The organism is Caballeronia sp. SBC1, from assembly GCF_011493005.1.
Lineage (GTDB): Bacteria > Pseudomonadota > Gammaproteobacteria > Burkholderiales > Burkholderiaceae > Caballeronia.
Genome location: NZ_CP049157.1, coordinates 913455 through 1144140, shown reverse-complemented (window position 1 = coordinate 1144140; position 230686 = coordinate 913455). Strand labels below are relative to the sequence as shown.

At 59.9% G+C, this 230686-nt stretch carries 205 protein-coding genes and 3 pseudogenes (2 of these 208 only partly in view); 87 read left to right on the top strand and 121 right to left on the bottom strand.

Annotated elements, in window-relative coordinates; translation table 11 throughout:
* The 3 genes in view from SBC1_RS23185 to SBC1_RS23175 are tightly spaced (each overlapping or abutting the next) and all read right to left on the bottom strand, a layout consistent with a single transcriptional unit that may run on beyond the window.
* A protein-coding gene (locus SBC1_RS23185) for an efflux RND transporter permease subunit (protein WP_165095391.1) crosses the window boundary here: on the bottom strand, nucleotides 1-1648 show its 5' portion. 1409 nt of this gene lie to the left of the window's left edge; only the first 1648 of its 3057 coding nucleotides appear in the window; the start codon lies at nucleotides 1646-1648; its stop codon lies off the left edge, out of view.
* The gene (locus SBC1_RS23180) at nucleotides 1645-2727 is read right to left on the bottom strand and encodes an efflux RND transporter periplasmic adaptor subunit (protein WP_165095394.1); all 1083 of its coding nucleotides are present in this window, start codon (nucleotides 2725-2727) and stop codon (nucleotides 1645-1647) included. The genes SBC1_RS23185 and SBC1_RS23180 overlap by 4 nt, the downstream gene beginning before the upstream one ends.
* Nucleotides 2717-4129, bottom strand: a complete 1413-nt coding sequence (locus SBC1_RS23175) for a TolC family protein (protein WP_241202219.1) — start codon at nucleotides 4127-4129, stop codon at nucleotides 2717-2719. The genes SBC1_RS23180 and SBC1_RS23175 overlap by 11 nt, the downstream gene beginning before the upstream one ends.
* Nucleotides 4130-4276: 147 nt before the next feature.
* Between SBC1_RS23175 and SBC1_RS23170 the strand changes: the two genes are divergently transcribed.
* Nucleotides 4277-4939, top strand: coding sequence for a response regulator (locus SBC1_RS23170; protein WP_165095399.1), 663 nt, complete (start codon nucleotides 4277-4279; stop codon nucleotides 4937-4939).
* Nucleotides 4936-6279, top strand: coding sequence for an ATP-binding protein (locus tag SBC1_RS23165; RefSeq protein ID WP_165095402.1), 1344 nt, complete (start codon nucleotides 4936-4938; stop codon nucleotides 6277-6279). Before SBC1_RS23170 ends, SBC1_RS23165 begins: the two co-directional genes overlap by 4 nt.
* Before the next feature lie 4 nt (nucleotides 6280-6283).
* Here the strand turns inward: SBC1_RS23165 and SBC1_RS23160 are convergent, their stop codons facing one another.
* From SBC1_RS23160 to SBC1_RS23135, 6 genes are read right to left on the bottom strand one after another with little or no spacing between them, the layout of a single operon-like run.
* Entirely contained in the window at nucleotides 6284-7117 is an 834-nt protein-coding gene (locus SBC1_RS23160) for a phosphodiesterase (RefSeq protein ID WP_165095405.1), read from the bottom strand.
* Between the two features lie 32 nt (nucleotides 7118-7149).
* Nucleotides 7150-8220 (bottom strand): ABC transporter ATP-binding protein, encoded by a 1071-nt coding sequence (locus SBC1_RS23155; RefSeq protein WP_165095409.1) that lies wholly within the window; start codon nucleotides 8218-8220, stop codon nucleotides 7150-7152.
* Nucleotides 8217-9131: an ABC transporter permease gene (locus SBC1_RS23150; RefSeq protein ID WP_165095413.1), complete on the bottom strand. Its 915-nt coding sequence runs from the start codon at nucleotides 9129-9131 to the stop codon at nucleotides 8217-8219. The genes SBC1_RS23155 and SBC1_RS23150 overlap by 4 nt, the downstream gene beginning before the upstream one ends.
* The gene (locus tag SBC1_RS23145) at nucleotides 9128-9952 is read right to left on the bottom strand and encodes an ABC transporter permease (RefSeq protein WP_165095417.1); all 825 of its coding nucleotides are present in this window, start codon (nucleotides 9950-9952) and stop codon (nucleotides 9128-9130) included. Before SBC1_RS23145 ends, SBC1_RS23150 begins: the two co-directional genes overlap by 4 nt.
* 10 nt (nucleotides 9953-9962) lie before the next feature.
* Nucleotides 9963-10976, bottom strand: coding sequence for an ABC transporter substrate-binding protein (locus SBC1_RS23140; protein WP_165095421.1), 1014 nt, complete (start codon nucleotides 10974-10976; stop codon nucleotides 9963-9965).
* Entirely contained in the window at nucleotides 10973-12028 is a 1056-nt protein-coding gene (locus SBC1_RS23135) for a substrate-binding domain-containing protein (protein WP_165095425.1), read from the bottom strand. Before SBC1_RS23135 ends, SBC1_RS23140 begins: the two co-directional genes overlap by 4 nt.
* A gap of 409 nt (nucleotides 12029-12437) precedes the next feature.
* Here SBC1_RS23135 and SBC1_RS23130 point away from each other — a divergent pair, with 409 nt between their 5' ends.
* Complete coding sequence (locus SBC1_RS23130; protein ID WP_165095428.1) at nucleotides 12438-14120, top strand: phospholipase C; 1683 nt, start codon at nucleotides 12438-12440, stop codon at nucleotides 14118-14120.
* Between the two features lie 117 nt (nucleotides 14121-14237).
* Nucleotides 14238-15668: a cytochrome-c peroxidase gene (locus SBC1_RS23125; RefSeq protein WP_165095432.1), complete on the top strand. Its 1431-nt coding sequence runs from the start codon at nucleotides 14238-14240 to the stop codon at nucleotides 15666-15668.
* A 9-nt stretch (nucleotides 15669-15677) separates the two neighbouring features.
* Here SBC1_RS23125 and SBC1_RS23120 read toward each other — a convergent pair whose 3' ends face one another.
* Nucleotides 15678-17633: a PhoX family phosphatase gene (locus SBC1_RS23120; RefSeq protein WP_165095436.1), complete on the bottom strand. Its 1956-nt coding sequence runs from the start codon at nucleotides 17631-17633 to the stop codon at nucleotides 15678-15680.
* Nucleotides 17634-17935: 302 nt separating this feature from the next.
* Here SBC1_RS23120 and SBC1_RS23115 point away from each other — a divergent pair, with 302 nt between their 5' ends.
* The 3 genes from SBC1_RS23115 to SBC1_RS23105 all read left to right on the top strand — a co-directional run bounded on the left by SBC1_RS23115 (nucleotide 17936) and on the right by SBC1_RS23105 (nucleotide 20271).
* The gene (locus tag SBC1_RS23115; RefSeq protein WP_165095439.1) at nucleotides 17936-18472 is read left to right on the top strand and encodes a cupin domain-containing protein; all 537 of its coding nucleotides are present in this window, start codon (nucleotides 17936-17938) and stop codon (nucleotides 18470-18472) included.
* Between the two features lie 582 nt (nucleotides 18473-19054).
* Complete coding sequence (locus SBC1_RS23110) at nucleotides 19055-19966, top strand: hypothetical protein (protein WP_165095442.1); 912 nt, start codon at nucleotides 19055-19057, stop codon at nucleotides 19964-19966.
* The gene (locus SBC1_RS23105) at nucleotides 19966-20271 is read left to right on the top strand and encodes a hypothetical protein (RefSeq protein WP_165093744.1); all 306 of its coding nucleotides are present in this window, start codon (nucleotides 19966-19968) and stop codon (nucleotides 20269-20271) included. The genes SBC1_RS23110 and SBC1_RS23105 overlap by 1 nt, the downstream gene beginning before the upstream one ends.
* Before the next feature lie 261 nt (nucleotides 20272-20532).
* Here the strand turns inward: SBC1_RS23105 and SBC1_RS23100 are convergent, their stop codons facing one another.
* A complete protein-coding gene (locus tag SBC1_RS23100; protein ID WP_165095445.1) occupies nucleotides 20533-21840 on the bottom strand; it encodes an MFS transporter in 1308 nt (435 codons plus the stop codon).
* A 180-nt stretch (nucleotides 21841-22020) separates the two neighbouring features.
* Here SBC1_RS23100 and SBC1_RS23095 point away from each other — a divergent pair, with 180 nt between their 5' ends.
* The 9 genes from SBC1_RS23095 (at nucleotide 22021) to SBC1_RS23055 (ending at nucleotide 29762) form a co-directional block, all read left to right on the top strand.
* Complete coding sequence (locus SBC1_RS23095) at nucleotides 22021-22761, top strand: GntR family transcriptional regulator (RefSeq protein WP_165095449.1); 741 nt, start codon at nucleotides 22021-22023, stop codon at nucleotides 22759-22761.
* Between the two features lie 46 nt (nucleotides 22762-22807).
* Complete coding sequence (mdcA, locus tag SBC1_RS23090; RefSeq protein WP_165095452.1) at nucleotides 22808-24484, top strand: malonate decarboxylase subunit alpha; 1677 nt, start codon at nucleotides 22808-22810, stop codon at nucleotides 24482-24484.
* Between the two features lie 5 nt (nucleotides 24485-24489).
* Nucleotides 24490-25347: a triphosphoribosyl-dephospho-CoA synthase gene (locus tag SBC1_RS23085; protein ID WP_165095456.1), complete on the top strand. Its 858-nt coding sequence runs from the start codon at nucleotides 24490-24492 to the stop codon at nucleotides 25345-25347.
* 15 nt (nucleotides 25348-25362) lie between these two features.
* Nucleotides 25363-25665, top strand: a complete 303-nt coding sequence (locus SBC1_RS23080; RefSeq protein WP_062086412.1) for a malonate decarboxylase subunit delta — start codon at nucleotides 25363-25365, stop codon at nucleotides 25663-25665.
* Nucleotides 25662-26507, top strand: a complete 846-nt coding sequence (locus SBC1_RS23075) for a biotin-independent malonate decarboxylase subunit beta (protein WP_165095461.1) — start codon at nucleotides 25662-25664, stop codon at nucleotides 26505-26507. The genes SBC1_RS23080 and SBC1_RS23075 overlap by 4 nt, the downstream gene beginning before the upstream one ends.
* Nucleotides 26507-27334: a biotin-independent malonate decarboxylase subunit gamma gene (mdcE, locus tag SBC1_RS23070; protein ID WP_165095464.1), complete on the top strand. Its 828-nt coding sequence runs from the start codon at nucleotides 26507-26509 to the stop codon at nucleotides 27332-27334. Before SBC1_RS23075 ends, mdcE begins: the two co-directional genes overlap by 1 nt.
* A complete protein-coding gene (locus tag SBC1_RS23065) occupies nucleotides 27319-27957 on the top strand; it encodes a malonate decarboxylase holo-ACP synthase (protein WP_165095468.1) in 639 nt (212 codons plus the stop codon). The genes mdcE and SBC1_RS23065 overlap by 16 nt, the downstream gene beginning before the upstream one ends.
* Nucleotides 27954-28883 (top strand): malonate decarboxylase subunit epsilon, encoded by a 930-nt coding sequence (mdcH, locus tag SBC1_RS23060; RefSeq protein ID WP_165095471.1) that lies wholly within the window; start codon nucleotides 27954-27956, stop codon nucleotides 28881-28883. The genes SBC1_RS23065 and mdcH overlap by 4 nt, the downstream gene beginning before the upstream one ends.
* Nucleotides 28884-29042: 159 nt before the next feature.
* A complete protein-coding gene (locus tag SBC1_RS23055; RefSeq protein WP_165095474.1) occupies nucleotides 29043-29762 on the top strand; it encodes a DeoR family transcriptional regulator in 720 nt (239 codons plus the stop codon).
* Nucleotides 29763-29965: 203 nt separating this feature from the next.
* Here the strand turns inward: SBC1_RS23055 and SBC1_RS23050 are convergent, their stop codons facing one another.
* From SBC1_RS23050 to deoC, 8 genes are all read right to left on the bottom strand, one after another.
* Nucleotides 29966-31039, bottom strand: a complete 1074-nt coding sequence (locus tag SBC1_RS23050; RefSeq protein ID WP_165989024.1) for an ABC transporter permease — start codon at nucleotides 31037-31039, stop codon at nucleotides 29966-29968.
* Entirely contained in the window at nucleotides 31036-32565 is a 1530-nt protein-coding gene (locus SBC1_RS23045) for a sugar ABC transporter ATP-binding protein (protein ID WP_165095481.1), read from the bottom strand. The genes SBC1_RS23050 and SBC1_RS23045 overlap by 4 nt, the downstream gene beginning before the upstream one ends.
* A 79-nt stretch (nucleotides 32566-32644) precedes the next feature.
* Nucleotides 32645-33649 (bottom strand): autoinducer 2 ABC transporter substrate-binding protein, encoded by a 1005-nt coding sequence (locus tag SBC1_RS23040; RefSeq protein ID WP_165095484.1) that lies wholly within the window; start codon nucleotides 33647-33649, stop codon nucleotides 32645-32647.
* Nucleotides 33650-33724: 75 nt separating this feature from the next.
* Complete coding sequence (locus SBC1_RS23035) at nucleotides 33725-34759, bottom strand: ABC transporter permease (protein WP_165095487.1); 1035 nt, start codon at nucleotides 34757-34759, stop codon at nucleotides 33725-33727.
* Between the two features lie 16 nt (nucleotides 34760-34775).
* Nucleotides 34776-35732 carry a ribokinase gene (gene rbsK / locus SBC1_RS23030; RefSeq protein ID WP_165095490.1) on the bottom strand — a complete coding sequence of 319 codons (957 nt, stop codon included), beginning with the start codon at nucleotides 35730-35732 and terminating at the stop codon, nucleotides 34776-34778.
* Nucleotides 35729-36217, bottom strand: coding sequence for an RbsD/FucU family protein (locus SBC1_RS23025; RefSeq protein ID WP_165095495.1), 489 nt, complete (start codon nucleotides 36215-36217; stop codon nucleotides 35729-35731). The genes rbsK and SBC1_RS23025 overlap by 4 nt, the downstream gene beginning before the upstream one ends.
* Nucleotides 36218-36300: 83 nt before the next feature.
* Nucleotides 36301-38691, bottom strand: a complete 2391-nt coding sequence (locus tag SBC1_RS23020; RefSeq protein ID WP_165095498.1) for an aldehyde dehydrogenase family protein — start codon at nucleotides 38689-38691, stop codon at nucleotides 36301-36303.
* 34 nt (nucleotides 38692-38725) lie between these two features.
* Complete coding sequence (gene deoC, locus SBC1_RS23015; RefSeq protein WP_165095503.1) at nucleotides 38726-39739, bottom strand: deoxyribose-phosphate aldolase; 1014 nt, start codon at nucleotides 39737-39739, stop codon at nucleotides 38726-38728.
* A gap of 256 nt (nucleotides 39740-39995) precedes the next feature.
* Here deoC and SBC1_RS23010 point away from each other — a divergent pair, with 256 nt between their 5' ends.
* On the top strand, nucleotides 39996-41549 hold the full coding sequence (locus tag SBC1_RS23010; protein ID WP_165095508.1) for a sensor histidine kinase: 1554 nt from the start codon (nucleotides 39996-39998) through the stop codon (nucleotides 41547-41549).
* 70 nt (nucleotides 41550-41619) lie between these two features.
* On the opposite strand, the gene SBC1_RS23005 is transcribed toward SBC1_RS23010, so the two are convergent.
* The 4 genes from SBC1_RS23005 to SBC1_RS22990 form a co-directional block, all read right to left on the bottom strand.
* Complete coding sequence (locus SBC1_RS23005) at nucleotides 41620-42750, bottom strand: ImmA/IrrE family metallo-endopeptidase (protein WP_165095511.1); 1131 nt, start codon at nucleotides 42748-42750, stop codon at nucleotides 41620-41622.
* 83 nt (nucleotides 42751-42833) lie between these two features.
* A complete protein-coding gene (locus SBC1_RS23000) occupies nucleotides 42834-43610 on the bottom strand; it encodes a hypothetical protein (RefSeq protein WP_165095515.1) in 777 nt (258 codons plus the stop codon).
* Entirely contained in the window at nucleotides 43610-45490 is a 1881-nt protein-coding gene (locus SBC1_RS22995) for a chitinase (RefSeq protein ID WP_241202222.1), read from the bottom strand. The genes SBC1_RS23000 and SBC1_RS22995 overlap by 1 nt, the downstream gene beginning before the upstream one ends.
* Nucleotides 45491-46566: 1076 nt before the next feature.
* A complete protein-coding gene (locus tag SBC1_RS22990; RefSeq protein ID WP_165095521.1) occupies nucleotides 46567-47715 on the bottom strand; it encodes a CaiB/BaiF CoA-transferase family protein in 1149 nt (382 codons plus the stop codon).
* Nucleotides 47716-48045: 330 nt separating this feature from the next.
* Here SBC1_RS22990 and SBC1_RS22985 point away from each other — a divergent pair, with 330 nt between their 5' ends.
* Complete coding sequence (locus SBC1_RS22985; RefSeq protein ID WP_165095524.1) at nucleotides 48046-48846, top strand: hypothetical protein; 801 nt, start codon at nucleotides 48046-48048, stop codon at nucleotides 48844-48846.
* Between the two features lie 33 nt (nucleotides 48847-48879).
* Here SBC1_RS22985 and SBC1_RS22980 read toward each other — a convergent pair whose 3' ends face one another.
* A complete protein-coding gene (locus SBC1_RS22980; RefSeq protein ID WP_165095529.1) occupies nucleotides 48880-49779 on the bottom strand; it encodes a DMT family transporter in 900 nt (299 codons plus the stop codon).
* Between the two features lie 120 nt (nucleotides 49780-49899).
* Here SBC1_RS22980 and SBC1_RS22975 point away from each other — a divergent pair, with 120 nt between their 5' ends.
* Nucleotides 49900-50373 (top strand): Lrp/AsnC family transcriptional regulator, encoded by a 474-nt coding sequence (locus SBC1_RS22975; RefSeq protein ID WP_165095532.1) that lies wholly within the window; start codon nucleotides 49900-49902, stop codon nucleotides 50371-50373.
* Here the strand turns inward: SBC1_RS22975 and SBC1_RS22970 are convergent.
* Nucleotides 50356-51288, bottom strand: a complete 933-nt coding sequence (locus SBC1_RS22970) for a LysR substrate-binding domain-containing protein (protein ID WP_165095535.1) — start codon at nucleotides 51286-51288, stop codon at nucleotides 50356-50358. The two genes, SBC1_RS22975 and SBC1_RS22970, sit on opposite strands and share 18 nt — an antisense overlap.
* A 137-nt stretch (nucleotides 51289-51425) precedes the next feature.
* Between SBC1_RS22970 and SBC1_RS22965 the strand changes: the two genes are divergently transcribed.
* Both SBC1_RS22965 and SBC1_RS22960 read left to right on the top strand, forming a co-directional pair.
* On the top strand, nucleotides 51426-52607 hold the full coding sequence (locus SBC1_RS22965) for a M20 aminoacylase family protein (RefSeq protein WP_165989023.1): 1182 nt from the start codon (nucleotides 51426-51428) through the stop codon (nucleotides 52605-52607).
* Nucleotides 52608-52660: 53 nt separating this feature from the next.
* Complete coding sequence (locus tag SBC1_RS22960) at nucleotides 52661-53977, top strand: MFS transporter (RefSeq protein ID WP_165095542.1); 1317 nt, start codon at nucleotides 52661-52663, stop codon at nucleotides 53975-53977.
* A 49-nt stretch (nucleotides 53978-54026) separates the two neighbouring features.
* On the opposite strand, the gene SBC1_RS22955 is transcribed toward SBC1_RS22960, so the two are convergent.
* The 3 genes and pseudogenes from SBC1_RS22955 to SBC1_RS40010 form a co-directional block, all read right to left on the bottom strand.
* Entirely contained in the window at nucleotides 54027-54476 is a 450-nt protein-coding gene (locus SBC1_RS22955) for a PaaI family thioesterase (protein WP_165095546.1), read from the bottom strand.
* A gap of 138 nt (nucleotides 54477-54614) precedes the next feature.
* A complete protein-coding gene (locus SBC1_RS22950) occupies nucleotides 54615-55256 on the bottom strand; it encodes a DsbA family oxidoreductase (RefSeq protein ID WP_165095548.1) in 642 nt (213 codons plus the stop codon).
* Between the two features lie 145 nt (nucleotides 55257-55401).
* Nucleotides 55402-55539: pseudogene (locus SBC1_RS40010) on the bottom strand (LysR family transcriptional regulator); the annotation flags it as partial.
* A 272-nt stretch (nucleotides 55540-55811) separates the two neighbouring features.
* Here SBC1_RS40010 and SBC1_RS22940 point away from each other — a divergent pair.
* Nucleotides 55812-56138 (top strand): cupin domain-containing protein, encoded by a 327-nt coding sequence (locus SBC1_RS22940; protein ID WP_165095550.1) that lies wholly within the window; start codon nucleotides 55812-55814, stop codon nucleotides 56136-56138.
* 113 nt (nucleotides 56139-56251) lie between these two features.
* Here SBC1_RS22940 and SBC1_RS22935 read toward each other — a convergent pair whose 3' ends face one another.
* From SBC1_RS22935 to SBC1_RS22900, 8 genes are all read right to left on the bottom strand, one after another.
* A complete protein-coding gene (locus SBC1_RS22935; protein WP_165095552.1) occupies nucleotides 56252-58528 on the bottom strand; it encodes an acyltransferase family protein in 2277 nt (758 codons plus the stop codon).
* A gap of 386 nt (nucleotides 58529-58914) precedes the next feature.
* A complete protein-coding gene (locus SBC1_RS22930; protein WP_165095554.1) occupies nucleotides 58915-59172 on the bottom strand; it encodes a hypothetical protein in 258 nt (85 codons plus the stop codon).
* A gap of 23 nt (nucleotides 59173-59195) precedes the next feature.
* Nucleotides 59196-59981, bottom strand: a complete 786-nt coding sequence (locus SBC1_RS22925; protein WP_370469658.1) for a MipA/OmpV family protein — start codon at nucleotides 59979-59981, stop codon at nucleotides 59196-59198.
* Nucleotides 59982-60193: 212 nt separating this feature from the next.
* Nucleotides 60194-60748, bottom strand: a complete 555-nt coding sequence (locus SBC1_RS22920) for a DUF4136 domain-containing protein (protein WP_165095557.1) — start codon at nucleotides 60746-60748, stop codon at nucleotides 60194-60196.
* Between the two features lie 34 nt (nucleotides 60749-60782).
* Nucleotides 60783-63242, bottom strand: coding sequence for a CHASE2 domain-containing protein (locus SBC1_RS22915; protein WP_165095560.1), 2460 nt, complete (start codon nucleotides 63240-63242; stop codon nucleotides 60783-60785).
* 9 nt (nucleotides 63243-63251) lie between these two features.
* Nucleotides 63252-64619 carry a FecR domain-containing protein gene (locus tag SBC1_RS22910; protein WP_165095563.1) on the bottom strand — a complete coding sequence of 456 codons (1368 nt, stop codon included), beginning with the start codon at nucleotides 64617-64619 and terminating at the stop codon, nucleotides 63252-63254.
* A 56-nt stretch (nucleotides 64620-64675) separates the two neighbouring features.
* Entirely contained in the window at nucleotides 64676-65374 is a 699-nt protein-coding gene (locus SBC1_RS22905; protein ID WP_165095567.1) for a response regulator transcription factor, read from the bottom strand.
* 109 nt (nucleotides 65375-65483) lie between these two features.
* On the bottom strand, nucleotides 65484-65822 hold the full coding sequence (locus tag SBC1_RS22900) for a hypothetical protein (protein WP_165093747.1): 339 nt from the start codon (nucleotides 65820-65822) through the stop codon (nucleotides 65484-65486).
* 760 nt (nucleotides 65823-66582) lie between these two features.
* On the opposite strand from SBC1_RS22900, the gene SBC1_RS22895 reads away from it, so the two are divergent.
* On the top strand, nucleotides 66583-67380 hold the full coding sequence (locus tag SBC1_RS22895) for a substrate-binding domain-containing protein (RefSeq protein WP_165095570.1): 798 nt from the start codon (nucleotides 66583-66585) through the stop codon (nucleotides 67378-67380).
* Nucleotides 67381-67445: 65 nt separating this feature from the next.
* Nucleotides 67446-68051: a pyridoxamine 5'-phosphate oxidase family protein gene (locus SBC1_RS22890; protein ID WP_165095573.1), complete on the top strand. Its 606-nt coding sequence runs from the start codon at nucleotides 67446-67448 to the stop codon at nucleotides 68049-68051.
* A 5-nt stretch (nucleotides 68052-68056) separates the two neighbouring features.
* Here SBC1_RS22890 and SBC1_RS22885 read toward each other — a convergent pair whose 3' ends face one another.
* The gene (locus SBC1_RS22885; protein ID WP_165095575.1) at nucleotides 68057-69148 is read right to left on the bottom strand and encodes a zinc-binding dehydrogenase; all 1092 of its coding nucleotides are present in this window, start codon (nucleotides 69146-69148) and stop codon (nucleotides 68057-68059) included.
* Between the two features lie 90 nt (nucleotides 69149-69238).
* Between SBC1_RS22885 and SBC1_RS22880 the strand changes: the two genes are divergently transcribed.
* Both SBC1_RS22880 and SBC1_RS22875 read left to right on the top strand, forming a co-directional pair.
* Nucleotides 69239-70150 carry a LysR family transcriptional regulator gene (locus SBC1_RS22880; RefSeq protein ID WP_165095578.1) on the top strand — a complete coding sequence of 304 codons (912 nt, stop codon included), beginning with the start codon at nucleotides 69239-69241 and terminating at the stop codon, nucleotides 70148-70150.
* Nucleotides 70151-70247: 97 nt separating this feature from the next.
* On the top strand, nucleotides 70248-71588 hold the full coding sequence (locus tag SBC1_RS22875; RefSeq protein WP_165095581.1) for a diguanylate cyclase: 1341 nt from the start codon (nucleotides 70248-70250) through the stop codon (nucleotides 71586-71588).
* A gap of 22 nt (nucleotides 71589-71610) precedes the next feature.
* Here SBC1_RS22875 and SBC1_RS22870 read toward each other — a convergent pair whose 3' ends face one another.
* The 4 genes from SBC1_RS22870 to SBC1_RS22855 form a co-directional block, all read right to left on the bottom strand.
* Complete coding sequence (locus SBC1_RS22870; protein WP_165095584.1) at nucleotides 71611-72342, bottom strand: bifunctional 2-polyprenyl-6-hydroxyphenol methylase/3-demethylubiquinol 3-O-methyltransferase UbiG; 732 nt, start codon at nucleotides 72340-72342, stop codon at nucleotides 71611-71613.
* 235 nt (nucleotides 72343-72577) lie between these two features.
* Nucleotides 72578-73096, bottom strand: coding sequence for an ureidoglycolate lyase (locus SBC1_RS22865; protein WP_165095587.1), 519 nt, complete (start codon nucleotides 73094-73096; stop codon nucleotides 72578-72580).
* Nucleotides 73097-73102: 6 nt separating this feature from the next.
* A complete protein-coding gene (gene alc, locus SBC1_RS22860) occupies nucleotides 73103-74113 on the bottom strand; it encodes an allantoicase (RefSeq protein WP_165095590.1) in 1011 nt (336 codons plus the stop codon).
* A 51-nt stretch (nucleotides 74114-74164) separates the two neighbouring features.
* Nucleotides 74165-75451 carry a C4-dicarboxylate transporter DctA gene (locus SBC1_RS22855; protein WP_371826764.1) on the bottom strand — a complete coding sequence of 429 codons (1287 nt, stop codon included), beginning with the start codon at nucleotides 75449-75451 and terminating at the stop codon, nucleotides 74165-74167.
* 274 nt (nucleotides 75452-75725) lie between these two features.
* On the opposite strand from SBC1_RS22855, the gene SBC1_RS22850 reads away from it, so the two are divergent.
* From SBC1_RS22850 to SBC1_RS22840, 3 genes are all read left to right on the top strand, one after another.
* A complete protein-coding gene (locus SBC1_RS22850; protein ID WP_165095596.1) occupies nucleotides 75726-76415 on the top strand; it encodes a FadR/GntR family transcriptional regulator in 690 nt (229 codons plus the stop codon).
* Between the two features lie 485 nt (nucleotides 76416-76900).
* Nucleotides 76901-77536, top strand: a complete 636-nt coding sequence (locus SBC1_RS22845; protein WP_241202223.1) for a 2OG-Fe(II) oxygenase — start codon at nucleotides 76901-76903, stop codon at nucleotides 77534-77536.
* Nucleotides 77537-77682: 146 nt separating this feature from the next.
* Nucleotides 77683-78108, top strand: a complete 426-nt coding sequence (locus SBC1_RS22840) for a hypothetical protein (RefSeq protein ID WP_165095599.1) — start codon at nucleotides 77683-77685, stop codon at nucleotides 78106-78108.
* Between the two features lie 100 nt (nucleotides 78109-78208).
* On the opposite strand, the gene SBC1_RS22835 is transcribed toward SBC1_RS22840, so the two are convergent.
* The 9 genes from SBC1_RS22835 to SBC1_RS22795 are packed head-to-tail and all read right to left on the bottom strand — an operon-like array spanning nucleotide 78209 to nucleotide 86601.
* Nucleotides 78209-79345, bottom strand: a complete 1137-nt coding sequence (locus SBC1_RS22835) for a hypothetical protein (protein ID WP_165095602.1) — start codon at nucleotides 79343-79345, stop codon at nucleotides 78209-78211.
* Nucleotides 79346-79403: 58 nt separating this feature from the next.
* The gene (locus SBC1_RS22830) at nucleotides 79404-80975 is read right to left on the bottom strand and encodes a class I adenylate-forming enzyme family protein (protein ID WP_165095605.1); all 1572 of its coding nucleotides are present in this window, start codon (nucleotides 80973-80975) and stop codon (nucleotides 79404-79406) included.
* Entirely contained in the window at nucleotides 80972-81748 is a 777-nt protein-coding gene (locus tag SBC1_RS22825; protein WP_165095608.1) for a VOC family protein, read from the bottom strand. Before SBC1_RS22825 ends, SBC1_RS22830 begins: the two co-directional genes overlap by 4 nt.
* A complete protein-coding gene (locus tag SBC1_RS22820) occupies nucleotides 81748-82200 on the bottom strand; it encodes a PaaI family thioesterase (protein ID WP_165095612.1) in 453 nt (150 codons plus the stop codon). The genes SBC1_RS22825 and SBC1_RS22820 overlap by 1 nt, the downstream gene beginning before the upstream one ends.
* A 33-nt stretch (nucleotides 82201-82233) precedes the next feature.
* Nucleotides 82234-83238 (bottom strand): zinc-binding dehydrogenase, encoded by a 1005-nt coding sequence (locus SBC1_RS22815; protein ID WP_206366113.1) that lies wholly within the window; start codon nucleotides 83236-83238, stop codon nucleotides 82234-82236.
* Nucleotides 83239-83287: 49 nt separating this feature from the next.
* Nucleotides 83288-84289, bottom strand: a complete 1002-nt coding sequence (locus SBC1_RS22810; RefSeq protein ID WP_165095615.1) for an ABC transporter substrate-binding protein — start codon at nucleotides 84287-84289, stop codon at nucleotides 83288-83290.
* Nucleotides 84290-84310: 21 nt separating this feature from the next.
* Complete coding sequence (locus SBC1_RS22805) at nucleotides 84311-85084, bottom strand: ABC transporter permease (RefSeq protein WP_165095618.1); 774 nt, start codon at nucleotides 85082-85084, stop codon at nucleotides 84311-84313.
* Nucleotides 85085-85087: 3 nt separating this feature from the next.
* Complete coding sequence (locus SBC1_RS22800; protein ID WP_165095622.1) at nucleotides 85088-85852, bottom strand: ABC transporter ATP-binding protein; 765 nt, start codon at nucleotides 85850-85852, stop codon at nucleotides 85088-85090.
* Complete coding sequence (locus tag SBC1_RS22795) at nucleotides 85849-86601, bottom strand: GntR family transcriptional regulator (protein WP_165095625.1); 753 nt, start codon at nucleotides 86599-86601, stop codon at nucleotides 85849-85851. The genes SBC1_RS22800 and SBC1_RS22795 overlap by 4 nt, the downstream gene beginning before the upstream one ends.
* Before the next feature lie 408 nt (nucleotides 86602-87009).
* On the opposite strand from SBC1_RS22795, the gene SBC1_RS22790 reads away from it, so the two are divergent.
* Nucleotides 87010-87330 carry a DUF4148 domain-containing protein gene (locus SBC1_RS22790; protein ID WP_165095630.1) on the top strand — a complete coding sequence of 107 codons (321 nt, stop codon included), beginning with the start codon at nucleotides 87010-87012 and terminating at the stop codon, nucleotides 87328-87330.
* A 284-nt stretch (nucleotides 87331-87614) separates the two neighbouring features.
* On the opposite strand, the gene SBC1_RS22785 is transcribed toward SBC1_RS22790, so the two are convergent.
* The 7 genes and pseudogenes from SBC1_RS22785 to SBC1_RS40645 form a co-directional block, all read right to left on the bottom strand.
* Nucleotides 87615-88910, bottom strand: coding sequence for an IS4 family transposase (locus SBC1_RS22785; RefSeq protein WP_241202125.1), 1296 nt, complete (start codon nucleotides 88908-88910; stop codon nucleotides 87615-87617).
* 178 nt (nucleotides 88911-89088) lie between these two features.
* A complete protein-coding gene (locus tag SBC1_RS22780; protein ID WP_165095635.1) occupies nucleotides 89089-89769 on the bottom strand; it encodes a GntR family transcriptional regulator in 681 nt (226 codons plus the stop codon).
* Nucleotides 89770-90537: 768 nt separating this feature from the next.
* Nucleotides 90538-91890, bottom strand: a complete 1353-nt coding sequence (locus tag SBC1_RS22775; protein ID WP_165095638.1) for a replication protein O — start codon at nucleotides 91888-91890, stop codon at nucleotides 90538-90540.
* A gap of 338 nt (nucleotides 91891-92228) precedes the next feature.
* Nucleotides 92229-93191, bottom strand: a complete 963-nt coding sequence (locus SBC1_RS22770; protein WP_165095642.1) for a ParB N-terminal domain-containing protein — start codon at nucleotides 93189-93191, stop codon at nucleotides 92229-92231.
* 2 nt (nucleotides 93192-93193) lie between these two features.
* Complete coding sequence (locus tag SBC1_RS22765) at nucleotides 93194-94390, bottom strand: ParA family protein (protein WP_165095645.1); 1197 nt, start codon at nucleotides 94388-94390, stop codon at nucleotides 93194-93196.
* Nucleotides 94391-94640: 250 nt separating this feature from the next.
* Nucleotides 94641-95846, bottom strand: a complete 1206-nt coding sequence (locus SBC1_RS40005) for a tyrosine-type recombinase/integrase (RefSeq protein ID WP_241202225.1) — start codon at nucleotides 95844-95846, stop codon at nucleotides 94641-94643.
* A 54-nt stretch (nucleotides 95847-95900) separates the two neighbouring features.
* Nucleotides 95901-96113, bottom strand: a pseudogene (locus SBC1_RS40645) (phage integrase family protein); the annotation flags it as partial.
* 231 nt (nucleotides 96114-96344) lie between these two features.
* Between SBC1_RS40645 and SBC1_RS39995 the strand changes: the two are divergent.
* Nucleotides 96345-96536: a hypothetical protein gene (locus SBC1_RS39995; protein ID WP_241202227.1), complete on the top strand. Its 192-nt coding sequence runs from the start codon at nucleotides 96345-96347 to the stop codon at nucleotides 96534-96536.
* A gap of 416 nt (nucleotides 96537-96952) precedes the next feature.
* Here the strand turns inward: SBC1_RS39995 and SBC1_RS22755 are convergent, their stop codons facing one another.
* On the bottom strand, nucleotides 96953-97807 hold the full coding sequence (locus tag SBC1_RS22755; protein ID WP_165095652.1) for an SDR family oxidoreductase: 855 nt from the start codon (nucleotides 97805-97807) through the stop codon (nucleotides 96953-96955).
* Nucleotides 97808-97895: 88 nt separating this feature from the next.
* On the opposite strand from SBC1_RS22755, the gene SBC1_RS22750 reads away from it, so the two are divergent.
* On the top strand, nucleotides 97896-98297 hold the full coding sequence (locus tag SBC1_RS22750) for a helix-turn-helix domain-containing protein (RefSeq protein ID WP_165095656.1): 402 nt from the start codon (nucleotides 97896-97898) through the stop codon (nucleotides 98295-98297).
* Between the two features lie 184 nt (nucleotides 98298-98481).
* On the opposite strand, the gene SBC1_RS22745 is transcribed toward SBC1_RS22750, so the two are convergent.
* Nucleotides 98482-99441 carry an aromatic alcohol reductase gene (locus SBC1_RS22745; protein WP_165095659.1) on the bottom strand — a complete coding sequence of 320 codons (960 nt, stop codon included), beginning with the start codon at nucleotides 99439-99441 and terminating at the stop codon, nucleotides 98482-98484.
* Nucleotides 99442-99737: 296 nt separating this feature from the next.
* Here SBC1_RS22745 and SBC1_RS22740 point away from each other — a divergent pair, with 296 nt between their 5' ends.
* Nucleotides 99738-100658 (top strand): LysR family transcriptional regulator, encoded by a 921-nt coding sequence (locus tag SBC1_RS22740; protein ID WP_165095663.1) that lies wholly within the window; start codon nucleotides 99738-99740, stop codon nucleotides 100656-100658.
* A 20-nt stretch (nucleotides 100659-100678) separates the two neighbouring features.
* Here SBC1_RS22740 and SBC1_RS22735 read toward each other — a convergent pair whose 3' ends face one another.
* The 7 genes from SBC1_RS22735 to SBC1_RS22705 all read right to left on the bottom strand — a co-directional run bounded on the left by SBC1_RS22735 (nucleotide 100679) and on the right by SBC1_RS22705 (nucleotide 106227).
* The gene (locus SBC1_RS22735; RefSeq protein ID WP_165095667.1) at nucleotides 100679-101593 is read right to left on the bottom strand and encodes a c-type cytochrome; all 915 of its coding nucleotides are present in this window, start codon (nucleotides 101591-101593) and stop codon (nucleotides 100679-100681) included.
* Nucleotides 101590-102300, bottom strand: coding sequence for a c-type cytochrome (locus tag SBC1_RS22730; RefSeq protein WP_165095671.1), 711 nt, complete (start codon nucleotides 102298-102300; stop codon nucleotides 101590-101592). The genes SBC1_RS22735 and SBC1_RS22730 overlap by 4 nt, the downstream gene beginning before the upstream one ends.
* 18 nt (nucleotides 102301-102318) lie before the next feature.
* Nucleotides 102319-103110, bottom strand: a complete 792-nt coding sequence (locus SBC1_RS22725) for a transcriptional initiation protein Tat (protein ID WP_165095674.1) — start codon at nucleotides 103108-103110, stop codon at nucleotides 102319-102321.
* Between the two features lie 170 nt (nucleotides 103111-103280).
* Nucleotides 103281-104105: a TlpA disulfide reductase family protein gene (locus SBC1_RS22720; RefSeq protein WP_165095677.1), complete on the bottom strand. Its 825-nt coding sequence runs from the start codon at nucleotides 104103-104105 to the stop codon at nucleotides 103281-103283.
* Nucleotides 104106-104117: 12 nt separating this feature from the next.
* Nucleotides 104118-104609: a DsrE family protein gene (locus SBC1_RS22715; protein WP_165095680.1), complete on the bottom strand. Its 492-nt coding sequence runs from the start codon at nucleotides 104607-104609 to the stop codon at nucleotides 104118-104120.
* Nucleotides 104610-104715: 106 nt separating this feature from the next.
* Nucleotides 104716-105504: a sulfite exporter TauE/SafE family protein gene (locus tag SBC1_RS22710; RefSeq protein ID WP_165095683.1), complete on the bottom strand. Its 789-nt coding sequence runs from the start codon at nucleotides 105502-105504 to the stop codon at nucleotides 104716-104718.
* Between the two features lie 3 nt (nucleotides 105505-105507).
* Nucleotides 105508-106227 (bottom strand): MBL fold metallo-hydrolase, encoded by a 720-nt coding sequence (locus SBC1_RS22705; RefSeq protein WP_165095686.1) that lies wholly within the window; start codon nucleotides 106225-106227, stop codon nucleotides 105508-105510.
* Between the two features lie 207 nt (nucleotides 106228-106434).
* On the opposite strand from SBC1_RS22705, the gene SBC1_RS22700 reads away from it, so the two are divergent.
* The 4 genes from SBC1_RS22700 to SBC1_RS22685 all read left to right on the top strand — a co-directional run bounded on the left by SBC1_RS22700 (nucleotide 106435) and on the right by SBC1_RS22685 (nucleotide 108446).
* Complete coding sequence (locus SBC1_RS22700) at nucleotides 106435-106869, top strand: YeeE/YedE family protein (RefSeq protein ID WP_165989021.1); 435 nt, start codon at nucleotides 106435-106437, stop codon at nucleotides 106867-106869.
* Nucleotides 106870-106879: 10 nt separating this feature from the next.
* Nucleotides 106880-107311 (top strand): YeeE/YedE family protein, encoded by a 432-nt coding sequence (locus SBC1_RS22695; protein ID WP_241202228.1) that lies wholly within the window; start codon nucleotides 106880-106882, stop codon nucleotides 107309-107311.
* A 101-nt stretch (nucleotides 107312-107412) separates the two neighbouring features.
* Nucleotides 107413-107943: a DUF962 domain-containing protein gene (locus SBC1_RS22690; protein WP_165095697.1), complete on the top strand. Its 531-nt coding sequence runs from the start codon at nucleotides 107413-107415 to the stop codon at nucleotides 107941-107943.
* A gap of 182 nt (nucleotides 107944-108125) precedes the next feature.
* Nucleotides 108126-108446 (top strand): DUF4148 domain-containing protein, encoded by a 321-nt coding sequence (locus SBC1_RS22685; protein ID WP_165095700.1) that lies wholly within the window; start codon nucleotides 108126-108128, stop codon nucleotides 108444-108446.
* Between the two features lie 404 nt (nucleotides 108447-108850).
* On the opposite strand, the gene SBC1_RS22680 is transcribed toward SBC1_RS22685, so the two are convergent.
* Entirely contained in the window at nucleotides 108851-109813 is a 963-nt protein-coding gene (locus tag SBC1_RS22680; RefSeq protein WP_165095704.1) for a DUF535 family protein, read from the bottom strand.
* A 284-nt stretch (nucleotides 109814-110097) separates the two neighbouring features.
* On the opposite strand from SBC1_RS22680, the gene SBC1_RS22675 reads away from it, so the two are divergent.
* From SBC1_RS22675 to SBC1_RS22665, 3 genes are all read left to right on the top strand, one after another.
* Nucleotides 110098-110805 carry a response regulator gene (locus tag SBC1_RS22675; protein ID WP_165095707.1) on the top strand — a complete coding sequence of 236 codons (708 nt, stop codon included), beginning with the start codon at nucleotides 110098-110100 and terminating at the stop codon, nucleotides 110803-110805.
* Nucleotides 110806-110936: 131 nt separating this feature from the next.
* Entirely contained in the window at nucleotides 110937-111740 is an 804-nt protein-coding gene (locus SBC1_RS22670; protein WP_165095710.1) for a carboxylesterase, read from the top strand.
* 74 nt (nucleotides 111741-111814) lie between these two features.
* The gene (locus SBC1_RS22665; protein WP_165101322.1) at nucleotides 111815-112936 is read left to right on the top strand and encodes an ATP-binding protein; all 1122 of its coding nucleotides are present in this window, start codon (nucleotides 111815-111817) and stop codon (nucleotides 112934-112936) included.
* A 42-nt stretch (nucleotides 112937-112978) separates the two neighbouring features.
* Here the strand turns inward: SBC1_RS22665 and SBC1_RS22660 are convergent, their stop codons facing one another.
* The 3 genes from SBC1_RS22660 to SBC1_RS22650 all read right to left on the bottom strand — a co-directional run bounded on the left by SBC1_RS22660 (nucleotide 112979) and on the right by SBC1_RS22650 (nucleotide 117311).
* Complete coding sequence (locus SBC1_RS22660; RefSeq protein WP_165095714.1) at nucleotides 112979-115321, bottom strand: patatin-like phospholipase family protein; 2343 nt, start codon at nucleotides 115319-115321, stop codon at nucleotides 112979-112981.
* A 112-nt stretch (nucleotides 115322-115433) separates the two neighbouring features.
* Nucleotides 115434-115976 (bottom strand): DUF2867 domain-containing protein, encoded by a 543-nt coding sequence (locus SBC1_RS22655; protein WP_165095717.1) that lies wholly within the window; start codon nucleotides 115974-115976, stop codon nucleotides 115434-115436.
* Nucleotides 115977-116201: 225 nt separating this feature from the next.
* Nucleotides 116202-117311 (bottom strand): alkene reductase, encoded by a 1110-nt coding sequence (locus tag SBC1_RS22650; RefSeq protein WP_165095720.1) that lies wholly within the window; start codon nucleotides 117309-117311, stop codon nucleotides 116202-116204.
* A 159-nt stretch (nucleotides 117312-117470) separates the two neighbouring features.
* On the opposite strand from SBC1_RS22650, the gene SBC1_RS22645 reads away from it, so the two are divergent.
* Entirely contained in the window at nucleotides 117471-118355 is an 885-nt protein-coding gene (locus tag SBC1_RS22645; protein ID WP_165095723.1) for a LysR substrate-binding domain-containing protein, read from the top strand.
* Nucleotides 118356-118482: 127 nt separating this feature from the next.
* Here SBC1_RS22645 and SBC1_RS22640 read toward each other — a convergent pair whose 3' ends face one another.
* Together SBC1_RS22640 and SBC1_RS22635 are read right to left on the bottom strand one after the other, a co-directional pair.
* Nucleotides 118483-119238: an SDR family oxidoreductase gene (locus SBC1_RS22640; RefSeq protein WP_165095727.1), complete on the bottom strand. Its 756-nt coding sequence runs from the start codon at nucleotides 119236-119238 to the stop codon at nucleotides 118483-118485.
* Between the two features lie 386 nt (nucleotides 119239-119624).
* The gene (locus tag SBC1_RS22635; protein ID WP_241202230.1) at nucleotides 119625-120497 is read right to left on the bottom strand and encodes a LysR family transcriptional regulator; all 873 of its coding nucleotides are present in this window, start codon (nucleotides 120495-120497) and stop codon (nucleotides 119625-119627) included.
* 111 nt (nucleotides 120498-120608) lie between these two features.
* On the opposite strand from SBC1_RS22635, the gene SBC1_RS22630 reads away from it, so the two are divergent.
* The gene (locus SBC1_RS22630; RefSeq protein ID WP_165095730.1) at nucleotides 120609-121916 is read left to right on the top strand and encodes an aspartate aminotransferase family protein; all 1308 of its coding nucleotides are present in this window, start codon (nucleotides 120609-120611) and stop codon (nucleotides 121914-121916) included.
* Nucleotides 121917-122182: 266 nt separating this feature from the next.
* Nucleotides 122183-123361 carry an SGNH/GDSL hydrolase family protein gene (locus tag SBC1_RS22625; protein WP_165095733.1) on the top strand — a complete coding sequence of 393 codons (1179 nt, stop codon included), beginning with the start codon at nucleotides 122183-122185 and terminating at the stop codon, nucleotides 123359-123361.
* Here the strand turns inward: SBC1_RS22625 and SBC1_RS22620 are convergent.
* Nucleotides 123358-123657 (bottom strand): hypothetical protein, encoded by a 300-nt coding sequence (locus SBC1_RS22620; protein ID WP_165095736.1) that lies wholly within the window; start codon nucleotides 123655-123657, stop codon nucleotides 123358-123360. The genes SBC1_RS22625 and SBC1_RS22620 overlap by 4 nt on opposite strands.
* Nucleotides 123658-124017: 360 nt before the next feature.
* Entirely contained in the window at nucleotides 124018-124998 is a 981-nt protein-coding gene (locus SBC1_RS22615; RefSeq protein ID WP_165095739.1) for a GlxA family transcriptional regulator, read from the bottom strand.
* A 113-nt stretch (nucleotides 124999-125111) separates the two neighbouring features.
* Here SBC1_RS22615 and SBC1_RS22610 point away from each other — a divergent pair, with 113 nt between their 5' ends.
* Nucleotides 125112-125660 carry a cysteine hydrolase family protein gene (locus SBC1_RS22610; protein ID WP_165101328.1) on the top strand — a complete coding sequence of 183 codons (549 nt, stop codon included), beginning with the start codon at nucleotides 125112-125114 and terminating at the stop codon, nucleotides 125658-125660.
* 58 nt (nucleotides 125661-125718) lie between these two features.
* On the opposite strand, the gene SBC1_RS22605 is transcribed toward SBC1_RS22610, so the two are convergent.
* A complete protein-coding gene (locus SBC1_RS22605) occupies nucleotides 125719-126615 on the bottom strand; it encodes an alpha/beta fold hydrolase (RefSeq protein ID WP_165095743.1) in 897 nt (298 codons plus the stop codon).
* Nucleotides 126616-126969: 354 nt separating this feature from the next.
* On the opposite strand from SBC1_RS22605, the gene SBC1_RS22600 reads away from it, so the two are divergent.
* The gene (locus SBC1_RS22600) at nucleotides 126970-127734 is read left to right on the top strand and encodes an IclR family transcriptional regulator (protein ID WP_165095746.1); all 765 of its coding nucleotides are present in this window, start codon (nucleotides 126970-126972) and stop codon (nucleotides 127732-127734) included.
* Here SBC1_RS22600 and SBC1_RS22595 read toward each other — a convergent pair.
* The 10 genes from SBC1_RS22595 to SBC1_RS22550 all read right to left on the bottom strand — a co-directional run bounded on the left by SBC1_RS22595 (nucleotide 127722) and on the right by SBC1_RS22550 (nucleotide 137671).
* Nucleotides 127722-128546, bottom strand: a complete 825-nt coding sequence (locus tag SBC1_RS22595; protein WP_165095750.1) for a citryl-CoA lyase — start codon at nucleotides 128544-128546, stop codon at nucleotides 127722-127724. The genes SBC1_RS22600 and SBC1_RS22595 overlap by 13 nt on opposite strands.
* Nucleotides 128547-128548: 2 nt before the next feature.
* Nucleotides 128549-129748 carry a CaiB/BaiF CoA-transferase family protein gene (locus SBC1_RS22590; RefSeq protein WP_165095753.1) on the bottom strand — a complete coding sequence of 400 codons (1200 nt, stop codon included), beginning with the start codon at nucleotides 129746-129748 and terminating at the stop codon, nucleotides 128549-128551.
* Nucleotides 129749-129763: 15 nt separating this feature from the next.
* A complete protein-coding gene (locus SBC1_RS22585) occupies nucleotides 129764-131197 on the bottom strand; it encodes an MFS transporter (RefSeq protein ID WP_165095757.1) in 1434 nt (477 codons plus the stop codon).
* A gap of 179 nt (nucleotides 131198-131376) precedes the next feature.
* Complete coding sequence (locus tag SBC1_RS22580; protein WP_165095760.1) at nucleotides 131377-131742, bottom strand: c-type cytochrome; 366 nt, start codon at nucleotides 131740-131742, stop codon at nucleotides 131377-131379.
* A 3-nt stretch (nucleotides 131743-131745) separates the two neighbouring features.
* Nucleotides 131746-132069, bottom strand: a complete 324-nt coding sequence (locus tag SBC1_RS22575) for a ribbon-helix-helix domain-containing protein (RefSeq protein ID WP_165095765.1) — start codon at nucleotides 132067-132069, stop codon at nucleotides 131746-131748.
* A gap of 66 nt (nucleotides 132070-132135) precedes the next feature.
* Nucleotides 132136-133704 (bottom strand): GMC family oxidoreductase, encoded by a 1569-nt coding sequence (locus SBC1_RS22570; RefSeq protein ID WP_165095768.1) that lies wholly within the window; start codon nucleotides 133702-133704, stop codon nucleotides 132136-132138.
* A 45-nt stretch (nucleotides 133705-133749) separates the two neighbouring features.
* Complete coding sequence (locus tag SBC1_RS22565; protein ID WP_165095773.1) at nucleotides 133750-134367, bottom strand: twin-arginine translocation signal domain-containing protein; 618 nt, start codon at nucleotides 134365-134367, stop codon at nucleotides 133750-133752.
* A 41-nt stretch (nucleotides 134368-134408) separates the two neighbouring features.
* Nucleotides 134409-134804, bottom strand: a complete 396-nt coding sequence (locus SBC1_RS22560) for a VOC family protein (protein WP_165095776.1) — start codon at nucleotides 134802-134804, stop codon at nucleotides 134409-134411.
* 959 nt (nucleotides 134805-135763) lie between these two features.
* Entirely contained in the window at nucleotides 135764-136681 is a 918-nt protein-coding gene (locus SBC1_RS22555; RefSeq protein WP_165095779.1) for a DMT family transporter, read from the bottom strand.
* A gap of 222 nt (nucleotides 136682-136903) precedes the next feature.
* Nucleotides 136904-137671, bottom strand: coding sequence for an SH3 domain-containing protein (locus SBC1_RS22550; protein ID WP_165095784.1), 768 nt, complete (start codon nucleotides 137669-137671; stop codon nucleotides 136904-136906).
* Nucleotides 137672-138017: 346 nt separating this feature from the next.
* On the opposite strand from SBC1_RS22550, the gene SBC1_RS22545 reads away from it, so the two are divergent.
* From SBC1_RS22545 to SBC1_RS22535, 3 genes are all read left to right on the top strand, one after another.
* A complete protein-coding gene (locus tag SBC1_RS22545) occupies nucleotides 138018-138485 on the top strand; it encodes a GNAT family N-acetyltransferase (RefSeq protein ID WP_370469654.1) in 468 nt (155 codons plus the stop codon).
* 73 nt (nucleotides 138486-138558) lie between these two features.
* On the top strand, nucleotides 138559-139095 hold the full coding sequence (locus SBC1_RS22540; protein ID WP_165095790.1) for a GNAT family N-acetyltransferase: 537 nt from the start codon (nucleotides 138559-138561) through the stop codon (nucleotides 139093-139095).
* Nucleotides 139096-139247: 152 nt separating this feature from the next.
* Complete coding sequence (locus SBC1_RS22535) at nucleotides 139248-139970, top strand: GntR family transcriptional regulator (RefSeq protein ID WP_165095793.1); 723 nt, start codon at nucleotides 139248-139250, stop codon at nucleotides 139968-139970.
* 36 nt (nucleotides 139971-140006) lie between these two features.
* Here the strand turns inward: SBC1_RS22535 and SBC1_RS40455 are convergent, their stop codons facing one another.
* From SBC1_RS40455 to SBC1_RS22520, 3 genes are all read right to left on the bottom strand, one after another.
* Nucleotides 140007-141515 (bottom strand): methyl-accepting chemotaxis protein, encoded by a 1509-nt coding sequence (locus SBC1_RS40455; protein WP_305879163.1) that lies wholly within the window; start codon nucleotides 141513-141515, stop codon nucleotides 140007-140009.
* 134 nt (nucleotides 141516-141649) lie between these two features.
* Nucleotides 141650-142483 (bottom strand): amidohydrolase, encoded by an 834-nt coding sequence (locus SBC1_RS22525; RefSeq protein WP_165095802.1) that lies wholly within the window; start codon nucleotides 142481-142483, stop codon nucleotides 141650-141652.
* A gap of 6 nt (nucleotides 142484-142489) precedes the next feature.
* The gene (locus SBC1_RS22520) at nucleotides 142490-143737 is read right to left on the bottom strand and encodes an MFS transporter (protein WP_165095805.1); all 1248 of its coding nucleotides are present in this window, start codon (nucleotides 143735-143737) and stop codon (nucleotides 142490-142492) included.
* A gap of 405 nt (nucleotides 143738-144142) precedes the next feature.
* Here SBC1_RS22520 and SBC1_RS22515 point away from each other — a divergent pair, with 405 nt between their 5' ends.
* Nucleotides 144143-144322 (top strand): hypothetical protein, encoded by a 180-nt coding sequence (locus SBC1_RS22515; RefSeq protein WP_165095808.1) that lies wholly within the window; start codon nucleotides 144143-144145, stop codon nucleotides 144320-144322.
* Nucleotides 144323-144371: 49 nt separating this feature from the next.
* Nucleotides 144372-144833 carry a GNAT family N-acetyltransferase gene (locus SBC1_RS22510; RefSeq protein WP_165095811.1) on the top strand — a complete coding sequence of 154 codons (462 nt, stop codon included), beginning with the start codon at nucleotides 144372-144374 and terminating at the stop codon, nucleotides 144831-144833.
* Between the two features lie 13 nt (nucleotides 144834-144846).
* Here the strand turns inward: SBC1_RS22510 and SBC1_RS22505 are convergent, their stop codons facing one another.
* Nucleotides 144847-145368 (bottom strand): DinB family protein, encoded by a 522-nt coding sequence (locus SBC1_RS22505; protein WP_165095814.1) that lies wholly within the window; start codon nucleotides 145366-145368, stop codon nucleotides 144847-144849.
* A 98-nt stretch (nucleotides 145369-145466) separates the two neighbouring features.
* Between SBC1_RS22505 and SBC1_RS22500 the strand changes: the two genes are divergently transcribed.
* Nucleotides 145467-146627 (top strand): citrate synthase family protein, encoded by a 1161-nt coding sequence (locus tag SBC1_RS22500; RefSeq protein ID WP_165095819.1) that lies wholly within the window; start codon nucleotides 145467-145469, stop codon nucleotides 146625-146627.
* A 51-nt stretch (nucleotides 146628-146678) separates the two neighbouring features.
* Here SBC1_RS22500 and SBC1_RS22495 read toward each other — a convergent pair whose 3' ends face one another.
* Nucleotides 146679-146963, bottom strand: coding sequence for a hypothetical protein (locus tag SBC1_RS22495; protein ID WP_165095822.1), 285 nt, complete (start codon nucleotides 146961-146963; stop codon nucleotides 146679-146681).
* Nucleotides 146964-147310: 347 nt separating this feature from the next.
* Between SBC1_RS22495 and SBC1_RS22490 the strand changes: the two genes are divergently transcribed.
* Entirely contained in the window at nucleotides 147311-148372 is a 1062-nt protein-coding gene (locus SBC1_RS22490) for an AraC family transcriptional regulator (RefSeq protein WP_165095825.1), read from the top strand.
* 49 nt (nucleotides 148373-148421) lie between these two features.
* Here SBC1_RS22490 and SBC1_RS22485 read toward each other — a convergent pair whose 3' ends face one another.
* On the bottom strand, nucleotides 148422-149696 hold the full coding sequence (locus SBC1_RS22485) for an MFS transporter (protein ID WP_165095828.1): 1275 nt from the start codon (nucleotides 149694-149696) through the stop codon (nucleotides 148422-148424).
* Between the two features lie 423 nt (nucleotides 149697-150119).
* Nucleotides 150120-150884 (bottom strand): GntR family transcriptional regulator, encoded by a 765-nt coding sequence (locus SBC1_RS22480; RefSeq protein WP_165095831.1) that lies wholly within the window; start codon nucleotides 150882-150884, stop codon nucleotides 150120-150122.
* Between the two features lie 157 nt (nucleotides 150885-151041).
* On the opposite strand from SBC1_RS22480, the gene SBC1_RS22475 reads away from it, so the two are divergent.
* The 6 genes from SBC1_RS22475 (at nucleotide 151042) to SBC1_RS22450 (ending at nucleotide 160149) form a co-directional block, all read left to right on the top strand.
* The gene (locus tag SBC1_RS22475) at nucleotides 151042-152262 is read left to right on the top strand and encodes an alanine--glyoxylate aminotransferase family protein (protein WP_165095836.1); all 1221 of its coding nucleotides are present in this window, start codon (nucleotides 151042-151044) and stop codon (nucleotides 152260-152262) included.
* A gap of 87 nt (nucleotides 152263-152349) precedes the next feature.
* Complete coding sequence (locus SBC1_RS22470; protein WP_165095841.1) at nucleotides 152350-155382, top strand: FAD-binding and (Fe-S)-binding domain-containing protein; 3033 nt, start codon at nucleotides 152350-152352, stop codon at nucleotides 155380-155382.
* Nucleotides 155383-155575: 193 nt separating this feature from the next.
* Nucleotides 155576-156877 (top strand): MFS transporter, encoded by a 1302-nt coding sequence (locus tag SBC1_RS22465; protein ID WP_165095853.1) that lies wholly within the window; start codon nucleotides 155576-155578, stop codon nucleotides 156875-156877.
* Nucleotides 156878-156930: 53 nt separating this feature from the next.
* Nucleotides 156931-157713 carry an enoyl-CoA hydratase/isomerase family protein gene (locus SBC1_RS22460; RefSeq protein WP_165095856.1) on the top strand — a complete coding sequence of 261 codons (783 nt, stop codon included), beginning with the start codon at nucleotides 156931-156933 and terminating at the stop codon, nucleotides 157711-157713.
* 1 nt (nucleotide 157714) lies between these two features.
* Nucleotides 157715-158944, top strand: coding sequence for a CaiB/BaiF CoA-transferase family protein (locus SBC1_RS22455; protein WP_241202231.1), 1230 nt, complete (start codon nucleotides 157715-157717; stop codon nucleotides 158942-158944).
* Nucleotides 158945-159252: 308 nt separating this feature from the next.
* Nucleotides 159253-160149, top strand: coding sequence for a DMT family transporter (locus SBC1_RS22450; protein WP_165095859.1), 897 nt, complete (start codon nucleotides 159253-159255; stop codon nucleotides 160147-160149).
* Between the two features lie 27 nt (nucleotides 160150-160176).
* Here SBC1_RS22450 and SBC1_RS22445 read toward each other — a convergent pair whose 3' ends face one another.
* From SBC1_RS22445 to SBC1_RS22435, 3 genes and pseudogenes are all read right to left on the bottom strand, one after another.
* Nucleotides 160177-160806: a LysE family translocator gene (locus tag SBC1_RS22445; RefSeq protein WP_165095870.1), complete on the bottom strand. Its 630-nt coding sequence runs from the start codon at nucleotides 160804-160806 to the stop codon at nucleotides 160177-160179.
* A gap of 117 nt (nucleotides 160807-160923) precedes the next feature.
* Nucleotides 160924-161298: a hypothetical protein gene (locus SBC1_RS22440; RefSeq protein WP_165095873.1), complete on the bottom strand. Its 375-nt coding sequence runs from the start codon at nucleotides 161296-161298 to the stop codon at nucleotides 160924-160926.
* 8 nt (nucleotides 161299-161306) lie between these two features.
* Nucleotides 161307-161507, bottom strand: a pseudogene (locus SBC1_RS22435) (GDP-mannose pyrophosphatase); the annotation flags it as partial.
* 83 nt (nucleotides 161508-161590) lie between these two features.
* Here SBC1_RS22435 and SBC1_RS22430 point away from each other — a divergent pair.
* Both SBC1_RS22430 and SBC1_RS22425 read left to right on the top strand, forming a co-directional pair.
* Nucleotides 161591-162346, top strand: a complete 756-nt coding sequence (locus SBC1_RS22430) for a DeoR/GlpR family DNA-binding transcription regulator (protein ID WP_165095887.1) — start codon at nucleotides 161591-161593, stop codon at nucleotides 162344-162346.
* Between the two features lie 75 nt (nucleotides 162347-162421).
* Nucleotides 162422-164236, top strand: a complete 1815-nt coding sequence (locus SBC1_RS22425; protein ID WP_165095890.1) for a serine hydrolase — start codon at nucleotides 162422-162424, stop codon at nucleotides 164234-164236.
* 18 nt (nucleotides 164237-164254) lie between these two features.
* Here the strand turns inward: SBC1_RS22425 and SBC1_RS22420 are convergent, their stop codons facing one another.
* Nucleotides 164255-164944: a nucleoside 2-deoxyribosyltransferase gene (locus SBC1_RS22420; protein WP_165095893.1), complete on the bottom strand. Its 690-nt coding sequence runs from the start codon at nucleotides 164942-164944 to the stop codon at nucleotides 164255-164257.
* Between the two features lie 804 nt (nucleotides 164945-165748).
* Between SBC1_RS22420 and SBC1_RS22415 the strand changes: the two genes are divergently transcribed.
* A complete protein-coding gene (locus SBC1_RS22415) occupies nucleotides 165749-166864 on the top strand; it encodes a porin (RefSeq protein WP_165095896.1) in 1116 nt (371 codons plus the stop codon).
* A gap of 107 nt (nucleotides 166865-166971) precedes the next feature.
* Here SBC1_RS22415 and SBC1_RS22410 read toward each other — a convergent pair whose 3' ends face one another.
* Nucleotides 166972-168294: an MFS transporter gene (locus tag SBC1_RS22410; protein ID WP_165095913.1), complete on the bottom strand. Its 1323-nt coding sequence runs from the start codon at nucleotides 168292-168294 to the stop codon at nucleotides 166972-166974.
* A 262-nt stretch (nucleotides 168295-168556) separates the two neighbouring features.
* On the opposite strand from SBC1_RS22410, the gene SBC1_RS22405 reads away from it, so the two are divergent.
* From SBC1_RS22405 to SBC1_RS22385, 5 genes are all read left to right on the top strand, one after another.
* Nucleotides 168557-169492 (top strand): LysR family transcriptional regulator, encoded by a 936-nt coding sequence (locus SBC1_RS22405; protein ID WP_241202232.1) that lies wholly within the window; start codon nucleotides 168557-168559, stop codon nucleotides 169490-169492.
* A 136-nt stretch (nucleotides 169493-169628) separates the two neighbouring features.
* Nucleotides 169629-170312 (top strand): TetR/AcrR family transcriptional regulator, encoded by a 684-nt coding sequence (locus SBC1_RS22400; protein ID WP_165095916.1) that lies wholly within the window; start codon nucleotides 169629-169631, stop codon nucleotides 170310-170312.
* 71 nt (nucleotides 170313-170383) lie between these two features.
* A complete protein-coding gene (locus SBC1_RS22395) occupies nucleotides 170384-172204 on the top strand; it encodes an alkyl sulfatase dimerization domain-containing protein (protein ID WP_165095980.1) in 1821 nt (606 codons plus the stop codon).
* 18 nt (nucleotides 172205-172222) lie between these two features.
* On the top strand, nucleotides 172223-173866 hold the full coding sequence (locus SBC1_RS22390) for a long-chain-fatty-acid--CoA ligase (protein WP_165095983.1): 1644 nt from the start codon (nucleotides 172223-172225) through the stop codon (nucleotides 173864-173866).
* 640 nt (nucleotides 173867-174506) lie between these two features.
* Nucleotides 174507-174893, top strand: a complete 387-nt coding sequence (locus SBC1_RS22385) for a nuclear transport factor 2 family protein (RefSeq protein ID WP_165101337.1) — start codon at nucleotides 174507-174509, stop codon at nucleotides 174891-174893.
* Nucleotides 174894-175050: 157 nt separating this feature from the next.
* Here the strand turns inward: SBC1_RS22385 and SBC1_RS22380 are convergent, their stop codons facing one another.
* The gene (locus SBC1_RS22380; protein ID WP_165095987.1) at nucleotides 175051-175362 is read right to left on the bottom strand and encodes an XRE family transcriptional regulator; all 312 of its coding nucleotides are present in this window, start codon (nucleotides 175360-175362) and stop codon (nucleotides 175051-175053) included.
* 320 nt (nucleotides 175363-175682) lie between these two features.
* On the opposite strand from SBC1_RS22380, the gene SBC1_RS22375 reads away from it, so the two are divergent.
* Nucleotides 175683-177143 (top strand): metallophosphoesterase, encoded by a 1461-nt coding sequence (locus tag SBC1_RS22375; protein WP_165989018.1) that lies wholly within the window; start codon nucleotides 175683-175685, stop codon nucleotides 177141-177143.
* A 64-nt stretch (nucleotides 177144-177207) separates the two neighbouring features.
* Complete coding sequence (locus tag SBC1_RS22370; RefSeq protein ID WP_165095995.1) at nucleotides 177208-177861, top strand: YukJ family protein; 654 nt, start codon at nucleotides 177208-177210, stop codon at nucleotides 177859-177861.
* 62 nt (nucleotides 177862-177923) lie between these two features.
* Here SBC1_RS22370 and SBC1_RS22365 read toward each other — a convergent pair whose 3' ends face one another.
* Together SBC1_RS22365 and SBC1_RS22360 are read right to left on the bottom strand one after the other, a co-directional pair.
* Nucleotides 177924-178265, bottom strand: a complete 342-nt coding sequence (locus tag SBC1_RS22365) for a zinc ribbon domain-containing protein YjdM (protein ID WP_165095998.1) — start codon at nucleotides 178263-178265, stop codon at nucleotides 177924-177926.
* Nucleotides 178266-178350: 85 nt separating this feature from the next.
* Entirely contained in the window at nucleotides 178351-179511 is a 1161-nt protein-coding gene (locus tag SBC1_RS22360) for an alpha-hydroxy acid oxidase (protein WP_165989016.1), read from the bottom strand.
* Nucleotides 179512-179608: 97 nt separating this feature from the next.
* Between SBC1_RS22360 and SBC1_RS22355 the strand changes: the two genes are divergently transcribed.
* Nucleotides 179609-180436 (top strand): IclR family transcriptional regulator, encoded by an 828-nt coding sequence (locus SBC1_RS22355; RefSeq protein WP_165096030.1) that lies wholly within the window; start codon nucleotides 179609-179611, stop codon nucleotides 180434-180436.
* A 19-nt stretch (nucleotides 180437-180455) separates the two neighbouring features.
* On the opposite strand, the gene dapA is transcribed toward SBC1_RS22355, so the two are convergent.
* From dapA to SBC1_RS22330, 5 genes are all read right to left on the bottom strand, one after another.
* Nucleotides 180456-181361: a 4-hydroxy-tetrahydrodipicolinate synthase gene (gene dapA, locus SBC1_RS22350; protein WP_165096048.1), complete on the bottom strand. Its 906-nt coding sequence runs from the start codon at nucleotides 181359-181361 to the stop codon at nucleotides 180456-180458.
* Nucleotides 181362-181387: 26 nt separating this feature from the next.
* Nucleotides 181388-183103 carry an ABC transporter permease subunit gene (locus SBC1_RS22345; RefSeq protein ID WP_165101340.1) on the bottom strand — a complete coding sequence of 572 codons (1716 nt, stop codon included), beginning with the start codon at nucleotides 183101-183103 and terminating at the stop codon, nucleotides 181388-181390.
* 96 nt (nucleotides 183104-183199) lie between these two features.
* The gene (locus SBC1_RS22340; RefSeq protein WP_165096051.1) at nucleotides 183200-184297 is read right to left on the bottom strand and encodes an ABC transporter ATP-binding protein; all 1098 of its coding nucleotides are present in this window, start codon (nucleotides 184295-184297) and stop codon (nucleotides 183200-183202) included.
* A gap of 52 nt (nucleotides 184298-184349) precedes the next feature.
* Nucleotides 184350-185456, bottom strand: a complete 1107-nt coding sequence (locus tag SBC1_RS22335; RefSeq protein WP_165096058.1) for an ABC transporter substrate-binding protein — start codon at nucleotides 185454-185456, stop codon at nucleotides 184350-184352.
* 100 nt (nucleotides 185457-185556) lie between these two features.
* Nucleotides 185557-186984, bottom strand: a complete 1428-nt coding sequence (locus SBC1_RS22330; protein ID WP_165096061.1) for an FAD-binding oxidoreductase — start codon at nucleotides 186982-186984, stop codon at nucleotides 185557-185559.
* 652 nt (nucleotides 186985-187636) lie between these two features.
* Between SBC1_RS22330 and rpoD the strand changes: the two genes are divergently transcribed.
* On the top strand, nucleotides 187637-189628 hold the full coding sequence (gene rpoD, locus SBC1_RS22325) for an RNA polymerase sigma factor RpoD (RefSeq protein ID WP_165096064.1): 1992 nt from the start codon (nucleotides 187637-187639) through the stop codon (nucleotides 189626-189628).
* Between the two features lie 143 nt (nucleotides 189629-189771).
* On the opposite strand, the gene SBC1_RS22320 is transcribed toward rpoD, so the two are convergent.
* On the bottom strand, nucleotides 189772-190398 hold the full coding sequence (locus SBC1_RS22320; protein ID WP_165096076.1) for a ParB-like protein: 627 nt from the start codon (nucleotides 190396-190398) through the stop codon (nucleotides 189772-189774).
* A 407-nt stretch (nucleotides 190399-190805) separates the two neighbouring features.
* Between SBC1_RS22320 and SBC1_RS22315 the strand changes: the two genes are divergently transcribed.
* Nucleotides 190806-192647, top strand: coding sequence for a potassium transporter Kup (locus tag SBC1_RS22315; RefSeq protein WP_241202233.1), 1842 nt, complete (start codon nucleotides 190806-190808; stop codon nucleotides 192645-192647).
* Between the two features lie 343 nt (nucleotides 192648-192990).
* Here SBC1_RS22315 and SBC1_RS22310 read toward each other — a convergent pair whose 3' ends face one another.
* The 3 genes from SBC1_RS22310 to SBC1_RS22300 all read right to left on the bottom strand — a co-directional run bounded on the left by SBC1_RS22310 (nucleotide 192991) and on the right by SBC1_RS22300 (nucleotide 197828).
* The gene (locus SBC1_RS22310) at nucleotides 192991-194217 is read right to left on the bottom strand and encodes an ISL3 family transposase (RefSeq protein ID WP_165096086.1); all 1227 of its coding nucleotides are present in this window, start codon (nucleotides 194215-194217) and stop codon (nucleotides 192991-192993) included.
* A gap of 436 nt (nucleotides 194218-194653) precedes the next feature.
* Nucleotides 194654-195820 (bottom strand): DUF6402 family protein, encoded by a 1167-nt coding sequence (locus SBC1_RS22305; RefSeq protein ID WP_241202234.1) that lies wholly within the window; start codon nucleotides 195818-195820, stop codon nucleotides 194654-194656.
* A gap of 451 nt (nucleotides 195821-196271) precedes the next feature.
* Nucleotides 196272-197828, bottom strand: a complete 1557-nt coding sequence (locus tag SBC1_RS22300; RefSeq protein WP_165096093.1) for an acid phosphatase — start codon at nucleotides 197826-197828, stop codon at nucleotides 196272-196274.
* 257 nt (nucleotides 197829-198085) lie between these two features.
* Between SBC1_RS22300 and SBC1_RS22295 the strand changes: the two genes are divergently transcribed.
* Nucleotides 198086-199354 (top strand): cytochrome-c peroxidase, encoded by a 1269-nt coding sequence (locus SBC1_RS22295; protein ID WP_165096100.1) that lies wholly within the window; start codon nucleotides 198086-198088, stop codon nucleotides 199352-199354.
* A gap of 12 nt (nucleotides 199355-199366) precedes the next feature.
* Here SBC1_RS22295 and SBC1_RS22290 read toward each other — a convergent pair whose 3' ends face one another.
* On the bottom strand, nucleotides 199367-200272 hold the full coding sequence (locus SBC1_RS22290; protein ID WP_165096102.1) for a LysR family transcriptional regulator: 906 nt from the start codon (nucleotides 200270-200272) through the stop codon (nucleotides 199367-199369).
* A gap of 133 nt (nucleotides 200273-200405) precedes the next feature.
* Between SBC1_RS22290 and SBC1_RS22285 the strand changes: the two genes are divergently transcribed.
* From SBC1_RS22285 to SBC1_RS22275, 3 genes are all read left to right on the top strand, one after another.
* A complete protein-coding gene (locus SBC1_RS22285) occupies nucleotides 200406-201257 on the top strand; it encodes an oxidoreductase (RefSeq protein WP_165096106.1) in 852 nt (283 codons plus the stop codon).
* 156 nt (nucleotides 201258-201413) lie between these two features.
* Nucleotides 201414-201866 (top strand): ester cyclase, encoded by a 453-nt coding sequence (locus SBC1_RS22280; protein WP_165096111.1) that lies wholly within the window; start codon nucleotides 201414-201416, stop codon nucleotides 201864-201866.
* Between the two features lie 196 nt (nucleotides 201867-202062).
* Nucleotides 202063-202524, top strand: coding sequence for an Lrp/AsnC family transcriptional regulator (locus SBC1_RS22275; RefSeq protein ID WP_165096115.1), 462 nt, complete (start codon nucleotides 202063-202065; stop codon nucleotides 202522-202524).
* A 51-nt stretch (nucleotides 202525-202575) separates the two neighbouring features.
* On the opposite strand, the gene SBC1_RS22270 is transcribed toward SBC1_RS22275, so the two are convergent.
* Nucleotides 202576-204324, bottom strand: coding sequence for a peptidase S10 (locus tag SBC1_RS22270; protein WP_165096119.1), 1749 nt, complete (start codon nucleotides 204322-204324; stop codon nucleotides 202576-202578).
* A 414-nt stretch (nucleotides 204325-204738) separates the two neighbouring features.
* Between SBC1_RS22270 and SBC1_RS22265 the strand changes: the two genes are divergently transcribed.
* Nucleotides 204739-206658 carry a potassium transporter Kup gene (locus SBC1_RS22265; protein WP_165096124.1) on the top strand — a complete coding sequence of 640 codons (1920 nt, stop codon included), beginning with the start codon at nucleotides 204739-204741 and terminating at the stop codon, nucleotides 206656-206658.
* A 48-nt stretch (nucleotides 206659-206706) separates the two neighbouring features.
* Here SBC1_RS22265 and SBC1_RS22260 read toward each other — a convergent pair whose 3' ends face one another.
* The 3 genes from SBC1_RS22260 to SBC1_RS22250 all read right to left on the bottom strand — a co-directional run bounded on the left by SBC1_RS22260 (nucleotide 206707) and on the right by SBC1_RS22250 (nucleotide 213582).
* Nucleotides 206707-210339, bottom strand: coding sequence for a hydantoinase B/oxoprolinase family protein (locus SBC1_RS22260; RefSeq protein WP_165096128.1), 3633 nt, complete (start codon nucleotides 210337-210339; stop codon nucleotides 206707-206709).
* A gap of 1138 nt (nucleotides 210340-211477) precedes the next feature.
* Nucleotides 211478-212782, bottom strand: a complete 1305-nt coding sequence (locus SBC1_RS22255; protein WP_165096131.1) for an MFS transporter — start codon at nucleotides 212780-212782, stop codon at nucleotides 211478-211480.
* Between the two features lie 29 nt (nucleotides 212783-212811).
* The gene (locus SBC1_RS22250; protein ID WP_165096136.1) at nucleotides 212812-213582 is read right to left on the bottom strand and encodes a putative hydro-lyase; all 771 of its coding nucleotides are present in this window, start codon (nucleotides 213580-213582) and stop codon (nucleotides 212812-212814) included.
* Between the two features lie 402 nt (nucleotides 213583-213984).
* On the opposite strand from SBC1_RS22250, the gene SBC1_RS22245 reads away from it, so the two are divergent.
* Nucleotides 213985-215541, top strand: coding sequence for a methyl-accepting chemotaxis protein (locus tag SBC1_RS22245; RefSeq protein WP_165096139.1), 1557 nt, complete (start codon nucleotides 213985-213987; stop codon nucleotides 215539-215541).
* Nucleotides 215538-216470 (top strand): LysR family transcriptional regulator, encoded by a 933-nt coding sequence (locus SBC1_RS22240; protein WP_165096143.1) that lies wholly within the window; start codon nucleotides 215538-215540, stop codon nucleotides 216468-216470. The genes SBC1_RS22245 and SBC1_RS22240 overlap by 4 nt, the downstream gene beginning before the upstream one ends.
* Here the strand turns inward: SBC1_RS22240 and SBC1_RS22235 are convergent.
* The 4 genes from SBC1_RS22235 to SBC1_RS22220 all read right to left on the bottom strand — a co-directional run bounded on the left by SBC1_RS22235 (nucleotide 216467) and on the right by SBC1_RS22220 (nucleotide 218691).
* On the bottom strand, nucleotides 216467-217012 hold the full coding sequence (locus SBC1_RS22235; protein ID WP_165096146.1) for a GNAT family N-acetyltransferase: 546 nt from the start codon (nucleotides 217010-217012) through the stop codon (nucleotides 216467-216469). The two genes, SBC1_RS22240 and SBC1_RS22235, sit on opposite strands and share 4 nt — an antisense overlap.
* Nucleotides 217013-217096: 84 nt before the next feature.
* Nucleotides 217097-217468, bottom strand: coding sequence for a type II toxin-antitoxin system VapC family toxin (locus SBC1_RS22230; protein WP_165096149.1), 372 nt, complete (start codon nucleotides 217466-217468; stop codon nucleotides 217097-217099).
* Nucleotides 217465-217662 (bottom strand): type II toxin-antitoxin system VapB family antitoxin, encoded by a 198-nt coding sequence (locus SBC1_RS22225; protein ID WP_165096154.1) that lies wholly within the window; start codon nucleotides 217660-217662, stop codon nucleotides 217465-217467. Before SBC1_RS22225 ends, SBC1_RS22230 begins: the two co-directional genes overlap by 4 nt.
* Before the next feature lie 126 nt (nucleotides 217663-217788).
* Entirely contained in the window at nucleotides 217789-218691 is a 903-nt protein-coding gene (locus SBC1_RS22220; protein WP_165096159.1) for a LysR substrate-binding domain-containing protein, read from the bottom strand.
* Nucleotides 218692-218808: 117 nt separating this feature from the next.
* On the opposite strand from SBC1_RS22220, the gene SBC1_RS22215 reads away from it, so the two are divergent.
* The 6 genes from SBC1_RS22215 to SBC1_RS22190 all read left to right on the top strand — a co-directional run bounded on the left by SBC1_RS22215 (nucleotide 218809) and on the right by SBC1_RS22190 (nucleotide 225239).
* Nucleotides 218809-219696 carry a hypothetical protein gene (locus tag SBC1_RS22215; protein ID WP_165096162.1) on the top strand — a complete coding sequence of 296 codons (888 nt, stop codon included), beginning with the start codon at nucleotides 218809-218811 and terminating at the stop codon, nucleotides 219694-219696.
* A gap of 30 nt (nucleotides 219697-219726) precedes the next feature.
* Nucleotides 219727-220953 carry a Xaa-Pro peptidase family protein gene (locus SBC1_RS22210; RefSeq protein ID WP_165096166.1) on the top strand — a complete coding sequence of 409 codons (1227 nt, stop codon included), beginning with the start codon at nucleotides 219727-219729 and terminating at the stop codon, nucleotides 220951-220953.
* Nucleotides 220954-221014: 61 nt separating this feature from the next.
* Nucleotides 221015-222052 carry an ABC transporter substrate-binding protein gene (locus SBC1_RS22205; RefSeq protein ID WP_165096169.1) on the top strand — a complete coding sequence of 346 codons (1038 nt, stop codon included), beginning with the start codon at nucleotides 221015-221017 and terminating at the stop codon, nucleotides 222050-222052.
* 59 nt (nucleotides 222053-222111) lie between these two features.
* Complete coding sequence (locus tag SBC1_RS22200) at nucleotides 222112-223059, top strand: ABC transporter permease (RefSeq protein WP_370469659.1); 948 nt, start codon at nucleotides 222112-222114, stop codon at nucleotides 223057-223059.
* Between the two features lie 34 nt (nucleotides 223060-223093).
* Entirely contained in the window at nucleotides 223094-223918 is an 825-nt protein-coding gene (locus tag SBC1_RS22195) for a glycine betaine/L-proline ABC transporter ATP-binding protein (RefSeq protein ID WP_051888135.1), read from the top strand.
* Between the two features lie 172 nt (nucleotides 223919-224090).
* On the top strand, nucleotides 224091-225239 hold the full coding sequence (locus tag SBC1_RS22190) for a porin (protein WP_165096175.1): 1149 nt from the start codon (nucleotides 224091-224093) through the stop codon (nucleotides 225237-225239).
* A 65-nt stretch (nucleotides 225240-225304) separates the two neighbouring features.
* On the opposite strand, the gene SBC1_RS22185 is transcribed toward SBC1_RS22190, so the two are convergent.
* Both SBC1_RS22185 and SBC1_RS22180 read right to left on the bottom strand, forming a co-directional pair.
* The gene (locus SBC1_RS22185) at nucleotides 225305-226402 is read right to left on the bottom strand and encodes a branched-chain amino acid ABC transporter substrate-binding protein (protein WP_241202259.1); all 1098 of its coding nucleotides are present in this window, start codon (nucleotides 226400-226402) and stop codon (nucleotides 225305-225307) included.
* A 250-nt stretch (nucleotides 226403-226652) separates the two neighbouring features.
* On the bottom strand, nucleotides 226653-227345 hold the full coding sequence (locus tag SBC1_RS22180) for a DUF2848 domain-containing protein (protein ID WP_165096180.1): 693 nt from the start codon (nucleotides 227343-227345) through the stop codon (nucleotides 226653-226655).
* A 216-nt stretch (nucleotides 227346-227561) separates the two neighbouring features.
* Between SBC1_RS22180 and SBC1_RS22175 the strand changes: the two genes are divergently transcribed.
* Both SBC1_RS22175 and SBC1_RS22170 read left to right on the top strand, forming a co-directional pair.
* Nucleotides 227562-228551 carry a LysR family transcriptional regulator gene (locus tag SBC1_RS22175; protein WP_165096183.1) on the top strand — a complete coding sequence of 330 codons (990 nt, stop codon included), beginning with the start codon at nucleotides 227562-227564 and terminating at the stop codon, nucleotides 228549-228551.
* The gene (locus SBC1_RS22170; RefSeq protein ID WP_165096186.1) at nucleotides 228541-229083 is read left to right on the top strand and encodes an ureidoglycolate lyase; all 543 of its coding nucleotides are present in this window, start codon (nucleotides 228541-228543) and stop codon (nucleotides 229081-229083) included. The genes SBC1_RS22175 and SBC1_RS22170 overlap by 11 nt, the downstream gene beginning before the upstream one ends.
* Before the next feature lie 19 nt (nucleotides 229084-229102).
* On the opposite strand, the gene SBC1_RS22165 is transcribed toward SBC1_RS22170, so the two are convergent.
* Nucleotides 229103-230026 (bottom strand): LysR substrate-binding domain-containing protein, encoded by a 924-nt coding sequence (locus SBC1_RS22165; RefSeq protein WP_165096189.1) that lies wholly within the window; start codon nucleotides 230024-230026, stop codon nucleotides 229103-229105.
* A gap of 134 nt (nucleotides 230027-230160) precedes the next feature.
* Here SBC1_RS22165 and SBC1_RS22160 point away from each other — a divergent pair, with 134 nt between their 5' ends.
* Nucleotides 230161-230686 carry the 5' portion of an ABC transporter substrate-binding protein gene (locus SBC1_RS22160; protein ID WP_165096194.1) on the top strand. 554 nt of this gene lie beyond the right edge of the window, so the window shows 526 of its 1080 coding nt (coding positions 1-526); the start codon lies at nucleotides 230161-230163; its stop codon lies off the right edge, out of view.

Below are 230686 nucleotides of genomic sequence, written 5' to 3'. Positions count from 1 at the left end.
TCGGCATGAACCCGCTGCCCACCCGCGTGAACGCGAACACGGCAACAACAACGAGCGGTACGAGGCCAATCAGGACGAGCACCGGCCGTGCACTGACGCGGCCGATCAACATTGCGTAACGCGTGTTCATCCACGTTGCCAGACGGGTTTCAGTGTGCTCCTCCGCGTCCTTCGGTTTGAGCCATCGGTCGCAGAGGATGGGCACGGCGAGCCACGTGACCATGAACGAAATGAAGAGCGCGCTTGCCATGGTGACGGACAACGCCTTGAAAAACGCGCCGGTCACGCCGGACAAGAAGGCCAGGGGCACGAAGATAATCAGCGTCGCTGCGGACGACCCGGCAAGCGGCCGCGTGAATTCGAGCGCGGCTGCCATCACGCGGCCATGAAACGCGTTCGCGCCACCCTCGCGCATGCGCCGCATAATGTGCTCGATCATCACGATCGCGTCGTCGATCACCAGGCCCACCGCCGCTGCCATGCCGCCGAGGGTCATGATGTTGAAGCCCATGCCGAACACATCGAGCAAAAGAATGGTCGCGGCCATCACGACCGGCACGAGCGCCACCGCGATCGCGGTGATCTTCCAATTGCACAGGAATGCGAACAGCGTCAGCGCGGCGAGCACTACGCCGATCATGATGGCGTCGCGCACGCTCGTCGCCGCTGCAGTCACCAGTTCGCTCTGGTCGTACCAGTTCGCGAGGCGCACGCCCGGCGGCATCTGCGACTGAAATGCGCTCAGCTTCGCGCGGATCGCCTTCGCCATGGCGACGCTGTTCGCACCCGGCTGCTGGTAGATGTTGACGAGCACCGCGTCCTGTCCATCGGCCGTCACGCGCATCCATTGCGGCGTGACGCCTGCGCGCACCGTGGCAACATCGGCGAGCCGGATTTGCGTGGAACCTTTCGCCAATACCACCACGTTCCTCAGCTCGTCGAGCTTGGTAATGGTCGCGTCCGCAATGACCAGATAGAGCTTGTAGTGATCCTCGATCCGCCCAGTCGCCATCAGTACGTTGCTCGCACCAATCGCCTTTGATACATCGGCGAGCGAGAGCTTGTAGGCCGAAAGCCGGGCGGGGTCCACGGCCACTTCGAACTCGTCGGTCGCGCCGCCGGTCACGTCCACGCGCGCCACCCCTTCCACCGACGACAACAGCGGCCGCATCTGGAACTGCGCCAGATCGTGCAGTGCGGAAAGCGACTGCTGCTTCGACGTCAGGCTATAGGCAAGCACCGGGAACACCGTCGGGTCCATGCGGCGGACTTGCATCGACGTGCCTTGCGGCAACGTTCCAAGGATCTCGCTGATCGACGATTGCGCCTGCAGCGTGGCCTGCGCCATGTCCGTGCCCCAGTCGAAGTTCACCGATATCTCGGCGGACCCGCGGCTCGTCTTCGACTCGACGTCGAGCACGTTGGGCACTCGCCTCAAGGCCTCTTCCACCGGCATGGTGACGAGTGTCGCCATCTGCTCGGCGGGACGGTCGCCGGCATCGAGGGAGACAACGGCGCGCGGGAACGCTACGTTCGGGAACAGCGATATCGGCAGCCGGAACGCGATCAGTGCGCCGGCCACGGCGAGCAATGCGATCACGAACAGCAATGAGCGCCGGTGAGCCTGCATCCATTGGCCGAAGTTCATCGTGGCGCGCCTTCGGCGCCATGCACCGTCATGCCGTCCTTCAACTCGTAGTTGCCGCTGACCACCACCGGTTGCGTCGCACTGAGCGGACCGTCGATGCCGTAGCGGTCGCGATCCTCTACCTGCGTGACCACATTCACGCGATGCGCCTTGTTGCCGGACGCAACCTGGAATACGAAATCGCCGTGATCGTCCTTGAGCACGGCCGAGCGCGGGACGACCCAGTGCATGCCGCGGTTGGTATCGATATCGGCGGCCACGTGCGTGCCCGGAATGAACGCGCTATTGCCGAGCGGCACGTTCGCGCCTACATCGACGAGCTGGCTTTGCGGGTCGATAGAAGCGCCCACCAGGACCACGCGCCCTGTCATGGAGAGCTTCGCGAGCGAGGTCGAGAGGCCGCGCAAGCGGACCTCATCGCCGGTATGGATGTTGACGGCGTCCGAGGGTTCGACCGCCAGCACCACGTTGCCGCGCGCCTGCCGGCCGTTGTCCGCGCCTGCAAGCTGCATGATCGGCGCTCCCGCCTGGACCTGATCGCCCTGTCCCGCCGATATCTGCAACACCACGCCGTCGATAGGCGACGCAACGACCTTGGCTCCGCTCGTGATCCCGCTCTGTGTCTGCGACACCAGCGCCTCGCGGGCATCCTGTGCTGCCTTGCGCGCAGCGGCCAGTTGCGATGCGGTGGCAAGGCCCTTGTCGAACAACGACTGAGTGCGCGCAATCTCGCCATCGGCCAGCGTCGCGGCGCTTCTTGCCTGCGTGGCGGCTAGCGCGGCAGCGGGGTCGGCCTGCACGACAAACAGCGGGTCGCCGCGCTTGACCGGCTGCCCCGTTTGCACGCGCAGTTGCGTGATCCGCGCGATGTAAGGCAAGTTGATCGACGTGAGGTTAGCCGCCGATGCCGCGACGATGCCGTACGCGCGTACGGGTTGCGCAATCACTGCGCGCTGGACCGGGGCGGTCGTGACGGCGACCACGGTGTCGTCGGCAAGGGCGTTGCTTGCTTCGAGGAATACGCTGAAGCAAAAACACAAGGCGATGCAGGCGTGCGTCGAAAGCCGGTTATTTGGCATGGGCTTCAGTCAGGTTCAGGTCGGAAGTAAAAGCGTCGGGGATTGCGCTGCCCAGCAGCGCTTGCAAGCCAACACGCTGTTCGGCCCGCGATTCGCGCAGCGTCGCGATGTCCACGCGTTTGGTCAACGCGGCCGACATCGCATCCGTGTATGCGCCGAGCGCCAGGTTGTGCTCGGCAAAAGCCGCGCTGGCGTCGCGCGCGGCATGCTCCGTTCCGGGCAACGCCGCTTCGGTCTGCTCGAGCTGGCGTGAGAGGATGGCGTCATCGGCACGCAGATGGGCCACGTCGGCGATTGCCTGGTTCAAGCGGTTTTGATATTCATCGCGCAGGCGCTGTCGCGTGCTTTGCTCGATCGCAATGTTGCCGCGGTTGCGGTTGAAGATCGGCAGGCTCAAGTTGATCTGGAATCCTGACGTGTAGACATTCGATGTGTCGCGTTGACGGTCAAACCCCACGGTCAGCGACGGAAACTGGCTCATGATCGCCGCACGATATTTTTGCTCCTGCGCCTCGTAACCCGCTTGCAGGGCAAGCAAATCGGGCCGCCGGCGCGGCAGCGCGGCGACCGCGCTATCCACGGTGGCGTCTTCAAGTGGCGCGTCTTCAGGCTCGCCCACAAGCTGCAATTGCACGTCGGGCGACAAACCCAGCAGCTGGTTCAGGTCATGATGCGTCTGCTCGGCCGCACGTTCAGCATCGGTATAAAGCTTGCGCGCGTCGCTATACGAAGTGAGGGCCGCGGTCAGCGTATCTTCGGTCAGGTTGCCCTCGCGCTGGGCATCGGCCATTCGTTCATAACGCGTGCGCGACAGATCGCGTTGTTGCGCAAGCAACGGCAGCGTCTCCTCTTGAAAGCGCGCCTTGATGAACAATTGTTTTGCCTGCGCCACGACCTGCCACTCCTGCCAGAGCAGGCCAAGATCGGTCTTTGCAACGGTCGCGTCGGCTGACTGCTTGTTGGGTCCACGCGTGAAGATCGCCAGTACGTCCATGGACAAGCCATAATTGAACGCACGCGTTGCCCCCTCCATGCCGGGATAATCGCTGGACACAGCCAGTTGCGGATCCGGCAGCAAGCCGGCCGAAAATGCTTGAGCCCGTGCAATGCCCAGGTCGTCGCGGGCGAGCTTCAGGTCGGGATTGTTCGCCACGGCCAGCATGGCGACCTCTTCGATGTCGAGGCCATCTGAGGGATCGAATCGATGTGCGGCAAGCTCGGGCAGGGGCATGGTCGCCGGATCGATCTGCACGCGTGAGAGCGTAGAGAGCGTGGTCGATGTATCCCGCGGCGCAAGCGGCTCGCGGTGATACCACGTGCAGCCGGCGAGCAGCGCCAGGCACGTGCTGGCGCAAACTAGCTTGTACAGGTACAAACTCGGGGCGGCGGTGAATGCAGGCAAACCTGGCTCCTGGGCGAAGAAAGTGAACGGGCAAGGTTCATCGAAGGAGCAATTGATTCTAGGAAGCCCGTGCTTAAGGAACGCTTAAGCACCCGCCGCCGACAATTCATGCTCGATACTTGTTCGTAGGACCGGGGAGATTTCACGATGCGGCTATTACTGGTGGAAGACGACGAGATGATTGCCGAGACCGTGGTCGACTCCATGCGCCGGCTGGGTTACGCAATCGATTGGGCGGCGGACGGACGCGCCGCTGAGCTGTCGCTTGGCAACGGGGTGTACGACCTCGTACTGCTCGACCTCGGCTTGCCGAAACGCGATGGCCTCCAGGTGTTGAACACGTACCGCAAGGCAGGCGGTGCGGCGTCAGTCATCATCCTGACTGCGCGCGATGCCGTGGACGACCGGATTCGCGGGCTGGATGCGGGCGCTGACGACTACCTCATGAAACCCTTCGATCTCGACGAACTGGCCGCACGCGTGCGCGCGGCGCTGCGACGTCGTACCGGACAAAAGCAGCCTGTTTATACGCATGGCGAACTGGCCCTCGATCCCGCCTCGCACGAAGCAAGCAAGGCCGGTGTGCCGTTGCCGCTGGTGCCACGCGAGTTCGCGTTGCTTCAGGTGCTGATCGAGGAGCCAACGCGCGTATTCAGGCGTGCGGAACTCGAGGAAAAGCTGTACGGATGGGGTGAGGAAGTGGGCAGCAATACCATTGAGGTGCATGTCCACAGCCTCAGGCGCAAGATTGGCGCGGAGCAGATATTGACGATCCGGGGCGTGGGCTACCGGCTCAAGGGACTCGAATGATATCTATACGCCGCTGGCTGCTCGGCTGGCTGATCTTCGGACTGGCCGCGACCTCGCTGGCGGCGGGCTATGGCATCTTCCACACCGCGCGCCGCGAAGCGAGCGAGTTGTTCGACTACGAACTGCGCACCGTTGCGCTGTCGTTGCCGGCGAATATTGCTACAGCCGACGCCGCCGACCGGGCCCGCCACGACTTCAACGGTATAGCCGACGACCGCATTGCGATCGATATCTGGGACAAGCAAGGCAAGCTTGTTTACCACTCGATCAAGGAACCGGCGTTGCCGCGCATCGCGGAAGGATTCAGGTCGATTGAACGCGGTGAATATCGATGGCGCGTGTTCGGCCTGCAGCAGCCCGACCGATATATCCAGGTGGCGCAACCGTTCTCGGTTCGCGAGGATCTTGCGCTGCGGCTCGCCTGGCGCACGTTGTGGCCGCTGGCCCTGGTAGTGCCGGTGACCATTGTGCTCGTGTTGTTTGTCGTGGCCCGAGGACTTGCGCCGATCGGTGGGTTGTCGCGGGCGTTATCGCGGAGATCGCTCGACTCGCTTGAGCCGTTGCAGGCTGGTGTAAGAGTGCCGGTGGAGATTCGGCCACTGGTCGACGCGTTGAATGACTTGCTAAGGCGTTTGAACGACGCGTCGCAGGCGCAGCGAATCTTCGTTGCCGACGCGGCGCACGAGTTGCGCACGCCGCTGACCGCGTTGAAACTGCAGCTTCAGGCGGCCCGGCGTGACGGCACGTTGCAAGGCGACGGTCATACGCTCGAGCGTCTTGAGGGACGACTCAACCGGATCATTCACCTTGCACATCAGCTATTGGCCATGGCGCGCGAGGATGCGAACCGGACGGCGTCGATGCTGCCCATGAGTCTGCGCCGTCTCGCGGAGCGGTCGGTGAGCGACCTGTCGTTGCTGGCGGAGGCCAAGCACATCGATCTTGGGCTGGAAGAGCGCGCGTGCGATGCATCGGACCACTATGTCGTGCTGGGCGATGAACATGCGCTGGGAATCTTGCTGAATAACCTGATCGATAACGCGATTCGCCATACGCCCGAGGGCGGAAAGGTCGATGTGATACTCACGCGCGATACGCAGGGTGTGGGTGTTGAAGTCGTGGATACGGGCACAGGCATTGCACCGGATGAACTGGACCGGGTGTTCGACCGGTTTTATCGCGGCGCCGGTGCGCAGGGGTCGGGCAGCGGGCTGGGGCTCGCGATTGCATCGAGCATTGCTGGGCGACATGGGGCTACGCTCGAGGCGCGCAATCGCGAGGATGGGAGTGGGTTGATCGTGAGGGTCGGGTCGCTGTCGCCGGCAAACGTAACCGGCTAAGCGCTTAATCCACCAACGCCCCATCGTCATCGAAGAATGGATACGGCCCGTCGAACTGCTCGACGTATTCATGATGCGACACGAGCCCCACGCCTGCCGTCCAATAGTGCAAGGCAAACGCACCCGGCTCAAGCACGAACGCCGACGGTGCGTCGGCATGCAGATCAAGCACCACCTGATGCGCGGTCGACGGCGCAATTGAAGCGATTGTCCCCGCAAAGCGCTTATGCACCGGCCGATGCACATGCCCGCACAAAACGCGCTCCACATTCGGATACCGCGAAATCAGCGCCTCCAGCTTCGACGCGGCCTGCGCGTCAAGCGCCATGTCGTCCATATGCCCGATACCGGTAGCAAACGGCGGATGATGCAACGCGACGATCACCGGGCGGCCATCAGCGGCCTCCAACTGATGCTCAAGCCACGCAAGACGCGCATCGCATAACGTGCCCGGGCTTTCCTGCGGCTTCTGCGAATCCAGCGCGATGACCCGCATATCTTGCAGATCAAACGCGTATTGAACAAAGTCGCTACCAGTACCGCTTTCGTGCAAATAAGGTGCATCGAAAACCTCGCGCAAGGCCGCGCGGTCGTCGTGATTACCGACCATCAGATACACCGGCATCTCCAACGGTTTCAGACACGCCGCCAAGTGACGATATTCATCGGCGGTTCCGAAATCCACCAGATCTCCCGTCACCAGCACGGCATCCGGACGCGGACTCAGCGCGTTCAAACGTTCTACACAAGCGCGCAGACAGGCTGCCGTATCGACTTTTCTATATGCGAGCACACCGGGAAGCTTGATATGCAAATCGGTGATTTGAGCGAGCAGCATGGCATCTCCTTGTTTGACCTGAAGCGAGGGAATCAGTGCAATGCGACCCAACCCTCGTCGCGCACCGATATCCCCACGGCCGTTCCCTGCGCCAGTTCAACGCGGCCGGGCACATCGACAATCAATGCATCGGGCGCGGCATCCCTGATTTTCAACCGGGTACGTTCACCCAAAAACAGCGCCGACTCCACCGCGCCGCGCAACTGCGCCGACTGCGGATCGACAAGCACCGCATCTTCCGGCCGAAAGAAGATTTCCGACCGCGCACCGTCCCGAGTCCCGTTCCGCGTTCGCAGTTGCGCGATCAGTCCCGTTACGCTAATCGTACCGCCAAGCGTGACGAATGCGTCATCACGGCACTCGCCTGCCACCCGATTCAATGTGCCGATGAATTGCGCCACCGCGCGACTCGCCGGCTGGTAATAAATCTCGCGCGGCGTACCGCATTGCTCAATGCGCCCCGCGCTCATCACCACGATCCGGTCAGCAAGCGCCATCGCTTCGGACTGGTCATGCGTGACATAGATGCTGGTCACGCGAAGTTCGCGCAGCAACGCGTTCATTTCGGCACGCAGGGTCTCGCGCAGGCGGGCATCGAGTGCGGTCAGCGGTTCATCGAGCAACAATACACGCGGCCTCGGCGCCAGTGCGCGAGCCAACGCAACACGCTGGCGCTGACCACCAGACAACTCGGTAATGGGCTTGTCCGCGTGTGCGGTCAACTCGGTCATCTCCAGCAATTCATCCACCCGTCGACGCGCCGCCGACGCCTCCACCTTCTGGATCCGCAAGCCATAACCCACGTTGCCACGTACGGTCAGATTGGGAAACAGCGCGTAGTTCTGGAACACCATGCCGACCTGGCGACGCTCGATAGGCAAGGCCGTGACATCATCCGCACCGAAACTCACACGGCCGCCGGCATCGGGCTTTTCCAGCCCGGCGATCAGTCGCAGCGTAGTGGTCTTGCCACAGCCTGAAGGTCCAAGCAGCACCAGCGTTTCGCCGGGTTCGATGCTGAGATCGACGGGTTCGAGCACACGCTGCCCGCGAAACGTTTTCGCGCAACGGCTGAGGGTGACGGGAACGGCTTCGAGTCTCATCGTGCAGTCTCTACAGGTTGGGACGGTTGAGTAACGGATTGCCCTGGCGAGCCGCTGCGTGACAACGTGCGCTTGCGTTTTGCTGCGGCGCGGGCACTCTGCGCGCCAGCCGGATCGACACCCAGCCACTGCATCGCAATCAACAACGGCAGCGTCATCAGCAGAAAAAGTATGGTGTAGGCGCTGCCGACTTCAAGACGCATGGACGCGTACGCATCGGCGAGTCCGACCGGCAGTGTCTTGGTGTCGGGGGTATGCAGCATCCATGTCAGATTGAATTCGCCTATCGACAAAGTCAGCACCGCGAGCGCACCGGCAACAATGCCGGGACGCGCATTAGGCAGCACGATGGTCAGGAACCGCTGCGTGAACGACGCGCCCAGACTGGCCGCGCCTTCTTCCATCGTGCGCAAGTCGGTACCCGCGCAGACGGCGGCGACCGAGCGCACCATGAACGGCAAAGTAAAAACCACATGCCCGGCAACGATGAACCACATGCTCGATCGAAACGCGCTCCAGCCGCCATATACGGACAACAAAGCCAATGCCGTAGCGAGCCCCGGCAGCGCGATAGGCAGGACAAGCAATTCTTCGACAAAACGCGCCCAGCGCGTATTGCTGCGCGCCAGCGCATACGCTGCCGGCACGCCAATCGCGAGCGTAATGGCAAGCGTTGCAAGCGCGATCTCGATCGATAACCAGACCGAATCCTGATACATCGACCACACCTGCTCAAGCCATTTGAGCGTCAGTCCACTCGATACGCCACGAAAATAGTTGACGGTCAATCCGGCCATCACAGACATCACCACGGGCACGACCATGAACGCAACCAGCGCAAGCGTCAGCAGCAATTGCCCCGCAACAAGCAGACGACGAGGTCTCAGGAACTCAGGCATCGGCATCCTCATGCGGTAGCGGCAACAGTCGCGCCGGTGAGGCTGCGAGCAACCGCCAGCACGGCCCAGGTGACGAGGCCGAGCACGATCGACAACGCCGCTGCCGTCGCAAGATTCGCGTTCAGCGTGAACTCGGTATAAATGGTCATCGGCAATACGTCGAGGTCGGTGGCGAGCGTGAACGCGGTGCCGAAAGCGCCCATCGCGGTGGCAAAACACACCGCGCCCGCCGCGATCAATGCGGGCATCAGGGCGGGCATAAGCACGTCTATAAAGATGCGCCACGGCGATGCCCCCAGCGAGCGCGCCGCCTCTTCCAGCGACGCATCCAGCTTCGTTGCAGCCGCCATGACGGTAACGATCACGCGCGGAATCGAAAAATACAGGTAGCCCAGGAACAGGCCGCTGAGTGAATAAGCGAACACCCAGCGGTCGCCTGTCAGCCGTGTAGAAATAGCGCCGATCAACCCTTGGCGCCCTGCCAGCATGATCACCATGAATCCCACCACCACCCCTGGAAACGCAAGCGGAAACGTCAGGAGTGCGACCAGTAATCGCTTGGCCGGCAACTCGCGGCGCGCGAGAAACAAACCCGCGATGGTCGACAACGCAAGCGTCGCCGCCGTCACTGCCAGCGACAACGCAATCGTCGCGAGCAAGCTATGCACATAACGCGCGTTGGTCAGGACCTCGCGATACGCGGTGAACGCGTCCGGCACGGCGCTGGCCTGCACCAACGCGACCAGCGGCAGCAGCCAGAACGCGCAGAATACGGCCAGCGCGGGCGCGAGAAGGAAGACCCGCGCGCGGGTGGAGAAGGTGGAATCTTGCATCGTTGAAAGATCAGTGCATGACGCGCAAATACTCTTCGCCGAACGCGCTTTGCTTCTCGGCCATCTTCGCGAAATCGACGTCCTTGGCACGCGCATACTCCGACGCCGGCAAGAACTTGGCGGCTATGTCAGGCGGCAACGCTCCGCCGCGCACCGGTCGCAAATACGCGTTCGCCCACAAGCGCTGGCCTTCATCCGACAGCACGAAATCCAGCACCTTCTCGCCGTTCGCCTGATGCGGCGCGCCCTTCACGAGGCTCATCACATACGGCACCACGATCGTGCCTTCCTTCGGAATCACGAACTCCACGTTCGCGTGATCCTTGTATTTCGCACGATACGCGTCGAAGTCATAGTCGAGCAGAATTGGAATCTCGCCCGACATCACCCGTGCATACGCGGTCTGCTTCGGCACGATCGGCGCGTTGGCCTTCATCTTCTCGAACCACTCGAGACCGGGCTTGAAGTTGTCGAGCGTGCCACCCAGCGCCTGATTCACGGCCACTGCGCCCGCGTATCCCACGAACGCCGACGACGGATCAAGATAACCAACCATGCCCTTGTATTCCGGCTTCAACAAGTCCGCCCACGAACGCGGAACGGGCTTGCCGTCGAGCGCATCCTTGTTCACGAAAAAGCCCAGCGTGCCGGAATGAATCGCGAACCAGTAGCCGTTGGGATCCTTCATGCCCGCAGGGATATCGTTCCAATGCGCGGGCTTGTACGGTTGCACCAGGCCCTTGTCTTTCGCCTGGAACGCCGATGAAACGCCGAGATACACCACGTCGGCAATCGGGCTTTTTTGCTCGGCCATCATCTGCGCAATGGCCTGCCCGGAGTTCTTGTTATCGAACGGCACGCGGATGCCGGTCTGCTTCTGGATAGCAGCAATCTGGCTCGCCCAGTCCGCCCATTCCGGCGGACAGTTGTAGCAGATCGCGGTGCTGTCGGCATACGCCGCGCCGGCCGCGCAGAAAGTGGCCGTTGCTGCAAGCAGCGTAGCCAGGACATGACGAATTTTCATGCAGGATTCTCCGATACGAGGGAGGCCGTTCTGGCCGCGGGATCGATCAATGGCGCGATGGTCGCACCGGTTCTTACGCTATGGGGCAACTTGAAGGGAATGGAGCTGCTGCTTGTATCGTGGGCCAAACCCAGACGGGTCGCGAGATGAAGCCACGCGCACCGGCCAATCTCGCGGTTCGGCGTGGCGACGCTGGACAGCGCTGTCGATAACCATTCGCCAAGCGGGATGCCATCGAAACCGAGCACCGAGATATCGTGCGGCACGGACAATCCCGCATGCCGCAAACCGCGCATCACGATGATCGCCAGACGGTCGTTGCTGCAGAAAAGCGCAGTGGGCCGGCGAGCAGGATCGGAGAGATGGGCGAGCAGCGATGGCGGCAAATCGTCCGCGTTGAAATCGAGTTCGATCGGCGGATGGGGCGTGAGGCCGGCGTCGAGCATCGCGTCTTCGTAACCGCGATATCGCAAACGCGCGCGATCCGATTCCGCGAACGAACCCGCCAGCATCAGAATGCGCCGATGCCCGCGCTGCAACAAAGCACACACGCCGTCACGCGCTGCCCGCCGGTTATCCACCGATACCGCCGCGCGATACGCCGTGTCGTTATGCGCCAACACATAAGGCAAGCCGATGCGATCAAGTTCATCCAGCAAGGGGTTGGATTCAGCGTCGGCCACCGTCGCGATCAGGCCGTCCACGCGTTGCTCGCGCAAGGTCTCGATCGCGCGGCGCTCACGCGCGCTGTCATATGCGGTGGTCATCAGCATCAAGCGATAGTCACTGGCCGATGCCGCTTCATCAATGCCTTGCAGCGACTCGGCGAAGACGGGATTGGCCAGTGTCGGCACGATCACGCCGACCAGTCGCGTGTGTACGCCGCGGAGCTGACGACCTCGTGCACTGGGCATGAAGTCGAGTGCTTCGATCGACTCGCGCACCTTGGCGAGCGTCTCCGCGTTCAGCAATTGCGGTGCGTTAAGCGCACGCGACACAGTGGCGATCGAGACGCCTGAATGCGCGGCAACGTCCTTGATGGTGGAGTGCATGGGCTATGGCAAGAATGAACTGAAAACGTTTACAGCAGCGATTATCGAAGGGCTCTGTGACGTCCGCGTGAAAGGTTGCGACTCATGCCAGGTGAACCACGCGGCGCTTTTCATGCGCTCAAAAAAGCCTTGCCAGTAAACAGCCGATCCACCGCTCGCACCACCGGCGTTGAAGGGCCAGCCCCAACCTCACTCCAGCGCTCTACCTTACCGACTCTTTCTGCTTGTTATTTCCACGTAACCCCAGCGAAAGCAGACCGTCTTTTAGGGTTCATACGTAAGTGTTCCAATGCGCTCGGATCGAAAGAAAGGTCTTTGAACAGTCCGCATCCTAGTCCGCACCCGTCCCCAAAAGGCCAAGCGGCCACAACAAGCACTGAAACAAACAATGACATCGGGAGCTTCGCACATGTTTCGTCGAGCCTTAATGGTTGGCGTACCCACTGCAGCAATGGCTATCGGCCTATATGCCTGCGGCGGCGGCAACAACAGCAGTTCGTCGCAATCCGTTCAGAACCGGTTGGCGACGGCTACCCCCATCAAGCACATCGTCGTGATCTATAACGAGAACGTCTCGTTCGACCACTACTTCGCGACTTATCCGAACGCAGCGAACCCGGCAGGCGAGCCGGCGTTCACGCCGGCAGCAGGCACACCGGCGGTGAACGGTCTTAGTGGCACGTTGCTGACGGCCAACCCCAACTTCACGAACCAGCTCAACGGCGCGGCCGCAGCCAATCCGTTCCGCCTGGACCGCACGCAAGCCGCGACCGCCGACCAGAACCACGCGTACACGCCGGAACAACGCGCTTACAACAACGGCGCGGCCGACCTCTTCCCGAAGTACACGGGTAAGGGCACGGCAGGCGGCGCAGGCGCATTCGGCACCGCTGGCCAGGTCATGGGCTACTACGACGGCAATACGGTCGGCGCCCTCTGGAACTACGCGCAGCACTTCGCGATGAGCGACAACGCTTACACGGCCACCTACGGACCGTCGACACCGGGCGCACTCGAAGTCGTGTCGGGCCAGACCAACGGCCTGCAGGTCGTCAAGTCAAGCGCGAACGGCCCCGTCACCGCGACGAACACGGGTTCGTACTACGTGAACGACGGCCAGGGCGGCTTCACGCTGATCAACGACGTTGATCCGGCCAATGACACTTGCTCGAGCCTGACTGACACCGCGATGATGACCGGCAAGAACATCGGCGACTTGCTGAACGCCAACGACATCTCGTGGGGCGGCTTCATGGGCGGCTTCAACTTGCAGACCGTGAACAGCAACGGCACGACGGGTTGCAAGCGCAGCACGTTGTCGCCGGTGGTGGGTCAGGCAACCGCTGACTACGTACCGCACCACAACTGGTTCCAGTACTTCGCATCAACGGCCAACCCGACGCATGCCCGCCCGAGCTCGCAGGCAGCAATCGGCTTTTCGTTTGAAGTGGACGGCAAGACGCCGGAACCGGCGAACCACCAGTACGACACCGACGACTTCTTCGCGGCGGTGAAGGCCGGCTACTATCCGTCGGTCAGCTTCATCAAGGCGCCGGCGTTCCAGGATGGCCACGCAGGCTATTCGGATCCGCTCGACGAACAGGCTTTCACGGCGAAGGTCGTCAATTTCCTGCAGCAGCAGCCGGACTGGGCGAGCACCGCTGTGATCGTGGCCTGGGATGACTCGGACGGCTGGTACGACCATGCCTACGCAGTGCCGAACTCGTCGTCGTTCGACGCGGTTGCTGACCAGGTGAATGGCGCCGGCACGTGCGGCACGGGTACGGCTCCGCTGGGTGTGAAGGGCGCACCGGTGAATGGCCGCTGCGGTCCGGGTACGCGTATCCCGTTCGTGGTGATCTCGCCATGGGCCAAGGTGAACTACGTGGACCACACGCTGATCAACCAGGCTTCGGTGGTTCGCTTCATTGAAGACAACTGGCTCAACGGTACGCGTCTCGGTGGCGGTTCGTTCGACGCAACTGCCGGCAGCATCAACGGCCTGTTCAACTTCAGCGGTTCGGGTAACAACCCGACGCTGTTCGTCGATCCGAACCTGGGTATGCCGGTCGCATCGGTTCCCACCATCTGATTGTTGTCTGAACGCTCGCGTCGGTTCACCGACGCGGGCGGTAGTGTTCTTGCTGCGTCGCCGCCGAGCAATTGGCCGGCGGCGTTTTTTCAATGCTGCCTCTGCTTCCTGGTTAACATGTCGCACACCGTCATACCCCCGGTAACGCCTAACGCCGGCGAGAAGCCAAACTTTCCTCGCCCGAAAAACATCTTGCTCGGATGCATCGCCGCCGGGGTTCTCGGCGCCGCCGGATTCAGCGCATGGGCCATTGCCTTCCCTTCGCAAGTACCAGCCCGCGTAGGCGCCATCGTGGAAGACCTGACGGGTGCCAATCCGAATCCCGTTGTACTCTCCCGTCCGCCGGTCGCGCCGTTGAGCGCGGTCGCGCAACTCGGCCAGAAGATTTTCTTCGACGAGTCGCTGTCCGCCTCCGGTAAACAATCGTGCGCGTCCTGCCACAGCCCGGACCACGCCTATGGGCCGCCGAACAAACTTTCCGTGCAGTTGGGCGGACCGCACTTGACGCTGGAAGGCTATCGTCCGCCGCCTTCTCTGATGTATCTGTATTTGCAGCCTAACTTCAGCATTGGCCCCGATGCCGGCGAAGCCGAAGCACCGCCCGATTTCGCTGCCCTCGCCTCGCAAGCCGCCGGAACCGCCAAGGCGCAAAAGAACGCGGGTGTCGCGCCCGCTGCGCCGGCCATGGTGCCGCAAGGCGGTTTCTTCTGGGACGGCCGCGCCGATACGCTGCAGGCACAAGCATCCGGCCCGATGCTCAACCCCGTGGAAATGGCCAACACCAGCGAAGCTGATGTCTCCGCAAAATTGCAGCGCACGGCTTACAAGGACGACTTCACCAAGCTGTTCGGCCCGCATATTTTCCAGAGCACGGACTTGACGGTCTCCGAGGCAATGTTCGCAGTTGCGCGTTATCAGATTGAAGAGCAGTCGTTTCATCCGTACACGAGCAAGTACGACTACTGGCTCGAGGGCAAGGCTCGCCTGTCGCAAGCAGAACTGCACGGCCTGCGTCTCTTCAACGATCCCGACAAAGCCAACTGCGCCGGCTGCCATTTGTCCAAGCCCAGTTCCGATGGCGTGCCGCCGATGTTCACCGACTACCAATACGAAGCGCTCGGCGTACCGCGTAACACCAAGCTTGCTGTCAACCACGATCCGAAGTTCTACGACATGGGCGTATGCGGCCCGTTCCGCGACGACATAAAGGACCAGACGCAGTATTGCGGCATGTTCCTCACGCCCACGCTCCGGAACGCCGCCACTCGGCAAGTGTTCTTCCATAACGGCGTCTATCATTCGCTCGACGACGTCATGGCGTTCTACAACGACCGCAACACCGCGCCGGAGAAGTTCTATCCGAAGGGCGCCGACGGCAAGGTCAACAAGTACGACGATCTGCCGCCGAAGTTCCACGCGAACATCGACGTGACCGACGCGCCGTTCGACCGCAAGTTCGGCGACAAGCCCGCGATGACCGATCAGGAGATGAAGGACATCATCGCGTTCCTGCATACCCTGACCGACGGTTATCACAAGGGCAGTTGACCTGCCCGATCAGCCTTTGGCGAGCTTGATGCTGGAGGCGTCCGCGGTCAGGTAACCGACTGTGGCGCCAAAGCGGTCCTTGAAGTTGGCCCGCACGATGGGGTCCAGCGCGGCCTTTACCTTGTCGTGGACCGGGCTTTCCCAGTCTCCCGCGTGCTGGAAGTTGCTCATGATGTAGGTCCAGCCGTTGATCTCGTCAACCGCGTGAAGACCGGTCGATTCTGCACCGGCCGGACACGACAGCACGCGTGACAGCGTTTGCGTATCCACGTTGTAGGTCCACAGGAAGTTGTTCACATGCATGCCCGAATCTTCGCCGATGAAGAGCGTGCGCAGCTTCTCCGAGAACTTCAGGTTGTCCGGGTTCGCGATCTTCGCCGCGTTCGCTGTATTGCCGAGCGCATCGGGCGTTGAGAGGTCTTCGCCCACGAGCGCTGCCGGTGCGGCCATGTCGACCGGCACCCATTCGCTGTTGATCGCAGCACCGCTCGTATCCCTTTGCCCCGCTCTCAGGTTCAACGCATAGACCGCACCGGCGTTGATCGTTTTATCGACGGCTACATCTGTGGATGCCGCGTTGCCCCTGACCATCGACTTTTCGACGCGTGACATGGCGCTGTACACGATCTTGTCCTTCGCGTTGATCGTCGTGCCCTCGAGCTTCGTAAAGCCCATGCTCCCGCCGATATACGCCGCGTAGCGATGCGTCTCCAGGAATGCCGCCGCCTTCTCCATACCCGGCTTGATGCGGATCCAGTTGAACGTGCCGTTGAAATTGATCTTCGTGAAGCTGGCGTCGAGCGGGTCCTTGGTGCTCACGTCCATGATGTCCGACGCTTTCAGCTTCGCAGCCATCGCTTCAATCTCCGCGCTCGTCGCGCTGCCAATCCTGATCCACGTCAGGTTTGCAGAGCCCGCGCCCGCCGACGATGTCTGCGTCCACTTCGCCACATACAGCGTGCCTGATGACAAGTCCTCTGCACGATCCGCGATGAACATGAAGAGGCCGCCGTTGGTTGCGTCGTCGCCCATCATGACGGTGCGCTTGTCCGGCATCACCTGTACCAGTTCGTGCGAGAGGCGCCCGAGGTTGTAGTGTTTCCTGATCGTGCCGGTGCCGTCCGGGTTCACCGTGACTTCGGGGAGATGGCCATAGTTGTATGGGTTCGCACGGCTCGCGTCACCATAGAGACTAGTGCTGAACGCCTTGAACTGGCTGTTGGTTGAAATGGTCGTTGCGTCCGGTTCGTATTCTTCGCTCGATAGATGCGTGTTCCACGGCGATAAGCTCGCACCGCAAGTGATCCATAGTCCATTCGCCTTTGATGTATCCACGTTGTGATACTTCACGAGCGTCAGTTTGCCCGTCGTCTGATCCTGATCGAGCGTGAGCACGGCGATAGGCGATGGCAACTGTCCATACGCCGACACGAGGCTCTGGTCTCGCGTCGTATATTCAAACTGGACGACTGCGAATACGGCCTTTCCTTTGATGCCGGCGATCGTGGGTTTATCGAGTGACAGCAGCGACGTGCCGTCGGGGCAATCGGAGTAGAACTGGCGCTCTTTGCCTGCCACGGATTTGTCGATGATCGGCTGGTTGTTGATGTCGTAGTAACCACCTGCGAGCGTCGTGCCGCCGGTGCCGTTCGGCACCATATCGCCTGTCACGAAGAACGGCTGATAGGCGAGCTTGTACGCTTGCGTCGTGCCGTCGCTGTAGGTCACCGTGAGGGTCGAGCCGACCGTGGTGGTCGCCATGGCGGCCGTGTCTGCGAGAGACGGTGCTGCCATTGAAGCGAACGAAGCAGACTTGAACGATGCCGACGTGACCGGAGCGGTCGCGCTGTCGCCGCCGCAGCCGGCCAAAAGCGTCGAAACGGAGAACGCGCCTAGAGGCAGCATAGGTGCGCCCACGAGCAGTTTGAGGGCTTTACGGCGCGATACGTTGGGCTGCTCTTGCATGTCTGGTCCGGTTTTCTATCAGGTGGGGGCCAGCGCACCCTGTCATTGAAACGCCTTGGCGTTTGGATCATGAGTCGAGGGATGCGCGATGAAGGCGAAGTGTAATTTTCATTAATGAAAGCTATATGACAGTTAATAGTATGAATATGAAAGATTTGGCGGCCTGCATTCGGACGTCGGGTGATGCGGTAGTTTTTTCAACGCATTGACGGGGAGTGGCAGTTAGCCTGCGTCGGAGTGCGGGCACGTTAAAAGCTGATGTGGATAGAACCTTCGTCATCCGGTTCGATCAAGGAGCTTTCATGAAGCACGACCTTCAGTCCGCCCGCTACGCTTCCGACCTCGAATATGAAGTCCTCAGGCTGACACCGCACGCGTGGGTCCCGAACAACCGGCGCTTGCCGGTCCTGGTTTATCGGCGTGCTCTCGACCCTTCGCGCAAGGATCTCGGTGTGGTATTTGAAGCGCTTTTCGAGCTCAACAAATGGCCGCCGCAGTGGCGCGACAGCATCTTTGATTACCACCACTTTCACTCCACGGCGCATGAGGTGCTTGGGGCGATATCGGGAAAAGCGGAGGTGATCGTGGGTGGACCTGACGGTGTGGTCGTCTCGTTGGAAGCTGGCGATGTCGTGCTGCTTCCTGCCGGAACCGGCCACTGCTTGCAAGCGACGGAGGGACGGTTCCAGGTGGTTGGCGCGTACCCTAAAGGCCAGCAATGGGATATCCGGCGCGAGGCTTTATCCGAGGGAGAAATGGCTGCGATGGAAGCTTTGCCATTTCCACACAGCGATCCCGTTGGAGGGCGCGAGGGTCCATTGCTGGAGCAATGGATTTGAGTCATGGTCAGGGAAACGACCCTGTTATTCGGGGCGAGGTTGCATATTTACTGCTTGATTGATGTGCGCGCTTATTTGTGGGTACGGCTTCGTGTATTTGTGCGACTTCGTTCGGAGCAAGGTTGGTGACATGGTTCCTCGCGTGTACTGATTGATCGTTGGTTGTCTGCGGGTAGCGCGGGGTGAACCTTGGGCAGGTTCAGTCACTGGTGGCGAAGCGTGTGGGTATCCGTGTTCGGAGAAAGAGGGTTTCACACATCCGTGGTTCTGGCGAGCACCGTGCTTTTGCGGTACCCAAGTATGAAAACTGCACGCTGTGGACACTTATGAACCCGCGTTTTGAAAGCGTTTTCTTTGCTTCGTTTCTTTGTCGCACGTAGCGGGCGGTTCCCGCCCCTCGTCCGCTTGTCCGCTAGGTCCGTCTTCTGACTCGTCGATGCTATCCGTGCGTTGCTGCAAAGCCCTTGATGCAAACCCCTTGAGAGTTACCACCCGCGCGCCCGTCTGTATATTGAGATGGACGCGCGGAAAAGTGCGTTAGGGTTTCGCGTTTGCCGTTAAAAAAATCAGGAGACAAACGGGATGCGTGTGGAACTGTTCAACTACGGACGTTACCGATACATGCTGTGTGGTCCGAGTGATTTGTCGCCCGGTGAGCGCTACGAAACGGAGCTTGACGCACTCAAAGCCGGCGCGAAACTGTTTGAGGATCGGAACGAGAGACATTGGGCGTCTCAACCTGAAGTCGTGGCTCGGATTCGAACATTTTTGCAAAAGTCGATGCCTTGGCATCTATCCGGGCAGTGGGAAGACAGCCCGCGCGAGGTCGTGACATGTTTGTGTCGCTGTGTTCTTGACGGGTCGGTCGTCATTCTCCGAGCGGGACCCGCCTACATCGCGCATGGCGGCTTCGTTCCGACGCGCAAATATGACGACTACCAAGACGACAACTTAGCGCAGCGTATTAAAGCCTACGCGGATCGGTCCGCAGCGCACGCCGCCGACTTTGCGAGCTACACGCAAGCAGTCGATGAACGCGCGCAGGCGTCGAAGTTGGCGCTTACCCCGTTCCGGCATATCGAAACCATTGCTGAAGCGGGCGCGCGAAACCGTGCCGCGCGAGCTGCAAGTGGCGGGCTGGCGGCGCTTGCGTCGTCGGTCGGAACGGTCGTTTCCGCTGTAGCGTCGTCGCTCAATGTTTCGCCAAAGGACGAAAGCGTTGTAGATCTTGGCAACGTGTCTGAGCTTGGCACGGGCAGCACACTGCTAGGCGACGCCGCGCCGTTTGAGTTCATCAAGAGCACGACGGGCGATGATGTATTGTCTATGGCGGCGCGCGGCGTCAGCGAAGCGCAAGAATCTATGTGCTTGGCGGCGTACGAAAGTGCGCTCGACCTATGCGGCGTTCTTGCGTTTCCCATGGGGGGCGCGCGTGGTATAGCGATATGTAAGGCAAACGCGTTCGATCGGTATCAACAATGCAGAGGTTATTAATGAGCGCATTTCACCCATTGCGTAGTGTCGTGATTGATTTTTCGCCCGCAGATGATTCAATTTCGGTGTATCCAGTTGAACGTGCCGAGGTCGAGCACATCATGACTCATGCGCTCAAATTCCCGGTATTTTTCGACGAGGAAGCCGCGCGCGTTGGTGACGGTTTCGCGCTGGATGACGAGTTCGCGCGACGTTTAGGTGTATCGATATTGGGCGCGCTAGCGCTCTCATACCCGGACTTGAAAGCGATCCTAGCGACGACAAACGGGCCGATTCCCCGCACGGCTAGCCCGTCGCCTGATTAGAGTCGTCGTTCGCGGGCTGTTCTTGTGAGATGCGGGGCAGAAAAGTGCAGACGTGAGCGGATCACAACGGAGGCCGCACTGTGCATGCTCCCCCGCGCAGTGGCTAATAGCGATAGAGAAAATAACCGACTCATGCAAACCGCTAAGGCCGAAAGCAGCAACCCGGAATTAACTCAGACCGCTAACACCGGAACCTAGCGACCCAGCGCCGCCCCCCGACCGCCCCCCAGCCCACCAAACCCGTCCACCGGCGCGAGCACCCTAACTTGGTAAATCCTGCCCCTTCGTTTCCGGCGCGAACGGAATCACCGCCAGCCCGATCACGAACGCAATGGCAGTCAGCGCGATAGGCACGCCAAGCGTCTTCATATGCAGCACCATCGCGCCAATCCCGAAGTTCACTATCGCCCCGAAGAACCGCCCTATCGATGTGCAGAACGCAAACGCAGTCGCTCGAACTCGAGTCTCGAACTGCTCCGGCAACCACAAGCTGAACAACGCAAAATTGCCGCCGAAGAAACCGAGCACGACCAGCAGCGCGATGAACGGCACGAGTCCATTCTCCAGATAAAACGCCCAGCCGAACGCCAGCGCAATAGATACCGCCATGCCCACGAAGTACACCGCCAGCGTAAGTCTGCGACCAATGCGTTCGGCCATTGGCGGCAACGCAAGACACCCGATGATCGTGCCGATGGAAAGCAGACCCGTCGCAATCGACGCAGTCCTGGATGCGTCCGCCTTCGTCATGCCGGCCTTGGTCGCAAGCTGAATGACCGCCGACGGCTCATACACCGCGCCTGCCCACAGTCCAATAATCGCCACAGTCAGCAACACGGTCGCAACAATAGTCCTCTGCCGATATTGCGCCGAGAAAATCGATCGCAGCGAACTGGCCTTCTTGACCACGGTTGCTTCGACCTTCTCCCACTTGTCGGTTTCCTTCACGCGCAGCAACACGACAATGGAGACGATCACCGGCACGATGCCAACCAGGAACATTGCGCGCCAGCCGAAGGTCGCGCCAATCGTATAGTTAAGTGCGGCCGCCATGAAGAAGCCCGCGTAATACCCGGTCTGGAGATACCCCGCGCCCATCTTGCGACGATCCTCCGGCCACGCTTCCGCCACATAGGTCCCGGCCAGCGCCCACTCCCCGCCAATACCCACGCCCGCAAGAAAGCGATAGATGCCCAGCTCCCACACGGTATGTGAAGTCGCGGCAAGTCCGGTAAAGATCGCGAAGGTGAAGATGGTCGCTGCGAGCACCTTGGTGCGCCCGAAGCGGTCAGCGAGCGGACCCCAGATGAATGACAGTCCCCAACCCACCAGGAACAGCGCGAACAGGATCGATCCTGCCAGCCCTACATTCGCAGGTGTCGCCGCATAGCCGGACTTCGGCAGCAGTTCAATCAGCGCGGGTGCCAGCACCAATGCATAGATGAACGAGTCCATGCCATCGAGCGTCCAGCCGGCCCAGGCGCCCCAGAAGCCGACAATCTGCGTCCGGTTCAGTGGCGTACGGATGCGCCGGGTGGCGCCTATCGAAGGTTCCAGCGTACGTGGCATAACTGTCTTCCTGGTAGGTGTAAACCTGGTATGAGCGACGCGTTCTGTTCGACTGATCAGGCGTCTGCGGGTAAGCACCGGGTTTGCGTTACAAGCCCCCAAAGTGCATTTTCATATATAATATTTGAAAACGCGCTGTTGACCACTCCGCACTTGTACCTAGCTTCGGTAGAAAAAAGCATGAAAAGTGAACTGAATCCCCTGTTTCGCGAGGCTCACTTCGAGCCGCGCCAGAGCACGTCGCGTTATATAGCGGACGCGTTGCGCTCAGCAATCGTGGAAGGCACGCTGCTGCCAGGCGAGCCGCTGCGCCAGGACGCTATTGCCAAGCAGTTCTCCGTCAGCGCCATTCCTGTGCGCGAGGCGTTCAGGCAACTGGACAGCGAAGGCTGGGTCACCATTGAACAGAATCGCGGTGCATCGGTGAGCCTGCAGTCACCCGACGAAGCCCGCGAGATCTATGAGATCCGCGCTTCATTGGAGAGTCTGGCGATCGGCATCGCGATCGAGCGTCATACAGAGGCAACGCTGGCCGAGGCGCGCGAATTGCTGGAGGCCGCGGCCAACGAACAGGACCAGGCGCTCTATGTAGTGCGCAACGAGCAGTTCCACATGAGCCTGTACGCGCCTGCTGAGCGCCCTCACCTGATGGAACTGATTGGTACGATGCATCGGCGGGGCGAGCGTTATCTGCGTCTCAAGTTCGGCATGCCTACGTTCAAGGGACAGTCGGACGCCGAGCACGAGGCCATTCTCAACGCCCTGCATGAACGCGATACCGAAGCCGCACAAACACTGGTCGCACGCCATTTGCTCGCGACGGGCGAACTGGTTTATGGTTTTCTCCACGACGCGCAAATGCAGGCTCAAGCCACGCAGCCAAAGAAGCGCCGCCGCCCTTCCACTTCGCGGTCAGACTAAGCGCTGATTTCGTTTCGCTGATCCTGCTCAATACCGAGGCCATCCTATGAATCCTCCCGCACAAGCCGGCACCACCCCAGCACCGCGCCAGTGGAACACGCGCGCGCTGGAAAAGGCCCGGCGCCTGAAGGCTATTGAAGGCTGGCTCGACAATGGCGTGCTCAAGGCAGAACGCATTGTCGATGCTCTGGAAACACTGATTCAATCCGGCGATCGTGTCGCGCTGGAGGGCAACAACCAGAAGCAAGCCGACTTCCTGTCGCGCGCGTTCGCGAAGCTCGACCCGGCGCGCGTGCATGACGTTCATCTGCTGATTTCCAGCATCAGCCGACCCGAGCATCTGACGCTGTTTGAGCGCGGCATCGCGCGCAAAGTGGACTTCTCGTTCGCAGGGCCGCAGAGCCTGCGAGTCGCGCAGTTGCTCGAAGACGGGCAGCTCGAAATTGGCGCCATCTATACGTATATAGAACTGTATGCGCGCATGTTCATCGACCTGACGCCGCAGGTTGCGCTGGTCTGCGCGGTGCAGGCCGATCGCCACGGCAATTTGTATACGGGTCCGAACACCGAGGACACGCCGACTATTGTGGAGGCAACCGCGTTCCGTCATGGCATCGTGGTGGCGCAGGTGAACGAGATCGTCGACGAACTCCCGCGCGTAGATATCCCCGGCTCATGGGTCGATGTCGTCGTGCAGGCGGACCGTCCGTTTGCGGTCGAGCCGCTGTTCACGCGCGATCCCCGCCATATCGGCGAGTTGCAGATCCTTATGGCCATGATGACCATTCGTGGCATCTACGAGCGGTACAGCGTGACGGCCCTGAACCACGGCATTGGCTTCGACACCGCCGCGATCGAATTGTTGCTCCCAACTTATGGCGCAGCGCATGGGCTCAAGGGCAAGATCTGCACGCACTGGGCGCTCAATCCGCATCCCACGTTGATCCCTGCCATCGAGAGCGGTTGGGTGGAAAGCGTGCATTGCTTCGGCAGCGAAGTGGGCATGGAGGATTACATTGAAGCGCGTTCCGATGTGTTTTTCACGGGCCGCGACGGCAGTCTTCGATCCAACCGCGTGTTGTGTCAGCTCGCCGGTCAATACGGCGTTGACCTCTTTATCGGCTCGACGCTGCAGATGGACGCCGACGCGAATTCATCGACCGTTACGCTCGGCCGCCTTGCCGGATTCGGCGGTGCGCCGAACATGGGGCACGATCCGCGTGGGCGCCGTCATTCGAGCGCGGCGTGGTTATCGCTGATGAAAAACGATGGACCGAACAGCGCGATAGGACGCGGGCACAAGCTCGTCGTGCAAACCGCCGAGACCTTCAAGAAGGGCGGCGAGCCGACCATTGTCGACGCCCTCGATGCCATCGCTGTCGGCAAGCAAAGCAACATGCCCATTGCCCCGGTCATGATCTACGGCGACGACGTAAGCCATGTTGTGACCGAAGAAGGGATCGCGTATCTGCATGCTGCCGAAGGCGTGGAAGAGCGCCGTGCGGCGTTGCGCGCCGTCGCGGGCGTCACACCCATCGGCATGCGCGCCGACCCCGCCAAGACGGCGGAATTGCGGCGACGCGGCATTGTTGCCTACCCGGAAGATCTGGGCATCCGGCGCGGTGAAGCGAAGCGCTCGTTGCTGGCGGCACGCAGCATCGACGATCTGGTCGCGTGGTCGGGCGGGTTGTACCAGCCGCCGGCAAAATTCCGCGGCTGGTGATCGCGATGGCCTGCACTCAGCCCGTGGTAATCGATGTTGCCTGCGACCCGTCGACGCTCGCGGATCTTGCAGTCGCCGCGTTGATTGATGAGGCGTGTCTCACGCCGAAACCCGCGCTGGTCGACCGGCGTGGGAGCGGTGCACATCGCGATCTCGACCTCGATACGATGCTGCGTTCGGCGCGTTCGTTACGGCCTACTTTTCTGGCGCTGGCGCGCGCAGCCGTTGATCAAAAGCCTTCGCAGCGGCTGCGTGAACAGCTTGCGCGTATTGGCCGTGAGGGTGAAGTGGCGATGCTTCGTGCAACAAATGGCAGCAACGCGCATCGCGGAGCGATCTGGATTGTCGGCTTGTTATGCGCCGCTGCTGCAATAAATCCTTTGGGTGAGCCCTTCGAACTCTGTGCGCAAGCCGCCGCCATCGCGCGCTTCGAGGATCGTTTCGCGCCGTCACCGAACGCGATGAGCAACGGTGCACGCGTTTCCCAGCGCTTCGGTGTGGCCGGCGCACGCGGTCAGGCCGCCGAGGGCTTCCCTCACGTGCTCGAAGCCGGCTTACCCGCACTGCATCGTTCGCGCGCGAATGGCGCAACTGAAGATGAAGCGCGGCTCGATGCACTGCTCGCCATCGTTGCGACACTCGACGATACCTGCCTGCTGCATCGCGGTGGCCGGGTCGCGCTTGAAGCTGCACAGGCCGGGGCGCGCGACGTGCTGCAAGCAGGCGGCACAGCACGGCCGCAAGGCCGCGCCGCGCTCGCGCGCCTCGACCAACGTCTGACAGAACTGAACGCATCTCCCGGAGGCGCGGCGGACTTGCTGGCCGCCACCCTCTTCCTCGATACCCTGCCGCACGTCGGCTGACGCGGAGAACACGTCATGGAAAACTTGCGCTACGAATATCCCGCCACCCGCCCCGTGCCGCAACGCGCGCATGTGGGCGTGGTCGGCTCGGGCGACCTGGAGATCCTGCTGTCGCCATCGGAGAGTCAACACGCGGAAGTCGTGATCCGCACGAGCGTAGACGGTTACGAGCACGTGTGGAAAAGCGTGCTCGACCGTTTCTTCTCGCGCTACGACGGCGCCGCGCGCCTCGAACTCAACGACTTCGGCGCAACACCCGGCGTTGTCATGTTGCGGCTCGCCGAAGCAGTGGAAGCGAGTGAAGGAGACGCATCATGAGTGCTCACGATACCTTCATCGCGCAGCATAGTTTTATCGAATTGACCGCGCGTGAACGTGCCCGTGCGTTGCTCGATACCGGCACCTTTCGCGAGTTGATAGGGCCGTTCGACCGGCTCGAATCGCCGTGGCTCGCCATGCAAGATGTGGTCTGTCAGGCCGACGACGGTGCCGTCATTGCGCGCGGTACGCTCGGCGGCAAAGCGGCTGTCATCGCGGCGATTGAGCCTGCGTTCCAAGGCGGCAGCATTGGCGAAGTGTCGGGTGCGAAGATCGCGGCGGCGCTTGAAATGGCGCTGCGCGAGTTCGAAGCGGGCCGCAAGATCCTGCCAGTGATTCTGTTCGAAACCGGTGGCGTGAGGTTGCAGGAAGCGAATCTCGGTCTCGCGGTGATCGCGGAGATTCAGGCTGCGATCGTCGCTTTGCGCCGCTACGTGCCGGTGGTCGGTGTGATCGGCGGCATGGTTGGCTGCTTCGGCGGGATGTCGCTGGCGGCGGCGTTATGTACCCGGTTGATCATGACGCGGCAGGCACGGCTCGGGATGAACGGGCCTGAAGTCATCGAACAGGAAGCGGGCGTGGAAGAGCTCGATTCAGGCAACCGGAGTCTCATCTGGTCGATGATCGGCGGCGAGCAACGAGCAGCCGTGGGCCTGGTCGATACCCTCGTGGAAGACGATACCGATCAGGTTCGCGACGCGGTGCTCAGCGCGTTCGAAAGCGGTGTGCCGGCGAGCCATCGGACCGAACAGGTCGATGCACAACTTGAACGGCTGGCGCGCGTGGACCCATCGGCAATCGATCCGGCCGTGTTGCGGACGCTTTGGCAAGGAGAGGTTTGATGAACGCATCACGTGGGCAAATCTGGTTCGACGCGTTGACGTCGAATGAACGCTCGGCTTCGGGCAATGAATGCAACGAAGGTCCGATCCGCAGCGCCGATGCACCGCTTGGAGACACGAGCGCGCGTTTCATCACCGTCGTTCCCGATCCGCATAACCGCTTTCCGCGCGCCACCGATAACGTGGTCGGTCTCGAACAGGGCTGGTTGCTCGCACGCGCCGTACGCAGCGCGATGGATGCGGACCGCGACGCTTCGGTCAAGCGTCCGATTGTGGCTATTGTCGATGTGAAGAGTCAGGCGTATGGCCGCCGCGAAGAACTGCTCGGCGTTCATCTCGCGTGCGCGGCCGGCGTCGATGCGTACGCAAGCGCGCGGCTCGCCGGGCATCCTGTGATTGCGCTGATTGTCGGCCCGGCGATGTCCGGCGCGTTCCTCGCGCATGGTTATCAGGCGAACCGGATCATCGCGCTGGACGCGGACGGCATCGCCGTCCATGCAATGGGCAAGGAAGCAGCCGCGCGTGTCACGCGTCGCAGCGTTGAAGGGCTCGATGAACTCGGCGACCGGGTGTTGCCTATGTCGTACAAGATGAGCGCTTACGCGAAGCTTGGGCTGCTGCATGAGCTCATCGCCGGCATTGATGCAGATGCGCCCGGGAAAGAAGATATCGAACGTGTACGTGGGTCCTTGATCGCTGCTGTTGACGATGCGCGCAAAGGTCCGCGCGATCTGTCATCGCGCTTGCAGTCGGACGATGCCAAGCGGATTCGCGCCGCATCTATAGAAGTGCGCAAGCGCATGGCGGAGCAATGGAACGCGTCGTGAGTCCGCACGACCTGTTGCAGCTCGCGCCGGGAACGCCTGATTTTTCCGACGCCCCGGCGTGGGTCGCGGCTTCGCTGAAACGCGCTCCGTTCGTCGTGGTTCGACGAGCGGTATCGGTGAAGGGGTTGATCGCGGTCGGCGTTCGTGGCGCGATACGGAGCGAACGCTTTGGCACATGGCTTGATCCGCGTTATGTAGAGCGAGTCCTTGGACCTGAAACGCTTGTGGATTTAAAGCCTTTAGTGACACGTGCGAAGCTGCCCGCGTTCGCACTGTTGCAAGCGGTTGCTCCAGTCTGCGAAGCAACTGGCTACCTTTGGGGACCTACTGGCAGCACCGGCTTTGAACTCGCGAGCGGATATCCAACGGTCACGCAAACAAGCGATCTCGACCTGCTGCTGCGCGCGCCAGATCGACTCGATCGCACCGCAGCGAAACTACTATTCGATGCTCTCTCCCAAGCCGCGCTCGACCACGGCACGCGCATCGATATGCAGATCCAAACCCTCGACGGCGCGTTCTCGCTGGCCGAATACACGCATCCGGGTACGCGGGTAATGATGCGTTGCGCCGATGGTCCGAAGCTCGTCGCCGACCCGTGGCAGACGAGTCAAGCGGCATGATTGCGTTCCTCTTCCCCGGTCAGGGCTCGCAATTCGCGGGCTTTTTGCACACGCTTGGGGGCACGACGCCGCGAGCGCGTATTGCTGAAACTATCGAAGAGGCATCGGATGTGCTGCATACCGACGTGCTCTCACTCGATCACGCCGATGCATTGAGTTCAACTGTCGCCGTGCAACTCAGCTTGCTCGTTGCGGGCGTCGCGACCGTCCGAGCATTGCAGCATGAAGGCATCGTACCGGATGCGGTGGCGGGTTTATCGGTAGGAGCGTATGGCGCTGCGGTTGCGTGCAATGCCCTGCCTTTCAGCGACGCCTTGCAGCTCCTTCAGCTACGCGCGCAATTGATGGAACGCGCTTATCCGCACGACTACGGCATGCTGGCTGTGTCGGGTCTAAGCGAGCGTGAACTGAACGCTGTGATAGCAAATGCCCATACGCAGGCCGCTCACATTGCGAATTTGAATGCGCCGCGACAGATCGTGGTGGCAGGCGCCAACGCGGATCTCGACCAGGTGCGCGAACGCGCGCTGGAAGCAGGCGCGCGCAAGGCCGAGCGGTTGGCGGTCAGCGTACCGTCCCACTGCGTGCTACTCGACGACGCCGCTCGCGAACTCACCGGGGCCGCCTCGAAGATCACCTTCCACGCACCGACGATTCCATATATCAGCAATCGCGGTGCACGGCCTTTGCGACAGGCCGACGCGATCCGCACCGACCTTGCGACGAACCTGCGCTATCCCGTTCGCTGGCACGACTCCACTATCGTCCTGGGCGAACTGGGCGCACAGGTGTTCGTTGAAATGCCGCCCGGGCGCACGCTGACGCAACTCGCGGAAGACGCGCTGCCGGGTATCGCCAAAGTCGCGATAGAACAAACATCGATTGCATCGGCCGCCGCGCTGATCCGGGCACGCGCCTCCCGCTAGTCGTCGTTTATCGCGCCGTCTGTTTCATCAACCCCGCTATTGCAAAGCGTTTTCCCCGATCACCTTTCGTGGGCTCGCTTGTTATAATCATTTCATCTTGCGAACAAAATCTAACAACCACACCCACGACGTGCGGCTTGCGTCCACTGTCCTCTGCGAATGACCAAAAGCGATCGTTTGCGTGTTCTTGCCGATGCTTTGCGCGAGCAAAGTGTGATGCGTCTTCGCGATGCGGCGACCTTGCTCGATGTATCGGAGATGACGGTTCGCCGCGACATAGCAGCGAGTCCGGGGACCTTCACTTACCTTGGTGGATATATCGTTCGCGCCTCGGATGTTCCGAATAACGCGGGTTATACGATCGACGAAGAGAAAGATCATTTTGCACAGGCCAAGGCGGAGGCATCGGCGGTGGCTGCGCGGCTGCTTGCGAACAACGAGACCATTTTCATCGATTGCGGGACTACGTTGACCACGTTGGCGCGGCTCATTCCGGCTGAAATGCATTTGACCGTGGTGTGTTATTCGCTGAACGTGGCCGAGATTTTGCGACGCAAGGCCAATGTGCGAATGATTTTATTGGGCGGCGTTTATGCGCCTTCATCGGATTCGTTTTCCAGCGACGAAAGTATTGAAACGCTGCGGCGGATGGGGATTAACAAGGCGTTTATTTCAGCCGGCGGAGTGGATCAGTCGCGTGGCGTGACGTGTTGGAATTTTCACGAGGTCGCGATCAAGCAGGCGGCGATGGAGAGCGCGGTTGAAAGGCATCTCGTGGTCGATGCCAGCAAGTTGGGGAAGGTCAAGGCGGTGCGGTTTTCTCAACTGGATCAGTTTGATTCGTTGATTACGGAGAAGGGGATGGAAATTCGGAAGTGAGCAAAGCCATTAGTATGGCTAAGCATCGACAACCATCGCGCGGTTGTCACCTATGATCCCGATACGAACTTACTGCGCGGTGAATTTCTCGATTTGAACGGAGACGCGGACTTCTATTCCGGAGTTTCACGTTCGCGGGGTTGGTCCCGCAAATTTGCCGGGCGGTTCGATCGATAACCGCCCGTAAGCGAAACCAACCGCCCTTACGCCGCCCTTCTCCCCAGCGCAAACAACGTCCCCGCTACCAGAATAAACGCCCCGATAATCACCTTCTGCCAGGTACTCGGCACGCCGATCAGAATCAGGACGCTATTGATCAGCGTAACCAGCACCACGCCCAACAGGGTGCCCACCACCGTCCCCGTCCCACCGGTGATCCTCGCCCCGCCGAGAATCACAGCAGCAATCACGTCCAGCTCAGTCCCAACCAGATCGAACGGATTCGCCAGCCGATTCGTCGATACATGCAAAATTCCGGCGATACCCGCCAGCATCCCCGTGTAACCAAAAACAAAAAGGTGAATAGCGCGAAGGTTATAACCAAGCCGCTCGGCAATCGGCAGACTGCCGCCCATCGCATACACGCCCCGTCCCATCATCGTGCGGTTGAGTAGCCACCACGTCACGCCCGCAGCAATAAACAGCGCAATCACCGACACCGGCAACACTGCCCGAAGCCCATCGTTCGTGTGATAGAAAAACAGCGGCAACTGCCCGAAGCTATCCATGCTATGCGGGATATTCATGAAAAACTGCGTACCCACAAACGTCAGCAGCAACCCACGATACAAATACTGCGTACCAATAGTCACAATCAACGAAGGCGCTTTCAGCCGATGCACCAGCACGCCATTGATCAACCCGAGCAACACACCACCCACCGCGCCGCAAACCAGAATCACAAAAAACGGCGCATCGGGCCACCAGGCAAACACAGCCTTGGTGATTGAATACATCGTAAAAGCAGCAATGGCGGTAAAGGACACATCGATACCGCCCGATGCCAGCACGACCAGCGTCCCCAGCGCAAACAACGACACCGTGGTCCCCGAATGCAGCAAATCGAAGACCGTCGCGAACTGGAAGAAGCGCGGATTCAACGTGCCCACCACCAGGCACGTCACAAGAATCAAACCGACCGTGAACCATTCAGGATTACGAACCAGCCGCCCAATAAAACTGAGCCGCTGCACCTGCGGCGCAACCTCGGCCAATGCCGGACTTAGCGCGGATGCGCCTTGCGATGTCTGAGCAACGCGATGAAGTGACTCGCTCATGCTGCCTCTGAAAGTAAAGCGTGATAAAGATCGGCCTCAGTCAACTGCCCCGCACGATATTCGTTCGAGACACGGCCCTTCTTCATCATCAGGATTCGGTCGCAGTTCTGCAGCAGCTCAGGCAAGTCATCGCTGATCAAAATGATGCCGATGCCCTGCTTCGCCAAGCGCTGCATGATGCGGTAAATAATGTCCTTCGATCCCACATCCACGCCCACTGTGGGGCCGTGCAGGATCAAGACACGCGGGTCGATAGCAAGCCATCGGCCGATCAACACACGTTGCTGGTTGCCACCGGAAAGCGACTGAACCGGTTTATCGACGTCTGGCGTCGCAATCTGCAATTCCTTCACGGTGCGCTCTGCAAGCTCGCGCGCACGTTTCCGGTCGACCTGGCCGAAGCGGTCCCGCAGGCTGGAGATCATCGCGGTGATGACGTTGTCGCGAATGGACTTATCGAGAAAAAGCCCTTCGTTCAAGCGGTCTTCCGGCACATAGCCTATGCGTTGCCACTTAGCATCGGACGGCGTTTTAAGCCGCACGATAGAACCATCCAACGTCACCGTGCCGCTATCCGCGGGCGCGACGCCTGCCAATGCCCGCGCCAATTCGTTGCGCCCCGAGTCAAGCAACCCCGTCACGCCAAGAATCTCTCCGCGATGCAGCGAGAACGTGACATCGGCAAACTGGCGGGAGCGCGATAACGCCTTCACATCCAGCACGATGTCGTGGCCATCCATGACTTCAGCCTGCCGGTATCGCTCATTCGATAACTGCTTGCCCGTCATCAACTCGCCAATTTGCGCCTTCGTATAATTTTCGATCGGCCCTTGCGCCATCTTCTGACCATCGCGCAGCACGATCACTTCACCGCCGATCGCATAGCACTCATCCAGCTTGTGACTCACGAACAGCACGGCTACGCCGTCGGCGCGCAGCTTCGCCAGCACCGCGATAAGGTTGTCGACTTCCTTTTGCGTGAGCGATGTAGTCGGCTCGTCCATGATGACGAATTTCGCCTCGCTCGCAATCGCACGCGCGATTGCCACGAGTTGCCGCGTCGCCAGCGGCAACTGCTCGACCAGCGTGGCCTGGAAATCAGCGTCGCTGGGCAACCCGACCGCTTCCAAAGCACGCGCCGCCGTTTTCGCCAGCGCGCGGCGATCGAAGGTCCGCGCAAGCCGCCCCGCATGCGCGGCGAGTTCGGATGTCAACGCCACGTTCTCGGCAACATTCATGTTCGGCAGCAGCGAAAGGTCCTGATACACCGTCTCTATACCCGCCGACAACGCCTCCAGCGGCGCAAGCCGCGCGTGCCTTACGCCTTCGATCACAAGCTCGCCCTGATCGGGCGGCTGCGCGCCCGAGATGATCTTGATCAGCGTGCTCTTGCCGCACCCGTTCTCGCCGAGCAGGTGGTAAATCTGCCCGCGCTGGAACGAAAGGCTCACGCCACGCAGCGCATAAACGCCGGTAAAGCGCTTATGGATATCGACGACTTCGAGAAGCGGCGTTGTACTCATCATTGAACCTTCTACCCTGTCAACTTCCTGAAGACAGCGCGCACGGCAGCCGTGCGCGCTTTACCGCATCAGCGATTAACGATCAGAACGGATACTGCTTGTAGTTGGTCTTGTCGACGTCTACCCAGCCGGTGCCGCGCACAATGATGCCCTTGCCCGGACCCTTGGTGACCGTGACCTTGTTATAACCAACGAGACCGAGGTCAGCACCGTTCTCCACCGTCTTGCCATCGATCAACATTTTCGCGACCTTGTTCATCGCAATACCGGCAAGCTTCGGATCCCAGAAAGCGATGCCGTTGATCGCGCCGCTCTCGAGGAACTTGCCGGCTTCCGTCGGCAGGCCCGTACCGTACACGCAGATCTTGCCAATCTTGCCGGCCTCTTCCACCGCACGCCCAATGCCGATCACGTCCAGCGACGACGACCCTTGAAAACCCGTCAGATCCGGGTGCTTGCGCAGCACTTCCTTCGCTACCTGGTAGGCACGCTCGCCATCGTTATTGGTTTCAAGCTTCGGTTCGACCAGATCCATCTTCGGGTACTTCTGCTTCGCATTGCCAATACCGCCATCGGCCCACTGAACCTGCGAGCGGCTACCGAGCGAGCCGACCAGCACCGCCCATTTGCCCTGATCGCCCATGCACTTCGCGAGCCGTTCGTTCAGGCCTGCGCCGTACGCGGTGTTGTCGAAGGCTTCGATGTCGACCATCGTGTTCTTCTCGTTGTCCGCTTCATGCGTGACAACCTTGATACCGCGATCCATCGCTTTCTTGAGCGCCGGTTCGAGGGTCGGCGGATCGTAGGGAACCACCGCGATCGCCGTGACTTTCTTCGCGATCAGGTCTTCGATAATCTTCAGTTGCTGCGCAGCGTCCGCCTGCCCCGGTCCGGTCTGATACGCGTTCACGCCCGGGTTGTCCTTAGCGAATTCCTTCACACCCTCGTCCATCCGGTTGAACCAGTTGATACCTGTGACCTTGACCACCGTGACGATGGTTTCGTCGGTCGCGGCCTGCGCGACAGCAATGGCTCCGGCCGCAAGCGTGACAGCGGTAAGCGCGATGGCGATTCGATTGAGTTTCATGCGTTGTCTCCGTTATGGTTTGTTTGTGCTGCACATGAGATGAAGTTTTGAAGCCCGGGAAGCTTGTTTATCCAGTCACGCCGCCGGCGGTTTTGGCACCTTCGAGACGGGCGCGGCGCCGCCCATGCCGAAGATCGCCCGCACGCGCTCTCCACCCGCAAGCGCCAGCGACGCGAGCAGCAGGAAGCCCCACGCACAGTCGCCGAAGAACTGCGAGATGCCCAGCAGGTTGAACAGGCTCGACAGGAACTGGAGCACGGTCGCGGCCAGGAAGACGCAGACTATCCTTCCGTAACCGCCCGCCGGATTCACGCCGCCCATCACGGCGATCAGGATCGCGATCAGCAAGTACGAGTTGCCGTAGTCCCACTTTGCGCTTGACGTATGCGACGCGCTGATAAGTCCCGCGAGCGACGCAAGCACGCCGCACATGCCGTAGGTCAGGATCAACATGCGGTCGCGCGGAATGCCGGCATAAAACGCGGCTTTCGGATTCGTGCCCATCAGGTAGAGCCGCAAACCGAACGGGGTGCGCTTCAACACCCAGCCGAGCAGCAACACCGTGACCACGAAAATCCACAGCGAAATGGGCACTTGCAGGAAGGTGCCATTGCCGATGTCGGAGAGGGCGTCGACGTACTCCACCCGCACGGATGCACCATTGCTCAACACCACGGCAATGCCGGTAAACAGCAGCGACGTACCGAGCGTGCAGAGGATAGGCGTGAGTTTCAGGCGCGCAATAATGAAGCCGTTCATCAAGCCGCCGGCCGCCCCAAGCGTCACGGTGATCACGCAGAACACGGCGGTATAGAGCGACGGCGAGTTGTCGGCGGAAACGAGCATGGGCAGCAACTGCGCGGCGACCATGCCCGAGAGGTTCGCGAGCGCGACACCCGACAGGTCGATACCGCCGTTACCCGATACCATCGAGAGCATGATGCCGAGCGCGAGGAGGCCCAGCTCGGGCAACTGACTGCCCATGGACTGAAGGTTGTCGATATCGACGAACTGGCCATGCGACAAGGCAGTCGCGACAATCACGACCAGCAGGTTCACGGCGACCAGGAAATTCAGTTGCCGGTCGGCGAGCCATTTCGATGTGTTCATCGAGGCGCTCCTCCGTTCAGGAATGGTTAGCCGACATGCTGCCGGATTGCACGGGTTCGCCGAGCACAGCTTCGATCTCAGCAAGCTTAGGCATTGACGGTGCGGTGCCGGGACGCGTGACCGACAAGCTCGCCAGCGCACAGCCGAAACGCACCGCGTTCAACGGACTTTCGCCGCGTGCAAGCGCCGCCGCGAAGCCGCCGGTGAAGCCATCTCCTGCGCCTGCGGTCTCGACCACGCGACCGCAATTGAAGGCTGGCACCAGTACCGATTGTTCCAGCGTATGCAGCAACGCCCCCGCTTCGCCCAGCGTCACGATCACAGCGCGCACGCCCTTTCCGAGCAGGACATCAGCGGCACGGCGTGCGTCATCGACAGTAGCAATCGCGATACCTGTCAGCGCCGTTGCTTCAGTTTCGTTCGGCGTGATGTAGTCGCAGAGGGGAAAGATGTCGTCGTCGAGCGGTAGCGCGGGCGCCGGATTGAACACGGTCGTCACGCCGTGACGACGCGCGAGTTCGAGGCCGCGTCGCGCAGCGGGAATGGGTTGTTCAAGCTGCGTGACGAACACGACGGCCGACGCAATATCGCCTTCGATTGCTTCAACGTCTTCGGCGCACAAGCGTCCTGCCGCGCCCGCCGCGACGATGATCGCGTTGCCACCCGTGGCGTCGTCAACAAAGATATGCGCCGCACCGGTCGCCACGCCATCAGTAGTTATTGCTCGCGCCGTGATGCCTTCAGCGGCCCACGTCGAGCGTGCGATGTCGCCGAACGCATCGGCGCCGAGGCGCGTGCAGAAGATCACGTCGGCACCCGCGCGTGCTGCGGCCACTGCCTGGTTCGACCCCTTGCCGCCCGGCCCCATCGCAAACGCCGATCCGGCGATGGTCTCGCCCAGCAGCGGCATGCGCTCGGCGCGAAACGTGAGATCCGTCACGTAGATGCCGAGGATGACGACGCTGCGGTTCATCGCGTGCTCTCCGGATCTGAAACGGCAGCCGGTGCATCAGGCGCGAGGTTCACGCCCTTCTTGAAGATGAAGCAGCCATACCCACGCGCTTCGCCGGTAGCGATCACGCAATACGCTTGCTTGGCGCGTTCATAAAATGCAAAACGTTCGATGGAAGCAAAGGGAGTCGCGCGCCCTTCGGCGGCGTCCACTTCGGTTTGCGCTTCGCGTTGTACGGCGGGAAGCGCGTTGGCGTCGCCAACCACTTCCATGCGCTCGGCCGGATGATCGACGAAACTATCCAGCGGCAACACCGACAACACCGCGCGGATCGCACGCGGCGCATTCACGCCGTCGAGTCGAAGCACATGGCCGAGCACCGTTTGGCGCGCGACGGAATCCGCAGGAAAATTGGCGTCGCAGATCACGACTTCATCGCCGTGGCCCATCGCGCACAGCGCGTGCAGGACGTCGGCGTTCAGCAGCGGATCGAGGTTCTTCAGCATTGCGTCTCCTTCATGTTGAGCGTGCCTCGCTGTGTTGCGAGGTCATCGCTCATGATTCTATGTCGAACCCGGGCGGCTGGCGTTCAGTCTCCGTACGGGATCCAGATGTTCTTTACTTGTACGGCTTGGCGCAGGAACGGCAGGCCTTCGCTTGCGGCGTCGAACCAGTCGAATACGCGGCCGTAATCCACGAACGTGCGCTTCAGGTTGCCCACCGATTCACGCTCAGTCACCATCGACAAATCCGCGCCGCCGAAGCACCACAACGCATCGACATCGTCGTGTTTTGCCAAAGTCGACGCCAGCGCCTTACGCTCACCGGTGACAATATTCAACGCACCCGCCGGCACATCCGACGTCTCGACCACCTGATAAAAATCGGTCGCCATCAGCGGGCAGGTTTCGCTCGGCACGGCGACCACGCGGTTACCCAGCGCAAGCGCCGGTGCAATCAGCGAAATGAGCCCCAGCAACGGCGCTTCATCCGGGCACACCACGCCAATCACGCCAAGCGGTTCGTGCATTGCCAGCGCAACGCCTCTTAGCGGCGGCGAATGCACCGCGCCATCGAACTTGTCGGCCCATGCCCCGTAAGTGAACAATCGCGTGATCGATGCTTCGACTTCGCGCTCGGCATCGGCGGCGGAAACGCCGGTCCGCGCCACGAGTTGCTTCGCGAATTCATCGGCACGTGCCGACAGGTTTTCCGCGAGGTAATACAGCACCTGGGCACGGTTATGCGTGCTGGCTTGCGACCACTTTTCAGCGTTGCGAGCAGCGGCTACGGCGTTACGTACGTCCTTGCGATTACCCTCGCCCACTTCACCGACGATCGCCCCCGACGGCGCATGCACCAGCCGCGAGTAACCATTGTCCGGTCGAACCTGCTTGCCGCCGATAAACAACTTAGCAGTACGGTCGAGTGTGCTGACATTGCTATCCGCTTCGAAAGCGGAAGGCTGCGCGACATGCTCGGAAGGCTCGGAACGAACGGCCAACTTAGTCCACGCGCGCGGCTTCAGATATTCGTAAATGCCCTCGCGTCCACCTTCACGGCCGAAGCCCGATTCGCGATACCCGCCGAAGCCAACACCGGCATCGAAGAGATTGGTCGCGTTGATCCAGACCACGCCGCATTGCAGGCGCGGCGCGATATCCAACGCACGGCCGATGGTCTCGCTCCAGACGCTTGCGGCGAGACCATAACGCGAATGATTTGCCAGAGCGACCGCTTCGTCAGGCGTGCGAAAGCTCATTGTCACCAGCACAGGCCCGAAGATTTCCTCTTGTGCGAGCGTGGACGCGGGAGCGACGTTCGTCACCAAAGTAGGCGGATAGAACGCTCCTTGTTCGGGCAAGCGCAAACCCTTGGGCTGATGAATCTCGCAGCCTTCCTGCACACCGCGCTCAACAAGCGAACGAATCCGCTCAAGCTGAACCGCATCCACAATCGCGCCCAGATCGATGCCCTTGTCGAGCGACGGCCCAACGCGCAGCGTGTCCATGCGGCGTTTCAGTTTATCGATGAAGCGCTTCTCCACGCCTTCCTGCACCAGCAGCCGCGAGCCGGCGCAGCAGACCTGGCCCTGGTTGAACCAGATCGCATCGACGACACCTTCCACGGCGCTGTCGAGATCGGCGTCGTCGAATACGATGAACGGCGACTTGCCGCCAAGTTCAAGCGTAAGCGACTTGCCCGAGCCCGCAGTCGCCACGCGAATCTGCCGGCCTACTTCCGTCGACCCGGTGAACGCAATCTTCGCCACGCGCGGATGTTCGACCAGCGCAGCGCCGGTCCGGCCGTCGCCGGTGACCACGTTCAGCACGCCTGCGGGCAAGCCTGCGCGCGCTGCTAGCTCGGCGAACAACAACGCGGTCAGCGGGGTGTATTCGGCGGGCTTCAGCACCACGCAATTACCCAGCGCGAGCGCCGGCGCGATCTTCCACGAGAGCATCAGCAGCGGAAAATTCCACGGCACGATCTGGCCGATCACGCCGAGCGGCGCCCAGTCGGCGAACTCGCGGTCCTGCAATTGCGCCCAGCCTGCGTGATGCAGAAAGTGTCTTGCCACAAGAGGGATATCGATGTCACGCGACTCGCGGATCGGCTTGCCGTTATCCAGAGATTCGAGTACGGCAAAGAGCCGCGCATGCCGCTGCACCATGCGCGAGAGCGCATACAAATGCCGTGCGCGACCCGCGCCGCCCAACGCTTGCCACGCGGGCAGCGCGCGATGAGCAGCATCAACTGCTGCGTCTATATCAGCCTGATCCCCCTGCGCGATGCTTGCGATCACGCGCCCTGTCGCGGGTTCCAGCGAGTCGAAGTGCTCACCGGCCGATGGCGCGCGAAAGGCGCCGTCGATGAAATGACCAAAGCCGGTCGCGTGTTGATCCAGCCAGGCGCGCGCGGCGCCGTCGTCTTCCGGTGCAGGTCCGTAATCCATCGAGGTGAAGTAGTCGGCTACGCTCATTAGGGAGCTCGTATAAAAATGATGCGGTGCTGAGTTAAGCAACCGGATGTCGATGGAAAGCCGAGTAGCGGCCGGTGACATGATGCTCGAGTTGCCGTTCGATATCGGCGAGCAGACTCGACGCGCCAATGCGGAACAGTTCCGGTTCGAGCCATTCGCGGCCTAGCTCCTCCTTCATCAGAATCTGGTATTCGAGCACCGACTTGGCGGTAGACACGCCGCCCGCTGGTTTGAAGCCGATCATCACGCCCGTCCGTTCAAGGTAGTCGCGAATCATGCGCACCATGACGAGCGAGACGTCGAGCGTGGCGTTGACGCCTTCCTTGCCGGTGGAAGTCTTGATGAAATCGGCGCCGGCCATCATGCAGACCATGGACGCCTTGGCGATATTCGATAACGTGCGAATGTCGCCGGTGGCGAGAATCGCTTTGATATGCGCCGGGCCGCACGCTGCGCGAAAATCGCGCATTTCGTCGTAGAGCGCCTGCCAGTTGCCGGTGAGCACGTGTTCACGCGTGACGACAATATCGATTTCCGCCGCGCCGTCTTTCACCGACGCCTCGATCTCTTTCAACTTCAGCGGATGCGGAATCAGGCCGGCGGGAAAGCCCGTGGAAACGGCCGCGACCGGGATGCCGCTACCGGAGAGCGCGGCGACGGCTGTGCCAACGAAGCGGTGATACACACACACAGCGCCGGTCTTGATGGAACCGGGCGGCATTCCTAGCGACTCCAGCAGGTCGTCGCGAATCGGACGACGTGCTTTGGCGCACAGGCGTTCGACGCGGGCGGCGGTGTCGTCGCCGTTGAGGGTGGTCAGGTCAATGCACGTGATGGCTTTAAGCAGCCAAGCGGCTTGTGCATCCTTTTTAACCGCGCGGCGCGTGCCTAGCGTGCTGACTCGCCGGGCGACTGCCGACTGGTTGACCCGCAGGCTGTCTAGCCAGGAGAGGTCTAGCGGGACGCCAGGATTGCGCTGCTGTTGCTCCTGATGAGGGAGCGGTTTGCTGCGCAAGGGGACGACAGGTTGGGAAGCAACATCGAGCATGAGCATGGCCGGTTGTGCATCGCACAACATTTTCCGGTTAATCGATGGATTATTCTAACACCTTGTTGTTACGATCATAACATTCGGGATTATACCGAGAGAGGCGGTTCGCAGTTTGCTGAGGGCTGGGGTTAGCGCCTGATGGAACGAACGCTCGGTCCAAATAGGTGGCCTTTTAATCTCCACGGTTAGAATTGGCCTTTGAGCACCGATCGCCGTAAAAATCATGGGCGACACCGCGGTCAAGGAGAACCCGATGGATGCATTGCCACCCGAAGAAACGATCCGCAGCGCCGTCGACCGCTCGGTAAGCCGTCTGCGCCTTCAGCACGAGATTGCCGTGCAATTCGCGACGTCCGTGCTGCGCGTACACAACGCGAACGTTCTCCTCGACGAAGCCTGCAAGGCTGTATCGGCCGGACTCCGCTCGCGCTTCGCCAAAGTGCTCCGTTATCAGCCGGAAAGCGAAACTTTCGTGCTGGAAGCCGGCATCGGCTGGGACCCGGCCGACATCGGCACGACCGAACTCGGCGCCGACGACGCCAGTCCCGCCGGCCACGCATTCGTCAGCGGCCGCCCGGTGTTGTCGAATCATCTCGGCACCGAACACCGTTTCCGAACGCCCGAACTGCTCGCCCGGCACGGCATCAAGCGCGCGATCAACGTCCCCATTCGCGGCATTCCCGAAACCTTCGGCGTGCTTGAAGCCGATAGCTCCGACGACGAAGACTTCAGCGAAACCGACATCGTTTTCCTGGAAGCGATCGCGAACGTCATCTCCATGAGCCGCGAACGGTTGGCCGCGGAATCGCAAAGCGGCGCCGACGAACTGTTCTCCACCAGCGTGCTGAACGCGAGCATCGACTGCATCCAGGTGCTGTCGCTGGATGGCGGTATCGAATTCATGAACGATAACGGCCTGGCGGCGCTGAGCATTGACGACTTCGCGGAGGTCGGCGGCACGACTTGCGCCGACCTGTGGCCCGACGATCAACGCCAGAAAGTCCTGCAGGCACTGGCGAAATCCGCAGCGGGCGAACCGGTTCGGTTCGAAGGACCTTGCCCGACCCGCGCAGGCGATGCCCGCTGGTGGGATGTGTCAGTGGCACCTATTCTGGATACCGATGAACACGTGAAGCGCATCGTGCTGACCATGCGCGACGTCACCGAACGGCACGAGAACGAGGAGAAACTTGCCGCGCTCGTGTTGAGCCAGGAGACGCAGCTTGGCAATTCGGCGCTGATGATGAAAGAGGTTCATCACCGGGTTCGCAACAGTCTTCAACTTGTGCAGACGCTGCTCGCGCTGCAGGCGAATCTTGCCGGCGATAAATCCGTCGCCACGCATTTGCAGGCGGCAGCCACGCGCGTGCGCACGGTTGGGTCGGTGCATCACCGGCTCTATCAGGACGACGGCGCGGAAGCCACGGATGCAACCAGTTACTTGCGCGGCTTGACGGCCGATCTGGCCGAACTGGCGGCGGGGCGGGAGGTATCGCTGGAAGGAGAGTCGATTGTGCTGCCTGCCGCGCGTCTCGCGCCGCTCGGGCTGGTGACGGCGGAACTCGTGACCAACGCGCTCAAGTACGGGCGCGGGACGGTGCGCGTGAAGCTGGAACGTTCCGAGGCTGCCGTGCTGCTGACCGTGGAGGACGAGGGAGACGGCTTTCCCATCGACTTCCCGAAACCGCAGGGTACTGGGCTTGGTATGCGGCTCGTGACAACCTATGCCGGCAAGGGCGCGGGCGCAGTTACTGTTGACCGATCGGTGCCGTTCAGCCGGATTGTGGTGAGGTTTCCGGCGGGGTGAAGGTGAGTTAGCGGATAGCGTTAGGAGCACACGTTGGCATCGGGTCCAGACCGATGCGCAAGAACGTTCATCAACCGCCGGTTTTCTCGCGAGTTTGCCGGAATCGCGCAAGCGAAACAACGCGATCCCCCGCCTCATGCTCGTCGTCCGCTAAGGGAGCAATTTCTGCGAGCAAGGCGCGGGTCATGTGCACGGACACGGCAATATCGTTCAACGATAAACCCAGTTTTTCTCTGAGAACGGTCATTGCACTATGAAGAAGCTCCGGTTTTTCATGCGGAATGGATATGTCCTCGTGCTCGATGTGGCGCTCTCCTTTTTCAAACAGATGTCCCAACAGCGCGCGCTTATATTGGTCTTCACCAAGAATGTTCAGTTGCCGTGCGCGATACAGCATCGCTGCCTTGCTCACGCGCCACCGCATTTTAAGTTGCGACAACGCTATCCAGTTAACCTGCGTGCCGCCTCTCAAGGCCGGAAATTCTTTGACGAAAGTGCTTCGAGGAAGCAGGAAAGCACTGGCAAACCGATTCGCTTCGGACTCCGATGCTTTGTCCCCCGTCTTTCGGCCGACGTGTCCAACGAAGTGACCGCACTCGTGTGCGTATCCAAAACGTACGCGGCACGCTGACGCGTCGCTGGGGTTGGTCACCACGATTGGCCGGGACGACGCGATAGACAATGCATCAATATCCCTCGCCGAGTTTTCAAACGCGGTCACAACCGCTCCGGCGTTTTCAAGCACGCGGACCATATTGCCGATCGGGCCCATTCCCAGTCCCCAATGCGCCCTGCACTTCTCTGCGGCTCGCTCTGCCGCTTCAGGGCTATCGATTGGAAATTCTGGAAAGTCCAGTTTGGGAAGCCGCAACCTGGCGTCGATCGAAGCGACGAACCGCCGGAAGAGTTCGCCTTTAGCAATAACGGTCTGCCTGTCGCTCAGCTTTGCAGTCGTCAGCTTGCGAAAATGGAATGCGTCTTCTGGCAACGCTTGCGGTGCGCCCGGAAAAAAGAACTGCCGCTGCACGCGAAGCACGGAAGCCAGCGCATCGACGAGTTCATCAGTGGGTTGAGCCATTCCTGACTCAACCCGCTGGATGAACTGTTTCGACTTGCCGACGGCCTCTCCTACATCAGCGAGCGAAAGACTTTGGGCGCAGCGGACCAGTCTCAGATTGGCCGCATCGAATTCAACTGTCATTTACCAGTGTCGGCGTTGGGGCGGGAGATGTAGTCGCGCACCTTATGCGCATCGCACACTCTTGATACGCGGAACTCGAATATCTATTTATTCAACGATAAACTTTTAATTTGAGAAGGAATTTCGTATCTTTTATTTTTGAATTTTATTACATATGATTGAGTTGTTTTTTTGCTTAAACTTTCAATGCAGCCATTTCTTGATGCCCTGCTTACCCACGACGTTACTTCCTGACGCACCTTCAGGTCGTGAAATTTATTCGACTCGGTTTTCAGGATCGATATGACAGCGGCGTTACTATCCCTCTCAAAGGCGCACTGCTCACCTCCTTCCCCTGAAGAACCACTAGTGACCAGCCCTGTAAGTATATTTCTTATGTCTGTGCCATCGGGAAAATAAAGATTGAGCATTTCCTCACTGAATGGATTCACGCTAGATGAATTTTTCTGTCTGATTCTCAGTCCAAAAGCAAGATCCTTGCTAGTGACTTTGTAGACAGCAGTATCAATATCAACCGAGCGTGGAGAAATTGCGTCTACAGTTGAAATAGGGAAATCGTCGAGCTCGCTCACTCGTTCCCCTGTTGCATCGTCTACCAACATTATTGCGAGCCCGAGAAATTGCTGATCATCGTGCCGAGCTATCGTGGACACGTAAGGTGACACTAAAATTGATACCCCATTCTTCGCAGGCCACGATTTGCATGCTAATTCTAACCGAGCGAAATCGAGCGATTGTCCTTGATGTTTTTCACTGATATTTTTTTGATATTTTTCTAAGATTTCATTTTCAGAGACAGTACATGCATGTGTCGACGAATAGATAAATATCCAAACAACGGCCACGATATATTTTTTCATTATTTAATATCATTAAAGATTTTTTCAGAAGTAAACCGCTTATAGTTATTTCGACGTTCTCCGTAGCTGTCAGTATGCCGATTGATCACCTGCGTAATCGAGTCAACAACGCTGTCGCAGTTTTCACCATTCGTCTTATCCGCCTCGTCGTAAAGTCGCGCGTGAAGCCAAAAAAATACACCGGCGCGCACTGCATAACGCATCTGTCCCAGTAAGTCCGGATTGCTCACAAAATCGAGCGCCTCTCCAGGCCACACAAGGGGATATTTACTATTAAACTCGGTATAATTGAATCTGCCCGTGGTCTGCTTTAGCCCACGCCCCCTAAATTTCCATCCGTCGCCACTTGAAAGGTCACCGTTTCCCAAACCGCGGTTTCCTGTCACACCGTTATAAGCTCTGTTGGCGATTTCAACTTCATCGGCCGCGTGAGCGTCTGTTCGGCCATATATTTCCGCCTCCTCGGGATTGCGTCTGAAATACCCGAAATTTGCTTTAAGTGCTGACGGTTGGTAATTGAGCCCTTCCTGCAGTTGAAACGTTGGTCCAACCTCCTGTCGAACTTGCGCGAAAAAATGCATAAGCCGTCTAGACGAATTGAGCTTATACGCGTCCAGGTTCGGGTTAAGTTCGTCGGCTAATTCTTGAAGTTTAGCGTCGGACACAGCCTTAGATGGCCACACTTTGCGAAGCATCCCAACATCAATTTTGCCGAAATTTTTTGAAAAGAAATTCCCCACCAATCCCACCGGATGAATATGAAACACATCCGCCGACTCCGGAAAGCCCTCAATCTTCCCCGTCACTGCATCCCACCACACCAGCTTCGCGATGCGCTTCTGTTCCTCTTCATGCGCTGGATCGTGTCCGGTACGCTGCTCGATCCACTCGTACAGCTGCTTCCACTTCCCCGGATTCGCCCATTCGCTCTCATGCTTCACGATCAGCCGCGATAACCGCAACTGCAACCATGGGTCCCTCGAAGCCTTGCGCAATTCGTCAGCCGCGTGTGAGCCGCTTCCCGTTGTAAACACTGACCGATACACCTTCCCCGCGAGCGGACTCAACTTCGCGAGCGCGGGCACGTCCGGCTCATCCGCGTCGAGCCAATAATCCAGATACGCCTTGGGTGTGGCGAACATCGTGTGCATCGGGTCATGGGCTTCTTCGTGTATCTCGAAGTCCACCCACGTACACGCCGCCTCGCGGGTCACCCTGCCACCCGCATGATTCTGTTCACGCACCCAACCCGCGATCGGTGCGCGTCGAACGTCCGCGCTATCAACCTTCCACCAATGGAACTTCGATCCATCTGTGCCGGCGGTCGTTTCCTCGAACTGATCCTCTTTCGGACCCTGTGCGAGCGCTGAAAGTGGATAAATCTGGATGACACCCGTTTGAGGTGCATCAGCGCCTTCCTGGCCCATCGCCGCATATAGCTTCACTCGCCGGTCGATACGCAGAATCGTGGGCTCGATTTTCCACGCGTTTTTCTCGACCCACGCCCGCCCTTGCTCAATGTACGGCTTGACCTTCGCATCGCAGAACACCTCGATGTGCACCATCCGGTTGCCTGCGCTCGGCTCGCTTAACTGGTCGTATCGGCCCAGATGCCCGATCAGGTCTCCCGCATTGATCTTGACGGGTTTAGGCAACACGACAACCTGATCGAAGTGCGCCTCCGACAGCACTGCCTCCATCAATTGATGGCCATGTACTTTGCCCAGAAAAATCCAGCCGGTGTTTGCCTTCGGATCGGCGAAACTGCCCACGCTCGCGGCAATGACAGGACCACCCGATTCAATCGATGCAATCTGCCCCCACGAGCCCTGTTGCGCGCCGATCTGCACACGCGCGCCTTGGCGCAGGATGCCAATCACGGACGCGCTGATGGGCGCTCGACCGATAGGCGCGGAACGAATGTTTAGCCCGATCTGTCCCGCAGCAGCCTTCCCGCGATGCACATCCGGCTTGGGTATGTCCTTGGCAAACCGCGTGACTTTCCAGACCTTCGTCCAGTACGACGGCATCTTGAGCGCGGTGTCTTTCTGATATTCCTCGAAGCTCTTCAGATGCATGTACAGGCTGAAGAAGGTTAGCTTCGTGCCGCGCGGAAATTCCGTCGTGTGGCGAACGAGCGCAAAGCCCGTGCTGTAGGTCGCTTTGACGGCAGGTTTGCCAGCGAGCGCCGACAGTTCACTCACCGGGTACGCACGATCAACCCGGTATGCAACCACTTCGCCATCGGCCAGGCAGCGCACGCCATTGTTCAGATCGAGCGATGCGCCCGCACCGCCTGCGGTGACGTGAATGCCGCCGTGCCACATGCCCGAATCACTGACGGGAAAGAAGCCGCCGCTCTCGCGTGCGAGCAGCGCGTGGAATTGGTGTTCATCAATGAAGTCCTTGCCATCCGACCTCTTGAAAGGGAAGGCAAAGTTCAAAGCTGCGGGTGGACTGTCGTCCGGCTTTTGGGACGGCAGAGGAGTGTTGCTTGGTCTAGCAGGCGTCGCAGGCGTCATTACCAACCCAGTCAGAGTTAAGTGTCAAAGCGCATTTCGAAATACGAAAGGCACTCGCACATAATTCCGGCTTTTGAAGCGACTGAGTGACGCGTCAACCTAATTTGACATTTTTAAAAGCAAGTAAATGAGACAAACCGCGGAGTATCAGACAGCACACAAGAAACATCTCAAACATGCAGCGACAAAACCGCCGGGATTTGAGATCAACTGTCGCCGACCAAGATCAGCAAGGGCCGCGTAGCGCCAAGCCGAAGCGCGCTTGCATCGTTTTCCCGACATCAACACCCTGCCGCCGATGTCCTTCCGTGACGCGTCGAGATTCAATTAAATCCACCGCGTTCGCAACACATTCCACGCACAACGGCTACAGATGCGCGACGGGTGCGAACAGAACCAGGTCGCCGTGACGACTTGCGTGCAATGGATAGCCCCTAAACCACCTTCTTCTCCCGCAACTTCTCGATCAACTCGCCCGGCACGTTCCAGTCCCGCAGGATTGAGTCGGTATCCCGCCCTGGACGCGAGGGCGGCGAACTCACCTCCGGCATCGTACGGCTAAAGCGCGGCGCCGGGGCCGGTTGCGTCACCCCGTCCACGTCGATAAACGCCCCCCGCGCCCGGTTATGCACATGCTCCGGCGCTTCGTCCATATCGAGCACGGGCGCAAAGCACACATCCGTACCTTCCATCAATTCACACCACGCCTGCCGGGTTTTCGTCGCGAAGATGGCGGCCATTTTCGTTTTCAGCGAAGGCCATTGCGCGCAGTCCATTTGGCTATTGAAGGTGGCATCGTGGATATCGCAGAGCTTCAGCAGCAAAGCATAGAACTGCGGTTCAATCGCTCCGACCGAGACGAATTTGCCATCCGCGCACGCGTAGGTCGTATAGAAATGCGCGCCGCCAGCAAGCATGCTCGAGCCTCGTTCGCCCGCCCACGCGCCAAACGCCTTGTAGCCGTAAATCATCGCGCCGAGCAGCGCGGAGCCTTCGACCATCGCGGCATCGATCACCTGGCCCTTGCCCGAGCCGCGCGCTTCCAGCAGCGCACACAACACGCCGAACGCGAGCATCATGCCACCGCCGCCAAAGTCACCGAGCAGATTCAGCGGGGGCACCGGCGGGGCATCGCTACTGCCTATCTCGTGCAACATGCCGCTCATCGCGATGTAATTCAGATCGTGCCCGGCGGCCTTCGCCAGCGGACCATCCTGCCCCCAGCCCGTGACTCGGCCGTACACAATCTTCGGATTGCGTTCCAGGCAGACGTCCGGCCCGAGGCCAAGCCGCTCCATCACGCCAGGACGAAAACCCTCGATCAGCGCGTCGGCCTGAGCAACAAGATGCAGCGCCAGCTCACGCCCTTCCGGTTGCTTGAGATCAAGCGCGAGCGAACGGCGCCCGCGTGCCATCACATCGAATTTCGTGCCTTGCATGGGATACGGCGTAGCGCCGCCGGTCGGCTCACGATCGATGCGGATCACTTCGGCACCCATGTCGGCAAGCATCATGGCGGCGAACGGACACGGCCCGAGCCCGACCATCTCGACCACGCGAATTCCCTTGAGCGGCCCACTCATCGCAACGTCCCACGCGATAAACAATCCCGGCTCGGCAACGCACGAATTGCGGGAGACTTCATATTGGTTTTCCCTAGTGAAAGGTTGTTCGAGACCAGCGTTTCTCTTAAGCACCCGAATTCCCGATGCTCGTCGATTCGAGAAACTCTACATCAGTGCAACGGGCGTCTCCACCTTACGTTTAAACCCGCGCCCTCGCTCCAATGTCCCCATTTATCTTTTCTAGCCGGGTACGATTGAATAGAATTGAATTGCAATGAATTGACTCGAATGCTGCTCGTGCAGCAAGAAGACCAGGCGGTCCGCAATCATGTCCATGGGAGTCTGCTAATGAGTCTTCAGAAAATCAAACGAGCGAGCGTAAGCGCCGCTTGGACTCTTCTTTGCGTGTGTGTGACTGCCCAGGCTCAAACAACCCGCAGCGCGGTCACAGCGACGGAAACAGAGGACGTTACGCCGGCCAGCATTGTCGTAACGCCCGGTTTCTCCGGCGACGATCCGGCCGCTGTCAGGGACGCTCTGGCGCGCAAATTCACCGATAGCAAGACGCGCTCGTTCGCGCATCGAGTAGAGGATGAGATCGCCGATGCCTTGCCGAAAACGCTCCACGACTCCGCGTTAATGGAGGCCAAGCTGACCCGCGATCTGGCGTTCGTGGTGCCCGCACCGTATGGAATCCGCTACCGGTCGAAGGTCCGCGTGATGACGGTAGACGTGGATTTATCGGATAGCGACCACCCCGACACAATTGTCCTCAAGAAGACCATCGCCGGCCCCCGTGGCCGAAAGCTGGTGGTAGCGGCCGAAGCGATATCCAAGGGCTATATTCAGACCGTCGATATCGTCGAGCTGGATCCCGTCAACAGGCAAAACAAGACAACTGTGCATGGGCGCTTCGTGCTGTCGCCAACGGCTTTTTCCGCAGAAGACGGTGATCTCGCGCTCGTACTGATCTGTCGCGTGGTACCGCCTTATCTGACGCAAACCAAGGACCATACCGACCCGAGCAACGAGGAACCCACCGACATCACCACGTACACGGCAACGCTTCATGCGAACGTCAGCGACATCTGGCTGATCAACCGCGACAAGGGCATTGTGCTGGCTAAAAGACTGCACTTGGTGAAATAAGCGCGTTGCCCGGAAAAAATGCCTGATGATCGGCTACTCGAAAGCCGTGCGTTTTCGCGGCATGAGTTCCCACCCTAAAGTCGTTCCAGCGGCCGCAAGCAGAATCAGCGCTGCACCAACAATCTGCAGCCATCCTAAGCGTTGTCCGAACGCGACCCTATCCACGATGATCGCCACGACCGGATAGATGAAGGACAACGCGCCTGTCACCGCCGTCGGCAGTTTCTGGATGGCGCCATAAAGCAGCACATACATGATGCCGGTGTTCACCACGCCGAGCACGACAAGATCCGCCCAATGATTCGGGGTGGTAGGCAGATGCCGAAAATCGACGAACGGCGCGAGCATGATGATGCCAAGCGCCACATGCAACAACGCAATCAAATGGGGTGGCGTTCCCTTGAGCTGCTTGGTCACGATCGAACAGATCGCATAGAGAAATGCCGCGCCGAGCGCATAGCCGATCCCTTCCAGATATTCACCAGGCTTGGCCAACACCGCAGGCTCCACTCGCACGACCAACACCAGGCCTAAAAACGCGACGCTGAGCCAGAGAATTGTGCGCAAGGTGATCCGTTCGCGAAACACCACCGCGCCGAGCAGGACAAGCATGAACGGCTGGGTGTTATAGACAGTGGTCGCCATAGATATAGAGGCTCGCGAATACGCTGCAAACAGCAGCACCCAGTTGCCGACAATCGTGGCGCTGCCGAGCGCAACCAGTCCAAGCATGCGCCATGAGAACAAGCTTCTGCGCAGCATGCCCTTTAACGCACAGATCAAGAGCAGCGTCGCCGCGCCGAACACGCAACGAATGAACACAACGTTCATCGGTGTTTGCTGCGACGACACGACAAGCCAGCCGACCGTGCCGGATATCAGCATCGCTACACTCATTTCTACGCAGCCAACGCGCATTTCTCTTGAGCTCATCGTCTCGCCTTTCAAGTGGTGCCAGCTCTATCAATCTAATAAGTCTAGTGGGCGGCCAAGCGTGATTCCATGTGTAAAATGAGCGGACATCGACGTTTTAACTTCAAATCGAAGGTCCATTTGAAGAATCGCCTTTCTTCCCCGCCGGGTCTTGTTTTGCTCGGCCAGACCGACCGCGAACTGCTCGCCGTTCTATCAGAAGACGGCCGGATCGCGATGAGCGAACTCGCGCGCCGGATTGGCTTGTCTGCGCCCAGCACAGCCGAGCGCGTGCGCCAGCTCGAAGCGCGTGGCGTAATCCAGGGGTTCGCTGTCAGGCTCGACCCGCGTGCACTGGGGTACACGCTTCAGGCTATCGTTCGAGTCAAGCCGCTGCCTGGTCAACTGCATCTGGTGGAAGAAGCTATTCGACGCATTCCCGAATTCGTCGAATGCGACAAAGTCACCGGCGACGATTGTTTTGTTTGCCGGCTCTTTCTCAAGACAATCGAACAACTCGACGAGATTCTTTCGAAGGTTGCGGAGCGGGCCGAGACAAGCACTGCGATCATCAAGTCAACGCCTGTCGAACGCCGGTTACCGCCCCTGGATTGAACGGCGCGCCGGAACGTTCAACCTTAGCGACGTCACCGCGTCCTGCAAGCAATCCAGCAGCAGCGAAGCGGCCGGCGTCAGCGGGCTGTCGCGGCGAGTCACAACGCCGATTGCAATGGGCGGCGGCAGGTCGGCTATCGGCAACACGGCAATGCCCTCGCGCACCCACGGTTGGTCCAGCAAAGGCTCGGGCAACATCGCAACGGTATCGGATCCGCGCAACAACCCGTGCGCAATCACGAAGCTCGGGCACTCGATAATTTTCTGCGGCACCGTCAGACCGCGCGCGGCGAAGAAATCGAGCAGGCCGCGTGTCGAGCTTTCGGGCGACGGATTCAGCAGCCATTCCGCATCGACGAGTTCAGCCAGGGACGTGCATTGCGCCAGCGGATGATCCTGCCGCGCGACGACCACCGAACTGATTTTATAAAGCTCGATGTAATCGAACTCGGGACCGAGATGCTCCGGCACGATCACGGCCACCACGAAGTCAAGTGACCCGTCACGCAAACGCGGCAACGCAACGCCCGGAAATCCTTCGATAAAACTCACGCGCGCATGCGGCATCTTCTTTCGAAATGCGCTGAACGCTTTAGGCAGGATCGACAACGCGGCGGTCGGCGTGACAGCGGCTGCCACGTTGCCGGTGACCGCGCCTTTCATATGTTCGATGTCGTCTTCCGCGCGACGCATCTCGCTCACCACCATCTGCGCGCGAATCCTCAACTGCGAGCCGAACGCGGTCAATTGCACGCCACGCGCGGTGCGCAGCACGAGCGGCACGCCCAGATCCTGTTCGAGTTCTTTTAACGCCTTCGTCAACGCCGCCTGCGAAAGATGCAGGCTACGCGCCGCCGCGCGGATGCTGCCCTGCTCGGCCACCGTGAGGAACGCGCGCAACTGATGGTATTTCATCGGGAAATTCCGGGTTTATACCGACAACCAAGGGTAGTCACAAATTTAATTAACTGTCTTTTGGTTTTCCTTGTGACTTTATATGCTTGATCGAGTGCAGTCACGCCGAAATATCGAAACGTAATAAGGAGTTAGTCATGCTGTCAGTCGATCCCGTCATTCCCGGAATAGCAGCCATTGCACCGGATCTCATCGCGGTGCGGCGCCAGATCCACGCAAATCCGGAACTCGCGTTTCAGGAGCGGGCGACCAGCGACCTCGTCGCCAGCCTGCTCACGCAATGGGGCTACGAAGTGACGCGCGGCCTCGGCAAAACGGGCGTGGTCGGTGTGCTGAAAATGGGCGAAGGCAGCCGTCGCATTGGCTTGCGTGCCGACATGGACGCGCTGCCTATCGAAGAGGCGACCGCCCTTCCCTACTCCAGCGCCGTACCGAAGACCATGCACGCCTGCGGTCATGACGGCCACACTGCGATGCTCCTCTGCGCGGCACGCTACCTCGCGGAAAGCCGGCAATTCTCCGGCACGCTGACGCTGATCTTTCAACCGGCCGAAGAAAGCTACGGCGGCGCACGCGCGATGATTGAAGACGGTCTCTTCGAACAGTTTCCGTGCGACGCCGTGTTCGGCCTGCACAATATGCCGGGCTACGAAACCGGCGGCATGAACTTCTGCACCGGGCCCGCAATGGCCTCAGCCGACCGCGCCACGATCGTGCTTCGCGGGTTGGGCGGGCACGGCGCGCTGCCACACCTGTCGCGCGACCCCATGCCAGCGGTGGCGGGCATTATCCTCGCGCTGCAGAGCATTGTGGCCCGGGAAATCGATTCGCAGAAGTCAGCGGTGATCTCGGTGGGCAGCGTCAAGGCCGGCGATACCTTCAACGTGATTCCGCAGACCGCCGAGATGAAACTGTCGATCCGCGCGCTCGATCCAACGGTGCGCGATCTCTTGCGCCAACGCATCACGGCGCTCGTCCATGCGCAGGCGGCGTCGTTCGGGGTGGAGGCCGAGATTGACTATGAATGGGGTTATCCCGTGCTCGTCAATCATGCCGAACCGACTGCATTCGCTGCCGAAGTCGCTCAGAAGATGCTCGGTACGCAACGTGTGGATACCCAGGCGCATCCGCTCATGGGCAGCGAGGACTTCGCATTCATGGCCGAAGTCGTGCCGGGTGCATATGCGTGGATCGGCAACGGCGTCGAAGGCAAGGGAAGCTGCATGGTCCACAACCCCGGCTACGACTTCAATGACGACATTCTTGCCATCGGCGCGAGCTACTGGGTGCGCCTGACCGAAGCGTATCTCGCCGACTGAGTCATTCCGAATCTGCCCCCACCTGCAGCACCCACCGCGTTCCGAGAGAAGACATGAGCATTCCGACCGTATCAGGCCTCGACGTTCAGCCGCGCGCTGCGCTAAGTCAGCGCAAACAAAGCCGCGTGCGGCTCGTCACCGCGGCAGCCGTGGGTAATGCACTCGAATTCTACGACTTCACTGTCTATGGATTCTTCGCATTGCTAATCGGCAAGCTTTTCTTTCCCGTGCATGATCCGGTCGGGCAGTTGCTGCTTGCCGTCGCGAGTTTCGGTGTGGGCTTTTTCACGCGGCCCGTGGGCGGCCTTGTAATCGGCATGTACGCGGATCGCGCCGGACGCAAGAAGGCGATGGTGCTCACGCTCGGGCTAATGGCAGTCGGCACGGCAATGATCGCTGTTGCGCCGACCTACGGACAAGCGGGGTTCGTAGGACCTGTCATCCTGGTGATCGCGCGGCTGATTCAGGGGTTTTCGGCGGGCGGTGAAGTGGGCGCATCGACTACGCTTCTGCCTGAACAAGCGCCGCCGAACCGGCGCGGCTTGTATGCGTCGTGGCAATTTGCAAGCCAAGGGCTTGCAGCGCTTGCAGGCGCGTTGACCGGCGTCGCATTGACGGCCTCGCTTTCGACCGCACAACTCGAAAGCTGGGGATGGCGCGTGCCGTTCCTGATTGGCACGCTGATCGTGCCGGTCGGCTGGTGGTTGCGCAAGACGCTCGAAGAAGAGCCCATGCACACGCCCAAGCAAAAAGCCCCGAAGCTGCCTCTGCTTGATGTACTCCGCGATCACCGGCGTGCCGTGCTGACGGGTCTGGGATTGACGATTGCCGGGACATCGGCGCATTTCATCATCGTGTTCTATCTGTCGATCTACGCCGTCAAGACGCTCGGCCTGCCGCCAGGCATTGCGATGCTGTCAGGCTGTGTATCGGGCGCGATCATCTTTCTGCTCGTACCGGTTGGCGGATACCTGACTGACCGCTTCGGACGCAACACGCTCGCGCAAGGCTCGCGCATCGTGCTGCTGCTCGCGATCTATCCGGCCTTCGTTGCATTGAACCGATGGCCTACGACCAGCACGCTGCTCACGGTCGTCACGCTTCTTTCGTCGGTGCACGCGATCAACATTGGCGGCGTGGGCGCCATGCTCGGCGAGCTCTTTCCTCGCTCGGTGCGCGCTACGGGCGGCGCCGTGGTCTATAGCCTGGGCGTGGCGATCTTTGGCGGCTTCGCGCAATTCTTCGTGACCTCGCTGATCGTGGCGACCGGCAGTGTGCTCGCGCCCGCATGGTATGTGATCGGCTGCGGTCTGCTGGGGGTGATCGCCGTCGCATTCATGGATGAAAAGTCGCAGAAGGCGCTGGATTGATTGACCAGGCGAAGCGGCATGACCAGCCGCCCCGCTCTCACGGCAACGATCAGCGTTCGAACACCAGCAACGTCGACGTCGCCGATGCATACAAACGCCCGGTAGCATCGGTCAGTGTGGCTTCAGCAAATGCGGCGCGGCGGCCGATCGAGATCACGCGGCCCTCGGCGCGCAGCAATCCGGAGTCGCGCGTGACCGCTTTGTGATACGCGATCTTTAACTCCAGCGTGGTGTACGCCTGCGCGGCCGTGAGCCGCGAATGGACCGCGCAACCGCATGCCGAATCCAGCAGCGTGGCGGCATAGCCGCCATGAACCGTGCCGATCGGGTTATACGCGTGATCGCCCGGTATGCCAGCGAAGACCGCGCGGCCGGCATCGACTTCAACGAAATCGAAATTCAGCGACTCCAGAATCCCGGGCTTGCGCCCCGACGACATCAACGCCCGCAACTGCGCGAGGCCGTCGAGACCCGCGCCGGTTTCATCGATAAGGCTCATCGTTTCATCTCCGTTTGGTTTGAAAACGATGATACTGTGAATATGCACACTTCGCTGGCGCAAGAGTGATCGTGACCCAAGGGTCTATTTCCGGCGTTCCCGAGCAACACTATCGGCCGGCTCCATGCCGAGGTCACATTACGCTTCGTCCAGGATCTGTTGAATGGCTTTCTCGAACGTTTCGACGGGTTGTGCGCCAGTCAGCAGGTAGCGGTTATTAAAGATGATCGACGGCACCGAATGAATGCCCATTGCCTGGTATTTCTCTTCTTCCGCACGAACCTCATTCGCATAGTCCCCTCCTTGCAGAACCGAGCGCGCCTCAGCTCCGTCAAGCCCCACAGATTCCGCCGCTTCGACCAGAACATCACGGTTGCTCGTGGCCTTGCCCTCGCCATGATAAGCCTGCAGCAGCGCCTGCTTAAGCTGTACCTGTTTGCCTTTGATACCCGCCCAATGCATCAAGCGGTGTGCATCGAAGGTGCCATAGATGCGTGTGCGCGGGCCGAAGGTGAAGCCAACATCCGCGCCGCGTTGCCGGAGATCAGCCTGCGCCTGGGCTATCTGTTGCGGAGTGCGCCCGTATTTCTTTCCAATATGTTCGACAAGGTCTTCACCTTCCTCGTCCATCTGCGGATTCAGTTCGAAGGGATGCATGACTAACTCGGTGTCGACGGCATCGCCAAACCGTGACAGCGCAAGTTGCAGCGACGATAGACCGACAGCGCACCACGGGCACGCTATGTCGGAGATGAAATCGATTCTGATGGGTTGTTTCATTGCTTTCCTGATGATGATTACCCGTTGCGCCATCGGTTCGACACGAGGGCAACAGCCGCACATAGCGTAGCCGGATTTGCAAATGCTTGCCGGACCGGTTGCCCTATCCCGCAGCGCCGGCCTAACCCCTGCAGTTGTCAGCCGCCTACTTGAATTCCCCCGCTTCATTCCGAAGATCGTGGGTAATAAAGTCGAGGAAAGCACGAATCCGGTTGGACATCTGATGCCGCTGCGAATACACCGCGAAGATATCGGCGTTCGGCGTGTCATGGTTAAGCAGCAGCCCGAACCGTGGAAAATGGGAAACGCACCGGGGAATACATCGACACAATGGTCAGATCGATCGTCGGTTTGCAAACCGATATGACTCGACTCGCGGGCGAGAGCAAGCTGAGCCAGAATAAGGGAGTCCGTGATATCCAGGACGCCGGGAAGGCGCTCAAGGCACGCGACAATCGGATGGGCGACGCGACCCTTGAGCGCGCTCCGGAGAAGCAACGATAGACCAGCTACATTGACAATATCCCGGCGAAATTCCAGATCAGGAGGACGGCCATGAGTGCGCGACAAGAAGCGAAGTTCACCTTCACCGATAGCAACACCGCCCCATGGCAGGACTCGAAACTGGCAGATGGCGTAACGGTGAAGAACCTTGGCAAGGCAAACGGGCGCGCCATGCAACTGGTGCGCTTCGAGCCCGGCGCCGTCTTTCCCACTCATATCCACGGCGGACCGGAGTTCATCTTCATGCTGGAAGGGGAAGCCATTCAAAACGGCCAGGTTTTGAGCGCTGGCTGGGCAGGTGTCGCAGAAACAGGTACCGCCGATGAGTCGTTCCGCAGCAGTAAGGGTTGCCTGTTTCTGCTCTGTTACTCTGTATAACGCTTTGCCCGATGTACGCGGCAAACCTCTCATTCGAATGGGGGCTGGTCGTCCGATCCCTGTCATGCTGCGCAGGGTCCCGCAAGGGATGTTTGCTTAGCGCGGCTGAAACGCTACTGGGCGCTCACTTTGGTAACTGCGACGTTCCCATTGCCCGCTTGCATCTTTCCGTCGCCATCGCCGAATATCTCGCCTACCTCGCCCGGATGTTTTTCAACGTACTTTCCGAAATATAACGAGCTCCCGGCGAGGCTTAGATGGTGATAGTCGTTGTAGCGATAGATAGGCAGACCGTCAAAGTCGAGTTTGCATATCCCGTCACTGCACGGAACATCGAACGTATGCATGATCGCGACCTGCGGATATCGGCCCTTCAGTCTGTCTAGCATTGCCTTGATCGGCGCGTGCTGATCTCGGGCAATGCGGGCATCGAATTCGCACGCACGCTTTTGAACCGGGAAGAACAAGTGGTTGTAGAACGTGCAGTTGATCAACTCGTTCGGGATCATTGGCACGTCGTTCACTATCACCACGCGCTTTCCCGCTGCGACGAGCTTCCCTATTGTGTTGCCCAACTCCCTTTCCAACTGGCCCGGCATGAATCCGTGCGCACTCGGCTGCACATTTTCCCCGGTGGCATCGTTTTGATAGTTTTGCCACGCGGACGCCATGAACACGGTTTTGATGTCATCGTTGGACATCACATATTTCATAACCTCGCGGTCGTGAGCGACGCATTGTTGATGAATGTCCTCGTAGGTCGCATCGCCCGCGTGCAACGGTTCATTCTCGATCGGCGGACAAAGCGTCAACGCCAGGTCGTGGACCGCGATGTGCTTTGCCTTTCCTAATTTATCGAAGAAGTAAATCAAATGATACGCATGCGAGTCTCCCCAAAGGATCGCCTTATCGGAGGACCCCGGATCGCCCAGCGTGCACGTGGTTGCGGCGGTCACCCCCACCTTCGACCAACAATCCTTGGCTCGCGGCATGTCAAAAAGCGCGGTGCCTGACCAGTGGACATCTGCTTGAATCCTGGTGGGATAAGCGAACAAGAAGCCGTCTGTGAGCTTGCCGATGCCCGCGACAATGCTAGCCGCAAGAAGAGGGACAGCAATGAAGGCCAGCAGTGTCTTATTAGCGCCCATTGACACGCGTTGCGCTCGACGCTCGATTACCCAATAGGTGACGGCCGCGAGTCCCAACGTGGCGACCATTGCCGCCGCAAGAGCCACCACGCTCTGCGCACCAAATCGCCTGAAGGCAAAAAACATCGGCCAGTGCCAAAGGTAGATTGGATACGAGATCTTGCCAAGGAAAACAGCAACGCGATTCGACAGGAGAGCATGAGCGTATCGAGTGCGCCGCCCACTGTAGATAACGATCAGCGCTCCCGCGCAAGGTACGATTGCGCCGAGACCCGGAAACTGCGACGCCACGCTAACGCCCAATACACCGGCCAGTATCAGCGCTATACCCGTAGTGAACGCGGCATCGAAGATGAACGCTTTCCCCGCTGCGCTCCTTTTTTCGAATATGGCCAGAAGAGAGCCGACCAGAAACTCAAAACCGCGATACTGAGCAAAGTAGTACGCGCCGGTGGAGCCGCGATGCGCCTCCAGCACAGCGAATGCGAAGGAAGCGATCGCAAGCGTTGCAAGAGCAGGAGTCGTCCATCTTCTCGCCGTACGATAGAGACCGACCAGGAGTAGCGGCAACACAATATAGAACTGCTCTTCAACCGACAGCGACCACGTGTGCAGGAGCGGTTGGTCGGTTGCCTCAGGAGCAAAGTATCCCGTTTGCTTGGCCAAGAAGATATTGGACGTCATGGTCGCGACAGCAAGGATATTTTTTCCGAGCCGAAACGTGTCTTCAGGCACGCAAAACAGCAGGCTGAATACGAAGGTCGCCGCCAGCATCGCATAAAGCGCTGGAATCAGTCGCTTCCCGCGACGGGCATAAAACTCTTTGAACGAGAACGCGTTCCGATTCAGATCATCAACTATCGAATTGGTAACGACAAAACCCGAAATCGTGAAGAAGACATCTACTCCGACAAATCCGCCGCGAAACGCCGCGAAACCAGCGTGGCAGAACATGACGGCGATGACCGCCAAAGCGCGAAGTCCATCCACGTCCGCACGATAACTTTGTGCATGATGGGTACGGCGAGGAGAAACAGTGTCACTCATAGGCGGAAGGGCGGATTTGTTGAATCGAATTTCGGTCGTGCAGTCATAAGCGGAGCAGCCGCTCGTCAGCCGCACCATATCTAGCTTGGGCTCACCGAGGGCCTGGCGACCGGTCTGCTCGACGCTGGCCCGAATGATACCCGCTCCGGGATTCGGTGCGCGGCCATCGATAAACCGTTCGCGCCAATGTGACATGACACTGTCAGTTCATCTCGCTAGCATTCTGCTGGCGCCAGGTATTCAAATTCAGGGGGACGCAGCCAACAACCGAAATTGGCCGGCCCCTGCCTGCGTGCGATCAGTGGCATGTACCCCATTCCGCCCGATCGACATGATCAGGAGCGGCCGTTTATTCGAGTCACAATCTATCGGTTGGCCTGGGCATAAAAACCCGGCAGTACAGCTTGATATTATGCTCAGCCTCACTCGCCTCATGACTGAGAGATGCGGCGTCCGTCTCTTTTCCTCGCAATGTATCCAGCCACCCGCCTGTACCGAACGGATGTCCTCGCGGGCCGCGGTGACAGGCTAAGCTACAGCTCGACGAGCACCACCCCTTTGAGCCTCCCGGCACAAGCCTCCTACAATGCAGTTGGGGCGTTATCGAGGCCGTTGAAGATCGTGCATGGAAGGTGAAAAGTACCTTCATGCCGCCATTCGTTCAGGCGTTGTATCCATTCGTCAAACGCGTCGGGGTCCTCGTCTGCGCTATAGCCGCGCAGTGTGATCCCCCTGATCGGGAGCTGAAACGAATCGATCTCAGTCGGCGCAATGGAGGAGGAGCCTTCAGCTTTCAGTTCCGCGACGAGGGCGCCCAGGATCACGAAGCGAGCGGTCAAACCGCCGGCAAAAGACCTTCAGATCACTTGAACCGATAATTCACCGCAGCGAGAAAATTCAATTCAGTTCGTTGCTCGGTGATTGGGCTATGCCCTGCGTTGTGCTCCAACCGTCCGGCCGTGAGCGATACGGACCCTACCCATTTCTTCGAAAAATCGTAGCTGACGTAGGTGTTGAGGTGAACGTCCCGGATGCCCGAACTGGTGTTATAGACCGGCAGACCCGACGCTGCGCTTTGACTGGCCGACACGCCGAACAGTGTCCGGTTATAGACGGCATTAGCCCACGTCACGCCAGGCCCAACCGACACCAGCAGCTTCGAAGTAAGCGGCATATTCGCCACCAGATCCCCGCTGACGAGCAAACCCTGCCCTGTCCCCGCAATGTCCTGATAAGCCGCGACCGAGCCCGTCAACAGCGACACTGAATAATCCGCAAACACTTTCAGCTTGGGACCGTAATGCACATTACCCAGGCCGTGAAGGCGCGGATCGTCAGACTCGTTGCGCGATTGGAAATCGAAGCTGATTGCCGTGCCGAAGTGATAGGCCGGCCCTTTCAGGAGGTTGATGCCGAGCACATCGAGACCTTGCGAGAAGATCCGGTCGTCGTAGGAAATATCGAGCGATGGCAGCGGCAGCACCTGGAACGCACGGGAACCGGGGTATTTCGGCGACACCATCAGCGCGGGGCCGATCGAGACCTTCCATGGGCCGGAAGTGCTGGTATCGGCGGCGGCGCTGGCATCAGGAGCAGCGGGGGTAGCGCTCTGCTCGTCAGCGAATGCGTTTGTCAGGCCAATTGTCAGCCAAACGCAAGTGAACGAGACTACAGTGCAACGGCAAAAATCGGCAAACTTCACTGCGGGTTCCCTGGCATGTCGAGTCCTTCGGGCTCGTGTGGACTGAACGTCATCAGCGGCTTGGCGTGATTTCCTGCAATGCTCGCCGCTTCGTTCAGGCGCAAGAATACGCGAATATCCCCACGCTAATCTCCCGCACGCCGATCTTCCGCCAGGCTTTAATCACAATGCGCGACCTCACGCCGCTCGGCATTGTGCATGGGAAAGTCCGCGAACGCACAACTCATGAGGGCGTGCAGCGCCGCGCCGCCGGCAGGATCGCGATCCGCATGGGTGGCGTTTACCTGGTAACTCAGCACCCCGCTCGACCGCTCGACGAACTGGATGGTCAGCGCATGGACGTAGTGCTTGCGCCCAAACCATTCCTTTTGCGGCGCGACGTCGTCGCATACGCTTTCGGGGGCGCCGGTGCACTCGGCGCGCAGGCGCACCGCTTGCGGACGCGTTGCATAAGCCCACTTGACGAGGTAGTCCGCGCTGTTCGGAGGCGCCTGCCGCAAGCCCTTTGCCACCAGCGCGTCATTAAGCCAAAGAGCGGTCGCGGTGTTGGATGCGGCGTCGCCCTGAGGCTCGACACTCGACGATTGCAACGTATAGGTCTTGACACCCTCCGTTGCAAATTCTCCGCCATGTGCACTGTAGGCGCTGATCCTCACGGGCGATTCGCTGGCGCACCCGCCCAAAAGCGCGAGAAGGAAAATGGCGCTAGCCATCGATCGTATGTTCACTTCGTTCCCCAAAAAACGTTCATTGCTTCTGCGTAGCGGGTTCTTCGCCGCTTGCTTCGCGCGTCTCGATTGTCTGTGAACGCAAGGTGATCGTCACTGTGGTCCCCTGGTCCGGCGCGCTTTGAATCGCAATCTCGCCGGCGTGGCGGCTGATCACCGTCTTGACGAACGCCATCCCCAGCCCGGTTCCATCGCTTGGCGGCTGGCCATCGAGATGAAAGCGCCGGAAGCGTTCGAACAAATGCGCCTGCTGCTCAAGCGCGATACCGTAACCCGCGTCCCGCACCACACACATGATCGCGCTTGGCATCTCCGTGACGATACAGTCGACACGCGTGCCAGGCGGGCTGTATTTCACCGCGTTGCTGAGCAGGTTGATGAGCGCGCGCGTCATCAGCGACCGGTCCGCCAACACCCAGAAGACCTCGCCTTCGCTCTCGCAACGCACCTCAATGTTCTTCGCGTTTGCGAGCGGCCAGATTTCGTCGCTGGCGTCGATCGCGAGTTCATGCAGGTTCAGCAGCTCGAGGCTGTAGTGCTGCGACTCGGCGCGGGCGAGTTGCACAAAGTCATCGGCAAGAGCAAGCGAGCGGCGCGCGTAGCGTTCCACTCGCTCCATCAGATCCATCGCCGGCTTAGAGTCGATGTGCGGCCGCTCGGTGTCGAGCAACGCGAGAATCGACGCCTGCGGTGAGCGCATGTCGTGCGACAGCAGATGCAGCATGTCGTCGCGCTGGCGCTCGGAAGCGTGCAGCGCGGTGATATCGACCCAGCTCGCAATCCACCCGAGCGATTCGCCCGTGCTGGTCGTGCAGGGCGCATACCGCAGCATGTGATCGCGGCCATGGCGATCGCGCACTTCAATGCCGTGCATCATCACGACAGTGTGACGCTCAAGACGCGGGTCGAGCATCGCCGGCCATTGCATGCCGCTCGGTAGTGCACCGCTGCGGTCCTCGTCGACGAGACGCACGAAATGGAACTCGCCGAAGAGCTGCATGATCGATAGGTCTGCGAACTCCACGGGACCGAAATGCAGCCGTGCGGGATCATTGACCATCAGGATTCGGCCATTGCGATCGCAGACCATGATCGGCTCGGGCAAGCTGTTCAGGCTGTCCCAGATAAACTGGCGCATATTGCGCTGGCGCTGCACAGCCTGACGCGTGAGTGCGATCAGCCGTTCAAGCACATCGCCCGCTGTGCCCTGCGGCTTCGGTTGGGGACCGGGCAGCAGATTCGGCTCGGCGGCCAGCAGACGCAGTTCCTGCCCGAGATACGACATCGCGACCTCGAGACGCCGCCAGCTCCACAGCAAATAGATCAGCGCCAGGCCGCCGAGCGCCGGCACCGGCGAGAGCCAGCGCGAGCGCAAATACAAAAGGCACGCGCTCGCAATCATGCTGGCGCAGCCCAGCGCGATCGTGAGCATGAGCGACTGGAACGGCGACATCACCAGCAGCCCCGCGAGCAGGATGCCGACCGGCACGAGGCTCGCCCAGCCGGCCGCCTTGTCGCCTATCGGTTCAATGGCGCGACCGTCGAGCAATGCGTCGAGGATCGTCGCGTAGATATCGACACCGGGCAGCTCGCCCACTTCGCCCGAGATCGGCGTGGCAAAGCGGTCGCGCAGGCCGGCCGCCGTTGCGCCCACCAGCACGATCTTGCCCGCGAAAAATTCAGGGGGAACCGCTCCGTGCATCGCGGCCGCGAACGACACCCGCGGATAATCCAGCGACGTGCGCGAAAACGGAATCATCATCCGGTGCGCGCGCTTCAGATCGCCCGCGCCCGCCGCTGCGGTGGCAGCGGACGCCACGAACGCCGTGTCCGCAGCCGCTCTTTCGATGCCTGGCAATGCTGCATCCGGCCCGCGCAACGCCTGATACACCGGCACGGTGATGCTCGGCCACCAATCCTTGCCGCTGCCTTCGAACAGCGAGACGCTGCGCACAATACCGTCGTGATTCACTTCCAGGTCGATATGGCCCACGCCCGCCGCCGCCGCGCGCAGCACCGGAACGGGTTCGACCACGGCGGGCTCGTTCTGGTTGACGGGCAACCGGTCGACGAGCAACGGCAGATAGGTCGGCACATGTTTCATGGCCTCGGCGAAAGCGGCGTCGCCCGGAGAGGGTTCGGTGAACAGCACGTCGTACGCGACGCTCGCCGGTTTCGCCTTCGCCAGTTGCGTGAGCAATGCCGCGTGGGTCTCGCGCGGCCACGGCCAGCGCCCGAGTTCGGCGATGCTCTCGTCATCGATCGCGACAATCACAATGTCGCTCGACGGACGGCTTGCCAGGTGCAACAACAACTGATCGTAGAAGAGGAAACTGGCCCGCTCCGTCAACGGGCTCGCCACGCCAAAGAGCACGGCGGCAATCCCCACCACGCCGATCAGCGTCCATTCCAGGAAAAATCGTTTGCCGATCGACGGCGCGAGCCAGCGCCGGTTGTGGAGAGGGAAGCGCCATGGCATGGATCGCGCCTACCGCGTTTGAGTGAACGACCGGATTTCGCTCGGGATCGAGAGGAGGCGGCCGTTCTCGAAGGTATCGACAACAATCGTCCAGTAGTACTTTCCTGGGCTCAGATGCGCCACCGACATCTCGCCGCCCGACACGTCGAGCAAGTCGATGAGCGGCGCGCTCAGGTCCGCATGATTCGACAGGATGAACCGATACCGCGCGCCCCTCGCCTCGCCATCGACATGCCAGCGGAAGACGTAGCCATTGCCTTCGACGGGCGTGGCCGCCGCGTTGGTGGTGTCTGTATAGCGGCTGAAGGTGAGCACTTGCGGCAAGCCGTCGATGCCGTGCGTGTCGGTGGCCGAGACACGCACGAAATAGTTGCCATCAGGGATGTTGTCGAACGCCGCGTGCAGGCCTTCCGTGCGCTGGTCGCGAAGCAGGTCGAGGAAATCGGCATCGGTCGCGATCTCCGTGCGGTACGCACCCGCGCCGTCGACCGGCGTCAGGTCGAAGCTTACTTGCGGGGCGCGCTGCAACTTGCCCGGATCGACAATATCCGGCGGGGCGAGCAAGCGCACCGGCGCACCTGCGGCATCGCCCGTACGCGTCAGGTTGCCGTAGCCGGCCAGCACGAGCGTCTGCGCTCCGCCCTGGACCGGCTGCGGGGCGGAGGCGTTATTAACCTCGCCGTTCGCTGCCCCATCCACACCAATCTTGCCCGCCAGCACCTCGACGGTGGTCGCATCCTGCGCTGCCAGGTAATTCACCCGGAAACGCGTGCCGCGCACGCCTGCCACCACCGACGGCGTAATGACCCGGAACGAATCGCGCGGGTTCTTGAACGGCGTGACGTCGGTCGTGACCTCGCCTTGCTTCAAGTCGAACTGGCGGTCGACTGCGCCAGTCAGCAGCGTGGTCCGCAATCGTCCGATCTTGATCCGGCTGCTCGATGGCAACACGACATGCGAGCCGTCGGGTAGCAGCATGGAAACGAACGCGTCGCGACCGGTGCTGATTTCATCGCCCTCCTTCAGCAGCGTCCCCGCACCGACCGGCATGGGTGGCGCACCCGCTGTGCCGAGCTTATCGACACTGCCGCGCACCGCCACTACCTTGGCCGTCAGCAGTGTTTGCCTGAGCCGCGCGGTGGGCATGAAGAGATGCGCGTTGACCTGCAAGCGGCGCGGATTCGCAACGTGATTGATGTCGCGCAAAAGGCGCCAATCCGAAGGACTCTGCATATAGCGGTCCGCCAGCGTGTAGAGCGAATCGTCCGCGCGCACCACATAAGGCGTCATGTCTTGCAACGGCATGCGCTTGGCGCAGACCGGCTGGATCGAACAAACAATCGCGATGACACCGGCCACCGCCATTGAAGCGTTCATCCCCGAGCACAGATGTTGATGCGTCACCCAACCCCGACTGTTTTTATGGAACCCGTTCACGTCGATTCATTCCCCACTTTTTCCAACCGGTAGCCGTAGCTATAGATGGGTGTTATGCGATAACCGTTTTGCGGCCGCACCACCAGCTTGGAGCGAATCTGCGACACATGCGTATCGATGGTGCGCGACGGAATATCCACGTCTTGCCGCCACACTGATTCGCGAATATGAGTGCGTGACAGCGGCCGCGACAGGTTGCGAAAGAGCAGCAGCGCAAGCTCAAATTCCTTCTGCGTCAGCACGGCCGGGGTTTCACTGACCAGTGCGGTCTGGGTGGTCAGATCGAATCGATAGATGCCGTAGGTTTCCTGCGTCACCTCGTTCTGGTGCGCGTAGATCCGCCGCAGCAACGCTTCCACCCGCGCGAGCAGCACAGGCCGCGACACCGGTTTGAGAATGTAGTCGTCGGCGCCGGCATTAAGCATCTGGACGATGTCGCTTTCAACACTGCGGCTCGTCAGGAAGAGGACCGGCAGGTTCGTAGCGAGGTTTTGCCTGACCCACTTCAGCACGACGTCGCCCGGCATTTCCGGCATGTTCCAGTCGAGCAGCAGCAGGTCGTACGGCTGACGCCTCAACTCATGGATCAGGCTCTTGCCCTCGGTAAAAACCTGGCAGAAGTGCCCGGCCGCCGTCAGTGTCTGATCCACGAACGCCGTCTGGCTCAGGTCGTCGTCCAGCACGCAAATCCGCATTGCCTGATATCCCGTTAAATAGTCAAGACGGCCTTGTCATTTATTTTGCTTGGGTGCCGAATGCCGGTGCAGATTATCTCGTATTTTTATTATACTTTTTTATACGAAATCAACGCATTTGAATAAGCATCCGGTCAAAGCTTTTCATGACGTGATCCCACGCCGCATCCGAGTAATCCTCACGTGCCCGCGCGCACATGCATGCAAAAGCAAACAGTCGCCGCGCCGTATGCTCGCAATAAGTCAGCGGCATTGGATCGGCCTCATCTCCCTGAGGTCCGGTATGAAGTCCCGCAAACTTATCCTGAGCGCGCTCTACCGAACGGTTTAATCTCTCCAGTCGTGCTCGCAGAATATCCGCCAGCCACGGTAACTCGGCGGCGCACGAATCGGCATAAGCCTCGATTGCCGCACGAGCGTGCGAATCCGACGCGAGATCCAGCGTCACATAACGCAAGCCGTCGGCCGATTGTTCTGGCCGGATTTTCGACTTCCACGCAAGCGGGCCCCCGCTGGATTTATTCAACATTCAAGGCACCCTGGTCTAGTGGGACGCCACGAGATGGCTTAGAAGCGATTGCACCGCGACGTCCTGCGTATGGTTCAGACCAGAATCCCGCAGTGTCAATAAACGGGTGCGCCAATAGTTCGCGTGAAAAATCGCGCCATTGGCTCCCATCGCGAGACAACGAGACATGATCGCTTCAATATGGAGTATTTCCGCGTCGATTATTATCGACGCACGATTTCCCTGGTATAGCGGTTTGGTATTCACAGATATCCCCGAAAACTGACGTCTTGTGCGCAGCGAACCTGCCTCTCAGCGCTGAATAACGCGGTTCGCCTTCATGGGTTCTCATCCCTTGACGCGTGTCGCCGGGCATGTTTTTTTCCCACTGATATTATTGGCCGAAGGACAAACCAAAAATGTCTTTCGATGACGCACTCTACCGCCAATCACTGCACCATTTGACCTACTTGTCAGTATTTAACAGTTCAACCGGATTGCTCCGGAATGCATGTTAAAGCGAGTTGAAAGTACAACGTTTGCTTTCGCGGTAAGTTAATCGTCAGGCTAAGTCAGAAATCGTTTGCGCGTCTTTCCACGTCGAATAACGCGGGGTTGTTCCCTAACGACCTGCACGCTCGCGGCGTTTAAACTTCGGCGGCGCAAACGTTATCGACTCATCCACTCTTTACGGTTATCCATGAAATCGTTCTTGCTGAAATTTTCCGCATTCGCGTTTATTAGCGGCGTTGCGGCCGCGACCACCGCGCCCGCTGTTCACGCTGCCGAATTGCATGTCATGAGCTCAGGCGGATTCACGGCGGCCTATAAGATCCTCGGACCAAAATTCGCGGCGGCAAGCGGCAATACCCTTGACACCGCCCTGGGCCCGTCCATGGGCCAAGCCCCCGAAGCGATCCCGAACCGGCTGGCCCGGGGCGAACCGGCGGACGTGGTGATCATGGTCGGCTACGCGCTCGACGACCTCATCAAACGAGGCAAGGTGATCCCGGGCTCACGCGTGGAACTCGCCGATTCCGCCATTGGCATGGTCGTGCGCGCGGGTGCGCCGAAGCCTGACATCGGCACGGTTGCGGCGTTGAAGAACACGCTGCTGCACGCGAAGTCGGTCGCCTATTCCGACAGCGCGAGCGGCGTGTACATACAGAACGAGTTGTTCAAGCGCTTGGGAATTGAGGACCAGATCCGGCCGAAGGCCACCATGGTGCCGAAGATTCCGGTGGCGTCAGTCGTGGCCAACGGCGACTACGAACTCGGCTTCCAGCAAGTGAGTGAACTGCTGCCCGTGCCGGGTGTAACGTTCGTCGGCAAGATCCCCGCGTCCGTGCAGTCGATCACGCGATTTGCGGCCGGCATTCCGGTGGGCGCACAACATCCGGCCGAAGCGAAAGCGCTGCTCGAGTATCTTGCCTCGCCTGAAGCAGCGCCGGTCGTCACGCAGACGGGACTCGATCCTGTTCCTGTCACGCCGCGCTAGTCACGTTACGTTCAGCCGGGCCTGCTAATGTACGGGTTGAACCCGGATCATTGAAGGAGCAGAGCATGTTGACGAGCCTCGAGCAACTGGAAGATATCTACGGCAAGCCGAACGAGCGGTCGGTACGCAAGGAGATTTCGTTCATCAGCGAGGATTACGCGGCGTTCATCCTTGCATCGCCATTCGTGATGCTGGCGTCGGCGGGAGAGGATGGGCTCGACTGCTCGCCCAAAGGCGATGCAATGGGCTTCGTCCGGATCCTCGATGCCCATACGCTGGCCATTCCCGACCGCCCGGGCAATAACCGTATCGATACACTCAGGAATCTCGTGCACGATCCGCGCGTGGCCTTGCTGTTTCTCGTGCCGGGCGTGGGAGAAATGATGCGCGTGAACGGCCGTGCATCGATTGCCGATGACAGCGAGCTGCTTGCCTCATTCAGCGTCAACGGCAAACCGCCGCGCACGGTGATCCTCGTGCATGTGGAGTCCGTGTATTTCCATTGTTCGAAGGCGGTCGTGAGATCGGACTTGTGGAACGGCGAGAAACACGTCGACCGTTCGAGCTTGCCCTCGGCCGGCGCGATGCTAAAGAACGTAAGCGACGCCAGTTTCGACGCCGACGCCTACGATCGCGCATTGCCCGGACGCCTCAAGACCGACCTGTACTAGACGCCTTAATACTCCCACGCTTGCGGCGAGTCCCCGCATACCACCGTGCATTGCAGGCCCGACATGCGACCGGCTTCATCAATAGCCGCTTCCAGTGCCGCGAATGGAAACGTCTTCAACTCGACGGACCCAAGCGACAACTGACGCGACGCGGCCAGCGCAACCAGCGCGAAGTAATCGGCGGGCGTGTACATGAAGTGGCCGATCAATTCCCAGTTGTTCTGCAGCATCTCGCGATAGGGAATCGGCAAGTCCACCAGCATGCTGCCCATCAGCACGATGCGGCCACTGCGGCGCAGGCTTCTTAACGTAGCGAGCGTGGCGTTGGCATCGGTTGCGTTGCCGACCATATCGAAGGCCAGTTCCGCACCGCCGCCCGCCGCTGCGCGAATCGCTGCCACGTCATTAGCCGCGTCGCCCGAAAGCACGACTGGCGCCACGCGGCCTCGTCCGAGTTCCACTAGCGTTTGCAACGGCTGCGCGCGCCTGCCGAGCGCAACCACCCGGCTCGCGCCCATCGCCAGTGCGGCGAGTACCGCCGCCGAGCCAAAGTAACCGGTCGCACCGTTGACGATCACGGTTTCACCCGCCGCCAGCCGTCCGCGCCGCAGGCCGCCGAACGGCACCGCGAACTTGCCCAGGATCGCGAGGCGTTCGGCCGGGAGATCGTCGAGACCATCGAGCGGAATCAGCGTCGATGCCGGGAATTCCGCCACTTCGCGCAAGGTGCCATGTGGAAATTCGGCGAGCATCGGCCCGCTGTCGGCGCCAAGGCCGGTGAGCGCGATCAGCACTTGCGCCGGTTCGCGTACCGTTTCATTGGCAATCCAGTACGGGTTCACCGCGACGCGCTGACCCACGTGAAATGACATCACGCCGTCGCCGACCGCTTCCACGCGGCCCACGCCATTTGTCCCCGGCGAAAACGGTCCCGGCGGATACGCATACGGCAACTTGCCTTCAACGTGGGCGCGCGTGTAGCTGAGCAGCGGCACCGCTTCCATCCGGACGGCCACCGCGTTGCGGCGTGGCGCGGGTTGAGCAACGTCGCGCAGCGCCAGCGGCGTACCGGGTTCATCGAGCATCCAGGCTTTCATCTGTATTCCCCTTGGGATCGGTTGGACAGTTGAACTCTAGGTGCGGGGTACGTATTCTTGAAATCAATTAACCGAATGCGACCTATCAATATGATTGATCTTCGCGGTATTGATCTGAATCTGCTGGTCTCGCTGGACGCGTTGCTGGCCGAATCGAATGTCACGCGCGCGGCGCAACGGCTGCATCTGACGCAACCCGCTGTCTCGACCCAGCTTGCGCGGCTGCGACAAATCTTCGGCGATCCGCTGTTGATTCCCGCCGAGACCGGCCGGGGCATGACGCGCAGCACGCGGGCGCTCGAGTTGATGGAGCCGCTGCACGTAGCATTGAAGAATCTCGAAGCGGTCGTGCGCCATCAACCTTCCTTCGACCCGCATACGGACCACCGCAGCTTTGTCATTGCCGCGAACGATAATGCCACGGCGGTGCTCGGCCAGCGGCTGATGGAGCAGCTCCCGACGCTGGCTGGGCCGGGCGTGCGGATCGCGTTTATCGTGGCCGACCAGCCGTCGATGGCGACCCGCCTTGAGCGCGGCGAGATCGATTTGCTGCTGGGCTCGGAACGGATGGTCCCGGCGTCGATGAAAGCCCGCAAGCTCTTCGACGAGCATTTTGTGGTCGTCCAGCGCAAGGGGCATCCACGCGGGACGGCCCCGCTCGATCTCGACACGTATTGCGCACTGGACCACGTGCTGGTGTCCACTAGCGGGGGCAGTTTTCATGGCTTCATGGACGAACACCTGGACGCGCTGGGACGCGAGCGCCGGGTTGTATTGTCGGTGCAGCATTTCACGCTGGTGCCTGAATTGCTGGCACGCACGGACTATGTTTCGACGCTGCCGGCCCGGTTCGCGGAGCGTTATCGGGAACGCCTGGATATCTTCGAACTGCCGTTCGAGGCGCGCGGTTTTACGCTGTTCGCCGCGTGGCCGCCCCGCAATCAGGCCGATCCGGCGCACGTGTGGTTGCGTGACACGCTGGCGGAGATCGCTGCAAGCTGACAAGTTAAAGGCAACGCCGGAAACCCTGCCCCACCGGGATTCGTCAGCAAAATGACTTATGATGTTGCCCCAACCGCGGCATCCTACATGGCGAGCGATGGCAGAACTGAGCGAAATTTCACGGTTTGACACCGGGACGAATTTCAAACTTGACCGCCTGTGGTCCGAGTTCGAAGACCCGTCGGTGGAACAGGAGTTTCAGCGCCATCACCGGAGCGCAAACCATGCGGCCCTCGTGCGGGCGCTCGTCTTTTGCAGCTTGTTCTATGTCGCTTTCGTGGTCACGGACATAAGCGCCCTCGGCTATACCCGCACGACCCTTGTGCTGTTTCTGGCCCGCTGCTGTGTCGCGTTGACGTGCGTGGTCAGCTTGCGTATCGCACGCTTGCGGCAGGTTTCGGTCACCTCCCTGCGCATGGCTGCGAGCGCGGTCGAAGTGGTCGGCTTTGCTGCGTTCATGGCGATCACGTGGTTGCGTCCGAATGGAATGGCAGTGCACTGCATGTCCATGTGCATCATGCTGATCGTGGTTTATAACTTCATCCCGAACAAGCTGATCTGGGCCTTGCTCATATCTCTCGCGGCGACGGGCGGATTTATCGCTATTTCCGCCGTGTCGAAGACGCTGGACCCGTCGGCGTTGCTGACGTCGTCCATGCTGCTGATCTTCACCAACGCCCTCGGTTATGTCATGGCTCGCCGCCACAATCGCCTTGTCCGCGACGAGTTCTGCCAGCACGCCATGTTGCGCAACCTGTCTGTGCGCGACTATCTCACTGGCTGCTTCAACCGGCGGTATCTGACCGATGTCTTATTCAACGCCGAGCTCCAGCGCACCCGCCGGTACAAGCTCAAACTCGCGGTCATCCTGTGCGACATCGACCACTTCAAGCAGATCAACGATACCTACGGCCACCCCGCGGGCGACGCAGTCTTGCGCACCTTTGCGGCCATGTTGCTTGCCCATACGCGGCATCAGGTCGACAGCGTGATTCGCTACGGCGGCGAGGAATTCCTGCTGCTGCTTCCGCAAACGGACCTCGACGGCGCGACGATGCTCGCCGAGCGCATGCGCCAATCGTTCGAGCTGACGGCCACGCGCGCGTGGGATGGCCGCGAAGTGCGTTCCACCGCGAGTTTTGGTGTAGTGGCGCTGAATTGCGCGGGCGAATCAGGTCTCGTGACCGAGGAAAGCCTGGTGGGTGCCGCGGATGCGCAGTTGTATCGCGCGAAAAATGCTGGGCGCAACCGGGTGTGTGGCGGTCCGGCACCGGACTTGTCGGGTGCGTCGGGGGCGTCGGATACGTCGGATACGTCGGGGGCGCCGGGTGCGCCGGGTGCGTCGGGTGCGTCGGGTGCGTCGGGTGCGTCGGGTGCGTCGGGTGCGTCGGGCCGGGATGCCGGGCAAGAGGGCATGGTTGCCGCTACACAGCCGTAGGGCGCCCTGTTTTTTCAGACGCTTATCGGCTCGCGGCGGACACCAGCAACATCATGGGACGCTCCCGCTCCTCCGCCAGTTCGGGCCGTGCGGCGACCTCCTCATCTGTCGGTCCCCATTCCCGCACGTGGGCGATCGTAAAGTCTGCGGCAATCAGATGATTCAGCAACGTGCCCATTGTCCGATGCTGCTTGACCACGCCATCGGCGAGCCAGTTCGTGATCCGCGCACCTTCCCGTTGATAACTGTCGACGGGCCAGGTCTTGCGGCCCTGCGCATCGATCAACCATCCTGGATTTTGCGGCGCCATATAGATGGGATGCTCGATCGAGAAGACCAGCTTTGCACCCGCCACAAGCGCGCGATGGATGTTTTCCAGCAGGCCTGGCAAGTCTTCAATGTAGTGGAAAGCGAGTGAGCTATAGGCCAGGTCGAAGCGGGCTTCCGGGAGATCGAGTTTCTCCAGGTCGGCTTTTGCGTAAGTGATCGCCGGGTCGGCAGACGACGATCTTGCGCGGTCGAGCATCTTTTCAGATACGTCGAGACCGAGAACGGACGAAGCGCCCTGCTCACGTGCCCAGCGGCAGAACCAGCCATAACCGCAGCCGAGATCCACAACCCTGAGGCCGCACATGGCGGGAAGCAAAGCCCTGATCGCAGGCCATTCCGCTGCGCCCGCCAGCCCCTCCACCGAGCGGCCCAGCTTGCTATAACCTTCGAAGAACGCGGGATCGTCGTAGATGTTTTGTGTCATTTGCCAATGCATTCCATCGCTTGGTTTCGCCGGGCGGAGCGTCGTTCCGGGCGATACGAGTTGGTACGGCACCCCGCGTCAAGAATAGCGCATGGGGGAAAACAAACGTGGAACGCACGCCAGCAATCGCGCGAAGAGGGTAGTTCACATAACGCTGCCGGCACACGAGAGCATCATGGATTTGAGGCCGGGCCATTCTGCGCGAACAAAGGCAGCAGGGCCCGGTTATCGGCCTTTACGCGGCTGACGAGTAGACGAGATCACCCTCTACCAGCCGCAGACTCGCGGATAGATAGGTTTCCTCACAATTTGCTTCCTTACCTCCCCGATCCACTACGATAAAGTCCGCCGCCACATCCAGCACGATCAGCGGGTGATGCCAGACACCCCGAGCGTAATTCACGCCCTGCCAGCCGCGCGTGAAAAACGCGCGCAGCTTCGAGGCATCGAATTCACCCGCCGGTGCGACCACCACCAGATACGACAGCACGCCGAGCGGCAGGAACGCCTGGCTGCCGAACGGGTGGCGCTCCATCATTGATATCTCGACCGGTTGAGCGCGCGGCTGGCCCCGGAACACATTGATAAGCGGCCGGCCGCCTGTGTCCGGGCCAACATCCACGCGCGCCAGATCGTGGAAACGCTCGGTCGTGCCGCCGTTGATCGGAAAATGCTGCGCGCCGTCGAGTTCGATTACATCGCCGAACGGCTCAAACGCCGCACGCGTCAGGGGTTCGAGCGTAAGCGTGTTCATGTCTTCTTACTCGATCGCACCGAACAGGCGCAAACGCGACACGCCGCCGTCCGGGAACATGTTGAAGCGAACGTGCGTGACGGGCCCAAGAGCCGCCACTTCACTTTCGAATCGATGGATATTGTCCGCCGACAGCTTTTGTTGCGGCAGTAACACCGGCCAGAACATGGCCTGGGTGACGAGCGATTCGTCCGTGCCGCCCGTTACACGCGCTGCCTGCAGCGAACAGCCATCGGGGAAATTGCCCTTGAAGTGGGCCGTATCGACTTCGATCGCGTGGATCACGCCGGGATGCGCCAGCGCTACGATCGCCCAGTCGTTGCCGGGCTCACGGCGGCGCCGCGTCTCCCAGCCGTCGCCCATGTCCACGCCACGTCCGGGCATCAGCATTTGCGATGCCGGTCCGAAATGCTGGTTGTTCGCCGCCACCAGATAAGCGCCGTTTTCGATGGCTGCAAGGTCCACTCGTGTCCCACGTTCAACGCGCGTCCAGTCCACCTTCGGCTGGCCATACACACGCAAACGCGCGATACCGCCATCGGGGTAGATATTCACGCGCAGGTGCGTGTAGGCGCGCGCATCGGCAATCGGCAGATAGTGATGCTGGTTGCCCTGCAGCGTGGTCGCCGGCACGATCTCGCGCCAGTCGGCGTTGTCTTGCGGCGTGGCGCTGTCGCTCGTGCAGGCATCGATAGACGCTGCGGGCGGGAAGTTGCCGGTGAAGTGGCTCGTGTCCAGGTCGATGCCGTGAATAGTGCCCGGCCGTGCCAGTTTGACGATGCAGAAGTCGTAGCCGGTGGTGCGCTTGCGGCGCGTTTCCCAGCCGTCCATCCACTTGCCGTTGTCATCGTACTTGCCCGGGATGAAAACCGCCGGCTGCGGGTCAAGCATGCGTTCCTTGGGCGCGAAGAATTCGTCGCTGGCGAAGAGCGCGGTGGCGCCGAGACGCGGATCGGCGAGATTCATGAAGCGGCGGGTAAATGCCGGAGCGTTGGGGTCGAGTACGGGACTGGCCATGAAGTAAGTTCCTTTAAAACGATTCAGGGGATGGCAACGAGCACGACACTCTCAGACAGCGTGCGCGGGCTCGTGGCCATGACTTGCGCCGGCGTGATCGGCGGGAACAAAAAGCAGTTCGGCATCCTGGTTCAGCACGCGCGTGGCGCGGACACGGTCAATGTCCTTCTCCCACACGGCCACGACCACCGTCGCAACGCAGTTGCCGATCAGGTTGGTGACAGCGCGCGCAATGCCGACAAACCAGTCCACCGGCAGGATCAGCACGAGGCCGAGCACGGGAATGGCCGGGATGGCGGAGAGCGTGGCGGCGAGGATCACGATGGCCGAGCCGGGAATCCCATGCGCGCCCTTCGACGTCACCAGCGACACCAGTACGACCACTATCAGGTCGTGGATCGACAGCGGCGTATTGGTGGCCTGCGCGATGAAGATGACGGCGAGCGTGAGATAGATCGAGAAGCCGTCGAGGTTGAACGAATAACCGGTCGGGATCACGAGGCCAACGGTGGAATCCTTCACACCCATCCATTCGAGCTTGCGCATGACCTGCGGCAGCACGGCGTCCGACGAAGCGGTGCCGAGCACGATCAGCAGTTCCTCGCGCAGATAACGCACGAGCTTGAAGATGCTGAAGCCGGTGAGCCGCATCACCACGCCTAGCACGACGAACACGAACAGCAAGCAGCTGGCGTAAAACACGATCACCAGCATGCCGAGTTGCTTCAGCGACTCGACGCCATAGGTCCCGGTCGTGAACGCAATTGCACCGAGCACGCCGAGCGGCGCGAGCTTGATGATGAAACCCATGATGCGAAAAAACACGTGCGACAGTTCATCGATAAGACTCGTCACACGCTGCGCCTTCGCGCCAAGCAGCGAGAGCGCCGCGCCGAACAGCACGGAGAACACGAGCACCTGCAGGATGTCACCCTTCGCGAAGGCGTCGGTGGCGGTATCGGGGATGATCTTGAGCAGGAATCCCGCCGTATCCTTCAGGCTTTTCGCGTGTTCGGTGTAGGTGGCGAGCGAACCGGCATCGAGCGTATGCAGGTCGATATTCATGCCTACGCCCGGCCGGGTTGCATACGCGAGCACGGCACCGATCACGAGCGCGAGCGTGGTCATCACCTCGAAATAGACCACTGACTTCAGCCCGACGCGCCCGACCTTCTTCAAGTTCCCCGCGCTTGCCATGCCCGAGACGACCACGCAGAACACGATCGGTCCGATCACCATCTTGATGAGCTTGAGAAAACCGTCGCCGAGCGGCCGCAGCGTTTGCGCGAAATGGGGAAACACCGCGCCGATCACAATGCCCGCGACCAGCGCGATCATGACCCGCCCAAACAGGGAATTAAGAAATCTCAACACGGTGTGTCTCCTCGATGTCGCACGGCACGGGATTGATGACTATGCTAACTGTTCAGACTGGTCGGACCAGTGACTGATGAGGAATATTAGAAAGCCGATATAGTGGAGTCAAGATCCGTTTGATACCGGTTTACCCGGGTTTTTAGCTTGCTTTTGCGCGGAAAAATCGAATCAGACCAGACGCTTGGGCGTACCACGCCTACAATGGCGGTCAGACCGCACCACTCTTAACTGTCCTATGAAAAATGTTCCGCATACCGTGACCGATGCCGCCATCGCGACTATTCGTGAGCGCATCGAGACAAGCGTTTATCCGGTCGGGAGCCTGCTGCCGGCGCAGCGGCAGTTATCGGAGGAACTGGCGATCAGCCGGGCTTCGCTGCGTGAAGCGCTGTCCACGCTCGAAGCACTCGGCATGCTGAATATCCGTCCCGGCAAGGGCGTGTATGTGAACAGCGCGGAGGCGGCCGGCGCGCACGCATGGCGTTTCGCCGATCAGGCGTCGCTGCCCGATACCTACCAGATGCGCTTTGCGCTCGAGGGCTTCGTCGCGCGGCTGGCGGCGCCGGCTATTGGCGATGCAGACATCGTCTGGCTGGAGGACAACCTCGACTCGCTGCACGGCGCGCTGACCTGCGCCGAACTCGACGAAGCCGCGCAACTCGATTTCGCATTCCATATGCGGATAGTGAGTCTCGCGGGCAATACGGCCATTGAATCGATCCTGCGCGGCAGCGCCGACATCATGAAAGAGAGCCAGCGTTTGCCGTTTTATCGGCGGGAACTGGTGCTGTCGACGTATCACGAGCATCTGGCAATTGTCGAAGCATTGAAGGCCCGCGACAGCGAACACGCCGGGCGGGCAATTGAAGCGCATATCGTGAACGCGGCTCAGCGGGCGGGCGTTCATTTTCCGATTCCGGTCTAGTCGGGCGGAACGTGTTCACGCCGCGAAGTGATCAAACGAAACACGCGCGCAGGTTATTCACCGTTTATGTTGAGAACCTTGTGGATAACGTGTCCGGCGATGATCTAAGCCGTTGATGCGCCTCAGATTTAAGCCACTGCCTCGCTTTGGTCAGCGGCGAGTCGGCCGGCTCGTTCCGACTGTTCGGCGGATCGTCGGACTACTTCGCGCAATGACGATGCCGTACTACGTGACTCCCAATTGAACCAGCGATCCAGCACACGCATGGCCCGATAGTGCCCACGGGTTGAACGGCACGGCCTGCCGGCAAACCGGGCCAGAGCACCGCGAACACCCGTCACTGGAACCGTCAGCAGCCGGTGTTAAAATCTGCCGCTCAGACTAAAGCCCCATCCCGCTCATATCCGATACCCGCTTGGTCCGTAGCCTCGCCTCGGACGGCCGCCCGAATTTCCACCCAGCACCTTCGTTCGAAGGAACCCGCAGTGATCCGATCGCAACCGCCGGCGCATTCCAATGCGTCCGGAGATGACCTGCATCGTCATATTGTCGATGCCGTTCATGAGCATGGCTGGTCGGAGCAGGACATTTTCTTGCCGCCGGATCTGACCCTCGCGCTGGCGCTGGAATGCGCGGCGCTCGCGGCGACCGGCGCGCTTACCTTGGCGCACGTCAGCCAGGGCGCCGCGCGATCGCTGCAGCCTGACGTGCGCGGCGACCGGATCCAGTGGCTGGAGGCGGGTCAGTCGGTGGCGTGCGACCGCTATCTCGCGATCATGGAGACACTTCGCATTGCGTTGAATCGCGAGCTGTTCCTGGGTCTCGATGAATACGAAAGCCATTTTGCGTTCTACGCACCAGGCGCGTCGTACATGCAGCACCGAGACCGGTTCCGCCACGACGACAGCCGGACCGTGTCCGTCATTGTTTATCTGAATGCGGACTGGCTGCCCGAGCACGGCGGTGCTTTAAGGCTGCATCCGGAAGGCTTGAGTACGCGGGATATCTCGCCGGTCGGCAGCCGGATCGCAGTGTTTTTATCCGCCGACATGCTGCACGAAGTATTGCCCGCGACGCGCGACCGCTTGTCGCTCACGGGATGGTTCAGGCGCCGTGCGTAACGCAGGTAACGCACGTAATACGCGTGACTCGCGCCAGGTCATCGCCATGCCTCGCATTCCTCCTCGACCTAGATAAAGGCATGCATCATGCAAACTGAAAGCTCGACGGCGACGAATGCCGCACGCTGCTCGACGACTTGCAGACCATGAACCTCGGCGATGAACGGCCGCTATGGGAGATTCTCGGGTTGGCCGTGCCGGTGGGTACGACATGGAAAGAACTGCGTATTGGCGAGTTTAAGACCTTGCTGGCGCTCGCCATTGGCGATACGGAAGCCGCGCGCGAAGGCTGCGACTGGATTCATCACTACCGCCAGATGAATCACGGGCGCTGGCTGGTTTATCGCTGCGTGGAAGCGCTGTTGAATCTCGACGAGCCGAGCGATTTCAAGCATTCGCTCAAGCTGCTTTACGGCGCGCAAACGTTGCGTCAGGCAGAAGCGTTGATCGACGGTAAAGAGCGTTTCTTCGGTCTGCCCACGCTTGGTGCCGACATGGAAGGAAGCGCCATCCACGGCAAGCTGCTGACCGCGTATGACAAGCTGTTTGCGCCGGTGATCACGCTGAAATAGCGGATATGACGCGCGTCGTCGGCTGGACCGTTTCCGGTTTCCAGGCGCGACGCGCGTCAGTTGTTCGTTTCAGAAGCAAAGGCTTTAAAGAACGTGTCCGTCAACCCGGCGCGTCGTCACCCATCACGCCTTGTTCGCGAATCCACTGCGCAAAAGCTTCATCCTCGAAGCGATATTCACCATGCGCGAGTTTGGTCACAATGTTGTCGGCCTGAAGCCTACGCAATGAATGCGCGGGTGTGTTCATGGGCGGCGCTTTGGGGAGGCCGAGCAAGGTCCCCAGTTGCTCCCGTACCGCCTGGCTATGGAAGTCGGAAACCATGCCGTCGGCCATCATGCCGAGCAGCGCGCGGTCGGCCGGCAACAATCCGGTCCACTGCCGCTTGAATTGCTCGTTGTTGAAGACGTGCTCTTTCGTGAATTGCAACGCCGCTTCGGGGCCATCGAACGGATACGTAAGATGCCGCTCCAGAAAGCGCCTGAAAAACTCCGGCGTGCTGTTGAGCTGATCGAAAGCCGCGACCGCATGTTTCATCGAGAGCTGATGCTTGGCAATGGTGTTGACCTTCTCCACCATGAACTCGAGGAAATCTCGGCCGAGCAGCGGAAAGGGTTCGAGAGGCGCCCAGTTGAAAAACGGCTCCGACGAGCGCCCGAACATGGTTCTCAACGTCGATTCCGAGCTGCCGGCAAAGATCACTTTCAGCCGGTCCTTGCGAACGTCCAGCCCCGCACGCAGCGCATGCGCAAAATTCGAATGGGCCGCGGCAGCCAGAACCTGCGCTTCGTCTATGATCAGAAGCAACGGCTTCGGCTGGGAATCGAACGCCTTGAGCGCGTCGGACAAAAGCGTGCCGACATACTTCTTGTCCTCCGCCGATAGTTCCGCCTCGACCGACGCCTCGCCGAATGCCGGAATCTTGCCCGTGGCCTTCAGCTTCTTGACCGGACTCCCGGCGCGACGCGCAAGCTTCCCCCACCAATTCGGCTCGATAGCGCCGTAGAGCGCGCCCACCAGCGCGCCTGCGGGTTCCTCGTCGTCGTCCCACAAGTTCACGTAGGCGGTCAGGTAGCCGCCCGCCGTGGCGGCCGGGATCAGGTCTTTGAGCAGGAATTCTGTCTTGCCCATCCGCCGCCGCGCGAACAGCGTGCGCGCGGAGGACAGCCCCAGCCCGAACAGGTTGAGATATCCTGCGGCGAGCTCGGGACGCGAAAAATGCCACTGATCGGGTTTCATGTTTCAAACTATATCATCAGTTTTTAAATATATCAAAAGCGATGATATAACTTGATAGTCAGGTTTGTTGCGCGTTCTCAGGATGCCCTTCATCCGCCAGTCGCCTTGCTGCTTCACGCTTTAAAACCACCCGGTCGATCTTGTTGGTCGACGCGAGCGGAAACGCATCGACGAACCAGACTTGCCGCGGATGCTGATAAGCCGGCGCGTGTTCCAGCGCGAACGCCTTCACCTCCTCCGCGCTCAATTGAGCCCCCGGTTTCAGCACGACAAAGGCCACGGGTTTTGACCCCTTGATGGCATCGTCGACGGGAATCACGCTCGCTTGCTGGATGGAAGGATGTCGCTCGAGCATCTTTTCCACGTCGCCCGGAAAGATGTTTTCTCCACCGGAAACGAACATGTCGTCACGTCGTCCGATGAACGCGTAGAAGCCGTTTTCGTCGCGGCGAAATACATCGCCGGTGCGATAAAAGCCGTCAGGCGTGATCGGCGTCGAGAGGTCCGGGCGGTTGTGATAACCGTTCATCAGGCCCGGGCTGCGGATCTCCAGTTCACCTTCGCTCGCAAGCTCGTGGTTCGTATCGACAAGACGAAGTTCGACTTGGCGGTGCGCTGCGCCGATCGCGTGTGCAGGCGTGGGCAAGCCAGCGGGATGCGGTCCGAACACGACCGGCCCGCCCTCGGTAGTGCCGTACGCGTTGATGACCTTCGCGTTCGGCAGCAGCGCGTGAGTCCGCTCGAGCAACGCGCCGCTGACCGGCGCCGAGCCCATCCGCACATAACGCACCGACGACAAATCCGTGCGCGCGAGCAGTTCACGCTCCTGCATCATCATGGCGATCATCGGCGGCACGGAAGTGAGCCACGTGCAGCGATAAGTATCGATAGCGCGAATGTAATTGCGCGCGTTGAAGGCTGGCATCAACACGGTCGTGGCACGCGCGGTCAACGCGAGGAACACCAGCGCGAGCGCATTCATGTGATAAAGCGGCGCGGCGATCAGCATGCGCTCACCACTCAGTGGCTGCGCTTTCAAGCGCGTCTCAACAACCCAGAGATGACTCGCGTGCGAGAGCACGACGCCCTTCGGCCGCCCCGTGGAACCCGACGTATAGAGGAACAACGCAGCTTCTTTCTCGTGCGGAACGACAGGCTCGAAGGTCTGCCCTCGCGCATTCGACTCCGCTATAAATAGCTGGAATGCTTGAGCGTCGTTTGTTTTTTCCGAGCGATCGAACACCACGCGCGGCAACGTAACGGGGGCATCGGCAAAGCGCTGGGAATCTGTGAAGACGAGACGCGCCCCGCTATCCGCGATCACGTCCGCAATCAGCGCGCGTGGAAATTTATAGTTGACCGGGACGGCGACCAGCCCCGCGCGCATGATGCCAAGCATCGTCGCGACATAGTCCGCCGAATTGGACGCGAGCAACGCAATGCGCTCGCCTCGCGCGTATTGAGCGGCAAGCGTGCAGGCCACTGCGTCGGCAAGCACATCGACTTCAGCAAAGGTGTATTGGCGCTCGTTGAAATCATCGTCGAGGCCGATGATGGCAAGTGCATCGGCGCCCCGATCGTCGCCTTCGTCGTGTGTTATCAGCGCACCGAGATTTGTCGGGAAAGTCATGGTATGAATTCCAGCAAGGTATCGAAGCGAGGGAGCGCGACGAGCGCCCTTTGTATCTCGACGGACGCCGGGAAACCTGCCGCGTCCGCGCGCTCACCCACCGATCGCCAGACCGGCGTACGCACCGTGATCGCGGCATAACGCGGACCGCGCACAGCAACGTGCTGCGCTAACGTTCCGAAATGCGCTTGAAAATCCGCACGCGTTCGGTACACCAGTTCGAAGCCCGCCTCGATCTCGCCGAGTTGCACATACGGTTCGGGCGCCACATCGATCAGATGCAGCGCGCTCAAGGCAACTGCGCCATTCGGATGGCTCTGCCACTCGCTGCGGAAAACGAGCTCGGGCGTCAGGTGCTGGCAAAAATAAACGCGGCCTCCGTCAAGCTGGCCCGGCTTCAGCCGCACAGTGGTGAAGCGCGCGTCGGCGGGGGGCTTGCCATCAAGCTCGACTGGCCGCGAAAAGGTCTGCGGCGGCGTGGCGTGGAAACCAGCACGCTGCAAGGTATCGAAGGTCGCAGCGGGATCGTCGATGCGGAACACAAGGCCATCGGGACCCAGTGGACTCGACACAATCTCCTCGCGCACGGTCTTGCCATCGGCAGGCAAGCCGATGAGTTCAAGATAGTGGTCATCGAACACGATCGCGTGATTGATCGATCCAAGCGTGTGATACCCGCGCGGCGCGACCGTGAAGCCGAGCTGCTCGAAGGTGCGCTGAGCAGCGTCGGTATCGAAACGCGTGTTGATGACGAGATGGTCGAGCTTCAGCATCAGGTTCTGGCCGGCACTGTGGTCGCGGCTGGGGTTGCGGTCGCCGTTGAATAAGCGCCGCGGCCGCTGGCAACGAGCTTGCCGTCCTTGTCGAAGACCTGAGCTTCGGACACGGACACTTGCGAACCGAACTTGATCACCTTGCCCTTCACCGTCAAGTCGCCCTGGAACGCGGCGCGGTGATAGTCCACGCGCAGGTCGATGGTGGGCACGCCCCCTCCCGTCTTCGATACCAGCGCCCAGTCCGCCGCCAAGTCCACGAGTGCGGCGAGAATGCCTCCGTGCGTGTAGCCCTTGTCCGGATTCACGACCCATTCTTCGCGCCACGTGGCGCGGAGTTCGATCTCGCCTTCACTGACCGATACCACTTTCAAACCCAGCCATTCGTGAAACGGGCCACGCCGCAAACGCGCCTCAATATCCTGCGCGCTCGGCAATGTTGCTTCGCTCATGATGTTTTTCCTCAGCTTATCTCATCAATAGACTCACGGATTGACCACGACCTTGCCCAGCACTTCGCGGTCGCGAATCAGGCGCAGTCCTTCGGCGGCTTGCTCCAACGGCAACGTCCGGTCGATGGCCGGCACCAGTTCACCGGCCGCGATCTGATCTAGCAGCGCGCGCAGGTTTTCATCGTAGAAACTGTTCGAGCCGATGATCTTCAGTTCGAAGCTCCAGATGTATCGAAGGTCTTCGGCGGGTGCGTGACCAGCGGTTGCGCCACACACGAGCAGCGTGCCGCCTCGCTTCAGGCACTTCAGCGATGGCACCCAGGTGTCGCCGCCGGTGAAATTCACCACCACGTCCACCCCGCCCTCGTAAGTCCGGCGTTGCGGCTTGCCGTACTCGCCGATTGCCCACTTCGAGAAGTCCGTAGTTTTGTAGTTCACCGTATGATCCGCGCCGAGCGCTTTCAGTTGCTCGCACTTCTCGTCGCTGCCGGCACACGCGATCACCTCGGCGCCCAGTTGCTTCGCGATAAGAATGCATGCCGTGCCCACCCCGCCGCTCGCGCCGAGAATCAACACGCGGTCACCTGCTTTCACAGTCTTGTGCGTGACCAGCATGCGGTGGGCGGTGCCGTACGCTACGGGCAACGCGGACGCGGCGTCGTAACTCACGGCGTCCGGTAACACGATCAACTGCCCGACCGACACCAGGCAGTATTGCGCCATGCCGCCATCGAGCATTTCGCCCATCAAGCCTTTCTCCGGATACAGCGGATTCACTAGCACACGGTCTCCCGCCTTCCAGCCCTCCACGCCGTCACCCAACTCTGCGATTTCACCCGCCATGTCGAGGCCGATCACCACCGGAAACGGTACCTTGATGCCGGGCATGCCCTTCACGGTAAACACATCGTGATAATTGAATGACGACGCATGCACGCGAATCACCACGTGCCCGGAGGTTGCCTTCGGCACGGGTTTGTCGGTCACCACGTGGAGTTGATCAAGGTCGCCGTGCTGGTTCAGCACGAGCGCCTTCATGGTCGATGGAATGGCTGTTGTCACGGTGTCTGCTCCATTGAATGTCAGGTTATTGGATCGTTTTCGATGCGGCGTACGGGCCGGTATCGAAGAGATCGGTCGGCAGCGTGCCCTTGATCACACCGCCATCCACGAAGATCTGATGCTCGCGCTTGAGTGTTTCCAGATCGATCGGCTCGAAGGTCACGCGATTGATGTCCGACCAGCGCGCGGCGTACGCTTGCGCGTCCTCGGCGGGCAGATTCGCGCTCTTCTGCAGGATTGCCGCCACGTCGCTCTGATGCGTCGCTCCCCATTGCAACGCCGCACGCATGCCTGCGATCAGCTTCGCCACGTCCTGCGGATGCTGCGCAAGGTAGTCCGCACGGATCGCGCTCACACCTATGTAGGGCGTTGCGTCGGACTTGGTCAGCTTCTTCCACTCACCGCCGAAACTTCCAAGCCGCTTGACCTTCAATTCCTTCAGTTGTGCGATGGTTACTGAGCGTAACGCAGCTGCATCGACCTGCTTTTGCACAAGGAACTGGGCGAGCCGCGCTTCATTTCCAGGGACGATGGAAAAATCGTTCGCCTTGATGCCGTCGTTACCCTGCAGCACCGCGGTGGCAATCGCCGCGACCGAACTGCCGGGCGGTGACATGCCGACCTTCTTGCCACGCAGGTCGGCGAGCGATTTGATCGGCGAATCCTCCGCCGCGACGAATTCGACATCGGCGGGTTGTGTCGCAAGCACGATCTTCAGCGGCACGCCCTCGGCCGCCGTGCTGAAAACAGCGGCGGCCGGCGCGGCGAACGCGAAGTCGATCGCGTTGGCTGCCAGCGCGCGATTCGGCGCGTTGACATCGGAGAAACGAATGAAGGTGACGTCAAGGCCGCGCTGCTGCAGGAATTTTTGCGCCTCGAGCACCGCGCCAAAACCCAGACTCACACCGCTCGTCCAATAGCCAATACGCATGGGTTCAGCATGCACCGTTTGCACGACGCCGAGTATTGCGGTGGTCACAAAGGCGGTTGCCACCGCCACTCGCCTGACTAGTGAATTGCCTTTCATGGTTCCTTGTTCCCCGTTAGATCAGTCGGTCTTTTTCCAGCGAAACAGGCGGCGCTCGAGTGGCTTCAACACACCCGCTTCGAGCAGCAGCATCAGGGCAACGAGCGTGACGGTCCACGCGAAGACCTGATCGGTCTGCACGAGATCGGCCGCTTGCCGCAGGCGGTAGCCAATGCCGTTCGACGACCCGATAGTCTCAGCCACCAGTGACACACGCCAGCCGAAACCGAACGCGAGGCGCGCGCCAGCGAAAAAATGCGGCAGGATGGTCGGCAGGAAAATCTTGCGCATGATCTGCGTCTGCGACATGCGAAAGCTGCGCGCGAGCTCAACGTGGTTGCTGTCTACTGTCAGTGCGCCCTGCCATACGTTCGTCAGGATCAGCGGCATTGCCGTCATGAACACCACGAAGATGGTGGTTGCGTTCGAGATGCCGAACCAGATGATGGCGAACACCGCCCAGATCGCGGAGGACACGGTGTTCACAATCGACAGCAGCGGCTCGAAGAAATGCGCCACGCGCGGATTCGAACCAAGCGCGATGCCAAGCGGCGCACCGACAGCCGCTGCCAGCAAAAATCCAGCCACGACGCGATACAGCGTGATGCCAAGGTCATCGAAGAAGGTGCCGCTCTGAACGAGTCCCACAAATGCGTGCGCGACTCTCAGCGGTCCAGGCAATACGAACTGCGGCATGCGCAGCGACGCGAGCCACCATGCCGTCAGCAGCAGGACGACGAGCACCACGCGTTGCGCAACAGTTGACGCGAACGAACTACGCGGAACAGTGGACATAGGTCAGATCAGAAGACGCAATTGGCGGATCGCCTCGGCCACGGTGGGATCGGTGGCGCTACGCGGACGCGGCAGCTCGACATCGACAATCTCGCGCACGCGGCCGGGACGCGGCGCGAGCACCACGACTCGATCCGCAAGCACGATCGCTTCCTCCACGTCGTGGGTCACGAACAGCACAGTCATGCGTTGCATCGCGTGAATGCGCAGCAGCTCCTCATGCATTTGGGAGCGCATCTGCGGGTCCAGCTTTGAAAACGGTTCGTCCATCAGCAGGATGCGGGGACCAGTGACAAGGCTCCGTGCGAGGGCAACACGACTGCGCATGCCGCCCGATAGCTGATGGGGGTGGGCATCGGCGAAATCTTGCAGTCCGACCAGATCGAGGACCGCGTTCGCGCGGGCATGGCGCTCCCGAGCGGGAATAGCGGGGCTCGCCGCTTCAAGGCCGAACTCGGCATTCGCACGCGCGGTGCGCCAAGGCAACAGGCGGTCTTCCTGGAACATATACGAGAGCGCGTTACGATCCTTCGTTCCTTCTGCCCGCTTGCCGTCGATCCAGAGTTCGCCGGTACCCGGTTCCAGCAGTCCTGCAACCATGTTGAGCAGCGTGCTCTTGCCGCATCCCGATGTGCCGAGGAGCGCCACTATTTCACCTTGCGCGACATCGAAGGATACGTTGTCCAGAATCTTTAGCAATCCGAAGTGTTTTCCTACGCTGCGTAGTGAGATGGCAGCGGAGATGGCAGCGGAAATCGCAGTGCTCATCGGCGAAGCTCCGCCACCGTGTAGAGCGGCAACGATGCGCCCGCGCTGGAAAGACTCGCATAGACCTTCTCCATTGTCATGCTCTGGAACGTCTCTATATGACGGCGCGCAATAGTCTCCGCCCGGCGTTCATCGCCCGCAATGAACGCGTCGATCATTGCATTGTGATCGTGCTTGATCTCGGGCTTGGTCCCCTGCACGCCAAAGCCAAGCGCAACGAGGCGCGACATTTCATCGAGCAGGCTCGCGAGCGTTCGATGCAAGCGCTCATTGCCGCTCGCCGCAGCTATAGCCAGATGAAATTCGCGGTTCGCGTCGAGAAAAACATCGATTTGCGCGGACAACGCCCGCTCCGGATGCGGCACGCGACACGCCGCTTCGAGACGCCGCAGCAACGCCACGTCAACGCGGCCGCAAGCCAGGCGCGCTGCCAGTGGTTCAAGTTGTACCCGTAGCGCGAACACTTCTTCCACGTCTTTCAATGTGATCGCTGCAATGCGGTAACCCTGTCGCGGCAGAGAACGCACGAAGCCTTCGTGCACGAGTCGCACGAGTGCAATGCGGCAACTGGTTTTACCGATGTCGTACTCCGACATCAACTGGCTCTCGGTGACGGTCGACCCGGGCATCAGCTTGCATGAAAGCAGGTCGCGGCGGATGCGTTCGTAGGCGTCATCGCCGCGTAAGACTGCGGGCGCTGACGGCGCAAGCAGTTCAGGAGATCGCACTTCGGATTCGTTATAGGTCATGGCCGTTAAGTTGTGAGCTGCTCACGACACGGAATTGATACGTTCAAGAAACTATCGTAGGCGTTTACGACATTTTTCAAAAACAAGTTATTTAAATAAGTAACTCCCGTGGGGAGATATCGTGGGAGGCTCAGGGGTTTATGACATCCGGGTCTTGTGCGAGGGTGCGTCCGTTGCCCGAGGGACTTTGCGGTCTTCTCCTTTCCAAGGGGGTGTAAATTCTGATGATTATCCGTAATCGTTAGGATAACTTTTATTGCTTGGTTCGCAATTAAGCAGCTAAAGAATGGGGGCAAGAGATCGAATTGTTGTGTGCTACGAGGGGAATTCGCCAACGGAGTTAAGCAGCCGCTGGTCTGGCCTGCAGTTTGCGTGTATCTGCTTGGCAAACTTTATTGGAGGTCAACCATGTTCAAGGCTCTTATTCCTTCTGTTGTTATCGCCTCAGCGCTTGCTGCGCCGACATTTTCGTTTGCTCAGGACAACACGCAAGTGACACGCTCCGCAGTAAAGACCGACCTTCAACAAATGGAACAGTCGGGCTATAACCCAGCGGCTGAGCGCACCACTTACCCGGACCAGGCCCAAGCCGCGGAACAGCGCGTGGAATCACAGCGCGGCGTAGCCGCTACGTCCTATGGCCCTTCTATGAGCGGCACTTCCGTTTCAGGCATGCGCTCACCGATGACCCCAGCGGACGGGGCGCACTCCATCTACTTCGGTCATTGAGGCGCCAGCGAGGATTGTTGGTCTGGAGGCCTCACGGGTAGAAAGGCGGCGGCTAGTGGGGGTTGAGCTGTTTCGCTTTTCACTCGACGGGTAACTGCGGCCGCGCGACCGTCGTGGGTCGCAAGCGTGTGGCAACGGCAATGCAGCTGCAGAACTGAAAGAGGCCGTTTCCAACTTGCGTTGGAAACGGCCTCCTTGATGTTTCAGTTGGGGTTGTTTGCTTGTTTCAGCGTTTGCTGCGAGAAGCAGTTGTATCGATTTCCGCTGCCTTTTAACCCATCTCGTTATACAGAAGTGTCATAGCCGTCGCGCAAGATCTGGATGGTGATCACAGCATCCATGACTCGCTGCATGCCAATCCACAGCGTCTTCGCGCCCGGTTCGCCGTCGCTCTTGCGCCCGAGGAATCCGCCCAGCGATGCGACCATCCGTATCATCTGGTTGAGCGTCGGTGGTTTTTTCGGACGCGCCTTCTTACAGAGCACGTGAGCGCCGTGTATCTCGTCAGCCGCGAAGAACAGCGACGCGTCCAACTCCGGACAGGTCCGTCCGACACGTATGAGCCGCGCTATACGCCACGATACGACCATGTACAGCGCGAGCGCCTTCTCCACCCGCTCCATCTGTGAGAGTTGCAGCGCCTCGACCCGGCAGGCGTTCTTCAGGACGTTGAAGAACATTTCTATTTCCCACCTCGCGCGGTACCAGTCAACGAGTTCGATGAGCGCATGCGCATCGCCCGCTTCGCGGTTGGTCACAAGACGCCAGATGACGGGCTTCACACCCGCTGGCGCATCCACTTCATACGCCTCGACGCAGGTGAGCGCGACACCGGCACGCCCGGGCAGCGTGACGCGCTGGCTACGCAGTTCCTGCCTCACTTCACGCGCCTTCTGGCCGCTGCGCCCGGGCAGCACGAAGCTGATGTGGCCGAGCACCTCACTGGCGTGCACCGTCTCCCATAAACTCGCTTCGCCCTTCAGGGCACGATTGTGCTGCGAGCGCATCAGCCAGTCCGCCGGTTCACCCAGTTCCTGCGCACGCTGCATGAGCGCGGCGATGTCGCCTTCACGATCGGCCACATACACCAGTCGCGTGTCAGGCAGGGCCCGTGCCTGTTCGGCCACGATCTCATAGCTTTCGATCCACCGCACACTTTCCCTGACACCGCCACGCCTGCCGTCTGCATCGCGTGGCTCGCGCGCCCACATCCATGCATTCACCACACCCAACGGCTCCCGATCCGGTGTCACCGCATAGGTCGCGTGAAGATACATGCCTACCTGTGCTTCATAACTGAGCGGGCCAGCCCCTTCGATATCCTGCCCGTTAAAGTTCAGCTCTGTCGTATCGGCAATGCACAGCACCACCGGCAACTGCCCCATGCGTGCCGTGGTACGGTCCCAATGCGGCTGCATCATGTCGCGCCAGTCGATGTGCTCATTGCCCAGAAAGCGATATGCCGCGATCGTCTCAGCCCAGCCTTCACACGCGCCCGGAATGCTGGCCGTGGGACGGCTGGCGAACCGTTTGACCAGCTCCTTCGCGCGCCGGTCTCGCCGTGGATCACCCAAATCCAGCGTTTCAAATTCCTCGTCCACCCATGCTCCCGCGTCGTCTCGGATCTTCATGCCGAAAATCCGAGAGTAAACGCGAAATCCGCATTGTTAACAACCCCCTTCGGACAACTTTGTTACTTCGCCATCGTTTCCCGAAGCGTCGAGTTGTGTATAAGGAGATGCTTTTAACCCGCGCACTTTATACCTGCTCGTCCGCCGTTTCGTTGAGCGTCCGCATTGCCGCTTTCTCCGCATTTGCCACATGCAGTCGCGCGGCTGCTCCCGCACCTTCCGAATCCCGCGCTTGCAATGCCTTGAACAATTTGTCGATTTCACGAAGGCTGGTTGGAAGGCGGTCCGGATGCATCAACGAAGTCACTCGCAGCAGGTTGACCCTCGAATACAAGCCCGCCAATATCTCTTTCACCAGTGCATTGCCACAGTTATCGAGCAATACATCATAGAGCTCGGTCTTGGCCTTGAGCACGCCCGCTTGATCGTTGGCCAACGCTTGCGCGCGTAGCACTTCTGCTTTTTCGCCGAACTGCGCGATGGCCTCGTCGTCCGCAAGTCGAGCAAATTCTCCGGCCGCGAAACCTTCGAGCAACCCTCGGATAGCATACAACTCAGTTGCCTCCTGCTTCGACATGATCGCGACGACTGGCCCCTTGTGCGGCACGCTGCGTACGAGCTTTTCGGCTTCCAGTCGGCGCAATGCCTCGCGAACTGATGTCCGGCTGACGCCTAGCGTCTCACACAATTCACGCTCGATGAGCCGCGCGCCCGGTGCGAAGCGACCGGACATGATGGCCTGTCGAAGCGCATTTTCCACCTGATGGCGCAGCGTTTCCGGCCGCACCAACCCCATTTCGGTTGTCATTATTGTATTCCCGTCCGACAAAGATCACGTCGGCATGATACTTGATGCACCCTGTCAAAAAGGATGATCTGAAGGCCAGCTTTGCGCTGTTGAGGCGAGGTGTCCGGGACTTGCGATGAGCCTATCCGATTGAATGATTGTCGGACATAGGTGCTTGCAATAATCGATGACTCTGGGGCTGCTGGACGCCGTAGTTATGCGCTCCTTTGGAGGTGGTTTTTTGATCATACGATTTGGGTTCGAAGCAGGATGTGTCCACCGGTTCACGCTTTCGTGGGCGGAAGTTCGCTGACCGACCATACGGTGCATCCCCTCGTGAGCGATTTTACGAGTGACGGGGCGCACCCTTTTTGGAAGCGGGTGGTGTCACCCGACTCGCTATCGGGCTCTGCCCGTGATGAAAGCAGATGCGCAAGCAACTGACCGTTAGTTGCGACTGAGCAAATGCTATCAAACTGACCATAGAGCCCGGTTCCTCCGCAGCGTACCTGGGAGGTTCGTTCGGTTCGATCGGGTTTCTAAGGGGGTTGTCGTATTTCGCCGCATCCAGCGGCATGAGCGACTTGATATTTGCCCGGGAAATAACTCGACACGCGTGCGCTTGCAACCAGTGACGGGGAATACGGTGGGTCGGGTTCTTAAGGGGATCCCGATGCCATTCACGTCCCGATATGCGTACGTCATGCAGATCGATCAGCGTCCATCGTCCAGCGATTACGGAGAGCGTCCCACGCCCATCACTCCGCGAAAACGGACTGAAGCGCGCAATTAACTGCTTACCTTAGAACTTCGCCCGGAACTCCCGTCAAGCCGTGTATCACGAGAATCCAAGGAGACGCCGGCACATGAAGCCCGGAGCATCTTCTTCATCTCGCTGAGGCGATCGTTGATCGTTGATGTCCTTGTTCGCGGCATGGCATGTCCGGTTGACGCCGTAGCCTTGGGCTGAACGGCATGGTTGTTGTCGCACTTCAATTGGAATGCAGTGACCTGATCGGACGTTGCTCGGACGACCTCCCTTGCGTTCAGCGCAGCGACGAACGCGGCTGCCCACTGGCCGGTGGAGACGCGTGGCCTTGCTTCCCGGTAATCGTGGACGATGATCGAGTCGGCTGTGCTGGAGACCGTGATGAGGCGGGTGTTGGCAATATCGATAAACACGTGTCCAGCACACTGGAGCACGGCGGCGTCGATACTCGCGGCGCGTGCCTTCTCTTCGGCCAGTCGTTCTGCGGCGAGTCGCTTGGCACGTATCTGATGTCCAAAATCAACCGGGGACCGGAGCAGGGCGCGAAGATAGCTTATCGGGCGCTTCGCATTTCGCAAGTGCTCCCAGGTGGCTTCAACTACGTCGGAGAGCAGCTTTGCCTGCGCCTTCGCTTCTCGCATGAGTTTAAAAATCAAAAATTGACGAAAACCCAAACTCAGCAAGCGCTGGAGATCCACTGGGAGCTCTCCTGGTTGTCTCTTTTGATTCTTAGGGAATAGATCCTTATATATAGCTCCGTCTGCCACCGTGACACACGGAGAGGTAAATGAATGGGCAGGTGCGCTGAGTTTCCCGTCGTCCGGCGAAGTTAAATGAGCGGATTGACCAGCAGCGAGCTGGCGAGCCGAAGATTGCGTAGGGGAAGCCGAACCTTCGGAAAACGGAGATTCAGAAGCCTGAGTTCCGCAAGCCTGAGACATATACCCGAGGACGATGGCGGATTTCTCCGTGAGGTGCAAATAGGCGCGCCCAAACAAGCCAGCGGTCCCGAAGCGCTTCTGCGGCACGCGCTCGATCAGGCCGGCTGCTTCGAGATCGTCCAGGCTTCGATAGAACGTGCGCATCGATTGCATGGCACGCCCGGTCAAAAGCTCGCGGCGGGCGAATATGGCGGCGTATGGACGGTTGGCGTCAACGGTGCGTGCAAGTGCGGCCAGCACGGCGCGAGCGCGAGCAGGGAGTGCCGGAAAGTTCGCCGCACGATGCGCGGCCCGGAATACGACCCAAGGGAGATTTGATTGACCGGCGAGAAATTCATCCAGCGCGGTTTGGTCGGTATCGACTGAGTCGTCGGAGGGTGGAAGAGGGTACACGTCCCCCTCGCCAGCAACGGAAAGTTGCGCGATAAGCATGTCACACGTCCATTTCTTCAAAATGGAAGAGAAACGCTTGACTGCCGATCGCTATCCGCTACACTTCGAGGTGTTGGGCCTTTATCCGATTTCCGTCGGAGAAATGCAGCGGTGGGCAAGCGACAGCGAAGCCCGGTTACTCAAAAGCCTTCGGTTCCCGCCGAAGGCTTTTGTTTTTCCTGCATTGAAATCAGTTCATGATCGTTCTCGGTCGTTTGGCTAAGTCCATGATTTTTAAAGGTTCCCTATTAGGGAAGTCCTGAATCTCGATCCGGGACTTCAGGGTACTGATGTGCTACGCGCTAAGTCATTGATTTAAAGCAGTTCCCTACTAGGGATCACTGCTTTTCGAGTTCCGACTCAATGAACGCGTGAATTTTTTCTGCCCATTGCTCGGCTTCGTCAGCAGCTTTACCTGAGAACGAGACCCCGACCACTCCGTTTCGAGCCGAGATCTGACAAACCTTCTTGGCTCCGCGTTTGACAACCAAGGGTTCGTGCTTCTCGCGGGGCGCCCGGTCCGGCTTCGTTGCCGCTACCGCTTGCGCCTGGGTGTATGCGTCATCCGCCAACAGCCGCTCGATTGCGGCCTTCACCTTGTCTTCCCGACCCTCCGCCACCGCCTTGGCCATTTGCTCGGCTGCATTACTTCCCAGGCGCTCAGGCCGAGTCGCCAATAATTCCTTGGACTCGTCAGGCAGCAGATCGAACTTCATGATTCGCCCGACGTGCGAGTCGCTAATGCCGGCAGCCTTCGCCAAATCCTCTTTCGTAATCCCCGTTGAGTCCTGAAGCGATTTGAAGCCCCAGAATTTCTCAAAGTCCGAAAGAGTAGGTGATAAGAGATTCGAGAAGAACGCGGCGTACTCGACCATCGACGCGTCGATGTCCAGCACAATGCCGTCAATCTCGGTGCGACCCAGCTCGCGATACACCGAAGCCCGGTTATGACCGGCCACGATGTCGTACTCGCCGTCATGGCGCTCGCGCACCGTAATAGGCTGGGCGAGCGGATATGTGGTCAGGTTCGCTTTAAGTTCGGCGTACTCTGTCGGCGTAAGGCGTCGACGACGGCCCGGGATCTCGTGAAGCTTGTCCAGCGGCAGTTTGCCGGGCGCACGCTGCTCCAGTGCCCGTTTCAGCTTGTCAATTTCAGCCTGCTGGCTGTGAACCCGCCCTTGAAGACCGATCAACTGCCCAGGCGCGGTGCGAGGCGCGACCGGTTCCGAAGGCGTATCAATACCATCGTCGTCTAGCCGAATACCTGCTGCCTTTGCCTTTTGTTTCGCTGCTGTAGACATGCTTACTCCTTGTCCCAGAGGTAACAAACCTTGCTGTCGATCAGATCAACAACCTGGTCATACGGCACGCGGATTCGTCGAAGCGTAGCGGCATTGCCGTCGTAATTCGGGAAGTCGTACACCGTTGAAAAATCGTTGGTGGTCGTCCGGGCAAGGTCCGTTTCCGGGATCTCGACCGGCAAAACGCGCTCGCCATAAGTCGTAATGACCCAGTCGCGAACAATGGACGCATTCGCCTTGTTCGGCATACGCGTCACCAGGATGTCGATGAAGTCGAACACCTTGGCTTCATCCGCTGACTCCCCGAACTGCTTCATGCCGGAGACCATGTCGGAGAAAAGCGACCAGAACTGGACCATTGACGCGAACGAGAGCGTGTCCGGCATCACCGGCACAATGACCCCGTCCGCCGCGAAAAGCGCATTGATGGTCAGGTAACTCAACGTGGGCGCGGTGTCGATGATGATGTAGTCGTACTCGTGCTTGAGTTCCTTGAGCCCGTCGTTCAGCACGTTCCAGAACTTTGCACTCGGCGACGCGTGAACGCGCGCCGGGAGCATGAATTCGGCGTTGAACAGATCCGTGGATGACGGGATCAGGTCAAGGTTTTCCCAATACGTCTGCATTGGCAAATGCTTCATGTCGAAGGTTTCGCCGCTGACGTAAGCCTCGATCAAGGGCAAAATAGTCTGGTCGCCATTGATTTCCGCGTGCGGGTTGATCCCGTACAGCGTGGTCGCACTGCCCTGCGGGTCCATATCTATATGGAGGACGCGCCGGCCGTGGCGCAACGACAAGCCTTGCGCCAGCACCATGGACGTCGTGGTCTTGGTGACGCCGCCCTTGAAGTTGCCGATTGCGATGACTTTCCCGTCTTTCCCAGGCGGACGTTGTCTTGGCTTGCGTTCCGCCTTGACCCATTCAATGGTTTCGGCGAGCGTAAACTGCCGCGCGGCCCCAGGCTTCTCCTGAGTGCCTTGAGGCAGTTCTCCTTTCTTGATCAGATAGGAGAAGCGGGCTTTGTCGATGCCGCACAGTTCCTGCAGTTTGCCGCTCGGGAACGCCGGGGCAACCTTCCGTGGGAACGGCTGGAGCATTTGAGTGCGAATTCGCTCGAGCATTTTCGCGGAGCGAGCCGCCAAATTGACGAGGTCGTCCGGCGTCACCTCAATGGGTGGCGTCGAAAGGTTAATATCCATGCGTTCTTCTTCCCGGTGGCTCTGGTTCTACCAAAAACGTTGATTCACCCTTAAAAGGTAGAACCGACGGTAACCGAAGACTAAGAGGTATACGGAGTAAACGCAAGTAAACTTTGCCGGACCGGGTAGCCGCAAAGGCACGTGGTTGTTGGGCTTCGAGGAAAAAGTTGAGAAAAGACTTGAGGGAAATCGGGGGTGTTGCGACGCTTTAGGTCTGTAGATTCAAGCGTCAGCGAGGAATTTCTTGCTGTTAGCGCGTCGACAAAACGCCGCTTTTACCGTTAGCGAACGAACCGCGACGACCAGCCTTCACGTAAAGAAGCGTCGTGGAAAGGTTGGCGTGACCGAGGCGGAACTGGACCTCGCGGCAATCTGTGCCGCTTTCGAGTGCATGATGCGAGTGGGTGTGGCGGACCCAATGGGTGCTCGCATTGAAACAACGACGTGAATCGAGCAGATTTTGCGGTGTTGAAAGAAGTGCGGCCCAGGAGAAAAGCCGTCGGAATACCTGCCCCATCCCGTCGGGCGTCAGTGAATTGCCGGTGCGAAAATGTGCCAGGAGAGGGGTGTCGGCCGGACAAGCGCCGGGGTCTCCGGGCAAACCGCGGGCTCGCAGGCTCTCAAAAATCAATTCCATGACGGCCTGTGGGACCGGAATGGTTCGCGCCGCACGGCCTTTTCCGGGGATTGCAAGTTGCCAGGCATTGGCTGATGTGCTTTCAAGCCTGCTTCCTGACACGCTTTCCAGCGCGGGCCGGAACAGCCCGCCAGTTGTTGCATGCGCCAGCTCCGCTCGCCGCAGCCCGGTTGAGTAGGCAAGATTCAGCGCCAGATAGTCGCGTAATTCCCGTTGAGAATACCGGTCACGAGAGGCCGCCTGGACCACGCTCTGCCACTCCCCATGGTTCAGCGAGCGGCCTGAAACGTCAATTCGCGGGCCAATCGCCACCGCCGGGGCACTCGAAAACGGGTTGTGCGCCCAATAGTTCTGCTCGACCAGCCACTGCCCCATCGCGTGGAGAATTGCACGCGCTGTTTCCCGGCTGCGATTGGAGAGCGCGCCGACAAACGGTCGCCAATCCAGGTGAGTTCGCTCGATTTTCGCTCGTCCGATCCAGCGGGCCGCTGGCTGCGGATCGCCCAGAAATGTCCCGATATACCCCGCGCAGTCGGCGCCATCCAACGACGATAGCGCCTTTTTCTTTTCGTTGAGTGCCCACAGAAGCAGGCGCTCGGCCTCCCGGCGATAGGCGCGGGCGGTGTGCGGACTGTCTTGCCGAGTGGCAAGCCAAGCATCGATTGCCTGCAAATCTGTTTCCAGTGAACACGGCGAACCGGGGCTTCGCGCGCGGTTGGTACCGGCCGCCCCGTCTATTTCCGCGGGTACAGCAAGAGATTCGATTGGCACGATGCCGTTCTGGCGGGGCCGCACGAGCGCCGGATCGCCTTGAGCCAAGCGCCGGCGCGGAGTGAGCGCACGTCTGGACAGCGTATGGCGCAGCGAATCCGCGTGAAGAACGAGCCAGTCAACTATCCGGCGAGCCGCCTTTGGCCCGACACGCGCCACGCTTGCATACCAGCGATGGCCGCGCTGCTCGATGAATCCGAGGAGATCGGCGAGCGTATGGATACCCGTGTGCTGAAGTCGGCTTGCAGTTGCGGGCTCAAGCCAGCTCGCAACCGGGTGGTCCGGCTGCGGGGCCTGGACCAGACTGGCCTCCATGCGAGCGAGGGCGTCGATCTGACGCCGGCGCAGGCGGGCATTCCGGGTTGAACGCCGATCAACGCTCCGGCTATTTTCCTGGGGAAATTCCGCCTGATACAGCTCCAGCAATTCGGCTTCACTATGGAAACCGTTTGGATCGACGGATTCCCGATAGGTCTCAAGCGTCGGCATCTCGCTGGTTGCAAGCCGCTGTGCGTCAGGAATGCTGCCTGGTCTCAGGCGTAGAAGATGCGTGGCTTCGACATCGCGGGTGCGGCGCGCAGCGCCCGACAGGGTGTCGCGCAACAGGCCGATCAGACGTCGGGTCGCTCGGATATCGGTGGTTGCGTCGCCGTAAGTCGCATGCAGTTGCTCGAGCGACACGCCATCCAGATATCCGCGATAGAGCGCGAAATGTTCGCGAGTAAGCCGCTTGATTGAGCTGCGGTTCTCGGGATTGCGAACGGATGACGTAGGTAAAGCAGCTGGCATGAGTTATTTATGCTTACGTTTCAATAGCTTGGAGGGAGGCTACCAGCGTAGAGGCGGTTTGACAACAAAAAACGCTACATCTGATAAGTATACGGATATGGGCGAAGTTTGGCCGTACCCCGACGAGTCATTTGACGTCCAATGACTCGTCGGGATGAGATCGGTGGGGACGGAAATCTGGAGACGCCTATGAACGAAGCGGCGTCGAATGTCGATACTGGGGAGAGTTCTCCAGGTTCAGCGGCCGAAGAACAATGAGGACAATGCAACGTTGTCGTCACATTGAACGAATCGTGCGCGTCGGTCCTCGTCAGAGACCCACACGCACCATTACGACGAGTTACCAAAAAACCGCGGCGATTGCGTTACGCAGCGAGCGCTTCGGCCACCACGGTGGCCAGGGGCGTAGTCGGCCGGCCAAGGAGTTGACTCAACTGATGACTCTCATCGAAGAGTGCGCCCTTCGATGCACCCGTATCCGAGTCCGAGAGCAGCGCAGCCACAACTTCCGGCAACCCGACGCTGACCAGCGCGGCTTTGTACTCCGCCTCGGAGAGATTCCGGTATTCGACCTTCTTGCCCGACTGCCGCGTTACTTCGGCCGCGAGGTCGGCGAGGGTATAGGCGGAATCGCCGGCCAGCTCATAAACGCGTCCCGCCTGGGCGTCGCGAGTCATCACCAGCGCTGCCGCTTCCGCATAGTCCGCGCGTGCCGCCGAGGCAATCTTGCCGTCGCCTGCGCTGCCGAGGATCGCGCCGTGTTCGAGTGCGGGGGCGAGGCTGCGGGTGTAGTTCTCGGTGTACCAACCGTTACGTAGCAAAACGAACGGTACGCCCGACGCGCGCAGTGCCTCTTCGGTCTCGCGATGTTCATCGGCGAGTCCCAGCGGCGATGTATCGGCGCGCAGCACGCTGGTGTAGCCGATCAATTGCACGCTGTTGCGTTTCGCGGCATCGATTGCGGCGCGATGCTGGACTGCGCGCTGGCCAAGTTCACTCGATGAAATCAGCAATAACTTGTCCGCGCCCTTGAAGGCAGCCTCGAGCGTGGCCGGTTCGTTATAGTCGGCGCGCCGGACTTGCACGCCCAGCGCGGCGAGATCGGCCGCCTTCTCCGGGCTGCGTACGGCGGCAACAATTTCGCTCGCTGGTTGAGTCTTCAACAACGCTTTGATAACAAGTCGGCCAAGTTGGCCGGTGGCTCCGGTAACGACGATCATGATCAAACTCCTGGGATGAATGCGACAGAAACCGTACCGTATCGGATAAACTAACTTTTCGTAAGTACGTACGCCGAGGTAAGTATCCATGGACTCAAAAGTTGATTTGGCCCGCGACGGCGTGCCGTTGTCGGATCTGGTGCGTCGCGGTGAATTGCTCTCAGCGGATTGCCCATCGCGGGAAGTGCTCAAGCATGTCACCAGCCGGTGGGGTGTTCTCGTGTTGATGGTGTTGCTCGAGCAGACCTGCCGTTTCAGCGATTTGCGCCGCCGGGTGGATGGCGTGAGCGAAAAGATGCTTGCGCAGACGCTGCAGTGGTTGGCCGCCGATGGTTTTGTGATACGCACTGCGTATGACGAAGTGCCGCCGCATGTGGACTATCGGCTGACCCCACTGGGGGAGGAAGTCGCGCGCCAGGTCACGTCGTTGGCAGACTGGATTGAGGTGAATCTGTCGCGCATCCTGAATGCGCGGACGGTGGACGCGTAGAAGGATCAGCTCTGGTCAGCTACCGCGCGTGGTGTTGCGGCCGACGCGCTGCCCGATCACTTGCACGCCGCGCGGAAGCGTACGTTGCAGCGGCTGAAGTTGCTGGCCGTGCTGGCCGAGCCGGATCTGCCGCCCTATATGCAACGGATCGTTTAAGTGCCCGGGCAATACGGCTGACGGGAACTTATCGACGGCCAACGTCTGGAAGCGCAACGCTTTCGCTTGGCACAAGATTACCGCGCATCCAGTCTTCAAGCCCACAAGTGGCCATGCCGCGTTGGGCATTGAACGTCTTCGACTTGTCCCACGCCACGCCTTTTCCTTCAGCGAATACCGCGCGATATTTCTTGATCGAATTATCAGGATCCTCCGCCAGTTCGCGCTTCAGGTCCGGCACGCTCCACTCGGTACGATCCACGTTCAGGTCCAAAAGATCATCGACTGCATCGGCGAGCTGACGGTAAGTAATGGTGTCGCCGGCTATGTACACAATCTGATCGGCGATGCGCGGTTCCGCGAACACAATCTCGGTGGTCAGCGCGCCAATGTCATCCGCCGTCGTCACGGTCACGGCGTTGTCCCAGCTTCCCAATGCATTCACGGTGTTTTGGCCGAGGTCCACCACGCCAAACGAGGGTTCGAAGAGAAAGCTGGTAAACATGCCTGTTGATACGATCACCCATTCCGTCCGATCTTGCGAGCGCAGCAGGTCGCGCACGTCGAGCTGCTCGTCAAACAGATCCTGCGGACTACCCCGGCCGATGACATCGTAGTCGACGCCGAATTGCCACGGGAAATATCGCTTCACGTCCGCCTTCAGCACGGCGCGGGCGAGCTTGCGCTGAACGCCGCTGCCGCCCACGAACCCAGTGCACGAGATAACCGTATGGAAGCGGCCAAAAACAGCGGCAAGCGATTCTTCCGATTGCTGCGCCAGATCGCCCGGAAGCAGTTCGATGCCAAGCGAACGCAGCTCGGCAATGTCCTTCTGCTTGGCGGCATCTTGCGAATCAATTGTCGACGGGCGCAGGAGAGCCGCGATAGAAATGACTGACGCCGGCGTAGCGCGGCGCGCCAGACTGCGCAACATGGCCATGCCGAGTTCGCCGGCACCCAGCACGAGAATAGAATTAGCATGCGACATACGAGTACCCTTTTAGCTTGAGAGAAGTTATTGGAAGCGCGTGCTTGCGCGACCCGTCATCACCGGCTTAACGCTCCGCAGTGCTTTGAAGGGGAAGTCAGAGGGGAGATCAGCCGGACACTCGGAAGTCTAGGGGCGGGGAGGCGTTGCATTGTTCGCCGACACGGAAATGAGAACGCGTGTGCATCGAACGATCCGGCGGGAGAGGCCGGAGGTAAGTGCAGGACGAACACCCTTGCCGAACTTTCCGAACTGCCCGCAGCCGACAAAATACGAACCGGACACCTACCCCGTTCATGGACAAACTTCAAGCGATGACAACTTTTGCGCGCGTCGTCGAAACGCAGAGCTTCAGCAAGGCGGCAGAGACGCTGTCAATGCCCCGGTCATCGGTCACGACGCTGATCAAGAATCTTGAGCGGCATCTGGGTACACCGCTGCTTCGGCGAAGTACGCGGACGCTCAGCCTCACCGATGCGGGCGAGCGCTACTACGCGTCATGCCGGGCAATCCTGTCGGACATAGCTCAGGCAGAGAGCGGCTTGCTGGCGGACGCAACAACTCCGCATGGGCGAATACGGGTGGGTATGCCGGGTGTACTAGGCCGCGCGATCGTGTTGCCGCGGCTGCGGGAATTCGAGCATCTTTTTCCCGGCATTGAACTCACGCTGGTTCTCAGCGATCGCCCCGTCGATCTGATTTACGATGGTATTGATTGCGTCATCCGAACCGGCGAGCTGACTGATTCCACATTGACCGCACGCAGGCTGGGCGAACTGAACTGGCTGACCTGCGCGGCGCCGCGATATCTGAAGGAGTACGGAGAACCTGACGGCGTCAAAGCGCTGAGTGCTCATCGCGCGGTCAACTATATATCGAACGCCACGGGCCGGCCGCTTGACTGGCGCTTTAATGTCGATGGTGAAAGCGTCGCCATGACTATGCCAAGCCGCTTTGCCGTCAACGAAACAGAAGCGTATTTGCAATGCGGCCTGGAAGGATTGGGACTGATCCAGTTGTCGGAGTTTGTCGCGTCACCGTACCTCGAAACTGGGCGTCTCAAAGAGGTTCTGGCAAGCGTCCGATGCTCGCCCGTACCCATTTCAATCGTCTATCCGAACGGTAGAAATGCGGGCGCGGCAATCAAGGCTTTTGTCGATTGGGTCATCCAGATTTTTCCGCAAAGCGGCGTCAATCCGGATGCAGGATCAAGATGAAAAACCGCTTCAGGACATCTTCAAGGCGCACCCAGTACCCGGCCGTTGATCTTCTCTCCGTACATCGAATTGGGTGACTCGTGATACTTCGCACGGGTCGCCTCGACGGAGCCGGCAAAGCGCGGATCCTGTGGCCGCTCCTGACTATCCATGAACGTTGCAACGTCCCACGCTTGCTGGTCAGTCAGCGTATTGCCTAAACCCAGTGGCATGTTCGCCTTGATGAACCCGGCGGCGTTCTGAATTTCGCCCATCCCCGCGCCCCAATTAAAAGAATGCGCTCCCCACAGCGCGGGAAAAACTGCCTTGCCTCCACTCGACTGACCTTGCCCATCCGCTGCATGGCACAAGGCGCAGTGCTGTGCGTAGACTTGACTGCCCCGCGTGTAGTCGGCCTTCAGGGCGGGCGGGGGCAGCTTGGGGTAACCCTGTCCGGGAAGCTTTTCACCCACCGGGGCGCCTTTCGCCAGCCAGAAGGCGTAAGTCTCGAGTGCGACGAGCACGGGGTCGCCAAGTGGCGGCGCCTTGCCGTTCATGCTGTAGCGGAAGCATCCCTGCATACGCTCGGCGAACGAATTGACGTGCCCATTCTTGCTTCTATACGCCGGATATAAAAGATACGCTGCCCACAGCGGGCTTGAATCTGGCTTGCGCCCGGCGTCCAGATGGCAACTCGCACAATTCAATGCGTTGCCGACGTACTTCCCCGCAAATTCCGGCGTGTCAGTAAAAATCTGCTCTCCTAACTTGATCGATTTGCCAAACTCGTTAGTCGGCATCGACGCTTCCGCCGGTGGCGTGAACGCTTTCGCAGCGGATGGCGTGGCGTCGGGCGTCGAAGCATCGGCCGCGTACGTGATGCCGCCTGTCGCACCGAAAGCTGCGACAAACAATCCGGCGAGCGTTCCTCTGGAGAACCACGATTGACTGATCATTGTTTGCTCCCGGCAGGCGCCGCGTTGTTCGATGATCCGACATTGCCCGCGTAGTAAACGGCAACCGCCGAGATGTCCGTATCGGAGAGCTTGCTCACGACAACGGGCATCAGCGCCATCGGACCCGGCGGCCGTGCGCCCATCTTCCATCCATGCAATTGGCTCTCAATATACGCGGCCGGCTGGCCGGCCAATGGCGGGAATGCTGTGCCCACGCCAATGCCGCCAGGGCCGTGGCATTGGGCGCATGCTGGAAGGCCCTGATCCCATCGCCCGCGGGTGGCGATCCACGCACCTGTGTCCGAGGGGGTTATAGCGGTGCTGTCGCCGGCTTTTATTCCCGCAGGCGGCGGCAGAGAACTAAAGTAAAGCGCAACAGCACTGCGTCCATTCGACGACAACAGCTTCGCGAACGGTTGCATGATCGTGCTCTTGCGTTCTCCATTGGCGAACGCCGATAACTGTTCGGAAAGGTAGGCGGCATTGATACCGGCTAACCGGGGAAAGCCAGCCGCGGCGTTGCCTTCGCCTTTCGCACCATGACAACTGATGCATGCAGCGACGCCCTTCGCGGTTCCCTGTGTGGCGATCGTTTTCCCGACCATCATGTTGTCAGCCCGGGCAGTCGATGCGAGCCCCAAGACAATTGCGACAACACCCATGGCAAGCGCGCATCGTGATGACACATTTGTAGCTATAGCGCTCATGTCGTCTCCTGTTGAGCGTCACTTCGCGTAGTGAAAGCCGGCTTGCTGGAGCTCAGGCAAGGTTCCCACTGCGCCGGGTGTCACGATCGCGCTGGGGATGATGTGGTTGGTGAGCTCCGCCGCGAGCGCGTCCAGGGATAGCTTGTCGGGATTCGTGTTGGCGCCGATCAGCCTGGCAGCCAGTTCCCAAATCGCGTTATGGCATGACAGAAAGACGACCCCCCGGCGTTGCAACGCGGGAATGCTGTTGTCATGCGATGAAAACGCGCCCTGCGCATTCTCATGATCTGCTACGCCCGGCGAACCAGCCGATTTGTCGTCGAGCAACGAGTTGTTCGTGAACTTGTCACCCGCCAGTTTCGCGAGACCGTACTTGTCCCACATCGTTTGCTCGAACAAGGCCAGATGTGCCGACCCGTGGGTCGCGGAGACAACGAGGAATTCAGGATGTTTGTAGGACCAGATCTGCGCATTCAGCGAGTTGCGCATCAGGTTGAGCCATGGTCCGCCAATCTCCGTGTTATCCCACACCTGCCGTTGGCCACCGCGATACCCAATCACTTCCGACAATGCCTCGTGGTCCCATTGGTCCGGCCGCTCGAGAATCATCGGCACGGTTTTGAAATCGCGTCGCCGCGGGGCTTCCTCCAGGCGCTTGACGAGCTGAGCCAGACTGGATGCGCCGTCAGGTAACAGGGTGGAGGCTTCCGCGGCGATGGCCCGTGCCTGACCTGTCGCGCTCAGGATCACCGTGCCGGCTGTGAGTCCGAAGGTCTTCAACGCGTTGCGCCGTGCTTTTTTGTCTGTCATGTTCACTGTCTCCGAGTGAGGGTTCAAAGCCGGTTGAGGAAGCAACCCGATTAGATCCGTGTGCACCGAAGGGGGTGTCCAGCCCCGCTTTGCGAAGATTGCCGCGCCTTCTTGTCAGAGCGCTCAAGAGCCCGACGGCCCACATACCGTATTGATAGACAAATAATTGATTAGTTATCCTTTGATACGGCAAGCGGATAAAACTGGCTGAGCGCCTGATTGAACGTCGCTTTGGAGAAGGGGCCCAGATGCGCCGCTAACAGCCGGCCGTTTGCGTCGTAGAAAAGGGTGGTTGGAAAGCCAACAGCGCCTACTGCTTTCGCAACGGCGTGCGCGGGATCAAGAAGGGAATTTCGGATATGTAGATCTTGCGATTCAAGGTAAGCATCGACATGACCCGCTGTTTCTCCCTGATTCACAAACACGAGGTGGACGCCGGGGTGGTCAATTTGTGCCCGCGCAAGCACGGGCATTTCGGACTGGCACGGGCCACACCACGACGCCCAGAGATTAATCACAGTCGGACGACCGTCCCTTTTCGTGAGAGCTTGTGAATCGCCGTCGCGATTCATCAATGCGATCGACGGAATGGTCTCGGGCGTTTTATATAACTCGACAGCAGCATTCGCGAGGCCCCAGACCAGTACGCCCGACGATACGGCGATAACCAGCGATTTCCGGATCGCCGGTAAGCGAAAGAAAAATCGTGCGGTCACACAGAGCCCGCCAAGGACACCCGCGATAAGGTCGAACCCGAGATCGCGAATATCGAACATTTTTAGGAAGTCATCCTGGAAGTCGGGGAAAAAGCGAATGACAAACGACAAGCGCGCAACCAGCAACCCGACCCAAACGCTGGTGAAGAGTGCCCGTTGAAGCTTCTGCTCGCCATGACTTACGAATTGTGCAACAGCCAACGCCACCGCGACACTCAACAAGAAAATCAGCGGGTGCAGGGGTAACGCGATCGGGCCTATGTTCACTTCCAACCCCATGCTTCTCGCCGTCTATAGCGTCATCAAGCTGTATCCATCGTGTTGTAAAACGGTAATGGTCGTGAGCGCTGACAGCGAGCGCGTGACCCCGGGGAGAAGTCCATCCTGCGTGAAATCGTTGCCGATCAGCGCCTGCGCGCAAACCGATACCTCAACGCCCGCGGCCTGCAACGCAGCAATGACACGCACATTGGGGTTTGGCCTTCCGTCGAGGGCCTGGTATTGCGCGTCGTTCAAAACACTGGATGTTGCTTCGCCGTGGATAACGGCGACACATTGAAGGCGATCGGGCGTCACACCGGACATCCTGTACAAGTTCACGGCTCGCGCAACACGTTCGAGTCCCGCGTTAGGGGCATCAGGTTTTTTACCCGGAGCGCTGACGGAGAAGACGATTTTGTATGTCGCGTGCGCATCCGGAACATGAACCGCGCCCTCGATCCAATGCGCTTTACCGAATTGCTCGATGACTGGGCTGCCGTCAATAGAATGATCTTGCGTCATGATTTTCCCGCATCGAGTGGCATATTGGGTTGATCCAGAGTTGACGCGCCGGTGCGGCGTTGGCTGTCCGAGAAAATGATAGTCCTTGGACGGAAGCGGTCGAAATTCATCGCGCCTGCCATGAGTGATACAGCATATAGGCAGCGACCGAAATGATCATCGCGGAGAAAACGCGATTCAGCGCGCCGCGCTTGCGTGCAAGGCGGCTTGCCGCCTGCGCGCCAGCCAAGCCGCCAACCACACCGCCGCCGACAAATTCCGCCGCAACCAGCCAGTCGACCTGACCCGAGAGCGAGTAGTTGATTGCTGTCGTCAAACCAAACGAACCCACCGCGAATAACGACGTGCCGATTGCATCGACGATCTGCATTCGACCCGCGAACATCAAGCCCGGGACCACCAGAAAACCTCCGCCGATCCCGAAGAATCCCGACAAGCTTCCTGCCCCCAATCCCGTCCCGCATAAGCGCGGATAAGGCGTCGGGTAAGCGTCGCCAGTGGCCGCTGCCGATGGGCGCGGCCGGAGCATGAGGAAAGCGACAAAGCACATTACAAACGCAAAATAAGTCAAAAGCCTCTGGCCGTCGATCAGCTTGCCGACGGACGAGCCAAGCGTCGCGCCAAGCACGCCGCTCGCCGCGAACGCGAAGGCCGGTCCCCACCGCACATGTCCGGCTCGCGCGTGCGGGATCATGTTGATGTAGGCGCTGACTGCGACCGCCAACGCCGCGGTCCCGATCGCGATGTGCGGATTGTGAACGCCGACCACGTAGAGAATGAGCGGCACGGCAAGGATCGAACCGCCTCCGCCGACGAGGCCGAGGGAGAAGCTCACAAAACCGCCGCACAGCACTGCTGCGACAGCTTGTGTCGCTGGGGTGGAAGCAAGGATCATCGATCAGCCCTGGCGCTTTACTGGCGTCGATGGCTGACCGCATGCCAGGTTCGCAGGGATGGCGACATCCATCATCTTGGGGTTCGGCAGATTCAGACCCCTCATGATCTCCACGTATTCGCTTTCGGTTTTCCCGGCCAGCCTCGGATTGAAGTGCTTCTCCTCGCCAATGCTCGACGCGGTCCATCCCTTGTAATCGTGCGCGGGATAGAGCGTGGTTGCGTCGGGTAGCGTGAACAGCTTGTTGACGATCGAATCCCATGACCGATGCGGATCGCCGCCCTGAAAGTCTGTACGTCCGCTGCCGCGGATGAGCAGGACATCGCCGGTGAAAACGGCCTTGGGTGACGATGGGTCCAGGACGAAGCTAAACGATTCGTTGGTGTGTCCGGGTGTATAGAGCGCGCGTAGTTCGATGCCGTCGAACCGCACGATCTCGTCTTCACGAACGTGCTGCGATACACAATGCGCCTGCGATAATTCGCCCATGATGGTGGTGCAGTGCGTGGCGTCGCGCAGGTCACCCAGCGCTGTGATGTGATCGGCGTGCATGTGGGTGTCAATAGCGTGAACCAGCCGCAGATCCAACTGCTCGATCACTTGCAGGTATTGGTCAAGCTGCTCTTTTACTGGATCGATGATTACCGCCTCTCCGCCTGCACGAGAGGCGAGCACATAGGTGTAGGTGCTCGACTGACTGTCGAAAAATTGCCGGAACAGCATTCCTTTATAACCTTAGAAAAATCGCTATATTACTTTTGAGTATAAGCTTATATTAATACAGAATATAGTATTGAAGGCGTGGAAAGTCAACGGGTGAAAGGCGTCGTGGACTGGGAACGCGGGTGCCGGGACGGGAATCAAGCGTGAGAAATCCGTCCGAAGAAGGCCGCGAATCTACAACTGCAAACGAAAACAGGATTGCGAACGATGGTGGTCGACTGGGTGAATTTCACGCCGATCAAGTCCCTGCTGGGAGGCGCGATGATCGGTCTGTCCGCGGCGCTTTTCATGCTGCTCAACGGGCATATTGCTGGGATCAGCGGGGTGCTTGGCGGCCTTCTGACTGCGGGTGGATGGCGTGACGGGTGGAGAATTTCTTTTGTTGCCGGGCTGTTTGCCGCGCCGGTGCTTTATGTTTTGGTGAGACCTTTATCGCCGATCGTCATCCAGACCAGCGGGCCGCTTCTTGTTCTCGGCGGCTTGCTGGTCGGATTCGGCACGAGCGCGGCAAGCGGCTGTACGAGTGGCCATGGCGTGTGCGGAATATCGCGTGGTTCGGTTCGCTCGGTTGTTGCGACGTTGACTTTCATGATGACGGGTTTCGCGACAGTTTTCGCTATCAGACATGTGTGGGGTGGCTAGCGTGCGAAACATGAGTTCGTTTCTGGCCGGGCTGCTTTTCGGTCTAGGCCTGATCATCTCCGGCATGGCGAACCCCGCTAAGATCCTTGGTTTCCTCGACCTCGCGGGGAATTGGGATCCTTCGTTGGCCTTTGTCATGATTGGCGCAGTCGCGTTTGCATCAGTCGGGTTTTTTGCGAGCCGGCGGACTGGAAAGCCGCTTCTCGAAGAAACCAAGCATCTCCCCACGAAGAAAAAAATCGATGCGCAATTGATCGTGGGAAGCGCGATTTTTGGAGTCGGTTGGGGACTGGCGGGGTTTTGTCCAGGACCGGTCGTGGTAGCGGTGGGCGCGGGGAAACTCGGGGCTGTGGTCTTCCTCGCAGCCATGGTTGCAGGCATGCTTGCCTTCAAGATGTTCGACGCCCAGAGGAATATCAAGCCTAAAGCGAATGCGCGGTAAGCCGTCATCGCGTACGCTTACCCGGACGGCCGAATGCTTCTAGCGGCGCTAACAGTTTTATTGCACGCAATGCCGTTAGCCACGATTCGGAGGGCACTGCCATGAAATCCCTGGTTGACCAGCTTGGACAGTACGCGGTGTATCACCGCGACTCGCGCAACATTGCTTCGCACCTCATTGGCATTCCACTGATCGTGGTCGCGGTTGCGACTTTGCTGGCGCGTCCGGCGGTCGGCATTGCGGGCGCGCTGAGCGTGTCGCCCGCAATGCTGCTCGCCACTGCCGTCGCGGTGTTCTATCTCCGGCTAGACATACGATTCGGTATCCTCATGACTCTCTTGCTCGCGCTGAGTGTGTGGGCGGGGAAGCTGCTCGCAATGCAAACGACCGGGCTCTGGCTCGCTTGGGGCCTGGGCCTGTTTTTTATCGGCTGGGTGATTCAGTTCATCGGACACTACTTCGAAGGCAGCAAACCGGCGTTCGTGGACGATGTAATCGGGCTGGCGGTCGGGCCGCTGTTCATTGTGGCGGAGCTGGCGTTCTTCCTGGGGCTACGCGACTCCGTTCGGCGCGCGATTGAAGAACGCGCTGGCCCCATTCACGGTGCTGCTGGTAAACGAGCCGTTCGATGATCGTCAGCTATTTGTATGGCGTCACCGTTACCGGTCTTTCAGACGCCTAGGGTTTACGCCTAAATTGACAATAATCCCTTGCGCAGTCTGCTGTTAATCTTAAGCGCGTACTTACCTACACTTGAAACACTGAAACGCGAACAGGGTTGTTCGCGAAGAAAATCAAGATTCGGAGGTAGGTCATGAAACTCGTTCAATCGCTTATTGTTGCCGCAGTGCTCGCTGTCCCGGCTGTGTCGTCTTTCGCTCAATCGAATGCGCCTGTTACTCGCGCCGAAGTGAGAGCTCAACTGGTCCAGCTTGAAAAGGCGGGCTATCAACCCGGTCGCGATGACCCGAATTACCCGGCTGATGTTCAAGCTGCAGAAGCACGTGTCGTTGCGCAAAATGGCGCTGCTACCAGCTTCGGCGGTGTAAACGATGGCACGTCGGCATCGGGTGCCCGCGCAGTTGCGAGCCCCGCGCTGAACGACAACGCAAAGTCGATCTACTTCGGCCATTAATCAACACAAGTCAGTCGCGTTGCCAAACCGTCCAGCCATGCTGGCGATGTTGAAGATGGTTCAAAAAGGGTTGATGAGCGCGCAGCGATCCTGTGCGCCTATCGATTAGCTTATGCGTCTTGCGCTATGTCGAACCAACGAATAGCACCTCCTCCAGCGGGGTTGCTCCGATCCCGATGGATTTTGCCCAGCTAGAAGTTGGGCTTTTTTTGGTCACCAGGGCGGCTTCGTTCGTTGCTCGACGGCTCAGCCATGAAGGGATTATCGCGACGCTAGCTGGACCGATCGTGGTGATATCTGCTACTACGCGGCAGTACTGAGTGTTCCAGCATTGACCCAATTGATCGCTTAAGGCAGGCCGGGTTGGCGTCCGGTCGTTCGACCGGCGCAAGCGAAACCAAGGCTCATTGCCTGAGACTGGCCTTGATCTGCGAAGCAACGTCTGCCCTGAGCGCATAGCGTTTGCGCCGTGCCGCGTTCCCCGAGTCTGTCCCTTGCTGATCCGCCATATAAAGTGCCGGCGGCCCAAGCACGAACCACCCATTCCAGTCATTGAACGCGCCACATTCGCGCGACAAACTATCGTAGTCGGCGGACACCCGGCGCTTGCGCAGACAGTAGCGCCAGTTCGCATACACATGGGCGTGCTTCGACACAATGAACGTCCCGTCCACATCGAGCGCTTGCGCTACGCATTGCGCCAGGTAGATCACGAAGATTTTGGGCCGCAGCCCGTGCCAGCGCTTCGTCAGCACACGAAACAGCTCGCGTCCGTTCACCGATTTATCCGGACCCTGCACGGAGCCAATGCACATGCGCGGCCGGCGTACCTTGCCGCCAAGATAAGCAAGGCTGAACGTGCACGACACCACGCGCTGGTCGAGCGCATCGCGAATGCATAAAGTCCAGTCGCCTTCTCTCTGGAAATGTTCGATCGATTCGAGCGACACCTGCCAGCGTTCGAGCCCGACCGAGAAGTGCGCGACTGGCACCCGTCCAACAGTTGCGATCCGGTTGGCCAGATGCGGCACGCGCTGTTGCGTGAGCATATGGTGATCCAGGCTCGCGACAAGCCGTTCGCCCGGACTGAAACGGCCGTGCAGGAATGGCCGGTGCATGCGTTCAAGCGTGGCGGGGTGGCGCTTCACCAGATCGAGCAGCGGCTCACTTGAACAGCGCTCGAGCCACACGTTCGTCGTCTGCCAGCAAACCAGCGAGCGTAGCCAGAAACGCATACGCCGCCAGCGGTGGAAGCGGCTCGCGCCCGGGTAAAGTGCGCTCCCGGCGCGCTGGATCGCGGCGCAGGCATGGGCGAGATCGGCCAGCCACCGTGAACCCGCACCAAACCATCCGATTAGTAGAGGCATCCCGGCAGATCCTTTCAGTGTTTCGATCGAAAGGATGCTAGCGGCGGCCCTTACGCCTTCGTGTCGAATTACTTGGAGAATTGTCGAGTTTTGTCGAGCGATCCGGGCCTGATCCGGCGCGTCCGGTATCCTTCGCGTCGCGCGGACACGTCCAGCCAGTGGGGATAAACGGGACGCTTCGCAGTATTATTCGGGCAGCGTCCGCTGGCGCTGACCGTATTGTGTACGCTGCCGTCACTGTGGTAGGCCAGCATCCCAACCAGTCCGTCTGGAAAGAACCCCTCATGCCCTTCCGGATTCTGCTCGTAGAAGACGACGACCGCCTGTCCGCGCTGGTCGCCGGCTATCTGCGCAAACATGATTACCACGTCGACGTCGTGCTGCACGGCAACGACGCGGTTCCGGCCATCCTGAAAGGCCAGCCCGACCTGGTGATCCTCGACGTCAACCTGCCGGGCAAGGATGGCTTCCAGATCTGTCGTGAGGCACGCGAGCACTTTGACGGCGTGATCATCATGGTGACCGCTCGCGACGACCAGTTCGACGAAGTGCTGGGCCTCGAATTCGGTGCCGATGACTACGTTCACAAGCCAGTCGAGCCGCGCATCCTGCTGGCACGCATCAAGGCGCAACTGCGCCGCGAGGTGGGCCGCATCGCCAACGCGGCCAGTCAACCGGACAGCTTTTCGTTCGGCAAATTCGAGATCAGCCGTGCGAGCCGCAGCGTGAAGCTGCCGGACGGCAGCGCGCCTGAGCTGACTTCAGCGGAATTCGACTTGTTGTGGGCATTGGTGAGCTGTGCGGGCGAAGTGGTCAGCCGCGACAACCTGATGCGGCAGTTGCGCGGGCTCGAATTCGACGGCCTTGACCGCACCATCGACGGCGGCATCTCACGGCTGCGCCGGAAACTGCAAGACGATACAAGCACGCCGCAGCGTATCAAGACCATCCGCGGCAAGGGCTATCAGTTCAGCACGGGCGCGTGGGACTAAAGCCGCGAAGAACGGAAGCTCGGAAGCACGGAGCTGTATCGACAAAACTCGACAATCGCCCGTGTAACTCGACAGTCATGCGTGCGCGGCGCGGCTAGTATCGCAGGCTTATTCTGCTAAGAGCCTGTGCCATGTCCACCGACGTTTCACCTCCTTCAAATCACGCCGTTCTGATGATTCATGGCCTGGGCGGCACGCGTCACGATTTCGGGTCGCTCGACCGAAAGTTCGAACAGATTGGCTGCGACGTGTACCTGCCGTCGCTACCGGGTCACGGCTCGTGCCCCGACCAGTTGAGCGGCGTGAGCCTGCGCGACTACATGCAACTGTTGAGCCGGACTTACCGGGACCTGGCGTTGCGTTATGAACGTGTCGATGTGGCCGGCATTTCGATGGGCGCATTGCTCGCGGTGATGTTGAGCGCCCGCGAGCGCATGGGTAAAGGTAAAGGCCGCCTGATCCTGCTGTCGCCGCCGCTTTTCCTCGATGGTTGGGCCGGGTCGCGTTTCCAGCCGCTGCGTTACCTGCTGTATTGCGTGCCGGGATTGCGCAACCTGATTCGCGTGCCAGAGGGCGAGCCGTTCGGCATCAAGAACACGCGTATCCGCAACCTGATCCGCCGGCATCTGCTGAAGGGCGGCGGTGCGCATTATCCGTACGTGCCGCTTGCCGCGATTGCCCAGGTGGACTGGATGCGGTTTGCCGTCAAACGCGCGTTGTCGCGTGTCACGTGCGAGACGCTTGTGATGCATTCGGAAGAAGACGAAGTCACGAGCATCCGATCCGCCGAGTTCGTCTGCAAACATCTCGGCACGCGCGACGTCACGCTGGTGCGCCTGACTGACAGCTACCACATGATCACGCTCGATAACGAACGCAACACCGTCGCTGACTACACCGTCGCGTTTGTACAGCGTACCGGTATGCTTGCGTGAGCCGCGCACCGGCGCATTGGTTTGGGCGAGCGCCGCTGTCCGGCTCGCCCGCTCATCTGAACCTGTCCGTGACCATGAACTCTGCCGCACAAAAACTCACCACCTTCCGATACTGCAAATGGCGCTGGCTGCACTTTCGCCGGTCGTGGACCGACACGCGCGCCGACCGCATTCCAAGCTGGTCGAGACTTTTTCTGCGCGCCTATTTTCGTCTGTTGGGGCTGGCGTTGCTCGTCGCCGTGATCCTGCTGCTGGTGTTGGCGTATGTGCTGACGCCGGGCGTGGTGTGGCATGCATTCGACGTGTTGCCGGGCGACGGGGCGTCGATGATCCTGATCGTATTCGCGTTGCCAGCGGTGGTGGCGTATCGCTGGATGCGGCCGGTCTGGCATGACCTCGTGATCATCCGCGAGCGCGCGATCGACTTCACGGGTGGACGTTTCAACACGCGGGCGCAGGTGTCGCATAGCGTGATCCTCGGCCCGTTGGCGCGTACGCTCAATGCGCTGGCCGAACGCATGGAACGCCTGATCGCCGCACAACGCGAACTCACCAACGGCATCTCGCACGAACTGCGCACGCCGCTTGCGCGTGTACGTTTTGCGCTGGAGATACTGCGTCAGCCAAGCTCGACAGCGGAGTACGAACACGCGCTGGCGAGCATTGCGCAGGACGTCACCGAACTCGACGAACTGATCGATATGAGCCTTACGTATGCACGGCTCGAATACAGTTCGCTGCAATCGAGTCTTGAACCTACATCGCTGGTAGCGTGGTTCAACAGCCAGTTGACCGACGCCACGCTGATGTACGCGGACAAGCAGATCGTGCCGGCGATTGAGATCGACGAGACGGTGCAGGTCGTGATGGACAAGCGCCTGATGTCGTATGCCATGCGCAACCTGCTCCGCAACGCCAGCAAATATGCGCGCTCGCGGATCGTGGTCGGTTTATCCGTGCGTCACGGCAACGTGGAGATCTTTGTAGAAGACGATGGAACGGGTGTGCCGGAAAGCGAGCGCGAGCATATTTTCAACGCGTTCGTGCGACTCGATCGCCATACTGCGGGCTACGGAATCGGCCTCGCGATTACTCGTCAGGTGCTGCACGCGCACAACGGCCGGATCGGCGCCACCGACCCCGTCACGTTGGCCGGTGCGCGCTTCGAGTTGAGCTGGCCGGTGGGTGTTGTTTGAGGCCGGCCGGTGCTGACCATGAACGTCGAGCACAACGGCGCATCAATAGGTGTGTCCAAGCTGGAAGTAGAAGTTTCTCCTGCCGCCCGGCGCAAATGCGACGCCCAGATAGATCGGGCCAAACGAACTCGTGGCGGCTGTAAAGAGCGTGACGCTGCGCTTGAGCGGGCCACTGCCGAATTGCGAGTCGTGCACCCAGACGTTGCCGGCTTCCAGGCTCATCCCCGCATACAAGCCGCGGATGGGCAATGCGTTGAACGCGGCGAGCTGGTTCATGTAGGTGACCTGGCCGTAGACCATCGAATTGCCGGCCAACTGATCAGCGGCATAAGCCGACAGATGCTGGAAACCGCCGAGCGTGAAGCCGAGCGGATTGGTCAGGTTGGTCGTGCTGCCCAGATCGTCGCCAGCCTCGATGCTCGCGTTGAAGCTGTGACGCCCGAAGCTCGCCGCAATAAGTCCCTTGCCATACACCTCCGTGAAGCTATCACTGCCCGCGAACAGAGAGTGCTCCATGCGCAGTTCCGTGAAATACCCCTTGCGCGCAAACAGCGGATCATCGAGCTGATCGATCACAAGGCGTGCTCGTGCACTGATTTGCCTCCCAGAGATGTCCGAGAACAATTGCTCCGAGGGTGGGGCACTGGGGTCGAAGATATCGGCTGGAAAGTTGTATTGCGGCGAACCGAATGCATGCGCATAGGCGACACCGACACGGAAGTCGCCCAGGGTGGCCAGCGGCAGGCCGAAGTCAAGGCCCGCGCGTTCGGTTTGCAGTGAGTATTGGGTCACCTTGGTGTCGCCATCGTCGTTGTAGATGTTCGCGTAGCGACGCTGGAATTCCAGATAAGGCGCGATGTAGTATCCGGCCGCATTCGACAAGGGTTGTCGCAACTCGGCGTGAATGTTCGTCAGGTCGCTGCCGACCGTTGCATCGATACGACCCTCCAGCCCCGACGATGTCAGCCATGGCCGCCGATAACCCACATGCATTCGGAAGCCGCCCGCGTCGGTAGAACTGCTCGACAAGCCAAGCCCGAACAGCAGGAAGTTCGGCCCCCAGTATTTGTCGCGAGCGTCGATCATGAGCGTATGTTCGTCGCCGTCTTCAATGAGTTGCTGCGTGATGCTTTCGAAATCTCCGGCGGTGGTGAGCGCCAGCAGATCCTTGTTGAGCGTCTTGGGATCGTAGACGTCGCCGGGTTTGACGTGCAACGCGTCGCGGATGCGACCCTGCGGCACCGCGCCCCGCGACTCTATTTCGATCCGCGTAATGCGTACCGGCTTTGTTCCGGGAGTTGCGTGCGAGGCGCGATATGCCGCGTACTGCTCGGGCGACAGCGCGAGATGCCGAAGCTTCGGCAGCGCCGCAATCGCGGCTGCCTCGCCCGCGGCAATCGCCTGAGGCGCATTGGCGAAATCCGTGAAGCTCAGCGAGCCGAGCGCCGGTTCGATCAGGACGTCGCCCGCACCCAGTTGCTGGCGTTGCCGCGCGACGTTCTGGTGGATCAGGATGCCGATCATCTGCTGCATCACGTCCGTAGGCGAAGCCAGTGCATCGAGCGGCCGCAGCGGCGAGCCGATATCGACCGCGATCACTACGTTCGCGCCCATCGAGCGGGCGGTTTCGATCGGCAGGTTGCTCACGAGGCCGCCATCGACCAGCGTGCGGCCGTCCACTTCGGCCGGCGAGAACAAGCCGGGCAGCGCCATGCTGGCACGAATGGCCTGCGGCAGCGAGCCGTGATCGAGCACGACCATCTGCCCGGTTTGCAGGTCGGTGGCAATCGCGCGAAACGGAATCGGCAGCCCGTTGAAGGATACGTTCCCGGGGATGGCCGAGGTCCAGTCCTGCAGCAGCGCCTGCAGGCGGTTACCTTGCACGAGGCCGGTCGGCAGCCGGAAGCCGTGCGTACCGAAACCGAAGGACAGGCTGTTCACATACAGCCGCTCGTCTTCGCGTTGCGATTGCGGCAGGTCGGCGCGGGCGGTGACGTCGAAGGCGACATCGGCGAGATTGATCTGCGCGAGGCGGTTCTGCATGTCCTGCGCGGTCATGCCGCTGGCATACAGTCCACCGACCACGGAGCCCATGCTGGTTGCCGCGATGCAGTCCACCGGAATGCGGTTCTCCTCGAGCACTTTCAACACGCCAAGGTGCGCATAACCGCGTGCGCCGCCGCCTGACAGTACGAGACCGATAGCAGGACGATTAGCTGGACCGGAGTCGGCCAGACACGCCGGTGCGGCGGCGTGGGCGGGGCGCACCCATGCTGCCATGCCAATCGCCAGCAACGCGGTGACATAGAGCAGGCGCGGGCCTGCAGTGCGGGATCGATCGCCGGTCGTTATGCTCAGGATTTTTTTGCTCGCCAAGACCCGCATCGTCTACTTCAGGACAGTAAGAAGACCGAGAGGTTACATGGTTTCGCATCCGCGAAAGCGGATCTTGTGGCGCAAGCGTCGATGTGTTGAGAAGCGTCAAGCGCGGGCCGGCTCAGGAGGCAGTGGGCCAGCCAATACGCGCGGCGCGGCGCATGCTTGATCGAACCACCATTTCATGGAACGGCGTGATCAGCAGGATGTAGGTACGTCCCAACAGATTGTGGCATCGCACGACAGTCGATACCGTCAGGTAACGCCCGCCGCCCGCGGCCTCTGCTTTGGTCTCCTGAAACACCGACACCCTGAAGTCGAGATGTTTGTCGTCTTCGCCCAGGACAATCTCGTCGATGGTGCGCTCGTAGATCCTGAAAACGGAGACGTGCTTGTCAGGCTCGGAACGGCCCGATTCCTCCAGGTGTTTCGCTGTCTTGAGGCCAAACCCGGCAACGAGCGCGTCTCGTACTCGCAAGAGCTTTCCAACCCATGCCGCCTGATGCGAAAACATGAATCGGGCGAGTAGTTCGGGATCGGTGGTTGCGTTGTCCGGCAAGCGGATGGTGTAGGCGTCCGCAAGGTTCGGGTGCGCGTACATGCGCGTCACGCGTGAGCTGGGCGGCAACGCAATGGAGGTCACGGACGCAGTTGGATTTTGCATGGACAAGCGACTCCAATGTGATGGCTCGGGGATGACGGCGGACGAGCTAACCGCGAGCGTTATTTGCGACTGTACACCCGCCGTGCGTTTCATTTTTTTGTCGCTACGTTGCACTTTCGCATGCGAACGAGATCACGAAAGCGCTGCGGTACACCCCTGTATAACGGGAGGGTTATTTGCCAAGGGAAATGCAGATGGTAGTGGAGTCCCATCACATTGCTCCGCTTACGCTGCTACCAGGTCCTCGCGATAGAACGGATAGTCCGTATAGCCGACATCCGTGCCGCCAAAGAAGGTGGGGCGATCATACGGATTCAACGGTAGCTGAAGGCGCAGGCGCTCGGGCAGATCGGGATTAGCGATAAAGTCGCGACCAAATGCGACCAGATCGGCATCGCCCGCCTGCAAGATGGCTTCGGCCGTGTTGCCCTTGAAGCCGCCGGCGGCAATGATGATGCCCTTGTAGTGCTTGCGAATCAGTTGCGCGGCAACCGGGTTCTGATCCTTGCTGTCGTCATCCACATTGCCGAGCACACGCGGCTCGATCAGGTGCAGATAGGCAAGGTTCAGTTTGGCCAGTTCCTCCGCTACGTAGCTGAAGAGACCTTCCGGATTACTGTCGGACATATCGCCCCAGGTGCCGCTCGGGCCAAGGCGCACTGCTACGCGGTCGCTGCCCCACACCGAGATCACGGCTTGAGTCGCTTCGATCAGGAAACGGGCACGGTTTTCGAATGAGCCGCCGTAGAGATCGGTGCGCTTGTTGCTGCCGTCCTGCAGGAACTGGTCGAACAGGTAACCGTTAGCGGCGTGCAGTTCTACGCCGTCGAAGCCGGCTTGCTTGCCGCGAATGGCGGCAGCGCGGAAACTCTCGACCAGATCGGCAATCTCGGGGATGGTCAGCGCGCGGCTCGGTGTGTTCGGGACCCAGCCCGCTTCGGTGTAGGCCACGCCGCCATGGGGCACGGCAGACGGTGCCACCGGCTCGGCGCCACCCGGCTGCAATTGGCTGTTGGACTGGCGCCCCGCGTGATAGAGCTGCAGGAAGATGCGGCCGCCTTTGGCGTGCACTGCTTCCGTCACGAGTTTCCAGCCGGCAATCTGACTGTCGTCGTACAGGCCGGGCGCACCCAGGTAGCCATTGCCGTTGGGTGCCGCAATGGTAGCTTCCCCAATCAGTAAGCCACCTTTTGAAGTGCGTTGCGCGTAGTACTCGGCCATCAACGGACCGGGCCTGGCGCTTTCTTCGGCGCGCATGCGGGTGAGCGGCGCCAGCACCACACGGTGGGAAAATTCATAGGGACCGACTTTGACGCTGGAATGAAGTTTGGACATGATTTCCTCAAGATTCTGTGGCTGCTGAAGTTCGATCAACAGCGGGTTTTTAGACCTTGAGGAGAGTGTATGGACCGAACGAAAAAAGAAAAATAGGCTAAGGTTCCGAATATATCGGACACATATGTCCTTAATTGATCCCGGAATGTGGCGATGACGATGGATAGCCTCAGTGGTATCTCGATGTTTGTGCAGGTGGCGGAGACCCGCAGTTTCACCGAGGCGGGACGGTTGCTCGGCGTATCGTCGTCGGCGGTCGGCAAAGGCATTGCGCGCATTGAGGATCGTCTCGGCGTGCGGCTCTTTCACCGCAGCACACGCAGTATCACGTTGACGTCCGAAGGCGCCTTGTTCCTCGAACGGTGCCGGCGCATCCTGGGTGAAGTCGAAGCGGCGGAAGCTGAATTGTCCGGTGCAGTGGGTAGTCCTCGCGGAAGGTTGCGTATCAGCACGCCGCAACTGTCGGGGCTCATCATGCCGGTGCTCGACGGCTTCATGACGCAATACCCGGAAATCGAAATCGATGTCGACTTTTCCGATCGCATGGTGGACATCATCGAAGAGGGCTTCGATGCAGTCATTCGCACGGGCGAGCAGCTCGACTCAAGATTGATATCGCGGCGCCTGGGTTCCTGCGCGCAGGTGCTGGTCGCCTCGACCGGGTATCTCAAGCAACATGGCGCTCCTGCGCATCCTTCCGAACTCGTCAGGCACGCCTGTTTGCTGCATAAGTTTCCCGTCACCGGCAAGCTGGAACGCTGGCCGTTTAAGCTCGCTGAATCGGAAGCGGAGCCGGAGTTGCCACAAACCTTCGTCAGCAACACCGTTGAAGTCCTGGCCTATCTTGCGCTTCAGGATAAAGGCTTGACCCTCCTTCCAACCTTCCTCGTGCGAGATGCCTTGGCGAGCGGTGCGTTGCAAATCGTGCTGGATGATTTCATGGACCAGACCGTCACCTTCTGGATCTTGTGGCCGGCAAGCCGTTACGCCTCGCCCAAGCTGCGTGTCTTTATCGACTATGTCAGCGCGAATCTGCAAATCTAGATCGAGCAAGGCGTGGCGCCGGGCGTGAGCTCGCGCGGTTGCCACGTGGGTCTAATGCCCAGTCCGATGACAGAGTCTGCCAACGCGACCGGACATGCTCCGCTCAGGTTCTCTTTGGCCGCGGGAATCAACTTCCAAATATTGCCTTCGCCTGTGTATTGAAACTATTGACGAAGTCGTGCTCGCCCGGCCCCACGTTCGCTCGCATTGGTCTAGCCGCTTCGACCAGAATCTCGTTCGCATCCGTGCCGAGGACCTTGATCGTTTCATCGATAAACTGATCGAGCGGCATCGCCATTTCGGCCTCCTCACTGTTCATCAGTTCGGTACGAACCCAGGGTGGCGCGATCTCCAGCACGCGAACCGTCGTGTCCTGCAGCATGAAGCGTTGTGACAGCGCGTAGGAATGCAGCGCCGCCTTGGTGGATGAGTAGACCGCCGTCACCGCCATTGGCACGAAGCCCAGGACGGAACTGGTGTAGGCCACGACGGCGTCGCTTCTGGTCTTGAGATGGTCGATCAGCGCGGATGTCATTCGCATCGGGCCCATCAGGTTGGTCGTCACGTGGGAGACCATCAGCGCGTCGTCGATCTTTCCGCCGACTGCATCCGGTTGCATGACGCCCGCGTTATTGATCAGCACGTTGAGGTCAGGGTGATCGGCAATTAGCTTCGCTGCCACCCGTTCAATACTCGCGGGATCGGAGATGTCGAGTTCGACCGCCTCCATGCCATGGTTGACCGCGATGACCGCGTCGAGATGACTGCGCCGCCGGCCCGCAATGATGACCTTGTTGCCAAGCTTGTGCAGCGCCTCGGCGAGGCCTCGGCCAATACCCGAGCCGCCGCCGGTAATGAAGATGGTATTACCTGTGAGTTTCATGGAATGCGCCCTCGATTGAATGAGTGATCAAGCGTTCATGCGGGAAACCGGTCATCGCACCTGGGCCGCTGCTTAGTGAACTGCGCCGGGCCGTTTCGGTTCGTGAAGTTAAAGATAGGCCTTGGCCGCTCGGGGCGGTAGCCCATGATTCCTGCTATGTTTTATGTATTCGATGCATCAATCCGCAGTGGCGTGACCCATCACCGGTTCGAGCTGGAAGGCTGTTCGCATTGTCAATGACAGCGGGATCCGGAGGCCTCATCCGGGAAATGGGCGCGAAGCGCGATGCCTTATATCAATGCTGTGATTAATGTGAAAAATACATTGGATAGGCGAAAGACATCGATCTGCGGAAGTCGCGCAAGCATTAAGCGCGTCGCAATACGTCAGGACGAAGGCGGCGATATCGTTTTCAAGGTGCGGGTCATGAGCTCCTTCACACTCTCCACAAGAAGCGAATCAACCGTACCCGAGTACGAAACAACGGCAATGCCAACATGCGGAAGCGGCGGGAGCATCTCTCCAACGGGCATGATCCGCAAGTCCGCTGGAACCGCTCCTCGCGTCAGCACGGCGACTGCTATGCCCGCCCGCACGATTGCCAGCAGCCCATCCTTGCTGACGCTTTCATAAGCCACGCGGTAGCTGACATTGGCGCATTCAAGCGCACGCCGCGCCGCCTGATGGTCGAGCGTTTCAGGCACCGACAAGGCTATTTGAAGGGGACCATCGCTTGGTGGGTAGAAGTCCCGCGACGCGATCCACACCAGGTCCTCCCAGCGAATCACCCGCTCCGAATTCCCCTCCGGCGCGAGCGATACCAATGCCACATCCAAGCGACGTGCATCGAGCATTTTTTCAAGCAAGGGCGTAGGCGCACATACGACCTCCAGTGCGACCCGCGGATGCTGCGCCGCTATCGCGCGTAGCACGACCGGAAGGAACTCAGTGCAATAGTCCTCCGGACATCCGAGCCGAATCGAGCCAGTGAGTCCACGACCGGTCACGTCGACCAATGCCTCGTCGTGCGCCCGGACGAGACTTCGGGCGTGCGACAAAAGTCGATCTCCGCGCGACGTCAGCTCCACGCCGCGTGCGGTACGCACGAGCACCGCGCCATCGACGATCTCTTCAATCCTCTTGAGCTGCATGCTGATCGCGGATTGCGTGCGGCCAACTTCCGCTGCCGCGCGCGTGAGCGATCCGGCATCCGCTATTGCGACGAACGTCCTGAGCAAATCGAAATCCAGCTGCAACATGATGGCATCAGCTCCTCGAATGGCAGACATCACAACTTTTCATTTCCACTCACCGGCTTGGTTCGCCTACATTAACCTTCGGCACGCCCGCCTTCCACTCTGGACACAGTCATGTCAGCACAAACCGATCGGGACTTTTGGTCAAACGCTCAGCGGCACCTGATCCGCTACGGCGGTACATTCTCGCCCGTCATAATCGAGCGTGCCAGCGGCAGCCATGTCTATGATTCCACGGGCCGCGCGATACTCGACTTCACCTCTGGACAGATGAGCGCCATCCTTGGCCACTCTCATCCGGAAATCGCCGAAGTTATCGCCGAGAGCGCGCGTAATCTCACTCACCTTTTCAGCGGGATGCTCTCGCGCCCGGTAGTGGACCTGGCAACCCGTCTCGCCGGTATCGCGCCTGCAGGACTCGAGTGTTCCTTGCTGCTCAGCACCGGTGGAGAAGCCAACGAAGCGGCAATCAAGATGGCAAAGCTCGTCACCGGCCGGTATGAGATCGTGAGCTTCGCTCAATCGTGGCACGGCATGACCGGCGGTGCAGCTTCAGCTACTTATAGCGCCGGCCGCAAGGGTTACGGTCCGGCCGCCGTGGGGTCCTTTGCCATTCCGGCACCGTACCCGTACCGGCCACGATTTGAACGCAACGGTGCCTATGATTGGGCGGCTGAACTCGACTATGCATTCGACCTGATCGACAGGCAGTCAAGCGGCAGCCTTGCGGCGTTCATCGCTGAGCCAATCCTGAGTTCCGGTGGCCTGATTGAACTACCGCAAGGCTATATGCGCGCGCTAAAAGCAAAGTGCGTCGAGCGCGAAATGCTGTTGATCGTGGACGAAGCTCAAACCGGCATGGGCAGAACCGGAACCCTATTCGCGTGCGAGCACGACGGCGTGGTGCCCGACATCCTGACGTTGTCCAAAACACTTGGGGCGGGCCTTCCACTGGCTGCCGTGCTGACGACACAGGAAATCGAGAATCAGGCACACGAACGAGGGTTCCTCTTTTATACGACGCACGTGTCGGACCCAATGCCGGCAGCGGTCGGGCTTAAAGTCGTCGATATCATCGAGCGGGATGGCCTGGTTGAGCGCGCTGGTGTGCTGGGTTCTCGTTTGCGCGATGGTCTTGAGACGCTTCAACGCCGCTTCGAATGCATCGGCGATGTGCGTGGACGTGGGTTGATGCTTGGGATCGAAATCGTTGGCGACAGATCAACGAAAGCTGCGGCTCCGGCGCTTTCCGCTTCAATCACACGTCGTTGCCTGGAACTCGGCTTGCACATGAATATTGTTCAGTTGCCGGGACTCGGAGACGTCTTTCGGCTCGCTCCGCCGCTTACCATTGCCGAAGCTGAAGTCGATAGGGGGCTATCGATCATCGAGCAAGCTATTGAGGAAAGCGTGAGCATGTGACACGCAATGCCAGTTGCGAATGCCATGAGACCACCGTCTGTCATTGGTCGAGGCGGGCCGAGCGGCAGAACTCCGCCATTCAGCGGCCATTCATTTTTGTGCATGGAAGCACGAGTTATGGCCGAACCCGGTCCAATGTCGAACGGCCGGGGTCGACTCCAAATGAATCGTTCGCTTAGCTGCAACGAATGATCGTTGTCGGTTGATGGTCGTTCTAGCGCCGGCAGCTTGGTAAAATCGCATGCTCTCAACTTGCTATCGATCACATGACGAACGACCCGTGCATCTGGAGCGCTACTCCCATTAGCCCGGAGTTCCTGCGTGGCGCCCTCGAGCTCGAACAAACCGACCGTGGGGTGATGCCGCACCGTCTGCCCGCTCGGGCTCGCGCTCAGTGCACGGATCCTCAGTTGGCGATGGCCGAGTCGCAACCCTCAGGAGTACGACTGGTTTTCCACACGCTGGCGACAGATATCGAAATTGATGTCCTGCCGACACGGTACATCTACGCGGGTGTCGCGCCTCGGCCGGCCGGCGTGTATGACCTGCTCGTCGATGGCCGCCTCGTTCGCCAGAGCAGCGCGGTCGGGGGAGATATCGTGACGATCGACATGGCCACCGGCACGGCTTCGAAACGCTCTGGCCCGGTTGCTACCCTCCGGTTCACCGGCTTGCCCGGCCATGACAAGAAAGTCGAGATATGGCTGCCACACAACGAAACCACGGAGCTTGTCGCGCTGCGTACCAACGCCCGCATCGAGCCTGTTGCCGGCAACAGTCGAAAGGTTTGGCTGCACCACGGCAGCTCGATCAGCCATGGCTCCAATGCAGACAGCCCCACGTCAATCTGGCCGGCTCTCGCCGCCTCTCTCGGCGACGTGGAGCTGATCAATCTCGGCTTCGGGGGAAGCGCGCTACTCGACCCCTTCACGGCCCGAGCCATGCGAGACACGCCTGCTGACCTGATCAGCCTCAAGATCGGCATCAACCTTGTCAACACCGATCTGATGCGGCTGCGTGCCTTTACGCCCGCGGTGCATGGCTTCCTCGACACTATCCGCGAAGGCCATCGGACCACGCCGCTGCTGGTCATCTCGCCGCTCTACTGCCCGATTCATGAAGATACGCCCGGCCCCGGCGCATTCGATCTCACTGCGCTGGCCGCAGGGAAAGTGTCATTTCGGGCAACGGGTGACCCGGCCGAGCGCAAGGCTGGAAAGTTGACGCTGACCATCATCCGGGAGGAATTGCGACGCATCGTGCAGCAGCGGACGGCCGACGATCCCCATCTGCGTTATCTCGACGGATTGGAGCTCTACGGTCAACCAGATTTCGCCGATTTGCCGCTTCCCGATCAACTTCACCCGGATGGGCCCGCGCACCGCCGCATTGGCGAACGGTTCGCTAAACTCGCGTTCAGCGGCGGTGGCGCGCTCTTCGTTTAACGTTCTTGTAAACCTAGTACGGCGAGGGCCGCCGTACGGGTTTCGTCGCTTGCACAAAGTAGAACTACAACGTCGTCTGGTTTTGCGTGGGCGAAGGGCTCACTCACGTGATCTGCTATTTTTTGCGCGTTATCGATCGAAACGGTGAGCAAGCTCTGGTTTTGACTGGGCGCAATATCGTCCAAGGCATGTGTTTCAAGCGACGAACGTACATGGACAAAAACCCTCTTGCCGTTCACGAAGGAAACAATTTTCCCTGCGTGAATGCCAGTACCTTGGTTGCTTCTTATTTTCATATTCTCTCAGGCTCTTGTTCTTAATTTTTCTCGAAGGGAATGGCGAATACCGCTCTATTTCCCAACGAAGCGATAGCAATTCATCGCAATCAAAACTAAGAAACATCATACGAATAAAGCGACACGACCACGGAATTTCCGCCGCTTAAAGGCGGGAATTGCTTCTATGGTCGCAGCCTTTTCTGAATACTCTTAACCGTGCGTCTCACTTCTCCGTGCTTCTTCTATGGGGGCAGGTCAGAGCCACGGATAAGGTCCTCCCTGTGTCGCGAGGAGCGTTCGACCTTCGTGATCGCGGACGTTCGCTGGCACGCGGACTAGCGCACGGACGTCTCTCGGCCAGGTTTGTTGCAGAATCGGCTACGCGTCTTGGCTTTGCGTGCGAAAGCGCTTCCTGTAATCCCCTGGAGACAGTCCTGTAAGCCTTACAAAGATTTTGCGGAATGATCCGGCATCTTCGTAACCGACTTTCCAGGCGACCTGGTCAAACGACTGTTGGCTCGTTTCGAGCATCTCACGTGCTTTGCCGACCCGAAGATGCTGGCAATACTCTGTCGGGCGAAGACCGGTCGCCTTTTGAAATCGACGAAGAAATGTCCTCTCTTCTAACCCGGCGCGCTGAGCCATCAAAGCAATTGTCGGCTGGCGGGTACTGTCCTTCTGTAACCAGTGCTGGATTTCAAGAATCGTTTTGTCGCCGTGATTGAGCTTCGGAGAGAAGGCACTGTAGTAACGTTGCTCGCGTCCAGGGGGATCGACTAAAAGAAAACGGGCAGTCGCAACCATCGCGGCAGAACCGAGCAGACGGTCGACTATCCTGAGCCCCAGATCGGGCCATGCCATCAAGCCTCCGGCGGTGAGAATGTCACCATCGTCGATCAGGAGCTTGTCACCATCGACGTGGATCTCGGGAAAGCTCTCCGCGAGAAGCTGCGTCTGCGACCAATGCGTTGTCGCGGAGCGTCTCGCGAGCAGTCCGGTCTGTGCGAGTAGAAACGTCCCGACACAAACCGACGCCAGCACCGCGCCTCTCGCATGACAGTCCTTCAACCATGTCACGATAGGAGCGAAAGCATCGCCGATGGGCAGCCCGTCGAGCGAGGGCGGAACAATCACGAAATCAGGTGCGCTATCTGCCCAGGGTGGAGAAGAGCTACCAGCGTCAAACTGAACGTGGCTCACCCTGAGCATCGGATGTTCAACATCTTTGGATCGCTGATTTGACCGCTGAAATAAGCGCTCAGCAATGTGGAATAAGTCTGTCAGCCCATGAACGGCGGCAAGCTGGCACCCCGGATATATCAGCAGTGCTATCTCGACGGGGGCTATTTTCTTTGCCATTGTCAGTTTTACCTCGCTTTTTGTCAGTCCTGCCAATTCGCGAAACCATCGCGCAAGCTTACTCTTGAGTCTCAGAGAGCGATCGCGTTTCTCGCAACTATCAGGAGATGGACATGACCAAGCGTGCACTCATCATCGTGGACCTGCAAAACGATTACTTCCCCGGTGGGAAATGGACCTTGACGGGCATCGAGGCCGCTGCCGCCAACGCGGCGCGCCTTCTTCAATCAGCACGTGCTGCCGGGCATCTCGTCGTGCACGTTCGCCATGAGTCTCCGAAAAGCGACGCGGTGTTTTTCGTCGCAGGTTCGGAAGGCGCCGCGATCGCTCCACAAGTGACCAATAAGGAAGGAGAACACGTCGTCTTGAAGCATCAAATCAACGCCTTTCGTGACACCGATCTCAAGAACATTCTGGACACCAGCGGCATTGAAGAAGTGGTGATCGCCGGTGCAATGAGCCACATGTGTGTCGATGCCATCACCCGGGCGTCTGTCGACTTTGGCTACAAGGCGACGGTCATACATGATGCCGTTGCAACGCTCGACATGGAATTCGGCGGCGTTAAAGTTCCTGCCGCGCACGTGCATGCTGCGTTCATGGCAGCGCTGGGCTTCGCCTATGCAACGATGCTGTCCACCGACGAATACATCAACGCTTAGTCCGCGTTTTAGGCAGTGTTGCTTGAGTGGCGCCGCTCACCCGGCGCTCACCAAGCGCTCACTCGCCGCGCAAATGCGCAATGACCAGATGCGCCACCGCGTCGGGTGCTTCGCGAGGCGGAAAGTGCCCCACACCGTCCAGCACGACCCGTCGATACCCGCCCGTAAATTGCTTCTCCATCCCCTCCGATGAAGCTGGTTCATCGCAGAAATCGGCGCCGCCCTGGATCATCAGCGTGGGTGTCGAAAGCTGGTCGATGGTCGCCAGCTTTTCGCGCAGCGCTGCATACGCAGGATCGGATACCTCGCCCTCACGCCAGCGCCGCCGATACGCGTTGAGCGTGATGGGCACCCAGTCGGGGTTATCGAAGGCGGCGGCGGTCCGAGCGAATTCTTCGTCGTCGAACCAGCCTGGCGGCGACCATGTATCCCATTGCAAACGGGCGAAACCTTTGGGGTTGGCGGCGACCGCGGCGGGCGCGGCATCGAGCGTCATGAACCATTGATACCAATGCTTTCGCGCTTGCGAGAAGTGCGGCAATTCGAACGCGCCCTTCGGCTGGAACGCCAGCGCGAGTCCAGCGATGCGTCCGATGCGCGCGGGAAATAACGCCGCCAGCGTATAGGCCGTGCGTGCGCCCCAATCGTGGCCGACGACATCGAAGCGATCGATTCCCAGGACATCGGCCAGATCGATCACGTCTTGCGCGAGTGCTACGCCGGACCCGTCGCGCACGGTGTCGGCCGACAAAAATCGGGTGTTGCCGGCGCCGCGCAAGTCCGCAACGATTGGTCGAAAACCCGCTGCGGCGAGGCGTGCGGCCACGGGCGACCAGGCTCGCGCTGCGTCAGGCCAGCCGTGCACGAGCATGACCGGCGGTCCGTCGGCCGGTCCGGACGTGGTGTAGGCAATTTCGAGTTTAGGCGTGCGTGCCAGCAGCTTCTGATCGTCCATGCGCGTTCTCCACGAGATCAGCTAATACCTTCGACACATAAATGCTGACACGAATTCCAGCACTCCGCACGCTCGCGCATGACGCATGACGCATGACGCATGACGGCGTGGTTTGCACGGCGCCACGCGCCAGGAAAAAGCAACTAACAATCTGCCCCGCCACCCACCCGCGAACTTGTCATTTGCCATCGCCTGATCAGAGCACCTTCGAAATTCATCAAAGCCGGTTCTGCAGGGAGGGGGTTCCGGCCTCCTATATGAATCGTATGAGACGCGCCCGGCATCGCGTAAAATTCCCCTTCGATACCAACACAAGACGAGACGCGTCCCTTACGTCGCTCAGGTCACTTAACCATGCAAACGCCCGAGATCAAACCTGGCCCGAAAGAGAGCGAAGGCGTTGCCGTCATCGACCGTGCTTGCGCGATCCTGTTCGCGTTCAGACCGGAGGATGGGTCGCTGACGCTCGCCGAACTCGCGGCGCGTACCGGACTCTATAAAAGCACGCTGCTTCGCTTGGCTGGCGCGCTGATCCAGCACCGCTTGCTGCTGCGTCTCGACGACGGCCGCTATCAGCTAGGCCCGGCCACCTTCATGCTCGGCGCGTTGTATCAACGCAGTTTGAATCTCGGCGATATCCTCGTCCCGCTGATGCGCGAACTCGCCGAAATCAGCGGCGAAAGTGTGTCGTTCTATGTGCGTGACGAAGCGGTGCGCGTGTGTTTGCATCGCGTGGATTCGACGCATGCGGTGCGTTATCACGTGCGCGAAGGCGATGTCCTGCCGCTGGAAAGCGGTTCAGGAGGGTTGGCGTTGCTGGCGTTCGGCGGGGCTGAAGGCGAGGTGTTCGAGCGCATTCGCGACGACTTCTACTGCGTCTCCATGGGCGAACGTGATCGCGAGACAGCCGGTATTTCCATGCCCGTCTTCGGCGTGCGCCAGACTGTGCGCGGCGTGCTCACGCTCGCGGGTCCGAGCTCACGGATCGATCAGGCATTCGTTGCGCGCAACATTGGCGCGTTGTTCGATTGCGCCGCTCGAGCAACCGATGCACTCGGCGGCGACGCGCGCGCGTTGCGCAACGCGCAACGGCACGCGGCCAACGTTCAAACCAAATGACGCTCGGGTTTGCCGGTGTATTTGTAGGCCATCTGACGCGGCATCGGACCTTTGTTGCGCTCGTTGCGCCCGCGTTGTTCCCACGCGTGCGACAAGATTCCGACCGCACGCGATAAGCAGAATACCCCGCGCGCCAACTCCGGCGCGAAGCCGAGTTCCGCATAGATCACGGCCGTTGCGCCGTCGATGTTCATCGGCACCGGCTTGTTTTTCCGCTGCTTGAGCAACGCTTCAATGCCGCGCGCAACCGCCGCGTATCGCCCACTTATTGCTCCATGCTCAACGCTGGCATCGACCAAGGCAAGCAGCTTGACCGCGCGCGGATCGACCGGATGAAAACGATGCCCGAAGCCCGGCAGATACTTGCCCTTCGTTTCGATAAACGCATCCACGCCCTGCGCGACGGCATCGCTCAGAGCCGCCCCCGCGTCTTCGAGCGCGACGATCGAATCGTATAGCTCGACCGCTTGCTGACCCGCGCCGCCGTGGACATCGTCGAGCGCATTAATCGCTGACGCCATCGCGCCGTTCAGCGGCAAACCGCAACTCGTCGCCATGCGCGAGATGGCGATAGACGGCGCGTGCGGACCATGATCCACCGACGCCACGAGCGCCGCTTCAAACAAAGCCGCCTGCGCTTTATCGGGCAATTCCCCGCGCAGCATCAGCCAGATCATCTGCGGGAAACTGACCGCGCCGATCAACTCCTGAATCGGAAAGCCGCGCACATTGATCGATCCCGGATGGATATCGATGATCGATGTGCTCCAGTAATCCGCTGCGAGCGTGGCGGCGTCAAAAGCTTGCGTCATGGTCAGATCACTCCTTCGGCGCGCAGTTCGTCGATCTGTGTGTCGTCGAAACCGAGCGTTGCAAGATGCTCGCGCGTGTTGGCGGACAACGTTGGCGCGGGCGTGGAGGGTGCGGTGTCCGCATCGGAGAAACGGAAGCCCGCGCGGGTTACTCGTTGACGGGTTGTCGCGTCGTCACTGTTGAACTCGTGCACGAATTCACGCGATACCAGATGCGGATGCGCGAGAATTTCCGGCACCGACATCACGCGTCCAGCCGGCACGCCGGCCTCGGTAAACTTCGCATCCCAGTTCATCGCGCTGTCTGTCGCTAACGCCGCTTCAATCTCGGCCTTCAACGCCGCGCGGTTCACCTTGCGCGTGTTGCGCTCGGAAAAGCGCGGGTCATCGGGGAGATCCGGGCGGCCGATCAGGCGACACAAACTCACGAACTGCTTCGTTTCGTTTGCCGCGATATTCAGCAAACCATCGCCGGTTTTGAACGTGCCCGAGGGAGCTGCCGTGAAGTTTTCGTTGCCCATCGGCGCGGGCGTGACGCCGGCGTTCAGGTAGTTCGACACGACCCAGCCCATGGTCGAGAGCGTGGCTTCGAGCATCGATACATCGAGCATGCGGCCGCGTCCATTCGCGCGGGCATCGACCAGCGCTGCGCAAATACCAAATGCCGCCGTCAGGCCGCCGACCGTGTCCGAGACCGGATAACCCACGCGCAGCGGCGCGCTGTCGGCATCGCCTGTCACGCTCATCACGCCGGAAATGCCCTGAATGATCTGGTCGTAAGCCGGCCGCTTCGAAAATTCGCCATCCTTACCAAAGCCGGAGATCGCACAATAGACGAGCTTTGGATTGATCTCGCTTAATGCCTCGTACCCAAGGTCCAACCGCGTCATCACGCCGGGCCGGAAGTTCTCCACGAGCACGTCCGCCGTCTTCACGAGCGAACGCAGGATCTCCTTGCCGCGCGGATCTTTCAGGTTCAGCGTGATCGACTGCTTGCCTGCATTGACGGCCACGAACGACGTACCCATATCGCGCGCCGACGCGTCTTTGTCAGCGCCCAGGCGCCTTGCCAGATCGCCGCCTTCCGGGTGCTCGACCTTGATCACTTCCGCGCCGAGCAGCGCGAGTTGATACGCGCAGAACGGCCCGGCCAATACATTCGATAAATCCAGCACCCGCACGCCAGTTAACGGAAGCGTCATGTCAAAACCTCATGTTCATTGCGAAATTTCATCGAGATTGCGGTTGTTGGTACGCGGCCCGAAGATGCCGATCGCGCCCATTACCATCACCATCGACACGCTGATCAAAGCGAACACGCCGGTCACTTCGAAGTGGCGCAGTGCGAACGCGATCATGAAGCCGGAAAACATGGCTGAAAGACGCGAGATGGAATAGACGAAACCCACTGCGCGGGCACGCAAGCGCGTGGGGAACAGCTCGGTCTGATACGCGTGATACCCGACAGAAAGCAAGGTGCCGCAGAGCGTGATCAGCACGCCGAGGATCATCAGCATGACCGGCGATGTCTGCATGGCAAACAAGCTGCCGAACACCACGATCCCTAACGCCGACAACACGATCAACGTCTTCCGTTCAATCCGGTCGGCAATCGCCATCCCGATCAGCGGTCCAAACGGATTCGAGATCGCGATGACAAACGAGTACAGCAAGCTATGTGTGATCGTGACGCCCTTGGAGACGAGCAGCGTTGGCACCCATGACGCAAAGCCGTAGAACCCGATCGCCTGGAAGAAATTGAAGACGAGCATGGTGATCGCGCGTTTGCGATACGGCGGCTGCCAGATTTCGCGGAACGCAGCTTTCGTTGTTGCTGGTTCGACGGTTGCAACTGGCGTCGGCAACGCGCGTCCGTACTGAGCAGCGACCTTCGCCTCGATCGCCTGCAGCACCTTCTCCGCTTCTGCCGTACGGCCTTGCTGTGCTAGCCAACGGGGACTTTCAGGCACGCGCCGACGGATCGCCCAGACCACGATCGCACCCAGCGCGCCGATGATCACGACCCAGCGCCACCCGTCCAGGCCGAACGGCTTTTGCGGCACGAGCCACCACGCGAGAAACGCGACGGAGGGCACCGCTGAATATTGAACGAGATGCACGAATGCGAATGCGCGGCCGCGCAGATGCTTGGGGACGAGCTCGCTCACATAAGTATCGATGGTGACAAGCTCCACGCCCACGCCAATACCCGCAATCAGCCGCCACAGGTTGATCGCGGGTGCGGTGGTTTGTAGCGCCATGATCAGCGTTGCCGCCGAATACCAGAGCAGCGAGACGGTGAAGACCGTACGGCGGCCGTATTTATCGGCGAGACCTGCGAGGAAGAATGTGCCGATGAACAAGCCCGCGAACGACGCCGCCACGAACGCGCCGAGTCCAGAGACGCCGAAGAAGGACGCTGTTGTCGTGGAATAGAGGCCGCTTTTGACGAGGCCGGGGCCTACGTAAGCGGTGAAAAACAGGTCGTAGAATTCGAACCAGCCGCCGATGGACAGCAGGAACACCAGCATCCAGACGGAACGCGTCGCCGGCAGCCGGTCGATGCGCGCATTGATGCCGAATGTTGTTTCGCCCACTCCGGCGCGTGAATTAGGCGACCCGTGTGTCGCATCGATCGGCAGGCTTGCCATTGAACCCTCCTTGGGCGTCTCGCTTTATGGCGTTCTATCTAACAGAACGTCGTTCTGTTTACCAGTGACGCGAGAGTAAAGCGTGAGGAGAGCACGCGAAATCAGGGGTTTTACCTAGACAGGGGAGGAATACCGCGCGCGGCATAGAAGGGCGGCGCGCGCGGGCGTGATGATCGAGCTTAGTGGTCGGGCGCGCCGGCGAGAATCCACGCGATGACGGTACGCAGGTCGGCGTCGCTGATATTGGGGTTCGGCGGCATGGGGACTTCTCCCCAAACGAAGGCACCGCCATTGCGGACTTTGGCGAACAGCTTGTCAGGCGCCGTAGCGTCCCCGTGATACTTCTTCGCGATCTCCCGATACGCCGGCCCCACGACCTGCGAATCTACGGCATGACAGGAGAGACAGTTGTTCTTCTGCACGATCGATAAGGCAGCCGCAGCGTCCGGCGCAGCCTGTGCCGTCGTTGCCGGCAGCACGCACGCCGCTAATAGCGCGCCGCAAGACCATGTTGCCCACGCACGTCCGGTAATCGGTTTTATCATCGGTCAGCCCGCCACCTTGTCAGTCGCCGTCGCCGCCACGTGGCTGCGAAAATCCATCGATGCATTCGCCCTCAGCCCTTGATATCGAAGACAGGTGACGCGCAGGAACGACGCAAAATTCGTCGTCTCGCCCAAATGCTGAGTGACCTCCTCGTGCAACTTCGCGATGAGCTGGTTGGTCGTCATGTCGTTGTCGGCGGCGAGTTCGGATAACGTCTGCCAGAACAGGTTTTCCAGCCGGATGGTTGTCGTCACGCCGCTGATGCGCACCGAGCGCGCGCGGCATTCATAGAGAATCGGATCGGTTTGAGCGTAGATCCTGCACATGGACAACTCCTCACAATGAAGCAGGAACCGCCCGGCGGCGGCTCCTGACGCTGCTTTTTTAACCCTCTAAATGCTACGCCGTTTCATCTGGTCCGCGATGTAATCCGATTGCCGGATCGCCAGCGTCACAATAGTCAGCGTCGGATTTTCAGCCGCGCTTGTGGTGAATTGACTGCCGTCGGAGATAAACAGGTTGGGCACGTCGAAGGTCTGGCCATGTTTGTTGCAGACGCCATCACTCGCTTTCGCGCTCATCCGGCAGGTGCCCAGATTATGCGTGGACGGGTAGGGCGGCGTGCGCAGCGTCTTGACCGCCCCGGCTGCCACGTAGATTGCTTCACCTTGCTTGAACGCATGATCGCGCATGGCCGTGTCATTGGGATGATCGTCGTAATGGACGTTCGCAACGGGCAATCCGACTTGATCCTTCACGTCGTGATTCAGCGTGACACGGTTGGTTTCACGCGGCATGTCCTCCCCGACAATCCACATGCCGGCAGTATTTGCGTAGTTATCCATATAGTAAGTAAAGTCCGATCCCCATGCACCCGGATCGAAGAATGCGGCGGCGAACGGCAAACCCAGCGAGATGGTTTCCATTTCATAGCCGCCCGCAAAACCGCGTTTCGGATTGAACTCGGCTTCGTCCGTGACAATGCCGGCCATCACCGTGCCGCGATAAAAATGCACGGGTTCCTTGAACACGCCGAACACCGAGCCCGTGGTATGCCGCATGTAATTGCGTCCCACCTGGCCCGAACTGTTAGCGAGGCCGTCAGGATGCTTCGAGGACTCCGAAAGCAATAACAGGCGCGGTGTTTCTATCGAGTTTCCCGCGACGCAGACCACGCGTGCGCGCTGACGCTGCTGCTTGCCGTCGGCATCCAAGTAGACCACGCTGCTGGCTTTGCCGGCCGCATTGGTTTCGATGCGCATCACATGCGATTCCGGCCGCAAGTCGAGCCTGCCCGTGGCTTCCGCTGCGGGAATCTCGGTATAGAGCGTCGACCATTTCGCACCCGACTTGCAGCCCTGGAAACAGAAGCCGAGCTGCATGCAACGGCCACGCCCGGCACGCGGCCGGCTGTTGATTGCCATGTGGCCGGTACTACAGTTCTTGTAGCCAACCTTCGTCGCGCCGTCGTACAGGATCTTGAAGTTGTTGTTGCCCGGCAGTCCCGGAACGCCGTTCGTGCGCGTGACGCCCATCTTGTCTTCGGCGCGTGCGTAGTAGGGTTCGAGATCGGCAAGCGTGATCGGCCAGTCGAGCAGATTCGCCTGATCGATGGAACCATAGGTTGTACGCGCCTTGAACTCATGCTCGTGAAAACGCAGCGATGCTCCCGCCCAGTGCGTGGTCGTGCCGCCCACTGTCTTGCAGATCCACGCGGGCAGTTCCGGGAAGTCCTTGGCGACGCGCCAAGTCCCTGACGTGGTGCGTTTATCGGTCCAGGCGAGTTGCCCGAAGGACTTCCATTCGTCGTTGATGAAGGTGGCTGACGACTGGCGCTTGCCTGCCTCCAGCACGACCACTTTCACCCCTTTCTGACATAACTCGTTCGCCAGCGTCCCGCCGCCCGCGCCCGAACCGACGATCACGACAACGGAGTCGTCGTTGTAGTCGAACTTAGCCATGCTTGCCTCCTCGGCAGGTATCAGATGTGCGCCATATCCCGACTATCAGGCCACCGGCGGACTTGCGTCAGCAGGCGGATTGGGCAACCACGTCAGGTCGTTGAAGCCGCGATACACGTAGCCACCCTTGCTGAACGCTTCACCTTCGTAGCCGAAATGGGCAAACGCCATCTCGTTGTTGTAGAGCGAGGTGACGCACTGGCCACGCACGAGCAGGACGAACGGATCAGTCTGGTTGGCTTCCACAATGGCGGTACGCTGCGCGTCCGAGAGGCTTGCTGTGTCGTTCCATTTACCGGATGCTGCGTCGTTCAGTTTCGCCACGCCGGTCTTGATGACATCGATGGTCTTCGGGTCCGTGGCTTTTGCATCCACGTCCTTGACCGCGAGGGCGTAGACCGCGTCCGGCAGCGTCTTGTGCGGGTAGAGCGTGCGCGCGAGCACCATGATGGCGTCGGCCTGGTTCTGATCGATATGGCTAAGTTCCACCGCCCACGCGCGGCTTGGCGCCAGCAGGGCGATCGGTGTGCCGGCCACCAGCAAACCGGTCAGCACGACGGAACCTTGGAGGAAGTGCCTGCGGCTCACGCGCGCAGACAATACAGCGGGGATCGCGTCGCCGGTCTCGGCGGCGACTATGGCAATGGGGATTGCCTTGGGCATGATTTGTCTCCTTTTATAGTGTGTACAGCCCCAGCGTCAGTTCATACGTAGTGACCCTCCCTGGATAGCACCTCGATCTTGTAGCCATCGGGATCGGTGATGAAGAAAAAGCGGGCGGCGATGGCGCCGTCATGTGTCAGCGATTTCAGGTCGCCGGGTTGCATACCTTGGTTCAGCAGACGGTCGCGGAATGCTTCAATGCCGTCGACAGCGAATGCCACGTGGCCGTAACCCGTACCGTGCGTGTAGGGCGTGATCGTGCCTTTGTTCAGTGTGAGTTCGATCTCGGCGCCGGTCTCGGGATCGCGGAGATAAACGAGCGTGAAGGTATCGAAGTCAAGACGATGCGACTCGCGCATGCCGAACGCGTCCTGATAGAACGCGATGGAAGGATCCAGCGCCTGAACGCGGATCATGAGGTGAAGGAATTTAGACATGCCGGGACTCGTGTCATAGCGTCGCTTCAGTATGCAACGTTGACACAAAAGCGGGTAATAGCGGGTTATTACCGCGTCGGAGTTTGCTCGGGTTAAACACCTAGTAGGACGGTTGTCTCGCTCGCGCTGGGGACTGGGGGCGCTTATTCGTCGTTGTTGTCGCAGGGCGTGGCGAACGAATTACCAAGGCTTTACCCGTAGCCACGCCAATATTGGCGCTTATCGCCGGGCGTTTAGCCTGTCCCCGGTTCTCATCAGTCCGGTTTTGTAGACGCCGGCCTGTCCCGGAACAGGGGTCAATGCGCTGGCCCGCGAGTGACCGCCGAGCTGCCTGAACAACCGGTTTTAGTGTCGGGTGTCGAGACCCAGTTGCTGTCATAGAGAATCGTTCCCACGATTCCGTCGCGGGGAACCGTCAGATTCGTGGGAAGCGTTACCGTTGCAATACCCGCTGGACCACCGCTCAGGACGTTGCAATCTGCAAAAGCGGGGACATTCATGCAGGAAGCTAGCACCAACGCTACGTATAGTTGCTGCGCGAAAGACTGCTTTTCTCTTCGTTTATTCGACCATTCATGTGACATCGTCAGACGCCCTGGAGATTGAATGGTCCTTAGTATCTGCTGAAGTTCATGCGGCTCAAATCTTTTTCCTTCCTTCCACGCCTTGGTTTCGGTCTGCTACACAATCGTTCGAGTGTTCCGTTTTTAGTAGCGGTTGCTGCACGATCTTTTGCAAAGGTAGCGACCAACGTTTCGCCACTGCGGCTCGCGGTCTGTTGAGATTGATCAAAAGCGTTTGAGCAGGGAAACGACTGGACAACGAAACATGCTTCGTCACAGTGCTCCAATAAAATGCAAGGCATCCCGCGACGTGTGCGAACAACCATCCGTCAATATCGCTATGAAGGTAGGCATTGAAAATGGGCGTTTGACGCACCAGCGCGGCCCGCGTTGTTGTCACGTTTTTCGCGGTTTCGCACTTGATGTCGACCAGGTGGCGAGCGCCACGCCCGCCACCGCAAACACCATTGCTCCCCATGCCAGCGGTGGCATGACTTCCTTCAATAACAACGACGAGAGCACTGCGGCCATCGGCGGAATAAAGAAGAACAATGACGCGATCTTCGACGCCTGCCCCGCGCGAACCAACGCAAGCAACAACGTGATGGCAATCAGCGAGTTGCCGATCACGAGATAACCCAGCGCAGCAATAAACGTCCCGGTCCATTGCACATGAGCATCTTCCAGCAATAGTGCCAACGGTGCGCAAAACACGAGGCCAATCGCATACTGGATCAGGTTTGCCGTCACCGGATGTTGGCCGACACCGAAGCGCTTTTCATAGAGCAAAGCAGATGTCATTCCGATCAATGCGCCGATTGCAAGCAGCAGACCCGAGACCGAATGCACCGACAGACTCGATCGGGCAACAATCACGCCGGTCGCCCCAACAAGCCCGAGCATCAGACCTAGCCATTGCCGGGCGCGCACGCGTTCACCGACGAGTCGCGGTGCCAGCGCAGCCACAAGCACAGGCTGTAGCGACACGATGACCGCCACCACGCCTGCTGACGCTCCCGCTTTGAAGGCGAGGTAACTCAGGCCGAAGTAGACCACCTGCACGAGGAACCCGACCACGCATGCATGTATCCAGTCAGTTCGGCTTTTCGGCAGCGCAGGTTTGGTGATGATGAACAGTGGGATAAGCAGGCAAACGGTGCATCCATAGCGCAACGCCAGCAAGGTGAGCGGCGGTGCATATCCGACCGCCAGTTTCGCTATCGGAAAGCCTCCCGACCAGAGCAGGACGAAGGCCATCTTGGCGGCGAAAGTCTTACGGCTGGCATGTCGCGTTGAAGCATTGGCTTGCAGCATGGGTCCTGGCTCGAGTGTTCTTCGATCCCGCGTTGCACGGGTATCGTTTTTTTATCGATGCTCCAAGCCCCCGCGAAAACGGGCGCTTGGTCGGGAAGGTGAATTTTCCGAGCGTGTGGCGCGGGCGCAAGCGACGCTAAACCTTTGATGATTCTGGCGTCGCTTGCGTGTTGCTGCAGGCGCAGATCCGTGCCGCTGCCCGCGACTGGCGAAAGATCGCAGTTATCCGTGCTGCTGCTGCTGGTTGTTTCCACCACCGCGGCCACCGCCACCGCCTTGTCCACCGCCGCCGCCGTGACCGCCACCATTTCCTCCACCGCCGCCATGACCGGGTGGTGGTCCCGAAGGGCGCCCACCGCCGCCTGGCTGTCCTGGAGGACGGCCACCCGCACCTTGACCCGGCGGTGGCCCCGGAGGACGGCCGCCAGCGCCGTGGCCCGGCGGTGGTCCGGGAGGGCGCCCGCCAGCACCTTGTCCCGGTGGTGGGCCCGGAGGACGGCCGCCAGCGCCGTGACCGGGCTGTGGTCCTGGCGGAGGACGTCCGCCATAACCGGGCGGACGGCCGGGACCGGGGCGCGGCGGCGGGCGATTTGCCCAGCGTGATTGCTGGTTATACCAAGGGCGGCCGCGGTAATAACTGCCCCAATAAGAACCGATGGAAAACGTCACAATAGGCAAGCCGATCGTGGTTCCGTAAGTCAGGATAGGCACATTGCCGCCCTGATACGGATAGCTGAGACGCCCCGCGTAGACCCAGCCGCGCAAGTTTGGCACCACGACGTCGCACCATGTGTAGCCGCTGATGCAACCCATGACCGTGACGGGCACGCCGCCTGGCAACTGAGTCACGATCGGATAGTCGCCCGCGGGTCCGGCACGCATGTTGACCGGGCCATTCGTGTACGCCTGCTGCTGCGCGAATGCCACGCCGGGCAGCGCCAGCAACCCTGCAAATCCAATACAACCCCATTGAAGCAATTGTTTTCGCATATGGCCTCTCATCGTGGGAGCGTGACTTCCGATGCTTATCGGTAACCCGCCCTGCAACAGCGGTCTTCAGCCCCGAAATCCCGCAATCTCGAAAGCCGCACGGATTAAGCAAGTATGAAGTTCACGCTATACGGAGTCTATGCGTGTGAAACCTGAAGGAACAGAAAATTTCTTTCGGGGACGCGCGCATAAGGCGTTAAACATCGGCGACGCGGGACCGATTGCTGCGGGGCGTCGACGTGCTTATTCACGGCTTGGTCGCTTGTTGGGCCAGCAGTGGGCATTCGATAAACTGGGACTTTAAACACCACCGTCGTAGAGAACATACCGCGAAGGCAGGATGGCGATGACACTTGGCACAACGATTACGCGGATCCCGGTGCTGCCGCCCGAGGTGGAAGAGCTTGAGGCTTTGGCTGCCTGCGAAGGCTTCAACTTCATGACTCGGTTAGTTGCCGAATGGCGAAGCGGCACGAACCGGTTCGACAAGCCCGGGGAGTGTTTGCTTGGAGCGTTCGAGGGCGGGCGCATGATCGGCATGGGCGGCCTGACGATCGACCCTTATCTTTCGGCGGGCGATGTCGGAAGGCTACGACGCGTGTATGTAGCCCCTTCTGTCCGGCGGCGCGGGATTGGAGCCGCGCTGGTCGATGCGCTTTTACAGCATGCATCAGGAAAGTTTCGGCTCGTCCGTTTGTCGACTGACACGCAAGCGGGCGCCGACTTCTACGCGCGATGCGGGTTTTCTCAAGTAGACGAGAACTCCGCTACGCACGCGAAGGTGATGGTGGATGTTTCTCCGAAAAGTGGGTAGCGCAGATAGCCGGCTTCGTCTTCCTCAACTGCTATTATTTCTTCGTCAAGTTTGCAGACGGGACCATTCGATCATGCTTGTTGGAATACGCGAGGCCACGGTCGAAGACGCGCAGGCTATTGCCACAATCCACGTTGACTCATGGCAGGCGGCTTATCGGGGAATCTTGCCCGAGGTCTATCTGGCCAATCTGGCTGTGACGCAGCGGAGGGAGGCATGGCGGAGGTCCATCGTCGCGGGAAGACCGCGGGTGCTGGTCGCTCATTGCGATGCCGACGCTGACGCCGTCGAAACGATTCTAGGCTGGGTCGCATTCGGCGACTCACGGGACGCGGACAAGGATCATCGCTGGGCCGAAGTAGAGACGCTTTACATCGCCCCGGCTTTCTGGCGCAAGGGCATCGGCAAGCGATTGATCGACGCTGCGCGCCACGCGCTGCTGTCCGCCGGATACACGGACGTCGCCCTGTGGGTCTTACTGGACAATCGTCGCGCGCGGGCCTTTTATAAGCGAAGCGGCTTTGTCTGCGACAACTCAAGCAGAGGCGTTCAACTCGGCGGCAAGTGGTTGACCGAGATTCGATACTGTTGCGCTCTCAGCGCGATCTGAGTAATTGCTTCATCGCCAGGCAAGCGCCGTATCAGGCCGTGACTGCACCGACTGAGCGCGCAACGGGCCAACTTGCATGGCAACGCAATTTGACCCAATAAGTCACGGGGAAGTCATACAATCCTGTGCATGTATTACACCGAAGATCACGAATGCAAGCCGATACCCGACTCCCCCGATACCAACGCCTGCGCGATGAGCTTGCGTCGAACATAGCCGCACGCCGCTGGCAACCCGGCGACGCTATTCCCACCGAACAGGAACTTGCCCAGAGCTTTGATCTCGCCGTTGGAACCGTGCGCAAGGCGATCGACTTGCTGGTCGCCGAAGGACTGCTCGAACGTTATCAGGGGCGCGGCACGTTTGTCCGGCGCGCGAGCTTCGATGGCTCGCTGTTCCGGTTCTTCCGCTTTCAGAGCAAGTCTGGCGAACGGCGGATTCCAACGAGCCAGATTCTAAAACGCAGCGTGGTGGAGGCGCCGGCCGCTGTCGCTGCAGCGCTGCGGATCGCGCCCGGCGCCAACGTGATCCAGATGGCGCGGTTGCGCTTGATCGAGGACGCGCCAGTCCTGACTGAGGACATCTGGCTGCCGCTCGACCGTTTCGCAGCGTTCGCCGACCTGCCGCTCGACTCTATCGGCGACCTGCTTTATCCGGTGTACGAAGCGAAATGCAATCAGGTCGTGGCGTCGGCTACGGAAACCTTGACGGTCGAAGCAGCAAGCGTGAAGCACGCAAAGCTGCTTGGAATTGAGAAGGGCACGCCGATCGTGGTGATCGAACGGCTAGCCTATGGATACGACCGCCATCCGCTCGAATGGCGTCGCTCGCGCGGCCCCGCGAGCCAGTTCCTGTATCAGTCGGAAATCCGCTGAGCCACGCTTGAGGAAGGCCGTTCAGGCCCTCCATGCTCACTGGCTGACGCTGAAAATCGCGAGTGCGTCTTTCAGCGACTTCGCCTGATCTTCCAGCGATTGCGCGGCCGCCGCGGCCTCCTCCACCAGCGCGGCGTTCTGCTGCGTGACCTCGTCCATCTGCGTGACGGCGGTAGCGACCTGGCTGATGCCCCGGCTCTGCTCGCCGGATGCCGCCGAGATCTCGCTCATGATGTCGGTCACGCGCTGCACGGCTTGCGTGATCTGGGTCATCGTCGTGCCCGCTTCTCCAACGAGCCCCGAGCCCGCGCTCACCCGCTCCACCGATGTATCGATCAAGGCCTTGATCTCTTTCGCCGCGCTCGACGAACGTTGCGCGAGGTTGCGCACTTCGCCCGCCACGACCGCAAAGCCCCGTCCTTCCTCGCCGGCACGCGCGGCTTCCACGGCCGCGTTGAGCGCCAGTATGTTGGTCTGGAACGCGATTCCTTCAATGATCGTAATGATGTCCGCGATCTTCGCTGAACTCTGCGAGATATCGGCCATGGTCGAGATCACGTTGTTGACCACCGCACTCCCGTGACTCGCTATTGTCGATGCACTTGCCGCAAGCGTGGCCGCCTGGTTGGCGTTGTCGGCGTTGCGCTCGACGGTGCCGCTGATCTGCTCCATGCTCGCCGCGGTTTCCTGCAACGACGCAGCTTGCTGCTCGGTGCGCGCCGACAGGTCGGTGTTGCCCGACGCAATCTCGCCGGCCGCGACAGTAATCGATTCCGCTGAATGGCGAATGTGCCGCACCGTTGTCGCGAGCTCCGTCTGCATGCGGCGCAACGCGCCTTGCAACTGGCCGATTTCGTTGTCGCTTTCCACAATGATCGGCGTGCGCAGATCGCCGCCGGCGATGCGCTCGAAGTCTGCGGCCATCGCCGTGATCGGCTTCACGACCAGACGCGTCAACGTAATCCTCACGGTGACGCCGATCACCAGCGCCAGCAGCGCGCAGGCAACCAGTACCGTATTCACGATGTTCGCGGTCGTTTCCGCTCCTTCGAAACGCTGCTGGGCACGTGACGATACGTAACCGAGCAACGGCTGCGAAAGCTGATCGAACTGGTTGTAGAGCGGACTGCTGAACTGCATCTGTATACGTTTGTATGCGTCAAAGTCTTTCGCTTCGAGCGCGTCGAACTCCGGCATGATGCCTTTTTGCATCATCGCGGCATGCTTGGCGGCGGCATCCGCAATGAGCGCTTGCGCATCGCCCCTTACCGGCAACGCAGCGAACGCATCCCACTGCTTTTGCGACTCATTGCAGTATTCGTGGGCCGTAGCCAGTTGTTTTGCGGCGGCGTCGGCCTTGTTGTCCTCGGTCAGTGATTCAAACCGGTTCTTCGCGGAGCGGCAACGCAACAGCAATTCGGAACTGCGGGTCAGCGCGGTGCTGCCCGCCAGATCGTGCTCGTACATGCCACTTAACGCCTGGTTGGCGCGACCCAGCGAAACAAAAGAACAGGTTCCGACAACGAGTACCAACAAGACAAACACGCTTGTCGCAAGGGTCAAGCCTGTCTTGATTGAAAGATTCTTAAACACTGTCCGTTGGCCTCATTGATATGAACATATATATGTTTAACGGACCGAAAGCCGAAGACTTGAGGGTTTTTTCCTATTTCTAATAATTAGCTAAAGTGAAACAGCTCTGTGGGCGTGTCGATCAACACCGCCTGTCGATGAGACTCGGAGGTGAGAAGCCGATACAGGTCGTGCAGCGCGTGTCGTGGATTGCAGACGTGTTCGAACTGGGTATGTGGCCAGTCGGTGCCCCAGAGCAAGCGGTCGACGCCGAACGCTGGCAGCAGTTCGGACCAGGCGCTGGCGCTCGTGGCTAATGTCGCTTCGGGATCTCCGGGTTTCGCGCTCACCCGATACCCTGCGGATACCTTGAGCCACACGCGCCGTGTCTGGCCCAACAAGACCAGGTAACCGAAGCCGGGGTCGCTGATGCCGAGCGCGGGATCGAACCGCCCGAAATGATCGATCACGATCCGCACGCCGCTTGCCAGCAACGCGGGCGCTACTTGGTGCAGGCGGCCCGCATCGATCTGCATTTCGAGGTGCCAGTCGAGCGCGACCATGCGCGAGAGCAGCGCGCTCCAGTGTTGATCGGTGAAATCGGGCAGTTGAGCGCCGATCAGGTTCGCGCGAATTCCCACGACACCCCGCGCATGCCAGTCGTCGATGTAACCACGAGCATTCACCGGATCGGCCATGACAACGCCGCGCAACTGCTGCGGGTACGCGTCGAGACAGGCGAGCAGATAGCTGTTGTCGAAGCCGAGGAAGCTGGGCTGGATCAGCACGCCATGCGACATCCCGATGCTCGCGAGCATGGCCCGGTAGTGCTCGAGCGTCGAGTCGTAGGCCGGTGCATAACGCCGGCCTGGCGCGAGCGGCAGATCCCGCGTGAAGACGTGGGCGTGCGAATCTATCCCGGTAACCAGACTATCAGTCATAGCGATCTATGCCGGAACGTCTTCGGCTAGCGTGCGCCCGCGCGTTTCCGGCAGCATCATCACGCTGACAGCGACGATCGCATAAGCGAAGACCGCGTCCACGCCGATCGCGAATCCGAGCGAATACTTCGCGGCCAGATGTCCCACCATCACGGGGAATCCGGCGGATACGACACGTCCGAAGTTGTAGCAAAAGCCTACGCCGGTACCGCGCGTGCCGCGTGGATAGAGTTCGTTGAACAGCGCGCCCATACTGGCCGGAATGCCTGCAGCGAAGAAACCGAGCGGGAAGCCGAGCGCTAGCATGGCGTGATTGGAGAGCGGCACGAACAGGTACACGATCACCGTCCCTACGCAGCACACGGAAAACAGCAGGATGGTCTGGCGTCGCCCGATCCGGTCCAGCAACTGCGACGCGGCCAGACAGCCGAAGAAAAACGCCGCGATAATCACCGCCAGATAGCCGCCGGTACTCAGCACCGAAAGATGACGCTCGGTCTTCAGGTAGGTCGGCAGCCAGGTCGTCAGCGCCGAGTACCCGCCGTGTGCGCCCACGCCCAGCACGCCGCCGATGAGAGTCATGCGTATTACGTCGGGCGCGAAGATCGACAGAAGTGGCGTGCGTTCCTTCCCGTCCTTCAGGACCGCCTCCTTGCGCGCGGGTGCAGCCGGTTCCTTCACATTGCGGCGAATGTAGATGATCAGGAGTGCAGGCAAGATACCGATGCCGAACATCACCCGCCAGCCGATATCGGGCGACATGAACGAAAACACGGTCGCATAGAGCAGCACGGCGGCGGCCCAGCCGACGGCCCATGCGCTTTGTACGGCGCCCATTGCCTTACCGCGATGCTCATTGCGAATGGTCTCGGCCATCAGCACCGCGCCCGCTGCCCATTCGCCGCCGAAGCCAAAACCCTGTAGCGCTTTCAGCACGATGAACTGCGGATAGTTCTGCGCGAACGCAGACAGTAACGTGAAGACGGAGAAAAAGACTACGGTGACCTGCAGGGTTTTCACGCGGCCGTACCGATCCGCCGCTGCACCACAGATCCATCCACCGAGTGCCGATGCCACCAGCGTGACGCCGCTCACGAGACCTGCCTGGGTCTTGCTGATACCCCATTCCGCAATGATCGCGGGGATGACGAGACTGAACATCTGGACATCAAGAGCGTCCAGCGCCCAACCGCCGAAACACGCCCAGAACGTGTATCGCTCACCTTTAGAAACCTGCCGGTACCAGGAAAACATCGAGTCTCCGTGCGTCTTTATCTTGCTTGAATGAATGAGGCCAGCCGAGATTGACGAATGAAATGGTCAACCAATCGTTAAAACATATATATGTTTATATGAATGGTAAGTTCGTGGGATAGGTGTTTACCCGTTATCGGCAGATGGCACTCAGACTTTAGACGTCGTTTTTGATGGTTTGCCCGTTGAGCTCGGCATGGAGCGCACGATCTCGGCTAGTTTGGCAACGGCCTCGCGGGCTACGCGCAAGCCCGGCCGTGGCTCTACGTTTATTGTTTTTAATGGACCTATGAACGGTGCCAGCACCCTTCTATTCTTGTCACTGACCTCACGAGCCAGGCGGACATCATGGGAACGGCTACACGACAGTTCGAAGCGCGTACTTTCGTGCGGAGTGTGGCTCGGTTGCTGATTGTCATGCTGCTTATTGTGGCGCTCGCGATGGCTTATCCCATTCGCCATGTCGCTGACGCATCGAAAAGAAATTTCGATTCTTGCGTGGCAAGCCGCAACGCCGATACGCAGGGAAAACAAACCCCCGCCGAGCGCTATGCCCAGCTCGGTGATTGCGCTGCCTCTCCATGAAACTTGCCGCGACTGAAGCGTGAACCCCCAACCACACCATGCACCCGATATGATTGAAGCCATTCACGTACGCCCCGTTGTGCCCTCCGATTTCCCCGCATGGAAGCTTCTCTGGGATGGCTATAACGCCTTTTATGACCGCCACGGCGACACGGCGTTGCCAATTGAAATCACGCGGATGACGTGGTCCCGTTTTTTCGATGTCTACGAGCCCATGCATGCACTGGTCGCGGAAAGCGCGGGAGAGTTAGTCGGTTTGACGCACTTTCTTTTTCATCGAAGCACGATCCAACTGGGCCCGAGTTGTTATCTGCAGGATCTGTTTACTGCGGAGGCTGCCAGAGGAAAAGGGGTTGGCCGCAAGCTGATCCAGGAGGTTTATCGGTACGCACAGACATCAGGTGTTGAACGCGTGTATTGGCACACGCGAGAGACCAACACCACGGCAATGCAACTCTACGATAAGGTCGCCGAGAAGCAAGGGTCCGTGGTCTATCGTAAGCCGCTATGAAGCCCGCTGCCGCTCAGGCAAGCCCCTTCTCCGCGAGACGCTGGTAAAAGAGCAAGTCAAGTTCCGGCGCTCGTCCCGCCAGACCGGTCAACAGCGCATGCACCTGGCCACGGTGATGCGTCTGGTGATTAAACCAATGCGCCAGCGCAGGCGCGAGAGGTTGCGTGATCGCTTCCGGCGTGGAGACGCGCCGGTACGTGATCGCACCTTCCAGGGAAGCATCGTTAAGCCCCGTTACGTACCGCACGATCCGCGAGTCCTCCGTTTCACGCGCATCGCGCAGCGACTCAAGCTGCTCGAAGAGGATCGCATCGAGCCGGTCGGGTGAATCGCCCTCGCCGGTGAAACGAAACATCCATACGCGGTCGGTCACGAGCAAGTGATTGAGCGTGCCGTGTATCGACTTGAAAAACGCACCGCGATCTGCTCGATAATCGGCGTCGCTCAGGAGGGCGGCTGCATCGAAGAGGCGGGTGTTTGCCCACGCGTTGTAGCGTGCGAATGTATCGAAGTGCTGTTTGAGCAGGCTCTGCATGTCGTCCCCCTTGCGGCTCTAAAACGTTCGTACCGTACGGATATTAATGTTGATAAAGTTGACGTCAATCTTGATTCAATTCATCAATGTGAGATCCCATGGCATGGATGACGACGGCCGAGGCGTTGAGCGTATTGAACGTCCGTGCGCAGACGCTGTATGCGAACGTGAGCCGCGGAAAGATCCGCGCGAAACCCGATAAGGCCGACCCTCGCCGCAGCCTTTATCACCGGGACGATGTATTGCGAATGGCGGAGCGCCGTAGCGGACAGCGCAAGGTCGAGAAGGTGGCGGCCCAGACCATCGACTGGGGTGATCCCGTTTTGCTTTCTGCTATCTCGACGGTGTCGAACGGGAAGCTTTGGTATCGCGGACGGGATGCCATCGAGCTCGCGAACACGGCGTCGTTTGAGGAGGTAGCCGGGCTGCTGTGGGAGGCCGATGCGGTCTGCATCGAGCCGCCGATCAAGCGCAAGGCTGCCAGCGCCGACGATCCTTTGACCGCGAGTCTCGTCGCATTGGCCAGGCGTAGCGCGCGTGACTTGCCATCGAGCGGACGCACCCCCGCTGTGCTACGAGACGAGGCCGCCAGTGTGCTGTCGACGCTCGCACAAGCCATCCTTGGCGGGACTGTTTCTTTGCGCGCGGGACGCACATTAAGCGAGCGGCTTGCCGTATCGTGGAGATGCAGCGAGGCGGAAGACGCGATCCGGCGCGCCCTCGTTTTACTCGCCGATCACGAACTGAATGCATCGACCTTCGCTACGCGCGTCACCGTCTCCACGGGCGCGTCGTTATCGGCTGGCGTGCTGGCTGGCCTCGCTACGCTCACAGGACCGTTGCATGGAGGCGCATCGTCGTCGGTTCGCGGGCTGATTGAGTGGGCAACCGATATCGGCCCGGAAGCGGCTGTGCGCAACTGGCTGGCGCAAGGCCGCGCGTTTCCGGCATTCGGTCATCCGCTATACGCCGATGGGGATCCCAGGGCGAGCGCTCTGCTCAACACAGTGACCGTGCCGCCGCTTTACGCAGAACTTGCGGCGTGCGTGGAGAGGGCGGTCGGCGAGCGGCCGAATGTTGATTTCGCGCTGGCGGTTCTTGCCGCTGCTTTTGATCTGCCGGCGCATGCGCCGCTGTCACTCTTCGCGCTTGCACGCTGCGCCGGCTGGCTCGCGCACGCGTTGGAGCAAGCGCAAATGGGCCGCCTGATCCGGCCTCGCGCACGTTATGTCGGGCTACAACCGAAGTCCGCGGAATGAGCCTGACCGGGCAGTAAAGCCATTTTCAAACCCTCGCTCGTCCCCCGCGGCTCACGCGGCCGTTCGTTTCAGTGCGTTCGGCCGTGCGCGCTTGGCCAGATCCTGCAACAATCGTTGCACCCGGTGTTGTTGCACTGCAACAAGATCGCTCTCGTTCATCAGGGCGTGAAGCCGGCTTTCCCAGTACTCCTGGTCCATGCCGTGGACGGGTCCAGCCGGATAGGCCCGTGCGACGGACCTGACCATGCGCTCGATATGGTCGAGTTGCCGATCGGCTAAACTTGCGGGCGTCAAGTTGCCGGGATTAGGTGACGGTGCTTTCTTTAAAGCGCTCATTTGCTGATATCTCATCGTGCTTCGCTGAGCTTCTCAGGAAGGGTGTTGCGTTCAATTCGTCCGGATATCGCCGATCAAGTTGCTCGTCTCGCTGTGCAGATGGCGTGAACGATCCCTGTGATTCCGTACCACCACGTTTGATGGAAAGACTCTGCAATTTCTTCTTGCGATGCCGTAAACCAGGCATGTCCTCTCACAGTACGGAATGGACGGCGATGCTATTGATGTGAAGATACCGTAGGGGTTTAAACGGTCTTGACCGTGTGTCTCAGTTCTCGAATTAAATTTGTTCAACGCGTCCCACGCCGGATGGATTGGCTTTTTTGGGGCGCTATCAGGTACACACCATGTCTTCGAATACCCGTCGAGACGGGCGCGCTGAAATTGCTGCGAACGCTGGCATTGTCCGCAGCAGCTTCAGCACGTATGCGTCGGAGGTGAACCAGCAGATGCTCGCCTGGCGGGATCGGGTTGGGCATGTCGTGGATGTCCTGCCTTCGAAGGAGCAGCTCGCCGATGGCTTTCGCGGCCGTATCGATCGGTATTCGGTCGGCGACCTCGTCTTTACGGATGCCGTCACCGACGCCATGTCGCTTGAGCGTTCGGTCGCAAGAGTCTCCACCGACGAGCGGCGCAACTACGTTTTCCACGTTTTCGCGCAGGGAACGGTCAGGACGGAAATGGGCGCGCAGCAGAAGCGCAGCGCCGTGGATTCGGTGCAGGGAATAATCGTTTTCGACATGGATCAGCCATTTCGCCTCGAGCGGTCCGAGTGCCACGTGTTGACGATGTTCGTGCCTAGAGCGGTCGTGGAGGCCACGTTGCCCGACGCCGAAGCTATTCATGGCCGGGTAGTCCAGCACGGAGCGCCGCTGACCCAGCTCATCATGAACCACGCATTGGCCCTGAGCCGCGATCTGCCAAAAATGAACGCGGCGCAGGCGGCGCATGAACTCGATGCCGGCGCGCAACTGCTGCTCGCGGCTTTCCGCAAGCAGGCGAGTTTGACCGGCGACGCCCGCGCAGCCGTGCAGGCGGCCGTGATGAGCCAGGTGCGGCGGTATGTTGAAGCGAATCTCAACCAGCCGGGTCTTTCGCCTTCGAGCGTGGTGGATGCACTGCAATTGAAGCGCGCCACGATCTACCGCTGGTTCGAGCATGAGGGCGGACTCGGGGCGTATATCCGCAATCGCCGTTTGCGCGAGGCGGCCGACGAACTGGTCCGCTTCCCGCATCTTCACGTTATCGATATTGCGTTCGGGCTGGGTTTTAACAGCGCGTCGGATTTCACGCGCGCGTTTCGCCGCGCTTACGGCATGAGCCCGCAAGATGCGCGTGCTCGTGCGTTCGAGCTGCAGCGGGCGAGCAGGCTGGATCTGCTGTCATCGTACGGGCCCGGCGGCAAATAGCGCCGCTATACGCTGATTAGCCCGATGACCCCGATTAGCCCGATACAAGTCAGTCGAGCGTCCTTTCGGGGAAGCGGTGCAGGGCGAACAGGGTGACGCAGATGGCGGCGATCAGATACCACGCGGGCATCATCGGATTGCCGGTCTTGGCGATCAGCCACGTGACGATGAGCGGCGAGAAGCCGCCGAAAATCGCCACGCCGAAGCTGTACATGATGGACAGCGCGGCCGCGCGATGTTGCGGCGGAAAGGCCTCCAGCATGGTCACCGTGCTCGCACCGGCATTGCTGAGCGCGACTGCCACATACCCGATGATGATCAGTAGCGCGGCGACATTGCCTACGCCCATTCTCAATGCCAGGAAGGCTGGATAAGTCAGCACAAGACAGATCACGAGCGCCAGGTACTGGATTGGCTTGCGCCGCTTTTGCCGGTCGGCGATCCGGGCCACCAGCGGGTTCACCACCAGGATCACGAGACCAGACAGGCTGGCGGTCAGCAGGCTGATGGCGGCGGGGCGGTGCAACGTCCGCACCAGATAGCTCGGCATGTAGAACACGGTGATATAGATGCCGATCGACGGCGCGGCCATCATCAATGTTCCGTAGAACAGCGTGCGTGCGTGCTCCGCGAACATGCTGGCGAGCCGGGGGCGTTTGGGAGCATCGATGACGACCGAAGGCATGTGCCGGCGCAAATACCAGCCGACGGGGCCGATCAACCCACCGAGCACGAACGGAATCCGCCATCCCCAGTCGTGCATGTCGGCCGGCGAGAGCCACGCGGTCGTGATTGCACCGACCATCGCGGCGGCAAATGCGGCCGCGCCCTGGCTCGCGCCACGCCAGCTGGTGAGATAACAGCGGCGGTTGCGCGGGACCGATTCCATCAACACCGCCGACGCCGGCCCGATTTCGCCTCCTGCCGCGAGCCCCTGCATGAGTCGCGCAAGGACCATCAGCACCGTCGCAGCCGGGCCAATGGAAGCAACCGTCGGCAAGCATGCGATCAGCCATGTGCCGAGCGTCATGAGCGTAAGCGACCACGCCATGCCGGCTTTCCGGCCCCGGCTGTTGGCTATCTGCCCGATGATCATTGCTCCGAGCGGGCGCATGACAAAGCCTGCGCCGAAGGTGGCCAGCGACAGCAGCAGCGACGAGAGCGGATTGTGCGACGGGAAGAACAGTTTGCCGATGATGACGGCGGAGAAGCTGTAGACCGTAAAGTCGTACGCGACAAACGCGTTACCAATGATGGTAGCCAGGACGATACGGGTGGGCTTGGCTTTCGGGGCGTGAATCAGGTGGTCTGCTGCGGGGTGCATGGGCGCGGTCTGGGAAAAAGGCGGCTGTGCCAATATGCATGGATTGCTTCTTTCTGCTTGGGGCGAAGCCCGCCGCATGATAAGACAATCCGAATACTCGTGCTTGAAGCGGAATTGACGCAGTGGGTTGCATGGGAGGCGGGCGGTGCCTGCATGTGCGTTGGTCTTGAAGCCCGCGTCCCGGTCGTTGCGATACGCTTTCCAGAACAATTCCGGTGGCCGGTCGTTCTCGCGATAATCCAAAATGCATTTATACAAGGGGCCGTGCGCGGGAAATGCGAGGGAGCGAAGAGACTTGAAGACGAGCGTGCCGGGCGTTTTATTTGCCGGCGCGAAGGTGGACTGTCAGCGGACAAGGCAAGGCCGATTTCGCAGACGGCGTCCGCGAAATCGGCCTTGGGTTGTTTCGAACCCCAACGCGTTTTAACCTGGCGGGGCGTCAGGCAGCGTGCCGCCCTCCGAGCGCGTGCGCACCGTCGTCATGGTTCTTTCGGCCAAAACCGCATCGCGCTTGGCCAGCAAATGGCCACGAAGGATAGCCGCCATGCGCTTGCCGTCGCGTGCTTCCAGCGCCTCGATCATGGCTTCATGATCGCGGATCGCGCTGTCCCACTTCACCGTCTGGAAGTTGGACCGGAACCGCAATGCCTGCAGCCGCCGGTTCACCGATACATAGGTCTGCCGCAACGCGGAATTGCGCGCGGCGTCGTTGATCTTGTCGTGAATGGCTTGATTGCGGCTGTAGTACCCCGACAGGTCGTTCTGCTCCCGGCACGCCAGCATGGCGTAATGCAGCGCCTTGATTTCGCTCAGCTCGGCTGGCGTTATCCGCTCGCACGCGAGTTCACCCGAGAACGCTTCCAGCCCGCTCATCAGTTCGAAGGTCTCGCGAATCTCCGCCTCGCTCATCTGCGATACCGACGCGCCCCGGTTCGGCAGGATGTCGATCAGGCCCTCGGACGCCAGCACTTTCAGCGCCTCACGCAACGGCGTGCGCGAAATGCCCAGCGTCTCGCACAACGTGCGTTCGTTGAGCTTCACGCCCGGCGCGAGCAAGCCCTCCACAATGAAATTGCGCAGGTGCTCAACCACCGTGTCGTGCAACCGCTGCCGCTCAACTTTTGGAAGCGTGGCTGCGATTTGCGAAATCTGCGCGATCTGTGAATCCTGCAGATGATCATTTTGCATTCAATACCTCAACCCATTCTGTTGGCGGGATTTTACCTTACGACACCGGTAAATTTGGAGGGGCGGGTTTCCACCTAAGAAAAACCATCATTTATCGCTTCCGATCGCCGCAACGGTGCGCTAAAGTATTTTGCATGCAAAATTCAAAGGACGCATCATGTTAAAGCTCGATTTCCATCCCGCTGGTCGCCATTTCCTGCAGATTCCGGGTCCGAGCCCGGTTCCCGACCGCATCCTGCGGGCAATGAGTTATCCGACGATCGACCATCGCGGGCCGGAATTCGGCGCGTTGGGCCTGAAAGTCCTGGAGGGTATCAAGGCAATATTCAAGACCGCGCAACCGGTCGTGATCTATCCGTCATCGGGCACGGGCGCTTGGGAAGCGGCACTCTGCAACACGCTCAGCCCCGGCGACACCGTGCTGATGTTCGAGACCGGCCACTTCGCTACGCTCTGGAAAAAGATGGCCGAAAACCTCGGGCTGAAGCCTGAATTCCTGGGGCTGCCCGGCATTGAGGGATGGCGGCGCGGCGTGCAGGCGGACATGATTGAAGCGCGTCTGCGTGAAGACACGCAGCACACGATCAAGGCGGTTTGCGTCGTCCATAACGAAACCTCGACGGGCGTCACATCGGACATCGCAGCCGTGCGGCGCGCGATCGATGCGGCTGGACATCCGGCGCTGTTTCTCGTCGATACGATTTCGGGTCTTGCGTCCGCGGATTATCGGCATGACGAATGGGGCGTGGATGTCACCGTGTCCGGTTCGCAAAAAGGCTTGATGCTGCCGCCGGGGATCAGCTTCAACGCGGTCTCGCCGAAGGCGATCAAGGCAAGCAAGGACGCAAAGTTGCCGCGTGCATTCTGGGCGTGGGACGAGATCATCGAGATGAACAAGAGTGGGTACTGGCCGTACACGCCGAACACCAATTTGTTGTACGGGTTGTCGGAAGCGCTCGAGATGATCGGCGACGAAGGACTCGACCAGGTCTTCGCCCGGCATCAAAGACTGGCTGCGGCTTGCCGCGCGGCGGTCAACGCATGGGGACTCGAGATCCAGTGCGCGGACCCGGCCGTTTATTCGCCGGTGCTGACGGGCGTGATGACGCCTGAAGGCGTGGACGCGGATGCAATCCGCAAGACCATCTACGAGAACTTCGACATGTCGCTCGGCACTGGCCTCGGCAAGCTCAAGGGCCGCATGTTCCGCATCGGGCATCTGGGCGACTGCAACGACCTCACGCTGATGGCGACGCTCACAGGCTGTGAAATGGGCATCAAGTTGTCCGGCGTGAAGCTTGCGGGCAGCGGTGTCCTAGCGGCAATGGACTACTTGACGAGCCACAGCGCAGCACCGGCATTGAAGGCGGCGGCGTGACGCGAAGCCGGTCCGGCGGCAACGCATGACCGGCTTCTCATTAGAGACTCCCCGCATCTCCCCTCACTCAACCGCGCGTAGACGCCGATGCTGACCAAATCTTCCGAAGCACTCGTCCAGCCGATTCACCTGATGCCGGCTTCGGCGCGCGCCACGCTGTCGCCGCTGGCCATGCGCCTGCGTCAGGAGTTAAAAGGCGATGTGCTATTCGACCGGGCGGCGCGCGGACGCTACGCGACGGACGCGTCGATCTATCAGATCATGCCGCTGGGCGCGGTCGTGCCGAAAGATCAGGCCGACCTGCTGCTTGCTTTGGAGATTGCACGCGACGCGCGTGTTCCCGTGCTCGCCCGCGGAGCGGGGACGAGCCAGTGCGGCCAGACGATTGGCGAAGCGCTGGTGATCGATACAAGCAAGTGGCTCAACAATATCGTCCACTTTGACCCTGAAGCGCGCACGGTGACGGTGGAACCGGGCGTAGTGCTTGATCATCTGAATGCGTGGCTGAAGCCGCACGGCTTGTGGTTTCCCGTCGATGTATCGACCAGTGCGCAATGCACGATTGGCGGCATGGCTGGCAACAACTCGTGCGGCTCGCGGTCGATGGAATACGGGATCATGGTGCACAACGTGGCGTCTATCGATGCCGTGCTGGCCGATGGTCACCAAGCGACGTTCGCGGCATTGCATGCCATGTCATCCGACGCTCGCACGCGTTCGCTGGTCGAAGGCGTGCAGCGCGTAGCACAACGCGAACGCGATGAAATCCGCGAACAGGTGCCGAAGGTATTGCGGCGGGTAGCGGGCTACAACATCGATCTCTTCGATTGCCAGAGCCCCTTGCCCTTCAGCGCCGATGGCGAGCCGAATCTCGCGCAGTTGCTGGTGGGCTCCGAAGGCACGCTCGCGTTCAGCCGGCAACTCACGTTGAAACTGTGGCCACTGCCCGAGCACAAGACGCTTGGCGTCGTGAACTTCCCCACGTTCTACGACGCAATGGACATGACCCAGCACATCGTCAAGCTGGGGCCGGTCGCCGTGGAACTGGTCGACCGCACAATGATTGACCTGTCGATGTCCAATCCGGCGTTCCGCCCGGTGATCGAGCGTGCGCTGGTCGGCCAGCCGCAAGCCGTGTTGCTGGTCGAGTTCGCCGGCGTGGACAAGGCCGTGCAACTCGCGAAGCTTGCACAGCTCGTGGAGCTGATGGGCGATCTGGGCTTGCCGGGCTCGGTGGTCGAGATGCCCGACGCCGCGCAACAAAAAGCCTTGTGGGAAGTACGCAAGGCCGGCCTCAACATCATGATGAGCATGAAGGGCGACGGCAAGCCGGTGTCGTTCATCGAAGATTGCGCCGTGCCGCTCGAACATCTCGCGCAGTACACCACGCGTCTCACCGAGGTCTTCCACAAGCACGATACCGAAGGCACCTGGTACGCGCACGCGAGCGTCGGGACGCTGCACGTGCGGCCGATTCTGGATATGCGCCGCACCGGCGCGCAGAAGATGCGGGCGATTGCGGAAGAAGCGTCGGCGCTGGTGCGCGAGTACAAGGGCGCCTATTCGGGCGAACACGGCGATGGTTTGTGCCGCGGCGAATGGGTCGCGTGGCAGTACGGACCGCGACTTAACGAGGCGTTCCGCGAGATCAAGACGCTATTCGATCCCGAGAATCGCATGAGCCCGGATCGCATTGTGAATCCGCCGAAGATGGACGACGCGACGAACTTTCGTTTCCCGCCAACGTATCGCGAACGTGAGATCGAAACGCAACTCGACTGGTCGCAATGGAACGTGACGCGCGATCCGTTGACGGGTGTCGAGACCGGACCGGGAACGGGCGACGATCGCACCGGTGGGCTCGCGAAGGCCGTCGAGATGTGCAACAACAACGGCCATTGCCGCAAGTTCGATGCAGGCACCATGTGCCCGAGCTATCGCATCACCAAGGACGAACAGCACGTCACGCGAGGCCGCGCGAATACGCTGCGGCTTGCGATCAGCGGGCAACTCGGCGAGGGTGGTCTTGCAAGCCAGGACGTGAAGGATGTGCTGGACCTGTGCGTATCGTGCAAGGGCTGCAAGCGCGATTGCCCGACGGGCGTCGACATGGCGAAGATCAAGATTGAAGCGCGCGCCGCGTGGACCTCCGCGAACGGAATGCGCATGCGCGACCGGCTAGTGGGCTTTCTGCCGCGTTACGCGCCGTATGCGAGCCGCATGCCGTCGTTGTTCGGATCGGTCGAGCGTTTGCCGCGTTTTGCAGGCTGGTTAAAAACTCGCCTCGGCCTTGCGCCGCAACGCGCGTTTCCGCACTTCGTGAAGTCGTTTTTATCGACGGCTTTGCAGCCCTTGCCACCCGCGCAGGGCGACAAGGAAGTGCTGCTTTTCGTCGATACCTTCAACAACTATATGGAGCCCGACAACGCTCGTGCCGCGAAGCGCGTGCTTGAGGCGGCGGGCTACACGGTTCATCTGAACGTCAAGGCGGGCGAGCGGCCGCTGTGCTGCGGGCGCACGTTCCTCTCGGCGGGACGGGTCGACGAAGCGAAGGCTGAAGCGCGCCGCACGCTGGACACATTGCGGCCTTATATAGAACGAGGCGTGCCGGTAGTCGGCCTTGAACCATCGTGCCTGCTTTCCTTCCGCGATGAATTCCTCGACTACGGTTATGGCGATGAAGCGCGCAAGCTCTCGGAGTCATCGTTCTTGTTCGAAGAATTCCTGGTTCGCGAGAAAGAAGCCGGACGTCTGCGGCTTTCGCTGAAACCCCTCGCTCAGCCGAAGGCGCTCGTTCACGGGCATTGCCATCAAAAGGCCTTCGATGTGTTTCGTCCAGTGCAGGCTGTTCTCGGCTGGATTCCTCAGCTCGAAGTCTCGGTGGTCGAATCGTCCTGTTGCGGCATGGCGGGGAGTTTCGGCTACGAAGCCGAGCACTACGAAGCATCGAATGCGATGGCGGAGTTGTCGCTGCTGCCCGCCGTGCGGAAAGCACGAAAGGCACAGGACGCCGTGATTGTCGCCGACGGCACCAGTTGCCGTCACCAGATAGCCGATGGCAGCGACGCAAAGGCGCTGCATGTTGCCCAGGTATTGGCTGCGGCGCTAAGGGATTATTGATCAGCACGGGTTCACATAAACAGCGGACGACGTCATGTTCCGCGCATTGGAGACCAGCATGGCACGACCGCGCAAACCCAGGATTCGCACCCTCGCCTTAACGCCCATTCAGTAAAGCCTTATCGAAGTTCCGGATGCAGTTCGCTTCAGGCGCCCATCGCGCCTTGATGAAGCACGCACTACCAAGGAGACGATGATGTTCCGTCGAGCTACGACGCGCGTTCTGTTGTTGCTGTGCGCAATGTATTTCATTACCTATGTAGACCGTGTCAACGTCAGTACCGCCGCCTCGCAGTTCGGCGCGGAACTGCACTTGTCGCACGTTCAAATTGGCTTTGTTTTTTCCGCATTTGCCTATCCGTATCTTGTGTTCCAGATTATTGGCGGATGGGTGGGAGATCGTTTCGGGCCGCGTCGGACGCTTGCCGTCTGCGCCGTGATCTGGGCGGCCGCCACGATCATGACCGGGCTGGCTGGCGGGTTTGTGTCGCTGATCATTGCGCGCCTGATGCTCGGGCTGGGCGAGGGCGCCACGTTTCCTACCGCTACCCGCGCCATGTCCAACTGGATGCCGGCCGACAAACGCGGCTTCGCGCAAGGGACCACGCATGCCGCGTCGCGGATTGGCAATGCGGTGGCGCCGCCGTTGATCGTCTGGTTGATGATCGCAACAAGCTGGCGCGGTGCTTTCATTGTGACGGGGGTCATCAGCTTTCTGTGGGCGATTGTCTGGATCTTCTATTTCCGCGACAACCCCCGTGACCACAAGAGCATTACCGCGGACGAGTGCGCCACGCTTTCATCGTTCTCCGGGGTCAAGCAACGCGTGCCGGTTCCATGGCGTGCATTGCTTGGACGGATGGCGCCGGTGACCGCCGTGTACTTTTGCTACGGCTGGGTGTTGTGGCTCTTCCTCGGCTGGATTCCGCAGTACTTTCTCCACAACTATCACATGGAGTTGGGGAAGTCGGCGCTGTTTGCTTCGGGCGTATTCTTTGCTGGCGTGCTGGGTGACTGGCTCGGTGGCTCGGTCACGGATCGCATCTTGCGACGCAGCGGCAACCTCCGCATGGCCCGCAATGTGATGGTCGGTGTCTGCATGTTACTGACGGCGCTTTCGCTTGCGCCCATCATGCTGGTGTCCAATATGTCGATCACGTTGGCCGCGGTTTGCCTGAGCGGCGGGTTCTTCTTCAACGAGATGACGATCGGACCCATGTGGGCCGTACCCATGGACATCGCGCCGAAGCACGCCGGGACCGCTAGCGGCATCATGAATTCAGGTTCCGCGCTGGCCGCGATCATCAGTCCGGTTGTCGGCGGATTCCTGATCGACAAGACCGGAAACTGGAACCTGCCTTTCACGGTTTCCATGATCCTGATGGCCCTCGGCATTGTGCTCTCGTTCACCATGCGGCCGGACCACGCGCTAGACGACGTTGCTGCCGGTGCGAAAGGAAAGGACGGCGCAGAGCCCGCGAGAAAATTCGTCTAGATTCGTCTGGTAGGGCGCGCCGTAAGCTGTAATTTCTTTCTCCAGGAGACGATGTGGCTGAACCATCCATCTTGATCGAACGCGATGAGTTCATCGCGACGGTTGTCATCGATCGGCCCGCGAAGCTCAACGCGATGACCAAACCGCTCTGGCAGTCGCTGGGCGAAACCATTGATGCGCTTTCTGCCGATGACTCCATCCGCTGCATCATTCTGCGCGGCGCCGGCGAGAAAGCCTTCTCGCCGGGCAACGACATAGCCGAGTTCCGCACCGATCGTTCAAACGTCGAACAAGCCCGCGCTTATGGGGCGATCATGCATCGCACGCTGGCGTCGCTTAATGCTTGCCGGCATCCGATTGTCGCGATGATTCACGGCATCTGCGTGGGCGGCGGGCTTGAGATTGCGGCCATGTGCGATCTGCGCATTTGCGGGGAATCCAGCCGCTTTGGCGTGCCGATCAAGAACCTCGGCCTGGTGATGGCACACGCGGAACTCGATGCGCTCGTGCAACTCGCGGGGCCGGCCATCGCGCTCGAAATCTTGCTTGAAGGACGCATTTTCGGTGCGCAAGAGGCATTAGCCAAAGGGCTCGTCACGAGGGTCGTAGCCGACGATCAGGTCACCGCCGAAACGCTTGCAACGGCGCGCCGGATTGCCGAAGGCGCGCCTTTGGTCGCACGCTGGCATAAGCAGTTCGTGAAGCGCGTGATGAACCCGGCGCCGCTCACCTCCGAGGAACGTGACGAAGGTTTCGCGTGCTTTGGCACGGAGGACTTTCGCACGGGTTATCAAGCCTTCCTCGACAAGGTCAAACCCGAATTCAAGGGGCGTTGAAATGCTCGGAACTGATACAGGCAGCAAAGGCCCGCTTAGCGGGATGCGCGTGATCGAACTGGCTCACATCATGTCCGGGCCCATTTGCGGAATGATGCTCGCCGACATGGGCGCTGATGTCATCAAGGTCGAAAAGATCCCCGGCGGCGACGACTGCCGCCGCTTCGCGCCCATCCTGGAAGGCGGAGAGTCAGCGTCGTTCATGATCGTGAATCGCAATAAACGCGGCGTCGCGATCAACCTCAAGACCGATGGCGGCCGCGAAGTGCTGCGCAAGATGCTCGCCACCGCCGACGTAGTCACCGAGAACTACCGTCGCGGCACGATGGAAAAACTCGGCATGGGTTATGAAACGCTCAAGGCGGAAAATCCCGGCTTGATCTATTGCGCGATCTCGGGTTTTGGCCGCAGCGGACCCATGGCCGACAAGGGAGGTTTCGACCTCATCGCGCAGGGCATGAGCGGTCTCATGAGCATGACCGGCGAGCCCGGTCAGGCGCCGATCAAGGCAGGCTCGCCAGTCACCGATATCAACGCGGGTATTCTCGCCGCGCTTGGAATTTGCGCGGCTTACGCAGGCAAGCAAAAGACCGGGCTGGGCCAGATGGTCGACACTTCGCTCTTCGAAGCCGGTTTGCAGCAGATGTACTGGGCCTTCGCCAACTACTTCGCCGATGGCACGGTGTTGCCCAAGGCAGGCTCGGCGAATCCAACCAGCGCGCCGTATCAGGCGTTCCGGACGCGTGATGGCTGGGTGAATATCGGCGGGGCGAATCAGAGCAATTACGAGCGGCTGGTAGGCGTGCTGGATATACCGGGCCTCGCCGAAGATGAGCGATTCAAGACGAATGCCGGGCGCTTGAAATATCGCGGAGCGCTGGTCGAAATCCTGACAACGCGCCTCGTCGAGCGGACGACGAACGAATGGCTTGCCGTTTTCGATGCGATCGGCCTGCCGTCAGGGGCAGTGCTCAGCGTGCCCGAAGCGGCGGCGCATGAACAAGCGCTGGCGCGCGGAATGATTGTAGAGACGACGCATCCGGTAGCGGGGCGCATGCGCGGTCTGGGCCTGCCGATTCATTTCTCTGATGGACTCGCGCAATCTCCATTGCCCGCGCCGCTGCTGGGTCAACACACGGCAGAAGTACTGCGGGAATACGGCTTCTCCAATGAACGTATTCATGCGCTAAAAGAAGAAGGCGCCATTATTGCCAGTGATGTAACGATCTGAGTCAATGTTCGAAAAGACGTCCGGCTTGCCGGGCGTCTGAACTTCACCCATAGCGCTAAGCACATTCCCGTTCTAGAGGAATGCCTTAAGCCGCCAACAAGGTGATTTAGTCCGTCACCGCGCAAAAACACCGCGTCGCATTTGATCAATATCGTGAGCAAAAGCATCAACTGATGCCCAGTCATCAGGTGATAAGCTACGCGATGTCCAGACAAGTCGGTTCTCGTATTAGGTTCGCTCGACTTAACCCGTCTTGCATCGGGCTTGGCACGGCAACCGCGCCGCGTTTCGTTCTCTAGTGAATCCCTATGCCTGCAACCATTGCCCAAAGCAGAGCGGTGCCGCTGCGCAGCATCACGCAAATCCTCGCGGCAATGCTTTGCTTTGCAGTGGTTGATGCCTTGGCAAAATCGGTCAGCCTGAAATACCCCGCTAACGAGATCACGTTCTTTCGGATGATCTTCGGCTTGTTGCCAGCGTTTGCGATGTGCCTGCAAGGGAAACCCTTGAGCGAGCGACTAAGGACACTGGATTTTCGGGCGCAGACACTCCGCGCGATTACCTTGCTTTGCGCACTCGGACTGTTCTTCGCGGGCTTGCCTTACGTGCCTTTGAGCGAAGCGGTTGCCATCGTCTATTCGGAGACGATCTTCGTGATCGTGCTCGCGCCCTTGCTTCTCAAGGAAACGCTAAGACGTCGTGACGCCGGCGCGGCTGCGATCGGTTTTATCGGCGTGCTTCTGGTCGTGCGTCCAAGCAGCGATCAGACAAGTTGGCTCGGTCCCGCGCTTCTTTTAGCAAGCGCGATTTTCGGGGCGTTATCGATTCTGCAAATCAAACGCATCCGCGCGTCGAATGATTCAAGTGTCACCGTGCTTTACTTCACTCTGATCGGCGCACTCGTCAGCGGGCTCTCGCTCTTTTTCGCGTGGCAAACGCCTACGCTGGATTTCCTCGCCCTAATGGGCTTGCTCGGCATCCTGGCCGGCACCGGGCAACTGCTGTTGACCATGGCGTTTCGACAAGCCGATGCAAGCGCGCTTGCGCCGTATAACTACACGAGCATTGTCTGGGCAGCGATCTTTGGGTTTGTGATCTGGGGAGAGACAGTCGGCATGGTCTCGCTGCTGGGCATCCTGCTGATTGTGGGCAGTTCAATACTGGTCGCGATCAGGAGCAAGCAAGCCGACGGCCCGCTGGTTTAATCTTGGTGAAGCAGGCCAAAGGTCCTCTCACTCAATCGATAACCTCAGCGCAAACGCCAGCAAGGCGGCCGAAAACGTCCAGCGCTGCACGACCTGAGCGCGCGGATGACTGCGCAGCCAGCGCGATAACCGCACGGCGGAAAACGCGAGTGTTGTGTCGAACACCGCGCCTATAACGACCAGCGTTACGCCCAGCTCAAGAACCTGCGACCAGACCGCGCCCGCGTCGGGATGCACGAATTGCGGTAGCAAGACCGAACAGAACAGCAGCGCTTTCGGGTTGAGCAGACTGCTCAGCACGCCCTTCGACAAGGCGGCGCGCAACGGCGGGCGTATTCTCGATGTCGTGTTGTTGTCATCGAGACCGAACGCCGGCGAGCGAAAAATCTGGATCGCCACGTAAGCGAGATACAACGCTCCCGCAATACGCACACCGTCGTATAGCCACGGCGCGCTGCGCAGCAGCGCCGCGACGCCGAGCGCCGACAACGTGACGTGCAGACTGCGGGCAATCGCCAAGCCGGCAGCGGTCGAAAGTCCGTGCTTCAGGCCATGCGATGAACTGGTCTGCAGGATGAGCGCCATGTCCGGGCCGGGGAGCGCATACACGACCGCGAGGGCACCCACAAAGACGAGCAGCAATTGCAGCGAGACCATGATCCAACCTCCATTTCGAAGGGTTGATATTGCCGCTAATCGATGAGCGTTTTCTGGCGTAGTTGTGTCTGTTTTGAAGCTTGGTTAGGGGAAAGCGCCAAGCTCCCGGACCTGATGCTAGACAGTCGCTAGCGCGGCCGGAATATCCTCAAGACTTCTATAAACCGGCAAGCCGAGTTCTTCAGCAAGACGGACATCGGCATCGGCGCCTTGGGATGCGCCCTCTATGCGATACACCGCGTGGCATTGCCTTATCAAGCGATTCGCGACGGGGTACAAGAACGTTTCGCTGATCGGATCGCCCACCGCTTCGGAGCCTGCTGCAGCCGCTAGCGGAAGCGCTACCCACTCGCCGATCATCGGCATGTGTCCGAGCCGGTAGACCTGCAACGCCGCCTCTTCAAGCCGATGAAGATTGCCAGCAATCAACGCGGCATTCCCGTTGGTCCCGCTGCGGTACGGTCCCGCGATGAGTATCAGTTGAGGTTTCACGACACGCTCCTTTCAAGCACAGGGTTCAAGGCGGCGAACTGCAGCAGCATGATGGTTGCTCCGTTACCCCGGTCGTAGATCACGCGGCTCTGACGCTGCCAGGCGCCGTCGCGGCGCTGGAAGTCGAACGTCGTCTGCTTCAGCACGTACCAGTCGTTGGAGAGAACGGTCGTGTCGATAATCCGAACCCTGTCTTTGGTAGCCACCATTTCGTCAGCTCCGCATCGCGCAAAAGGAGTAGTCATGGTATCGTGCATATTCGTGCAATATCAAGATATTTCGTGCAAACACCATGCTGACCTCTCAACGCAAGAAAGCGATCCTCAAGACCCTGGCGCGTGACGGACAAGTGCTCGCCAAGCAACTTAGCGAGACGTTCGGGGTGTCCGAAGACACGGTGCGGCGCGACCTCCGCGAGTTGGCCGGCGAGGGTTTGCTGCAGCGCGTTCACGGCGGCGCGCTGCCCGCTTCCACGGCCGTGGCGCCGTTCGCCGAGCGGCGGGCCCTGGAGTCAACGGCCAAGCGCGCGATTGCCGCAGCGGCGGCGGGCATGATCGGAACCGGGCAGGTAGTGATCATCGACGGCGGCACGACCTCCGCCGAACTCATCCGCCAGATCCCGCGCGATTTATCGGCAACAGTGGTGACGCATAGCCCGAGCGTTGCCGTCGGGCTTGTCGATCATCCGTTGATCGAGGTGATTGTTATCGGCGGCCGGCTTTTTAAGCATTCGATCGTGACGGTGGGCGCCGCCGCCGTTGAAGCTATGTCGCATATCCAGGCAGACATTTATTTCATGGGCGTGACCGGCGTGCATCCGACGGCGGGCTTGAGCACCGGCAATTTCGAGGAAGCGTTTGTGAAGCGCGCGCTTGCCGCTCGCGCAGCGGAAACGGTGGTGCTGGCTTCATCGGATAAGATCAATGCCGCGTCGCAGTACGTGATCGGCAGCATCACGCTGGCTCAGACAATTATTGTCGAGCGGGAAACAGAGCTTGCACTGACCAAGCCGCTAGAGGACGCAGGCATTACGATAGTGCGGGCTTAGTCAAGAACAAGCGAAGAAACGAAGCGAAGAAACAAAAGCGCGGTCACTCCTGAACCGACTTCACGGGATCGTTGCATGAGACGCTATTTTTCAGGGCTTGCACGGAAGGTCGGTCTCATCGCATTCATCGTCCTCACTCATTCCATGGCCATGGCACAGCAACCAGCGAATATAAGCGGGGAATACGCCGGCGACTTGGCTGGGCTTCGCATCAAACTGCATTTGATCCAGGACGGTTCCGACGGGACACTTAGCGGCACGGTGGATAGTCCGAACCAGGGCGCGGCGGGCATCCCTTGTGCGGACTTTCATCGCGACGGCGACTCGCTAAGCTTCACGATTCCATCAATACATGGCACCTGGAACGGCAAGATTGAAAGCAACGGTCTGACGCTCTCTGGTATCTGGAACCAGGGCACGCCAACACCAATCGTATTAGCGCGCGATACCTTTGTTGCGGCCAAGAACCCGTCACCTGTCGATGGATTCTGGCTAGGCTCACTGGCAATCGAGCCTAACCCTCTGCGTATCCAGATCACCATCAGGAGCGATGAAGCGGGGCATGAATTCTGTCGTTTCGACAGCCTTGACGAGCACGCGGCGGATCTGACATGCACGAACGTCGCGTTTGAAGGGAGCGGCTTTTCCTTCGATGTGCCGGGGATCGGAGGACATTGGGCCGGAACGCTTTCGCCCAACCGCAATACGCTCAAGGGAACATGGACGCAGAACGGATCGATGACGCTCGACTTCGACCGGCAGGCGCAGGCGCTGACGGTCACGCCAAGACCGCGGCCCACTTTCGATGCCGCGATGCCGCCTGTCCCCGTGGCCGAGATCGGGCGGGTTCTCGCCCGCGACCTGGCAACAGCGTTAAAGTCCGGCGCCTTGAAGGCGGGGACGGGGGCGGGCGTATCGGTGGGAGTGTCGCAGCATGGCGTACAAGCGATATTCGCGTACGGGGCCGCGCAGCCCGATTCCATCTATGAGATTGGGTCGATCACCAAGACCTTTACAGGACTGATGCTCTCGCAAATGGTCTTGCAAGGGAAAGTGCGGTTCGACCAGCCGGTCCGTGAACTGCTGCCCGCCGGCACGGTAGCCAAGCCCCCGGGTGACGAGATCCGGCTGGTGGATTTGTCGACTCAGCATTCCGGTTTGCCGCGTATGCCGGACAATTTCAATCCGGCCGATATCGCCAATCCCTACGCGGATTATGGGACCGCCGACCTGTACGCATTCGTGTCGAAACACGGCGTGGCAAAGTCTGCTGACGCGTCGTTTCTTTACAGCAATGTGGGAGTCGGACTGTTAGGGCAGGCGCTTGCGAACCGCGCGGGAACGTCATACGAGAACTTGCTGGAACAAGAGATCACGCGTCCGCTCGCCATGACTGAGACCGTCGTGACGATACGTCCGGAACTACGTTCGCGGTTCATCGTTGGGCACGACGGGAACCATCAACCGGTCTCTGCGTGGGACCTGACCGCGCTGGCCGGAGCCGGCGCGATTCGTTCGTCGGCCAAAGACATGCTCACGTATCTCGACGCTAACCTGCATCCAGAAAAATATGTGGCAACGGGAAGCCTGGAAAGCAAATCGATGTCGGCGGCGCTCACGCAGGCTCAGGAACTGAGGGATGAGTCGTGGCCGGGCGGCCGCATCGGGCTCGGGTGGCTTTATGACCCGAGCACGCACATGTATTGGCACAATGGCGGAACCGGCGGGTACACGTCCTACGCGATGTTCAACCGCCAAGCGGACTACGCGGTGATCGTGCTTTCCAATACCGCCAGCGGATCCAGCGGGACGTTTGCGGATCTGCTTGCCTTGCATATCCGCCAAAGGCTCGACGGCAAGCCCGCTATTTCGCTAGGCGGCTTTCGTTAATCGAACTACCGCTGACGACTAGAACTGTCCGCTTGCGAGCATGGCGTCCAGGCACGCTTGCGGGCCGCCCACGACAATACGGGCGGTGCATGCCAGCATCAGATTCATGTTCAAGCCGAAGTCCTCGACCAGAAAACCGTTGGCGCAATATGCAGCGGATTCGTCCGTCTTTACCGATACACGCTCGAGCAGCGATCGGTCGTCATCGATATACGCCCATATCGGCTTGCCGAGCGCAGCGGCAAAACCAACTTCGAACGCGGTGCCGCTGTCCGGCTCGCCGGCTCCGCGAAAATCATTCAGGTTGGCGAGCACGACATCGGCCGAACGAATGGCGTCCATGTTCGCGCGGCAAATCCACTGCGCTTTTGCTCGGGGCTCAAGTTCGTCGGGAACCTGTCCGTCCAGCGGAAAGAGACCGATCATGCCGCGGGCCTGGCAAAGTGCTTTCAGATGCAGGCCGTGACTGAGCGCGTCGCTGCGGAAGACGTCGAAGCCCGCGAGGTAGACGCGCGGGGTGGCCGCAGCGCGCTCGATGGGCAGAGGGGAAGGTGCAAAATGCCCTTCGCGTACTTTGCGTCGAACCCGGTTCAATTGCTTATGAACCGACGCCACCAGCTTCCCGGTGCGCGTCGCAATTTCCTCGACGCTTAAGCCCTGGTCGACTAGTTCGATTAAAGTCAGTTGCTTTTTGGTTGGGCCGCGCATCGCTCTCCTCATAGTCCGCTTCACCGCTTCCGGCAGATATTCTCCGACAGGGTCACCGTAGGCTCCCCGCAGGGGCGTAAGTAGAATAGTGAACGCGGGTCAAGTCAAGAACCCCGTTGTGCGCACTGAAACCTTACGCCGCGATCGTGTCGGGAAGGTTGGCGTCTCCCTACATTCCGCTTCCGGCCTCGGCGCCATCCGCTTTCCTCCCGATTTCCAAGTATAGAGATTATTGCATCGGCACCATTCAGCTCCGGCGGCCGGTCCTGAGTGCGGAAATCTGTGCGCGTCAAGGCGGACAGGCGGCTGGTGCAGCATCCGGTTTGAGTTACCTGATTCGACGAAGCGTGCGAGATCCGCATCGACGATGTTGCAATCGGGCGGCGATGCTTGCGGGGCCCACTCCTCGAAGACAGGACTGCGGCGGCTATACAACGGTCGCGGTCTCTCAGCCTCCTCAGATTGCGCATCGCCAATTTGCGTCTTGTCCCGGCGCGCGCGTGATCACCTCTCCTTGCCGATTTGCAAAAGAGCCCTTGGGCGGCGGGTGGCGGCCCATCCGGGCTCAAAGCAGCTGCCAGTCCTCCCGCGAACCCCACACATTCCATGCAGTCGATGCATTCAGACGATAACAACAATGCACTGGAATTATCGTTGGCTTACCGTCAAATTGAAGACGCAAGCAACGTCTTGTAACTCAGCAGGAGGGATGGACAAGCCTTTGCGCGGCAGTGCACAGGGCGGTCGATCCGGGCGCAAAACCACCAATTCGCAGAAAGCGAAACGCAAAAAAGGGGAGACAGTATGAGGAAGTTGAGCAAGTGGCGTTATGCCTTGCTGCCGGTCGCGCTCGCTTGTAGCCAAGCGCATGCGCAATCGAGCGTCACGTTGTATGGCGTGGTCGATGAAAGCATTCACTACATGACGAACGCCAACAAGGCGGGTGATTCAAGCGTGGCGCTTGGCAATGGCGGCTTGACACAAAGCCGCTGGGGCCTGAAGGGCGTTGAGGATCTGGGGGGCGGCTGGTCGACCATTTTCAAGCTCGAGAATCGATTCGACATTAACAACGGCCAAAGCGATCCCACGTTGCCGTATTTCAATGAGGCTCAGGTTGGAATACGCTCGAGCACGTATGGTCAGGTCATCATAGGTCGTCAGTACAACGTGATGATTGAAGGGGTCACCATTGGCGGATACGGCAGCAATCCGTGGGTTCCGTATGACTTCAGTTTCCAGCCCGAGGTCACAATGACCGGTGGGATCTGGACGAGCAATCAGGTTCAGTACCAGTTTCACGCGCACGACCTCATGGTCTCGGCGGGCTATGCGTTCGGCGGTGTTGCCGGTCACATGTCGTATGGCAGCGAGGTCGGCGTGGCCGCCGCCTACGCGCCAGCGGGCGGTCCGGTCTCGCTGGGTGGCGCCTATAAGGAATCGAAAGACTCAGTTAACGGCAGCGATTCGAAGTCATGGACCTTCGGAGGATCGTACACATGGGACAAGACGCGATTTGCGCTGGGGTACATCGAAGACCAGAACGATGCCGGTTTCTCCAACTTCGCTAACGGGCCGTTCACGGCGGCTGCGCTGACGGCACTCAAGTACACCGACTTTGCGAAGCGTCGCATGATCATGGGGGGCGTGACGCAGCAGGTGGGTACTGCATGGCACTTTGCGGCGAACTTGTGGCGTACGCTGCAGGACGGCAAGACCCAATCGAAGGACGGGTCGGCGTGGCAGTATCAGCTAGTGGCCGACTACAACCTGTCCAAGAGTACTGACGTTTACCTGGAAACAGATTACTCGCAATACCGGGGAGACCTGATCGGCGCGCAACTGCAAGGTGTCAACGGCGTCGGGCTGGCTCAGAAGGGTACCCAGTTAGGCGCGATGGCAGGTTTGCGTCACCAGTTCTAACGATACTGCTGGCCAGCTCAAAAAACTGCGGCGCCCGGTTAAATGCCGGGCGCCGCAGTTTTTGTTTCAGCGTTTTAGAAACAACGTGCTCGAAATTGAACGCGTTTTCAAGCGTGGGGAGATTGCTGCAAGCGCTTATACGAGCGTTGCGGATCGAGCAGCAGGAATCCCGCTGCACCCACCACGATCAACAACACGCCCGTGGCGGTAAAGCCCAACTCGTACCCTCGATTATTCGCCACCACGCCGAGCACCTTGCCCATGGCCGCAGGGGCAATCAAACCCGCCAACGTGGCAATTGAATTCGTGATCGCCAGCATTGCGCCACGCCGCGCATCCAGCGTGACTTCGGCCACCAGCAGCGGGCCGAACGTGAACGCCTGGAGCGCCAGCGCGCTCGCTAGTGCCATCACCGCCACTTTCGCGAACGGCGGGGCATCGAAATAAAGCATGCAGTAGGCTATTCCACTCACTACGAATGCGCTGCTAACCAGTGCGCCACGCGCCAGCCGCGACGATACCCCGCGTGCGAGCATCCGATGGGACCACATGGCGAGTGCGAGCCCTATGGGGATCTGGGCCGCCACTTGCAGCGCGAAGAGCCAGCCGGCCTCGGTAGCGCTGAACCCGAGCGCTACCCGGAAATAGCTGGGTACCCAGGTTACCCCGATCGCTATCACCGAATACCCGACAAGTCCTTGCAGCAGCACGCCGATCACGGTCCGGTCGGTGAGAAGGCGCCGATAACTCACACTCGAGAGGACCGGCGCCCAGCCGGCGCGCAACGCATTCCCGAGCGGCTGGCGGCGGTGCGCATCGCCACTCTTTCCCACGCCTAGCCAAAGAATGGTCCACATGACGCCGACCACGCCCAGCGATAGAAAAGCCGCATGCCAGTACCAGCGTTGAGCGATGAAGGTGAGCACCGGCCCCGCCAGGATGATGCCAGTCGTGGCGCCTTGCTGGACGATGGTGGTGGGCAGGCTGCGTTCATGATCCTCGAACCAGGTATACACAACGTGAAGCGCGAGCGGCGACGCCGGCCCTTCTCCCGCGCCGAGCAGGATGCGACAGGCCAGCAGCACGGCGAAGCTGGTCGGCCATGCAAGTGGCAATTGCGCGACCGCCCACACCAGCGCAAGGCCCGCCATCAGCCATTTGACATTGAGCCGGTCGGCAACCAGCCCGACGCCGATTCCCGATAGCGCGAAGAGCAGGAAGAACGCGCTTCCGACGATTCCAAACTGCGCATGCGTCAGTTGCATGTCGCGCATGAGCGGCAGCGCGACGAGACCCAACACGGCCTTGTCGGCGAAATTGATGGCCATGAAAAGAAAGAGCGTCGCTACGATCACCCAGCGCCGGCGGCTCGTTGTTGCCACGGGTGCAGAGCGGTCCAGCATGAATCCGGAATCTTTTGCTTCAAACATCAAATGCTCCTGAGAATGCCCTGGCAGTGGGGCAGCAAACTCGTACCCCGATACGTCATAGATGGCGATGTCAGCACATGGACACGGTGGCGGGCAAGACGGGTTTTGGAGCGGTGCGCAATGTTGCGGTTTTCAATAACGTCTCCTGTGTGCGGCTCTGTATTGGGCTTATTAAGGCGGTCCTGGCCGCAGGTTTGCGCCCATTTGAGGTGGTATAACGCAATAGTTCAAGTGCAATCTCTTTATCGGAACATTGCAAACAATGCATGAAATCAATTCGCGTCGGCTCTCCCATGTGGTTGCGCTGGCTGAGGAAGGAAGTTTCGCCCGCGCGGCTGGCCGGGTTCATCTGAGCCAGCCCGCGCTGAGCCGCAGCATCCAGGCGCTTGAGGACGAACTTGGCATGAAGCTCTTCGATCGTGCCGCACGAGGCGTCGCGCTGACGGCAGCCGGCCGCCTCCTGGTCGAGCGCGCGCGGCGCGTCCTGTTCGAAACACGGTGCATGTTCCGTGATGTCGAGTTGCTCAAGGCGCACGAACTCGGCGAGGTGAAGATCGGCCTGGGGCCCTACGCGGCTGTTGTGTTGTTGCCAGACCTGCTGGTCGAGTTCTCACGGCGCTTTCCCAAGATCAAGGTGCTGATCGAGCTGAGCGAAGGCGACGAACTGATGCAGAAACTTCGCACGGAACGTGTCGATTTCGTGGTGACGGACCGGCGGGTTCCGCCCGTCGCGCCCGACCTGGCGTTGCACCGGTTGCCGCGTCATGAAGGCGGCTGGTTTGCGCGGCCCGATCATCCACTGCTGGCGAGCGGCCCGGTGCCGCTCTCCGCGTTGCGGGAGTTTCCGCTCGTGTCCGTGTCGCTGCCGGGGTTTATGAAAGATGCGCTGCATCGTCTGCTCAAGTATCGCGCGCACGAGGAAATTCCGTTGCAGGTCGAGTGCAATGATGTTGCTGTGCTCAAAGAGGTCGTGGCCCGAACGGACGCGGTGTTGTTCGCGACGGCCTCGGCAGTCCGGCGTGACCTGGAGACCCAGCGTCTCGCGCGCATTGCGCTTACCCATCTGCCGAAACTGAGCCTTGATTTCGCACTCGTGTCCCTGGCTGAGCGAACGCATTCGCCAGCCGCCAGCGCGGCGCTGGCGTTGACCGAGCAAGTCATGGACGACGCGAATACGGCCGCTCTCGGGTTGATATGAGCGGGGTTGACGTAGTCACCACATGTCAGGCGTGCAGACATAGGGCTTTCCCTTGGCCGGGTTGACAAAGCGTTGGTGTTCGCCGAGGATCCGGAATCCCGATTCCGTTTCCATGCAAGACCGCTCACAAGGCCCCATGACCAGACCCCAGCCACGCAGCCGCGCAGCAGTTGAATCCGCCCTCGCGGTGCCGCGGCAGGCGCGCAGCCAGATCGGGCTGGAAAAGATGCTGCAGGCCGGCCGCGAGTTGATCGAGGCGAGTGGCAATCTGGACGATCTGTCCATCACGGATATCGTTGAACGCTCGGGTACTTCTATTGGCGCGTTTTATCGGCGCTTCGACAGCAAGGACATGTTTTTCGACGTGGTGCTCGACCGCGCAATGACCGAAGGTCGCAACCGTATTCGCGACATGGTGGCAAGCGATTCCGAATGGCGCTCGGGCGACGCACGAAAAGTCGCGGACGCGATCGTCGAGATGTATGTGCAGTTGTTTCGTCGCAACCGCGGGCTGTTCCACGCATCGCTGTTGCGCGTGTCGCGACCGAAAGCGACGTGGGACATTGTCAAGGAAGCGAACCGCGACGTGCTTGCGTTGATCGTGCCGCCGCTCGTCGCCGCGATCGTGAAAGAACGCAATGCGAAAAAATTGGACGCAGGGTCGATCGAGTTCGAGGTACAAGCCGCGCTGCAACTGATCCTGGGCATGTTGGTCAACAGCGTTTTGAACGATCCCGGCCCGTTGTCGCTGGCGAGTCGCCGTCTCGCACCCTGGCTTAAAACACAGTTTTGCCGTTGCCTGGTTTTGGCCACCCTCTGATTTTTTCAACAAAAAACGGAATCAAAATTCCGGTTCCGTTTTTGCTTTTTGACTGCTGCAAGGAGACATCCATGACCCCATGTTGCGCCGGCTTGTCGCGCCAACCCGCTTTTGACGCGCCACACATTGGCGAGCCGCTCGATGTCGCGTTCGACGCTGGCGTCAACCTCGCCTTTGCGATTGCCGCGCCCACTGTCCCGCCGCGCCTGACCGAGCATTCGCGGCGCATGGCTCAGCGGATCTATCGGGTGGCGGAGCGCGTGTACTGCGCTGTCGGCTATGCGATTGCGAACATCATCTTCGTGGTCGGCGACGACGGCGTCGTGGTAATTGATACAACCGAAGCGGTGTCCGCGGCTAAGCGAATCTATGAGGACTTCTGCGCAATCGATCCGCGTCACGCGCAATTGCCGGTGAGGGCGGTGGTGTACACCCACAACCACACGGACCACACGGGCGGCGTGCGTGCGTTCGCCGACGAGGCGCAAATCGCGGCGGGAAGTGTCGAAATCATCGCGCACAGCTCGCTGATGGAAACGGTCATCAACAACGCGAACCTGGTAGCGCCCATCCTCGCCGCGCGCTCGGCGTACAGCTTTGGCACGCTGCTGCCCGCAGGCGCGACCGGCAAGGTCAATGCAGGAATCGGGCCGGTGCTGATTGCCGAAGCGGCGAGTTTCCTCGCGCCCACGCGCGTGTTCGACGATACCCTGGACATCGTGCTTGCCGGTGTACGTTTCGAGTTCCGCTATGCACCATCGGAAGCCGATGACGAGATCGTGATGTGGCTGCCCGACCTTGGCGTCCTGCTGTCGGCGGAGGTGATCCAGGGCGAGTGTCTTGCGAACGTGCATACGCTGCGCGGCACGCGTTATCGCGATCCGGTGCGGTGGTATCGCACGATTGACATGATGCGCGAGTTCCATGCGGCGCACATGGTGCCGGCGCATGGCCGTCCGGTGTCGGGCGAAGCGGCCGTGGCAGATGTATTGTCCGTGTATCGCGACGCGATCCAGTTCATCCACGATCAGGCGATCCGCTATATGAATCGCGGCCTCACGCAGGACGAACTTGCCGACGCCATTCCGTCGCTGCCGCCGCATCTCGCACAGCATGCGTGGCTGGGTGAGTACTACGGCACGGTCAAGCATTCCGTACGGCAGGTGTACACCGGACAACTAGGGTGGTTCGACGGCGATCCCGCTTCTCTCGATCCGTTGTCACGCGGAGAGCGGGCTCGTCGCACGGTCGACATGATGAACGGCACCGAAGCCGTGCGCGCGGCGGCCCGTGTGGCGCTCGGGGACGGTGACTGGCGCTGGGCTGCCGAGCTTGCCACGTTGCTCGTGCGACTCGATACAACCGATAACGACGCGCGCACGATCAAGGCGGAGGCGTTGCGCGAATTGGGGTATCGCACCGAGAACACGAATTGGCGCAACTGGTACTTGAGCGCGGCGCGCGAGCTGGAACATGCTTACGACGAACTGCCGTTCGCGGGCGGTGGTGGGCTGGCATCAATGGACGTAATGCGCGCGCAGCCGCTGGGCAACGTATTACAGCGGCTCTGCGTGTGTGTCGATCCCGTGGTTTCCGCCGATGTACACATGACCCTCGTGCTCTGGCTGACGGATCGGGACGCCACGTTCACGCTTGAATTGCGCAAAGGGGTGCTGCAGGTGCACGAGCGCCCGTGGCCAAATGCTCACCTCCAGCTCGCACTCAATACCGCCGCTTTGTACACAATGCTGCGCGACATCGCGGGCCAGATACCGGAACTTCTTCAAGAAGGAACCGTCTTGCTCGAGCGCGGCACCCCCGATCAACTGCGTACGTTTATAGGCTGCTTTGATCGGCCGTCGCGACGCTTGCCCGCGCTTGCGGCACGTTAGGCATCGAGGAGAAGCACAATGGAAAGAATCTGGTTGAAGGCCTATCCGCCCGGCGTTCCCGCGGATATCGACCCGACGCAATACCGTTCGCTGCCGGACCTGCTCGACGAGAGCTTCGAGGCGTTCGCGTCACGGCAAGCGTTTGCCTGCATGGGCCGGACGCTGACGTATGCGGAACTCGACGCGCAGTCGCGCAACCTTGGCGCGTGGCTGCAATCGAAGGGGCTCGCCCGGGGCGCGCGGGTGGCCATCATGATGCCGAATGTGCTGCAGTATCCGGTGGCCATGGCGGCTATCCTGCGCGCCGGCTATGTGATCGTGAACGTCAATCCGCTCTATACGCCGCGCGAGCTCGAACATCAACTGGTCGACAGCGGGGCTGAGGCAATTGTCCTGCTCGAACCATTCGATGCAGTCCTGCGGGCGGTTCAACGCAACACGCGGATATTGCATGTCGTGGTGACGTCGATCGGCGAGATGATGGGCGTGACAGACTCGCATGCGTCTGACGAGCCGGCGCCTACCCCGCGCACTACGTTCAGCGAGGCCTTGGCGCAGGGCGCTCGCAGCCCTTTCAAGCGTGTCAATCTCGAGCCCGATGACCTCGCCGTGCTGCAATACACCGGCGGCACAACGGGCGTTTCCAAAGGGGCGATGCTGCTGCACCGGAACCTGGTTGCCAACGTGCTGCAGAGCGAAGCGTGGCGTGAGCCCTTGACCCGGCACCGTCCAGATGCCGATCCGATTGTCACCGTGGTCGCCTTGCCGCTGTATCACATCTTCGGGCTGACGGTATGCGCGTTCCTGAGCATGCGGGCCGGCGGACTCGGTATCCTCATTCCGAATCCACGTGATATTCCCGGGATGATAAAAGCGCTGCAGGGTTACGCGATCAACTCGTTTCCGGCCGTCAACACGCTTTACAACGCGCTGTTGAACGACCCCGGTTTTGCGACGCTCGATCTGTCCAGGCTGATGCTTGCGAACGGCGGGGGCATGGCGATCCAGCAAGCGGTGGCCGCGCGCTGGTTTGAGAGGACGGGCAAGCCGATCATTGAAGGCTACGGGCTGTCCGAGACTTCACCGTGCGCGACCAGCAACCCGTCCAACGGTACTGCGTTCAGCGGTGCCGTAGGCGTGCCGCTGCCGTCGACTCTCATCGCGATTCGCGATGACGACGGGCGTGACGTTGCCCACGGCGAGCCCGGCGAAATCTGCATTTTCGGGCCGCAAGTGATGGCGGGCTATTGGAATCGTCCCGATGAAACCGCCAGCGTCATGACGCCGGACGGCTACTTCAAATCGGGCGATATCGGCATCATGGATGAACGCGGCTTTGTGAGGATTGTCGATCGCAAGAAGGACATGGTCATTGTGTCCGGCTTCAACGTGTATCCGAACGAAATCGAGGACGTCGTTGCCCTGCATCCTGGTGTGTTTGAGGTCGCGGCAATTGGTGTGCGCGACGAACATTCGGGCGAGGCTGTGAAGCTTTTCATCGTGCGTCGTGACCCGGATCTCACCGAGGGCGACATCCTGGCGTTTTGCCGGGAGGGGCTGACCGGTTACAAGAGACCGAAGGCCGTCGAGTTCTGCGACGAACTGCCCAAGAGCAATGTGGGAAAGATCTTGAGGCGCAAGCTCCGAGACAGGGAAAATTAGAAAGTGGGTTAGTCGGCTGAGTTTGGATCGGATCGGACTCAGCCGGAAGCGGCCCTTTGAGCGCCGGTCGGCGAATGTTGTGATCAAACTTCAAAACGCGATGGTGCAGGCCACGGCACAAAAAAAGGCCTATCGCCCCCAGTATTCCCCTTGCAGCGGATGTTCGAAGTAAGCGGCTTAATACTTAGGCATCCTTGCTTCAGTGGGTCCGGCTGTTACTGCTGTCGGTCCACACTCGACACCCTGGATTTATATCCGGGCGCAACCTATAACACCGTTCATCGTGCTGGTTAACACATCGCGTTTAAGGTCCTGCATGGCTGGAGAACCCCGCTCATGCCCGTTCTTATGATGATTCTTCTCGCTTCATGACCTGCGAATCCTGAAGCGGGAGAAACCCCCGGTCATTCAAGCCGAGCTTTAACAAGCTGGCAACCGTTGTTATCGATGCTGCCGCTGAATTAAGGCATTGCGAGGCTGACCGTCTCACGTGGGACGGCGTATCGGACGTAGACGACGGTCACCGCTTGGTGACGGTGCAGCCTTGGCGAAAGCGCGCACCCATGAGCATCGACCTGCGCGACAACCCGATTCGCCCATCGGACCGTTCCGCGCCACCCTTTACCTCAAGGAGGAATTCATGGACACGCCCATGGAAGTTGTGAAGCGGGCTTATCAGGCGTTCGGGCGCAATGACATCGAGGCAGTCCTCGAGTGCATCGCGCCGACGGTCGACTGGCGGATCGTAGGCCCCACCTCGCTACCTTATCCAACGCAATGCCGTACCCGGCAGGAGGTCGGCCAGTTCTTCAAGGCGCTGGCTGCGGATGGGGAGATCACGGCGTTCGAACCCCGGGAGTTTATCGACGCGAACGAGCAGATTGTCGTTCTCGGTTTTGTCCGGGTGATGCTTAGCGAAACCGGCAAGCCATTCGAGACAGAGTGGGTTCACATCTGCACGGTCAAGGACGGTTTGTTGACACGCTGGATTGAATTCTTCGATACGGCGGCGCGCTTAAACGCTTAACCGCGCGCTGGACTCAAGTTGCGGTGCGGCACACGTTAGCGCGGTGCCGCACCGCCCATCAGCTCGTCATGCTCGCGCGATTTACATGGCGGATCATGCCGGGCAATTGTCCGACGCATGATACGAAGGCAGAAAACGGTTGTGAATCGCATTGCCGCTAGGCAATGGCATTCACCCTGTCGGACCTGCGCTCGCTTTCGCCCACCGGCTTCGATCCACCGTTCAGCCACGCCATCTCCACGTGCAGGAGTTCAGACAAGCGGCGGCAGTCGGCGGCTCGCGGCAGCGTGATACCTGCTCGCCACAGTGCCACATCTCCCTCGGTGACACCCAGAGATTTTGCTACGCGCCCGGACGAAAGCCCGGAACGCTTGATGGTCATGTCGAGCCTGGCCGCGAACGCGCGGCCGACCCGTTGGCTCTCGGGGGCGTCGCTGACGTGGTGGTCGGAAAGGGAAGGTGCGTTCATGAATGTCGCAGGACCTGATAGACGGTTACGGTGGTCGAACGGCGCACTGTACGCGATGAAAAAGTCGCGATGGTGACATTACATACCCCTCAAAAATGCGGATGTGTCTGCGAGCGTACATAAGACGAAAGGCTCGGGGACCGACAGCCGCTTATACGTTTTTAATGACGTTTTGATGGCAATGGAACATTGAGCAGATGTTTCGGGGCCTTCGCGGTTTCCATGGCACTTCTCGTCAGGCGGCCTGTCGAACCGGCCGGCGATGAGCGCAACGCGCGCCTCGCCTCGCACACATCGATCGATTGCTGCAAGGAGGATGAATGCCGACGAAAGCGAAGTCGAACGTGAAGGGTGGTCACGAGAAAGCAAGCCGCAAATCGTCGGCCACGCGCCGCGGGACCGCGGAAGGAAAGCACGGCGGCAAAACGCATGCGCATGGCGTGGCCAGCAAGAAAAATCCGCAGGGATCCCGCGGGCTCGCCCAGCCGGTTTTTGCGCAGCCACAACCAACCGCCGATCCAACTGTATTTCGCGTTCCCCATCCCTCCGATGACGCGGCTTACAAGGAGATCGACAAGCTCAATGCGGAACACAAGCTGTTCCCGTTGCCATTCCCTGCGCCGCGAGGCGGGGTGGAGCCACGGCTGACACTGGCCGACGTGATGGGCGGCAACGTGAACGCCGCCGACCGGATCAATGCGGGCGGCCAACTCGTCTTTCATGCAACGGGCGATTGTGGCAACACAAGCGGTCCGGCTACCGAGAACCAGGTAGCGGACAAGATGACCGCCGACTTCGTCGAGACGGCCGCGAACGAAGTGCCTCAGTTCGCGTTGCTGCTCGGCGACGTGGTCTACAGCTTCGGCGAGGCCAAGTACTACTACGACCAGTTCTACGAACCGTATCGGGACTATCCGGCGCCGATCCTCGCTTGCGCGGGCAATCACGACGGCATGGTTTCGCCGGAAGCTCATGCCAAGAGCCTCGCCGCTTTCCTGCGCAATTTCTGCTCGCAAAAAGTTGTCGTGACGCCGGAAGCGGGCGGTTTGTCGCGTACGGCGCAAATCCAGCCGGGCGTGTTCTTCACGTTCGAAGCGCCGTTTGTGCGCGTGCTGGTGCTGTACAGCAATACGCTGGAAGATCCGGGTGTGATCGCGGACTCGCATATAGGAAAAAGCCAGCTTCAGTTCCTCGATGCCGCGCTCAAACGGGTCAGGGCGGAGAACTATCAGGGCGCGCTGATCATTGCCGATCACCATCCGCCCTACACCGTCGCGCCGCACGGATGGAGCGTCGAGTTGCTGGCCCAGATCGACAAGGTCTGCGCCGCGAACGGGATCTGGCCGCACGCATTCTTGTCGGGGCACGCGCACAACTATCAGCGCTTCACGCGCACGCGCAGCGCCGACGGTACGCATATTCCGTATCTGGTGTGCGGAAACGGCGGCCATGGTCTCGTGAAGCTGGCAAAACATGGCGCCCCTGCGTTACGCGCGCCGCAGGTCATCCAGGCGGCCAGCAGTTCGACGGATCAGGTCGTTCTCGAAAGTTACGACGACACCCATTACGGCTATTTGCGTATTGTCGTGACGCAGGCGCAGCTTCGCATTGAGTATCACGCGACGACATCGAATGGGAGTGCGGCGAAGGCGCCCAGCGACTATGTCACGGTCGATCTCGCCACCCGCCAGATCGCGCATTTTGAAGCGCCCGATCTCGGTCATCCGGCAGCAGCGGCGACGGTGCGTGCAAGGTTCGAGCAAGGGCGCTCGCAGGAGTAAGGTGCAAGAAAATGCAATGCACGAGAGGCAGCGGTTGCTGCCGGTGTTACTACGAGGAGGATGCATGACAGTGAACTATGGGGTGCTCAAGGGCACCGTGACCGGTCATCTTCGCAATGCCGATGACGACCATTATCAAATCCTGGTCCACGCAGGAACGACGGTTTTCCGGATTGCGTCGAACGTAAAGTCGTCGGCGCCGCACGCGCCTTCAACGGTATTGTTCGAAGAGCTGGATACGTTGCCCGAAAGATTAACGAGCGGTCTGGGTGCGCTGACGCCTGGCTTCACCAAGCTGCCGTCCACGCCCGGCGGTCTTGCGATTGACTATGTGCGCAGCGGCCTTGTCGATATCAAGGCAATGACACCCGTTCCCGCCGACGCACCCGGCTCGACCAACGACCTGAAAGACAAACTGGAAAGCGCGGTCGTTGCGGCGATGGCCATGGAAGGGTCGATTATTTACGCATTCGGATCGAGATGGGGTCCTGAAGAAAACAAACCGGATCAGTATTTCAAATTCGTGCCGGGCAATGGCGTCCACGACATCCATATGAACCAGGGAAACGGCGGGCAGTACGAGCAGGATAACGGCGTGTATCAGGACGGAGCGCTGATGATCGCGTATGCAGACAACACATGGCGCGCGTTCTTCTTTGCGTTCCAGTCGCAGACCTTCGATACCGACGATCAAGGCAATCCCATCACGGGAGGGTGAACGCGAGCGATGGACCCTCGAAAGCCATCGCCGTGCGATGGCTTTCGACCTCCGGCTGCCCCTTAGACCTTCTTCAAATAGCAGGCTTTCAGCATAAAGCTGCCGGCGTCCATCTTGCAGTCGACTTCGTGGTCGCCGCCCACCAGCCGGATGCTTTTCACCTTCGAACCGACCTTCAGCGTAATGGACGAGCCTTTCACTTTCAGGTCTTTGATCAGCACTACTGAGTCGCCGTTGGCAAGCACGTTGCCATTGGCGTCTTTCACCACGGCACTCGTGTCGTCATCGGCTGGCGCGGCATCTGACGCTGACCATTCATGACCGCAGTCAGCGCAAATGATGCGATCGGCGTCCGCGTAGGTGTTCTCCATCGCGCATAGTGGGCAGGCTGGGAATGTAGACATAGTTCCTTCAAATAATCGTAACAGTCGAGGAGGCGCGAGCGCGCTCCGGCGGCCGGGATTATAAGGGGCTGGCTGACTGCGTTGTCTAAACTAAATCCGAGCCACGCGAACCATCGCGCCCGACAAACGCCGGGCCAAGTTCGCCGACTCCCTGGCACCCTAGCAAGCGCAGCGAAATCAGCATCTCGTCCATCATCAGCGCGAGCACTTCGCCGGCCCCGGCTGCTCCGCGCGAAGCGAGGCCATACAACGGCGCCCGGCCGAGCAACGCCCCGCGCGCGCCTAACGCAACAGCCTTCAATGCATCGCTGCCGCGCCGCACACCGCCGTCGATAAAAATCTCCGTCTTTCCGCGCACTGCCGCAACGATCCCCGGCAGCAGCTCCAACGGCGCGAACGTGCTCCCCAACTGCCGCCCGCCATGATTCGATACCACCACGCCATCCGCGCCATGCGCAACGGCCAGCAGTGCGTCTTCCCTGCTCATGATGCCCTTGACGATCACCTTGCCGCTCCAGTGCCGTCGTACCCAATCCAGATCCGTCCAGCCCAGCGTCAAGTCCATCTGCCGGCTCAGCATGGCGGCGTGACGCGATAAATCCGTATGCTCGCCCACGCTCTTCGCAATGTTCTTCAATTGCGGCGAACCCGCGCGCGCCATCTGCCAGCACCAATGCGGATGCGCCAGGCAATCGGCGAGAAGCTTGGGCGACATTCGTAGCGGCAACCGGAAGCCATTGCGCGTGTCGTGATCGCGCTTGCCGTGCACGGGGACATCGACTGTGAGCACCAGCGTTGAATAACCCGCAGCGGCTGCGCGCCCCATCAAGTCTTCGGCAATGCCACGATCCTGTTGTACATAGAGCTGCATCCACAGGTCGCCTTGCGGCGCGGCGGCGCGCACATCTTCCAGCAGCGACGTAGATGCTGTCGACAACACGAACGGCAAGCTCGCGCGGCTCGCGGCCTGTGCAAGCAGTTCGTCGGCGCGCGGCCAGAAGAGTCCGTTCAGACCCGTCGGTCCCACGATCAGCGGCGCGGCCGCTTCGCGACCAAAAAAATGCGTTGTGATTGAACAGCGAGACACATCCGTGAGCACGCGTGGTTTGAACAGCCACTGCCCGTACGCATCAGTGTTGCGGCGCAGTGCGTTGCCGTCTTCGGCGCCGCCATCCAGGTAGTCAAACGCAAGCCGCGGCAAACGCCGCCTTGCAGCGATCCGGTACTCAGCGACAGAGGCAAGCATCCATGCTCCACGAAATAGCAATCGGTCATAAACCCACGATTCGATTGCACTACAATTGGGACAATCACAATCCGATACTTTCAAAGCCCCCACCAGCATGTCCAAAAGCGCCGTTGGCACGCCTGAAGAGCCGAACGAGACAAGGGCCGCGCGCTCGTCGTTGTTCGTCGGATCGACTGAAAAAGCCTTCCAGGTCCTGCACGCCTTTGACGGTCCGAGCCGTCACATGACCCTTGTCGATATCGCCCGGGCATCCGGTCTCGATCGCAGCGCGACACAGCGCCTTGTGCATACGCTCGAAGCGCTTGGCTACCTTTACCGGGTGCCCGAAACGCGCAACTACGGTCTGACGACGAAGGTGTTGCAGTTCTCGTACAACTACGTACGCGCCAACGAACTCATCGACAAAGCGTCGCCGTATCTGCTCGATATCAGCCGGCGTCTCGGCGAAACCACCAACCTGCTGGAACTCGACGGCCACGAGATCGTGTTCGTCGCGCGCTTTCCGGGGCAGCATCTGGTGAACATCGACATTGTGGTTGGCGCTCGCTTGCCGGCCATGTTCACCGCTGCGGGCATAGCAATCCTTTCGCGTCTGTCGGACGAGCGCGTGCGCGAAATCCTGGCGCAAACGCGGCTTGACCCGCTGACGCACTACACCGAAACCCATCCCGACAAGCTGCTCGAACGCGTACGTAAAGTCGCGCGCCGGGGTTACGCGGTCATTGAGAACGAGACCGTGCTCGGCGATATTTCCGTCGCCGCGCCGGTCACGGATCACGGCGGCATGGCTGTTGCCGCGATCAACATCTCGGTGCCCACGTCGCGGTGGTCGATCGAACGCGTTGAAGCTGAACTCGCGCAGCACGTGCAAGTTGCCGCGACCTCGATTTCGAAAGCGCGGCTGTCGACTTACAAGCGTTGAGCCCTTCTTTGGCAGGGCGTCAAAGCCCTCGCTCAAACAAGTTGAGTTGTTTCTCCAGTTCCACGCGCAACCGCGCCGACAACCCCGCTTCCGCCTGAACCAGCGGCGCAAGCATCGCGGGTGCATGGACATCGATCAGGTCCATCACGGACTTCATCGGGCCGGGATTGGTCTCGGCGAACGCCATGTTCATTAGCGGAATCAGCGAGCGATGTAACGTCAACGCTTCCTGCGTCTTCCCCTCTGAAGCCAACTGATAAATTTTTCGCCACGCAGTCGGCAGCAGCGTTGCCGTCACCACGATCCCACCGCGCGCACCGGCCGCCACGTGCAACGGGAACAACGTATCCTCACCGCTTAGCACCGCGAACGATTCGTCCACGCCCGCCACGGTGCGCAGGAAATGCCACATGTCCGTGTTGCACGCCTTCATGCCGATGATCCGCTCGTGCTTCGACAACTCGTGCAGCACCTCGGGCGCAATCGCAATCCGCGTGCGGTACGGGATCTCATAGATAAGAATCGGCAGCGGCGATTCATCGGCGTAACGCATGAAGTAATCCCGAATGCCGCCTTGCGTCGGGTTCGTGTAGTAGGGCGTCAGCAAGAGCAGACCATCGGCGCCAGCCGCGGCGAAGTTCTTTCCGGCTTGCATCGCGTCGTGATAACCGGGGTCGAGCACGCCCGCGATCACGGGGATCTTGCCCGCTGCCTCCGCCGCCGTGATCTCGGCCATGCGAATGCGCTCGGCGCGCGAGAGTGCGCCATATTCACCCGTACCGCCAAGCGGCACGACTCCGTCCACGCCTTGCTTCAGCAGATAGCGCATCAGCGCGCGAGCGGCATCGGCATTGATGGTGTCGTCGGAATTGACGGGGGTAGGAATGGCCGGCAAGACGCCACGCAGTTGGTTTGCTGAAAGCATGAGTTAGTCCTGGAAAACAAGGTTATTCAAGAAGCGAGGCTGCGGCGCCGCAACCGGTCCGCGACCCAGATCAAAGCTGCAATAAAGACGAACAGGCACGTGGAAACGGCTGCAATGACCGGTGAAATCTGCATCGTGATTTCATCCCAGAACTGCTTGGGCAAGGTCGTGCTCAAGCCGCCGGACGAGAACAGCGCGATAGTCAGTTCATCGAAGGAGGTAGCGAAAGCGAACAGGAACGACGACATCAACCCCGCGCTCAGAATCGGGAACGTGACGCGGCGCAGCGTGGCCCACGGGCGCGCGCCCATGCTGTGCGCGGCGAGATCCAGGCGCGTGTCGTAGTTGCGCAGCACGGCCATCATGGTAATCACCACGTAAGGCACAGCCACCACGGTGTGGCCGAGAACGAGGCCGAACGACGATCCAATCAAGCCGATCTTCGCGAAGAAATAGAACACTCCTACCGCGATGATCATGCGCGGCACCACGACAGGCGCGAGGATGAAAGCGAGCATGGCCGCCTTGCCCTTCATGCCGCCGCGCACAAGCAGGAATGCAGCGGGCGTGCCGATCAGCATCGAGAGGATGCCGGTGCCAATACCCACCAGCATCGAGCGTGTAATGGCCTGCATCCACAACGGCGAATCAGTGATCTGCCGATACCACTGCAACGAGAAGCCATGCGGCGGCCACGCGAGCCCGGACGCGGAATCGAAAGAGAGCGGAATCATCAGGAACGCAGGGGCGCTCAGGAATACAAGTAGCAGGATCACCACCACGCGCAACGTCAGGCTTTCGCCGTTGGCGGCGCGGCGTTTGCGACGTTTGGGAAATAGACCAATCACGGCATCGGTCGCGTTGCCGAGCGCGGTCAGAATCACATCGCCGAGCTTTCGGCTCCAGCCGCCGCCGTGCTTCGGACCGCGTGCCGCCGAGCTGCCGCCGGCCATGGTGGAAAGGCCCACCATGCGGTCATAGATCAGGAACACGAGCAACACGACCACCAGCAACAGCACGGAGATTGCTCCCGCGAAACCCCAGTTCAGCGCCTGCATCACCTGGTCGATGATCAGTTGCGTAATCATGGTCTGATGTCGTCCACCGAGCAGCGTGGGCGTGATGAAGAAGCCGATAGCCGTGACGAACACCATCAAGGCGCCTGCTGCAACGCCCGGCAGCGACAGCGGAAAATACACTTTCCAGAACACCGTGCCGGGACGCGCGCCGAGCGTGGCGGCAGCGCTTGGCAAGCGGCGGTCGATGTTCTCCATCACGGAGAGCATGGTCAGCACCGCGAGCGGCATCAGCGCGTGGACCATGCCCACGATCACGGCGGAAAAGTTGTAGAGCAGGCTCAACGGCCGGTCGATGATGCCAAGTCCAAGCAGCACTTGATTGATCACGCCGTTGCGTCCGAGCAGCACGACCCATGCGAATGTGCGCACGAGAAAGCTGGTCCAGAAGGAGAGCAGGACCCAGAACAGCAGGCGGTTCTTGCGCTCCCGCGTCAGCGAGGAAATCAGGTACGCGATCGGATAACCAGTGAGCACGGAGAAGAAGGTCGTCCACAACGAGATCTTCAGCGTGATCAGCAATACATCCACATACACGGACGATGCAAAGAGCCGCTTGTATTCCACGAGCGTGAAGCCGCTGTCGTTATGCACGCTCAGCAACAACAACTGGCCGACGGGGTACACGAGCATCACCAACAGCAACACGATGATCGGCGCGCTCATTGCGCCGGGCCGCAACCACGCGCGCCATCGAGCAGGGCGTGGCGGCGGCGCGTCGGGATGCATTTGCTCAGCGGCGAGGGCGGAACGATTCATGTCTCACCCCGCAATAGCAACAGCGTCCGCGGTCAGCCACGAAAGCCCGAGCGTCTGCCCGATTTCGTACTGGCGGCCGAGCCGGTTGGTGGGAAACGCCGCGACGAGCGGCGCGGCATCACTGATATGCGACTGTAGATAAAGCTTCGTCATGCTGCCAGTCACCATGATGTCGGTGAGCTTTGCTGACAACGTGCCGCCGTTGATCGACGCGGCCGGTGGTCCATCGTGGATCTGGAGGTTCTGCGGACGCAGCATCAGCTTCACCGGCTTGCCGTCGCGGATCACCGAGTCGTACGCCATCGCGTTGACGTTAGCGCCGCCTTGCACGCTGATCTGCACCTGATCGCCGCTGCGCCCCGTGACGACCGCATCGAGCAGGTTCGATTCGCCCAGAAAGTCCGCAACAAACACGCTCTTCGGGCGGAAATACAGATCCGCGGGCGTGCCGAGTTGCGCAATCGAACCGGCGTTCATCAGGCAGATGCGGTCGGACATGGTCATCGCTTCTTCCTGATCGTGCGTGACGTAGACAATGGTCGTGCCCAGGTCGCGATGAATCCGCTTGATCTCCAGTTGCATCTGATCGCGCAGTTTCTTGTCCAGCGCGCCGAGCGGTTCGTCCATCAGAATGATCGACGGCCGGTAGACCATGCATCGCGCGAGTGCAATCCGTTGCTGCTGACCGCCCGACAATTCACGCGGATAACGCCCCGCCACATGCGGCAGATGCACCATCTCAAGCGCTTGCATGACCTTCTCACGCGTCGCTTTGGCGTCGGTCTTGCGCATCTGCAACGGGAACGAAATGTTCTCCGCTACCGTCATGTGCGGGAACAGCGCGTAGTTCTGAAACACCATGCCAATGTCCCGCTCATAGGGCGCGCCGTACGTCACGTCGACGCCATTGATCCGTACCTGGCCATCGTCCGGTTGCGCGAGCCCCGCGATCAGGCTGAGCAGCGTCGTCTTGCCCGAGCCGCTGGGTCCGAGCAGAGTCAGGAATTCGCCCTGGGCGACATCGAGATCAGTCGGCGCGAGGGCGACAAAGTCACCATAACGCTTGCAGAGTCCTGTGATTTGAAGGTTCGAGGCAGGCATGGAATCGGCATCCGTGGCGGTAAAAACACAAAAGAAGCGATAAAAACAGCGCTCAGGTCAGGATCCAGCTATTGAACTTCTCGAGCGCGACGCTTTGGTTTGCCTGCCAGAACTTCGCATCAATATGCAGGCCGTTCTTCATGTTCTCCGGGAACGTCGGGCAGTTCTTCGCGATCTCCGGTTTGATGTAATTGAATGCTTCGGGCTGCGTAACACCGGCCGGGAAATACTCGATCAGCGATGCCTGACGTTTTGGATCGGAGGCAAACTTGATGAACTCGCGGCAGGCGGCGGCATTTGGCGTGCCTTTGAGAATTGACCAGTTGTCGACGCCCCAGATGTTCTGGTTCCAGACGATCGCCACCGGCGCGCCGTTCGCAATAGCCGATTGCGCGCGCGATACCCACGTGCTGATCATGTCCACTTCACCGGAGCCGAGCATCTGTTCGACTTGCGAGCCCGTGGTCCACCATACGTCGATGTGCTTGGAAATCTTGTCGAGGCTTGCGATGCCCTTGTCGAAGTTGACCGGATACACCTGCGAGGGTGGCGTGCCAGCGGCCATCATCGCTTCTTCGAAAGTGTCGAACGGATATTTGCGCAGGCCGCGACGTCCCGGGTAGTCCTTGACGTTCCACATATCGGCCCATGAATTGGGGGCTTTGCGACCCTTGAAGGCGTCGGTGCGATACGCAAGCACAGTCGTATAAATGTTGGTGCCAACACCGTACGGCGACATGTATTGCGCTGGAATCTTCGCGATCACCGGGTCGGCTTCAAGCCCGTGCTTCTCCAGGTATTCCTTGCCGCCGCCCGTCAACAGAAGGATGGCCGGCTGGCTGATCTTGGCCATGTCCCACGTGTAGCTGCCGGTCTCTACCATGCTCTTGATCTGCGCGGTCGGTTCGGCATTCGCCTGCACGCCGATCACCTCAATCCCTGTCTTCTCCGTGAACGGCTTGTAGAACACTGCACCGTACGCCTTGGTGTAGATGCCGCCATCGTCGCGAATGACGATCCGCTTGTTCGCCGCGCGCGACGGCGTCCAGACGAACGGGAACGCCAAGGCGGCAGCGCCGGCAACGGCAGTTTTGATGGCCGTGCGGCGGCCGGGTTGTTCAAGCTGTTGAATCTCATCGCGTGCGGGCTGCTTTTTCATGTCGGCTCCAAGGGTGTGGATAGAAACAGAAACGCTGTGATGCGAACGTCCAGGCTTCTTCTCCTGGCCTGGATCGGATGGTCCGAGGGGACCCAGAAAATCAGGGCAGCAAACGACCCGGATTGAACAGGTTGTCAGGATCGAGCGCGTTCTTCACCGCGCGCATGAGGCCGAGTTCAGTCGCGGATTTGTAGTGCGCCATCTCCGGCAGCCCGGTTTGCCCCACGCCATGCTCCGCGCTGAACGTGCCGCGTAATTCGTGCGCGACGTCGTTCACGCAGCGGCGCATGGTGTTGGCCATCGAGGAGCGATCACCGAGTTGGCGCCAGGCGTCGAAGGTGAAGAAGGGGATGAAGTGCGCGTTGCCGTCGCCAAGATGCGCGACCACGATGATGTCGAGCCCGGGCACAATGGCATGCACCGCTTGCGTGGCACGCTCGATAAACAGCGGCACCGCCGATACCGGCACCGCGCAGTCGGTCGTCAGGCCCACGCCCGCTTTCTTGTTGGCTTCGGACACGCTATGGCGAATTTCCCAAAGCGCGGCGCGCTGTGTCTCGTTGCTGGCGAGGACGGCGTCGTGAATCAGCCCGGCTTCTGCTGCGTGTTCGAGCGTTTGCTGCATCAGCGCGGTCATTTCCTCGCCGCCGTGGGTGTCTCCAAGTTCGACCAGCACGTGCCATTCATGCAGTTCCGAGAGCGGATTGCGGCGGCCGGGAACATGCTCGATCACGAGTTCGAGTTGGCGGCGGTTGATCATCTCGAAGGCGCTTAGCCGAGAACCGCACGCGGCCTGGAACATCCCGAGGATGTGCAGCGCGGCGGCGGGATCAGTGGGCGCGAACCACGCGAGCGCGTGTTGCGCCGGCAGCGGGTGCAGCTTCAGCGTCGCTGCCGTGATGATGCCCAGCGTGCCTTCCGTGCCAATGAACAAGTGCTTCAGGTCGAGCCCCGTGTTGTCCTTGCGCAAGGCGCGCAGACCGTTCCAGACGGTGCCGTCGGCGAGTACGACCTCGAGGCCCAGCACGTTGTCGCGCGTGTTGCCGTAGCGCAGGACGGCGGTGCCGCCCGCATTCGTCGATAAATTCCCGCCGATCTGGCACGAGCCCTCGGCGCCCAGACTGACTGCATACAAGCGTTGTTCGGCCGCGGCTGCGTCCTGGATGGTTTTCAGCACGCAGCCGGCTTCGACTTCCATCGAGCCGTTAGCGGCATCTATATGACGAATACGCCGCATGCGTGTCAGATTGACGATGACCGGCGGCAGGCCCACGTTCGCTGGAACCGCGCCCGCGCACAGGCTGGTGTTGCCGCCTTGCGGCAGGACCGGAACGCCATATGTTGCGCACAGGCGCACGACGGCCGACACCTGCAAGGTGTTCGAGGGTTGGACAACCGCCGCCGCCGGACCCTTGTAGCGGCCTCGCCAGTCTTCCGTGAAAGGCGCGAGGTCGGATTCGGCCGTCAGCACCGCATCGGCTCCGAGTTCCGCTTCCAGGGCTGCGATCAACGCCGTGACGTTTCTCATGTCGAGTTCCTCGATAAGCACCGGCGGCCTTCCGGATCAGCAAAGGATCAGCGATAAGCGCCGCTTCTGAAAAAGAGGATAGGGAGAAAAAAATCGCATTGAAATGCCTTTGATCGCAATGCGATTAAAGTAGGCGTTATTGCCGATGAGGCGGGCAGCGAGGTTTGTGCGCACGGGTTCGAAGAGCGCTGCTTCGCGAAAAAACCACCTCACGGGAAGCAAAGTCGCCGAGAATCGTCCTTTACTCGGCAAACACGTTAATCGGGGTCGGAATAAAGCTTTACTTTTTGGGCCCGATTGGTGGACCTCATGAGGCTCAGACGGTCTTGATTCAGGCTAATTCGTCCGCAAATGTGGTGGTATCCGAGCTAAATGTTGTAGTTTTGCAGCGCTCGGCTACTAAATACGCCCGATATTGGCGTTTACCGCACTAGTCGCAAGCAAATTGCTATAAACTGTACGACCCGCGCGAATACTGCGCTCGTTAGCGCGCCCCGCCTCCAAACTGATTCAGTTTTGCTCGAATCAACGCATTGATTAGCTGGAATAGCTGAACCCGAGGTGATGATCCCGTTGGTCGTCACGGTGGTGCTCGTGTCTAACCGCTTGTGCACTGGTTTGTCTTTACAGAGCAAAGCTGTCGAGGAAATGTATGACAAGTTTTGATCCAACCGAATCTAACGCCGGCAACGGCGCTCCTGCAAAAAAATCGAAAGCCCGCCGTGGGTCTGCGGACAAGCTGTCGCGTCCAATGGACGAAAGCGTTTGCTCGCCCGAGCAGGCGGATGAACGTCAACGCCAGATGCGCGCGTTGATTCAACTGGGAAAACAGCAAGGTTTCCTGACCCACGCAGAGATCAACGATCACCTGCCGGGTAACTTTGCTCAGACGTCGGCTATCGAAACCATTGTCAGCACGTTCCGCGACATGGGCGTGGCCGTCTATGAAGAAGCGCCTGACTCGGAAACACTGCTGCTGAACGATTCCGCCCCCACGGCGGTGTCGGACGAGCAATCGGACGAAGAAGCGGAAGTCACGCTGGCGACCGTTGACTCGGAATTCGGCCGGACGACCGATCCCGTGCGTATGTATATGCGCGAAATGGGCAGCACCGAACTGCTGACCCGTGCGGGCGAGATCGAAATCGCGAAGCGCATTGAAGATGGCCTCGGCGAGATGATCAAGGCGGCATTCACGTGTCCGTCGACCGTGATCACGCTGCTCACGACCGTGGACAAGATTGTCGCGGGTGAACTGCGCATCGACGAACTGGTCGACGGCTTCAAGGACACCACGCTGGACGAAGACGCGGTGGCGGCCGATGCCGACACCGACGCTGAACTCGACGAAGCTGAACTCGCGTCGGAAAGCGACGACGAAGACGGCGAGACCGAAGACGAGCAGGCAACGCGTGCGAACGCAACTCGCCTCAAGCATTTGCTGCGCGACTGCTTGCCTATTTTTGCGAACGTGCGGGACCATTTCGACGTGTTCCACGCGGCTTATATTGCCGACGATTCGCGCACAGGCGACTGGCCAAGCGTGCAGGAACATATCCAGCGCGAGCTGGCGACCATTCGCTTTACCGCTCGTACCATCGACCGGTTGTGCGCTGAAGTCCACGAGCAGGTCGAACAGGTTCGCGCTATTGAACGCCGTATTCTGAAGATCGCCGTCGATCTGGCGGGCATGCCGCGTGAGAAGTTCGTGGAAGTATTCCCGGGCCACGAGACGGATCTCGAGTGGACGACCCGTCACGCGGCAGCGTCGAACGCCTATGGCAAGGCGCTTGAACGCAGCCTCCCGGCCATTCAGGCGGAACAGCAGAAGCTGATCCAGATCGAGTCGAACCTGATGTTGCCGCTGTTACAACTGAAGGCGCTGAATAAGCAGATGACGTCCGCCGAGCACAAGATGCGTCAGGCGAAGCGCGAAATGACGGAAGCGAATCTGCGTCTGGTGATTTCGATTGCGAAGAAGTATGTGAACCGCGGTATGCATTTCCTGGATCTGATCCAGGAAGGCAATATCGGCTTGATGAAGGCTGTGGACAAGTTCGAATACCGGCGTGGCTGGAAGTTCTCGACGTACGCTACGTGGTGGGTCCGTCAGGCTGTGACACGTTCGCTCGCCGATCAGGGCCGGACCATTCGCGTGCCGGTTCACATGATCGAGACGATCAACAAGCTGAACCGTGTATCGCGCGAAATCCTGCAGCAGACGGGTCAGGAAGCGCATCCGTCGGTGTTGGCGGTGCGCCTCGATTTGTCGGAAGAAAAGGTTCGCAGCATTCTGAAGATTGCACGGCAGCCGGTTTCGCTCGAAACGCCTTTGGGCGAAGACGGCGACACCACGCTGGGCGACATGGTGGAGGATTCGAACACGGAATCCCCGGCCGATGCCGCCATGCACGCCGACATGCGTCTGGCGATCAAGGATGCGCTGGATTCATTGTCGCCGCGTGAAGCGAAGGTGCTGCGCATGCGCTTTGGTATTGACACCGTATCCGACCATACGCTGGAAGAAGTCGGCAAACAGTTCGATGTGACGCGTGAGCGCATTCGCCAGATTGAAAGCAAGGCGATGCGCAAGCTGGTGCATCCGAGCCGGTCGGAAAAGTTGCGGTCGTTCCTGGCACATTAAGGATTGCCGCAAGGCTCGCTGGAAGGTAGGTTGACGCCGTTGGACTCGCAGAGGGTCCAACGGCGTTTTTGTTTGGTGCTCTAAGTGCTTACTGCTCGAAGAAGATCGTAGCTCCCGCTCCCGGTGCGAACCGAGCGCAAATTTCAAGGGCGTGGTGTTGCTGTACTGGCGACCTTGCTCTTGTAGAACCCCGGGAGTACCAACGCGTCTGGACTTCTGGCAAGATGCACTCCCTGTTGCACGGCCGCGCTGAATTGAAAAGACGTACTCCACAAGCGGATGCGAGTCCGGAAGAAGTCCGCCCACTGGAATTCGGCAAACGGCTCAGGCGTCTTGATGTAGCCGCCCGCGTTACGCACGAACGCCGCCAGGCTCCGGTACGGATCGTCTACGAGCCCCGAGACATTGGGCGGAATCGCGGCAATGCCGTGCAGGATGCCGTGTTCATCATAAGGGTGCACCCAACGCCGGTTTGCCATCTCGAGCCAGAAGGCATCGCCTTTCAGTTTCGACAGGTCGGCCATAACCTCAACGTAAGCATAATTAATCTGGGCGTCGAATAGCGCCCGCGCAAGGTGATGATGATCGGTCGCGAAGTGAGTTCCATCCCGGCCCAACACGGCGGGAATAGGCAGGGCCTTGAGTTCGCGCTTCAATTCCTCCGCGGGCAGTGACGCGAAGTGTTTGCGTTTCTCGTCGACTTCCAGCATTCCGGCGGTCATCTGCGTTGGATGGATCTGCTGCAATTCCAGCCTGACTAGTTTTTTCATAGTGTGTACGCAGGTCAAAGAGCCAGCGGCAAGCGTAACCGACGCAGTGCCAGACAACAAGGTTACGCCGCAGCGGGCGCGGCGCATGCATGTCGGTCGCGGTCCTGGTCGTGCTCCTGGTTGTGGTCCTGATTCTGCTGCTGCTCACATATTCAAACGTGCGCTTCGCATTTTGCCTTTACATGACTCACCGTCATTTTTCGCGGTTATTGTTATGGGGACGTCATGGAGACGTCATGGGAATGTTGAAGCGCGCTTGGTGTAAATGCTGAGGTCCGTGCCGATGAAACCGGTTAGCCTGTGGGCGATCCCGGATAGCGGTGATGATTAACAAATCGAGCGAAAGGCATATGTCAGCATCCGTCGCAAATTCTTCGACCAAAGTTGTTCAAGGTGCACCCGTTTTAATGCTTGGCGCTGTAGGCGTCGTTTTTGGAGACATCGGCACAAGTCCGCTTTATACCCTTAGGGAATGCCTCAAGGCCGCCGGCGGAGTCAGTCAGCCTAATGTGTTCGGCATCGTGTCGCTGATCCTCTGGTCGATCCTGATCGTGGTCACGCTCAAGTACGTCAGCTTTGTCATGCGGGCAGGCAATGACGGCGAGGGTGGCATTCTTGCGCTGACCGCGCTGGCATCGGGCGTTGCTCCCGAGCGCCTGCGTAATGTCCTGCTGACGCTGGGCGTCTTCGGTGCGGCCATGTTCTATGGCGATTCCATGATTACGCCGGCTATTTCCGTCATCTCGGCGGTTGAAGGCGTGACGCTGGTCGATGCTCAGCTCACCGCCTGGATCGTGCCCATTTCATTGGTTATCCTGACGGGTTTGTTCGCGATCCAGAAACACGGCACCAGTGCCGTGGGGAAGGTCTTCGGGCCGGTCATGGTGATCTGGTTCGTGACCTTGGCTGCGCTGGGCTTGCTGCACATTGTCCAGCATCCGCTCATTCTTGAAGCGGCTTCGCCAACCTTCGCCATATCGTTCCTGGCGCATAACCCGGGCACTGCGTTTATTGTGCTGGGTTCGGTTTTCCTCGCGCTGACGGGCGGTGAAGCCTTGTATGCGGACATGGGGCACTTCGGTAAAAAGCCAATCAGTCTCGCATGGATGTTCCTCGTCTGGCCGAGCCTGATCATGAACTATTTCGGTCAGGGCGCGCTTGTCATCATGCATCCTGATACGCTCAAGCAACCGTTCTTCGGATCGGCTCCCGGTTGGGCGCTTGTCCCGCTCGTCATCCTGGCGACAGCAGCAACCATTATTGCGTCGCAAGCGGTGATCTCGGGCGCGTTCTCCATGACGAAGCAAGCTGTTCAGCTTGGTTTCCTGCCGCGCATTCCGATTGTCCATACATCGACGCATGAGATCGGCCAGGTCTACGTGCCGTTCATCAATCTCTCGTTGTTCGCGGCGGTCATGTTCCTGGTGGTGTTCTTCAAATCATCCGATAACCTCGCGTCCGCCTACGGTATTGCGGTGGCCTCCACCATGCTGCTCACGACCCTGCTGATGTATTTCATCACGCATTGCCTCTGGCGCTGGAAACCGCTGTATACGGCGCTTGTCATCGGGCCTTTTGCGGTTGTCGATGCGGTGTTCGTATCGAGTAACGTCAGCAAGGTACTCGACGGCGGCTGGTTTCCGCTGCTCGCAGGCGCTACGTTGTTCACGGTCATGACGACTTGGCATAAGGGACGCGAGATGCTGGTTGACCGGATGAAAGCGGAGAACCTGCCGCTCAAGGACATCATCCATTCGCTGTGCAGGAGCAGTCACCCGCCGTCGCGCGTTGACGGCACGGCGGTGTTCCCGGGCGGCGTGGCCGGCATGACCCCGACGGCGTTCATGCACAACCTCAAGCACAACCGCGTGCTGCACAAGACGAACATCTTTCTCGCCGGGACGACCGCCAACGTGCCCCATGTCAGGGACGCCGACAAGGCAGTAGTGGAGGACCTTAGTGATGGTTGTTATGCGGTCAGGGTGAGTCACGGCTTCATGGAGATCCCCGACGTGCCGGTGCTTCTGACGCTGATCCAGAAGCAGATTCCGGGCTGGACCTACGACGCTGCCGACACCTCGTTCTTCCTCGCCCGCGATACGATTCGTGCGACCGGCGAAAGCAAGACGATGGCGCTTTGGCGCGAGAAGCTGTTTGCGTTCCTTGGACGCAATGCGGCGCAAGCGGCGGAGTACTACAGCTTGCCGCCTAATCGTGTAGTCGAGTTGGGCGGACAGATCAACATGTAGGGGCGGAGCTTGATTGCGACGGTTAGTGATCGGAGTCTATGCCGGGCGGTGTTTTCAGCGTTAGTGGCCTGCGCGAGTCGGGTTTTCTCTCTATCACTATAGTTACGTTGGAAGGGCGGTTTGAGAAGCAAGCCCCGAACCACGATGACGCTAACAAAGCCGCATAAGCCCCGCCACGCCGTCATGAGCGCAAAGGCGGTGTAGTGGGAGCGGCTTACAAGTGTGGCCGGGATGCTAACAGCCTGTCCCATTTAGAGGGCGGAAGCGATATATACGGGGAGTCGTCTCCATCGTCGCCGATTGAAAATGACGGCTCTTTTGAAAACTCAGTGGGTAATGCGGCTCAGCGGGCATGCGCGTTGAACGCGGTGAAGTTAAGTTTTCCGGCAATGAGAAACAAGACCGTGCGCATGGTTTCAAAGCGTGCATATCCACGAGCCTTGCGCTTTGCTGCCTGAAACAGGCCGTTGATGGCCTCGATGAAACCGTTGGTCTGACGGGTCTGGGTCCAGGCAACGATTCCATCGAAATGTCTGCGAACCAAACGCACGACATCCTTCATGGGCTCGACCTTGGAGCGCATGACGTTGGTGCACCACTGATGCAGCATCTCGGAGACGACGTTGATTTGTTTGCGCTCGAGAATGTCGCGCAATTGTTCTCGGTAAAGCCAGGCTCGGGCGGTGCGATTGGTCGTGTACTGACTGACCAACGCCTCAAGGTCGGTGAGTTGCGCAAGGTTCAGTTTGTCGGCGTCCTTGAGCAACGTCCAACGCATGCCTTTAAGCTGAGGGTCCAGTTTCTGCTGCTGCCGACGTACTGTGTCGAGCGCCTTGGACGCGTGAGCGACGACGTGGAACTTGTCAAAGGTCACTCGCGCTTCGGGGAGATGCTCATTGACGCCCTTGATGAAAGCCGGCGACATGTCGATGCTGACCGAGCTCACTTGCTCGGGCGAGCCGCCGTGTTCGCTCAGGTAGGTGGCCAAGCGCTCTATCGTGCTGGCATCCTTGCCTGTGGTGACGAACGCGACCCGCCGCGCCTGCATGTCGGCGACCAGCGTCAGATACTCATGACCGCGACGGTACGAGGTTTCGTCAATCGCCACGGCCGTCACACCCGACAGGTCGGCGGCCGCGAGTGCCAGCTCCACATACCGCGAACAGATGGCATGTACTCGATGCCACGACAGATTGACCGCGCGTGCAACGGCGGCGAACGGCATCTGCTGCGCGAGCATCAGCACTAACGCCTCGAACAACAATGTGAAGCCGCTGAGCTGGCCCACCCAACCTGGCTCAACCAAACGCACTGAACCATCGGGCAGGCGCACCCTGGGCACCCGCACTTCGAGGAAGCACTCGTGCTGAAAGAAATTCAGATGCCGCAGGCGCTTGATTTGCGTGTCGTGCACGGGATGCTCGCCGGCAACCCCGGCATAGCTAAATCGGCTGCCTGCAACGAAGTCAACGGCGATGTTGAGCTGCCGCTGAGCAGCATCGAAGTCAACACTTCGGACATACCAAGGAGCCGTGATACCGAGGGCGGATTCGAACAATTGATTCGTCATAGCTGATTGGCTTTACATGGGTGATTCCCGCATTCTGCCGCAATCACCCATGAATCATCTTACTGGGTGAGCGCGCCTCAAGGGTTCGCTGCGCCGGGCTCACGCCCGCCCTTGACCCGCCAAACCCACCCACTCCAAATTCAAAAGAGGCAAAATGACACATATACATCCGTGTACTCAAACCATGCGATTTGAGGAACCGGTGTGCTGAATGTATGCTGTGCAAGCTTCCTTCTGCTCTTCGCGTCAAATACCCGTCCAACATATTTTGAATTCCCGCCGGGAATCCACTGCACCACGCACCGCTCGGCTATGTAAAGACCGTTTGGCGAGGTTGATCTTTCGCATTCGGTGCCGGGCGGCGTGGTGTCGAAGAGGCTGAAATAAAGCACGCCGACGACCGCCGCGCAGAGCGCCGCGCGCTTGTATAAGGGCTTCATAGAGGTATCGTGATTCGTGGGACAAGTGGAACATAACAGCGATCCGAATAAGTCACGAAGTCGCCGCCCCGTTGGTGCTTGAACACCCACTTTCGAAAGTCGCTGTTGTAAACGGGGTAGTACACGTTACCTTTTACAAGTGGGTTACCAAGGGTGACGGAGTAGTCTGAATAGGGTACATAAGGCGAGGTTTCAGCTACAGCATCGAGCGGAATAACAATAACGCCGCTACTGCTCCAGTGACCCAAGTATTGGGACCGGTCGCCTTGCTTGTCGGTGAATGTGTAGTTGTCTTTCACATATACCCATAAACCCGTCACCGTCGCGACCTTTCGCCGTGTCCTTATATCCCAAGTAATGTTCGCGTGGGCAACGGCGGCGTAGATATTGAACGAACCGAGCGCGCCCGTCAGATCGTCAGGCGCGCCGCTGCGCTCCCACTGCGACGTTAATAACAGATTGATTTTTTGCGCGAATGTACCGTCTACTCCGACACGTTGAAATTGAAAATGACGGTGCAGCATGATCGGGTCATTCTTGCAAAGTTTTTCGGGGAAAATATCGCCGTTAAATTCTTTATAGGGGGTGAGCGTAACGCGGAGTTGGTCGAACGCCTTCTGTGTTCGAATGCGCTCGTTTATCAGTAGGTCGAAGCTTTCATTTGTACGAGTGAACTTGCGGACCCATTCGATTTTAACCGTGGTGGTGTCGTACATATCAGCCTGGTAAGGCTTGCCGTCCTGATCTATTTCCGCTTTTTCATCAGCAGGCGTCGGAGAATAGTTCAGCCTCCCCGCGAACCATCGTTCCATAAGGGCGGCTGAGACCGGTAAATGCAGCTTGCGCATTGCGCCCGGAATTTCTTGAATGTCGAATGGAGGAACCGTTTTTTCCTGTTCGACAGGTTTCGGCTTCGGTGTTTTCGGTGGATCAGGTGTCTCCATCCAAGTTTTGAAGCGCGAATGCAACTCCATCATTTTTACTAATCCGTCACCCGGCTGTGGCTTTGGCCCCTTCGGAACGGGTGCGGGCGACGGCTTAGGTTCCTCGCGCACAGGCGGCGCACGATCTAGAGACATCGACACGTCGCGCACGACGCGCGCGCCGTCTTCTTTGCTAAAGTACGGCAACAGCTTATTCCACTTGTAATACGGCAGAGTCATTCGCTCGTCTCCTATACTTTTGCTGTTGATCCGCATCGATTACACGGCTAATTGCCGGAAATCAGCGATGGTTTTGTTTTTGCAACGACCGTAACGCTAACGTACTTTTCCATGAGCGCATCTCAATAAAGGGACGTGCGCGCGGGCGGTGACTTCCATGAGGGTTTGCATCAAGGACTTTGCAGCAATGCGCGAATAGCATCGACGTGCCAAACCGGCCGGACAGACAGGCACACGCCGGCGGAAAACGCCCGCTATGAACGCCACGCTTCCAGGGGGATAGTGAAATCGGGATCGGCGTCAGCACTTGCTCGACTGTGATAACGCCGAGAGCAGTACCCCCGCACCGCTACCGACCACTGACGCCCAAAAAAAGCGCGATGGGCCACTAGGCCCATCGCGCTTTTTTACTAACATGACAGCTAGTCAGCCGCCACGCTGAGGCTCACTTTCAGAATTGCAGCGCCGCTGTCAGATCGCCCATCGGCTTGCCGCCTGCTGCGACCATTGCCGCGTCGCGTGCCGTCAGGCCAGGCAGCTTCGGCAACGAGTAGCGTGTAGTGATCAGACGCAGGATGGACGTCGTATCGTATTGCGTGTGATCGACGAAACCCTTCTTCGCGTAAGGCGAAATCACCAGCGCCGGAATGCGCGTACCCGGACCCCAACGATCGCCCTTCGGCGGCGAGACGTGATCCCAGAACCCGCCGTTTTCGTCGTACGTCACGACCACGACCATGTTCTTCCACTGTGGACTCGCCTGCAAATGCTGAATCACATTGGCAATATGCGCATCGCCCGATGCCACGTCCGTATAACCCGCGTGCTCGTTCAGGTTGCCCTGCGGTTTATAGAATGACACTGCGGGCAAAGTGCCTGCATCGATCGCAGCGATGAACCCCGCGCCATCCGTGCCGCCATCCAGCAAGTGCTGCGCGCGGTTTGTCGTGCCCGGTGCCAGGTCAGCGAAATAGTTGAACGGCTGGTGATGCGTCTGGAAATTCGGCACTGAATTCACCGAGCCACTGATCTTGGTGCGATCCGCCAACGCAGCGCCCCACGAGCCGCCGTACCAGGCCCACGAAACGTTCGCTGTATTCAACAGGTCTCCTATATGAGTCTGCGTTTGCGGCGGCAGCGTAGTCGCAACAGTCGGGTCGGCGAGCGCTGGATCGCCGCCCGTCGCCGGCGTGTTGCCGCTCGGTTGATACGGCGGTTGCATCGTATTGATGGCGTAGAAGTCCGGCGTCAGGTTGCCCGAGTTGACGAACTTCGGAATGCCCGTGATGGCGGAAGTGGGCGAGGCTGCCGTCAGCTTCAACGATACCCCGTCAGCGTTCACCGATGAAATCGATCCAGCCGCCACGCTCTTGTCCGCATTCGGATAGATCGGGGTGCACGCGCAGACCAGCCACTGGTGGTTCAGGAACGAACCGCCGAATGCGCCCATGAAGAAGTTATCGGCGAGCGTGTATTGCTGGGCGATCTTGTATAGCGGCAGCTTGTCGGCGTTGGTGTTGTAGTGACCCATGACAAAACCACCGGAGTCGGCCCACGCGGCGAACTTGTCGTTCTTGCCGCCATCGATCTGCATCTGGTTTTCATAGAAACGGTGATACAGGTCGCGTGTTGTCAGCGACAAAGGCGTGTTGAAACCAGCCGGATCGTCGATAGCGAAAGGCGAGTTCGGCAAGTTCGCCGTCATGGCCTGGGTCACGGCAGGCGTCACGCCCGTAGCGGTCAACCCGTTCCAGATGGGCGGCAGCGTGGCCAGCACGCTGCCGTCGCGGTCAAGTTGCTGAGCGCTCGCGGCAGTAACGTTCTGCAATCCGTTGGCGCCCGGGAAGTTGCCGTAGAGGTTGTCGAAGCTACGGTTTTCCGCATAGATCACGACAATGTTCTTCACCGAGTTGAGGTCGGCGTGGTTGTCGTCGTTGCCGCCGCACGCGTACAAGCCAAGTGCGATCGACGCCGTGAGTGGCACGGCGAGGACGAGTTTCTTATTCATCGATAGGTCTCTGTCGTTGGGGGACCGGCGAGGGAATCGCCTATGCATTGCTTACCTACGCTAGCCGCTGCTTAAGCCGTTAAGCGATTTTTGCCGGTGCCGCAGTGTCCCAATCGCATTTGACAGGAACATTTAAACTAGCTTTCATTAAGTAATAATATGTCAGGTTTCATTAGATAAGCGAATGGCTTTTGTCATGTCATTGATGTGACACATAAACGTCATAGGCTTCGGCTTCCTTCCAATGCCTTATGCACATGCCATCCATCGCTTCTGTGTTACTGCCCCTTGCCGCATTTTTCGTTTCAGCCGTCGTGCTAACCGGCTGCGATTCGCACGCCTCTTCAACGGCAGCGCAAGCCGGGCCTTACAGTTCAGGCGAAGCGAAAACCCGTGCACAGGTTTTTGCGCAGGTTAAGCAGATGACGTCGGTGGGAGAGAAGTTGTTCCTCGATCCTTCGTTGTCCGGGTCCGGCAAACTCGCTTGCGCGTCGTGCCATAGTCCTGATCATGCGTTCGGACCGCCTAACGCGTTGTCGGTGCAACTGGGCGGCAGCGACTTGCGGCGGCCGGGATTTCGTGCGGTGCCGTCGCTGCGTTATTTGCAATCGGTGCCGCAATTCACGCAGCATTTCCACGATTCCGACGACGAAGGCGACGAGAGCGTCGATGCCGGTCCGACCGGTGGTTTGACCTGGGACGGGCGGGTCGATCATGGTGCGGATCAGGCGCGGATTCCGCTGACGTCATCGTTTGAAATGGGCAGCACGCCGGCGCAAGTGGTCGCGGCGGTCAAGGCCGCGCCCTATGCGGGAGAGTTGCGCGAAGCGTTCGGCGCGACCATTTTCGATAACGACGAAAAAGCCTTTAACGCCATCCTCCGTTCGCTTGAGGCGTTCGAGCAGACGCCGCAAAAGTTCTATCCGTACACCAGCAAGTTCGATGCATTTCTTGCGGGCAACGCAAAGCTGAACGAAGCAGAAATGCGCGGGCTCGAATTATTCAACGATGAGAAGAAGGGCAATTGCGCCGCGTGTCATATCAGCCAGCGCGCGAAGGACGGCTCGCCGCCGCAGTTCAGCGACTTCGGGTTGATAGCGCTGGGCGTTCCGCGCAACCGGGCTCTGCCTGTCAACAAAGACCCGAAGTATTACGACCTCGGTGCGTGTGGTCCAGAGCGAAAGGACCTCAAGGGTCAGTCGGAGTATTGCGGCATCTTCAGAACACCGTCACTGCGTAATGTGGCCACGCGCAAGGCGTTTTTCCATAACGGCATCTATCACTCGCTGGACGAAGCCGTGCGCTTCTATGTTCAACGCGATACGAACCCCGAGAAGTTTTATCCGACCGTTCACGGCAAGGTCCAGAAGTTCGACGACTTGCCCAAGCGCTATTGGGCGAATGTAAATACGGAACCCCCTTTCGATCGCAGGCCCGGTGAAAAGCCAGCTCTGGACGAGGCGGAAATCAAGGACGTGGTCGCATTCTTGAATACGCTGACGGATGGGTATCAGGCGGCTAAATAAGCGTGCGTGCGCTTAGCCTTTGGTTAAGCGCGTCGGCTTTAGCGCATCAATCAACGCCCTTAGCTTCGCCTGCGACTGCGTGCGGACCGGGAAATACAAATACAGGCCGTCGCTAGGCGGAGTAAAGGGCAGCAACACTTGTTCGAGTTCGCCCGCGGCCAACTCACGCTTAGCTTCGAAATCCGCGACGTACGCAAGCCCAAGTCCCATGCGAGCAAATTTCATCAAGGCGCCGCGATCATTGACTGTCAGACGGCTGCCAATGTCGATCATGATTTTGCGGCCATCGACCTGAAAGTCCCATCGGTGGATGACGCCCGATTTGACGAAGCGATACTGAATGCCTTCGTGATTCATCAGGTCTTGCGGCGTTTGGGGACGCCCCGCCCTCGCGAAATACGCAGGGCTCCCGACAACCGACCACACAGCGTCCGGCGTGAGCCGCAAAGCCACCATGTCTTTCGCGAGTGCTTCGCCTAAGCGAATGCCGGCATCGAAGCCACTTTCCACCAGATCCACGGCGCCCTCATCGAGCGTCAGGTCCAGATGCACGTCTGGGTGGGCCACGCGAAACTGTTCGATCATGGGCTCGATCATCAGCGTGCAGGCAGAACGGGTCATCGTGATGCGTAGCGTGCCAGAGGCATTGTCGCGAAAGCTATTAAGCGCTTCAAACGCGCCGTCGATGTCTTCAACAGCCGGACGCAAGCGCTCGAACAGCGATACCCCTGCCTCGGTCAACGCGACTCTCCGGGTGGTGCGCTGAAACAGCGACACGCCGTGACGCCGCTCCAGCAGCCGGATTGATTTGCTTACCGCCGTGGGCGAAACCTGCAGGCGAGCGGCTGCGGTCGTAAAGCTCTTATGCTCGGCCACCGCCAGGAACATGGCCACGCCATCCAGAAGATCCTTGTTCATGCGCCGCTCCATTATGAACTTTTGGTTCATAGCGAATGTACCTCGATACGCTTTTTCAAGCTGAATCGGATGCGTAGGATTTGCGTCATGGCAACCGGATTCCCGGCCACCGTTCCAACTAAAGAGGTTCGACATGACCCCGCAAACAAGCTTCAAGCGTGTCTGGATGATCACCGGCGCATCGCGCGGAATGGGCGCCGAGATTACCACTGCGGCGCTCGCACAAGGTGACGCCGTGGTTGCCACGGCGCGCAAATCGAGCGCCGTCACCAACGCACTTGGCTTGCAGCCCGGCCTGTTGGCTCTCGACCTCGATGTAACCGACAAGTCCGCGGCTCATCAAGCCGTCAAGCTGGCGGTGGAGCGTTTCGGCCGCATCGATGTGCTTGTCAACAACGCCGGTTATGGCTTGGCCGGCGCGGTTGAAGAGACCAGTGCCGACGAGGTCCGCAGTATTTTCGACACCAATGTGATGGGTTTGCTCAACGTCACGCGCGCCGTGCTGCCGCAAATGCGCCGCCAGCGTTCGGGGCATGTCATCAACATGTCGTCGCTTGGCGGTTATCGGGTCGGTGCGGGTTTCGGCGTGTACGGTTCGACCAAGTTCGCGGTGGAGGGCCTTTCAGAAGCGCTGCACGCAGAGCTTTTGCCGCTCGGCATTCATGTCACGGTCGTCGAGCCAGGCTATTTCCGAACTGACTTTCTCGATTCCTCGTCTGCGATGGAAGCGAAGAATGTAATCGCGGATTACGCTGAAACTGCCGGCAAGGTTCGAGTGTCGGCGAACGCATATAACCATCGGCAACCAGGAGACCCCAAGCGGCTTGCGCAAGCGCTGCTGACATTGGTCTCCGCCGCGAATCCGCCGCTGCGGCTTCAGTTGGGCACGGACGCTTTGGCCCGGGTTCGCGAGAAGCATGCGTTTGTCGAACAGGAGCTTCAGACCTGGGAAGCGCTGTCTCGGTCGACCGACTTTCCTGCGTGAAAAGGCAAGGTTTGGTGTAGCGTCCTGTGGTCAGGCGTAGTTTGCCAAGTGGCTTATCATTGCTAAAACCCTCTCCTGTACAGATGAATTGCAGCATAAGGGAGCGGGCCGACTGCTTGCCTATGCGCGTCTGACCGGCGCCGGAGAGGACGGAACATGACTACATCGAACGAAGCAGGGTACGCCGCCACGAGGGAAGTCATCACGCGCTTTTATCGCGCCATCGAGCTTGCGGATATACCGCTGCTGCGCACGGCCGTCACTTCAGATTGGGAGTATGTTCCTGGTGCATCGGGGCAACCGATTGGTGTGGAGCAGTTAGCACCCATGCTTGCAGATCTGTTGCATGCGCTGCCCGATATGAAAATCATCCTGCTCGATGTCCTGATCCACGACGCCATGGTCGGCGTACGTGCAAAGATCACGGGCACGCAGTCGGGACCGTTCATGGGCATTCCGGCCACGTCAAAAGCGGTAGATTTCGCGATTCATTCTTTCCATGAACTCCGCGATGACCGCATTGCCAAGACTTGGCACCTCGAAGACTGGCTAGGCTTGTTCCGTCAAATTGGCGAGTTGCCTCCGGGCTTGGCGAACCGTCCGGCTTAGATTAGAAACCTAAGCGTTCGGTGAAGCGTTTGCTGATACTTCGTCTTTGCGATCGCGTCTGGCATGCATTGCCTGGAAGGCTTAAGGCGTGCTTTCATTACGTCAGACCATATCCGCGAGTTAGGCATTTCCCGCAGATCGACTGCGTGATTTAGTGGAATGCACTAACATTCGTATCCTCCATGGAGGATGACGGATGGAACTTGACAAGATAGATCGCGCAATTCTGATAGCGATCCAGGCCGACGGCCGTGCAACCAACGCAAGCCTCGCCGAAGCCGTGGGCTTAAGCGAAACGCCGTGCGCTCGGCGCCTCAAGCGGCTGGAAGCGGAAGGTTACATTGAAGGATATCGGGCGATCCTATCCAAATCTGCAATAAAGCTGGGTCTGGTCGCATTTACGTTGGTGCGCTTTGGTGTGCACGACCGGCAATTGGCCGACCGGTTCGAGCGCGAAATCCAGGCTATACCGCGCATTGTTTCGTGCCACAACATTTCCGGCAGCGCCGACTATCTGCTTGAGATCGTGGCGCGAGACCTGGAGGACTATGGCACGTTCCTGCGCGACATATTGCGGACGTTGCCCGGCGTTACGGCCGTCGAGTCCACGCTGTCGTTGCGTGAGGTCAAGCGCGATGCCGGATTGCCGTTGCTTTGACTAATCCGCCGGTTATTCATCAGGAATGCGAACAAGCGGTTCACTCCCCATTTACTGCGACCCACCCTTGGGCACTTCCGCCGTGCCGGCATTATAAAAATGCACGAGGTCGCTCTTGAGCGAATGCAGGGCTGCATCGTCGAGATAGATCATGTGGCCCGTCGGATAATACGTGCGTTGCACGTTGGGTCGCAGCGACGGATCCAGTCCCATATGCGCCAGATCGTATTCGGTCTGGAAGAATGGCGTTGCAAGATCGAAGTAGCCATTGAGAGACAGCACGCGAAGACGCGGGTTCTGCCGCATTGCCTCGGCAAGATCGCCGGCCGCATAGGGCAGCGTAAGCTGCTCTCCCCACCACTGGCGATGTTTCCAGTTCCATTGCTTCAACGCTTCGTCGTTGAACACCCGATACGCATCTTTCGGTTCGAAGTGCAGGTCTTGTGCGAGATGCTCGTGCAACGCGGCATCGAAGGCGCTCGATACGCTGGTCACCGACGCGTCGTAATCGGGATGCTCGGAGGCGTCGTCGTAGTCCATGCCTTCGAATCGAGCATCGTAGCGGCCCACCGTCCGCGATTCCCTTATCAGCAGCTGCTTGCGAAACCGCGATGCCCAGATTTGCAGCCGCGACTGCTTGACGTAATTCACGTCGAGCCCGGTGTAATGCGCCACACGTGCGGCGATTGCGTCGCGTTCCGAATCGGGCAGCGAGTCGCCCGCGGCCAACGCTTGCGCGTAGGGGCCGGAAGCGAACGCGCGGACCTCGTCGAGGAACGCCGGCAAGCTCGGCGGCTTGGGCACGATCTTGTCGTGATACCACGCAATGGCCGCATAGGTCGGCAAGTAGCTTTCGCTCTCCAGATCCGTTCCTGCCGCGTGCGCTCCCGGGTTGAGGATGGAGGACATCAGGACGACCCCGTTCAATGCAATGTTGTTCTGGCTCAAACGATAAGCAAGCATGGCGGCGCGCGCCGTTCCATACGATTCGCCGAGCAAGTACTTCGGCGAATTCCATCGCTGGTTCACGCTCAGGTAGCGCTCTATAAAGTGTTCGAATGCGTCCAGATCTTCATCGACGCCCCAGAAGCGTTTCCCGGTTGCGTGGCCGACGATTCGCGAGAAGCCTGCACCGGGTGCATCGACGAAAACAAGATCGGTTGTGTCCAGAAGACTGTCCGGATTGTCCGAGAGCACGTAGGGCGCCGGTGCTGTAATAGCCGGACTCGACGTATGTGCACGCTCGGGTCCGAACGATCCCATCAGGAGAAAGATGCTGCCCGCGCCCGGGCCGCCGTTAAAAAGAAACGTGATGGGACGCGTGGCGGTGCTTTTCGTATTCGCGGTGTAGGCAACATAAAAAACGCTGGCCTCAGCCTGCCCCGCGTTGTTGCGCAGAAGCAGATTGCCGGCAGTGGCCGTGTAGTCAATCTTGCGGCCGCCGAGCTTGATTGAATGCTGCGTGACTGAGGTGGTTTCGGGCGGGACCGGTATCGCGGTGTCGGCTTTCGTTTCGCTGGCAGCATCGCTGGCCGCAGCCGACGTTCTCGCAGCGCTTGCGCGGTTACGGCGAGCGGGGTTGGCGTTCGCATCCGACGCGGCGCGGGCGTTGGCCTGGGCGGAGGGTTTCGCCGCGTCTGGCTGTACTGGTGTTCCGGCGGGCGACTCCTGCGACCCCTGTGTCTCGGCGGGCTCGACTGAGGTGTCAGCCGGTGCTGCGCTGGTTTCCTGCGACAAGACCACGGACGGACCGCTGGCGAGGCCAAGCACGATCAGACCGCTCAACAGACCGCTTACCATTGGGTAGAAACAAGATCGCATCTTAGTCCCGGCTGTTTTTGTTTTGCTTAGGTGCTGCGTGGATTCTCGATAAGCCGATCCGCTGCGTCAATAGCGTTCTCGTCGTCGGGGACAAGATGCAAGATCCGTAAGCATCGATGTAAGTATTTCGAAGCCGTAGTGTTAGCCAAGGAGTCTGTTGGTCACAAGTTCGACACAAAGCAGATGACGTTTGAGTTAACCCTTAGCACGTCCCCCCGCTCACTCAGATCGATTCGCCGATCCGCTTTCGCTTTCCTATACTTGGATCAACCAGAGATAACAAACCGCAATTGCCTGACAATTAAGCCGGCTTCCGGATCGCGCCAGAACAGGCAAACGGACGATCCGAACCCCGGGGCCAAAGGCTACCGGCGGCGGCCATCTGGAGGAGACATGGGACTACATGCATCCGCTGCAACCGGCGCTGAGCCCCAGCCGCACCGGCCAGCAGTATATGGCCTGGCGCTGGCTGCCCTTGGCGTGGTTTATGGCGACATCGGCACCAGTCCGTTGTACACGCTGCAAACGGTCTTCGATCCCGCCAACGGGTTGAAGCTGGATGCCGCCAATGTCATCGGCATTGTCTCGCTGATCTTCTGGTCGCTGACGGTGGTCGTCTCGCTCAAGTACGTGACGCTCATCCTGCGTGCGAACAACCACGGCGAGGGCGGAATCATGGCGCTCCTGGCGCTTGCCGCGTCGTCGGTGGCAAGTCGTCCACGACTTCGCCATGTCCTGCTGGCCGTCGGCGTGATGGGCGCGGCACTGTTCTACGGCGATGGCGTGATTACGCCTGCCATATCGGTGCTGAGTGCGGTCGAAGGGCTGCAAGTCGCGACGCCTTTGCTCAAACCGTATGTCATCCCCATTACGCTGGCCGCACTGATTACGTTGTTCATGATGCAAAAGCACGGGACGTCCGGCATTGGTGCGGTGTTCGGGCCGATCATGGTGGTGTGGTTCATCGTGCTGGCCGGGGCGGGGATCATCAAGATCATGAACGCGCCGCATATCCTGGTCTCGCTCAATCCGCTCGCGGGTTTGGCATTTTGCCTGCATCACCGGTGGTTGGCGTTCGTTGCACTGGGGGCCGTCGTGCTCTCTCTGACGGGTGCAGAGGCGCTATATGCCGACATGGGGCATTTCGGTGCGCAGCCGATCCGGCTTACGTGGTTCGGTCTGGTATTCCCCGCACTCGCACTGAATTACCTGGGGCAGGGCGCGCTACTGCTGGCCGATCCATCCGCTGTGCAAAATCCGTTCTATCGATTGTTCCCGGTATGGTCGCTTTATCCGATGGTCGTGTTGTCGACGATAGCCACGGTGATCGCCTCGCAAGCCGTGATTTCAGGCACCTATTCGATGACCAAGCAGGCCATGCAACTAGGCTTCCTGCCGCGTATGAACGTGGTGTACACATCGGCGAAGGAGATAGGGCAGATCTACGTTCCGGGCATTAACTGGACCTTGCTGGTTGCCGTGGTGGCGGCTGTGATCGGCTTCGGTTCATCGACTGCGCTGGGGTCGGCTTACGGCATTGCGGTTACCGGCACCATGCTCATCACGACCATGCTCACGTTCTTCGTGATTCGTTATGCGTGGCATTACAACTGGTTCCTGTGCGTGGGCGCCACGGTGTTTTTCTTTGTGATCGACGCCACGTTCTTCTCGGCGAATCTCCTCAAGATCACGCAGGGCGGCTGGTTCCCGCTCGCTATTGGGCTGCTCATGTTCGCCGTCATGACCACATGGGGACGTGGATGGGAAATCATGCTGGGCGAAGCCAAGGTACGGGCCGGAACTACACCGCTCAAGCCCTTCCTGGAGTCTCTGCTGGCGCGTTCGCCGGTGCGGGTCAACGGGACGGCGATTTTCCTGTCTCCCGATCCCCATGGCGTGCCGCATGCATTGATCAACAACCTCATGCATAACCAGGTGTTGCATCGGCGTGTGGTGTTCCTGACGGTGGCGAACAAGGAGGTTCCGTGGGTTGAGGAGCGTGAGCGGGTGCAGGTGCAAGTGTTGTGCACTGACTGCTATCACGTCACGATCACATACGGCTTCAAGGACGAGGTTAACTTGCCGCGTGCCCTTGAGGCATGCAAGGCATACGGTCTGGTGTTCGAGCAGTCGGAGACGTCCTACTTCCTGAGCCGCGCGACCGTGATACCGAAGCGCGAGAGGGAAAGGTGCATGGCGCTTTGGCGCGAGCGATTGTTCGGCGTCATGCTGCACAACGTTGGCAACGTTTCTGCGTATCTCAAGCTGCCGACTAATCGCGTGGTTGAATTCGGATCGAAAGTGGAGATCTAAGGTTTTGCCTGTCCGCCTCGCTAACGGCAGCGAGGCGGACAGAAGACTTCATCTCTCTTCGCCGTAGCCCCCACCGCCGGGCGTCTGGATGACGAAGACATCGTCGGGATTCATCTGCGCCTGATGTCGCGCGCCGAAGGTTTCACGCGTCTTGTCCCCTGCTCGTTCGACCCAGTTCACGCCGAGCGCGCCCGGCTTGCCGCCTGCGAGTCCGAACGGTGCGACGCGACGACGGTTGGACAGGATCACTGCGGTCATCGGCGCGAGGAAACGTACCCGCCGCTCGGTGCCGTCGCCGCCCGCATGCAGTCCCGCACCGCCGCTGCCGCGGCGGATGCGGAAGTCGTCGAGACGTACCGGAAAGCGCCACTCGAGCACTTCCGGGTCGGTCAGGCGCGAGTTCGTCATGTGCGTCTGGACCGCGCTGCAACCGGCAAAGGCGGGACCCGCGCCCGCGCCCCCGCAGATGGTCTCGTAGTACTGGAACTGCTCGTTGCCGAAGGTGAAGTTGTTCATCGTGCCTTGTGCGCCGGCCATCACGCCGAGCGCGCCGTAGAGGGCGTCGGTGACAACTTGTGAGGTCTCGACATTGCCCGCCACCACCGCCGCCGGATAGTTCGGATTGAGCATCGATCCCGCCGGAATGCGGATCTCCAGCGGCTTCAGACAACCGGCGTTAAGCGGGATATCGTCGTCTACCAGCGTGCGGAACACGTATAGCACCGCTGCCTTGCAGATCGCCGATGGCGCGTTGTAGTTGTTCGGCTGCTGCGCGCTCGTGCCCTCGAAGTCGATCACGGCCGAACGCGTTTCACGGTTGATCGATACTGCCACCACGATCTTCGCGCCGTCGTCGAGCGCGTATTCGAAGTGGCCGTCCTTCAACACCGAAAGCGTCCGCCGCACGACCTCCTCCGCATTGTCCTGCACGTGCTGCATATAAGCGCGCACCACATCCAGGCCGAACTGCCCGCACATGCGTTCAAGCTCCTGCGTGCCCTTCGTGCAAGCGGCAACTTGCGCGCGAAGATCGGCCAGGTTCTGCTCGACGTTGCGCACCGGATACGGGCCGGAGGTCAGCAGGTCGCGTATTTCACGGTCGAGAAAACGCCCTTGCGCCACGAGCTGAATGTTGTCGAGCAACACGCCTTCCTGGTCGACGTGCGTGGAATCCGGCGGCATGGAGCCGGGCGTGATGCCGCCGATATCCGCATGATGTCCGCGCGCCGCGACATAGAAGGTCGGCGTGAGGCTGGCATCGACGAACACCGGCATGATGACGGTCACGTCGGGCAAATGTGTGCCGCCTGCGTACGGCGCGTTGAGGACGTAGACATCGCCGGCTTGCATGGTGCCCGCGCGCCGGTCGATGATCGTCTGCACGCTTTCGCCCATTGAACCGAGATGCACCGGCATATGCGGCGCGTTGGCGATCAGGTTGCCGCCGGTGTCGAAGAGCGCGCACGAAAAGTCGAGACGTTCCTTGATGTTCACCGAGTACGACGTGTTCGCGAGTGTCACGCCCATCTGTTCAGCAATCGACATGAACAGGTTGTTGAACACTTCAAGCAGAACGGGGTCTGCTTGCGTACCGGCAGCATGACGATTGACGAGCGCGGTCGTCCGTTCAACCACGAGATGATTGTGCCGGCTCACCACGACTTGCCAGCCCGGTTCGATTACCGTCGTCCCAGTACGTTCGTTGACTATAGCTGGGCCGTCGATACGCGCGCCGGGCGCCAGCGCATCGCGATCAAAGACAGGGGTATCGCGCCATTCGCCGCCTGAGAAAATGCGCGTGGCCGCAAGCGCTTGCGGGTTCACCGATGCGTGCTCGGCCAGCGGCCATTGTTCGTCTTCGGCATCCTGCGTGCGGCCGCTGGCTTCGACCGCGACGGCCTCGATGATCAGCGCCTTGTTCGGCATGAGGAAGCCATAACGCGCGCGATACAAACGCTCGAACGTCTCTACGATGCTTGCCGGTTCCATCGAGAAATCGATCTCAAGCGCGGTGTCCGTGCCATCGTATTTGATATGCAGCGTGCGCCGCAACGTGATGTTGCCGGTTGGAATGCGTTGCTCGGCGACTTCGTTTCGCGCCGCCGTTTCCAGCGGCTCAAATGTTTGATCGCAAGCGGCGAGCGCTTCCCGGTCGAGCGGCGTTTCAAGCGCTTGCTGCCGCAGCGCGCGGACGTCGGCGAGACCCATGCCGTAGGCCGACAGCACGCCCGCCAACGGATGGATGAACACGCGCGTCATTCCTAGCGCGTCGGCGACGAGGCACGCATGCTGACCGCCCGCGCCCCCGAAACACGCGAGCGTGTAATGCGTCACGTCGTAGCCGCGCTGCACGGAGATCTGCTTGATTGCGTTCGCCATGTTTTCCACCGCGATCTTCAAGAACCCTTCCGCGATTTCTTCGGGCGTTCGCGCGACGCCGGTTGCGGTTTCCACCGCCGCCGCCACCTCGGCGAACTTGCGTTGCACGACATCGGCGTCGAGCGGCAGGTCACCGTCCGGTCCGAATACGTGGGGGAACCAGCGCGCGCTGATCTTGCCGGTCATCACGTTGCAGTCCGTCACGGTCAGCGGGCCACCGCGCCGGTACGAAGCCGGTCCGGGATTCGCACCCGCGCTTTGCGGCCCGACGCGAAAACGCGTGCCGTCGAAACTGCAGATCGAGCCGCCTCCTGCCGCGACCGTGTGGATCTTCATCATCGGTGCACGGATGCGAACGCCGGCCACTTCGGTGGCGAACTCGCGCTCGTATTCGCCGGCGTAGTGCGTCACGTCGGTGGATGTGCCGCCCATGTCGAAGCCGATGATCTTGTCGAAGCCCGCGAGCTTCGATACTTGCGCTGCGCCTACGATGCCGCCCGCGGGTCCCGAGAGGATCGCGTCCTTGCCCTGGAAACGGTGGGCGTCGGTGAGGCCGCCGTTGCTTTGCATGAACTGCAGCGGTACGGCGCCGAGATCAGCTTCAACCTGCCCGACGTAGCGGCGCAGGATGGGTGATAGGTATGCGTCGACCACGGTGGTGTCACCGCGCGATACCAGCTTCATCAGCGGGCTTACTTCGTGACTGACGGATATCTGTGTAAAGCCGATTTGTTCGGCGAGTTCCTTGAGCTTTTGTTCATGCGCGGTGTAGCGGTAGCCGTGCATCAACACGATTGCGCAGGAACGGATGCCGTTATCGAAGGCGCTCTGCAACGCTCGGCGAGCCTGTTCGACGTCGAGTTCCCGAACGACTTCGCCACGCGCACCGATCCGTTCATCGATCTCGACAACTTGCTCATATAGCAGCGTCGGCAATTCAATGTTTCGCACGAACAGCTTTGGTCGGCTTTGATACGCGATGCGCAGCGCATCGGCGAAACCTTTTGTGATTGCGAGCACCGTTGGCGCGCCCTTGCGTTCGAGCAGCGCGTTCGTGGCTACCGTGGTGCCCATTCGCACGCTATCGATCAGCTCGGCCGGCACGGCTTCATGGCTTGCGATGTCCAGCAATTCGCGGATGCCATGCACGGCGGAATCGCGATATCGCTCGGGATTCTCCGACAATACCTTGTGCGTGACGATGCGCCCGTCGGGGCGGCGCGCGACGATGTCGGTGAATGTGCCTCCGCGGTCGATCCAGAATTGCCAGCGGCGATCGTGGGAGGGGTTAGTCTGCGACATGGGTAGCTCCTATTCGAAAGGATAACTTAGAAATTTTGTTCGTAACGATGGGCGGGGTTGGTCGAGGTTTAGTGCCGGGGTTGCCGGGTTCCTGCGTTAGTGGTCGGGGTCAGTGCCGGGTTGGTGCTTTCAGTGTTAGTGGTCTGCTTGCGTTGGCTGTTTTCTTTATCACTATTAGCCACTGCGCGTGGCGGCGCGTCATTTCTTTGTCCAAAGCGACAAAGAAACGAAGCAAAGAAAGCGCTTTCAAACCACGCTACCCTAAGTGTCCACAGCGTGCAGTTTCTATTCATAGGTGCCCCAAAAGCACGGTGCTCGCCAGAGCCACGGATGTGTGAAACCCTCCTTCTCCGAACGCGGATACCCACACGCTTCGCCACCAGTGCCTGAACCTGCCCAAGGAGCACCCCGCGCTATCCGCGTAAAACCAACCATCACATATGTGCGCACGTCGAACCACGTGGCCAACCGACCAAGTAACAAGGTCCCACCCTGCGTAAGGGCGTAACCAACGAAGATGATCGTGTAGGCCGCGTAACCAACTCACCAAAAACTGAGGCAGAAAATACGCGCCGAGCTGATACGCATCAAGCTGTGATCCACGAATAGGGTCGCGCAGAACGAGGAGCTAACCTATCAAAAAGCCGTGGTCTTAAATACGTGTAGGGCCGTTCGGATTCCTTGGCAATAGTGCTCGCCCGAGAGCGTTGGGGGCGAAGCGTGTTCGTGTCAGGATTCGCGAGAAGTAGGGGTTCACACACCCGCAGTTCTGGCGAGCACCGTGCTTTTGGGGTACCAAAAGCACGAAAACTGCACGCTGCGGACACTTATGAGCCCTCGTTCTGAAAGCGGTTTCTTTGCTTCGTTTCTTTGTCGCTTTGGACAAAGAAATGACGTGCCGCCACGCACAGTGGCTAATAGTGATAAAGAGAATATCCGACTCAGGCAGACCACTAACGCCGAAAGCAGCAACCCGGCAATGACTCAGACCGCTAACGTAGGAACCTAGCAACCCGGCAATGACCCCGACCACTAACCCTGGAACCTGGCAACCCGACCGCCAACCCCGACCACTAACCCCAAGGCCGCCCGAGCCCGCCAAAACCCCAACCCCGGCCTGCGCGAGCGAAAAGAAAATCTACGAAACCAGCTTAGCGCCCCGCGTCTCCGGCAACGTCAACGCAGCCAAAATCACTACGCCGTAGGCCGCAGCCGCGAACGTCCCAATCGCGATGCCCAAGGACATTTTCTGTGCGACAAAACCGATCAGGAATGGAAACGTCGCACCGACTGCTCGCCCGAAGTTGTAGCAAAAGCCCTGACCCGAACCCCGTATCCGCGTAGGAAACAGCTCGGTCATAAACGCACCCATGCCCGCAAATATCCCCGATGCAAAAAAGCCGAGCGGAAAGCCAAGAATCAGCAGCATGGTGTTGCTCATCGGCACGCGGGTATAGACGAGCGCGATGATCATGGAAGCCAGCGAGAAAACAATGAAGTTGAGCCTCCTGCCGAAGCGGTCGCTAAGAAACGCACCGCACAGGTACCCCGCATACGATCCGGCGATCACCACGGCGAGATAACCACCCGTGCCAACTACGCTCAAATGCTGCTCGGTCTTCAGGTAAGTCGGCAGCCACGTGGTGATGGCGTAATAACCGCCTTGCGTGCCGGTCGCGAGAATAGCCGTGCGCAACGTCGTGAACCAGATACCAGGGCCGAAGATCTCAAGGAACGAGCTGCGATCGTTGCTTTCCAGCTCACGTTGTTTCTGTTGCTTGTGAACTTCCGGTTCATCAACAAGACGGCGGATCATGATCACGAACGGCGCAGGCAAGATCCCGAGCGCGAACAACGCCCGCCAAGCGATGTCGCCGGGGAGGAACGAGAACACCAGCGTATAGAGTCCGGCGGCGACCGCCCAGCCAATCGCCCACCCCGCCTGCACCATGCCCACCGCCTTGCCGCGATCGCGTGGGCGGATGACTTCGCCGATCAACACTGCGCCTGCAGTCCACTCGCCACCGAAGCCAAAGCCCATCAAGCCGCGCGCAACCAGCAACTGCGTGTAGTTCTGAGCAAACGCGCAGACAAGCGTGAAGAACGCGAACCAGAGAATGGTGATCTGCAGTGTTTTCACGCGGCCGATGCGATCGGACAGAATGCCTGCCACCCAGCCGCCCAGCGCTGATGTGAGCAGCGTCACCGTGCCGATCAATCCGGCTTCGCCCTTGCTCAGCCCCCAGGTTGCTATCAGCGTGGGGATCACGAAACTCAGGAACTGCGTGTCCATGGCGTCGAGTCCATAGCCTATCTTGCAGCTCCAGAACGCGCGCTTCTCGCTTGGGGTCGTGTGTTTGTACCAACCGAACATGCCGCTGCTGGCGGGTTCATCGGGTAGCGCTTCAACTTGCGTGCTCGCATAGGGGGCTTCAGTATTCATGGCTTTCTCCGGGGTTCGTGAGCGTGTGCTCAGAGCACAGCGAGCGATGAGTTGGGGATATCGGTCATGAGCATGTGACCCGGCCGATGCGCAATGGCGAACGGCAAGCGCGCGCTTTCAATGGCACTTTGCGGCGTCACGCCGCACGCCCAGAACACGGGTATCTCGTGCTCGTGAATGGAGACCGGTTGACCGTAGTCAGGCTGCATCAAGTCTTCAATACCCAGCACCGCCGGGCTCCCCAGATGCACGGGCGCACCGTGCACCGAAGGAAACCGGCTCGTGATCTGGATTGCCCGCACCGCATGCGCACCGCTCATGGGGCGCATGGAGACGACCAGCTTGCCGCCGAACGGCCCGGCCGCCTGGTTCGATATATTCGTCCGGTACATGGGCACGTTGACACCCTCGTCAACGTGCCGCAGCGGGATGCGTTCGCGCCCCAGCATCTGCTCGAATGAAAACGAGCAACCAATGGCGAACACCACCAGATCGTCACGCCAGAGTTCCACGATATCGTCGGGCTGCTCGAACAGCACACCGTCGCGATACACGTTGTAGCCGGGAACGTCGGTGCGGATATCGAGGTCGCGGCCTAGCGCCGGGACATTCCACTGGCCCGGTTCACCCACGCCGAGCAGCGGGCACGCCTTGGGGTTACGCACGCAAAAACGCAGGAAATCCTCTGCATAAGCGCTGGGGATGATGGCGAGATTCGCTTGCGCAAACTCGCCGCAGTGACCGGCCGTTGGACCGGTAAAACGCTTGCTGCGAACTTGCTGGCGAAAAAGATGCGGCATGGTTCAGGTCTCTCACGAATGCATTGAAATGGCGATTAAACAAGTGATGAGATGCAGGTTAGGGGCGAAAAAAATGCAGCGCCAGCGAGTTATTCCGCTCGCATGCGTTAAGGTTTTCTTAACAAGATCGTGGGGGTTTCCACTTAGCGGGGTTGGCGCACGCAGTCGCAGAAACAGGCGCTGAGTGAGGCCTCGGGCCTTTGTGAGCAGGGCTTTAACGCGCAGACTCTAATGCGCCGGAGTGCATCAACTGCTCAGAAACACCCTGCGAAAAACATCGGGTATGCAGGCGCATTTTTTTTGGCGGAGTTAATAATTCCTCCGGGCTGCCGTTAAGCGAAAGAGCGGGCTCGTTCTCCCGTGCCTCTCTTGACCGCAGTTCCTTTCAACTGGAAAACAAAAATGAACCGTCTGTCCCTGCGCCAGAAGTTATGGATGCCGCTGATTCTCTCGTGGTTCGGCCTTCTGACGCTAACCGTCTGGCACGCGTATCAGACGCGTGACCTGCAGTTGTCGGAGCGTCACCGCGATCTGGGCGATATTGTCGAGATGTCGTATTCAATCGCCGCCGGTCTCGACAAGCTGGCGCAGAGTGGCAAGATGTCCGTCGACGCCGCGAAGCAGGAAGCCATCGCGCGGATCGGCGACCTGCGGTATGACGGCGGCGGTTACGTCACTATCGTCGGGGCGAATTCGGTCATGATCATGCATCCGATCAGCCCGAAGCTGGACGGCAAGGACATGTCGGAGTGGAAGGACGCGAAGGGCAATGAGCTCTACAAGGCTATCGCCGCGGCCGGCAATTCGGCGGACGGCGGAGGGTTCCTCGAATATTGGTGGCCGAAGCCGGGCGAGACCGAACCGAGTTCAAAGCTGGGTTATACGAAGCGTTACAAGCCGTGGGACTGGGACATGATTGCGGGTACGTATCAGGACGATATCCAGGCCGCGTTCTATCGCACGCTCATGCACTCGTTCCTCATGCTGTTCGCACTCGGCGCGGCCATTTCTCTGTTCGCATCGATGGCAATCAAGAGCGTGAGCCGCGCGCTTGGCGGTGAACCTGCCGCCGCTGCGCAACTCGCGCGGCAGATTGCATCGGGCGATTTGACGGGACGTATCGATGTGACGGCAGGCGACACGCAGAGCGTCATCTCGGCGATCGCTTATACCCGCGACAGCCTGGCGGGCACGGTATCGCGTGTGAAGGATGCCGCCGACGCCATCAAGCTTGCCGCAGCCGAAATTGCCAGCGGCAACGCGGACCTGTCGAGCCGGACCGAGCAGCAGGCAGCGGCGCTGCAAGAGACCGCGGCGGCCATGGACGAGATCACATCCACGGTCCGGGCGAACGCCGAGAACGCCTCGCAAGCGAGTCAGGTGGCGGCGAGCGCGTCGGCGCAAGCGCTGCGAGGCGGCAGCGTGGTGGATGATGTGGTCGAGAACGTGCGCGCGATTGCCACCAGTTCGAAGCAGGTCGCCGAGATCACGGCGGTGATCGACGGCATTGCGTTCCAGACGAATATCCTCGCGCTGAACGCAGCGGTTGAAGCTGCGCGCGCCGGTGAAAACGGCCGGGGTTTTGCCGTGGTGGCGGGCGAAGTGCGCAGCCTCGCGCAACGTAGCGCGGCGGCGGCAAAAGAGATTCGCGTGCTGGTCGATGCCTCGCTGACGCAGATCGAAAGCGGTGCGGGACTCGCCGAAAACGCAGGCAAGGCAATGGCCGATATTGTCACGGCGGTCAAACGCGTGACTACAATTGTGGAGGACATTGCGACGGCGTCGAGCCAGCAGAGCGTAGGGATTGAAGAGGTCAACCGGGCGATCGCGCAGATGGACGGCACCACGCAACAGAACGCGGCGCTGGTGGAACAGGCCGCTGCTGCAGCGAGTTCGATGAACGACCAGGCATTGCGCCTGGGTGACGCCATGCAGTCGTTCCGGCTGACGCCTGCATGAATACACGCTTCCTCGAGACCTTCGTGACGCTGGCTGAACTGGAAAGTTTCCGGGCGACGGCGCGTGTCCTGCACGCCACGCCCGCAACCATTTCGCTACGCATCAAGTCGCTCGAGGACGAGTTGAAGACTGAGCTGGTCGACCGCACCTCAACGGCGTTTCGTTTGACGACTGCGGGGCAGAGCTTGCTCGGGCTCGCGAGGAACGTAGTCGACGCAGCGCGTGCATTGCGCGAGGCGGCGGGTCAGGAGGTGGTGGTCGGCGGCAAGCTGCGGCTGGGCGTGATCGAAACGGTGGTGCATAGCTGGCTGTCGCACTACATCACGTATCTCAACGCGAACTATCCGAAGCTTGATGTCGATCTCACCGTTGACTCGAGTTCGGTGTTGCAGCGCCGTTTGTTAAGCGGCGAGTTGGATCTCGTCATACGGGTGGAAGGGATCGACAGCACCAAGATTGCATCGAGTGCGGTCGCGAGTTATCCGGTGCGCTGGATCGCGAGACGCGGGCTATTGTCGCGACGCGCGACAGGGCTCGCACTACGCGTTCTGCAACGGCCGATAGTCACGTTCGGTCGTGGCACGGCACCGCAAGTCGCGCTGGAAAGCATCGTGCATACGCTTGCCCGGCAAGAGAACATGCGACCCGAACAAACGCGTATCACATGCTCGCCTTCGGTGGCAGCGATCGTTCAACTGGTGCGAGACGGATATGGCGTCGCCGGTATTCCCAGTCTTTTTGTCGCCAAGGAATTGCAAAGCGGCGAGTTCGTCGAGCTGCCGCTGAAGCCGGTTCCGCCGCCGATCATTGTGTCGTTGTGCAAGCCCGTCGATGCAAGCGTGATGGTCAATGCAGCGGCCAACGCAGCGCACGTTGCGTGTTCCGCTTACTCCAAATCGATTAAAAAAGACTTCCTGGAAGGGCTTTAACTTTTACTTTCATGCAAAGGCGCATTGCGCTGGAACACGACGGTTGGCTTGCCCTTGTACGTTGTCGTCCGAGTTTCCTCGAATGAACATTTCCTGGCGAGTGCAAGCGACGGCGCGTTTTCGGGGGAGATGATGCAGACGATTTCATCTTCGGGCCAGCGTGTATCCGCCCACTGCAGCGCGGCGCGCACGGCTTCAGTCGCGTAACCCTGTCCCTGCGACTCGGATGTCAACATCCACCCGATCTCCGGCGCTTCATCGAATGCCGGATCAATACCGCGCTTGTATTGCCCGAAGCCGACCTCGCCGACGAACTTCCCGCTGCGCTTCTCGCTGACCACCCAATAGCCGAATCCCATCAGTGCCCAATGGCCCGCGCTTCGAAGCACGCGTGCCCACGCTTCTTCCCTGGTGAACGCGACACCGGTGACATGGCGCACGACCGCGAGGTCCGACCACATGGCGTAGATGTCGTCGAAATCGGTTTGTTGCGGCGGGCGCAGGATGAGGCGCTCGGTTTCCAGGGCAGAGGAGTGGGGCATGGTGGAAGAACGTGAGTTTCGATGGGACGGGCGGCGCCTGAAGCGAACAGGGAATGTAGCCTTTCAGGTCGGGACCGCAAGGCATCAATGGCTAACTGTCGCGCTGCTGCCGAGTCGGTCGGCGGCAGCGTGAAGTCTCTTGTCGCGCGTCCATAGGCGTGCGTCGGGCGTCAGACGGGTCGACGCGAGAAGGGACGCATCGACGTAGCCGATACCTAGCCCGGATAGCGCAGCACTGCTAATGAAGTCAACGGTCTCTTCAGGCGTTGCGACCACCGCGCGTGGAAGGTTCAACAAGCTCTCCAGAACTCGATCGCTTTGCGATAAATTCCCCAGCGCCAACTCACCTATAACAAAAGGATGAGTCAACACGCGGCCAGAGAGTAATAGGTCGGTTAGAACGGCATTGCCGGCGCGCAGGTGGTCGATCCATATCGACGTGTCGACGAGGATCATGCCTTTGAAGATTGCCGACGGGGGATGGGTGACAACTTGGGTTCACTGCCGCCAAGTCGCGCAAGGCGACGTGCACTTTCGCGTTCAATTAGCGCCTTAAGTGCTTCGCGGACCAACGCGGATTTTTCCTGTAACCCCGTATAAGCTTGGGCTTTCGCGAGGAGATCGTCGTCGAGAGCTATTGTAGTGCGCATAAAACCTCCGTTCGGATAAGCACGAATTTTAGCATCAGTAGATGCGATATTATGTGCCTTTTCGTAGGGCCGCACTTTTCAAAGGAAGATTGTGGTCAAAGCTCGTAGTGTTAGCGATAACCAACCTTAAGCCATCACGCCGCTATGCTCCGACACCAGCATCTCGATCAACTCGCTTAGATCGCGCGTTGCTTCGTTACGCATGGTCGGCGCAATATGAAGCTCCAGTTCCGCCGGCGGCAACACCGGCAAGCCGTCCGATTCGCCGAAGGTCCGCCAGCACGCGGGCAACGTCCGGCGATCGATGATCGTCACCGCTGCACCATGATTCACCGCAATGCGGATTCCAGTCGGACTCTGGCTTGTGTACACGAGTTGATAGTCCCGCCCGATCGCGGTCAGCGCCTGCAATCCTCGTTGCCGATATGTACAACTTTCGTCGAAGAGCGCGAGCGGCACCGGCGCATCCGCGCACAACACAAAATCGCGGTGCGCTGCCCACACCAGCTCCTGACGCGCCAGGGGTTTTCCCCCGGCACGCTCGCCATGCCGCACGACCAGCGCCAGATCGAGCTCACCCGCACCCAGCCGCTCCAGCAATTCCAGCGACGTCCGGCAATGAATATGCGGCCGCGCGCCGGGACGCAACGCATAAAACGCCCGCAGCAATTCCGGCAGCCATAGTTCCGCATAATCCTCCGGCAGCCCAAAACGAATCACATTGCCGCGGCTGCCGCGCGTCAGCGAAGCAATCGCCTCGTTTTGCACCTGCAATATTCGCCGCGCATGGATCAGGAAATTCTCGCCGTCGCTTGAGAGCGCGAAATGACGGCTATTGCGCAGGAACAGGTGCGCGCCAAGCCGTTCCTCAAGCGTCCGGATACGCAGGCTGATAGTCGATTGCGTACGGTGAAGCTGGCGCGCCGCCGCTGTAAAACCTCCGCTTTCAGCCACCACTACAAACGCCCGCACGAGTTCCGCATCGAGTGAAGCGATCTTCGACCAATCGGGTTCGCTAATGGAATCCATCGGAAATACTCGCTTTCCAAAAGAAATTGGCCGCCAAAAGATCGGGCCGTTGTTCGCAGATTGTTGTTGAAGTCGACTCGTAAATCCACTCGCCAAAATATCGATTTGGAGCCTGCCGTGGTTCTCTCTGTTTCACTTGCCGATGCTGAATGCCTGGATCTCAGCGATATCGTCAACACTGACCGCTATCCCTTGCACGACCCGGACAGCCCCCGCCTGAACGAGCTAGTGGCGGCCTGCCGCGCCGAACTGGCTGCGAGCGGCAGCGCCGTGCTGCACGACTTCCTGCGCCCGGAGGCGCTGGAGCGCGCCCGCAACGAGGGTCGCGAGCTGGCCACCAAAACCTACTTTTCAACCCGTAAGGTCAACGCCTACTTTACCGCCGACGACCCCACGTTGTCCGACGCTGACCCGCGCCGCATCTTCATGGACCGTACCAGCGGTTTCGTGACACGTGACCTGATTCCGGCGGACGCGATTGTGCATCGCATCTATGTTGCCCAGGCGATGAAACGTTTCGTGGCGGATTGCCTGGGCGAAACGCGGGTGTGGGAATACGCCGATCCGTATGCGGGTCTGGTGCAGAACGTGATGCCGCCCGGCACCGAGCAGCCGTGGCATTACGACACGAACGAATTCATTGTTTCGATGATGACCCAGCAGCCCACCGCCGGCGGCGACTTCGAGTACTGCCCGAACATTCGCACGCCGCAAGGCGAGAACTATGAAGGCGTCGGCCGCGTGGTACGAGGGGAAACCCGCGAAGCCATCAACATCATCACCTTGCGTCCAGGCGACCTGCAATTGTTCAAGGGCCGCTTTTCGCTGCACCGCGTCACGCAGGTAGCGGGCGAAATCGAGCGTCACACGGCCATCTTCGCGTACTCGCAAAAGCCTGGCGTGATCGGACGGCTTGAACGGACGCGCCAGTTATATGGCCGTGTTTCGGAAGCTCATCTGGAAGCCGAGCAACGGCTCGTTCGCGCCGATAGCCTGGTCGATTAACTCGTCGATTAACCCTTATACAAAGCTCACATGTCGATTATTCGCCCCACCCATCTTCCTGAAGATTGCGAACCCACCGCCGCGGAAATTGCGCAGATTCAACGCGACCGGCTGGCTGCCGTGCGCCGCGAGTTGAAGAAGCGCGATCTTACCGCCGCTGTGTTGTTCGACCCGACCCACATGCGCTACGCCACCGGCTCGCGCAACATGCAGGTCTATTCAATGCGCAACCCCGCCCGCTATGTGTTCGTCCCGGCGGAAGGCAAGGTCGTGCTGTTCGAATACGCAGGCTGCGATTTTCTGGCCGAAGGGCTGGACACTGTCGATGAAGTCCGCCCCGCCACCGCGATTTCCTATTACTTTTGCGACGACATGCTCGGCCAGGTTACCGAGCGCTGGGCAGCCGAGATCGATGAGCTCATGACACAAAGCGGCGGCGGCAAGCGCATCGCGATCGAGAGCGCAACGTCCGCCGCGGCGTTCGCGTTGCAGGCGCGCGGCTATCAGGTCTTCGACGCACAGGAGCCGCTTGAACGCGCACGCGCCATCAAGGTGCCCAACGAGATCAAGATGATCCGTGCTTCGCTGCGTGCCGCTGAGGAGGGCGTGCGCAAGCTGGAAGGGGCACTGGTGCCGGGCATCAGCGAGAACGAGCTGTGGTCGCATCTGCATCAGCACATCATTGCGACCGATGGCGACTACATTGAAACGCGCCTGATCAGTTCGGGGCCACGCACCAATCCGTGGTTCCAGGAAAGCAGCCCGCGCAAGATCCAGTCGGGCGAACTGGTCGGGCTTGATACGGATGTGGTCGGACGCTTCGGCTACTACGCGGATTTTTCACGCACGTTCCTGTGCGGCGACGTTCAGGCGACAGCCGCGCAAAAGGATCTCTACCAGCTTGCGTACGAGCAGATTCATTCGAACATGGAGAACGTGCGCGCGGGCACGACTTTCCAGGAGTTCATTGCTCGCGCGTGGAAGATTCCCGAGCCATACCGCGCACGCCGCTATTTCGCGCTTGCGCATGGCGTTGGCATGACGGGCGAGTATCCGTACATCGTGCATAGAGAGGACAACGAGGCCAAGGGTTATGACGGCGTGATCGAGCCGGGCATGACTCTGTGTATCGAAAGCTATATTGGACACGAGGCAGGCGGCGAGGGTGTGAAGCTGGAAGAGCAGGTCTACATTCGCGACGACGGACGGGTCGAACTGCTCTCGGATTATCCGTTCGAGGCCAGGTTGCTTGCCTGATCCTCGCAGGCGACGTGTCATTAAAAGATCGATAACAAACCAACCCCATAGGTGCAAGACGATGCTCAAACGATTCTTCAAAGCTACTCTGCCTGCGCTGGTCGTGGTTGCGGCTACCGCTGGTACGGCACATGCCGCAGGGACCTTCTGCAGTTCGGGCAAGACCGTGCACTTTGCGGGCATTACGTGGGAAAGCGGCGCGTTTGCGACCGAAGTGCTGCGGCAGATCCTTGAAAAGGGCTACGGCTGCGCCACGGATGTCGTGCCCGGCAGCACGGCCGCCACCGAGACCGCGCTGGCAAGCAACGACGTGCAGGTCTGGGCCGAGCAATGGACCGGCCGTAGTGAAATCACGTCGAAAGCGGTCGCTGCCGGCAAGGTGAAACTGGTCGGCGACACGCTCCCGGGCGGCACGAAGGAAGGTTGGTTCGTGCCCGAATACGTGATCAAGGGCGACGCGTCGCGCAACATCAAGGCCAGCGCGCCGGGCCTTGTCTCAGTCACGGACTTGCCGAAATACAAGGACCTGTTCGCCGATGACGAAGAACCGGAGAAGGGCCGTTTCCTGAACTGCCCGACTGGCTGGGACTGCGAACGCGTGAATACGCGTTTGCTCAAGGTGCTGGGCCTCGATGCGTCATACACCAACTTCCATCCGGGCACGGGCGCCGCGCTCGATGCATCGATCGAATCGGCGTATCAGCGCGGCAAGCCTCTGGTGTTTTATTACTGGGGACCGGCTGCGTTGATGGCGAAATACAAGTTCGTCGAACTCAAGATGCCGCCGTATAACGACGCCTGCTGGAAGACCTTGCGTGATGAAAGCAGTACGAAGCAATGTGCTTCGTCATATATGGTTTCGCACGTGACAGTGGGTGTCTCGACCCCCTTCAGCGAAGCCGAACCGCAAGCCATGGCGATGTTCTCGAAGGTCAGCTTCCCGATGGACTTCCTGAACAGCACGATTCTTGAAATGACATCGAAGAAGATCGACGGCTCCGCCATGGCCACCACGTTCCTGCGCACGCACCCCGAGATGTGGAAGACCTGGGTGCCGGCCGACGTAGCGGCCAAGGTGCAGGCCAAGCTGGGCACTTAAAAACGGGCCCCTTTCCACTCCGCGCGATCCTTCTCAAGAACGAGTGAACCATGACGTCCATCTTTCCGCATCTATCGCTTGCCGACCCGATTAACGACAAGGTCGCATTGCTGGTCCAGAACTATGGCGATGCCTTCCACTCGTTCAGCCTGGTCGTGCTGAAATACCTGCTGGTGCCGCTGGAAAGCGGCTTGCGGATCACGCCGCCGTGGCTGCTGCTGATCCTCGCCGGTCTGCTCGCATGGCATGCCACGCGCAAGCTCTCGCTGGCAGCGTTGTTCGTGCTGCTGCTCTACGCAATTGGCGCGTTCGGGCTGTGGGACAAGCTGATGCAGACGCTCGCGCTGATGCTGGTCGCCACCGTACTGTCGATCGTGCTGGGCATTCCGCTGGGCATCCTGTGCTCGCAGAACCGCTGGGTACGCCGGGGGCTGTTGCCCGTGCTCGACGTGATGCAGACGCTGCCCAGCTTCGTGTACCTGATCCCGGTGCTGATGCTCTTCGGGCTTGGCAAGGTGCCCGCCATCTTCGCCACGGTGATCTATTCGCTGCCGCCGCTGATCCGGCTCACGGACCTGGGCATCCGGCAAGTGGACGGTGACGTGGCGGAAGCCGCGCGCTCCTTCGGCACGACACGCTGGCAGATGCTGATAGGCGTGCAGTTGCCGCTCGCGCGGCCAAGCATCATGGCCGGTATCAACCAGACCACCATGATGTCGTTGTCCATGGTCGTGATTGCATCGATGATCGGTTCGCGTGGCCTGGGCGAAGACGTGCTTGCAGGTATTCAGACACTCGATGTTGGCAAGGGCATGCAGGCGGGTATCGCCATTGTGATCCTGGCGATTGTCATCGACCGGATCTCGCAGGGTTACGGTCAGGAGCGCCGGGCGCGCATGGCGATCAGCGCGGACAGAAGGGCGCGCGTGCAGGCTCGCCAGAGCGCGCGAAGCGCCGGTCTTGGCGAGCCGGAAACGGCGGGCGATACCGCGTCGCGTCAGGTCTGAAACCTCATTCCCTCTTCTTGCGCGGAGCGCGAACATGACAGCTATCCGAGTCAGCAACGTCTACAAGATCTTCGGGCCGACGATGACCCATGCACGCGTTATCGACATGCTCAGGCACGGCGCGTCGAAGGCGGACGTGCTCGCCGACAACGGCTGTAACGTCGGCCTCAACAACATCAACCTGAATATTGAGGCGGGTCAGATCTTCGTGATCATGGGCTTGTCCGGTTCCGGCAAGTCCACGCTCGTACGCCACTTCAACCGGCTGATCGATCCGAGCGCGGGCGAGATCGTGATCGACGGCGAGAACATCCTGTCGCTCAACGCGGCGGGGCTGCGCGAGTTCCGGCGGCATCGTGTGAGCATGGTGTTCCAGAACTTTGGTCTGTTGCCTCATGCAACAGTGCTGGAGAACGCAGCGTATGCATTGCGTGTCAGAGGCGAGCGCCACGATGTCGCGAACCAGAAGGCCCGGACCTGGCTCGGCAAAGTGGGCCTGGATGGTTACGGCGATAAATTCCCAGACGAGCTTTCGGGCGGGATGCGCCAACGCGTAGGGCTTGCTCGTGCGCTGGCGGCCGACACGGAAGTGCTGCTGATGGACGAAGCATTTTCGGCACTTGATCCATTGATCCGAACCGAGATGCAGGATCAGTTGCTTGAGTTGCAGAGGACGTTGAACAAGACCATTGTCTTCATCACGCACGACCTGGATGAAGCGTTGCGGCTGGGCACGCAGATCGCGATTCTGCGCGATGGCGAACTCGTGCAGCAAGGCACGCCCGAAGACATTGTGCGTTTCCCCGCGAACGACTATGTCCGGCGGTTTGTCGAGCGGCGCGCCGAACGAGTCGCGTAACTCCTGGATCAGTTAACGCGATTGACTGAGTGCAGAACAGGGCCCTTAACAAGGGTCCTGGATACACACGCCCACACCGGGCGATCAATAAAAGAAGCGGCATAAAAGAAGCGTCATAAAAAAAGCAGGTCTACGCCGGCGATACGCCGGGTCCATGGTTTTGGAGCCATCAATGAAAAAGCAAGCAATCTGCATGACTTTGTCATGCCTGTTCGTCGCGGGCGCGCATGCCCAAAGCAGCGTGACGCTGTATGGCGTTATTGACGAAGGGTTCGACTATACGAATAACGTCAACGGCAATAAAGCCTATGAAATGCAGAGCGGTTATGCGCAGGGCAGCCGCTGGGGATTGAAGGGCGGCGAAGATCTGGGCGGGGGCGTCAAAGCAATTTTCACCCTTGAAAATGGCTTCAATCTGAATAACGGGCGACTAGGCCAGGGCGGACTTGAATTCGGCCGGCAGGCTTTCGTGGGCATTAGCGATGCCACATACGGAACGGTTACGTTGGGCCGGCAATATGATTCCGTAGTCGATTTTCTTGCGCAGACAACGGCGAACGGAAACTGGGCGGGTTATCTGTTTGCGCACCCGTACGATAACGACAATACCGACAATTCATTCCGCGTGAACAACACGGTGAAATACACGAGTCCGGCATGGGCCGGTTTCCAGTTCGGCGGCATGTACGGGTTCAGTAATGTGGCTGGGGGTTTTGCCGACAACCGGCTAATGAGCGTGGGCGCGCAATACACCTACGGCGGTTTGCTGATCGCGGCTGCCTATTTGAACTCGGATAACCCATCCGGCACGACGAGCGGCGCCATTGCGACGACCGACCAGAACTTCCTCGCGCAGCGCCTTCGCATTTTCGGGGCGGGCATCAACTACACCATGGGCAATGCCACGGTCGGCTTTGCGTACACCAACTCCAACATGGCCGACCCGACTTCCACCACCTATATCTCGGGGTCGATCGTGCCGGCTGGCGGGTCAATATCGTCGCTCAAGTTCAACAACTTCGAGATCAACGGCAAGTATCAATTCACCCCGGCGTTTTTTGTCGGCGCGCAGTATGTCTATACACGTGCTACCGATAATGCCAGCACCGGCACCACGCATCCGAACTATCAGTCGGCCGGATTGATGGCCGACTACCTGCTGTCCAAGCGAACCGATGTCTACGCCCAGGCTGCTTTCCAGTCCGTCGGCGGCGACAGCACCGGGACCGCCCTGGATCAGGCCTACGTGCCCGGTGCAGCGGATGCTTCGTCCACGTCGAAGCAGGTTGTCGTGCGGCTCGCGATACGTCACGCGTTCTGATCGCGGCGTGTTCCCGGGCGACAGCCGTTGCCCGGGGACAATGAACTTCACGCCCGCAGCAGCCTTCACATCTTGATGACATCCATCACGGTTTTCTTCTTGTCCTTGAACTGATAGATCGTGATGGCTGCGTCCTTGAGATCGCCATGCGGATCGAACGCAATGCGGCCGATCACGCCGTCATACCGAGTCGATGGCATCGCGGCAAGCACTTTGGCGTGATCGGTCGAGTCGGCGCGTTTCATCGCGTTGTAGATCACGTAGACGGCGTCATAGGTGAACGGCGCATACGCATCGATCGGCGTATTGAAGCGTGCTGTATAGCGTTTTTCGAAGTCCTGTCCCTTGGGCATCTTCGAGAGCGCAAGGCCCGCCTCTGAGCATGTCACATTGCCGATCGCGTCGCCGGCCAGATCGATCATCTTCTCCGTGCATGCGCCGTCGCCGCCCAGTACCTTCGCTGTTATCCCGAGATTGCCCGCCTGCTTGGCCAATGGCCCGGCGGTGGCGTCCGAACCGCCGTACATGATGACGTCGGGACGCAAGCCTTTTATCTTTGTCAGGATCGCGCGAAAATCGGTTGCCTTATCGTTGGTCTGTTCGCGTGTGACGATCGTGCCGCCATTCGCTTTCGCGGCCTTTTCGAATTCATCGGCGAGTCCCTGGCCGTAGGCCGTGGAGTCGTCGATGATCGCAATCCGCTTCGCATGCAGCGAATCGAGCGCGTAATGGGCGAGCGCCGGTCCCTGCAGCGCGTCGGTAGCGACTACGCGAAACGTGGTCTTGTATCCCTGCAGCGTGTACGTGGGGTTGGTCGAACCTTGCGAAATCTGCACGATGCCAGCTTCGCTGTAGATCTTCGACGCGGGGATCGAGACGCCCGAATTGATGTCGCCCACAACAGCCACCACGCCGTCGTCCACCAGCTTTTGCGCGACCTGCGTGCCGGTGCGGGGATCGGCGGCGTCGTCCTGCGAGTCGAGCTGGAATTTGACTGGCTTGCCGCCAATCACGGGGTGCTGGCTGTTGATCTCGTCGATCGCCAGCCGGGCAGCATTTTCGCTGTCCTTGCCCATGTGGGAAAGCTGCCCGGTCAGCGGCGCAGCGTGGCCGATCAGGACGACGGCCGGATCGGCGGCGAAACCTGGTCCGCTAACAGCCAGAAGAACCGCAGCGGCGAGCGCAGAGCAAGCGGGACGCGAGAAACGAAGTGGGGTGGAGTAGGTCACGAGCAGATCCTTGGGGCTTGGAGAGTGAGCGGAGGGCGGCGCCGCAACATGGGTGGCGAATGAGGCTCAGTATTCAAACGCCAATTTGCCCCGTCCAGCGACTAATTCTGTTGGCCGGCAATAAACAAATCTAATGCCTTGCTGAAGTCGCGCGAATAATGAACCTGGCGTTCGATCATCGCTGTCATTCAACGTGGGTCAGCGCGTCGACCATGTAGCGATGCCGGAGGCTGCGTCCCAGTACCGGATCATGTAGTTCGAGCTCATAGCCCGCTCCTGCGCTTAGTTCGCCGAGGACGGCTTGCGTGCCGCAGAACATCGCCGATCCGGGCGGCATGGCGGCCGCGCCGAAACCTCGTTCAATTAACTCGTCCGGATGCAGCAAGCGGGCGAGCGTGCCTTCCTGGTACAGCAAGGGGTCGGCGTCACCGTCGATTCGCCAACTGCGCGCGATCAGCGAATCCCAGTGAGGGGCAATATCGGCGTAACGCCAGAGCGCAGCGCTTAACGGCTTGGCGCACATCTGCTTCGATACCGCGACGTCATAGCTTTCCACCCGGCGATCCGTATGATCGGACCCTATGCCGACGAGCAAGCCATCGTTCGCGGTCTGGATCAGCACGACCTCGACCTCGCCGGATGAGTGCGCGCCCACCACGTCGATTGCGTCCTCGGTCGTCAGCAACGCTGGCGCGATTTCGTAGAACGTTGGCACCGACGCCGGGCGTTTGACGCCAAGTGCTTCCAGCTCGTGGATATGGTGCTCGACGTCGCGCGCGTCACGCCCCGCCCAGCCGGCGATGACCAGGCGGCTCACCGTTACCTCGATAACCGTGATACCCGCGCCATTATCTATCCCGCATTCGAGTGTTTTCATCAAAACTTTTCACCGGTTGGATTCAATGAATGACAGTCTTGAAGAAGGGCGCGGCGAAGTCCAACAAGTAAATGTGGACTCATGTGGTCACTTTTTCTTGTCACGCGGGCAGTCTTCCGGCGATAAACTCACGGGAATGATTCGGTCGATGCTCGCCGCCCGCCGCTTCGTCAGCTTCCTCAGCTCTGTCACGCAACGCATCAGCCGGGGTGCGCCATGAATGTCCGCTTTCTCGAAACGTTTGTATGGCTCGCCAAGCTGCGCAATTTCCGGATGACGGCCGAGCACCTGCACGCGACCCAGGCCGCCATCTCCAGCCGGATATCTGCGCTCGAGCAGGAGTTTGGCGTGCGTCTGTTCGACCGCGGACCACGCGATGTGACGCTCACGCAGGAAGGCACCAAGGCGCTGGCGTTCGCGGAGCAAATCCTTAAGCTGAACCGCGACATGCTCGCAAGCGTGAGCGACCGCTCCAAGGTCTCGGGGTTGCTGCGGCTGGGGGTGATCGAGTCGGTCGTGCATACATGGTTGCCGAATCTGCTGAAGCGGGTGCGGGAGGAATACCCGAACCTGACGATCGAACTTACGTCGGACACGACAGCTAATCTGTCCGGGCATCTCATCAACGGCAATGTCGACGTCGCGTTGCTGACCACAAACGTCACCGGCAGCGACGCGGTCAACATTCCGCTTGGGACGCTCCCCATGCAATGGGTGGCGAGCCCTTCATTGAATCTATCGGCTGAAGCGCTCTCGGAGGCTGAACTGGCCGCGTTTCCCATCGTCAGTTTTGCGCGGCATTCGGCGCCGCATGGTTTTCTCACTGAGTTGTTCGCAGCGAGCGGCGAGACCACCGTCCAGATCAACTGCGTCTCGTCCGTGGCGGCGATCATCCGTCTTGTCATCGATGGGTTCGGCATAGCCGTGCTGCCGACTGCTTTTGTCATGCACGAGTTGCAGTCGGGTCGCCTGCAATTGCTGCAGGTAACGCACCGCGTTCCGGCGCTCCCGCTCGTTGCCGCGTTCAGGCGCAGTCCGGACAGCCTGCTGTGCGAGTCCATTACGCGCCTCGCGTTGCAGGTCGTGCGCGATTTCAGCCTCGCCAACGGCCCTGATTTCGCGCTGCTCCCCAACACAGCTGATACGCCGATTTCACCGTCAAGCCCCCCGATAAATCCAGACGCCTTGCCGAAAAATGCCTACTGACTCCTATCCTTCTCTCACGATTCAACCGCTCAGCGCCGAGGCCTTCGACGCGTATGGCTGGATGTTGGGCAAACCGCTTAAAAGCGATGGCCACGCTCCCGCGTACACCAGTCCGGCGTCGGATTTCTGGCGCGAACATCTCTTCGATACCGGCGTGGCCGGCGAGACTGAAGTCCTGTGGGTGAAGTACAGGAACGCTGACGAAACGGTTGCAAGCCTCGAAGCCCATTGGCTCACGCAGCAAGCCATCGTGCCGCTGACCGGGCCAGTGATTCAGATCGTTGCAACGAGCACCGAGGGTGGCCAACCAAATATGGAGTCGCTGCGCGCGTTTTGGGTGCCGCAGGGCGAGGGTGTCTGCATGCGGCCGCACTGCTGGCACGCGACCCGGGTGCTTCATGGCGAGTCGACGTGCCTGATGCTTACCCGTCGCTCGACGACCTACGACCTGGTGGTCCATCTGGAGACCGGAGCGCCCGCATGCGAGAGCGCAATCAAACCGATTCCGACGCATAAGCTGGTGGGTCAGTAACCGCCGGGACCACGTTCACTCAAGCGCGCTTCAACCTCTCAGGTTTTTCCATCGCCGCCAATTGCTCGTCATGTGTTTTCCGCAGTACCTCGACGAACTCAAGCGTCAAACGCGCCCGCGGCTGATGCGGTGGAAATAGCAGATAAGTCGGAAACATGACCGCCGGCGTGAACGGCCGGATCGCGATCGCTGGACCGGCAAAGTCCTGCGCAACAATGGGATGGGCCAGCGTCACGCCCATGCCGCAGCGAACCATCTCGCAACAGATCGCGGAGTATTGCGCTTCAATAGCGAGCACCCGTTCGACGCCCGCGCGTTCGAAGGCCTCGTCCATTTGCGCGCGCGTGCCGTCGCCGTGGCACAAGGATACAAACCGCTCGCCATGAAGATCCTTGGGCTTGAGCGTCGCTTTCTTCGCCAGCCGATGACCTGCCGGCAATACACAGACCGCCGCTACCTTCGATAACAACTCGATCTCGCAGTTGGACGCTTCGCTCGTATAAACCGCGACCCCAAGATCGCAGAATTGCGAACTCGTCCAATGATTGACGGTGCCTGAGGTGTTCACGTGCAGCGAGATGGTGACTTCCGGATGCAAGGCCTGGAAGCGTTGGATCGCATGCGGCACGAGCGTCAATCCCGCAGACGGCATTGCTGCAATGCGCAATCGACCGGTTCCCAAATTCTTGATCTGGGCCGCCGCATTAGTCAGCCCCTGGAGGCCGACATACGCGCGTTCAACTTCACGAAAAAACGCGTTCCCCTCGCTGGTCGGAATCAGGCGGACGCCGCTGCGCAGAAACAGCAAGAGCCCGGTTTCGCGTTCAAGTTGCGTGATCAGGCGGCTGATATTGGGCTGAGACGTGAACAATTCCTTGGCCGCCGCGGTCATCGAACCCGCCAGCATGACCGCCCGGAATGCCTCTATGTGCTTAAGATTCATTGAACGAAACCCATATCACCCTTGTATGGATAGTTATTTTATTCGTATTGGACGATATGCCTTGCGGCGAACAAAATAATTTCGCCTGACCACATTCCTTGAGCGTCCGCCCTGCATAGTCTGGAGAATCGCACATGAAACAACTGCAGCAAACCCCTTGCTCGTCGTCTTCTCGTTCGTATCTGCGGCCACTGCTGGCTGCGCTTGGCTGTGCAGGGGCGTTGTCGGGATCTCTGCTGGCACACGCTGAAACCACGCTGTATGTGGCGAACGTCGGCGGCTCGAACGAGACCATGTATCGCGAGAAGATCATGCCGCCGTTCGAGAAAGCGCACGACGTCAAGATCGTCTACGTTGCCGGTAATTCCAGCGACACGCTAGCGAAATTGCAGGCGCAAAAAGGGCATCAGCAGATCAACGTCGCGGTGATGGATGACGGCCCGATGTACCAGGCGATGCAAATGGGTTTGTGCGCGAAGGTCGAGGACGCGCCGGTGATGAAGGACCTGTATCCGCTTGCGCGTCTTGGCCCCACCGCGGTGGGTGTTGGCATGGTCGCGACAGGGATTGGCTATAACGCGGACGCCTTCAAGAAGATGGGACTGCCCGCGCCGGATTCCTGGAGCGTGCTGTACGACAAACGCCTGAAGGGCAAGCTCG

Coding starts and splice junctions, on each gene's coding strand:
- SBC1_RS23180 (WP_165095394.1), bottom strand. CDS start 2,727: ATGCCAAATAACCGGCTTTCGACGCACGCCTGCATCGCCTTGTGTTTT.
- SBC1_RS23170 (WP_165095399.1), top strand. CDS start 4,277: ATGCGGCTATTACTGGTGGAAGACGACGAGATGATTGCCGAGACCGTG.
- SBC1_RS23165 (WP_165095402.1), top strand. CDS start 4,936: ATGATATCTATACGCCGCTGGCTGCTCGGCTGGCTGATCTTCGGACTG.
- SBC1_RS23160 (WP_165095405.1), bottom strand. CDS start 7,117: ATGCTGCTCGCTCAAATCACCGATTTGCATATCAAGCTTCCCGGTGTG.
- SBC1_RS23155 (WP_165095409.1), bottom strand. CDS start 8,220: ATGAGACTCGAAGCCGTTCCCGTCACCCTCAGCCGTTGCGCGAAAACG.
- SBC1_RS23150 (WP_165095413.1), bottom strand. CDS start 9,131: ATGAGGATGCCGATGCCTGAGTTCCTGAGACCTCGTCGTCTGCTTGTT.
- SBC1_RS23145 (WP_165095417.1), bottom strand. CDS start 9,952: ATGCAAGATTCCACCTTCTCCACCCGCGCGCGGGTCTTCCTTCTCGCG.
- SBC1_RS23140 (WP_165095421.1), bottom strand. CDS start 10,976: ATGAAAATTCGTCATGTCCTGGCTACGCTGCTTGCAGCAACGGCCACT.
- SBC1_RS23135 (WP_165095425.1), bottom strand. CDS start 12,028: ATGCACTCCACCATCAAGGACGTTGCCGCGCATTCAGGCGTCTCGATC.
- SBC1_RS23130 (WP_165095428.1), top strand. CDS start 12,438: ATGTTTCGTCGAGCCTTAATGGTTGGCGTACCCACTGCAGCAATGGCT.
- SBC1_RS23125 (WP_165095432.1), top strand. CDS start 14,238: ATGTCGCACACCGTCATACCCCCGGTAACGCCTAACGCCGGCGAGAAG.
- SBC1_RS23120 (WP_165095436.1), bottom strand. CDS start 17,633: ATGCAAGAGCAGCCCAACGTATCGCGCCGTAAAGCCCTCAAACTGCTC.
- SBC1_RS23115 (WP_165095439.1), top strand. CDS start 17,936: ATGAAGCACGACCTTCAGTCCGCCCGCTACGCTTCCGACCTCGAATAT.
- SBC1_RS23110 (WP_165095442.1), top strand. CDS start 19,055: ATGCGTGTGGAACTGTTCAACTACGGACGTTACCGATACATGCTGTGT.
- SBC1_RS23105 (WP_165093744.1), top strand. CDS start 19,966: ATGAGCGCATTTCACCCATTGCGTAGTGTCGTGATTGATTTTTCGCCC.
- SBC1_RS23100 (WP_165095445.1), bottom strand. CDS start 21,840: ATGCCACGTACGCTGGAACCTTCGATAGGCGCCACCCGGCGCATCCGT.
- SBC1_RS23095 (WP_165095449.1), top strand. CDS start 22,021: ATGAAAAGTGAACTGAATCCCCTGTTTCGCGAGGCTCACTTCGAGCCG.
- mdcA (WP_165095452.1), top strand. CDS start 22,808: ATGAATCCTCCCGCACAAGCCGGCACCACCCCAGCACCGCGCCAGTGG.
- SBC1_RS23085 (WP_165095456.1), top strand. CDS start 24,490: ATGGCCTGCACTCAGCCCGTGGTAATCGATGTTGCCTGCGACCCGTCG.
- SBC1_RS23080 (WP_062086412.1), top strand. CDS start 25,363: ATGGAAAACTTGCGCTACGAATATCCCGCCACCCGCCCCGTGCCGCAA.
- SBC1_RS23075 (WP_165095461.1), top strand. CDS start 25,662: ATGAGTGCTCACGATACCTTCATCGCGCAGCATAGTTTTATCGAATTG.
- mdcE (WP_165095464.1), top strand. CDS start 26,507: ATGAACGCATCACGTGGGCAAATCTGGTTCGACGCGTTGACGTCGAAT.
- SBC1_RS23065 (WP_165095468.1), top strand. CDS start 27,319: ATGGAACGCGTCGTGAGTCCGCACGACCTGTTGCAGCTCGCGCCGGGA.
- mdcH (WP_165095471.1), top strand. CDS start 27,954: ATGATTGCGTTCCTCTTCCCCGGTCAGGGCTCGCAATTCGCGGGCTTT.
- SBC1_RS23055 (WP_165095474.1), top strand. CDS start 29,043: ATGACCAAAAGCGATCGTTTGCGTGTTCTTGCCGATGCTTTGCGCGAG.
- SBC1_RS23050 (WP_165989024.1), bottom strand. CDS start 31,039: ATGAGCGAGTCACTTCATCGCGTTGCTCAGACATCGCAAGGCGCATCC.
- SBC1_RS23045 (WP_165095481.1), bottom strand. CDS start 32,565: ATGATGAGTACAACGCCGCTTCTCGAAGTCGTCGATATCCATAAGCGC.
- SBC1_RS23040 (WP_165095484.1), bottom strand. CDS start 33,649: ATGAAACTCAATCGAATCGCCATCGCGCTTACCGCTGTCACGCTTGCG.
- SBC1_RS23035 (WP_165095487.1), bottom strand. CDS start 34,759: ATGAACACATCGAAATGGCTCGCCGACCGGCAACTGAATTTCCTGGTC.
- rbsK (WP_165095490.1), bottom strand. CDS start 35,732: ATGAACCGCAGCGTCGTCATCCTCGGCATCTACGTGACGGATCTCACG.
- SBC1_RS23025 (WP_165095495.1), bottom strand. CDS start 36,217: ATGCTGAAGAACCTCGATCCGCTGCTGAACGCCGACGTCCTGCACGCG.
- SBC1_RS23020 (WP_165095498.1), bottom strand. CDS start 38,691: ATGAGCGTAGCCGACTACTTCACCTCGATGGATTACGGACCTGCACCG.
- deoC (WP_165095503.1), bottom strand. CDS start 39,739: ATGCTCGATGTTGCTTCCCAACCTGTCGTCCCCTTGCGCAGCAAACCG.
- SBC1_RS23010 (WP_165095508.1), top strand. CDS start 39,996: ATGGATGCATTGCCACCCGAAGAAACGATCCGCAGCGCCGTCGACCGC.
- SBC1_RS23005 (WP_165095511.1), bottom strand. CDS start 42,750: ATGACAGTTGAATTCGATGCGGCCAATCTGAGACTGGTCCGCTGCGCC.
- SBC1_RS23000 (WP_165095515.1), bottom strand. CDS start 43,610: ATGAAAAAATATATCGTGGCCGTTGTTTGGATATTTATCTATTCGTCG.
- SBC1_RS22990 (WP_165095521.1), bottom strand. CDS start 47,715: ATGAGTGGGCCGCTCAAGGGAATTCGCGTGGTCGAGATGGTCGGGCTC.
- SBC1_RS22985 (WP_165095524.1), top strand. CDS start 48,046: ATGAGTCTTCAGAAAATCAAACGAGCGAGCGTAAGCGCCGCTTGGACT.
- SBC1_RS22980 (WP_165095529.1), bottom strand. CDS start 49,779: ATGAGCTCAAGAGAAATGCGCGTTGGCTGCGTAGAAATGAGTGTAGCG.
- SBC1_RS22970 (WP_165095535.1), bottom strand. CDS start 51,288: ATGAAATACCATCAGTTGCGCGCGTTCCTCACGGTGGCCGAGCAGGGC.
- SBC1_RS22965 (WP_165989023.1), top strand. CDS start 51,426: ATGCTGTCAGTCGATCCCGTCATTCCCGGAATAGCAGCCATTGCACCG.
- SBC1_RS22960 (WP_165095542.1), top strand. CDS start 52,661: ATGAGCATTCCGACCGTATCAGGCCTCGACGTTCAGCCGCGCGCTGCG.
- SBC1_RS22955 (WP_165095546.1), bottom strand. CDS start 54,476: ATGAGCCTTATCGATGAAACCGGCGCGGGTCTCGACGGCCTCGCGCAG.
- SBC1_RS22950 (WP_165095548.1), bottom strand. CDS start 55,256: ATGAAACAACCCATCAGAATCGATTTCATCTCCGACATAGCGTGCCCG.
- SBC1_RS22940 (WP_165095550.1), top strand. CDS start 55,812: ATGAGTGCGCGACAAGAAGCGAAGTTCACCTTCACCGATAGCAACACC.
- SBC1_RS22935 (WP_165095552.1), bottom strand. CDS start 58,528: ATGTCACATTGGCGCGAACGGTTTATCGATGGCCGCGCACCGAATCCC.
- SBC1_RS22920 (WP_165095557.1), bottom strand. CDS start 60,748: ATGGCTAGCGCCATTTTCCTTCTCGCGCTTTTGGGCGGGTGCGCCAGC.
- SBC1_RS22915 (WP_165095560.1), bottom strand. CDS start 63,242: ATGCCATGGCGCTTCCCTCTCCACAACCGGCGCTGGCTCGCGCCGTCG.
- SBC1_RS22910 (WP_165095563.1), bottom strand. CDS start 64,619: ATGAACGCTTCAATGGCGGTGGCCGGTGTCATCGCGATTGTTTGTTCG.
- SBC1_RS22905 (WP_165095567.1), bottom strand. CDS start 65,374: ATGCGGATTTGCGTGCTGGACGACGACCTGAGCCAGACGGCGTTCGTG.
- SBC1_RS22895 (WP_165095570.1), top strand. CDS start 66,583: ATGAAATCGTTCTTGCTGAAATTTTCCGCATTCGCGTTTATTAGCGGC.
- SBC1_RS22890 (WP_165095573.1), top strand. CDS start 67,446: ATGTTGACGAGCCTCGAGCAACTGGAAGATATCTACGGCAAGCCGAAC.
- SBC1_RS22885 (WP_165095575.1), bottom strand. CDS start 69,148: ATGAAAGCCTGGATGCTCGATGAACCCGGTACGCCGCTGGCGCTGCGC.
- SBC1_RS22880 (WP_165095578.1), top strand. CDS start 69,239: ATGATTGATCTTCGCGGTATTGATCTGAATCTGCTGGTCTCGCTGGAC.
- SBC1_RS22875 (WP_165095581.1), top strand. CDS start 70,248: ATGGCAGAACTGAGCGAAATTTCACGGTTTGACACCGGGACGAATTTC.
- SBC1_RS22870 (WP_165095584.1), bottom strand. CDS start 72,342: ATGACACAAAACATCTACGACGATCCCGCGTTCTTCGAAGGTTATAGC.
- SBC1_RS22865 (WP_165095587.1), bottom strand. CDS start 73,096: ATGAACACGCTTACGCTCGAACCCCTGACGCGTGCGGCGTTTGAGCCG.
- alc (WP_165095590.1), bottom strand. CDS start 74,113: ATGGCCAGTCCCGTACTCGACCCCAACGCTCCGGCATTTACCCGCCGC.
- SBC1_RS22855 (WP_371826764.1), bottom strand. CDS start 75,451: ATGATCGCGCTGGTCGCGGGCATTGTGATCGGCGCGGTGTTTCCCCAT.
- SBC1_RS22850 (WP_165095596.1), top strand. CDS start 75,726: ATGAAAAATGTTCCGCATACCGTGACCGATGCCGCCATCGCGACTATT.
- SBC1_RS22840 (WP_165095599.1), top strand. CDS start 77,683: ATGAACCTCGGCGATGAACGGCCGCTATGGGAGATTCTCGGGTTGGCC.
- SBC1_RS22835 (WP_165095602.1), bottom strand. CDS start 79,345: ATGAAACCCGATCAGTGGCATTTTTCGCGTCCCGAGCTCGCCGCAGGA.
- SBC1_RS22830 (WP_165095605.1), bottom strand. CDS start 80,975: ATGACTTTCCCGACAAATCTCGGTGCGCTGATAACACACGACGAAGGC.
- SBC1_RS22825 (WP_165095608.1), bottom strand. CDS start 81,748: ATGCTGAAGCTCGACCATCTCGTCATCAACACGCGTTTCGATACCGAC.
- SBC1_RS22820 (WP_165095612.1), bottom strand. CDS start 82,200: ATGAGCGAAGCAACATTGCCGAGCGCGCAGGATATTGAGGCGCGTTTG.
- SBC1_RS22815 (WP_206366113.1), bottom strand. CDS start 83,238: ATGAAGGCGCTCGTGCTGAACCAGCACGGCGACCTTGATCAACTCCAC.
- SBC1_RS22810 (WP_165095615.1), bottom strand. CDS start 84,289: ATGAAAGGCAATTCACTAGTCAGGCGAGTGGCGGTGGCAACCGCCTTT.
- SBC1_RS22805 (WP_165095618.1), bottom strand. CDS start 85,084: ATGTCCACTGTTCCGCGTAGTTCGTTCGCGTCAACTGTTGCGCAACGC.
- SBC1_RS22800 (WP_165095622.1), bottom strand. CDS start 85,852: ATGAGCACTGCGATTTCCGCTGCCATCTCCGCTGCCATCTCACTACGC.
- SBC1_RS22795 (WP_165095625.1), bottom strand. CDS start 86,601: ATGACCTATAACGAATCCGAAGTGCGATCTCCTGAACTGCTTGCGCCG.
- SBC1_RS22790 (WP_165095630.1), top strand. CDS start 87,010: ATGTTCAAGGCTCTTATTCCTTCTGTTGTTATCGCCTCAGCGCTTGCT.
- SBC1_RS22780 (WP_165095635.1), bottom strand. CDS start 89,769: ATGACAACCGAAATGGGGTTGGTGCGGCCGGAAACGCTGCGCCATCAG.
- SBC1_RS22775 (WP_165095638.1), bottom strand. CDS start 91,890: ATGCTTATCGCGCAACTTTCCGTTGCTGGCGAGGGGGACGTGTACCCT.
- SBC1_RS22770 (WP_165095642.1), bottom strand. CDS start 93,191: ATGTCTACAGCAGCGAAACAAAAGGCAAAGGCAGCAGGTATTCGGCTA.
- SBC1_RS22765 (WP_165095645.1), bottom strand. CDS start 94,390: ATGGATATTAACCTTTCGACGCCACCCATTGAGGTGACGCCGGACGAC.
- SBC1_RS39995 (WP_241202227.1), top strand. CDS start 96,345: ATGCGTGGCTTCGACATCGCGGGTGCGGCGCGCAGCGCCCGACAGGGT.
- SBC1_RS22755 (WP_165095652.1), bottom strand. CDS start 97,807: ATGATCGTCGTTACCGGAGCCACCGGCCAACTTGGCCGACTTGTTATC.
- SBC1_RS22750 (WP_165095656.1), top strand. CDS start 97,896: ATGGACTCAAAAGTTGATTTGGCCCGCGACGGCGTGCCGTTGTCGGAT.
- SBC1_RS22745 (WP_165095659.1), bottom strand. CDS start 99,441: ATGTCGCATGCTAATTCTATTCTCGTGCTGGGTGCCGGCGAACTCGGC.
- SBC1_RS22740 (WP_165095663.1), top strand. CDS start 99,738: ATGGACAAACTTCAAGCGATGACAACTTTTGCGCGCGTCGTCGAAACG.
- SBC1_RS22735 (WP_165095667.1), bottom strand. CDS start 101,593: ATGATCAGTCAATCGTGGTTCTCCAGAGGAACGCTCGCCGGATTGTTT.
- SBC1_RS22730 (WP_165095671.1), bottom strand. CDS start 102,300: ATGAGCGCTATAGCTACAAATGTGTCATCACGATGCGCGCTTGCCATG.
- SBC1_RS22725 (WP_165095674.1), bottom strand. CDS start 103,110: ATGACAGACAAAAAAGCACGGCGCAACGCGTTGAAGACCTTCGGACTC.
- SBC1_RS22720 (WP_165095677.1), bottom strand. CDS start 104,105: ATGGGGTTGGAAGTGAACATAGGCCCGATCGCGTTACCCCTGCACCCG.
- SBC1_RS22715 (WP_165095680.1), bottom strand. CDS start 104,609: ATGACGCAAGATCATTCTATTGACGGCAGCCCAGTCATCGAGCAATTC.
- SBC1_RS22710 (WP_165095683.1), bottom strand. CDS start 105,504: ATGATCCTTGCTTCCACCCCAGCGACACAAGCTGTCGCAGCAGTGCTG.
- SBC1_RS22705 (WP_165095686.1), bottom strand. CDS start 106,227: ATGCTGTTCCGGCAATTTTTCGACAGTCAGTCGAGCACCTACACCTAT.
- SBC1_RS22700 (WP_165989021.1), top strand. CDS start 106,435: ATGGTGGTCGACTGGGTGAATTTCACGCCGATCAAGTCCCTGCTGGGA.
- SBC1_RS22695 (WP_241202228.1), top strand. CDS start 106,880: ATGAGTTCGTTTCTGGCCGGGCTGCTTTTCGGTCTAGGCCTGATCATC.
- SBC1_RS22690 (WP_165095697.1), top strand. CDS start 107,413: ATGAAATCCCTGGTTGACCAGCTTGGACAGTACGCGGTGTATCACCGC.
- SBC1_RS22685 (WP_165095700.1), top strand. CDS start 108,126: ATGAAACTCGTTCAATCGCTTATTGTTGCCGCAGTGCTCGCTGTCCCG.
- SBC1_RS22680 (WP_165095704.1), bottom strand. CDS start 109,813: ATGCCTCTACTAATCGGATGGTTTGGTGCGGGTTCACGGTGGCTGGCC.
- SBC1_RS22675 (WP_165095707.1), top strand. CDS start 110,098: ATGCCCTTCCGGATTCTGCTCGTAGAAGACGACGACCGCCTGTCCGCG.
- SBC1_RS22670 (WP_165095710.1), top strand. CDS start 110,937: ATGTCCACCGACGTTTCACCTCCTTCAAATCACGCCGTTCTGATGATT.
- SBC1_RS22665 (WP_165101322.1), top strand. CDS start 111,815: ATGAACTCTGCCGCACAAAAACTCACCACCTTCCGATACTGCAAATGG.
- SBC1_RS22660 (WP_165095714.1), bottom strand. CDS start 115,321: ATGCGGGTCTTGGCGAGCAAAAAAATCCTGAGCATAACGACCGGCGAT.
- SBC1_RS22655 (WP_165095717.1), bottom strand. CDS start 115,976: ATGCAAAATCCAACTGCGTCCGTGACCTCCATTGCGTTGCCGCCCAGC.
- SBC1_RS22650 (WP_165095720.1), bottom strand. CDS start 117,311: ATGTCCAAACTTCATTCCAGCGTCAAAGTCGGTCCCTATGAATTTTCC.
- SBC1_RS22645 (WP_165095723.1), top strand. CDS start 117,471: ATGGATAGCCTCAGTGGTATCTCGATGTTTGTGCAGGTGGCGGAGACC.
- SBC1_RS22640 (WP_165095727.1), bottom strand. CDS start 119,238: ATGAAACTCACAGGTAATACCATCTTCATTACCGGCGGCGGCTCGGGT.
- SBC1_RS22635 (WP_241202230.1), bottom strand. CDS start 120,497: ATGTTGCAGCTGGATTTCGATTTGCTCAGGACGTTCGTCGCAATAGCG.
- SBC1_RS22630 (WP_165095730.1), top strand. CDS start 120,609: ATGTCAGCACAAACCGATCGGGACTTTTGGTCAAACGCTCAGCGGCAC.
- SBC1_RS22625 (WP_165095733.1), top strand. CDS start 122,183: ATGACGAACGACCCGTGCATCTGGAGCGCTACTCCCATTAGCCCGGAG.
- SBC1_RS22620 (WP_165095736.1), bottom strand. CDS start 123,657: ATGAAAATAAGAAGCAACCAAGGTACTGGCATTCACGCAGGGAAAATT.
- SBC1_RS22615 (WP_165095739.1), bottom strand. CDS start 124,998: ATGGCAAAGAAAATAGCCCCCGTCGAGATAGCACTGCTGATATATCCG.
- SBC1_RS22610 (WP_165101328.1), top strand. CDS start 125,112: ATGACCAAGCGTGCACTCATCATCGTGGACCTGCAAAACGATTACTTC.
- SBC1_RS22605 (WP_165095743.1), bottom strand. CDS start 126,615: ATGGACGATCAGAAGCTGCTGGCACGCACGCCTAAACTCGAAATTGCC.
- SBC1_RS22600 (WP_165095746.1), top strand. CDS start 126,970: ATGCAAACGCCCGAGATCAAACCTGGCCCGAAAGAGAGCGAAGGCGTT.
- SBC1_RS22595 (WP_165095750.1), bottom strand. CDS start 128,546: ATGACGCAAGCTTTTGACGCCGCCACGCTCGCAGCGGATTACTGGAGC.
- SBC1_RS22590 (WP_165095753.1), bottom strand. CDS start 129,748: ATGACGCTTCCGTTAACTGGCGTGCGGGTGCTGGATTTATCGAATGTA.
- SBC1_RS22585 (WP_165095757.1), bottom strand. CDS start 131,197: ATGGCAAGCCTGCCGATCGATGCGACACACGGGTCGCCTAATTCACGC.
- SBC1_RS22580 (WP_165095760.1), bottom strand. CDS start 131,742: ATGATAAAACCGATTACCGGACGTGCGTGGGCAACATGGTCTTGCGGC.
- SBC1_RS22575 (WP_165095765.1), bottom strand. CDS start 132,069: ATGTGCAGGATCTACGCTCAAACCGATCCGATTCTCTATGAATGCCGC.
- SBC1_RS22570 (WP_165095768.1), bottom strand. CDS start 133,704: ATGGCTAAGTTCGACTACAACGACGACTCCGTTGTCGTGATCGTCGGT.
- SBC1_RS22565 (WP_165095773.1), bottom strand. CDS start 134,367: ATGCCCAAGGCAATCCCCATTGCCATAGTCGCCGCCGAGACCGGCGAC.
- SBC1_RS22560 (WP_165095776.1), bottom strand. CDS start 134,804: ATGTCTAAATTCCTTCACCTCATGATCCGCGTTCAGGCGCTGGATCCT.
- SBC1_RS22555 (WP_165095779.1), bottom strand. CDS start 136,681: ATGCTGCAAGCCAATGCTTCAACGCGACATGCCAGCCGTAAGACTTTC.
- SBC1_RS22550 (WP_165095784.1), bottom strand. CDS start 137,671: ATGCGAAAACAATTGCTTCAATGGGGTTGTATTGGATTTGCAGGGTTG.
- SBC1_RS22545 (WP_370469654.1), top strand. CDS start 138,018: ATGACACTTGGCACAACGATTACGCGGATCCCGGTGCTGCCGCCCGAG.
- SBC1_RS22540 (WP_165095790.1), top strand. CDS start 138,559: ATGCTTGTTGGAATACGCGAGGCCACGGTCGAAGACGCGCAGGCTATT.
- SBC1_RS22535 (WP_165095793.1), top strand. CDS start 139,248: ATGCAAGCCGATACCCGACTCCCCCGATACCAACGCCTGCGCGATGAG.
- SBC1_RS22525 (WP_165095802.1), bottom strand. CDS start 142,483: ATGACTGATAGTCTGGTTACCGGGATAGATTCGCACGCCCACGTCTTC.
- SBC1_RS22520 (WP_165095805.1), bottom strand. CDS start 143,737: ATGTTTTCCTGGTACCGGCAGGTTTCTAAAGGTGAGCGATACACGTTC.
- SBC1_RS22510 (WP_165095811.1), top strand. CDS start 144,372: ATGATTGAAGCCATTCACGTACGCCCCGTTGTGCCCTCCGATTTCCCC.
- SBC1_RS22505 (WP_165095814.1), bottom strand. CDS start 145,368: ATGCAGAGCCTGCTCAAACAGCACTTCGATACATTCGCACGCTACAAC.
- SBC1_RS22500 (WP_165095819.1), top strand. CDS start 145,467: ATGGCATGGATGACGACGGCCGAGGCGTTGAGCGTATTGAACGTCCGT.
- SBC1_RS22495 (WP_165095822.1), bottom strand. CDS start 146,963: ATGAGCGCTTTAAAGAAAGCACCGTCACCTAATCCCGGCAACTTGACG.
- SBC1_RS22490 (WP_165095825.1), top strand. CDS start 147,311: ATGTCTTCGAATACCCGTCGAGACGGGCGCGCTGAAATTGCTGCGAAC.
- SBC1_RS22485 (WP_165095828.1), bottom strand. CDS start 149,696: ATGCACCCCGCAGCAGACCACCTGATTCACGCCCCGAAAGCCAAGCCC.
- SBC1_RS22480 (WP_165095831.1), bottom strand. CDS start 150,884: ATGCAAAATGATCATCTGCAGGATTCACAGATCGCGCAGATTTCGCAA.
- SBC1_RS22475 (WP_165095836.1), top strand. CDS start 151,042: ATGTTAAAGCTCGATTTCCATCCCGCTGGTCGCCATTTCCTGCAGATT.
- SBC1_RS22470 (WP_165095841.1), top strand. CDS start 152,350: ATGCTGACCAAATCTTCCGAAGCACTCGTCCAGCCGATTCACCTGATG.
- SBC1_RS22465 (WP_165095853.1), top strand. CDS start 155,576: ATGATGTTCCGTCGAGCTACGACGCGCGTTCTGTTGTTGCTGTGCGCA.
- SBC1_RS22455 (WP_241202231.1), top strand. CDS start 157,715: ATGCTCGGAACTGATACAGGCAGCAAAGGCCCGCTTAGCGGGATGCGC.
- SBC1_RS22450 (WP_165095859.1), top strand. CDS start 159,253: ATGCCTGCAACCATTGCCCAAAGCAGAGCGGTGCCGCTGCGCAGCATC.
- SBC1_RS22445 (WP_165095870.1), bottom strand. CDS start 160,806: ATGGTCTCGCTGCAATTGCTGCTCGTCTTTGTGGGTGCCCTCGCGGTC.
- SBC1_RS22430 (WP_165095887.1), top strand. CDS start 161,591: ATGCTGACCTCTCAACGCAAGAAAGCGATCCTCAAGACCCTGGCGCGT.
- SBC1_RS22425 (WP_165095890.1), top strand. CDS start 162,422: ATGAGACGCTATTTTTCAGGGCTTGCACGGAAGGTCGGTCTCATCGCA.
- SBC1_RS22420 (WP_165095893.1), bottom strand. CDS start 164,944: ATGCGCGGCCCAACCAAAAAGCAACTGACTTTAATCGAACTAGTCGAC.
- SBC1_RS22415 (WP_165095896.1), top strand. CDS start 165,749: ATGAGGAAGTTGAGCAAGTGGCGTTATGCCTTGCTGCCGGTCGCGCTC.
- SBC1_RS22410 (WP_165095913.1), bottom strand. CDS start 168,294: ATGTTTGAAGCAAAAGATTCCGGATTCATGCTGGACCGCTCTGCACCC.
- SBC1_RS22405 (WP_241202232.1), top strand. CDS start 168,557: ATGCATGAAATCAATTCGCGTCGGCTCTCCCATGTGGTTGCGCTGGCT.
- SBC1_RS22400 (WP_165095916.1), top strand. CDS start 169,629: ATGACCAGACCCCAGCCACGCAGCCGCGCAGCAGTTGAATCCGCCCTC.
- SBC1_RS22395 (WP_165095980.1), top strand. CDS start 170,384: ATGACCCCATGTTGCGCCGGCTTGTCGCGCCAACCCGCTTTTGACGCG.
- SBC1_RS22390 (WP_165095983.1), top strand. CDS start 172,223: ATGGAAAGAATCTGGTTGAAGGCCTATCCGCCCGGCGTTCCCGCGGAT.
- SBC1_RS22385 (WP_165101337.1), top strand. CDS start 174,507: ATGGACACGCCCATGGAAGTTGTGAAGCGGGCTTATCAGGCGTTCGGG.
- SBC1_RS22380 (WP_165095987.1), bottom strand. CDS start 175,362: ATGAACGCACCTTCCCTTTCCGACCACCACGTCAGCGACGCCCCCGAG.
- SBC1_RS22375 (WP_165989018.1), top strand. CDS start 175,683: ATGCCGACGAAAGCGAAGTCGAACGTGAAGGGTGGTCACGAGAAAGCA.
- SBC1_RS22370 (WP_165095995.1), top strand. CDS start 177,208: ATGACAGTGAACTATGGGGTGCTCAAGGGCACCGTGACCGGTCATCTT.
- SBC1_RS22365 (WP_165095998.1), bottom strand. CDS start 178,265: ATGTCTACATTCCCAGCCTGCCCACTATGCGCGATGGAGAACACCTAC.
- SBC1_RS22360 (WP_165989016.1), bottom strand. CDS start 179,511: ATGCTTGCCTCTGTCGCTGAGTACCGGATCGCTGCAAGGCGGCGTTTG.
- SBC1_RS22355 (WP_165096030.1), top strand. CDS start 179,609: ATGTCCAAAAGCGCCGTTGGCACGCCTGAAGAGCCGAACGAGACAAGG.
- dapA (WP_165096048.1), bottom strand. CDS start 181,361: ATGCTTTCAGCAAACCAACTGCGTGGCGTCTTGCCGGCCATTCCTACC.
- SBC1_RS22345 (WP_165101340.1), bottom strand. CDS start 183,103: ATGAGCGCGCCGATCATCGTGTTGCTGTTGGTGATGCTCGTGTACCCC.
- SBC1_RS22340 (WP_165096051.1), bottom strand. CDS start 184,297: ATGCCTGCCTCGAACCTTCAAATCACAGGACTCTGCAAGCGTTATGGT.
- SBC1_RS22335 (WP_165096058.1), bottom strand. CDS start 185,456: ATGAAAAAGCAGCCCGCACGCGATGAGATTCAACAGCTTGAACAACCC.
- SBC1_RS22330 (WP_165096061.1), bottom strand. CDS start 186,984: ATGAGAAACGTCACGGCGTTGATCGCAGCCCTGGAAGCGGAACTCGGA.
- rpoD (WP_165096064.1), top strand. CDS start 187,637: ATGACAAGTTTTGATCCAACCGAATCTAACGCCGGCAACGGCGCTCCT.
- SBC1_RS22320 (WP_165096076.1), bottom strand. CDS start 190,398: ATGAAAAAACTAGTCAGGCTGGAATTGCAGCAGATCCATCCAACGCAG.
- SBC1_RS22315 (WP_241202233.1), top strand. CDS start 190,806: ATGCTTGGCGCTGTAGGCGTCGTTTTTGGAGACATCGGCACAAGTCCG.
- SBC1_RS22310 (WP_165096086.1), bottom strand. CDS start 194,217: ATGACGAATCAATTGTTCGAATCCGCCCTCGGTATCACGGCTCCTTGG.
- SBC1_RS22305 (WP_241202234.1), bottom strand. CDS start 195,820: ATGACTCTGCCGTATTACAAGTGGAATAAGCTGTTGCCGTACTTTAGC.
- SBC1_RS22300 (WP_165096093.1), bottom strand. CDS start 197,828: ATGAATAAGAAACTCGTCCTCGCCGTGCCACTCACGGCGTCGATCGCA.
- SBC1_RS22295 (WP_165096100.1), top strand. CDS start 198,086: ATGCCATCCATCGCTTCTGTGTTACTGCCCCTTGCCGCATTTTTCGTT.
- SBC1_RS22290 (WP_165096102.1), bottom strand. CDS start 200,272: ATGAACAAGGATCTTCTGGATGGCGTGGCCATGTTCCTGGCGGTGGCC.
- SBC1_RS22285 (WP_165096106.1), top strand. CDS start 200,406: ATGACCCCGCAAACAAGCTTCAAGCGTGTCTGGATGATCACCGGCGCA.
- SBC1_RS22280 (WP_165096111.1), top strand. CDS start 201,414: ATGACTACATCGAACGAAGCAGGGTACGCCGCCACGAGGGAAGTCATC.
- SBC1_RS22275 (WP_165096115.1), top strand. CDS start 202,063: ATGGAACTTGACAAGATAGATCGCGCAATTCTGATAGCGATCCAGGCC.
- SBC1_RS22270 (WP_165096119.1), bottom strand. CDS start 204,324: ATGGTAAGCGGTCTGTTGAGCGGTCTGATCGTGCTTGGCCTCGCCAGC.
- SBC1_RS22265 (WP_165096124.1), top strand. CDS start 204,739: ATGGGACTACATGCATCCGCTGCAACCGGCGCTGAGCCCCAGCCGCAC.
- SBC1_RS22260 (WP_165096128.1), bottom strand. CDS start 210,339: ATGTCGCAGACTAACCCCTCCCACGATCGCCGCTGGCAATTCTGGATC.
- SBC1_RS22255 (WP_165096131.1), bottom strand. CDS start 212,782: ATGAATACTGAAGCCCCCTATGCGAGCACGCAAGTTGAAGCGCTACCC.
- SBC1_RS22250 (WP_165096136.1), bottom strand. CDS start 213,582: ATGCCGCATCTTTTTCGCCAGCAAGTTCGCAGCAAGCGTTTTACCGGT.
- SBC1_RS22245 (WP_165096139.1), top strand. CDS start 213,985: ATGAACCGTCTGTCCCTGCGCCAGAAGTTATGGATGCCGCTGATTCTC.
- SBC1_RS22240 (WP_165096143.1), top strand. CDS start 215,538: ATGAATACACGCTTCCTCGAGACCTTCGTGACGCTGGCTGAACTGGAA.
- SBC1_RS22235 (WP_165096146.1), bottom strand. CDS start 217,012: ATGCCCCACTCCTCTGCCCTGGAAACCGAGCGCCTCATCCTGCGCCCG.
- SBC1_RS22230 (WP_165096149.1), bottom strand. CDS start 217,468: ATGATCCTCGTCGACACGTCGATATGGATCGACCACCTGCGCGCCGGC.
- SBC1_RS22225 (WP_165096154.1), bottom strand. CDS start 217,662: ATGCGCACTACAATAGCTCTCGACGACGATCTCCTCGCGAAAGCCCAA.
- SBC1_RS22220 (WP_165096159.1), bottom strand. CDS start 218,691: ATGGATTCCATTAGCGAACCCGATTGGTCGAAGATCGCTTCACTCGAT.
- SBC1_RS22210 (WP_165096166.1), top strand. CDS start 219,727: ATGTCGATTATTCGCCCCACCCATCTTCCTGAAGATTGCGAACCCACC.
- SBC1_RS22205 (WP_165096169.1), top strand. CDS start 221,015: ATGCTCAAACGATTCTTCAAAGCTACTCTGCCTGCGCTGGTCGTGGTT.
- SBC1_RS22195 (WP_051888135.1), top strand. CDS start 223,094: ATGACAGCTATCCGAGTCAGCAACGTCTACAAGATCTTCGGGCCGACG.
- SBC1_RS22190 (WP_165096175.1), top strand. CDS start 224,091: ATGAAAAAGCAAGCAATCTGCATGACTTTGTCATGCCTGTTCGTCGCG.
- SBC1_RS22180 (WP_165096180.1), bottom strand. CDS start 227,345: ATGAAAACACTCGAATGCGGGATAGATAATGGCGCGGGTATCACGGTT.
- SBC1_RS22175 (WP_165096183.1), top strand. CDS start 227,562: ATGAATGTCCGCTTTCTCGAAACGTTTGTATGGCTCGCCAAGCTGCGC.
- SBC1_RS22170 (WP_165096186.1), top strand. CDS start 228,541: ATGCCTACTGACTCCTATCCTTCTCTCACGATTCAACCGCTCAGCGCC.
- SBC1_RS22165 (WP_165096189.1), bottom strand. CDS start 230,026: ATGAATCTTAAGCACATAGAGGCATTCCGGGCGGTCATGCTGGCGGGT.